This is a genomic window from Pseudomonas siliginis (assembly GCF_024072275.1).
Lineage (GTDB): Bacteria > Pseudomonadota > Gammaproteobacteria > Pseudomonadales > Pseudomonadaceae > Aquipseudomonas > Aquipseudomonas siliginis.
Genome location: NZ_CP099598.1, coordinates 919839 through 1150524, shown reverse-complemented (window position 1 = coordinate 1150524; position 230686 = coordinate 919839). Strand labels below are relative to the sequence as shown.

200 protein-coding genes, 1 tRNA gene and 2 pseudogenes (2 of these 203 only partly in view) are annotated in these 230686 nt (G+C 60.4%); 97 read left to right on the top strand and 106 right to left on the bottom strand.

Annotated features, from left to right (window positions below):
• The 6 genes from era to lptF all read right to left on the bottom strand — a co-directional run.
• Positions 1 to 631: the 5' portion of a GTPase Era gene (gene era / locus NF676_RS05530; protein ID WP_016771562.1), read on the bottom strand. Its footprint begins 272 nt before the window's first position; the window shows 631 of its 903 coding nt (coding positions 1–631); the start codon lies at positions 629 to 631; the stop codon falls past the left edge of the window.
• A complete protein-coding gene (gene rnc / locus NF676_RS05525; protein ID WP_024011703.1) occupies positions 624 to 1313 on the bottom strand; it encodes a ribonuclease III in 690 nt (229 codons plus the stop codon). The genes era and rnc overlap by 8 nt, the downstream gene beginning before the upstream one ends.
• Before the next feature lie 169 nt (positions 1314 to 1482).
• Complete coding sequence (lepB, locus tag NF676_RS05520) at positions 1483 to 2337, bottom strand: signal peptidase I (protein WP_056783094.1); 855 nt, start codon at positions 2335 to 2337, stop codon at positions 1483 to 1485.
• Positions 2338 to 2346: 9 nt separating this feature from the next.
• Positions 2347 to 4143 (bottom strand): translation elongation factor 4, encoded by a 1797-nt coding sequence (gene lepA, locus NF676_RS05515; RefSeq protein ID WP_016771564.1) that lies wholly within the window; start codon positions 4141 to 4143, stop codon positions 2347 to 2349.
• 173 nt (positions 4144 to 4316) lie between these two features.
• A complete protein-coding gene (lptG, locus tag NF676_RS05510) occupies positions 4317 to 5378 on the bottom strand; it encodes an LPS export ABC transporter permease LptG (protein ID WP_056783092.1) in 1062 nt (353 codons plus the stop codon).
• The gene (gene lptF, locus NF676_RS05505; RefSeq protein ID WP_016771566.1) at positions 5371 to 6492 is read right to left on the bottom strand and encodes an LPS export ABC transporter permease LptF; all 1122 of its coding nucleotides are present in this window, start codon (positions 6490 to 6492) and stop codon (positions 5371 to 5373) included. The genes lptG and lptF overlap by 8 nt, the downstream gene beginning before the upstream one ends.
• Positions 6493 to 6788: 296 nt before the next feature.
• On the opposite strand from lptF, the gene NF676_RS05500 reads away from it, so the two are divergent.
• The 5 genes from NF676_RS05500 (at position 6789) to rlmF (ending at position 13457) form a co-directional block, all read left to right on the top strand.
• Positions 6789 to 8279 (top strand): leucyl aminopeptidase, encoded by a 1491-nt coding sequence (locus NF676_RS05500; RefSeq protein ID WP_252887369.1) that lies wholly within the window; start codon positions 6789 to 6791, stop codon positions 8277 to 8279.
• 60 nt (positions 8280 to 8339) lie between these two features.
• Positions 8340 to 8768: a DNA polymerase III subunit chi gene (locus NF676_RS05495; RefSeq protein ID WP_252887368.1), complete on the top strand. Its 429-nt coding sequence runs from the start codon at positions 8340 to 8342 to the stop codon at positions 8766 to 8768.
• 8 nt (positions 8769 to 8776) lie between these two features.
• Entirely contained in the window at positions 8777 to 9163 is a 387-nt protein-coding gene (locus NF676_RS05490) for a hypothetical protein (protein WP_056783087.1), read from the top strand.
• A 194-nt stretch (positions 9164 to 9357) separates the two neighbouring features.
• Positions 9358 to 12204, top strand: coding sequence for a valine--tRNA ligase (locus NF676_RS05485; RefSeq protein ID WP_252887367.1), 2847 nt, complete (start codon positions 9358 to 9360; stop codon positions 12202 to 12204).
• Between the two features lie 233 nt (positions 12205 to 12437).
• The gene (rlmF, locus tag NF676_RS05480) at positions 12438 to 13457 is read left to right on the top strand and encodes a 23S rRNA (adenine(1618)-N(6))-methyltransferase RlmF (protein ID WP_016771571.1); all 1020 of its coding nucleotides are present in this window, start codon (positions 12438 to 12440) and stop codon (positions 13455 to 13457) included.
• A 194-nt stretch (positions 13458 to 13651) separates the two neighbouring features.
• Here rlmF and NF676_RS05475 read toward each other — a convergent pair whose 3' ends face one another.
• Positions 13652 to 13933 carry an HU family DNA-binding protein gene (locus tag NF676_RS05475; RefSeq protein WP_003221909.1) on the bottom strand — a complete coding sequence of 94 codons (282 nt, stop codon included), beginning with the start codon at positions 13931 to 13933 and terminating at the stop codon, positions 13652 to 13654.
• Positions 13934 to 14328: 395 nt separating this feature from the next.
• Here NF676_RS05475 and yejK point away from each other — a divergent pair, with 395 nt between their 5' ends.
• Together yejK and NF676_RS05465 are read left to right on the top strand one after the other, a co-directional pair.
• Complete coding sequence (gene yejK, locus NF676_RS05470; protein ID WP_039759184.1) at positions 14329 to 15333, top strand: nucleoid-associated protein YejK; 1005 nt, start codon at positions 14329 to 14331, stop codon at positions 15331 to 15333.
• Positions 15333 to 15683 carry a glutaredoxin family protein gene (locus NF676_RS05465; RefSeq protein WP_056783081.1) on the top strand — a complete coding sequence of 117 codons (351 nt, stop codon included), beginning with the start codon at positions 15333 to 15335 and terminating at the stop codon, positions 15681 to 15683. The genes yejK and NF676_RS05465 overlap by 1 nt, the downstream gene beginning before the upstream one ends.
• A 116-nt stretch (positions 15684 to 15799) precedes the next feature.
• Here NF676_RS05465 and NF676_RS05460 read toward each other — a convergent pair whose 3' ends face one another.
• From NF676_RS05460 to NF676_RS05440, 5 genes are all read right to left on the bottom strand, one after another.
• Complete coding sequence (locus NF676_RS05460) at positions 15800 to 16735, bottom strand: glutathione S-transferase family protein (protein ID WP_150636211.1); 936 nt, start codon at positions 16733 to 16735, stop codon at positions 15800 to 15802.
• Positions 16736 to 16819: 84 nt separating this feature from the next.
• Positions 16820 to 17122 (bottom strand): GIY-YIG nuclease family protein, encoded by a 303-nt coding sequence (locus NF676_RS05455; RefSeq protein WP_095180433.1) that lies wholly within the window; start codon positions 17120 to 17122, stop codon positions 16820 to 16822.
• A 40-nt stretch (positions 17123 to 17162) separates the two neighbouring features.
• Positions 17163 to 17633, bottom strand: coding sequence for a nuclear transport factor 2 family protein (locus NF676_RS05450; RefSeq protein WP_252887366.1), 471 nt, complete (start codon positions 17631 to 17633; stop codon positions 17163 to 17165).
• 190 nt (positions 17634 to 17823) lie between these two features.
• The gene (locus NF676_RS05445; protein ID WP_252887365.1) at positions 17824 to 19128 is read right to left on the bottom strand and encodes a CynX/NimT family MFS transporter; all 1305 of its coding nucleotides are present in this window, start codon (positions 19126 to 19128) and stop codon (positions 17824 to 17826) included.
• The gene (locus tag NF676_RS05440) at positions 19118 to 19777 is read right to left on the bottom strand and encodes a FadR/GntR family transcriptional regulator (RefSeq protein WP_076565984.1); all 660 of its coding nucleotides are present in this window, start codon (positions 19775 to 19777) and stop codon (positions 19118 to 19120) included. Before NF676_RS05440 ends, NF676_RS05445 begins: the two co-directional genes overlap by 11 nt.
• 166 nt (positions 19778 to 19943) lie before the next feature.
• Between NF676_RS05440 and NF676_RS05435 the strand changes: the two genes are divergently transcribed.
• Together NF676_RS05435 and NF676_RS05430 are read left to right on the top strand one after the other, a co-directional pair.
• On the top strand, positions 19944 to 20255 hold the full coding sequence (locus NF676_RS05435; protein WP_056783074.1) for a type II toxin-antitoxin system MqsR family toxin: 312 nt from the start codon (positions 19944 to 19946) through the stop codon (positions 20253 to 20255).
• Positions 20252 to 20740: a type II toxin-antitoxin system MqsA family antitoxin gene (locus NF676_RS05430; protein WP_056783073.1), complete on the top strand. Its 489-nt coding sequence runs from the start codon at positions 20252 to 20254 to the stop codon at positions 20738 to 20740. The genes NF676_RS05435 and NF676_RS05430 overlap by 4 nt, the downstream gene beginning before the upstream one ends.
• A gap of 57 nt (positions 20741 to 20797) precedes the next feature.
• Here NF676_RS05430 and NF676_RS05425 read toward each other — a convergent pair whose 3' ends face one another.
• The 4 genes from NF676_RS05425 to NF676_RS05410 all read right to left on the bottom strand — a co-directional run bounded on the left by NF676_RS05425 (position 20798) and on the right by NF676_RS05410 (position 24960).
• A complete protein-coding gene (locus NF676_RS05425) occupies positions 20798 to 21562 on the bottom strand; it encodes an amino acid ABC transporter ATP-binding protein (protein ID WP_016771581.1) in 765 nt (254 codons plus the stop codon).
• A 13-nt stretch (positions 21563 to 21575) separates the two neighbouring features.
• On the bottom strand, positions 21576 to 22670 hold the full coding sequence (locus tag NF676_RS05420) for an amino acid ABC transporter permease (protein ID WP_016771582.1): 1095 nt from the start codon (positions 22668 to 22670) through the stop codon (positions 21576 to 21578).
• Between the two features lie 10 nt (positions 22671 to 22680).
• Complete coding sequence (locus NF676_RS05415) at positions 22681 to 23862, bottom strand: amino acid ABC transporter permease (protein ID WP_041479500.1); 1182 nt, start codon at positions 23860 to 23862, stop codon at positions 22681 to 22683.
• Positions 23863 to 23928: 66 nt separating this feature from the next.
• Positions 23929 to 24960, bottom strand: a complete 1032-nt coding sequence (locus NF676_RS05410; protein WP_016771583.1) for an amino acid ABC transporter substrate-binding protein — start codon at positions 24958 to 24960, stop codon at positions 23929 to 23931.
• A gap of 468 nt (positions 24961 to 25428) precedes the next feature.
• On the opposite strand from NF676_RS05410, the gene NF676_RS05405 reads away from it, so the two are divergent.
• From NF676_RS05405 to NF676_RS05385, 5 genes are all read left to right on the top strand, one after another.
• Positions 25429 to 26085, top strand: a complete 657-nt coding sequence (locus NF676_RS05405) for an alpha/beta hydrolase (protein WP_150636202.1) — start codon at positions 25429 to 25431, stop codon at positions 26083 to 26085.
• A 96-nt stretch (positions 26086 to 26181) separates the two neighbouring features.
• On the top strand, positions 26182 to 27660 hold the full coding sequence (gene rhlB / locus NF676_RS05400; protein ID WP_056783067.1) for an ATP-dependent RNA helicase RhlB: 1479 nt from the start codon (positions 26182 to 26184) through the stop codon (positions 27658 to 27660).
• A gap of 117 nt (positions 27661 to 27777) precedes the next feature.
• Positions 27778 to 28722, top strand: a complete 945-nt coding sequence (locus NF676_RS05395; protein ID WP_252887364.1) for an ornithine cyclodeaminase family protein — start codon at positions 27778 to 27780, stop codon at positions 28720 to 28722.
• 150 nt (positions 28723 to 28872) lie between these two features.
• Complete coding sequence (locus NF676_RS05390; RefSeq protein WP_252868834.1) at positions 28873 to 30000, top strand: NAD(P)/FAD-dependent oxidoreductase; 1128 nt, start codon at positions 28873 to 28875, stop codon at positions 29998 to 30000.
• A gap of 84 nt (positions 30001 to 30084) precedes the next feature.
• Positions 30085 to 30711, top strand: a complete 627-nt coding sequence (locus tag NF676_RS05385) for a helix-turn-helix transcriptional regulator (protein WP_252887363.1) — start codon at positions 30085 to 30087, stop codon at positions 30709 to 30711.
• A 101-nt stretch (positions 30712 to 30812) separates the two neighbouring features.
• On the opposite strand, the gene NF676_RS05380 is transcribed toward NF676_RS05385, so the two are convergent.
• The 6 genes from NF676_RS05380 to NF676_RS05355 form a co-directional block, all read right to left on the bottom strand.
• The gene (locus tag NF676_RS05380; protein WP_252887362.1) at positions 30813 to 31589 is read right to left on the bottom strand and encodes an ABC transporter substrate-binding protein; all 777 of its coding nucleotides are present in this window, start codon (positions 31587 to 31589) and stop codon (positions 30813 to 30815) included.
• A 263-nt stretch (positions 31590 to 31852) separates the two neighbouring features.
• Complete coding sequence (gene moaE / locus NF676_RS05375; RefSeq protein ID WP_016771590.1) at positions 31853 to 32305, bottom strand: molybdopterin synthase catalytic subunit MoaE; 453 nt, start codon at positions 32303 to 32305, stop codon at positions 31853 to 31855.
• 2 nt (positions 32306 to 32307) lie between these two features.
• Complete coding sequence (locus NF676_RS05370) at positions 32308 to 32550, bottom strand: MoaD/ThiS family protein (RefSeq protein ID WP_024011686.1); 243 nt, start codon at positions 32548 to 32550, stop codon at positions 32308 to 32310.
• Positions 32547 to 33020 (bottom strand): cyclic pyranopterin monophosphate synthase MoaC, encoded by a 474-nt coding sequence (gene moaC, locus NF676_RS05365; protein ID WP_007972660.1) that lies wholly within the window; start codon positions 33018 to 33020, stop codon positions 32547 to 32549. The genes NF676_RS05370 and moaC overlap by 4 nt, the downstream gene beginning before the upstream one ends.
• A gap of 240 nt (positions 33021 to 33260) precedes the next feature.
• Positions 33261 to 34655 carry a PhoH family protein gene (locus NF676_RS05360; RefSeq protein WP_024011685.1) on the bottom strand — a complete coding sequence of 465 codons (1395 nt, stop codon included), beginning with the start codon at positions 34653 to 34655 and terminating at the stop codon, positions 33261 to 33263.
• A gap of 338 nt (positions 34656 to 34993) precedes the next feature.
• Positions 34994 to 36070: a polysaccharide deacetylase family protein gene (locus tag NF676_RS05355; RefSeq protein WP_370695134.1), complete on the bottom strand. Its 1077-nt coding sequence runs from the start codon at positions 36068 to 36070 to the stop codon at positions 34994 to 34996.
• Positions 36071 to 36433: 363 nt separating this feature from the next.
• Here NF676_RS05355 and yaaA point away from each other — a divergent pair, with 363 nt between their 5' ends.
• The 13 genes from yaaA to NF676_RS05290 all read left to right on the top strand — a co-directional run bounded on the left by yaaA (position 36434) and on the right by NF676_RS05290 (position 54614).
• The gene (gene yaaA / locus NF676_RS05350) at positions 36434 to 37213 is read left to right on the top strand and encodes a peroxide stress protein YaaA (protein WP_150636190.1); all 780 of its coding nucleotides are present in this window, start codon (positions 36434 to 36436) and stop codon (positions 37211 to 37213) included.
• 809 nt (positions 37214 to 38022) lie between these two features.
• Positions 38023 to 39339 (top strand): nucleotide sugar dehydrogenase, encoded by a 1317-nt coding sequence (locus tag NF676_RS05345; RefSeq protein ID WP_016771595.1) that lies wholly within the window; start codon positions 38023 to 38025, stop codon positions 39337 to 39339.
• A 99-nt stretch (positions 39340 to 39438) separates the two neighbouring features.
• Positions 39439 to 40920, top strand: a complete 1482-nt coding sequence (alg8, locus tag NF676_RS05340) for a mannuronan synthase (RefSeq protein ID WP_162098720.1) — start codon at positions 39439 to 39441, stop codon at positions 40918 to 40920.
• 35 nt (positions 40921 to 40955) lie between these two features.
• The gene (locus NF676_RS05335) at positions 40956 to 42125 is read left to right on the top strand and encodes an alginate biosynthesis protein Alg44 (protein ID WP_252887361.1); all 1170 of its coding nucleotides are present in this window, start codon (positions 40956 to 40958) and stop codon (positions 42123 to 42125) included.
• 9 nt (positions 42126 to 42134) lie between these two features.
• A complete protein-coding gene (gene algK / locus NF676_RS05330; protein WP_177342702.1) occupies positions 42135 to 43643 on the top strand; it encodes an alginate biosynthesis TPR repeat lipoprotein AlgK in 1509 nt (502 codons plus the stop codon).
• Positions 43640 to 45121, top strand: coding sequence for an alginate export family protein (locus tag NF676_RS05325; RefSeq protein ID WP_041479487.1), 1482 nt, complete (start codon positions 43640 to 43642; stop codon positions 45119 to 45121). Before algK ends, NF676_RS05325 begins: the two co-directional genes overlap by 4 nt.
• A gap of 26 nt (positions 45122 to 45147) precedes the next feature.
• The gene (gene algG / locus NF676_RS05320; protein WP_051600606.1) at positions 45148 to 46719 is read left to right on the top strand and encodes a mannuronan 5-epimerase AlgG; all 1572 of its coding nucleotides are present in this window, start codon (positions 45148 to 45150) and stop codon (positions 46717 to 46719) included.
• Between the two features lie 10 nt (positions 46720 to 46729).
• Positions 46730 to 48196 (top strand): alginate O-acetyltransferase, encoded by a 1467-nt coding sequence (locus NF676_RS05315; RefSeq protein WP_252887360.1) that lies wholly within the window; start codon positions 46730 to 46732, stop codon positions 48194 to 48196.
• A gap of 8 nt (positions 48197 to 48204) precedes the next feature.
• A complete protein-coding gene (locus NF676_RS05310; RefSeq protein WP_056783046.1) occupies positions 48205 to 49317 on the top strand; it encodes a mannuronate-specific alginate lyase in 1113 nt (370 codons plus the stop codon).
• Between the two features lie 271 nt (positions 49318 to 49588).
• Entirely contained in the window at positions 49589 to 51154 is a 1566-nt protein-coding gene (locus tag NF676_RS05305; RefSeq protein WP_024011674.1) for an MBOAT family O-acyltransferase, read from the top strand.
• Between the two features lie 10 nt (positions 51155 to 51164).
• The gene (locus NF676_RS05300) at positions 51165 to 52337 is read left to right on the top strand and encodes an alginate O-acetyltransferase (protein WP_130900382.1); all 1173 of its coding nucleotides are present in this window, start codon (positions 51165 to 51167) and stop codon (positions 52335 to 52337) included.
• A 14-nt stretch (positions 52338 to 52351) separates the two neighbouring features.
• Positions 52352 to 53008, top strand: coding sequence for an alginate O-acetyltransferase AlgF (locus tag NF676_RS05295; protein ID WP_041479483.1), 657 nt, complete (start codon positions 52352 to 52354; stop codon positions 53006 to 53008).
• 154 nt (positions 53009 to 53162) lie between these two features.
• A complete protein-coding gene (locus tag NF676_RS05290; RefSeq protein ID WP_024011673.1) occupies positions 53163 to 54614 on the top strand; it encodes a mannose-1-phosphate guanylyltransferase/mannose-6-phosphate isomerase in 1452 nt (483 codons plus the stop codon).
• 79 nt (positions 54615 to 54693) lie between these two features.
• On the opposite strand, the gene NF676_RS05285 is transcribed toward NF676_RS05290, so the two are convergent.
• Positions 54694 to 57438, bottom strand: coding sequence for an RHS repeat domain-containing protein (locus tag NF676_RS05285; RefSeq protein ID WP_252887359.1), 2745 nt, complete (start codon positions 57436 to 57438; stop codon positions 54694 to 54696).
• Positions 57439 to 57608: 170 nt separating this feature from the next.
• Here NF676_RS05285 and NF676_RS05280 point away from each other — a divergent pair, with 170 nt between their 5' ends.
• From NF676_RS05280 to NF676_RS05270, 3 genes are all read left to right on the top strand, one after another.
• Positions 57609 to 58073 carry a hypothetical protein gene (locus NF676_RS05280; RefSeq protein WP_056783040.1) on the top strand — a complete coding sequence of 155 codons (465 nt, stop codon included), beginning with the start codon at positions 57609 to 57611 and terminating at the stop codon, positions 58071 to 58073.
• 35 nt (positions 58074 to 58108) lie between these two features.
• Positions 58109 to 58933: an SDR family oxidoreductase gene (locus NF676_RS05275; protein ID WP_252887358.1), complete on the top strand. Its 825-nt coding sequence runs from the start codon at positions 58109 to 58111 to the stop codon at positions 58931 to 58933.
• Between the two features lie 161 nt (positions 58934 to 59094).
• Entirely contained in the window at positions 59095 to 60390 is a 1296-nt protein-coding gene (locus tag NF676_RS05270) for a hypothetical protein (protein ID WP_252887357.1), read from the top strand.
• Positions 60391 to 60435: 45 nt separating this feature from the next.
• Here the strand turns inward: NF676_RS05270 and NF676_RS05265 are convergent, their stop codons facing one another.
• The 4 genes from NF676_RS05265 to NF676_RS05250 form a co-directional block, all read right to left on the bottom strand.
• Positions 60436 to 61302, bottom strand: a complete 867-nt coding sequence (locus tag NF676_RS05265; RefSeq protein ID WP_252887356.1) for an efflux RND transporter periplasmic adaptor subunit — start codon at positions 61300 to 61302, stop codon at positions 60436 to 60438.
• A 10-nt stretch (positions 61303 to 61312) separates the two neighbouring features.
• On the bottom strand, positions 61313 to 61513 hold the full coding sequence (locus NF676_RS05260) for a DUF1656 domain-containing protein (protein ID WP_016771611.1): 201 nt from the start codon (positions 61511 to 61513) through the stop codon (positions 61313 to 61315).
• Positions 61503 to 63695, bottom strand: coding sequence for an FUSC family protein (locus NF676_RS05255; protein ID WP_252887355.1), 2193 nt, complete (start codon positions 63693 to 63695; stop codon positions 61503 to 61505). The genes NF676_RS05260 and NF676_RS05255 overlap by 11 nt, the downstream gene beginning before the upstream one ends.
• Positions 63696 to 63834: 139 nt before the next feature.
• On the bottom strand, positions 63835 to 65334 hold the full coding sequence (locus tag NF676_RS05250) for an efflux transporter outer membrane subunit (protein WP_252887354.1): 1500 nt from the start codon (positions 65332 to 65334) through the stop codon (positions 63835 to 63837).
• Positions 65335 to 65606: 272 nt separating this feature from the next.
• On the opposite strand from NF676_RS05250, the gene NF676_RS05245 reads away from it, so the two are divergent.
• The 4 genes from NF676_RS05245 (at position 65607) to NF676_RS05230 (ending at position 70107) form a co-directional block, all read left to right on the top strand.
• On the top strand, positions 65607 to 66575 hold the full coding sequence (locus NF676_RS05245; RefSeq protein WP_024011667.1) for a LysR family transcriptional regulator: 969 nt from the start codon (positions 65607 to 65609) through the stop codon (positions 66573 to 66575).
• 413 nt (positions 66576 to 66988) lie between these two features.
• A complete protein-coding gene (locus NF676_RS05240; RefSeq protein WP_095180412.1) occupies positions 66989 to 67363 on the top strand; it encodes a DUF6124 family protein in 375 nt (124 codons plus the stop codon).
• A 1120-nt stretch (positions 67364 to 68483) separates the two neighbouring features.
• Complete coding sequence (locus tag NF676_RS05235) at positions 68484 to 69458, top strand: 2-hydroxyacid dehydrogenase (protein ID WP_095180411.1); 975 nt, start codon at positions 68484 to 68486, stop codon at positions 69456 to 69458.
• Positions 69459 to 69597: 139 nt separating this feature from the next.
• On the top strand, positions 69598 to 70107 hold the full coding sequence (locus NF676_RS05230; protein ID WP_122508262.1) for a DUF2165 domain-containing protein: 510 nt from the start codon (positions 69598 to 69600) through the stop codon (positions 70105 to 70107).
• Between the two features lie 18 nt (positions 70108 to 70125).
• Here NF676_RS05230 and NF676_RS05225 read toward each other — a convergent pair whose 3' ends face one another.
• Positions 70126 to 71028 carry a DMT family transporter gene (locus tag NF676_RS05225; RefSeq protein WP_122601876.1) on the bottom strand — a complete coding sequence of 301 codons (903 nt, stop codon included), beginning with the start codon at positions 71026 to 71028 and terminating at the stop codon, positions 70126 to 70128.
• Between the two features lie 140 nt (positions 71029 to 71168).
• Here NF676_RS05225 and NF676_RS05220 point away from each other — a divergent pair, with 140 nt between their 5' ends.
• Entirely contained in the window at positions 71169 to 72044 is an 876-nt protein-coding gene (locus NF676_RS05220) for a helix-turn-helix domain-containing protein (protein WP_071174437.1), read from the top strand.
• A 93-nt stretch (positions 72045 to 72137) separates the two neighbouring features.
• On the opposite strand, the gene NF676_RS05215 is transcribed toward NF676_RS05220, so the two are convergent.
• From NF676_RS05215 to NF676_RS05190, 6 genes are all read right to left on the bottom strand, one after another.
• Positions 72138 to 74567, bottom strand: coding sequence for a TonB-dependent siderophore receptor (locus NF676_RS05215; protein ID WP_252887353.1), 2430 nt, complete (start codon positions 74565 to 74567; stop codon positions 72138 to 72140).
• Between the two features lie 212 nt (positions 74568 to 74779).
• Positions 74780 to 75769 carry a FecR family protein gene (locus NF676_RS05210; RefSeq protein WP_252887352.1) on the bottom strand — a complete coding sequence of 330 codons (990 nt, stop codon included), beginning with the start codon at positions 75767 to 75769 and terminating at the stop codon, positions 74780 to 74782.
• Positions 75766 to 76332 carry an RNA polymerase sigma factor gene (locus NF676_RS05205; protein ID WP_252887351.1) on the bottom strand — a complete coding sequence of 189 codons (567 nt, stop codon included), beginning with the start codon at positions 76330 to 76332 and terminating at the stop codon, positions 75766 to 75768. Before NF676_RS05205 ends, NF676_RS05210 begins: the two co-directional genes overlap by 4 nt.
• A 1-nt stretch (position 76333) precedes the next feature.
• The gene (locus tag NF676_RS05200; protein ID WP_252887350.1) at positions 76334 to 76660 is read right to left on the bottom strand and encodes a DUF3325 domain-containing protein; all 327 of its coding nucleotides are present in this window, start codon (positions 76658 to 76660) and stop codon (positions 76334 to 76336) included.
• The gene (locus NF676_RS05195; RefSeq protein ID WP_252887349.1) at positions 76660 to 78243 is read right to left on the bottom strand and encodes a PepSY-associated TM helix domain-containing protein; all 1584 of its coding nucleotides are present in this window, start codon (positions 78241 to 78243) and stop codon (positions 76660 to 76662) included. Before NF676_RS05195 ends, NF676_RS05200 begins: the two co-directional genes overlap by 1 nt.
• On the bottom strand, positions 78240 to 78545 hold the full coding sequence (locus NF676_RS05190; protein ID WP_252887348.1) for a DUF3649 domain-containing protein: 306 nt from the start codon (positions 78543 to 78545) through the stop codon (positions 78240 to 78242). Before NF676_RS05190 ends, NF676_RS05195 begins: the two co-directional genes overlap by 4 nt.
• A gap of 145 nt (positions 78546 to 78690) precedes the next feature.
• Here NF676_RS05190 and NF676_RS05185 point away from each other — a divergent pair, with 145 nt between their 5' ends.
• The 4 genes from NF676_RS05185 (at position 78691) to NF676_RS05170 (ending at position 83538) form a co-directional block, all read left to right on the top strand.
• Positions 78691 to 79221, top strand: coding sequence for a sigma-70 family RNA polymerase sigma factor (locus NF676_RS05185; protein WP_252887347.1), 531 nt, complete (start codon positions 78691 to 78693; stop codon positions 79219 to 79221).
• Complete coding sequence (locus NF676_RS05180; protein WP_252877469.1) at positions 79218 to 80150, top strand: DUF4880 domain-containing protein; 933 nt, start codon at positions 79218 to 79220, stop codon at positions 80148 to 80150. Before NF676_RS05185 ends, NF676_RS05180 begins: the two co-directional genes overlap by 4 nt.
• Before the next feature lie 178 nt (positions 80151 to 80328).
• Complete coding sequence (gene fecA / locus NF676_RS05175) at positions 80329 to 82662, top strand: TonB-dependent Fe(3+) dicitrate receptor FecA (RefSeq protein WP_252887346.1); 2334 nt, start codon at positions 80329 to 80331, stop codon at positions 82660 to 82662.
• Positions 82663 to 82731: 69 nt separating this feature from the next.
• Complete coding sequence (locus NF676_RS05170; RefSeq protein ID WP_252887345.1) at positions 82732 to 83538, top strand: hypothetical protein; 807 nt, start codon at positions 82732 to 82734, stop codon at positions 83536 to 83538.
• 10 nt (positions 83539 to 83548) lie between these two features.
• Here the strand turns inward: NF676_RS05170 and NF676_RS05165 are convergent, their stop codons facing one another.
• Positions 83549 to 83956, bottom strand: coding sequence for an HPF/RaiA family ribosome-associated protein (locus NF676_RS05165; RefSeq protein ID WP_016771629.1), 408 nt, complete (start codon positions 83954 to 83956; stop codon positions 83549 to 83551).
• 200 nt (positions 83957 to 84156) lie between these two features.
• Entirely contained in the window at positions 84157 to 85104 is a 948-nt protein-coding gene (locus NF676_RS05160; protein WP_016771630.1) for a LysR substrate-binding domain-containing protein, read from the bottom strand.
• A 135-nt stretch (positions 85105 to 85239) separates the two neighbouring features.
• Between NF676_RS05160 and NF676_RS05155 the strand changes: the two genes are divergently transcribed.
• Positions 85240 to 86616 carry an L-serine ammonia-lyase gene (locus NF676_RS05155; RefSeq protein ID WP_252887344.1) on the top strand — a complete coding sequence of 459 codons (1377 nt, stop codon included), beginning with the start codon at positions 85240 to 85242 and terminating at the stop codon, positions 86614 to 86616.
• Positions 86617 to 86879: 263 nt separating this feature from the next.
• On the top strand, positions 86880 to 87197 hold the full coding sequence (locus tag NF676_RS05150) for a DUF3509 domain-containing protein (RefSeq protein WP_016771632.1): 318 nt from the start codon (positions 86880 to 86882) through the stop codon (positions 87195 to 87197).
• Here NF676_RS05150 and NF676_RS05145 read toward each other — a convergent pair.
• Positions 87194 to 87694 (bottom strand): phosphate-starvation-inducible protein PsiE, encoded by a 501-nt coding sequence (locus tag NF676_RS05145; protein WP_039759287.1) that lies wholly within the window; start codon positions 87692 to 87694, stop codon positions 87194 to 87196. The genes NF676_RS05150 and NF676_RS05145 overlap by 4 nt on opposite strands.
• 346 nt (positions 87695 to 88040) lie before the next feature.
• On the opposite strand from NF676_RS05145, the pseudogene NF676_RS05140 reads away from it, so the two are divergent.
• Positions 88041 to 88295 (top strand): annotated as a pseudogene (locus tag NF676_RS05140) (YebG family protein); the annotation flags it as partial.
• A gap of 155 nt (positions 88296 to 88450) precedes the next feature.
• Here the strand turns inward: NF676_RS05140 and NF676_RS05135 are convergent.
• Positions 88451 to 89470: a Glu/Leu/Phe/Val dehydrogenase family protein gene (locus NF676_RS05135; protein WP_041479665.1), complete on the bottom strand. Its 1020-nt coding sequence runs from the start codon at positions 89468 to 89470 to the stop codon at positions 88451 to 88453.
• Between the two features lie 184 nt (positions 89471 to 89654).
• Here NF676_RS05135 and NF676_RS05130 point away from each other — a divergent pair, with 184 nt between their 5' ends.
• Positions 89655 to 90458, top strand: a complete 804-nt coding sequence (locus NF676_RS05130; protein ID WP_252887343.1) for a SirB1 family protein — start codon at positions 89655 to 89657, stop codon at positions 90456 to 90458.
• Positions 90459 to 90597: 139 nt separating this feature from the next.
• Here NF676_RS05130 and maiA read toward each other — a convergent pair whose 3' ends face one another.
• The 3 genes from maiA to hmgA are packed head-to-tail and all read right to left on the bottom strand — an operon-like array spanning position 90598 to position 93858.
• Positions 90598 to 91233 carry a maleylacetoacetate isomerase gene (gene maiA, locus NF676_RS05125; protein ID WP_252887342.1) on the bottom strand — a complete coding sequence of 212 codons (636 nt, stop codon included), beginning with the start codon at positions 91231 to 91233 and terminating at the stop codon, positions 90598 to 90600.
• A gap of 12 nt (positions 91234 to 91245) precedes the next feature.
• On the bottom strand, positions 91246 to 92550 hold the full coding sequence (gene fahA, locus NF676_RS05120; RefSeq protein ID WP_056782995.1) for a fumarylacetoacetase: 1305 nt from the start codon (positions 92548 to 92550) through the stop codon (positions 91246 to 91248).
• Between the two features lie 3 nt (positions 92551 to 92553).
• Positions 92554 to 93858 carry a homogentisate 1,2-dioxygenase gene (gene hmgA / locus NF676_RS05115; RefSeq protein WP_150636140.1) on the bottom strand — a complete coding sequence of 435 codons (1305 nt, stop codon included), beginning with the start codon at positions 93856 to 93858 and terminating at the stop codon, positions 92554 to 92556.
• A 163-nt stretch (positions 93859 to 94021) separates the two neighbouring features.
• On the opposite strand from hmgA, the gene NF676_RS05110 reads away from it, so the two are divergent.
• A complete protein-coding gene (locus NF676_RS05110) occupies positions 94022 to 94801 on the top strand; it encodes an IclR family transcriptional regulator (RefSeq protein WP_056782991.1) in 780 nt (259 codons plus the stop codon).
• Positions 94802 to 94827: 26 nt separating this feature from the next.
• Here the strand turns inward: NF676_RS05110 and NF676_RS05105 are convergent, their stop codons facing one another.
• The 4 genes from NF676_RS05105 to NF676_RS05090 form a co-directional block, all read right to left on the bottom strand.
• Positions 94828 to 98292 (bottom strand): dermonecrotic toxin domain-containing protein, encoded by a 3465-nt coding sequence (locus NF676_RS05105; RefSeq protein ID WP_252887341.1) that lies wholly within the window; start codon positions 98290 to 98292, stop codon positions 94828 to 94830.
• A 153-nt stretch (positions 98293 to 98445) separates the two neighbouring features.
• Positions 98446 to 100998 carry a LuxR C-terminal-related transcriptional regulator gene (locus tag NF676_RS05100; protein WP_252887340.1) on the bottom strand — a complete coding sequence of 851 codons (2553 nt, stop codon included), beginning with the start codon at positions 100996 to 100998 and terminating at the stop codon, positions 98446 to 98448.
• 138 nt (positions 100999 to 101136) lie between these two features.
• On the bottom strand, positions 101137 to 102504 hold the full coding sequence (locus tag NF676_RS05095) for a DUF1329 domain-containing protein (RefSeq protein ID WP_252887339.1): 1368 nt from the start codon (positions 102502 to 102504) through the stop codon (positions 101137 to 101139).
• Between the two features lie 23 nt (positions 102505 to 102527).
• On the bottom strand, positions 102528 to 104321 hold the full coding sequence (locus NF676_RS05090; protein WP_252887338.1) for a DUF1302 domain-containing protein: 1794 nt from the start codon (positions 104319 to 104321) through the stop codon (positions 102528 to 102530).
• 647 nt (positions 104322 to 104968) lie between these two features.
• On the opposite strand from NF676_RS05090, the gene NF676_RS05085 reads away from it, so the two are divergent.
• Positions 104969 to 106105, top strand: coding sequence for an S-type pyocin domain-containing protein (locus NF676_RS05085; protein WP_252887337.1), 1137 nt, complete (start codon positions 104969 to 104971; stop codon positions 106103 to 106105).
• Between the two features lie 255 nt (positions 106106 to 106360).
• Here the strand turns inward: NF676_RS05085 and NF676_RS05080 are convergent, their stop codons facing one another.
• The 4 genes from NF676_RS05080 to NF676_RS05065 form a co-directional block, all read right to left on the bottom strand.
• Positions 106361 to 107272, bottom strand: a complete 912-nt coding sequence (locus tag NF676_RS05080; RefSeq protein ID WP_252887336.1) for an SDR family oxidoreductase — start codon at positions 107270 to 107272, stop codon at positions 106361 to 106363.
• Positions 107273 to 107425: 153 nt separating this feature from the next.
• Positions 107426 to 108328, bottom strand: coding sequence for an alpha/beta fold hydrolase (locus NF676_RS05075; RefSeq protein ID WP_150636130.1), 903 nt, complete (start codon positions 108326 to 108328; stop codon positions 107426 to 107428).
• Positions 108328 to 109110, bottom strand: a complete 783-nt coding sequence (locus tag NF676_RS05070; protein WP_252887335.1) for a class II aldolase/adducin family protein — start codon at positions 109108 to 109110, stop codon at positions 108328 to 108330. The genes NF676_RS05075 and NF676_RS05070 overlap by 1 nt, the downstream gene beginning before the upstream one ends.
• Positions 109111 to 109285: 175 nt before the next feature.
• On the bottom strand, positions 109286 to 109741 hold the full coding sequence (locus tag NF676_RS05065) for a flavodoxin (protein ID WP_041478001.1): 456 nt from the start codon (positions 109739 to 109741) through the stop codon (positions 109286 to 109288).
• A 154-nt stretch (positions 109742 to 109895) separates the two neighbouring features.
• Here NF676_RS05065 and NF676_RS05060 point away from each other — a divergent pair, with 154 nt between their 5' ends.
• The gene (locus tag NF676_RS05060; RefSeq protein ID WP_252887334.1) at positions 109896 to 110372 is read left to right on the top strand and encodes a PAS domain-containing protein; all 477 of its coding nucleotides are present in this window, start codon (positions 109896 to 109898) and stop codon (positions 110370 to 110372) included.
• A gap of 54 nt (positions 110373 to 110426) precedes the next feature.
• Positions 110427 to 111032 carry a hypothetical protein gene (locus NF676_RS05055; protein ID WP_024011639.1) on the top strand — a complete coding sequence of 202 codons (606 nt, stop codon included), beginning with the start codon at positions 110427 to 110429 and terminating at the stop codon, positions 111030 to 111032.
• A gap of 3 nt (positions 111033 to 111035) precedes the next feature.
• Here the strand turns inward: NF676_RS05055 and NF676_RS05050 are convergent, their stop codons facing one another.
• A complete protein-coding gene (locus NF676_RS05050) occupies positions 111036 to 111995 on the bottom strand; it encodes a MerR family transcriptional regulator (protein ID WP_095180389.1) in 960 nt (319 codons plus the stop codon).
• 211 nt (positions 111996 to 112206) lie between these two features.
• Between NF676_RS05050 and NF676_RS05045 the strand changes: the two genes are divergently transcribed.
• The 5 genes from NF676_RS05045 to NF676_RS05025 all read left to right on the top strand — a co-directional run bounded on the left by NF676_RS05045 (position 112207) and on the right by NF676_RS05025 (position 114721).
• Positions 112207 to 112776 (top strand): putative antibiotic biosynthesis monooxygenase, encoded by a 570-nt coding sequence (locus tag NF676_RS05045; protein WP_041477999.1) that lies wholly within the window; start codon positions 112207 to 112209, stop codon positions 112774 to 112776.
• Between the two features lie 58 nt (positions 112777 to 112834).
• Positions 112835 to 113545, top strand: a complete 711-nt coding sequence (gene folM, locus NF676_RS05040) for a dihydromonapterin reductase (RefSeq protein WP_252887333.1) — start codon at positions 112835 to 112837, stop codon at positions 113543 to 113545.
• A 72-nt stretch (positions 113546 to 113617) separates the two neighbouring features.
• Positions 113618 to 113989 carry a dihydroneopterin triphosphate 2'-epimerase gene (gene folX / locus NF676_RS05035; protein ID WP_016771653.1) on the top strand — a complete coding sequence of 124 codons (372 nt, stop codon included), beginning with the start codon at positions 113618 to 113620 and terminating at the stop codon, positions 113987 to 113989.
• Between the two features lie 104 nt (positions 113990 to 114093).
• Complete coding sequence (locus NF676_RS05030; protein ID WP_039759325.1) at positions 114094 to 114390, top strand: DUF1244 domain-containing protein; 297 nt, start codon at positions 114094 to 114096, stop codon at positions 114388 to 114390.
• Entirely contained in the window at positions 114383 to 114721 is a 339-nt protein-coding gene (locus tag NF676_RS05025; protein ID WP_039759326.1) for a HopJ type III effector protein, read from the top strand. The genes NF676_RS05030 and NF676_RS05025 overlap by 8 nt, the downstream gene beginning before the upstream one ends.
• Positions 114722 to 114910: 189 nt before the next feature.
• Here the strand turns inward: NF676_RS05025 and trxB are convergent, their stop codons facing one another.
• Entirely contained in the window at positions 114911 to 115873 is a 963-nt protein-coding gene (gene trxB, locus NF676_RS05020) for a thioredoxin-disulfide reductase (RefSeq protein ID WP_016771656.1), read from the bottom strand.
• Positions 115874 to 116185: 312 nt separating this feature from the next.
• On the opposite strand from trxB, the gene cysZ reads away from it, so the two are divergent.
• Positions 116186 to 116938 (top strand): sulfate transporter CysZ, encoded by a 753-nt coding sequence (gene cysZ / locus NF676_RS05015; RefSeq protein ID WP_252877460.1) that lies wholly within the window; start codon positions 116186 to 116188, stop codon positions 116936 to 116938.
• A 40-nt stretch (positions 116939 to 116978) separates the two neighbouring features.
• Positions 116979 to 118178 carry a glycosyltransferase family 4 protein gene (locus NF676_RS05010; protein WP_252887332.1) on the top strand — a complete coding sequence of 400 codons (1200 nt, stop codon included), beginning with the start codon at positions 116979 to 116981 and terminating at the stop codon, positions 118176 to 118178.
• Positions 118179 to 118305: 127 nt separating this feature from the next.
• Here NF676_RS05010 and NF676_RS05005 read toward each other — a convergent pair whose 3' ends face one another.
• The 3 genes from NF676_RS05005 to NF676_RS04995 all read right to left on the bottom strand — a co-directional run bounded on the left by NF676_RS05005 (position 118306) and on the right by NF676_RS04995 (position 120713).
• Positions 118306 to 119409: an NADH:flavin oxidoreductase gene (locus NF676_RS05005; RefSeq protein ID WP_252887331.1), complete on the bottom strand. Its 1104-nt coding sequence runs from the start codon at positions 119407 to 119409 to the stop codon at positions 118306 to 118308.
• 212 nt (positions 119410 to 119621) lie between these two features.
• Complete coding sequence (locus NF676_RS05000) at positions 119622 to 120104, bottom strand: glutathione peroxidase (RefSeq protein ID WP_252887330.1); 483 nt, start codon at positions 120102 to 120104, stop codon at positions 119622 to 119624.
• Positions 120105 to 120227: 123 nt separating this feature from the next.
• Positions 120228 to 120713 (bottom strand): FKBP-type peptidyl-prolyl cis-trans isomerase, encoded by a 486-nt coding sequence (locus NF676_RS04995; protein WP_056782966.1) that lies wholly within the window; start codon positions 120711 to 120713, stop codon positions 120228 to 120230.
• Here NF676_RS04995 and NF676_RS04990 point away from each other — a divergent pair.
• Genes NF676_RS04990 through yihG form a run of 3 tightly spaced genes read left to right on the top strand, consistent with a single transcriptional unit; the run spans position 120682 to position 124065 of the window.
• Positions 120682 to 121008 carry a DUF3565 domain-containing protein gene (locus NF676_RS04990; protein WP_082530248.1) on the top strand — a complete coding sequence of 109 codons (327 nt, stop codon included), beginning with the start codon at positions 120682 to 120684 and terminating at the stop codon, positions 121006 to 121008. The genes NF676_RS04995 and NF676_RS04990 overlap by 32 nt on opposite strands.
• A gap of 51 nt (positions 121009 to 121059) precedes the next feature.
• Positions 121060 to 123159 (top strand): phosphate acetyltransferase, encoded by a 2100-nt coding sequence (gene pta, locus NF676_RS04985; protein WP_024011632.1) that lies wholly within the window; start codon positions 121060 to 121062, stop codon positions 123157 to 123159.
• Entirely contained in the window at positions 123160 to 124065 is a 906-nt protein-coding gene (gene yihG / locus NF676_RS04980) for a 1-acylglycerol-3-phosphate O-acyltransferase, YihG family (protein WP_252887329.1), read from the top strand.
• 294 nt (positions 124066 to 124359) lie between these two features.
• Here yihG and cysN read toward each other — a convergent pair whose 3' ends face one another.
• The 3 genes from cysN to NF676_RS04965 form a co-directional block, all read right to left on the bottom strand.
• A complete protein-coding gene (gene cysN / locus NF676_RS04975) occupies positions 124360 to 126258 on the bottom strand; it encodes a sulfate adenylyltransferase subunit CysN (protein ID WP_073473760.1) in 1899 nt (632 codons plus the stop codon).
• A 9-nt stretch (positions 126259 to 126267) separates the two neighbouring features.
• Positions 126268 to 127185: a sulfate adenylyltransferase subunit CysD gene (gene cysD / locus NF676_RS04970; RefSeq protein WP_056782962.1), complete on the bottom strand. Its 918-nt coding sequence runs from the start codon at positions 127183 to 127185 to the stop codon at positions 126268 to 126270.
• A gap of 249 nt (positions 127186 to 127434) precedes the next feature.
• A complete protein-coding gene (locus tag NF676_RS04965) occupies positions 127435 to 128193 on the bottom strand; it encodes a Nif3-like dinuclear metal center hexameric protein (protein ID WP_056782960.1) in 759 nt (252 codons plus the stop codon).
• A gap of 104 nt (positions 128194 to 128297) precedes the next feature.
• On the opposite strand from NF676_RS04965, the gene algW reads away from it, so the two are divergent.
• The 3 genes from algW to NF676_RS04950 all read left to right on the top strand — a co-directional run bounded on the left by algW (position 128298) and on the right by NF676_RS04950 (position 132381).
• Complete coding sequence (gene algW / locus NF676_RS04960) at positions 128298 to 129455, top strand: Do family serine endopeptidase AlgW (RefSeq protein ID WP_016770590.1); 1158 nt, start codon at positions 128298 to 128300, stop codon at positions 129453 to 129455.
• An 88-nt stretch (positions 129456 to 129543) separates the two neighbouring features.
• A complete protein-coding gene (locus NF676_RS04955) occupies positions 129544 to 131649 on the top strand; it encodes a TonB-dependent siderophore receptor (RefSeq protein ID WP_252887328.1) in 2106 nt (701 codons plus the stop codon).
• 12 nt (positions 131650 to 131661) lie between these two features.
• On the top strand, positions 131662 to 132381 hold the full coding sequence (locus NF676_RS04950; RefSeq protein WP_252887327.1) for a DUF4198 domain-containing protein: 720 nt from the start codon (positions 131662 to 131664) through the stop codon (positions 132379 to 132381).
• Positions 132382 to 132704: 323 nt separating this feature from the next.
• Here the strand turns inward: NF676_RS04950 and hisC are convergent, their stop codons facing one another.
• The 10 genes from hisC to NF676_RS04900 form a co-directional block, all read right to left on the bottom strand.
• Entirely contained in the window at positions 132705 to 133757 is a 1053-nt protein-coding gene (gene hisC / locus NF676_RS04945; protein WP_252887326.1) for a histidinol-phosphate transaminase, read from the bottom strand.
• Positions 133758 to 133760: 3 nt separating this feature from the next.
• Entirely contained in the window at positions 133761 to 135098 is a 1338-nt protein-coding gene (gene hisD, locus NF676_RS04940; RefSeq protein WP_252887325.1) for a histidinol dehydrogenase, read from the bottom strand.
• Positions 135099 to 135224: 126 nt separating this feature from the next.
• Positions 135225 to 135860 (bottom strand): ATP phosphoribosyltransferase, encoded by a 636-nt coding sequence (gene hisG, locus NF676_RS04935; RefSeq protein ID WP_016771668.1) that lies wholly within the window; start codon positions 135858 to 135860, stop codon positions 135225 to 135227.
• 128 nt (positions 135861 to 135988) lie between these two features.
• Positions 135989 to 137254: a UDP-N-acetylglucosamine 1-carboxyvinyltransferase gene (gene murA / locus NF676_RS04930; protein WP_252887324.1), complete on the bottom strand. Its 1266-nt coding sequence runs from the start codon at positions 137252 to 137254 to the stop codon at positions 135989 to 135991.
• Between the two features lie 22 nt (positions 137255 to 137276).
• Complete coding sequence (locus NF676_RS04925; RefSeq protein ID WP_016771670.1) at positions 137277 to 137516, bottom strand: BolA family protein; 240 nt, start codon at positions 137514 to 137516, stop codon at positions 137277 to 137279.
• 115 nt (positions 137517 to 137631) lie between these two features.
• Positions 137632 to 137937, bottom strand: a complete 306-nt coding sequence (locus NF676_RS04920) for an STAS domain-containing protein (protein ID WP_252868806.1) — start codon at positions 137935 to 137937, stop codon at positions 137632 to 137634.
• On the bottom strand, positions 137934 to 138587 hold the full coding sequence (locus NF676_RS04915) for an MlaC/ttg2D family ABC transporter substrate-binding protein (RefSeq protein WP_056782946.1): 654 nt from the start codon (positions 138585 to 138587) through the stop codon (positions 137934 to 137936). The genes NF676_RS04920 and NF676_RS04915 overlap by 4 nt, the downstream gene beginning before the upstream one ends.
• A gap of 11 nt (positions 138588 to 138598) precedes the next feature.
• Positions 138599 to 139066, bottom strand: a complete 468-nt coding sequence (mlaD, locus tag NF676_RS04910; protein WP_016771673.1) for an outer membrane lipid asymmetry maintenance protein MlaD — start codon at positions 139064 to 139066, stop codon at positions 138599 to 138601.
• The gene (gene mlaE, locus NF676_RS04905; RefSeq protein WP_016771674.1) at positions 139066 to 139863 is read right to left on the bottom strand and encodes a lipid asymmetry maintenance ABC transporter permease subunit MlaE; all 798 of its coding nucleotides are present in this window, start codon (positions 139861 to 139863) and stop codon (positions 139066 to 139068) included. Before mlaE ends, mlaD begins: the two co-directional genes overlap by 1 nt.
• Positions 139863 to 140672: an ATP-binding cassette domain-containing protein gene (locus NF676_RS04900; RefSeq protein ID WP_056782943.1), complete on the bottom strand. Its 810-nt coding sequence runs from the start codon at positions 140670 to 140672 to the stop codon at positions 139863 to 139865. Before NF676_RS04900 ends, mlaE begins: the two co-directional genes overlap by 1 nt.
• A 272-nt stretch (positions 140673 to 140944) precedes the next feature.
• On the opposite strand from NF676_RS04900, the gene NF676_RS04895 reads away from it, so the two are divergent.
• The 10 genes from NF676_RS04895 (at position 140945) to NF676_RS04850 (ending at position 147947) form a co-directional block, all read left to right on the top strand.
• Positions 140945 to 141919, top strand: a complete 975-nt coding sequence (locus NF676_RS04895; RefSeq protein WP_024011623.1) for a KpsF/GutQ family sugar-phosphate isomerase — start codon at positions 140945 to 140947, stop codon at positions 141917 to 141919.
• Positions 141919 to 142443 carry a KdsC family phosphatase gene (locus NF676_RS04890; protein ID WP_016771677.1) on the top strand — a complete coding sequence of 175 codons (525 nt, stop codon included), beginning with the start codon at positions 141919 to 141921 and terminating at the stop codon, positions 142441 to 142443. The genes NF676_RS04895 and NF676_RS04890 overlap by 1 nt, the downstream gene beginning before the upstream one ends.
• A gap of 8 nt (positions 142444 to 142451) precedes the next feature.
• Positions 142452 to 143024, top strand: a complete 573-nt coding sequence (lptC, locus tag NF676_RS04885; RefSeq protein ID WP_024011622.1) for an LPS export ABC transporter periplasmic protein LptC — start codon at positions 142452 to 142454, stop codon at positions 143022 to 143024.
• Positions 143011 to 143556, top strand: coding sequence for a lipopolysaccharide transport periplasmic protein LptA (gene lptA / locus NF676_RS04880; RefSeq protein WP_016771679.1), 546 nt, complete (start codon positions 143011 to 143013; stop codon positions 143554 to 143556). Before lptC ends, lptA begins: the two co-directional genes overlap by 14 nt.
• Positions 143556 to 144281 (top strand): LPS export ABC transporter ATP-binding protein, encoded by a 726-nt coding sequence (lptB, locus tag NF676_RS04875; RefSeq protein ID WP_024011621.1) that lies wholly within the window; start codon positions 143556 to 143558, stop codon positions 144279 to 144281. The genes lptA and lptB overlap by 1 nt, the downstream gene beginning before the upstream one ends.
• A 166-nt stretch (positions 144282 to 144447) precedes the next feature.
• A complete protein-coding gene (locus tag NF676_RS04870; protein WP_041477979.1) occupies positions 144448 to 145938 on the top strand; it encodes an RNA polymerase factor sigma-54 in 1491 nt (496 codons plus the stop codon).
• 73 nt (positions 145939 to 146011) lie between these two features.
• Positions 146012 to 146320 (top strand): ribosome hibernation-promoting factor, HPF/YfiA family, encoded by a 309-nt coding sequence (gene hpf, locus NF676_RS04865; RefSeq protein ID WP_007912419.1) that lies wholly within the window; start codon positions 146012 to 146014, stop codon positions 146318 to 146320.
• 11 nt (positions 146321 to 146331) lie between these two features.
• Entirely contained in the window at positions 146332 to 146796 is a 465-nt protein-coding gene (ptsN, locus tag NF676_RS04860) for a PTS IIA-like nitrogen regulatory protein PtsN (protein ID WP_041477978.1), read from the top strand.
• Between the two features lie 2 nt (positions 146797 to 146798).
• A complete protein-coding gene (rapZ, locus tag NF676_RS04855; protein ID WP_041477977.1) occupies positions 146799 to 147656 on the top strand; it encodes an RNase adapter RapZ in 858 nt (285 codons plus the stop codon).
• A gap of 15 nt (positions 147657 to 147671) precedes the next feature.
• The gene (locus NF676_RS04850; protein WP_016771685.1) at positions 147672 to 147947 is read left to right on the top strand and encodes an HPr family phosphocarrier protein; all 276 of its coding nucleotides are present in this window, start codon (positions 147672 to 147674) and stop codon (positions 147945 to 147947) included.
• Positions 147948 to 147981: 34 nt separating this feature from the next.
• Here NF676_RS04850 and NF676_RS04845 read toward each other — a convergent pair whose 3' ends face one another.
• The 5 genes and pseudogenes from NF676_RS04845 to pmbA all read right to left on the bottom strand — a co-directional run bounded on the left by NF676_RS04845 (position 147982) and on the right by pmbA (position 151775).
• Complete coding sequence (locus tag NF676_RS04845) at positions 147982 to 148875, bottom strand: ZIP family metal transporter (RefSeq protein ID WP_252887323.1); 894 nt, start codon at positions 148873 to 148875, stop codon at positions 147982 to 147984.
• Between the two features lie 29 nt (positions 148876 to 148904).
• A complete protein-coding gene (locus tag NF676_RS04840) occupies positions 148905 to 149516 on the bottom strand; it encodes a superoxide dismutase (RefSeq protein ID WP_095180375.1) in 612 nt (203 codons plus the stop codon).
• 1 nt (position 149517) lies between these two features.
• Complete coding sequence (locus NF676_RS04835; RefSeq protein ID WP_252887322.1) at positions 149518 to 149958, bottom strand: DUF2753 family protein; 441 nt, start codon at positions 149956 to 149958, stop codon at positions 149518 to 149520.
• A 137-nt stretch (positions 149959 to 150095) separates the two neighbouring features.
• A pseudogene (locus NF676_RS04830) lies at positions 150096 to 150176 on the bottom strand (FagA protein); the annotation flags it as partial.
• A 252-nt stretch (positions 150177 to 150428) separates the two neighbouring features.
• Positions 150429 to 151775 carry a metalloprotease PmbA gene (pmbA, locus tag NF676_RS04825; protein WP_024011613.1) on the bottom strand — a complete coding sequence of 449 codons (1347 nt, stop codon included), beginning with the start codon at positions 151773 to 151775 and terminating at the stop codon, positions 150429 to 150431.
• A 108-nt stretch (positions 151776 to 151883) separates the two neighbouring features.
• Between pmbA and yjgA the strand changes: the two genes are divergently transcribed.
• Positions 151884 to 152408 (top strand): ribosome biogenesis factor YjgA, encoded by a 525-nt coding sequence (gene yjgA / locus NF676_RS04820; RefSeq protein WP_016771692.1) that lies wholly within the window; start codon positions 151884 to 151886, stop codon positions 152406 to 152408.
• Positions 152409 to 152459: 51 nt separating this feature from the next.
• Here yjgA and tldD read toward each other — a convergent pair whose 3' ends face one another.
• The 8 genes from tldD to mreB all read right to left on the bottom strand — a co-directional run bounded on the left by tldD (position 152460) and on the right by mreB (position 163697).
• Entirely contained in the window at positions 152460 to 153902 is a 1443-nt protein-coding gene (gene tldD, locus NF676_RS04815) for a metalloprotease TldD (RefSeq protein WP_016771693.1), read from the bottom strand.
• Positions 153903 to 153906: 4 nt separating this feature from the next.
• Positions 153907 to 154767 carry a carbon-nitrogen hydrolase family protein gene (locus NF676_RS04810; RefSeq protein ID WP_056782936.1) on the bottom strand — a complete coding sequence of 287 codons (861 nt, stop codon included), beginning with the start codon at positions 154765 to 154767 and terminating at the stop codon, positions 153907 to 153909.
• 128 nt (positions 154768 to 154895) lie between these two features.
• The gene (locus NF676_RS04805; protein ID WP_252887321.1) at positions 154896 to 158699 is read right to left on the bottom strand and encodes a YhdP family protein; all 3804 of its coding nucleotides are present in this window, start codon (positions 158697 to 158699) and stop codon (positions 154896 to 154898) included.
• A gap of 75 nt (positions 158700 to 158774) precedes the next feature.
• Positions 158775 to 160232 (bottom strand): ribonuclease G, encoded by a 1458-nt coding sequence (rng, locus tag NF676_RS04800; protein ID WP_016771696.1) that lies wholly within the window; start codon positions 160230 to 160232, stop codon positions 158775 to 158777.
• 58 nt (positions 160233 to 160290) lie between these two features.
• Positions 160291 to 160887, bottom strand: coding sequence for a Maf family protein (locus tag NF676_RS04795; protein ID WP_073473801.1), 597 nt, complete (start codon positions 160885 to 160887; stop codon positions 160291 to 160293).
• Between the two features lie 37 nt (positions 160888 to 160924).
• Entirely contained in the window at positions 160925 to 161416 is a 492-nt protein-coding gene (mreD, locus tag NF676_RS04790) for a rod shape-determining protein MreD (protein ID WP_056782930.1), read from the bottom strand.
• Positions 161416 to 162483, bottom strand: coding sequence for a rod shape-determining protein MreC (gene mreC / locus NF676_RS04785; protein ID WP_231507578.1), 1068 nt, complete (start codon positions 162481 to 162483; stop codon positions 161416 to 161418). The genes mreD and mreC overlap by 1 nt, the downstream gene beginning before the upstream one ends.
• A gap of 176 nt (positions 162484 to 162659) precedes the next feature.
• On the bottom strand, positions 162660 to 163697 hold the full coding sequence (mreB, locus tag NF676_RS04780) for a rod shape-determining protein MreB (protein WP_002555108.1): 1038 nt from the start codon (positions 163695 to 163697) through the stop codon (positions 162660 to 162662).
• A 211-nt stretch (positions 163698 to 163908) separates the two neighbouring features.
• Here mreB and gatC point away from each other — a divergent pair, with 211 nt between their 5' ends.
• From gatC to NF676_RS04750, 6 genes are all read left to right on the top strand, one after another.
• A complete protein-coding gene (gene gatC, locus NF676_RS04775) occupies positions 163909 to 164196 on the top strand; it encodes an Asp-tRNA(Asn)/Glu-tRNA(Gln) amidotransferase subunit GatC (RefSeq protein WP_024011606.1) in 288 nt (95 codons plus the stop codon).
• Between the two features lie 16 nt (positions 164197 to 164212).
• Positions 164213 to 165664: an Asp-tRNA(Asn)/Glu-tRNA(Gln) amidotransferase subunit GatA gene (gatA, locus tag NF676_RS04770; protein WP_252887320.1), complete on the top strand. Its 1452-nt coding sequence runs from the start codon at positions 164213 to 164215 to the stop codon at positions 165662 to 165664.
• A gap of 10 nt (positions 165665 to 165674) precedes the next feature.
• Positions 165675 to 167120 (top strand): Asp-tRNA(Asn)/Glu-tRNA(Gln) amidotransferase subunit GatB, encoded by a 1446-nt coding sequence (gatB, locus tag NF676_RS04765; protein WP_016771702.1) that lies wholly within the window; start codon positions 165675 to 165677, stop codon positions 167118 to 167120.
• 218 nt (positions 167121 to 167338) lie between these two features.
• Positions 167339 to 167710 (top strand): septal ring lytic transglycosylase RlpA family protein, encoded by a 372-nt coding sequence (locus NF676_RS04760; RefSeq protein ID WP_024011604.1) that lies wholly within the window; start codon positions 167339 to 167341, stop codon positions 167708 to 167710.
• Between the two features lie 97 nt (positions 167711 to 167807).
• Positions 167808 to 168818, top strand: a complete 1011-nt coding sequence (locus NF676_RS04755; RefSeq protein ID WP_050977862.1) for a calcium/sodium antiporter — start codon at positions 167808 to 167810, stop codon at positions 168816 to 168818.
• Positions 168815 to 169195, top strand: coding sequence for a carboxymuconolactone decarboxylase family protein (locus tag NF676_RS04750; protein WP_130911319.1), 381 nt, complete (start codon positions 168815 to 168817; stop codon positions 169193 to 169195). Before NF676_RS04755 ends, NF676_RS04750 begins: the two co-directional genes overlap by 4 nt.
• Positions 169196 to 169294: 99 nt before the next feature.
• On the opposite strand, the gene NF676_RS04745 is transcribed toward NF676_RS04750, so the two are convergent.
• The 5 genes from NF676_RS04745 to kdgD form a co-directional block, all read right to left on the bottom strand.
• Positions 169295 to 170236 (bottom strand): AEC family transporter, encoded by a 942-nt coding sequence (locus tag NF676_RS04745; protein ID WP_217864357.1) that lies wholly within the window; start codon positions 170234 to 170236, stop codon positions 169295 to 169297.
• 250 nt (positions 170237 to 170486) lie between these two features.
• Positions 170487 to 172040, bottom strand: coding sequence for a galactarate dehydratase (garD, locus tag NF676_RS04740; RefSeq protein ID WP_252887319.1), 1554 nt, complete (start codon positions 172038 to 172040; stop codon positions 170487 to 170489).
• A gap of 11 nt (positions 172041 to 172051) precedes the next feature.
• Entirely contained in the window at positions 172052 to 173413 is a 1362-nt protein-coding gene (locus NF676_RS04735) for an MFS transporter (RefSeq protein ID WP_041477964.1), read from the bottom strand.
• A gap of 152 nt (positions 173414 to 173565) precedes the next feature.
• A complete protein-coding gene (locus NF676_RS04730) occupies positions 173566 to 175011 on the bottom strand; it encodes an aldehyde dehydrogenase family protein (protein ID WP_041477963.1) in 1446 nt (481 codons plus the stop codon).
• A gap of 71 nt (positions 175012 to 175082) precedes the next feature.
• The gene (gene kdgD, locus NF676_RS04725) at positions 175083 to 175994 is read right to left on the bottom strand and encodes a 5-dehydro-4-deoxyglucarate dehydratase (RefSeq protein WP_039759443.1); all 912 of its coding nucleotides are present in this window, start codon (positions 175992 to 175994) and stop codon (positions 175083 to 175085) included.
• A 298-nt stretch (positions 175995 to 176292) separates the two neighbouring features.
• Between kdgD and NF676_RS04720 the strand changes: the two genes are divergently transcribed.
• Positions 176293 to 176673, top strand: coding sequence for a hypothetical protein (locus tag NF676_RS04720; RefSeq protein WP_252887318.1), 381 nt, complete (start codon positions 176293 to 176295; stop codon positions 176671 to 176673).
• A 1-nt stretch (position 176674) separates the two neighbouring features.
• Here the strand turns inward: NF676_RS04720 and NF676_RS04715 are convergent, their stop codons facing one another.
• The 4 genes from NF676_RS04715 to NF676_RS04700 all read right to left on the bottom strand — a co-directional run bounded on the left by NF676_RS04715 (position 176675) and on the right by NF676_RS04700 (position 181250).
• Entirely contained in the window at positions 176675 to 177424 is a 750-nt protein-coding gene (locus NF676_RS04715) for a FadR/GntR family transcriptional regulator (RefSeq protein ID WP_177327011.1), read from the bottom strand.
• Positions 177425 to 177610: 186 nt separating this feature from the next.
• Positions 177611 to 179338 carry an ABC transporter ATP-binding protein/permease gene (locus tag NF676_RS04710; RefSeq protein ID WP_252887317.1) on the bottom strand — a complete coding sequence of 576 codons (1728 nt, stop codon included), beginning with the start codon at positions 179336 to 179338 and terminating at the stop codon, positions 177611 to 177613.
• Positions 179339 to 179434: 96 nt separating this feature from the next.
• Positions 179435 to 179995 carry a response regulator transcription factor gene (locus NF676_RS04705; protein ID WP_003221630.1) on the bottom strand — a complete coding sequence of 187 codons (561 nt, stop codon included), beginning with the start codon at positions 179993 to 179995 and terminating at the stop codon, positions 179435 to 179437.
• Complete coding sequence (locus tag NF676_RS04700) at positions 179988 to 181250, bottom strand: ATP-binding protein (protein ID WP_016771713.1); 1263 nt, start codon at positions 181248 to 181250, stop codon at positions 179988 to 179990. Before NF676_RS04700 ends, NF676_RS04705 begins: the two co-directional genes overlap by 8 nt.
• 408 nt (positions 181251 to 181658) lie before the next feature.
• Here NF676_RS04700 and NF676_RS04695 point away from each other — a divergent pair, with 408 nt between their 5' ends.
• Positions 181659 to 182375, top strand: a complete 717-nt coding sequence (locus tag NF676_RS04695) for an SIMPL domain-containing protein (protein WP_016771714.1) — start codon at positions 181659 to 181661, stop codon at positions 182373 to 182375.
• Between the two features lie 169 nt (positions 182376 to 182544).
• Here NF676_RS04695 and NF676_RS04690 read toward each other — a convergent pair whose 3' ends face one another.
• A complete protein-coding gene (locus NF676_RS04690) occupies positions 182545 to 182907 on the bottom strand; it encodes a DUF6124 family protein (RefSeq protein ID WP_041477958.1) in 363 nt (120 codons plus the stop codon).
• Between the two features lie 1265 nt (positions 182908 to 184172).
• On the opposite strand from NF676_RS04690, the gene NF676_RS04685 reads away from it, so the two are divergent.
• The 8 genes from NF676_RS04685 (at position 184173) to NF676_RS04650 (ending at position 194967) form a co-directional block, all read left to right on the top strand.
• The gene (locus NF676_RS04685; RefSeq protein WP_041477957.1) at positions 184173 to 185798 is read left to right on the top strand and encodes an ABC transporter substrate-binding protein; all 1626 of its coding nucleotides are present in this window, start codon (positions 184173 to 184175) and stop codon (positions 185796 to 185798) included.
• 303 nt (positions 185799 to 186101) lie between these two features.
• Positions 186102 to 187700, top strand: coding sequence for an ABC transporter substrate-binding protein (locus tag NF676_RS04680; RefSeq protein WP_041477956.1), 1599 nt, complete (start codon positions 186102 to 186104; stop codon positions 187698 to 187700).
• Positions 187701 to 187876: 176 nt separating this feature from the next.
• On the top strand, positions 187877 to 189313 hold the full coding sequence (locus NF676_RS04675; RefSeq protein WP_056782911.1) for an OprD family porin: 1437 nt from the start codon (positions 187877 to 187879) through the stop codon (positions 189311 to 189313).
• 77 nt (positions 189314 to 189390) lie between these two features.
• Positions 189391 to 190986: an ABC transporter substrate-binding protein gene (locus tag NF676_RS04670; protein ID WP_076565820.1), complete on the top strand. Its 1596-nt coding sequence runs from the start codon at positions 189391 to 189393 to the stop codon at positions 190984 to 190986.
• 73 nt (positions 190987 to 191059) lie between these two features.
• Positions 191060 to 192070, top strand: coding sequence for an ABC transporter permease subunit (locus NF676_RS04665; RefSeq protein ID WP_016771720.1), 1011 nt, complete (start codon positions 191060 to 191062; stop codon positions 192068 to 192070).
• A gap of 11 nt (positions 192071 to 192081) precedes the next feature.
• The gene (locus tag NF676_RS04660) at positions 192082 to 193008 is read left to right on the top strand and encodes an ABC transporter permease subunit (protein WP_016771721.1); all 927 of its coding nucleotides are present in this window, start codon (positions 192082 to 192084) and stop codon (positions 193006 to 193008) included.
• Between the two features lie 10 nt (positions 193009 to 193018).
• Positions 193019 to 193987, top strand: a complete 969-nt coding sequence (locus NF676_RS04655) for an ABC transporter ATP-binding protein (RefSeq protein ID WP_016771722.1) — start codon at positions 193019 to 193021, stop codon at positions 193985 to 193987.
• Positions 193987 to 194967 (top strand): peptide ABC transporter ATP-binding protein, encoded by a 981-nt coding sequence (locus NF676_RS04650; RefSeq protein WP_071174376.1) that lies wholly within the window; start codon positions 193987 to 193989, stop codon positions 194965 to 194967. The genes NF676_RS04655 and NF676_RS04650 overlap by 1 nt, the downstream gene beginning before the upstream one ends.
• Positions 194968 to 195174: 207 nt before the next feature.
• Here the strand turns inward: NF676_RS04650 and NF676_RS04645 are convergent, their stop codons facing one another.
• From NF676_RS04645 to NF676_RS04635, 3 genes are all read right to left on the bottom strand, one after another.
• Positions 195175 to 195438 carry a hypothetical protein gene (locus NF676_RS04645; protein WP_252887316.1) on the bottom strand — a complete coding sequence of 88 codons (264 nt, stop codon included), beginning with the start codon at positions 195436 to 195438 and terminating at the stop codon, positions 195175 to 195177.
• A gap of 159 nt (positions 195439 to 195597) precedes the next feature.
• Complete coding sequence (locus tag NF676_RS04640; protein ID WP_252887315.1) at positions 195598 to 196779, bottom strand: MFS transporter; 1182 nt, start codon at positions 196777 to 196779, stop codon at positions 195598 to 195600.
• Positions 196780 to 197601: 822 nt separating this feature from the next.
• Positions 197602 to 199185 carry a peptide chain release factor 3 gene (locus tag NF676_RS04635; RefSeq protein ID WP_039759481.1) on the bottom strand — a complete coding sequence of 528 codons (1584 nt, stop codon included), beginning with the start codon at positions 199183 to 199185 and terminating at the stop codon, positions 197602 to 197604.
• A 450-nt stretch (positions 199186 to 199635) separates the two neighbouring features.
• On the opposite strand from NF676_RS04635, the gene NF676_RS04630 reads away from it, so the two are divergent.
• The 5 genes from NF676_RS04630 to NF676_RS04610 all read left to right on the top strand — a co-directional run bounded on the left by NF676_RS04630 (position 199636) and on the right by NF676_RS04610 (position 204878).
• Entirely contained in the window at positions 199636 to 200325 is a 690-nt protein-coding gene (locus tag NF676_RS04630) for an ABC transporter permease (protein ID WP_166554532.1), read from the top strand.
• 20 nt (positions 200326 to 200345) lie between these two features.
• Positions 200346 to 201239, top strand: coding sequence for a glycine betaine ABC transporter substrate-binding protein (locus tag NF676_RS04625; protein ID WP_252887314.1), 894 nt, complete (start codon positions 200346 to 200348; stop codon positions 201237 to 201239).
• A gap of 13 nt (positions 201240 to 201252) precedes the next feature.
• The gene (locus NF676_RS04620; RefSeq protein ID WP_024011588.1) at positions 201253 to 201906 is read left to right on the top strand and encodes an ABC transporter permease; all 654 of its coding nucleotides are present in this window, start codon (positions 201253 to 201255) and stop codon (positions 201904 to 201906) included.
• Positions 201903 to 203060: an osmoprotectant ABC transporter ATP-binding protein OsmV gene (locus NF676_RS04615; protein ID WP_016771732.1), complete on the top strand. Its 1158-nt coding sequence runs from the start codon at positions 201903 to 201905 to the stop codon at positions 203058 to 203060. The genes NF676_RS04620 and NF676_RS04615 overlap by 4 nt, the downstream gene beginning before the upstream one ends.
• Positions 203061 to 203714: 654 nt before the next feature.
• Positions 203715 to 204878, top strand: a complete 1164-nt coding sequence (locus tag NF676_RS04610) for a type III PLP-dependent enzyme (protein WP_016771733.1) — start codon at positions 203715 to 203717, stop codon at positions 204876 to 204878.
• A 294-nt stretch (positions 204879 to 205172) separates the two neighbouring features.
• On the opposite strand, the gene NF676_RS04605 is transcribed toward NF676_RS04610, so the two are convergent.
• Positions 205173 to 205928: a tetratricopeptide repeat protein gene (locus NF676_RS04605; protein WP_252887313.1), complete on the bottom strand. Its 756-nt coding sequence runs from the start codon at positions 205926 to 205928 to the stop codon at positions 205173 to 205175.
• Positions 205925 to 206605 carry a Fe2+-dependent dioxygenase gene (locus NF676_RS04600; protein WP_024011586.1) on the bottom strand — a complete coding sequence of 227 codons (681 nt, stop codon included), beginning with the start codon at positions 206603 to 206605 and terminating at the stop codon, positions 205925 to 205927. The genes NF676_RS04605 and NF676_RS04600 overlap by 4 nt, the downstream gene beginning before the upstream one ends.
• Positions 206606 to 206812: 207 nt before the next feature.
• Here NF676_RS04600 and NF676_RS04595 point away from each other — a divergent pair, with 207 nt between their 5' ends.
• Positions 206813 to 209134 (top strand): TonB-dependent receptor, encoded by a 2322-nt coding sequence (locus NF676_RS04595; protein ID WP_252887312.1) that lies wholly within the window; start codon positions 206813 to 206815, stop codon positions 209132 to 209134.
• Between the two features lie 235 nt (positions 209135 to 209369).
• On the top strand, positions 209370 to 211898 hold the full coding sequence (locus NF676_RS04590) for a PepSY domain-containing protein (RefSeq protein WP_252887947.1): 2529 nt from the start codon (positions 209370 to 209372) through the stop codon (positions 211896 to 211898).
• A 148-nt stretch (positions 211899 to 212046) separates the two neighbouring features.
• On the opposite strand, the gene NF676_RS04585 is transcribed toward NF676_RS04590, so the two are convergent.
• From NF676_RS04585 to ptsP, 4 genes are all read right to left on the bottom strand, one after another.
• Positions 212047 to 213588, bottom strand: a complete 1542-nt coding sequence (locus tag NF676_RS04585; RefSeq protein ID WP_252887311.1) for an alkaline phosphatase D family protein — start codon at positions 213586 to 213588, stop codon at positions 212047 to 212049.
• Between the two features lie 90 nt (positions 213589 to 213678).
• A complete protein-coding gene (locus NF676_RS04580) occupies positions 213679 to 215412 on the bottom strand; it encodes a PTS fructose-like transporter subunit IIB (protein ID WP_252887310.1) in 1734 nt (577 codons plus the stop codon).
• An 11-nt stretch (positions 215413 to 215423) separates the two neighbouring features.
• Complete coding sequence (gene pfkB / locus NF676_RS04575) at positions 215424 to 216365, bottom strand: 1-phosphofructokinase (protein ID WP_252887309.1); 942 nt, start codon at positions 216363 to 216365, stop codon at positions 215424 to 215426.
• Entirely contained in the window at positions 216365 to 219226 is a 2862-nt protein-coding gene (gene ptsP, locus NF676_RS04570) for a phosphoenolpyruvate--protein phosphotransferase (protein WP_130899409.1), read from the bottom strand. Before ptsP ends, pfkB begins: the two co-directional genes overlap by 1 nt.
• A 305-nt stretch (positions 219227 to 219531) precedes the next feature.
• On the opposite strand from ptsP, the gene cra reads away from it, so the two are divergent.
• Entirely contained in the window at positions 219532 to 220527 is a 996-nt protein-coding gene (gene cra, locus NF676_RS04565; protein WP_016771742.1) for a catabolite repressor/activator, read from the top strand.
• A 3-nt stretch (positions 220528 to 220530) separates the two neighbouring features.
• Positions 220531 to 221307 (top strand): TatD family hydrolase, encoded by a 777-nt coding sequence (locus NF676_RS04560; RefSeq protein WP_252887308.1) that lies wholly within the window; start codon positions 220531 to 220533, stop codon positions 221305 to 221307.
• A gap of 120 nt (positions 221308 to 221427) precedes the next feature.
• Here NF676_RS04560 and NF676_RS27720 read toward each other — a convergent pair whose 3' ends face one another.
• From NF676_RS27720 to NF676_RS04540, 4 genes are all read right to left on the bottom strand, one after another.
• Positions 221428 to 222117 (bottom strand): methyl-accepting chemotaxis protein, encoded by a 690-nt coding sequence (locus tag NF676_RS27720; protein WP_370695133.1) that lies wholly within the window; start codon positions 222115 to 222117, stop codon positions 221428 to 221430.
• A 1606-nt stretch (positions 222118 to 223723) separates the two neighbouring features.
• Complete coding sequence (gene ampE / locus NF676_RS04550) at positions 223724 to 224563, bottom strand: regulatory signaling modulator protein AmpE (RefSeq protein WP_122747369.1); 840 nt, start codon at positions 224561 to 224563, stop codon at positions 223724 to 223726.
• Positions 224560 to 225120: a 1,6-anhydro-N-acetylmuramyl-L-alanine amidase AmpD gene (gene ampD, locus NF676_RS04545; RefSeq protein ID WP_122747368.1), complete on the bottom strand. Its 561-nt coding sequence runs from the start codon at positions 225118 to 225120 to the stop codon at positions 224560 to 224562. Before ampD ends, ampE begins: the two co-directional genes overlap by 4 nt.
• A 64-nt stretch (positions 225121 to 225184) precedes the next feature.
• Positions 225185 to 227362, bottom strand: a complete 2178-nt coding sequence (locus tag NF676_RS04540) for a DUF1631 domain-containing protein (protein WP_236169290.1) — start codon at positions 227360 to 227362, stop codon at positions 225185 to 225187.
• Positions 227363 to 227628: 266 nt separating this feature from the next.
• Between NF676_RS04540 and nadC the strand changes: the two genes are divergently transcribed.
• Positions 227629 to 228477 (top strand): carboxylating nicotinate-nucleotide diphosphorylase, encoded by an 849-nt coding sequence (nadC, locus tag NF676_RS04535; protein ID WP_252887306.1) that lies wholly within the window; start codon positions 227629 to 227631, stop codon positions 228475 to 228477.
• 73 nt (positions 228478 to 228550) lie between these two features.
• On the opposite strand, the gene NF676_RS04530 is transcribed toward nadC, so the two are convergent.
• The 3 genes from NF676_RS04530 to pnp form a co-directional block, all read right to left on the bottom strand.
• The gene (locus tag NF676_RS04530; RefSeq protein ID WP_252887305.1) at positions 228551 to 228850 is read right to left on the bottom strand and encodes a DUF6388 family protein; all 300 of its coding nucleotides are present in this window, start codon (positions 228848 to 228850) and stop codon (positions 228551 to 228553) included.
• 229 nt (positions 228851 to 229079) lie between these two features.
• Positions 229080 to 229155 (bottom strand) — tRNA-Thr (locus NF676_RS04525).
• Positions 229156 to 229344: 189 nt separating this feature from the next.
• On the bottom strand, positions 229345 to 230686 hold the 3' portion of the coding sequence (gene pnp, locus NF676_RS04520) for a polyribonucleotide nucleotidyltransferase (protein WP_024011572.1). The gene runs 764 nt beyond the window's last position; only the last 1342 of its 2106 coding nucleotides appear in the window; the start codon falls outside the window, past its right edge; it ends in the stop codon at positions 229345 to 229347.

The window sequence follows — 230686 nt, the reverse complement described above, 5'->3', positions numbered from 1 at the left end:
GCTCGGCACCCATCTGGCGCATGATTTTCTCGCGCACCAGTTCGGCGGCAAGGAAACGGCTGCTGCGGTCGGTGATCTGGTCTTCCGGGAAGAAGTGATCATTCTCCGGCAGGTGATCGGCGATGACCTTTTCCAGCGCTTCGAGGTTGTGCCCGTGCTGCGCGGAAATCGGAATGATCTGCGCATTTGGCAGCTGTTCCTGCAACCAGCTCAGGTGCGGCATCAGCTCGGCTTTGTCTTCGATGCGATCGGTCTTGTTCAGCGCGACGATCAGCGGGCCGGTCACGTATTGCACACGCTCGAGCACCATCTGATCTTCGTCGGTCCACTTGGTGCGGTCGACGACGAAGATCACCACGTCGACGTCTTTCAACGCCGCCGAAGCGGTTTTGTTCATGTAACGGTTCAGGGCCTTTTCGCCACCCTTGTGCATGCCCGGAGTGTCGACGTAGATCGCCTGGACGTCGCCCTCGGTCTTGATCCCGAGCATGTTGTGGCGGGTAGTCTGCGGCTTGCGCGAGGTGATCGCGAGCTTCTGCCCGAGGATGTGGTTGAGCAGCGTCGACTTGCCGACGTTGGGACGGCCGACGATGGCAACGTAGCCACAGCGAGTTGCGTTTGTATCAGTCATTGCCATTCTCCACGCCCAGGGCAATCAGTGCTGCGGCGGCCGCTACCTGTTCGGCAATACGACGGCTCACACCCTGACCTCGGCTTTTTTCATTCAGTAAGACCACTTCGCATTCGACGAAGAAGGTACGGCAGTGCGGTTCGCCCTGAATATCCACCACTTCGTAGCGTGGCAGTTCGCAACCGCGCGATTGCAAGTGTTCCTGCAAGCGGGTTTTCGGATCCTTGTTGGTGTCGACCAGCGTCAGGCCTTCGAATTCGCCGGCCAGCCACGCCAGTACGCGCTCGCGGGCGACGTCCATGCCGGCATCGAGGTAGATCGCACCGATCAGAGCTTCGAGGGCATCGGCGAGAATCGATTCACGGCGGAAACCACCGCTCTTCAGTTCCCCCGAACCCAGGCGCAGATAATCGCCGAGGTCGAAACCGCGAGCCAGTACGGCCAGCGTCTCACCTTTTACCAGCCGCGCGCGCAAACGCGACAACTGGCCTTCGCGGGCCAGCGGGAAGCGATCGAACAGCGCCTCGCCAGCGACGAAGTTGAGGATGGCATCACCGAGGAATTCCAGACGCTCGTTGTTGCGCCCGGCAAAACTGCGGTGCGTGAGGGCCAGCAGCATCAGCTCCTGGTCCTTGAAGGTGTAGCCGAGCTGGCGCTCGAGACGGCTTAGAGAAACGCTCACGGTTTACCCACGCTGAGTTCGTGGCTGGTTTCCACTGCCATCGCCGGGGTACGGCGCAGGCCTGGGACAATTAACGCTGTGTTCAAAAAATAGATCCTGGCGATTGCGAAGCCGATTGTGCCGGCTCCAGAAATGCATTCGGCGCTGTGGTCAACAGCGCCGTGTTTGATTACTTGATCAGGCCGACCCGCGAGAAATTCGGCAGGTGGCTGAGTTTCGGCTCTGGCCAGCTCATCCAGACCGCGAAGGCCTTGCCGACAATATTCTTGTCGGGAACCATGCCCAGCAGATCCTTGGGAATGTTCGGATCATCCCAGTAGCGGCTGTCGTTCGAATTGTCGCGGTTGTCGCCCATCATGAAGTAGTGCCCGGCAGGCACTGTCCACGAACGGTCCGGAGTGGCGCGGTAGCGGCTCATTTCCTTGCGGATCAGGTGCTCGGCTGCGCCGAGTTTTTCCTGATAGAGCTCCGCGCTGCCCAGCGAACCTGCTTCGGCGCCGGCCATCTTCTCGGCGATCGACTCACCGTTGACGAACAGACGCTTGTCGGCGGTGTAACGCACCGTGTCACCCGGCAGGCCCACCACACGCTTGATGTAGTTGACGTTCGGGTCGCTCGGGTAGCGGAACACCATCACATCGCCGCGCTGCGGGTCACCGACTTCGATGATCTTCTTGTCGATCACCGGCAGACGGATGCCGTAGGAAAACTTGTTCACCAGAATGAAGTCGCCGACGTCCAGGGTCGGTTTCATCGAGCCGGACGGAATCTGGAACGGCTCCACCAGGAACGAACGCAGCACCAGCACGATGAACAGCACCGGAAAGAACGACTTGCCGTATTCAACCAGCAGCGGCTCTTTGTTCAGCTTCTCGACCACCACAGGCTCGGGCTGGCTGACACTGCCTTGATAGGAGGCAATGGCAGCCCGCCGACGCGGTGCCAGGAACAGCAGATCAATCAACGCCAACAGGCCGCAGACGAACACGGCGATGACCAGCAACAGCGGGAAATTTAGCGACATAGGACCTGATTATTCCAACCTGAGCACGGCGAGGAAGGCTTCCTGTGGAATTTCCACGTTGCCCACCTGTTTCATGCGTTTCTTACCGGCCTTCTGCTTCTCGAGCAGTTTCTTCTTACGACTGACGTCACCGCCGTAGCATTTGGCCAATACGTTCTTTCTGAGTGCCTTGACGGTTGTCCGGGCCACGATCTGACCACCGATGGCGGCCTGGATCGCCACGTCGAACATCTGACGAGGAATCAGTTCTTTCATCTTCTCGGTCAACTGGCGACCTTTGAAGTGCGAATTGTCACGGTGCACGATCAATGCCAGGGCATCGACCTTGTCGCCGTTGATCAGCACGTCCAGTTTCACCAGATTAGCCGATTGGTAACGATCGAAATGGTAGTCCAGCGAAGCATAGCCGCGGCTGGTGGATTTGAGACGGTCGAAGAAGTCCAGGACCACTTCGTTCATCGGCAGGTCGTAGGTCACTTGCACCTGATTGCCGAGGAACAGCATGTCGACCTGAACGCCGCGTTTCTCGATGCACAGGGTGATGACGTTGCCAAGGTGTTCCTGCGGCACGAGGATATTGGCGCGCACGATTGGCTCGCGCATGTCCTCGATCGCCGACACATCCGGAAGCTTCGACGGGTTGTCGACGTAAATCGTTTCACCGGTTTTCAGCACCAGCTCGAAAATTACTGTCGGCGCGGTGGTGATCAGGTCCAGGTCGTATTCGCGCTCGAGGCGCTCCTGGATGATTTCCATGTGCAGCATGCCGAGGAAGCCGCAACGGAAGCCAAAGCCCAGGGCGTCGGAGCTTTCCGGGGTGTACTGCAGCGACGAGTCGTTCAGGGTCAGCTTCTGCAGCGCTTCGCGGAAATCCTCGAAGTCGTCGGAACTGACCGGGAACAGACCGGCGTAAACCTGTGGCTGAATGCGTTTGAAGCCCGGCAGCACCGGCACATCAGGGGTGGAGCTCAGGGTCAGGGTGTCACCAACCGGCGCACCGTGAATGTCCTTGATGCTGGCGATGATGAAGCCCACTTCGCCGGCCTTCAGATCAACGGTGGCGGTGTGTTTAGGGTTGAACACGCCGACGCTGTCGACCAGGTGCACCTTGCCGGTGGACTTGACCAGAATCTTGTCGCCCTTCTTCACACGGCCGTGGCGCACGCGTACCAGGGAAACAACGCCCAGGTAGTTGTCGAACCAGGAGTCGATGATCAACGCTTGCAGCGGATCTTCGATGTTGCCGGTCGGCGCAGGAATGGTGTGCACCAGACGCTCGAGCACTTCGTCGACACCCAGGCCGGTCTTGGCGCTGCAGGTGACGGCGTCGGTGGCGTCGATGCCGATGATCTTCTCGATCTCGTCCTTGACGCGATCCGGCTCGGCTTGGGGCAGGTCGATCTTGTTCAGGACCGGCATGACCTCCAGGCCCTGCTCGATGGCGGTGTAGCAGTTGGCCACGGACTGGGCTTCTACGCCCTGCCCCGCATCGACCACCAGCAAGGCGCCTTCGCACGCCGCCAGGGAACGGCTGACTTCGTAGGTGAAGTCGACGTGGCCCGGGGTGTCAATGAAGTTCAGCTGGTAGGTGATGCCGTCTTTGGCTTTGTAATAGAGGGTAACGCTGTGGGCCTTGATGGTGATCCCGCGCTCACGCTCAAGATCCATGGAATCCAGTACCTGGGCTTCCATTTCACGCTCGGCCAGGCCGCCGCACATCTGGATGAAACGGTCAGCCAGCGTCGACTTGCCATGGTCAATGTGGGCGATGATGGAGAAATTGCGGATATGACTCAAATCACTCACGGATCAACACTCAAAAAGGCTGCAGGCTTGGCCCGCCGAAAAATAGCCGGGAATTGTACCTGATACACGGCGCAAGCGTCACGTTCGCCTGTCACCCGGATCGCATGCAAAAACGCCCCGGTCTGGCGACCGAGGCGTTTTCAGGGCTCAAGCGCTGAATGAAAGCTTGTTCATCAGCCCGCTCGCCTGAGCAGCCAGACACCCGCCAGCGCACACACGCCGGCCGGCACCAGCACCGCAAACAGCGGCGAGAAACCGAACACCAGACTCGATGGCCCCAGCAGATCCTGGACGATGCGGAAGGTGAAGCCCACCAGCACGCCAGTGAAGACCCGCTGACCAAGGGTCACCGAGCGCAGTGGGCCGAAGATGAACGAGATCGCCATCAGCACCAGCGCGGCGGTCACCAGCGGCTGCAACACCTTGACCCAAAATGCCAGCCAGTAGCGACCATTGCTCAGGCCCTGCTCCGCCAGATAGTGGATGTAGCCCCACAGACCGCTGATCGACAGCGATTCCGGCGCCATCACCACGGTGCTGAGCAGCTGCGGGCTCAACGCCACGTCCCACTCCTCGCTCGGACTGTTGACCACTTCAGTACTGCGCTCATGGAACAGCGTGGTGGCAACGTCGGTGAGCTGCCACTTGGTGCCGTCGAACTCGGCCTTCTTGGCGAAGCTGGAGCTGAGCAGATGGCGCTCCTTGTCGAAGTGATAGCGCGTCACGCCGTACAACAGACCGTTCGGCTGAACCGCGTTGATGTGGATGAATTCTTCACCCTGACGGTGCCACATACCGTGCTTGGCGCTTTGCGCATCGCCGCTGCCCTGGGCCAGCGAGCGATTGGCCTGGGCCATGCTTTCGGTGGCCGGGGCGACGTATTCGCCAATCAGCACGCCGGCGAGCATCAGCACCAGCATCGGCTTCATCACAGCCCAGACGATACGGCCGATCGACACGCCAGCAGCGCGCATGACCGTCAGCTCACTGCTGCTGGCCAGACTGCCGAGACCGATGAGGCAGCCGATCAATGCGGCCATCGGCAACATTTCATACAGCCGGCGCGGTGCGGTCAGCAATACAAAACCGAGCACGTCGACCAGGGTGTAGGTGTCGCTGACGTCGCCCATTTCATCGATGAAGGCAAACAGCGTCGCCAGGCCGAGGATGATCGCCAGCACGGCGATGATCGCCATGAATACGCTGCTGCCGATGTAGCGGTCGAGTTTAACCACGGGCCACCTCCAGCGCGGCGCTGCGACGGCTGGCCAGCTTCAGGCGCAGCGGCTCCCAATACAGCAGGCCGAGGCCGATCACCAGGAAGATCGCGTGCACCCACCACAGGCCAAGGGCTGGCGGGATCTTGCCTTTTTCAAGGGCGCCGCGAGCGGCAATCAGGATGGTCAGGTAAGCCATATAAAGAAGAATCGCCGGCAGCAGCTTGAGAAAACGCCCTTGGCGCGGATTCACCCGCGACAGCGGCACCGCCATCAGGGTCACGATGAACACCAGCAACGGCAGCGACATACGCCATTGCAGTTCGGTTTTCGAACGAATGTCGTCGCTGCCCCACAGGGACGAGGTCGGCATCGCGTCACGGTCGGTGACTTCTTCGCTGACGTCCGGCTTGGGCAGCAGCACGCCGTAGGTTTCGTAATGAATGGCGCGGTAATCGGCCTGCCCGGGGCTGCCGTCATAACGATAGCCGTTGTCGAGAATCAGGTAGCGATTGCCATCGGGGCGGATTTCCTGACGGCCCGACTCGGCCACCAGTACGGAAATCCCGCGGTCCTTCTTATCGGCACCGAGGTTCTTCTGCGAGATGAACACGCTGCCGAGATTGACGCGATCGTCGCTCAGGGTTTCGGTGTAGGTCACCCGAGTGCCATCACGCAGGGCCTGGAAGCGGCCCGGCTCGAGGGTATCGAACTCGGTCAGCGCGTCCTGCTTGTTCAGCAGCAGCTGAAACTGGTTGGCGCCCTGCGGAGCCAGGCCGAGGCTCAGCCACGCGACCACCAGTGCCACCAGCGTCGCCGGAAACAGGGTCATGCGAAACAGCTTCTGCTGGCTCATGCCGGTGGCCGAAAGCACGGTCATTTCGCTTTCAAGGTACAGGCGACCGTAGGCCAGCAGGATCCCGAGGAACAGGCCCAGCGGCAGAATCAGTTGCAGGAAACCCGGCAGACGAAAGCCCATGATCAGGAACAGCGAGCCCGGATCGAGCTGACCGGCCGCAGCCTGCGCCAGGTATTTGATGAAGCGACCGCTCATGATGATGACCAGCAGCACGGCACTTACGGCGCTGAGGGTCAACAGGACTTCGCGGGACAGATAACGGAAGACGATCAAACCAGACACTCCAGGGTTGTCAGGCTAAGGCGGCCAAACAAGCAAACACATCGACCGGCCCGCCATGCAGAGCGGTCGAAAAAAGATGCGGCATTATCCTGTGATTGGGTGCGCCTGTCACTGCGCACACTCATCCATCTCTGTAATCCTTTGCTGAGGGTTGTCAGGCGCGGGGAGCGAGGTTCAAACTGCGGCCCTTGTCGCAGGCTTTGGCCTGCGCCTCTTCTATCTATAAGCAGGCGACTGCGCACAGCGTCGAACGCCTGCGTGTTGACCATTCATTCAGGGATCCGGACATGGAACTGGTTGTAAAAAGCGTTAGCCCAGAAACGTTGAAAACCGCCACCCTGGTGGTTGCCGTCGGCGAAGGCCGCAAACTCGGCGTCGCCGCCAGACTGGTCGACGAGTCGAGCGGTGGTGCCATCAGCGCCGTGCTCAAGCGTGGCGACCTGGCCGGCAAGGTCGGTCAAAGCCTGCTGCTGCACAGCCTGCCGAACCTGAAAGCCGAGCGCGTGTTGCTGGTCGGCGTGGGCAAGGACGAAGAACTGGGCGACCGTCCGTTCCGCAAAATCGTTGCCGGCATCCTCAACACCCTCAAAGGCCTGGGCGGCGGTGATGCCGTGCTGGCGCTGGATGAAGTCATCGTCAAAGGTCGCGACAGCTACGGCAAGACCCGCCTGCTGGCGGAAACCCTGATCGACGGCGGCTACACCTTCGACCAGTTCAAGAGCCAGAAAGCCGAACCGCGCGCGCTGAAGAAAATCACCCTGCTGACCATCAAGGCTGCGCAAGCCGAAGTGCAGCGCGCCGTGAACCACGCCACCGCCATCGCCAACGGCATGGCCTTCACCCGCGATCTGGGCAACCTGCCGCCGAACATCTGCCACCCGACGTTCATGGGCGAACAGGCCAAGAATCTGGGCAAAGAGTTCAAGGATCTGAAAGTCGAAGTCCTCGACGAGAAGAAGATCAAATCCCTCGGCATGGGCTCGTTCTACGCCGTGGGCCAGGGCAGCGCCCAGCCACCGCGCCTGATCGTCATGCAATACAACGGCGGCAAGAAATCCGAGAAGCCATACGCGCTGGTCGGCAAGGGGATCACCTTCGACACCGGCGGCATCAGCCTGAAGCCGGGCGCCGGCATGGACGAGATGAAGTACGACATGGGCGGCGCTGCCTCTGTGTTCGGCACGTTGCGCGCTGTGCTTGAGTTGAAACTGCCGATCAATCTGGTGTGCATCCTCGCCTGCGCCGAAAACATGCCGAGCGGCAACGCGTCGCGCCCGGGCGATATCGTCACCACCATGAGCGGCCAGACCGTGGAAATCCTCAACACCGACGCCGAAGGCCGTCTGGTGCTGTGCGATGCGCTGACCTACGCCGAGCGCTTCAAGCCACAAGCGGTGATCGACATCGCCACCCTGACCGGTGCTTGCGTGGTGGCCCTGGGCGCACACACGTCCGGCCTGCTGGGCAACAACGACGAACTGATCGACCAACTGCTCAGCGCCGGCAAGGCTGCCGACGACCGCGCCTGGCAACTGCCGCTGTTCGACGAGTATCAAGAGCAGCTGGACAGCCCGTTCGCCGACATCGCCAACATTGGCGGGCCGAAGGCCGGCACCATCACTGCCGCCTGCTTCCTGTCGCGCTTCACCAAGAACCTCAACTGGGCGCACCTGGACATCGCCGGCACGGCATGGACCAGCGGCGGCAAGGACAAGGGCGCCACTGGCCGTCCGGTTCCGCTGCTGACCCAGTACCTGCTCGATCGCGCCAAAGCCTGACACCGCTGATGGGCGGCGGCGCCACTTTCGGGTGACGCCGCTTGCCGCTCTGGAACCGCAATGACCAAAGTCGACTTCTATATCCTGCCCAGCGCCGATCCTTCAGCGCGTCTGGATTTCGCCTGCAAGCTCACCGAGAAAGCCTGGCGCATGGGCCATCGCATCTACCTGCATTGCAGCGATGCGGCCCAACGTGACGATATCGATGCGCGTCTGTGGGCATTCAAGGGCGAAAGTTTCGTGCCTCACGGCCCTGCCGACAGTGAGCCCGACGGTTTGATCGTGCTGGGACACGGGGCAGACTGCGGTGAGCACCAGGATCTGCTGGTCAATCTCGATCTGAAAGTCCCGGCCTTCGCCAGCAAATTCGCCCGCGTGGCGGAAGTGGTGGTGGAAGATCCGACCATCCGCGCAGCGGCGCGGGAGAGTTTCCGTTTCTACCGCGAACAGGGCTATTCTCTGCAAGACCACCGTTTACAGCGACTCTGAGCATTCCAATGGACACTCCGAAACCGCAACAGAAATCCGCACACCTGCTGGACGATCTCGAATCGATCCGCCAGTTGCTCGGCGATGACAACCTGCAACCGCCGCTGTTGACCGATACGGTCGATGACGGCGAACAGGAACAGATTCCGATGCTGTTCGATTCCGTCGGCAATCAGCCGGCGGCCGTCGAGCCGCCACCAGCGCCGCCGGCTGCCCCGGCTGCCGCACCGGTCGATAAAGGCCCGGATGCCTTGCTGCACCTGGACAGCGAACTGCGCGCCGCCGCGCAATTGATCATGCAAGACGTGATCGACGACTTCGCCCCGCACATCGAAACCGAAATCAAACGTCGCCTGGATGCGCGGATGGAGCGGCTGCTCAGCCAGTACGAATAAGCCGCTGGTGTAGGAGCTACCGAAGGCTGCGATCTTTTGACTTTGCTTTCACAAAAAACAAGATCAAAAGATCGCAGCCTTCGGCAGCTCCTACATTTAGATCTCCGCCCGACCTCCCCCGCTCGCCCTCGGCACCACGCCCCGCTATACTTCCCGGCTTTTCCTGAATAAATGCCAATAGGGTCCCGCCGCGCATGGATAAGACCTACCAGCCGCACGCCATTGAAACTTCCTGGTACAAGACCTGGGAGTCCGAGAACTACTTCGCCCCGCAAGGCGCGGGCGAGTCCTACACCATCATGATCCCGCCGCCGAACGTCACCGGCAGCCTGCACATGGGTCACGGTTTCAACAACGCGATCATGGACGCGTTGATCCGTTTCCGCCGCATGCAGGGTCGCGACACCCTGTGGCAACCGGGCACCGACCATGCCGGTATCGCCACGCAGATGCTGGTGGAGCGTCAGCTCGAAGCCCAGGGCCAGAATCGTCACGATCTGGGCCGGGAAAAATTTCTCGAAAAAGTCTGGGAATGGAAAGATCAGTCCGGCGGCAACATCAGCCGGCAGATCCGTCGCCTCGGCTCGTCCGTCGACTGGAGCCGCGAGCGCTTCACCATGGACGACGGCCTCTCGGAAGCGGTCAAGGAAGCTTTCGTGCGCCTGCATGAAGACGGCCTGATCTACCGCGGCAAGCGTCTGGTCAACTGGGACACCAAACTGCACACGGCGATTTCCGACCTCGAAGTGGAAAACCACGAAGAGAAAGGCTTCCTGTGGAACCTGAAATACCCATTGGCCGATGGTGTAAAAACCGCCGAGGGCGATGACTTCCTGATCGTCGCCACCACCCGTCCGGAAACCATGCTCGGTGACTCCGCCGTCGCGGTTAACCCGAACGACGAACGCTACAAAGCGCTGATCGGCAAATTCGTCGAGCTGCCACTGGTTGGCCGCCGCATCCCGATCATCGCCGACGATTATTGCGACCCTGAATTCGGCACCGGCTGCGTGAAAATCACCCCGGCCCACGATTTCAACGACTACGAAGTCGGCAAGCGCCACAACCTGCCGCTGCTGAACATCTTCGACAAGAACGCCAACGTGCTGCCTGCCGCTCAGGTGTTCAACCTCGACGGCACGCTGAACGAGAGCATCGACGGCAAGATTCCGGCCGAGTTCGCTGGCCTGGAACGTTTCGAAGCGCGCAAGCAGATCGTTGCCGCGTTCGACGCCGCCGGCCTGCTGGTGAGTGTCAACGATCACAATCTGAAAACGCCGAAAGGCGATCGCTCCGGCACGGTCATCGAGCCGTGGCTGACCGACCAGTGGTACGTATCGACCAAGCCGCTGGCCGAGCCGGCGATTGCTGCCGTTGAAGACGGTCGCATCCAGTTCGTGCCCAAGCAGTACGAAAACATGTACTTCTCGTGGATGCGCGACATCCAGGACTGGTGCATCAGCCGTCAGCTGTGGTGGGGCCACCGGATTCCGGCCTGGTACGACGAGTCGGGCAAGGTCTACGTCGGTCGCGACGAAGCCGAAGTCCGTGCCAAGCACAACCTCGGCCCGGACGTTGCGCTGCAACAGGACAACGACGTACTCGACACCTGGTTCAGTTCCGGCCTGTGGACCTTCTCGACCCTGGGCTGGCCTGAGCAGACCGAGTTCCTGAAGAAATTCCACTCCACCGACGTGCTGGTCACCGGTTTCGACATCATCTTCTTCTGGGTTGCCCGGATGATCATGATGACCATGCACCTGATGAAGAACGAAGACGGCACGCCGCAGGTTCCGTTCAAGACTGTGTACGTACACGGTCTGGTACGCGACGGCCAAGGCCAGAAGATGTCCAAGTCCAAGGGCAACGTCCTTGACCCGCTGGACATCATCGACGGCATCGACCTGGAAACCCTGGTGCAGAAGCGCACTTCGGGCCTGATGCAACCGAAACTGGCGAAGAAGATCGAGAAAGCCACCCGCGAAGAGTTCGCCAACGGCATCGAAAGCTACGGCACCGACGCCCTGCGCTTCACGTTCTGCTCGCTGGCCTCGACCGGTCGCGACATCAAGTTCGACATGGGTCGCGTCGAAGGCTATCGCAACTTCTGCAACAAGATCTGGAACGCCGCGCGTTACGTTCTGGACAAGGGCGAAGACTGCGGCCAGAACGGCGAAGCCTACGAGCTGTCGCTGGCTGATCGCTGGATCATCTCGCAGCTGCAACGCACCGAAGCCGAAGTGACCCGCCAACTGGATCAGTTCCGTTTCGACCTCGCCGCGCAAGCGCTGTACGAGTTCATCTGGAACCAATACTGCGACTGGTATCTGGAGCTGTCCAAGCCTGTGCTGTGGGACGAGAACGCGCCGGTCGAACGCCAGCGCGGCACTCGCCGGACGCTGGTGCGCGTGCTGGAAGTGGCGCTGCGTCTGGCGCATCCGTTCATGCCGTTCATCACTGAAGAAATCTGGCAGCGCATCGCGCCGCTGGCCGGTATTCAGGGCAAGACGATCATGCTGCAGCCTTGGCCGGTGGCCAACGAGGAGCGCATCGATCCGGCGGCGGAAAACGACATCGAATGGCTCAAGGAACTGATGCTCGGCACGCGCAACATTCGTGGCGAGATGAACATCGGCCCGGGCAAGCCACTGCCGATCTACCTGAAGAACGTCAGCGCTGAAGACCAGCGCCGCCTGACCGAGAACGAAGCGCTGCTGAAGAAGCTGGCGCGCCTGGAATCGATCACCGTACTCGCCGCTGGCGAAGAAGCACCGCTGTCCGCCACCGCACTGGTCGGCGAAATGGAAGTGCTGGTGCCGATGGCCGGTCTGATCGACAAGGGCGCCGAACTGGCGCGTCTGGACAAGGAAATCCTGCGTTTGCAGGGCGAAGTCCAGCGGGTTGGCGGCAAGCTGTCCAACGCCGGTTTCGTCGACAAGGCCCCGGCCGAAGTCATCGAGAAGGAACGCGCCAAACTGGCCGAGGCCGAACAAGCCCTGGGCAAACTGGCCGAGCAGCACGCGCGGATTGCCAGTCTGTAACGGCAAACCGCACTGAAAAAGGGAGGCCCAAGTGGCCTCCCTTTTTTATTCCTGAAAAACCTTGAGTCCGCTGTGGGAGCGAGCCTGCTCGCGAAAGCGCTGTGTCAGCCGACAAATCTGCCGGATGTGAAACCGCCTTCGCGAGCAGGCTCGCTCCCACAGTTTGAACGGTGTTGCCTTCAGATGTGGGACAATGCCCGCCACTTTCAGCCATACCCGAATCGACCACGCCCATGACCGCCCCCCGCACACCCAAACCTGCGCGCAAGAAGCCTGACGCCGCCTCCCCGAGCAAAGCCGTCGAGCCGCGCGAGAAGGCCAGCCTGCATCCGCGCAATCGCCATCAGGGTCGTTACGACTTTCCGGCGCTGATCAAGACCACGCCGGAACTGGCCAAGTACGTGATCACCAACCCGTACGGCAAGGAAAGCATCGACTTCGCCAGCCCCGACGCGGTGCGTGTGTTCAATCGGGCGCTGCTCAAGGCGTTCTACGGCATCCAGCACTGGGACATCCCGGCGGACTATCTTTGCCCTCCGGTTCCGGGGCGTGCCGACTATGTGCACTTTCTCGCCGACCTGCTGGCGAGCATGAACGACGGCAAGGTCCCGCGCGGCGCGATCGTCAATGTGCTGGATATCGGCATGGGCGCCAACTGCGTTTATCCGTTGATCGGCAACAGCGAATACCGTTGGCACTTCCTCGGCTCGGAGATCGACCCGACAGCCGTGGCGGCGGCGCGAGCCATCGTGCAGTCCAACGATCTGAGCAAGGTGATCCAGCTGCGCCAGCAGGAAAACCGCAAACACATCCTCATCGGCTTGCTGGAGCCGGGCGAGCGCTTCGACCTGACCATGTGCAACCCGCCGTTCCACGCTTCGATGGAAGAAGCGACCAAGGGCAGCGAGCGCAAATGGCGCGCCTTGGGCAAGGCCGACCCGAAACGCAAGCTGCCGGTGCTGAACTTCGGTGGGCAATCGGCGGAGCTGTGGTGTGAAGGCGGTGAAGCGCGCTTCGTGACGCAGTTGATTGCCGAAAGTGCGAACTTCCAGCACAAAGTGTTGTGGTTCAGCACCCTGGTATCGAAGGCCTCGAACCTGCCGGCCATCGAGACCGCACTGAAGAAGGCTGGCGTGCTGGAGAGCCAGGTCGTGGAGATGTCGCAGGGCCAGAAGCAGAGCCGCTTTGTTGCCTGGACCTTCCAGACCAAGTCCGAGCAGCAGATCTGGCGACGCGAGCGCTGGGTTCGCTAACACACAGCAGATCCCCTGTGGGAGCGAGCCTGCTCGCGAAGGCGGCGTGTCAGTCAGCTTCAATATCGACTGACCTACCGCTTTCGCGAGCAGGCTCGCTCCCACATTGGCACTGCGATTCAGTCGCTAAATCACAGACACAAAAAAACCGTGCCCCGGATCACTCCGAAGCACGGTTTTTTTATCGCTGCGTCTTACTTGTTCACAGCGTCGGTCAGGCCTTTGGCCACAACCAGCTTGATCACTTTCTTTGCAGGGATTTCGATGGCAGCGCCAGTCGAAGGGTTACGGCCGGTGCGGGCAGGACGCTCGGTCACTTTCAGCTTGCCGATACCTGGCAAGGTGATTTCGCCGCCGTTTTCCAGCTGATCGGCAACGATTTGGCCCAGTTGGTCCAGAGCGTTACGCGCGGTGGTTTTCGGCGCGTCGATAGCTTCAGCGATGTCGGCGATCAGTTGGTCTTTAGTAAGAGCCATGTAGTGTTCCTTCCCTATCAAATTCATATGGATTGCAGAGTGCAGTGTCAGCCATCGAGCCCGATCTTCTGGATCTGGCACCCTCGGCGATAACCACGACGAGTCGGGTTATAGATGCCGAAATCAGGGTTTGGTTCGACCTGACAAATGCTGAATGCACGCTTAACGCAGTGACTTCGCGTAAGACCGGGCAAAACTAGCACAGCGACAAGGAAATATCCGCCTCTAGCTACCCATTTGCTCAGCTTTATTGCGCTAAATCGGTAAAAAACCGCTTAAGGCCGGGCGCGCGCCCCGGTTTTGCCCTGCAACCCGCGCCAAAACCAGTGGTTGCGGTACACTGAGCGCTTTTTCGGGGGAGCCTGCCCTCCTCCCTTCCAACAGCCGAGAAGCCCATGCCGATCCGTCATTGCATCGTCCACCTGATCGACAAAAAACCCGACGGCACGCCCGCAGTTCTGCACGCCCGTGACTCTGAACTGGCCGAGTCCGCCGCCATCGAAAACATGCTCGCCGACCTCAACGAAAGCTACAACGCCAAACAGGGCAAAGCCTGGGGCCTGTTCCATCCGGAATCCGGCGCATTCCCGTTCAGCGGCTGGCTGAAGGAGTATATGGAAGGCGGCCGTGACTTCACCGCGTTCAGTAAAGTGGCGGTCGAGCATCTGCAGAAACTGATGGAAGAATCCAACCTGTCGGTGGGTGGCCACGTGCTGTTCGCCCACTATCAGCAAGGCATGACCGACTATCTGGCGATCGCCCTGCTGCATCACAGCGAAGGTGTGGCGGTGACCGACGAGCTCGACGTGACGCCCTCGCGCCATCTCGACCTTGGCCAGTTGCATCTGGCAGCGCGGATCAACGTTTCCGAGTGGCAGAACAACAAGCAGTCCAAGCAGTACATCTCGTTCATCAAGGGCAAGAATGGCAAGAAGGTCTCGGAATACTTCCGCGACTTCATCGGCTGCCAGGAAGGCGTCGACGGCCCCGGCGAGACGCGCACGCTGCTCAAGGCCTTCAGTGACTTTGTCGAGAGCGAAGACCTGCCGGAAGACTCGGCCCGCGAGAAAACCAAGACCCTGGTCGACTATGCCAGCAGCCAGGCCAAGCTCGGCGAACCGATGGGTCTTGAGGAGCTGTCGGAGCTGATCGACGAAGAACGCCCGAAAGCCTTCTACGATCACATCCGCAACAAGGACTATGGCCTGTCGCCAGAGATTCCGGCAGACAAGCGCACCCTCAATCAATTCCGTCGTTTCACCGGCCGCGCCGAAGGTTTGTCGATCAGCTTCGAAGCGCACCTGCTGGGCTCGAAGATCGAGTACGACGAAGAGAACGGCACCCTGATCATCAAAGGCCTGCCGACTTCGCTGACCGATCAGTTGAAGCGGCGTAACTGATGCTCGGCAATGTGCTGAAAAAGGTCGCCCTGGTGCTGCTGGTGGTCGTGGTCTATCAGAACTGGGGCAAGATCGAGCGGGTATTCAATCCCGCGCAAATGGTCTCGCCGCAGACCCGGGCGCAAGCCAATGTCGTGCTCTATGCCACCGACTGGTGCGGCTACTGCAAACAGACCAAACGCTTTCTCGACAGCAAGGGCATACCGTTCAAGGAGTTCGACATCGAGAAGGATGCCGATGCGCGCAAGGCGTATGAGGCACTGGGTGGACGCGGGATTCCGCTGATCGATGTGAACGGCACGTTGATTCGCGGGTTCGATCCCGACGAAATCCTTGCAGCCCTGAAATAACCAATGTGGGAGCGAGCCTGCTCGCGAAAGCGCTGCATCAGCCAACAACCATGTTGAATGATCCATCGTCTTCGCGAGCAGGCTCGCTCCCACAGGTTTTGCAGCTGCTTGATAAATCAGCGCGCTTCGATACGGAAACCAAAACGCGGAAAGTGCACATGCACCACGCCGCCACGTTCGTCTTCACGGCGAATGATCAGCTCTTCACTGCCAGCAAACAACAACTCGCCTGCCACCGGATCAACGCCGTAATCGACAGCGGCAATTGCCACTTGCTGTCCCGTCTTGAAGCCGTTCGGATCAACGAACCGCTCATCCGGCAATGCCGCTGGCGTCGCGTTACGCGCGACCTCCAATGCCTCGGCAGAGGACATCTCGCTCGCTGCGCCATGGCCGAACCCCAGCACCCGACCCAGCCACGCCGCAACCGCCGGATATTCATCCACCAGCGGCGCCGTGACGTGGGTCGCCTTGAGGAACCACATCGGATGCGCCAGGGCGAAGTCGGCAATCGATGGCTCGCCGAAGAGGAAGTCGCCCTGCTCGCGCTGCAACTGCTGCTCCAGACGCGCCATGATCGTCGGCCACTGATGCTTGGCCTGCTCGGCGGACAGACGTGTGGCGCTGCCACCGCTGAACAACCCGGCGCGGTCGGCCAGGAATGCCTTGATCGCTTCCGGCGGCAATTTGCCGAAACGCACCGCCACTGACTCCGGCTGGAACACCAGGCTCACGGCATGCTGGAACACCACCGAATCGGCCCACGCTGCAAAACTGGCGCTGGTCATTTCCTGGCCTTCGGGAAAGAACGCCGGCAGGGCTTTTTCCTGTTCCAGGCGTCGAGCGATCAGTGCGGTGTCGCAATAAATGTCAGCACCGATCTGCAACACTGGGGTCTTGCGGTAGCCACCGGTCAACGCCGTCAGATCCGGCTTGGGCATCACCGGGGAAATATGCACCGAACGCCAGGACAGGCCTTTGAAGCCCAGCAGCAGGCGCGCCTTCTCGGCAAATGGAGAGGTCGGGTAATGGTGCAGAATCAACTCGGACATGCTCGGCTCCGCCGCTGGAAAAGTGAATCCGCAGCTTAGCGCGCATTGCCTGACAGGCCTACCGATCTGCCTGATGGGAACCAATCAGTCAGATTGATAAGACGCGACCAGGCATTCCTTGGCGCTCTTCTTGAGCTTTTTGATCAGCCGTTCCTGGCGCAAAGCATCGCTTTTGTCGCGGCACAGTTCCGTGTAGACCAGGGCCATCGCGGGGCTGGAAAGAAAGAACCGCGCGCCCTTGCCGCTCTGGTGCTTGGCGAAACGGCGTACGGGGTCGTCGCTGATTCCGCAATACAACGAGCCATTGGCGGCACGCACGAGGTAGACGAACCAGGATTTACTCACTGGTTCGGCAGCATCGACGGATTTTTCGCTAAGGCTGGTCACTTCGGGATCTGAACGTGTAGGAAAACAGGCGGCGATCTTATCAGCGCCCGGCCTGAAATGCCTTCAGTCCCTTGCGCGCCTGGGCACTTACCGCGTTGCGCACCAGCGGCGTCCAGCCCAGCAGCAGGCCTTTGAAACCCAACGCCTGCCGCGACCAGCGCCACAGATCGAAATGGTCGTGGTGCTCACAGATCTTGCCGTCCCGGAAGACGAAGCGCGCCTGGATGTCGTTGACCACGACGTTGCCGGTCTGACTGAACAGGTAAGTCGCCACCCAATGCGCGCCGCCGGTGCGCTCGTCGGCGCGGACATTGTCAAAAGTCAGGGAAAAATCCCTGGCGCGGGTAGTCAGCATGCGCCACATGTCGCCGGCATCGCGCCCGCGCAACTCGCCGAAGGCCGGATCGCTGAAGACCACATCATCGGTGTAGCAGGCGGCCATGGCTTCTGCGTCAAGGCGCTGAAAGGCTTGGTAGAAGCGGGTGATCAGGGCGCTATGGGCTTCGCTCAAGGCAATCTCCAAAGAAATAGGTACAGATTGCCAGCACCATAATCTGCCGCGCGCAGAAACACTATCGGCAATACGCAAAACCCTTGTGGGAGCGAGCCTGCTCGCGAAGGTAATTCAACATTCAACATCCATGTTGACCGAAACACCGCTTTCGCGAGCAGGCTCGCTCCCACATTTGCACCCAGTGCATTCAGATCTTTTCGCTTTGCACCTGCACATACAGCGCCCGGCCGGCACCCAGCCCGGCGAGGATTGCACCGGCGCCGATAACGCCGAATATCCAGCCCAGCGCATTCCAGCCGCCGGTCCAGTCATGCACCACGCCCACGGCAAACGGCCCCATGGACGCCAGGGTGTAGCCAAAACCCTGGGACATGCTCGACAGGTTCGCCGCGACATGGGAATCGCGCGAGCGCAGCACGATCAGGGTCAGGGCGAGACTGAACGTGCCGCCCTGCCCCAGTCCGAGCAGAATCGCCCAGCCCCACAGACCTTCGATCGGTGCGTACAGGCAGCCGAACAGGCCGGCCAGGGTCAGCGCCATGACCACGACGATCGCCAGGCGCTGATCCTTGCCCCGGGTCGCCAGCCACGGCGCGGCCAGCGAACTGGCCAGCTGAATGATCACCGAACCGGACAGCACCAATCCGGCCTGAGTCGGTGTCAGCCCGCGCCCGATGAGGATCGACGGCAACCATCCAAACACGATGTAGGCCAGCGACGATTGCAGGCCCATATACAAGGTCACCTGCCAGGCCAGCGGATCACGCAGCAACCCGCGCACGCGATAGGCGACGTTGTGTGCGCCATGTTTGGAGCCGACTTGTGGCAGCCAGAACACTGCGGCTACCAATGCCGGAATCACCCAGAAGCCCAGGCCCATCGCCCAGCTGTTGCCGAAGTGTTCACTCAGCGGCGCGGTCGAACCCGCCGCCATCGCTGCGCCCAGGCACAGCGCCATGGTGTAGACGCCGGTCATGGTCCCGGCATGTTTGGCGAAATCGCGTTTGACAATGCCCGGTAACAGCACGCCGACAATGCCGATGCTGGCGCCCCCAAGCACGCTGCCGGCGAACAGGCCGATCTCGCCGAAATTACTGCGCAGGATAATCCCGCCGGCCAGCGTCAGCAGAATTCCCAGCACCACGCGCTCGGCACCGAAACGCCGCGCCAGAATCGGCGCCAGCGGCGCAAACAAACCCAGGCACAGCACCGGCAACGTGGTCAGCAATCCCGCCTGCGCCGCAGACAGCCCGAGGCTTCTGGAGACCTCGCTGAGCAATGGCGCCATGCTCGACAACGCCGGGCGCAGGTTCAGCGCCACCAGAATCAACCCAAGCAGCAACAGCCACGGGCGTTTTACCAATGGGTGGCTTTGCTGGACCTGCTCGTCATCAGCCTCAGCATCGATCAGCAATTCCTTCAGTTCGGGCGAGCGTTTCGACGCTGTGGATAACTCATTGCGGGACATGGATTTCTCGGTTTCAAGGTTCATTGATCAACTGCCTAGACAAGGCTTTGGCCCGCTCCGGGTCGCGTTGCTCGACCGCATCGAGCAAGTCGATGTGCAGATCAAACACTTCCTGACGGCGCGGGGAGATATTCAAGGTCTGGCGCAATTGCGCGCCGACGATGCTGGAGAAATATCGATACAGCTCGCTGAGGGTCGGGTTGTGCGCGGCGTCGACGAGTCGGCGATGGAACACCAGATCGCAGGCGATGTAGGTGTCGAGATCGCCGTGGTAGTGGCTGCCGCTGGTGCCGAGCGCTTCGCGCAGGGCCGCCAGATCCTCATCGGTACGGCGCAACGCGGCCAGGCCGATGGCCTCGACTTCAAGGATGTGCCGGGTCTCCCGAGCCTGCTCCAGGGAACAGCGGGACAACGCCTTCAGCGTATCCAGCGGATCGACCACGGCGCGCAGATAACTGCCGTCGCCCTGGCGAATTTCGATCAATCCCGAGAACGCCAGAACACGCATCGCCTCACGCACCGTGTTGCGGCTGATGCCCAGCTCGGCGCACAGCTCAGGTTCGGTCGGCAGACGCTCGCCGACCTGCCACGCACCGCTGTTGATGCGCTGCCGCAGTTGATCCAAAGCCTGATCGACCAGAGATCGCTTGATCAAAGGGGAAATGTCGGACATGAGCCTCACCTTTTCATCCAATCATAGGATGAATTTTCCGACATGTTAGTCAGACCCATGTAGTACGGCAACCACCTAGGGTCAATCGAAGACACATGGAGCGGCATTTTCGATTGGTCAAAATTACCCTTTAAGGGTAATTTCAGGGACAGGGTTTTGGCTTCTTATGGAAAAGAACACACCCCATTACGACTTGACAGTCGTGAAGGCCGAAGTAGTTAGACGAGGCAAAGAAGCCTTTACACGTTATGCACTTGAGACAGGCCGGGACATGGGCATGTCCTGGAAAGTGATGATGCAGGTTGTGGCAACGCTTGAGCGGCGGATGCTCTACAAATCCATGACCTCTTATTCCAACCATCGTAACTGGCACGACGTCTATCACGTATCGTTTCGAAATCGGGAGATCTATATCAAAGTGACCTACTGCACGAGCGGTGGTTCTCCGGTGATCTCCTTCAAGGAGAAAAACACATGAGCAAGAGGCAATGCCTGAGTTGCGGCACCGAACACGCAATGCACCACTTTCAAGATCGCAGTCTCGACGTCAATTACAAACAGTTTTCGCGGCCCGTACACCTTCTCGCCGGCTGGGAGTGCAGGATCTGTGGCGAAATCATTTTTGACAGTGGTACCGACAGTGCCGAGCGCTACGTAGATGCCGGCGATCAATTACTCGAAGACGTACTTCGGCTGATCGGTACCGAAATGAAGCGTATTCGCCGAAAGCTCCATCTCACTCAAAGAAGTGCGGTGAAGTGGCTGTCAGGAGGTGGGCATAATGCGTTTTCACGATATGAACGCGGCGAACTGGCTCCGCCGCAGCCGTTGTTCACACTGATGCGGCTTCTGGATCGTCATCCCGATCTGCTAGAGGAAATTCAGGCACTTCACGCAGACGACGGTCTCAAACAACTTCTGGAAACTCGTTACCCGGAGCGGGAACCTGTTCTGGCCAGATGAGCCCAGATAAAACAAACCCGGAACTGAGTCCGGGTTTGTTTCAGCGCCTGACGGGCATCAATGCAAAATCTGACTCAAGAACAACTTGGTCCGATCATTCTGCGGATTGTCGAAGAAGTCGTTCGGCGCGGCCTGCTCAACGATTTCGCCCTTGTCCATGAAGATCACGCGGTTGGCCACGGTGCGGGCGAAGCCCATTTCGTGGGTCACGCAGAGCATGGTCATGCCGTCTTCGGCCAGACCGATCATGGTGTCCAGAACCTCTTTCACCATCTCCGGGTCAAGCGCTGAAGTCGGCTCGTCGAACAGCATGATTTTCGGCTTCATGCACAAGGCGCGGGCGATCGCCACACGCTGTTGCTGACCGCCGGAAAGCTGCCCCGGATATTTGTGCGCCTGCTCCGGAATGCGTACGCGCTCCAGGTAATGCATGGCGATTTCTTCGGCCTTGCGCTTGGGCATCTTGCGCACCCACATCGGCGCCAGGGTGCAGTTCTGCAAAATGGTCAGGTGCGGGAACAGGTTGAAGTGCTGGAACACCATGCCGACTTCGCGGCGGATCGCTTCGATCTGCTTGAGGTCGTTGGTCAGTTCCACGCCATCGACGACGATGCGCCCCTGCTGGTGTTCTTCCAGACGATTGAGGCAACGGATCGTCGTGGATTTACCGGAGCCCGACGGACCACACAGGACGATGCGTTCGCCCTGTTTGACGTTGAGGTTGATGTCCTTGAGTACGTGAAACTGGCCGTACCACTTGTTCACGCCCTGCATCTGGATGATGCCTTCCGGACCCACAGGCTTTTTGATTGCTTCGCTCATTTACAGAGAACTCCTAACGCTTGTGGCCAGTGTCGAGCTTGCGTTCCAGATGCATGGAATAGCGCGACATACCAAAACAGAAAATCCAGAACACCAGGGCGGCGAACACGTAGCCTTCGGTGGCCATGCCCAGCCATTTCGGGTCGGCGGCGGCTTGCTTGACGCTGTTGAGCAGGTCGAACAGGCCGATAATGATCACCAGGCTGGTGTCCTTGAACAGCGCAATGAACGTGTTGACGATGCCCGGGATTACCAGCTTCAGGGCTTGCGGCAGAATCACCAGGCCCATCGAACGCCAGTAACCGAGGCCCATCGCTGCAGCCGCTTCGTACTGCCCTTTGGGAATCGCTTGCAGACCGCCACGCACCACCTCGGCGACGTAGGCTGACTGGAACAGGATCACGCCGATCAGCGCCCGCAGCAGCTTGTCGAAGTTCATGCCTTCGGGCAGGAACAGCGGCAGCATTACCGAGGACATGAACAGCACCGTGATCAACGGCACGCCGCGCCAGAACTCGATGAAGGTCACGCAGACCACACGAATCGCCGGCATGTTCGAACGTCGTCCCAGCGCCAGCACGATACCCAGCGGCAACGCCCCGGCGATGCCGACGGTGGCGATCACCAGGGTCAGCATCAGGCCGCCCCACTGGCTGGTCGGCACGGTGGTCATTCCGAAACCGCCATGCAGCAAAGTGAAGGCAATGATCGGGTACAGCACCAGGAAGCTCAGGCCGTACACCGCTTTACGCGGCACGCGCGAGATAAACAGGGGGGCTGCGCCAATGACCGCCAGCCACACGGTCAGGTCAACGCGCCAGCGCAGTTCGGTCGGGTAGTAGCCGTACATGAACTGGCCGAAACGCTGCTGAATGAACACCCAGCAGGCGCCTTCCTTGGTGCAGTCGGCGCGGGTGGTGCCGACCCAGTTGGCGTCGACGATCGCCCAGCTGAGGATCGGTGGCACGACCAGGTAGATCAGATAGAACGCAAACAGCGTCAGCAGGGTGTTGAGCCAGCTGGAGAACATGTTCGCGCGCATCCACGCCACCACGCCGATACTGCTGTTCGGTGGAGGCATGTCGGGTTTGAAAGTATGAGTACTCATGCGCTTTTCCTTACCGCTCGATCAGCGCAATGCGCTTGTTGTACCAGTTCATCAGCAGGGAAATGCTGATACTGATCGCCAGGTACACGCTCATGGTGATGGCAATCACTTCGATGGCCTGCCCGGTCTGGTTGAGCACGGTGCCAGCGAACAGCGAAACCATTTCCGGGTAACCGATACCGGCTGCCAGCGAGGAGTTCTTCGCAAGGTTCAGGTATTGGCTGGTCAGCGGCGGAATGATCACGCGCAGGGCCTGCGGGATGATCACCTTGCGCAGGGTCGGGCCGTTGCGCAGGCCAAGCGAACGCGCCGCTTCGGTCTGACCGTGGCTGACCGACTTGATCCCGGAACGCACGATCTCGGCGATAAACGCTGCGGTGTACACAGTGAGCGCCAGGGTCAACGCCAGCAGTTCCGGGATCAGCACCCAGCCACCGACAAAGTTGAAGCCCTTGAGCTCGGGCATTTCCCAGTGCAACGGAGCGCCGAAGATCAGCGCGCACAGGGTCGGGATCACCAGCGCAATTGCCAGGCCGGTCCAGAACTTGTGGAACGGTACGCCGGTTTCTTCGAAACGCTTGTTGGCCCAGCGGCACATCAGCACGATGCCGACGATGGCCAGCACGATGCTGATCACGAACGCCCAGAAGCCGTCAGCGGCGAGTGCGGCCGGCATGTTCAGGCCACGGCTGCTGACGAAGAAGGTGTCGCCGAAGTTGTGGCTGTTGCGCGGCCCCGGCATGGTCAGGAACACCGCGAAGTACCAGAACAGGATCTGCAGCAGTGGCGGAATGTTGCGGAACACTTCCACATACACCGTCGCCAGTTTGGCGATGATCCAGTTCTGCGACAGCCGCGCCACGCCGACGATGAAACCGAGGATCGTCGCCAGGATCACGCCGATAAAGGTCACCAACAGGGTGTTGAGCAGGCCGATGACAAACACCCGCGCGTAGCTGTCCGCTTCGGTGTAGTCGATCAGGGTTTGAGCGATGCCGAACCCGGCACTGCGCTCCAGAAAGCTGAAACCGGAAGTGATACCCCGGTGCTGAAGGTTGGTTTGCGTGTTGTCGAACAGGTACCAGCCAAGCGAGATCACCGCCACAACGGTGATGATCTGGAATAGCCACGCACGCACTCGTGGATCGCTGAGGCTGAGCCTCTGCTTTGGTGCGCCGATAGAATTTTGCATGAAGTGCCCCGGAAGAAATGGAACAAGAACATCACCCGGCGGTTGGCCCGCCGGGCGATAGAACCATTAGCGCACTGGTGGTGCGTACTGAATGCCGCCGTTGTTCCACAGGGCGTTCAGGCCACGGTCGATTTCCAGCGGAGTGCTCTTGCCGAGGTTTTTCTCGAAGATTTCGCCGTAGTTGCCGACCTGCTTGACGATCTGCACAACCCAGTCTTTCGGCAGCTTCAGGTCTTTGCCGTATTCGCCGTCAGCACCGAGCATACGGGCCACGTCCGGGTTCTTGGTGGACTTGGCTTCAGCTTCGACGTTCTTCGAAGTGATGCCGGCTTCTTCGGCATTGAGCAGCGCGTAGCCGACCCAACGCACGATGGCCAGCCACTCGTCGTCGCCGTTACGTACGACCGGGCCCAATGGTTCTTTGGAAATGGTTTCCGGCAGAACCACGTAGTCCTTCGGCGAGGCCAGCTTGCTGCGCTGGGCGAACAGCTGGGACTTGTCGGAGGTCAGCACGTCGCAACGACCGGATTCCAGCGACTTGGCGCTTTCATCGGAGGTGTCGAAGGTGATCGGGGTGTATTTCAGACCGTTGCCACGGAAGTAGTCGGAAACGTTCAGTTCGGTGGTGGTACCGGCCTGGATGCAGATAGTCGCGCCGTCGAGCTCTTTGGCACTTTTCACGCCCAGCTTGTTGTTCACCAAAAAGCCGATGCCGTCGTAGTAGGTGATGAAGCCCGGGAATTTCAGGCCCATGCCCGCGTCACGGGAGCTGGTCATGGTGGTGTTGCGCGACAGGATGTCGATCTCGCCGGACTGCAGCGCGGTGAAGCGCTCCTTGGCGTTCAACTGGCTGAACTTGACCTTGTTGGCGTCGCCGAAAACGGCTGCGGCCACAGCGCGGCAGACGTCGGCATCGATGCCGAGGATCTTGCCGGTCGCATCCGGTACCGAGAAGCCCGGCAGACCGTCGCTCACGCCACACTGCACGAAACCTTTTTTCTGTACCGCATCCAGGGTTGCACCCGCCTGAGCGAACCCGCTGACGCCGAGTACTGCTGCAGCAGTCACGACCGCCAGAGTGGATTTCAACATCTTCATTCAAACCTCCAGTTTTGCTCTTGTTGTGTCGGAGCTTGAGTCCAGTCGCACCCTTTTGAGGCGTTGTTGACCCGTGTTGGCTTTTTTTAGGGTCAACCGACGTAAGACCTTCGCTATGAGTCTAGTAGGAGAAAATCCACATCATGGATCACTCACTTCTCACCAATCGGCCGAACGGGCTGTAGCCCTTTCACGTTCGCTAAGCCCGTAGCGGCCATTGGCGAACATCCATCACCGGATTCGTTGCTATCCCATCACGCGACTGACACTGATAGTGTTACCGCCACGCGTAGGACGCTTCGTACGCAAACCTCCATAGCAAACGCCGTACCACACCGCTTGCGAAAGTGATTGCGCGACACGTCAATAGCTAAACTTGTAACCTTGCGACATCTTGTTAACGGATCAACCGGGCGCGCACTTCAATCACGCACTCAATGAGAGCGCCCGCACATTTTTGGAGCAGACATGACCGAGCCCTTGATTCTTCAGCCTGTTAAGCCCGCAGACGCCTGCGTGATCTGGCTGCACGGCCTCGGCGCCGACCGTTACGACTTCCTGCCGGTGGCCGAGGCGTTGCAGGAAAGCCTGCTGAGCACGCGTTTTGTGCTGCCGCAGGCGCCGACGCGTCCAGTGACGATAAATGGCGGATATGCCATGCCCAGCTGGTACGACATCAAGGCCATGAGCCCGGCCCGGGCGATCGACCGTGACCAGTTGGAAGCTTCGGCAAAGCGCATCATCGAACTGATCGAAGCCGAGCGCGCCAGCGGAATAGACGCCTCGCGGATTTTTCTCGCCGGTTTTTCCCAAGGCGGCGCGGTGGTTCTGCACACCGCATTTCTGAAGTGGCAGGGGCCGTTGGGTGGGGTGCTGGCGTTGTCTACTTACGCACCGACATTCAGCGACGAACTGGAGTTATCCGCCAGCCAGCAGCGCATTCCGGTGCTATCGCTGCACGGCCAGTTCGATAACGTGGTGCAGAACTCGATGGGCCGCAGTGCTTACGAGCATTTGAAGAAGCATGGTGTCACCGTGACATGGCAGGAATACCCAATGGAGCACGAAGTGTTACCTGAAGAGATTCGCGACATTGGTGTCTGGTTGAGCGAACGACTGCGCTGATTGTCGACCAATCCCTGCCCATTGATCCCTCCTACTACGCCGCGCCCGATTCTTGCATTACACTGGCCGGCGTACATTCCTTAACCAATTGATGAGATGACCGTGCTCAAAGCACTCAAGAAAATGTTCGGTAAAAGCGAGGCTGAGCAGCTCGCGCCAGTTCCCAGTGCGCCGTCGCACGCCCCCGGTCATCGCGCCGATGCCCCGCAGGCCGACCGCCCCGCTCCCGCAGCCGCACCGAAGCCCGAAGAAAAACCCGCTGCGGCCGCGCCAATGGCCGTAGAGCCTGCACCCGGCGAAGCGCCGAAACCGGCCAGACCGCGTCGCGAACCGAAGCCCAAGGCACCGGTCATTCCATGGAAACTCGAAGACTTCGTCGTCGAGCCACAGGAAGGCAAAACCCGCTTTCACGATTTCAAGCTTGCCCCGGAACTGATGCACGCCATCCAGGACCTGGGCTTTCCGTACTGCACGCCGATCCAGGCGCAGGTGCTGGGCTTCACCCTCGCCGGCAAAGACGCCATTGGCCGCGCGCAGACCGGCACCGGCAAGACCGCCGCGTTCCTGATCTCGATCATCACCCAGTTGCTGCAGACGCCGCCGCCGAAAGAGCGCTATATGGGCGAGCCGCGTGCGCTGATCATCGCGCCGACCCGCGAACTGGTGGTGCAGATCGCCAAGGACGCCGCTGACCTGACCAAATACACCGGCCTCAATGTCATGACGTTCGTCGGCGGCATGGACTTCGACAAACAGCTCAAGCACCTCGAAGCGCGGCATTGCGACATCCTCGTCGCCACGCCGGGCCGCTTGCTCGACTTCAACCAGCGCGGCGACGTGCACCTGGACATGGTCGAAGTGATGGTCCTGGACGAAGCCGACCGCATGCTCGACATGGGTTTCATCCCGCAGGTACGGCAGATCATTCGCCAGACCCCGCCGAAGTCCGAGCGCCAGACCCTGCTGTTCTCCGCGACCTTCACCGAAGACGTGATGAATCTGGCCAAGCAATGGACCACCGACCCGGCGATTGTCGAAATCGAAATCACCAACGTCGCCAACGAGAACGTCGAGCAGCACATCTACGCCGTGGCCGCTGCCGACAAATACAAGCTGCTCTACAACCTGGTCAACGATAACGGTTGGGAGCGAGTCATCGTGTTTGCCAACCGCAAGGACGAAGTACGCCGCATCGAAGAGCGTCTGGTGCGTGATGGCATCAACGCCGCGCAGCTGTCCGGCGACGTGCCGCAACACAAGCGCATCAAGACTCTGGAAGGCTTCCGCGAAGGCAAGATTCGCGTGCTGGTGGCCACCGATGTCGCCGGTCGCGGCATCCACATCGACGGCATCAGCCACGTGATCAACTTCACCCTGCCGGAAGTCCCGGACGATTACGTGCACCGCATTGGCCGTACCGGTCGTGCCGGCGCCGATGGCGTGTCGATCAGCTTTGCCGGCGAGGACGACTCTTACCAGTTGCCGTCGATCGAAGAAAAGCTTGGTCGCAAGATCAGCTGTGAAACCCCGCCGACGCATCTGCTGCGTGCGGTTGAGCGCAAGCGTCCGCAGTAAGCGCCACGAAATGAAAAAGCGCAGCCGGCAACGGACTGCGCTTTTTTTATGCCCGATGGTTGCTCGCCAGAACTAAAAGTCCATAATGGAAAAATAAGTTTAGTTTCGGAGCGCGAAATGTCCAGTACGCCCTATGTGATCGATCAAGCCCAGGCCCATGAGCTATTGGCGCGTATCGATGTTCCGCAAATCCTGCGCAAGCTGTTCCGCGATCTGGCGGCCGGGAACGCCGTGCAGCCGGCGCAGCAATGGGTCGAGTTTCCGCAGGGTGCCGGCGACTTCATCAACTACTTGGGTGTACTGGCCGAGGACGGCGTGTACGGAGTGAAGACTTCGCCGTACATCGTCCGTGAGCAGGGTGCGCTGGTGACGGCATGGACATTGTTGATGTCGACGAAAACCGGTCAGCCGCTGCTGCTCTGCGATGCCGGCGAACTGACCATCGCGCGCACCGCCGCGACCACGGCCGTGGCGGTCGACGTCCTCGCCCCGTTGAATGCACAGCGACTGGCGATCATCGGCAGCGGCAAGGTTGCTCAAGCGCATCTGCACTACGCCAAAGCGCTGCGCGACTGGCAGAGCATCAGCCTGTATTCGCCATCGCTGCTGGAAGATGCGCAAACACAGGCTGTGTTGAAGTCCATCGCGCCGTCACTGAAGATTGCCGACAGCCGCGAGACCGCCGTTACCGATGCGGATGTGATCATGCTCTGCACCTCGTCGGCCGGGCCGGTAATCGATCCTGCCGGGTTAAGCAAACCGGCGCTGATCACCTCGATCAGCACCAACGCCCCGCGCGCCCATGAAGTACCGCCGCAAAGCCTCAACGACATGCAGGTGTTCTGCGACTATCGTCTGACCACGCCGGGTTCGGCAGGTGAGATGCTGATTGCCGCCGAACAGCATGGCTGGAACAAGGATTCAATTGTCGGCGACCTCGCCGACTTGCTCAGCGAAAAAGTGCAGCGCCCGGGTTACGACCGTCACGTGTTCTTCCGTTCAATCGGCTTGGGCCTGGAAGACATTGCCCTCGCCAATGCGGTTTATCACTTAACCCACTAACGCCAAAAATCCCCTGTGGGAGCGAGCCTGCTCGCGAATGCGGTCTGACATTCAGCGAAGATGTCGACTGATACACCGCTTTCGCGAGCAGGCTCGCTCCCACGATGGACTAGCGAACGCCTTGATATTGCGTACCCACTGGAGACCTACATGAGCCACGCAGATTTCATCATCATCGGCGGCGGGATTGCCGGCGCTTCCACCGGGTTCTGGCTGGCGCCGCACGGCAAAGTGATCGTGCTCGAGCGTGAAACCCATCCCGGCTATCACTCCACCGGTCGCTCCGCCGCGCTGTACACCGCCGCCTACGGCACCGCACAGGTCCGCGCACTGACTCAGGCGAGCCGCGCGTTTTTCGACAGTCCTCCGAGCGGCTTTTGCGAGCATCCGCTGCTGACCCCACGCGGCGAAATGACCGTCGACTTCATCGGTGATCCCGCCGAACTGAACAACCAATACCTCAGCGCCAAAGCCACCGTGCCGCAGATGCAACTGCTCAGCGCCGACGAAGCCTGCGCGCGTCTGCCGATCCTGCGCCGGGAAAAAGTCCACGGCGCGATCTACGATCCATCGGCCTGCGACATCGACACCGACGCGCTGCATCAAGGCTACCTGCGCGGCATCCGGCGCAACCACGGCGAAGTGCGCACCGATTGCGAAGTGCTCGGCTTGAGCCGCGATGCCGATGGCCTGTGGATCGTGCAGACCAATGGCGAGACGTTCAGCGCACCGGTGATCATCAACGCCGCCGGTGCGTGGGCCGACAAGATCGCTGCCCTGGCCGGTGCGCAGCCGCTGGGTCTGCAAGCGAAACGCCGCGCTGCGTTTATCTTTGCCGGGCCGGAAGGCGTGGACACTCATCATTGGCCAATGCTGGTCAGCCTCGACGAATCCTTCTACATGAAGCCCGACGCCGGCATGTTCCTCGGCTCGCCGGCCAATGCCGATCCGGTCGAACCGCACGACGTGCAGCCGGAAGAACTCGACATCGCCATGGGCATTTATCAGATCGAAGAGGCCACCACGCTGACCATTCGCCGTCCGACCCGCACCTGGGCCGGTCTGCGCAGTTTCGTTGCCGACGGTGATTTGCTCAGCGGCTTTGATCCGCAGGTGCCAGGGCTGTTCTGGGTCGCCGCGCAGGGCGGCTACGGCATTCAGACGTCGCCGGCGATGGGCCAGGCCAGTGCGGCGCTGGTGCGCGGCGAGCCATTCCCCGAGCACCTGCATCAATTCGGTCTGGACAGCGCCATGCTCTCCCCGGCCCGACTGGTTTGATCGCATCGACTCGTCGAAAAGATTGCGGCACACTCGCAGCGCCCCGGCACAAGGGGCGCTGACGCTGCCTGGAGCTCCACTGTCATGACTGCCCCCGAATTCGACCCGGCGCTGGATAACCTCCGCGCCATCGCCGACGCCATTGCCACGCTGTTCTTCCCCCACGCCGAGGTGGTGCTGCACGACCTGCGCACGCAGAAGGTCGACTACATCGCCAACAACCTGTCCAAGCGCGAGATCGGCGACGACTCGTCACTGGAAGACATGCTCAGCGAGGATGTCAGCGACAGGAACATCGGCCCGTACGAAAAGCTCAACTGGGACGGTCAGAAAATTCGCAGCCTGAGCACCGTGCTGCGTGACAGCGAAAGTCGGCCGCTGGCGGTGCTGTGCATCAATCTGAACATTTCCCTGTTCGAGAACGCCAAAGCGGCGCTGGACCTGTTTCTCTCGCCGAGCAAGCTGATTCCGCAGCCGGACTCGCTGTTCCGTGATGACTGGCAGGAACGCATCAACACCTTCCTCCACGCCTGGTTGCGCGAGCGGCAGTTGAGCCTGAACCTGCTGACCCGCGATCACAAACGCGAACTGGTGCTGGCGCTGCACGCCGAGGGCGCGTTCAAGGGCAAGAGCGCCTCGAACTACGTGGCCAATGTGCTGAACATGGGGCGGGCGACGGTGTACAAACATTTGAAGGAATTGAAGGGCTGAAGATTTGCATCGCTAGCGCTGGCCTCTTCGCGAGCAGGCTCGCTCCCACATTTGGAATGCGTTACCCCTGTGGGAGCGAGCCTGCTCGCGAAAGCGCTTGATCAATCGCCGTAGATATCGGTCTTGAAATACTTCTCGGAAATCTTCTGGTACTCGCCATTCGCGCGAATCCCGTCGATGGCGCTGTTCAACTGGCTGACCAGCTCAGCATTGCCCTTGCGCACAGCAATCCCCGCGCCCTCGCCGACGTACTTCGGATCCTTCAGCTCCGGCCCGACAAACGCGTAACCCTTACCGCGCGGCATCGACAGGAAGTCATTGAGCGGAATGGTGTCGGCAAAAATCGCATCAAGGCGCCCCGCCGCCAGGTCCATGTAGATTTCTTCGTTGTTGCTGTAGCGCTTGACGTTGATGCCCTTGGGTTCGAACACCTCGGTGGCATAACGATCGGTGGTGGTCGCGCGCTGCACGCCGACGTTCTTGCCTTTGAGGCTGGCGTACTGATCATCCACCGTAGCGCCTTCCTTCATGACCAGACGCGAAGAAGTGAAATAGTACTTGTGGCTGAAATCCACCGACTTCTTGCGATCTTCGTTGATGGTCATCGACGACAGCGCCATGTCGATCTTCTTCACTTTCAGCGAAGGAATCAGCCCGTCGAACTCACCTTCGACCCACACGCAATTGACCTTCATCTGCGCACAAAGGGCATTGCCGATGTCGTAGTCGAAGCCGACGATTTCACCTTTGTCGGTTTTTGACGCGAATGGCGGATAGGCCGCTTCGATGCCGATGCGCAGGGTTTTCTCGGCGGCGAAGACGCTGGAGCAGGCCAGCAGACTGAGGGCCAGACCGGTGATGAGGGGGAGTTTCTTCATGTTCGTTCTCTCGCGGGTTGTTGTTGGTTTGGCGAAGAAGAGCAGCTACAAGCGGCAACCTGATAGCGGCAAGACAGAAGCTTTTTTTGTACTTGGAAATCCATACTGGACTCTCAGGTACAAATCGTCAATCGGGTAGAGAGGGAAGGATTTTCGGTGTCACAGATGACGCCTTCGCGAGCAGGCTCGCTCCCACAGGGGAACGCTTTCCAATTGTGGGAGCGAGCCTGCTCGCGAAGACTGACCGGAGGGCGCTACAGAAACTACTTCTTCCAGCGATCCGCAGCCGCATGATCACTGTCGCGCCCTTCGACCCAACGCGGGCCGTCACTGGTGTTTTCTTTTTTCCAGAACGGCGCGCGGGTTTTCAGGTAGTCCATGACGAAGGCGCAGGCATCGAACGCGGCCTGGCGGTGGGCGCTGGCGGCGCCGACGAAGACGATCGGTTCGCCCGGTTCCAGCGCGCCGATGCGGTGCAGCACTTCCAGTTTCAACAGCGGCCAGCGCTGCTCGGCTTCGACAGCGATCTTGCCGAGAGCCTTTTCGGTCATGCCCGGATAGTGTTCGAGGAACATCCCGGCCACGTCGAGCCCGTCGTTGAAGTCGCGCACATAACCGACAAAGCTCACCACCGCGCCCACACCGACATTGGCCGCGTGCATCGCATTGACTTCAGCGCCCGGATCGAACGGCGTGGCCTGCACGCGAATCGCCATGTTCAGCCTCCGGTCACGGTGGGGAAAAACGCCACTTCATCACCATCGACAACTGGCTCGTCGAGCTGGCAGAGGTCTTCGTTGCGTGCGCACATCAGGTTTTGCTCGCTCAGCACTTCGGCGCCATCACGTTCTGCCAACAGTGCCCGAACGTCATCGACGGTGGCGAAATCGCCTTCAACCGCAACCGAATCCACGCCCAGCGCTTCACGGTAGCGGGCAAAAAATTTCACGGTCAGTTTCATGGCTGCTCCGCCTGGAAGTGGCCGCTCTTGCCGCCGACTTTCTCCAGCAGACGCACGCTTTCGATGGTCATGCCCCGGTCGACGGCTTTGCACATGTCGTAAATGGTCAGGGCGGCGACGCTGGCGGCGGTCAGCGCTTCCATCTCGACGCCGGTCTGCCCGGACAGCTTGCAGCGGGCGACGATACGCACGCTGTCATCGCCTTCGGCGCTGAGTTCGACTTTGACGCCGGTGAGCATCAGCGGGTGGCACAGGGGAATCAGATCGCTGGTCTTCTTCGCCGCCTGAATTCCGGCAATGCGCGCCACGGCGAACACATCACCCTTGGGATGGCCGCCGCTGACGATCATCTGCAGGGTTTCAGGGAGCATGCGCACCAGCGCTTGAGCGGTCGCTTCACGGAACGTCACGGCTTTTTCAGTGACGTCGACCATGTTGGCGCGACCTTGGGAATCGAGATGAGTCAGCACGGGATTACTCCTGATCAGGAGCGTGGATTGTAAACCTGTGGGTCAGATATCCGCATCACTGATTATGAAATCACCGTTGCCCCCTGTGGGAGCGAGCCTGCTCGCGAAAGCGGATTCAGATTCACTATAGATGTCGACTGATACACCGCATTCGCGAGCAGGCTCGCTCCCACAGGAGATATGCATTTATCCATAAAAAAACCGGGCGGCTTTAAGGGCCACCCGGTTCTGGGTGAAAGGTTACAAATGCGATTCGGCGTATTCGGCCAGGATCGAGCGAGGCACCCCTTGCAGGGTGATGTGCACACCGTTGGGGAAATCCTTGAAGCGTTCGGTCAGGTAGGTCAGCCCGGAGCTGGTCGCGGACAGGTATGGGGTGTCGATCTGCGCCAGGTTGCCCAGGCACACCACTTTGGAACCGGCGCCGGCACGGGTGATGATGGTTTTCATCTGGTGCGGCGTGAGGTTCTGGCATTCGTCGATCAGGATCAGGCTCTGCTGGAAGCTGCGACCACGAATATAGTTGAGCGATTTGAACTGCAACGGCACTTTGCTGAGGATGTAGTCGACGCTGCCATGGGTGTTTTCGTCATCCATGTGCAAGGCTTCGAGGTTGTCGGTGATGGCGCCCAGCCAAGGCTCCATTTTTTCCGCTTCGGTGCCGGGCAGGAAGCCGATTTCCTGGTCCAGACCCTGCACGCTGCGGGTGGCGATGATGCGGCGATAACGTTTGCTGACCATGGTCTGCTCGATCGCAGCGGCCAGCGCCAGAATGGTTTTACCGGAACCGGCGGCGCCGGACAGGTTGACCAGATGAATGTCCGGGTCAAGCAGCGCATACAGGGCCAGACTCTGATAGATGTCGCGCGGCTTCAGCCCCCAGGCCTCCTGATGCAGCAGCGGTTCCTGATGCAGGTCGAGGATCAGCAGGCGGTCTTCCTGGATTTCCTTGATCCAGCCGACAAAGCCCTGCTCGTCGATGATGAACTCGTTGATGTGCACGGCCGGCAGATTGTCGATCAGTTGTACCTGATGCCAGGTGCGGCCGTGGTCCTGACGGGTTTCGACCTTGCTCACGCGGTCCCAGAAGGAGCCGGTCATGTTGTGGTAGCCGTTGGGCAGCAGGGACACGTCATCGACCAATTGGTCGGTGCTGTAGTCCTCGGCGTCGATCCCACAGGCGCGCGCCTTGAGGCGCATGTTGATGTCTTTGGTGACCAGCACCACCGGTTTTTGCGGATCGCGGGTATGCAGATCAATCAGTTGGTTGATGATTTTGTTGTCGTTCAGATGCTCGGGCAGAATCAGGTTCGACTCGGCCTGCTTGCTCATCAGAATTGACAGCAAGCCCTTCGGCCCGCCCTTGCCACGCTGGATCGGCACGCCCAGCTCAACGTCTTCAGGGGACGCATCGCCCAGGGTCTTGTCGATCAGGCGGATCGCCTGGCGGCATTCGGCGGCCACGCTGTGATGGCCGCTCTTGAGCTTGTCCAGCTCTTCCAGCACGGTCATCGGGATGGCGACGTGGTGTTCTTCGAAATTCAGCAGGGCATTTGGATCGTGAATCAATACGTTGGTATCGAGTACATACAGGATTGGCTGGTTGGAGGAAGGGCTGCGTCCGTGATCATCCATACTCGGTCACCTTTGTGGGAGCCATTCGACGCAATACCGTGACAGTGCTGCGCCTCGAGGTGACTGCCGAATTCATCCACGAGGGCCTGGATGAACTGCACACAATAGGAGTCTGGGAAGACGCCACCTGTGTCGCAGGTTTCGGCGGTCTGTCTTCGTAATACTCCAAAACCGATGACATAAAAAAGCACTTTGACGGTTTTTTTAAGTTTATTTTGCAGAGTGACGAAAAGCCCTTGGCGGACTCCCCGTACCCCGCTAAAGTCGGAAGTCCGCCTGCATCGAATTCCTCCTGAAAATCACCCCAAGTCCAATGTTTACGGGCTTTTTCTCATTTCTCAACGAAACGCGTCCTGACAGTCTTCCCAGCCGATGCCGCTCTGCGCAGTCTGGGTGATCAGCCACGGCAGGGACGTCTTCACCGCATCCTGTTTCATGTTGAAATTGATCACCCCGTGCCGCCACAGCAGCATCAGGGTCAGCACCCGCTGCGCGCTTGCCGGGCCTTTGAGCTTGCCGGCACCGTCCTGGGCATCGATGTCCCACAGCGCCACTTGCAGGCCCTGGCTGTTGAAGAAACCTTGTGCGTCACTGCGGCGCTGGCCATCCGGCGGACGGAACAGCGGCACGTAGTTTTCCGGCAGTTTGTTCTTCACCAGATCGGCGCTGCGCCGCACCGAATCCTGCCAGTCCTGCCAATGGCTGTGAGAGCGGAACTCCCAGCCCTGCACGCCAACGCACTGCCGGGAAAAACTCGCCTGCAGACTGCTGACCGAACGCCCTGCGAGTCGCGCCTGAATATCCTTGCCCAGTACAAAGAATGTCCCGCTCAGATTCGATTTTCGCAGGTACTCGGTCAGCCAGTCGGTGTTGTCCGGTTGCACGTTGGCGGCGCTGTCGAACGTCAGCAGAAACAGCCGGTCGTGCATGTCGTCGCCGTTGCGCTCGTAGTCGCCGAAACGATCGAATTCGTTACTGGTTTGCGGTGACAGCGCGGCCTTGCGCATCAGCTCGTCGAGGTACTGCAAATGGAAGATCCGGCTCGGCTCGGCCCACTTGGTGTAATAGCTGTCGTCGCTGACGACGAACTTGGCCGCCTGCTCGCGCAGGGTCGGCAGGTCTTCGACGAGGAAGCAGAACGAGGCGTCCTGATCGCAGCTTTGCTGGGCGTGGTTGTAGTTGGCGAGCAAGCGCTGCCAGAGGCGCTGGCGCAGCTGATTGACCGCATCGATATTGACCGTGCGCAGGCCCAGGCGCTGGGCCAGTGCCGCCTCGTCGATGGACTCGGTGCCGAGCAGGCCGCGAGCGAACATGAGGATTTCCGCCCGCGACGCGACGTCGAACAGGGTCGGGTTGCTGAGCTGCTCCGGCCAGGTCGTGCGATCCAGCGTCGCCGCATCGCCGGGCGCCGCCATGGCGCCGAAGCTCAGCAGCCACGCGGTGAATAAAAGAACAATGCGCAAAGGGATGTCTCCATAACAAAACCCGCGCGGCACTATAGCTGATCCTGTCCTATTCCCCTCAGCCATGGATGATCGTTCCCACGCTCTGCGTGGTAACGCCTACCCGGACGCTCCGCGTCCGACGACTGTGACGCAGAGCGTCACGGGCTGCATTCCCACGCGGAGCGTGGGAACGATCATGTGAATCCGCTTTCGCGAGCAGGCTCGCTCCCACAAGGGGTTTGAGTTAAGCCGTCGATCACCTATGGGCTTGATAGCTGGAGTCAACAAGGACAACCCCCTAGAATCGCCCCCACGATTAAAGGAGACGACTTCATGCTGATGGTGATTTCCCCCGCCAAGACCCTCGACTACGAAACACCGCCGGCGACCCAGCGCTTTACCCAGCCGCAGTACCTCGACCATTCCCAGGAATTGATCCAGCAGTTGCGCGAGCTGAGTCCGGCGCAGATCAGCGAGTTGATGCACGTGTCCGACAAGATCGGTGGCCTCAACGCCGCGCGTTTCGGCAGCTGGACACCCGCCTTCACCCCGGAAAACGCCAAGCAGGCCCTGCTCGCCTTCAAGGGTGACGTGTACACCGGCCTGGATGCGCAGTCCTTCAGCGAAGCGCAATTCGATTACGCGCAAAAGCATTTGCGCATGCTCTCCGGCCTTTATGGCCTGCTGCGGCCGCTGGACCTGATGCAACCCTATCGCCTGGAAATGGGCACCAAACTGGCCAACGGCCGTGGCAAGGATCTGTATGCGTTCTGGGGTACGCGCATCAGCGAGTGGCTGAATGAAGCGCTGGCCGATCAGGGCGATGACGTACTGCTCAACCTTGCATCCAACGAATACTTTTCTGCGGTCAAGCGCAGCGCGTTGAAGGCGCGGATCATCAATACCGAGTTCAAGGATCAGAAGAACGGCCAGTACAAGATCATCAGTTTCTACGCGAAGAAAGCGCGCGGCCTGATGAGCCGTTTTGTGATCCAGGAACGCATCAACGACCCGGCTCAGCTCAAGCAATTTGATGTACAGGGTTATCGCTACAGCGCCGAACAATCGAAACCTGACAATCTGGTGTTTTTGCGCGACCACGCCCCGGAATAAAGCATGCCCTTTGCACGACTCTTTTCCTCCAGAGTCGTGCAGTCCGCCCGAAGTCAAAATCCCCCTGCGACATATCGCCAAATTCATGGCGCCAATAAAACCACACTCTATTTTCTAATTTTAGTTTCACTCGACACTGAAGTTTTTTTTCAGTAGTGGCACCTAAATTTTTTACCCGTAGTGGCACAAAACTATCGACCCCGGTTTCACCCCGATAACTAAAGGGCGAAATCGTTAGTGCTATCAATTTGCACCCAGTGCCATCTTCATCAATATTTCAAAAAATTTCGGCTGGCACGATGAGCGGGCTGGAACTATGTCCAAATGCGTTGCTCATACCACCGGTAACGATTCTCGCCGAGTTTGTACGAGATAACTTACGCAGAGCTGATAGCCATGTAACCAAGTTGTCACAGCAACTTGCCTGAGTGACTAACTAGTCTCAAAACAATCGAAGGACAGGAGATACGCACCATTAATATCCCCTACAAAGGCCAAGGCCGCGCCCCTATAAACGTGCTCGCCTGAGCACCTAACTGCTTGATTTACCGGCCCCCTACCGGACGTCGAGCAGGCTACACGACTGCACTAGAGTCTTCCCGCACGGAAGATCGGCTGCATAACAGGGCAAGTCATAACAACAAGGCCTAGTTGCGCACATCTTGAGTGCACTTATTAGACACTCGGAACTTTGTATGCCTGCACACGGCATTGTGGCGCCTGTAAGCCGCACTTCCGAGTGCACTAGTGACCGCTGAACACCATTAACTCCGGCCTTCTAAGGCCTGATATATACAGAGGTAATTGCGATGCGCATCAGCATATTTGGTTTGGGTTACGTTGGCGCAGTATGTGCCGGTTGCCTGTCTGCACGGGGCCATGACGTAGTTGGCGTCGATGTTGCCAAAGACAAGATCGACATGATTAACGCCGGCAAATCGCCGATCGTTGAACCGGGCCTGGGTGAACTGTTGCAACAGGGTATCCAGACCGGTCGTCTGCGCGGCACGACCAACTTCGCCGAGGCGATTCGTGATACCGACCTGTCGATGATCTGCGTCGGCACGCCAAGCAAAAAGAACGGCGACCTGGAACTGAACTACATCGAGGCCGTGTGCCGCGAGATCGGTTTTGTCCTGCGTGAAAAAACCACCCGCCACACCATCGTCGTGCGCAGCACCGTGTTGCCAGGCACCGTGGCCAACGTGGTCATCCCGATTCTGGAAGACTGCTCCGGCAAGAAAGCCGGCGTCGATTTCGGCGTTGCGGTCAACCCGGAATTCCTCCGCGAATCCACCGCCATCGCTGACTACGATCAGCCACCGATGACCGTTATCGGCGAGTTCGATACCGCCTCGGGCGACGTTCTGCAATCGCTGTACGAAGAACTCGACGCCCCGATCATCCGCAAGGACATCGCCGTTGCCGAGATGATCAAGTACACCTGCAACGTCTGGCACGCGACCAAAGTGACCTTCGCCAACGAGATCGGCAACATCGCCAAAGCCGTCGGCGTCGATGGCCGTGAAGTGATGGAAGTGGTTTGCCAGGACAAGACCCTGAACCTGTCCCAGTACTACATGCGCCCGGGCTTCGCCTTCGGCGGTTCGTGCCTGCCTAAAGACGTGCGTGCCCTGACCTACCGCGCCGGTTCCCTGGACGTCGAGGCGCCGCTGCTCAACTCGCTGATGCGCAGTAACGAATCGCAAGTGCAGAACGCTTTCGACATCGTTGAAAGCCATGAAAAACGCAAAGTCGCCCTGCTCGGTCTGAGCTTCAAGGCCGGCACCGACGACCTGCGCGAAAGCCCGCTGGTCGAACTGGCGGAAATGCTGATCGGCAAGGGTTACGACCTGAGCATCTACGACAGCAACGTCGAATACGCCCGTGTCCACGGTGCGAACAAGGACTACATCGAATCGAAGATTCCGCACGTGTCGTCCCTGCTCAACTCCGACTTCGACTCGGTGATCGACAACTCCGACGTGATCATCCTCGGCAACCGCGACGAGAAATTCCGTTCGCTGGCCCAGGAAGCGCCGCAGGGCAAGCAAGTCATCGACCTGGTGGGCTTCATGTCCAAGGCCACCAGCGCCGGTAGCCGCACCGAAGGCATTTGCTGGTAACGCAGCCCCAAGCGACAAGCGTCGAGCTGCAAGTCAACGCGATTGGCTTGCAGTTTGAAGCTTGCAACTTGCAGCTTCCCTTACCTTCGGATGACGGTTATGACCAAGCTCAAACATTTTTTTCTGCAATCAGCCGGCTGGCTTTTTTATCTCAGTCTGCTGATGGGCCTGGCCTTGATGCTGCCCACGTCCACATTCGACTCCGAGTCGAAGGACTTCATTTTCCTGATTGGCGCCGTGGGTATCTGGCGCTACTCGATGGGTGCAACGCACTTTGTGCGCGGCATGATTTTTCTCTACATCGTTTACCCGCACTTGCGTCGCAAAGTACGCAAGCTGGGTAAAGCGGCCGATCCGTCGCATGTGTTTCTGATGGTCACGAGCTTTCGTATTGACGCGCTGACCACCGCGCAGGTCTACAGCTCGGTGATCCGCGAAGCCATCGACTGCGAACTGCCGACCACCATTGTCTGCTCGATCGTGGAAATGTCCGACGAGCTGCTGGTCAAGGCGCTGTGGGCGCGGATGAATCCGCCGGAGCGGGTCAAGCTCGACTTCGTGCGCATCCCCGGCACCGGCAAGCGCGATGGTCTGGCCTTCGGTTTCCGCGCGATCTCCCGTCACCTGCCGGACGACCGTGCCGTGGTGGCCGTGATCGACGGCGACACCGTGCTCGGCGAAGGCGTCGTGCGCAAGACCGTGCCGTGGTTCCAGCTGTTCGGCAATGTCGGCGGCCTGACCACCAACGAGTTCTGCGAAGTGCGCGGCGGTTACATCATGAGCGAATGGCACAAGCTGCGTTTCGCCCAGCGCCACATCAACATGTGCTCGATGGCCCTGTCCAAGCGCGTACTGACCATGACCGGTCGGATGTCGGTGTTCAAAGCCTCCGTGGTGACCAATCCGGAGTTCATCGCCGACGTTGAAAGCGACTCGCTGCAACACTGGCGCCTGGGCCGCTTCAAGTTCCTGACCGGTGACGACAAGTCGAGCTGGTTCAGCCTGATGCGCCTGGGTTACGACACCTTCTACGTGCCGGATGCCGCGATCAACACCGTTGAACATCCGCCGGAAAAGAGCTTCATCAAGGCCAGCCGCAAGCTGATGTTCCGCTGGTACGGCAACAACCTGCGCCAGAACTCGCGCGCACTGGGCCTGGGTATCCGCCGCCTCGGCGCGTTCACCTCGGTGGTGCTGTTCGACCAGCGCGTGTCGATGTGGACCTCGCTGCTCGGCCTGACCGTCGCACTGATCGCCAGCTTCAAGTACGGCACCGCGTTCATCCTCGTGTACCTGCTGTGGATCGGTATCACCCGCCTGATCCTGACGCTGTTGCTGTCGTGTTCCGGTCACCGCATCGGCCCTGCTTACCCGGCGATTCTGTATTACAACCAGATCGTTGGCGCCCTGGTGAAGATCTACGTGTTCTTCCGCCTCGACCAACAATCCTGGACTCGCCAGCCCACATCCCTGACCCGTGATCTCGCCAGCTTTCAACGTTGGTTCAACACCTGGTCGTCTCGGACCATGACCTTCTCCGCCGGCAGCATTTTTGTCGCCGTGCTGCTGATGATGGTCTGACCCGCTCCTATTGAATTAACAAGGAAATCGCCCCTATGAATACCGCCGTCAACGTCAACGTAGTGCATGAATCCGAAGCCCAGCGCCAGCACGCTCGCGTGAAAATCCCGGCCAAACTGCGTTTCTTCGGCCCTGACCGGACTCCGCTCGAAGCGCGGGTCCTCGATCTGTCGGCTGGCGGTCTGGCGTTCAACGCCGGGCAGATGCCGCTGACCATCGGCGAGGTGTACAAGGCGCGTCTGCAATTTGTCATCGACAACCTCGGCCTGGCCATGGACGTTGAACTGCAGGTGCGTTCCTTTGACCGCGCCACCGGCCGCGCCGGCTGCCAGTTCCAGAACCTCGAGCCGCAGGACATTTCCACCCTGCGCCACCTGATCACTTCGCACCTGGCCGGCGACATCGTCAGCATCGGCGAAGTGCTGGCGACCCTGCAGCGCGACAACTTCACCAAGGCGCGCAAGAACAAGACCAACGACACCGGCATGACCCCGTTCGGCCGCCTGAAAGCCGTGACCTTCAGCGCCGGTATTTTCGCTGTTGGTCTGGTCGCTGCCGGTTTCATCTTCAAGTCGGTGTACGGCATGTACTTCGTCAGCCACGCGCAGGCCGGTCTGGTCAGCGTGCCGGGGATGAACATCACCATGCCGCGTGACGGCACCGTACAGAGCCTGGTCAAGTCCGACGGCGTTGCCGCCAAAGGCGCACCGCTGGCGACCTTCAGCACCAGCATGCTCGACGTGCTCAAGGGCCATCTGGCCGAAGACCAACTGGCCCCGGCCAAGGTTGAAGAACTGTTCGGCAAGCAAATGACCGGCACCCTGACTTCGCCGTGCGACTGCACCGTGGCCCAGCAACTGGTGGCTGACGGGCAGTACGCGAGCAAGGGCGACGTGATCTTCCAGTTGGTGCCGCGCAACACCCAGGCCAATGTTGAAGCACGCTTCTCCTATCGCCAGTTCGGCGACGTGCGCCCGGGCACCCCGGTGAGCTTCCAGATCGCCGGCGAAGACAAGACCCGCACCGGCAAGATCGTCAGCAGCACGAGCCTGAAGAGCGCCGACCTGTCCTCCGACATCCGCGTGCAGATCCAGCCTGACGAGCCGCTCGACAGCAGCCTGGCCGGCCGCCCGGTTGAAGTGAACAGCGACCGTGGCCCGAACCTGAACTGGCTGATCGACAAAGCCATGGCTGCCGGTTTCTAAGTCGAGGACATGCCTGTGACTACGCATAACTTGAACACACCGCCGACCCTGTGGGAGCGAGCCTGCTCGCGAAAGGGCCAGCGCGGTTTGTCTGAAGTACCGAGTCGACTGCTTCGCGAGCAGGCTCGCTCCCACATGGGATTGATGGTGTGCTCGCTGGCACTGGCAGTTTCTCTGGCCGGTTGCGCCGGGCTGCCCGATCAGCGTCTGGCCAACGAAGCGCTCAAGCGTGGCGACACTGCCACCGCTGCGCAGAATTACCAGCAACTGGCCGATCTGGGTTACAGCGAGGCGCAAGTCGGCCTGGCCGATATCCAGGTCGACAGCCGTGACCCGGCGCAGATGAAACAGGCCGAGGCGACTTACCGCGCAGCGGCCAGCGTGTCGCCGCGTGCCCAGGCACGTCTCGGTCGTTTGCTGGTGGCCAAGCCGGGCTCCACCGAAGCCGAGCACCACGAAGCCGAAACCCTGCTGAAAAAAGCCGCCGCCAATGGCGAAGGCAACACGTTGATCCCGCTGGCGATGCTGTACCTGCAATACCCGCACAGCTTCCCCAACATCAACGCGCAGCAGCAGATCGATCAGTGGCGCAAGTCGGGCTACCCGGAAGCGGGTCTGGCGCAGGTGCTGCTGTATCGCACCCAGGGCACTTACGACCAGCATCTGGATGACGTGGAAAAGATCTGCAAGGCCGCGCTCAATACCACCGACATCTGCTACGTCGAACTGGCCACCGTCTACCAGAAACGTGGCCAGGCGGACCAACAGGCCGAGCTGATCAAGCAGATGCAGGCCGGTTACAGCCGTGGCACCGTCACCGCGCAGCGTGTCGACTCCGTAGCCCGCGTGCTGGCCGATTCGACCCTGGGCAAGACTGACGAAAAAACCGCGCAGGCGCTGCTCGAGCCGATCGCTCCGGGCTACCCGGCATCGTGGGTCACCCTCGCCCAACTGCTTTACGACTTCCCCGAACTGGGCGACGTCGACCAGATGATGAAGTACCTGGACAACGGTCGCGCTGCCGACCAGCCGCGCGCCGAACTGCTGCTGGGCAAGGTCTACTACGAAGGCAAAATGGTCCCGGCCGACGCGAAAGTCGCCGAGGAACACTTCCAGAAAGCCGTTGGCCGCGAAGTGGCCGCCGATTACTACCTCGGCCAGATCTACCGTCGTGGCTACCTGGGCAAGGTCTATCCGCAGAAGGCTCTGGACCACCTGCTGACCGCTGCGCGCAACGGCCAGAACAGTGCCGACTTCGCCATCGCCCAGTTGTTTTCCCAAGGCAAGGGTACCAAGCCCGACCCGCTGAACGCCTACGTATTCAGCCAACTGGCCAAGGCCCAGAACACCCCGCAAGCCGATGAACTGGCAGCGACCCTCGAGGCGCAACTGCCGCCCGAGCGCCTGCCCGAAGCCCGCCGCCTGTTGCAACAGGAACAGGCCAGCCGTGGCGCCCTGAACTCGAACACGCTGCAACTGCACGCCCTGCAAGAAGAAGACGGCGAGGAAAAACTATGAAGCTGAACCCATTCGTGAAGGCCGGTATTGGCCTCACCTTCGCGCTGATCTGGTCTTGCCCGACACTGGCTGCGATGACTGAAACCAAGAACTTCGGCCTGGAAGTGAAACTCACCGGCCAGTCCGAAGACGACCGTGACCTCGGCACTGCCGGCGGCGGTGACGTCAATGGCGTGGGCCTCGACCTGCGTCCGTGGATCTACGGCGAAAGCGGCGCGTGGAGCGCCTACGCGATGGGTCAGGCGGTGACCTCGACCGACATCATCGAGACCGACACCCTGCAACAATCCGACGGCGAACAAGCCACCGACAACAGTGATCGCAAAACCAAGAAGAACTACCTGGCGATGCGCGAGTTCTGGGTCGGCTACAGCGGCCTCACCCCGTACCCGGGCGAGATGCTCAAGTTCGGTCGCCAGCGTCTGCGCAATGACGACGGCCAATGGCGTGACACCAACATCGAAGCGCTGAACTGGACCTTCGACACCACCCTGCTGCGGGCCAATGCCGGTGTTGCCGAGCGTTTCAGCGAATACCGCACCGACTTGAAAGAGCTGGCGCCGAAAGACAAGGATCGCCTGCACGCCTACGCCGACGCTGCTTACCAGTGGACACCGGGCCAGTGGGTCGGCATTCGCGGCCACCACACTCACGATGACGGCAAACTCGATTACGCCGAGCCGGGCGTCCCGCGCGACTCGCTGGACAAGACCGAGAACGGCGACATCAGCTGGATCGGCCTGACCGCTGACAGCGACGCCTACAACTGGCGCAACACCAACACCGTCAACTACTGGGGCAGCATCACCGGCATGAGCGGCGACCGCGACACGGTCAACGCGCTGAACGCCGACGGCACGCGCCCGACACAAGCCAAGCGCAGCGATGACATCAGCGGCTGGGCAGCCGATGTCGGCGTGCGTCTGCGCCTCGATCCGCAGTGGCAAGTCGGCGGTGCCTACGCCCGCGCCAGTGCCGATTACGAACAGAACGGTCTGGAGAGCAACCGCTCCAACTACACCGGTACCCGCTCGCGCGTGCACCGTTTCGGCGAAGCGTTCCGTGGCGAAATGAACAACATGCAGACCGCCACCCTGTTCGGTTCGTGGATGGTCAACGACGAGTACGACGCCAGCCTGATCTATCACAAGTTCTGGCGTGTCGACGGCAACAAGCCGGTCGGCAGCAACGGCATCAATGCGGTGGAAAACAACACCGACGACGTCACCGGCGCGATCCTCTCCAGCACATCCTTGCCGCTTGAAGATGGCAACAAGGACCTGGGTCAGGAAATGGACCTGGTCGTCACCAAGTACTTCAAGCAAGGCCTGTTGCCGGCGGCGTTGAGCCAGTCGATCGACGAGCCTTCGGCACTGGTGCGTTTCCGTGGCGGTGTGTTCAAACCGGGCGATGCCTACGGCAGCCAGGTTGATTCCTACATGCACCGCGCATTCATTGACGTGATCTGGCGCTTCTGATGCAAACCGCCAAGGGAGTGCCCGACATGATCAGCACCAGAACAGGCTCACTCAGCCTGCTGGCCGGCGCGATGCTGCTGGCCAGCGCCGGCGCCTTCGCCAATGTTGAACCGGCGAAACCTGCGACCGTGGCCAAAGAACTGCAACAGGCCAAGACCTACACCGTCAGCAGCGCGCCGACCGACGCACTGAAACTGGCCAAGCCGACACTGCCCGACCTCTCCGGCTTCACCGCCGAAGCCGCTGCCGCGAAGATCGTGCGCAGCAAACCGGGCAAGATCAGTGTGCGCCGGATGATGCAGGAAAACGCCCTGAAGGACTTCATCGGCGGCGATAACAAGATGGCCGAATGGGTGGTGCGTCAGCACGGCATCCCGCAGGCGATCTTCATCGACGACGGCTACATGAACCTCAAGGATCTGGCGAAAAAACTGCCCAAGCAGTATTTCAGCGAGACGTCCCCGGGCGTGTACCTGGCAAAATTGCCGATCGTGGTCGGCGAGAAAGGCATCCTCGAAATCGACGGTCAGACCCAGGAACTGCGCCTGTCCCAAGAGGCCGGTTCGTTCCTGGTCAACGACGGCAAACTGTTCGTGCGTGACACCAAAGTCACCGGCTGGCGCGAGAAGGACAACGGCCCGGCGACCTTCCGTTCGCCGAAGGAATTCCGTCCGTTCCTGCTCGCCTGGGGCGGCACCGAGACCTACATCGTCAACAGCAAGATGGCCAGTTTCGGTTACGCCAACAGTAAGTCGTACGGGGTAAGTATTTCCCAGTACACGCCGAACATGGCCAAAGTCCTCAAGCGCCCGGAACCGACCGGCTGGATCGTCGGCTCCGAGTTCTCGGACATGTGGTACGGCTTCTACTGCTACGAAACCAGCGACTTTGTGGTCAAGGGCAACACCTACAAAGACAACATCGTCTACGGCATCGACCCGCATGACCGCTCGCACCGTCTGATCATTGCCGAGAACACCGTTCATGGCACGAAGAAGAAGCACGGGATCATCATTTCCCGTGAGGTCAACGACAGCTTCATCTTCAACAACAAGAGTTTCGACAACAAGTTGTCGGGCCTGGTGATCGACCGTAACAGCGTCAACAACATCATTGCCTACAACGAGATCTACAAGAACCACACCGACGGCATCACGCTCTACGAGTCCGCCGACAACCTGCTGTGGGGAAACAAGGTCATCAGCAATACCCGTCACGGCATTCGTATTCGTAACAGTGTGAACATCCGCCTCTACGAAAACGTCGCCATGACCAACGGCCTGACCGGTATCTACGGCCACATCAAGGACCTGACCGACACCGACCGTGACATCAAGCTCGACCCGTTCGACGCGCAGGTCTCGCTGATCGTCGTCGGCGGCGAGCTGGCGGCCAATGGCAGCGGTCCGCTGTCGATCGACTCGCCGCTGAGTGTCGAGCTGTATCGCGTGTCGATGCTGGCGCCGACCAAGTCCAGCGGGATCAGCTTCAACGGCATCCTCGGCGAGCGCCAGGATGAAATTCTCGATCTGTTGGTGCGCCAGCAGAAAGCCGTGCTGATCGACCCTGTCGAACGCCAGACCGAATTGCAGGACTGAGGATAATTTTATGCACCCACACATGATCAAACTGCTCAGCCTCTCGGCCCTGACTCTCGGCATTCTCGCTGCCGGCAACGCCCGCGCCGACGCTGACGGCGCAAGCGTGACGCCACCGAAGTTCACCGCCGAGCCGTGCTGCAACCTGTGCCCGGCGGCCCATGACGCGAAAAACTACACCACGCGTTATCAGCAGAACTTCACCACCCTGGTACAGGCTCAGGGCGACTGGCTGTTCCGTACCCAGGAAGACCTGCGCACCGAGTTCAACACCACGCCGGCCGGCTACAAGCGCCTGCAACAGTTGCACGATGCGTTCAAGAGCAAAGGCGTCGAGCTGGTGATCGTCTACCAGCCGACCCGTGGCCTGGTGAACCGCAACAAGCTCAACCCGCAGGAAAAAGCCGCGTTCGATTACGAGAAAGCGCTGGGCAACTACAAGACCATGCTCGGCCGTTTCGCCAAGATGGGCTACGTGGTGCCTGACCTGTCGCCACTGACCAACGAATCGCTGCCGGACACCCTGCCCGCCCACGATTTCTACTTCCGTGGCGACCAGCACTGGACACCTTACGGTGCCCAGCGCACGGCAAAAATCGTCGCCGAAAAGGTCAAGCAGATCCCGGCCTTCGCCGACATTCCCAAGCGTGAATTCGAGACCAAGCGCTCCGGGCGCATGGGCAAGACCGGCACTCTGCACAACATGGCCGGGCAACTGTGCGGCACCAGCTATGCGATCCAGTACATGGACCAGTTCACCACCGAGCCGAAAGGCGAGGCAGGCGACGGCGATCTGTTCGGCGATTCCGGCAATCCGCAGATCACCCTGGTCGGTACGTCGCACAGCGGCAAGAACTACAACTTCGCCGGTTTCCTCGAAGAAGCCATCGGCGCCGACATCCTCAACGTGGCCTTCCCCGGCGGCGGTTTCGAAGGTTCGATGCTGCAGTACCTGGGCAGCGAAGAATTCCAGAAGACCCCGCCGAAGATTCTCATCTGGGAATTCTCGCCGCTGTATCGCCTCGACCAGGAAACCATCTATCGCCAGATGATGGCGCTGCTGGATAACGGTTGCGAAGGCAAAGACGCGCAAATGTCCGCCAGTGCCACGCTGAAACCAGGCAGCAAGCAAGAACTGCTGGTCAACAGCAAGAACCTGAACTTGCAAAATGCCAACCATCAGGTCGACATCCGCTTCGCCGACACCTCGGTGAAAACCCTGCAAGCCACCCTCTGGTACATGAACGGTCGCCACGAGGACATCAAGATCGAGAAACCGGAAACCTCCGACACCGACGGTCGTTTCGCCTTTGAGCTGCGCACGGACGAAGACTGGGCCTCGCAAAACCTGCTGGCAGTCGAAGTCCAGGGTCCTGAAGCCGGACCTGGCGTCGCGCCACAAAAAGTCGAAGCGAAAATCTGCAAACGCAACGTATTCCCGGGCGTCGGTCAACAGACCGCGCAGCTCGGGCAATGAGGTCTGCTATGCGAAATCCGAAACTGAAAAATCTGTTGGCACCGACACTCCTGAGCCTGGCGATGTTCGCCGGGGCAACTCAGGCCGCCGCGCCATTGCGTCCACCGCAGGGCTACTTCGCCCCGGTGGATAAATTCAAGACCGGCGACAAGAGCGACGGCTGCGACGCGATGCCGGCGCCATACACCGGTCCGCTGCAATTTCGCAGCAAATACGAAGGTTCGGACAAGGCCCGCGCGACGCTGAATGTGCAGTCGGAAAAAGCCTTTCGCGACACCACCAAAGACATCACCACGCTGGAGCGCGGCACCGCCAAGCGCGTCATGCAGTTCATGCGCGACGGTCGCCCGGAGCAGCTCGAATGCACGCTCAACTGGCTGACCGCATGGGCCAAGGCTGACGCGTTGATGTCCAAAGACTTCAACCACACCGGCAAGTCGATGCGCAAATGGGCACTGGGCAGCATGGCCTCGTCGTACATTCGCCTGAAGTTTTCCGACTCGCATCCGCTGGCCCAGCATCAGCAGGAAGCGCAGCTGATCGAAGCCTGGTTCAGCAAAATGGCCGATCAGGTGGTCAGCGACTGGGACAACCTGCCGCTGGAAAAAACCAACAACCACTCGTACTGGGCCGCCTGGTCGGTGATGGCCACCGCCGTCGCCACCAACCGCCGCGACCTGTTTGATTGGGCGGTGAAGGAATACAAGGTTGGCGTCAATCAAGTCGATGCCGATGGCTTCCTGCCCAACGAACTCAAGCGCCAGCAACGCGCCCTCGCCTATCACAACTACGCCCTGCCACCGTTGGCGATGATCGCCAGTTTCGCCCAGGTCAACGGTGTCGATCTGCGTCAGGAGAACAACGGCGCACTGAAGCGTCTGGGTGACCGCGTGTTGGCCGGCGTGAAGGACCCTGACGAGTTCGAAGAAAAGAACGGCAAAAAGCAGGACATGACCGACCTGAAAGAGGACATGAAATTCGCTTGGCTCGAACCGTTCTGCACGCTCTACACCTGTGCGCCGGATGTGATCGAGAAGAAGCGCGACATGCAACCGTTCAAGACTTTCCGTCTTGGCGGCGACCTGACCAAGGTCTACGACCCGTCGCATGAAAAGGGCTAAAAGCCCCTCACCCTAACCCTCTCCCGGAGGGAGAGGGGACTGACCGAGGTGGCTGTGCGAGTTACGCCGAAATGAAATACCGAGTCGATCTCCATTTTTGAAAACCATGGAGATCAGGCTCCCTCTCCCTCCGGGAGAGGGCGGGGGGTGAGGGGCGCGGTTTGACGGCCAGCCCAGACCTCAAGCAAACACTGTGTCACCCCTCCACTACCACGGGGGGTTTGGGGGGGCTTTGGCCCTTGACTGTTGGTTCAAACATGGAGAGATCGGGATGGTATTTTCATCCAACGTGTTCCTGTTTCTGTTCTTGCCGATCTTTCTCGGCTTGTACTACCTGAGCGGGCAACGCTATCGCAACCTGCTGCTGCTGATCGCCAGCTATGTGTTCTACGCCTGGTGGCGGGTGGACTTCCTCGCGCTGTTCGCAGCGGTCACGTTGTGGAACTACTGGATCGGCCTGAAAGTCGGTGCCGCTGGCGTCAGAACCAAACCGGCGCAGCGCTGGCTGCTGCTCGGCGTGGCCGTCGACCTGTGCATCCTCGGCTACTTCAAGTACGCCAACTTCGGTGTCGACAGCATCAACGAAATCATGACTTCGTTCGGTCTCGAGCCGTTCATCCTCACCCACGTGCTGCTGCCGATCGGTATTTCGTTCTACATCTTCGAATCGATCAGCTACATCATCGACGTGTACCGTGGCGACACTCCGGCCACGCGCAACCTGATCGACTTCGCAGCATTCGTGGCGATCTTCCCGCACCTGATTGCCGGCCCGGTTCTGCGTTTCCGCGACCTCGCCGATCAGTTCAACAACCGCACGCACACCCTCGACAAGTTCTCCGAGGGCTGCACGCGGTTCATGCAGGGTTTCATCAAGAAGGTCTTCATCGCCGACACCCTCGCCGTGGTCGCCGACCATTGCTTCGCCTTGCAAAATCCGACCACGGGTGATGCCTGGCTCGGTGCGCTGGCGTACACCGCGCAGCTGTACTTCGACTTCTCCGGTTACAGCGACATGGCCATCGGTCTGGGCTTGATGATGGGTTTCCGCTTCATGGAAAACTTCAAGCAGCCGTATATCAGCCAGTCGATCACCGAGTTCTGGCGCCGCTGGCACATCAGCCTCTCCACCTGGCTGCGTGACTACCTGTACATCACCCTCGGCGGTAACCGTAAAGGCACGCTGATGACCTATCGCAATCTGTTCCTGACCATGCTTCTGGGTGGTCTGTGGCACGGCGCGAATATCACTTACATCATCTGGGGCGCCTGGCACGGCATGTGGCTGGCGATCGAAAAAATGCTCGGCCTGAACACTTCGCCGCGCAGCCTCAACCCGATCCGCTGGGCACTGACCTTCCTGCTGGTGGTGATGGGCTGGGTGATCTTCCGTGCCGAGAATCTGCACGTCGCCGGTCGCATGTACGGTGCAATGTTCAGCTTCGGCGACTGGTCGCTGTCGGAACTCAATCAGGCCAGCCTCACCGGTCTGCAAGTGGCAACCCTGGTGGTGGCTTACGTGACCCTGGCCTTCTTCGGCCTGCGTGATCTGTACACCAATCAGCCGCCAGCCAAGACCAAACCTGAAGTCAACGTCGAGGCCGATGGCCCTGCCACGGCGACGCCGGGAATGATCAAGGCAGCGCCTGGGGAAAATCCGGCGAGCATCCACGAACCTGGCTACACCGTCGGCGTCGAAGCCCAGGTGCAACCGGCCTACTGGACCGCCGACTGGTCGCGCTACGTGATGCGCGGGCTGATCCTGCTGCTGTTCATCGCCTCGATTCTCAAACTCTCGGCGCAAAGCTTCTCGCCGTTCCTTTACTTCCAGTTCTGAGGGATCTGACATGACCCGCTCATTACGCATCTTCTACATCGCCCTGTTCCTGGTGACGCTGTTGGTCCTCGGTCTGTGGTCGATTCGCAGCTTCTTCGGCTTCAGCACCAACGCCGACGCGACGGTGCTCAATGGCCGCTGGACCAAGGCGGTGGAAACCCACTACGACGATGAATTCCCGATCAAGCGTCTGGGCACCAACCTCTGGGCCGCGCTGGATTTCAAACTGTTCAACGAAGGTCGTCCGGGCGTCGTGCTCGGCCGCGACCAGTGGTTGTACAGCGATGAAGAATTCAACCCGATCGTCAACGAACAGCAGAACCTGCAAGGTAACTACGCGCTGGTCGAAGGCGTGCGTCAGACCCTGAAAGAGAAAGGCGTGAAACTGGTGATGGCGATCGTCCCGGCCAAGGTGCGTCTGTATCCGGAGCATCTGGATGAAGTGAAGCCTTCGAGCATTCACCAGAACCTGTATCAGGATTTCCACGCCCGTGTCGCGGCCGACAAGATCCTCGCCCCTGACCTGCTCGGCCCGCTGCAACAGGCCAAGCAGAACGGTGAGCAAGTGTTCCTGCGCACCGACACCCACTGGACGCCGGAGGGCGCCGAGATCGCAGCCAATACGCTGGCGAAAACCATTGCCGAGAAATTCCCGCTGAGCGGCGAGCCACAGCGCTTCGTTACCACGCCAGCAGAGAAGGTCACGCACAAGGGCGATCTGCGTCTGTTCCTGCCACTCGATCCGCTGTTCGAAAACATGATGCCGGCGCCTGAGCCACTGCTCAAACGCAACACCGTTGCCGCCGAACAGCCTGCCGGTGACGACGCCCTGTTCGCCAACAGCGAAGTACCGGTCGCGCTGATCGGCACCAGCTACAGCGCCAACCCCAACTGGAACTTCGTCGGTGCGCTCAAACAAGCGCTGCACAGCGACGTCGTCAACTACGCCGAAGACGGCCACGGCCCGATTCTGCCAATGCTCAGCTACCTGAAAAGCGATGACTTCAAGAACAGCCCGCCACAAGTGCTGATCTGGGAGTTTCCTGAACGATATCTGCCTGTGAACAACGAAATCGGCGACGCCGACCCGCAGTGGGTCGCAGAGCTCAAACAAGCCGGCGCCCGCCAACAAAACGTAGCCATCAACACTAAATCCGAGACGCCCGATCGGGCGCAAAACTGAAAGAGAGGTACACCATGACTTTCACTACTACTCCTCGTCGTCTCGCTAAAAGCTTCGCACTGGTTGCTGGCCTCAGCGTACTTTCCGTCCCAGCCTTCGCCGGTGGCGACGCCGCGCTGTACGGCCCGACCGCTCCGAAAGGCTCGAGCTTCGTGCGTGTCTACAACGCCAGCAACGCCGAAGTCAGCGCGACTGTCGGCAGCACCAACCTGAGCGACATCGCGCCACTGGCCAGCAGCGACTTCAGCTTCATGCCGGGCGGCGATTACAGCGCCAAGGTCGGTAGCCAGACCCTGCCGGTCAAACTCGCCGGCGACCACTACTACACCCTGGTCAACAACGCTTCCGGCGCGCCACAACTGATCGAAGAGCCGCCATTCAAGAACAAGCAGAAATCCCTGGTGCGTGTACAGAACCTCAGCGACAAATCGCTGACCCTGAAAACCGCCGACGGCAAGACCGAAGTGGTGCCGAACGTCGCTGCCAAGGGCCGTGGCGAACGTGAAATCAACCCGGTGAAAGTCAGCCTGGCGCTGTACGAAGGCGACAAGAAAGTCGGCGACGTGAAACCGGTCGCCCTGGAGCGTGGTGAGGCAGCCGTGCTGTACGTCACCGGCAACGGCAGCAACCTGTCGCCAGTCTGGGTGAAACGCCCGGTGTCGACTCGCTAATCCTTTTGTGAACTGACGCAGTACCCCTTGTGGGAGCGAGCCTGCTCGCGAATACGGTCTGACATGCAACATCAATGTCGACTGAGCCATCGCCATCGCGAGCAGGCTCGCTCCCACAGGGCTCTAACCAAATTGATTTTATGGAGTAAACACTATGATTCCGGTGATCTTGTCAGGTGGTAGCGGTTCGCGTCTGTGGCCTCTTTCGCGCAAGCAATTCCCCAAGCAATTCCTCGCCCTGACCGGCGAACACACGCTGTTCCAGCAAACCCTCGAGCGCCTGGTGTTCGAAGGCATGGACACGCCAATCGTGGTCTGCAACAAAGAGCACCGTTTCATCGTCAACGAGCAACTGGCCGCGCGCAATCTGGAATGCCAGCGCATCCTGATGGAACCGTTCGGCCGCAACACTTCGCCGGCCGTAGCATTGACCGCGATGATGCTGGTCAATGAAGGTCGTGACGAACTGATGCTGGTGCTGCCGGCCGACCACGTGCTGGAAGACCAGAAAGCCCTGCAACGTGCGCTGGCCCTGGCGACTGTCGCTGCCGAGAACGGCGAGATGGTCCTGTTCGGCGTACCGGCGACCAAACCGGAAACCGGCTACGGCTACATCAAATCCACTGCTGATTCGCTGCTGCCCGAAGGCGTCAGCCGCGTCTCGCACTTCGTCGAAAAACCGGATGTGAAGCGCGCCACCGAGTACGTCGAATCCGGCGGTTACTACTGGAACAGCGGCATGTTCCTGTTCCGCGCCAGCCGCTTCCTCGAAGAACTGAAAAAGCACGATCCGGACATCTACGACACCTGCCTGCTGACCCTTGAGCGCAGCCAGCAGGACGCCGACACCATCACCTTCGACGAAGCCACCTTCGCCTGCTGCCCGGACAACTCCATCGACTACTCGGTGATGGAAAAAACCCAGCGCGCCTGCGTGGTGCCGCTGACCGCCGGCTGGAGCGATGTCGGCTGCTGGTCGTCGCTGTGGGAAGTCAACGAGAAAGACGCCAACGGCAACGTCAGCAAAGGCGATGTGGTCATCCAGGACAGCAAGAACTGCATGATCCACGGCAACGGCAAACTGGTCTCGGTGATCGGTCTGGAAAACATCGTCGTGGTCGAAACCAAGGACGCGATGATGATTGCCCACAAGGACAAGGTCCAGGGCGTCAAGCAGATGGTCAACACCCTCAACGCCCAGGGCCGCAGCGAAACCCAGAACCACTGCGAAGTCTATCGTCCGTGGGGCTCGTACGATTCGGTGGACATGGGCGGGCGTTTCCAGGTCAAGCACATCTCGGTCAAGCCGGGCGCGTGCCTGTCGCTGCAGATGCACCACCACCGCGCCGAACACTGGATCGTGGTCAGCGGAACCGCCGAAGTGACCTGCGACGAAAACGTGTTCCTGCTCACCGAAAACCAGTCGACCTACATCCCGATCGCCTCGGTGCACCGCCTGCGCAACCCGGGCAAGATCCCGCTGGAAATCATCGAAGTGCAGTCGGGTTCGTACCTGGGTGAAGACGATATCGAGCGTTTCGAAGATATCTACGGCCGCTCCACCCCGATCGAACGCGGCGTGTCGGTGAAAACCATCGCGCAGTAATCGCCTGCTGAAACAAGAAGCCCTCGTCCAGCCCGTTGCGTTCCCTATCCGCAGCGGGCTGGGCGGGGGCTTTTTTTGTCTAGCCGAAGACTGAATTGCGGCGTCTCGCCAGTGGTGAATCTTCATCGACCGACTCGCCTTCCGTCGCCTGCGCCAGCCCCGCGGGACCTTGTGTAAACGCGGCTGCAAACAGTTGCTGCGCCAACGGTGTGGGCGTTGATTCCGGTTCTGCGAACAACGGCTGCCGCCGGGTCGATCGATTGAAGGACTGCAAGTCGACCGCCGGACTGTTCGAGGAGATGGCAAGAGGCACGGCAACGGGTGTGCTGAGCAGTTTGTACTGAATCCGCGTCTGAGCCTCGGAAACCTGCATGGCATTGCCCATTGCCACACTCAGTGAGCCCACCAACTGAGCTGCGGGGTTAGCGGCGTGCATCAGCAGATTTCCGCCGATCTGGAAGCCTTTGGCCACGGCACCGCGCCTGGCTGCAAGCACTTGCGGTTCTTCGACAGGGCTGTTGAACGCAACGGACATGGGTCCCATGATCCGGCTGGTGGTCTCCTCCCCCAACACCCGATTCATTGTCGAAGAAACGAATTCACCGGAGTGGTACAGCACGGCCCCCGAAGGTGGCGCGGTGTGCGTCCGGACGGCGGCAATGACATGTGCCTGATGTGTGTTGAGCACGGAGTTGTCCCGGGCTCCCAGCTCTGCCAGCGCTACCGGTATTTCGCGGCGGTAGGCCTGGACGTCGGGATTTGGGTCATTCTCGAAGTAACGGCGCACGGGCTGCATGCCGGCGGCTTGCACGGGATTGACCAGTTTCTTGTCGGCAAGATCGTGATACACCCGGTCGCCAGCACGCTTGTCGGGCTTGTCGGGCTTGCGCCCGTCGCTGTCCCTGTAAGTCATTGGGTTGTTGCGCAGCGCGCGGTAGCGATTATGGCCGTCGATCGCTCCACCAGGATCGCTGTTCAGCCAGCGTTGCAGCCACGGGACGTAATAGCGAAACCCGTAATAGTAAAGTCCCGTGGCGTCACGTTCCTTTGCCGAATACCGCGCGGTCTTGTAGCTGACGTCGGGTTCTTCGGCCCACGCCGTTGCACCGAATGGATAAAAATGCTCGCGGCTGATCAGTTGCGCATCCGCGTCCAGCTCAAGACTGATTGAGCCCAGATGATCATTGAAACTGTATCGGTAGAGATTATTGAGGCCGGTCGGCGGTGCGCTTTGCCAATGCAGGACGCGTACGATATTGAGTCCGGTCCGCACGATGATCACCTGCAGGCTCTCACCGGTGCCGGTATCGGTGCGTAATTCCAGCGCTGGCAGATAACGCACCTGTGCAAGAAGACTGCGTGCAGAGGCCCGTGACGAACGCGTCTTGCATACCCGCTGACCGGCGCCGTCATAGAGAAAGCTTTCACGATCATCGGCATCTGATCGGCGTGAGACGACCACGACCGAGTCCAGCTGGCAACGCAGATTCCACTGCAACCGGCGCCCCTGATCCAGCAACAGCAAATTACCCCGCGAATCGAAAGCTTCCGCGATCTCTGCTTCAGAGGGCGGCTTAACGTCGTGCCAGGGTAAACACCGATTGCTAAAGCGTGCGGCCTGCAGTTGATGACCTGGACTCTGTTGGCCGACGTGAGTCAGCTCGCGCAAATTGCCGCCGGCGTCGTAATGATAACGCTGGCTGTAGTTGGCGACAGCGGTCGGCCCGCCACCGCCAACGCCGGCCTCCCAGCCAGTGGCATGGGACAACTGATAAAGACTGTCATAGCGGTAACGACTGACCGGCTCGATACGCTGGTTGGCGAACCAGCGCACGGGCAATGCCTGGTCTTCGATACTCGTTACATTGCCCATCGGGTCGTAGGCGTAGATCAGATGCTGCAGCACATTGCCCAGATTGTCCCGAGCATGGCGAGTGAGCAGACAGCCGTCTTCGGGACGGTAGCTCAGCGTAGTCAGCACGCCGTTGCCTGCCAGTTCATGAGTGACTTGTCCGTAAGCGTTGTAGCGAATATCACTGACGACCGAATGGTTCTGAGTCTGAAGTTTGAGCCGTATTTCAACTGCGCGTAACTGGCCGTGGAGAGTCAGTGCGAAGGCCTGCCGATTGCCACCGGCATCGAACTGTTCGAGCACAGGTCCCAGCGGGGCATAGCGCCATTGTGTGGTTGCCCCTTGAGGTTCGAGCAACTTCTGTCGATCGGCGATAGCCTCTGGCCAATCCGCGGCAACCGGCTCAAGCGTGAAGTGACGGATGTTTTCACTGCACTGCCCGGTGATCGCAAACTGCGAGAACAGAACACTGCCACCGGGATCGTCATGACGAATCACTTGACCGAGCTGATTGCGCAGCGGATCGCCCGCGCCGGGGCGGCCATAGGCAAGGCGCTCGGAACAACGGCGAGGTACGCCGGTGCCTTCCTCGAACACCGCGACAGGTCGCAACAAGTCATCGTATGCAATTTCGCGGCATGTGCCACGGCTGTCCCAGTTGCACAACGTCTGGCCGGCCAAACCGGGCAACTGGACCTGGACTCCCGCATCGGTACTGTCCGAGCGCAGCGCGATATCGTTCAAGGCATGGACAGTGGTGAGGCTGGCGGGCGCTTGTGGATCATTCGCTTGCAACGCCCACAATCGCGCATCCCATTGTTTGACTGCACGGCCGGCGTTGTCGCGCAACGTCCGCTCGATCCGGGGCTCGCTTGCCAGCGCCGCATCGGCGCGCCAGTAGTTGACGCTGAGGATGGCCAAACCGCGCGGATCGTTCACGGCAAGCGTTGGCGTATTGCTGTGGATGCCCATAGTGCGTCAACGTCCCAGTGTGCCCTTGGCTCATGAGAGCAAGCGCGGAACCGCATTCCTACTGTCAGAAATTACAGTCCCGACCAACGGTGCGCACAAACTCGTCCCGAATACCCATTGCGCCAAGCCTTCGGTAGGATGGGGCTCACTCACCCACGGAGCGCTCACGCATGTTCATCGGCATCCTGCTGGTCATTACCTGGTTGATCCTGCTGCTGCGCTACCCGGCCAAGGCCTTGCCGGTTTCGGTAGCCGCTGCGATTGGCCTGGGTTTCGTGGCCATGTGGGTGGTGTGGCTGGACAACCGCGAGATCAAGCAACTGGCGCGTCTGGAACTGCGCATTGCCTACGCTCCCGAGCAATGCCCGGCCGACCGTCCGCTGCAATTGAAAATGAACAATGGCAACAATGTGCCGCTGACCGAGCTGCGCTGGCGCATCGCCGCTTATGCGCCGGGCGATACGGTCAACCTGGCCGACAATCAATACACTGCCCCACGCTATCGCGGCCCCGGCGAATTGCAGGCCGGCGCGACCTGGGAAGACTGCTTGCCACTGCCGCCGCTGCGCCCCGGCTATCGTCCGCAAACCCTGGAGTTTCGCGCCGAGCATTTGCAAGGTAGTTTCTCCGACTGATCCCCTCCCCCGACTGTTTGCACAAGGAATGCGCCATGCCCGTTGCGTTGATTACCGGTTGTTCCAGCGGCATCGGCCGCGCCCTTGCCGACGCGTTCAAAGCCGCCGGCTACGAAGTCTGGGCCAGTGCGCGCAAGGCTGAAGATGTCAGCGCGCTGAGCGCTGCCGGTTTCACCGCTATCGAGTTGGACGTCAACGATGGCGCCGCGCTGGAACAACTCGCCGAGCGTCTGAGCCAGCAACACGGCAGTCTTGATGTACTGATCAACAACGCCGGTTACGGCGCGATGGGGCCGCTGCTCGACGGCGGCGTACAAGCGATGCAGCGCCAGTTCGAAACCAACGTATTTTCGATTGTCGGCGTCACCCGCGCGTTGTTTCCGCTGCTACGTCCGGCCAAGGGGCTGGTAGTGAATATCGGCAGTGTGTCGGGTGTGCTGGTCACACCGTTTGCCGGCGCCTACTGCGCGTCGAAAGCGGCGGTGCATGCGCTTAGCGACGCGTTGCGCATGGAGCTGGCACCGTTTGGCATCCGTGTGATGGAAGTCCAGCCCGGTGCGATTGAATCGAGTTTTGCGAAGAATGCCGGACATGAAGCCGAGCAGTTGATCAACGAGCAATCGCCGTGGTTTCCCCTGCGTGAAGGCATTCGGGCACGGGCCAAGGCATCGCAGGACAAGCCAACACCGGCCAGTGAGTTCGCGGCTGAGCTGTTGAAAGCGGTGCGGCAGAGCAAGCCGCCACGGCTGGTTCGCATCGGCAACGGCAGCCGGGCGTTGCCGTTGTTGGCGGTGTTGTTGCCGAAGGGTTTGCTGGAATCGACGTTGATGAAGCGGTTCGGGTTGCGCGCCAAGCTCTGATCCCCAGTCGTTGCGACCAGCGGTAGCCAGACCTGTCAGAGTTGACAGTAGGCGCCCTCTAAGCGAAGGCCTATCGTGAGTTCAAGCCAGGTGAATAGTGTTAAGACAGCGTTAGCGCCCGGCGAGTAAACCGACCTCCCGACAACCGCGCAGGGACGTATATGGCAATCGCAGAGAAGGCCGCGAACATCAGGGCGACAATCGACGCTACATGGGGACGCGGCCAAGGCAAACTTCAACTTGACGATATATTCCAGGACGACCCGACGAAGTCCCGGCCCCTCACGGGGTCAACGCTGCTGCGCGATAAATCGTTGCTGGTCACCAGTACCTTCGACAAAGGCGTCTTCTTCATTTCCAAGCTGAACCACTTGGGTGCCGTAGACCTGGCGTTTGGGGTCGCAGGGCGTGTCACGGGTTCGTTCCTGGCCAATGAGCAGGCCTCTGGCGGGCCGATTGCAGAAGGTGCCGATGGGCGGCTGTTCATGGCAGGCAGCACAGCCAATGAGCAATCGAACGAGGTTAGCGCTGCGATTCTCTGCCTTGACAGCAAAGGCAATCGAGTGAGCAGCTTTGGCGAGAATGGCCAAGTCATCATCGATCCCCCAAACACACAACGGCTTACGAAAAAAGGCCCGGCATTCGTCTTCGCGCTACCCGATGGCAGCGTTATTGTCGGCGTTGATTACCACACGCCTGACGTGCTCAGGGCGCACCTTTACAAATTCGATGCGCAAGGCGCACCCGTGAAGGCATTCGGCACAGATGGCCGAGTTGAAATTAATCACGGGATGCCGCATGCATCGACTTCACTCAGCGACGGTTGCGTGCTCGACAATGGACTCTTGTTATTTGCAGGCTACGAAAAATACGAGCCCGACGTGAACACGGACGGTCTCCTCGTGATGTTGAATTCAGACAGTGGCGCGCTCCATGAGAGTTTCGGCCTCCCGGAAAGACCCGGGGTTGTGGTAGTCCGGTACAACTTCATGGGTGCCGAACTCAATACTGTGAGGCAGCGAGCCCCTGATAGATTTACGGCATCTGGCTACACCAACATGGGCAGCGGTGTCAGTGAGCGATACGGCATGTTGTTCGCCTTCGATGAAAAAGGTAAGCCCGATTTTGACGTTTTCGGCAATCCGAATGTCATGCCACTCCCACCAGCTCTCGGCAGCGACAGGCGAGTCAACTGGGCGGACCATGTTCCTTTCGCTGATAACATCGTAGTTTCTGGTGGAGACGAGAAGGGCAATTATATTGCCTGTGTGAAAACCCGTAGCGGTGGCTACAACTCCGCTTTTTCAGACGCGGGTGGCGTCATCCATCGCGAGGAGACCACCGACTCGCTCTCCAGGCTTCATTATCAGCAGGCCCCAGGCAAATTGATTGTTGCCCTCAACATCAATCCAGAAAACCCTCTGGGTTGTCTGTATCGCTACAACATTTCCCAGTAGCTGGAAGCATCACCGCGTCGCCCTGGTCAGGGGCGACGCGGTCGATCAATTGCCTGCCAGGTCCTGCTTCACCACTACCGTGCAAGTAATCCCCGCCGCCAGTAAAACGCCCTCTGGCACCTCATCAATATGAATCCGCACCGGCACGCGCTGCGCCAGCCGCACCCAGTTGAACGTCGGGTTCACGTCGGCAATCAGTTCGCGGCTTTCCGGGTTGTCGCGGTCGTAGATCCCGCGCGAAATGCTTTCGACATGACCCTTGAGCACTTCGCCGCTCATCAATTGCATGTCGGCTTGGTCACCGACTTTGACGTGCGGCAACTTGGTTTCTTCGAAAAAGCCGTAAACCCAAAATGAATTCATGTCGACCACGGCCATCTTCGCCTCGCCGATACGTGCGTAATCGCCGCGATGCACATTGAGGTTGGTCACGTAACCGTCCACCGCCGCACGCACTTCGGTGCGTTTGAGGTTGAGTTCGGCGGCTTCCAGTTGCGCCTGGGCATGTTGGTAATCGGCCAGCGCGGCGTCGGCGATGTTGCTGGCGTCGTCGCGGTTTTCCTTGGAGATCACCAGATTGTCGAGGTCGGCGCGGCGATGGGCGTTGACCTTGCGCATTTCCCAGGTCGACTTGCGCGAAGCGACCAGTGACTGCGCCTGCTTGACCGCAATGCGGTAGTGATCGGGGTCGATGCGCATCAGCAGATCGCCCTTTTTCACCAGTTGGTTGTCACGCACAGGCACTTCGACTACTTCACCGGTGACGTCGGCGGCAACGTTGATGATGTCGGCGCGAACGCGGCCATCGCGGGTCCACGGCGTGTTCATGTAGTGCTCCCACAACGTGCGGCCAATCCACAGCGCCAGGGCCAGCACCAGCAGGGTCGCGAGCAGGCTGAAAAACTTTTTCATCAAGATGTTCTCAACGGTAGACAGTCAGCGCCATGGCACCGAACAGACAGGTAAACAGGCTCAGGCGCAGCAGCGCCGGGTGCCAGAAAAAGCGGTACAGGTCGAACCCCGAGAGGAAGCGGTCAACTGCCCAGGCCAATCCCGCAGCAATGAAAAACATCAGGGTCATGGTCGGCATGTACACGCCGTGGAAGGCGATTTCACGAGGCATGGGCAAGTCCTTCGGGCCTGGCGGGAGCGAATTCGGCCAGGGGTGATTGCGGGTCGAGCAACGAGGTGCGAATAAAGTGCAGATAGCTTTTCACCCGGCGCAACGCGGAGGTATCGAAGTGCGGCGCGAACGGCTCATCGGTGGCGGCGACGCGGCTGATGGCGTGATCGACCGCGACCAGTGCGCGTTCGAGATTGCTTGCGTTCGGCTGCAAGAACAGCCGCACCAACGCACGCCCCATCACGCGGATTGCCTGACGCCACGGCTGCGATTCGGCATACGCCGGGTGCACCGGCAGGATCGCCTGCTCCTTGCGCAATTCGATGATCGCGTGGCCGACTTCCAGCACCACGAACATCCAGCGCAGCAGACTCTTTTGTACCTTCGGTTGCCCCGTCGCGAGGCCGTACGCCTGATGCAGCAGATCGCGGGTGCGGCTCTCGAAACTCGAGGCCAGGCCTTTGAGTTTTCCACTGATCGCATAGACCACTTGCCCGCGCAGATCCTGCTCCAGGCGCTGCCACAGCCAGCGACTGTTCGGCGGCAGAATAATCGCCCCCGCCGCAGCACACACGAGCATGCCCATGACCATGGCGATGTAGTCGTTGATGAAGGTATAGGGGTTGTAGATCGTGAGATTGTCCGGCACTGAACCGGTGCTGAAAAAAATCAGCAGGCCCAGTCCGACACCGGCGTATTGCGGCCGCGAGGCGAGGAACGAACCGAGCACGATCACCGGCGCGAGCATCACGCAGAGCAAGGGAAAACCTTCGATCCACGGGAAGATGAAAAACATCTCGACGAAGCCGATCAGCGCGCCGAGAAAAGTCCCGCAGGCCATTTGAAAAGCCATGCGTTTCGGGTTCGGTGTGGCGGCGGAAAGGCCGACAGTGGCGGCGGCGATCAGGGTCATGGTCGCCCCGCTCGGCCACGCGGTGGCGACCCAGTAACTGCCCAGCACAAGCAGAATGAACGAGGCGCGGATCCCCGAAGCGGCCGCCGCCCACCAGTTGGTTTGCGGGGTGAACGGCTCGTCCCAGCGTTCGCGTTCGTGACGATGCTCGCCCAGCGACGCGTGGGTCTGCGCATAGCTGTGCAGGTCATCGACGAAGCGGTAGAGCAATTCATAGGCGGTGTGAAAATCCAGTTGTTCGGCTTCGCTCGGAGCAGTGTCCTGAAAGATCCCGCGCAGGGTTCGGACACGTGCCGGCAGACCTTCCTTGTAGGTGGCCAACGCGGTCGCCAAACGTGCCGCATCCGGGCTGGTCAGCGCGCGACCGCTGAAGCCGTCGAGCACTTCGGCGAGGTCCTGCAAGCCCGGTTTGATCGCTGCCACGACGTGCTCTTCGCCATTGCCGTGCAGGCGTTCGAGCAATTGATGCAAGGCGTTGAAGCGCGTGGTGATGCCCATGAACTCACTGTTCAAACGACTCAGACGACCGTTGCGCCGGCGCATGTGCGGGTCTTCGAACACGGTCACGCTGCGCAGCCCTTCCAGGCCGACGGCTTCAGCAATGAAGCGCACGTTGCTGGCTTCGAACGCCTCTGCTTTGCTGCGCCCGCGCAAGCCGTCGGTGACGAAGAGCGCGAACACACCGAAGCGCTGATACAAGGCATTGCGCATCGCCGCACTGGCGGTCTGCGGCAGAATCGCCGCGCTGATCAGCGTCGAACAGAGAATGCCCAGCGAGATCTCCAGCACCCGCCACACTGCCGCCATAAAGGCGCCGTCGGGATGGGCCAGCGCCGGCAGACCGACCATCGCTGCGGTGTAACCGGCGAGCACAAATCCATACGCGCGAAAATTGCGGCAACGCGCGGCACCGGCCGAGCAGATGCCGACCCAGATCGCCAGCGAGCCGAGAAACAGCTCGGTGTTCTGCGCGAACAAAGCGATCAGCGTGACCATCATCGCCGACCCGGCCAGTGTGCCGAGCAAGCGATAGAAACTCTTGGCGAACACCTGGCCGCTCTGCGGCTGCATGACGATAAACACCGTGATCATCGCCGTGCGCGGTTGCGGCAATTCCAGACGCATCGCCAGCCATAGCGTGAGAAACGCGGCGAGCAACACCTTGAAGATATACACCCAGGTCACGCCATCGCTGCGTGCCCAGTCGAAAAAACCGCGACGCCATTCCAGGGAATGGAGCCAGCGCAGGGGGGCGGGCAAGGACGTCATTGAAAATACTCAGGCATGCAATGCGGACTCGAAACCTGTGGGAGCGAGCCTGCTCGCGAAAGCGCAGTCTCAGGCAACATGTTCATTGACTGATACGCACCCTTCGCGAGCAGGCTCGCTCCCACAATGGATGCTGTGTTCAACGCAGGAGCGCCGGGGTTTCCGGGGCCTGGGTCTGCTCGGCTGTCGGCACGTCATTACCCGCACCGAGGCCGCCCCCCAAGGCAGTCACCAGCTCAGCATGCGCACTCAATCGCGCGGCCTGCACTTGCTGCTGAACCTGCTGTTGCTTGAACAGCAAGGTCTGCGCATTCAGCACATTGAGGTAATCGGTGAGGCCGCGTTGATAGGCGATCATCGCGATGTCGTAGGTCTTCTGAGCTGCGGCAACGGACTCGGCAGCGAAGTCCTGCTGCTTGTCCATCGACTCGCGGCGGATCAACTGATCGGAAATGTTCTTCAGCGCGTTGATCAGGGTCTGGTTGTAGTGCGCCACGGCGATGTCATAACCGGCCGCCGCTTCGCCCAATTCGCCACGCAGTCGACCGCCGTCGAAGATCGGCAACGAGATCGCCGGGCCGACGTTGTAGTTGAGTTTCTTGCCGGTCAGAAACTCCAGCGCGCCGCCGCCCGTGGCCATGTAGCCGAGGCTGCCGACCAGATCGACGTTGGGGTAGAAACCGCCGTGGGCAACATCAATGCCACGCGCCTGCGCCGCCACTTGCCAACGACTGGCGACCACGTCCGGACGCTGCCCGAGCAGTTCGGCAGGCAATGCCGAGGGCAATTTCAACGGCGCCGCGAGGGACAGCGTCGGCCGCTGCAGTTGCGCCGCAGCGCCCGGGCCTTTACCGGCCAGCGCTGCAATCTGGTTGCGGCTAAGGGCGATTTCCTCGTCCAGCGCATCGAGTTGGCGATGGGTTTCCGGCAGCGGCGCTTCGGCCTGGCTGACTTCGAAATGCGTGCCGATACCGCCGCTGAGGCGTTTCTGCGCCAGATCGAGAATCTGCTGTTGCTGCTGGAGCGTCGCCGCGACGATGTCGCGCTGGGCGTAATGCAGCGACAACTCGATGTAGGCGCGGACCAGATTGCTCTGCAGTTCCAGCTGCGCCAGTCGCGCCTCGGCCACGCTCACATGGGCCAGATCCACCGCGCGTTCACTGGCATTGCGCTCGCGGCCCCAGAGGTCGAGGGCGTAGCTGAAGCCGAGCGCGGCGTTGTTGTCCCATGTGGTGGTATTGGCCAGTTCGCCGGGGCCGTAGAACTGATCGGTCGGCCAGTTGTGTCGCTTGAGGGTCGACTCGCCATTGATCTGCAACGCCTCGGCCGCTTCGGCAACACCGGCCATGGCCTTGGCCTGACGCACCCGCGCAGCGGCCATGGCCATGCTCGGGCTGCCTTGCACGGCGAGGTCGATCCAGCGATTAAGTTGCGCATCACCAAACGCCTGCCACCATTGGGCGCTAGGCCAGTGGGCGTCTTTGGCGGCCTCGGCAATGGCCGCGTCGGTGGCCAGTGAATCGGCCGCGAGTGCCTCGCCGTGAGGGGCAATGCCTTGGGTAGAGATGCAGCCGCCGAGAGCCAGGGTTAAAGCCAGAACACTGAGCGGCAAAAGCGCTCTGTTGATGCGACGCGGCACAGCTGCGAATTCCTGAGAAAGGGATCAATCGAGGGACTTGTGTAGGAGCTGCCGAAGGCTGCGATCTTTTGATCTTTTTAAAGACAACATCAAAAGATCGCAGCCTTCGGCAGCTCCTACAGGGATCGGCGCAATTCTATGGAGCTGCCTGTGCGGCGATAAGCTGGGATTTCTGTGAATCTTTGTTACGGTTAACGAGATAATCCCTTGGTCGGGGGTCTCAGCCCCTGAAACTTCGTGTCACAATTTGCCATCTCCCTTGAGAGCACCCCATGGACACTTTGCAAAACATGCGCGCCTTCAGTTGTGTTGCCGAAGCGGGCAGCTTCACCGCCGCCGCCGTGCAACTGGACACCACCACCGCCAACGTCTCGCGCGCGGTCTCCAACCTCGAAGCCCATCTGCAAACCCGTCTGCTCAATCGCACAACCCGGCGCATCGCCCTGACCGAAGCCGGCAAGCGCTACCTGCTGCGCTGCGAACAGATCCTCGCCTACGTCGAAGAAGCCGAAGCGGAAGCCAGCGACGCCCACGCGCGCCCGGCCGGCCAGTTGAAAGTGCACACCATGACCGGCATCGGTCAGCACTTCGTCATCGACGCCATCGCCCGCTACCGCAAGACCCACCCCGACGTGACCTTCGACCTGACCCTGGCCAACCGCGTGCCGGACCTGCTCGACGAGGGCTACGACGTGTCCATCGTGCTGGCCAGCGAACTGCCCGACTCGGGCTTCGTTTCGCAGCGCCTGGGCATCACCTACAGCATCGTCTGCGCCTCGCCGGCGTACGTGAAAGCCAACGGCGCTGCGCAGAAACCCAGCGACCTGCTCAACCACGCCTGCCTGCGCCTGGTCAGCCCGGTGATCCCCCTGGAGAAATGGGCCTTCGACGGCCCGGACGGCCAGGAAACGGTCACCATCAACAGCTCGCCGTTCCTGGTGAACTCCGCCGACGCCATGAAAACCGCCATCACCAGCGGCATGGGCGTCGGCGTGCTGCCGGTCTACGCCGCCATCGAAGGCCTGCGCAACGGCACCCTGGTGCGCGTGATGCCGAACTACCGCTCGCAGGAACTCAACCTCTACGCGATCTACCCGTCGCGGCAGTACCTGGATGCCAAGATCAAAACCTGGGTGGAGTACTTGCGTGGGTCGTTGCCGGAGATATTGGCGGCGCATCAGGCGGAATTGGTCGCGTATGAGTTGAGCGGGAGTCTGGCTGGCGCGCGCGTCGCCACCTGACTTTAAACACCGCTGACTTCGTGCAGGAGCTGACGAGTGCAACGAGGCTGCGATCTTTGGATCTTGCTGTTTAAAAATCAACGGATCGCAGCCTACGGCAGCTCCTACATCGCGGTGTTTACGGGGAAGTTTCCGACAGGTTTTGCAGGTTGTCCGTCGGAAGAGCGCTGGCTAGGATTTGGCGGTTGCTGACGAATCAGCGACCGGGTCTGGAAAACCCGCAGGATCACAGCGCATGACATAATGCCGCGCTCTTTCAGCGCCGGTATTCAGTTATGGCGGCTGTACGTGGGAGACCTTCGGGTCTGCCGGGTTTGATCCTTTGCCGGTTTTTCCAGTCCGCGTACAGCTGCCACCCCTTTCGCCTGGAAAACGAAAAATGGCAGCTCCATAAATCCAAAAGGATCTTTGCCATGTTCAAACCCACACCCAATCCCCCCGAATCCGCAAGCACCTCCCCCTACCAATCCCCCGACTCGAAAAAACTCCACGACGCCGCCGAGCGTGCGCTGGATCACTACCTCAAACCGTCCGCCAGCGCGCAGCAAAACCACAAACCCAGCACCATGTTCCAGGTCGCCCCGGACCAGGACAACGAAAGCCTGCTGGCCCACGCCTGCGAATCCCTCGCCTCGGCCAGCATCATGAGCAGCGACATCGCCGCCCACGTCGACAGCCCACAACGACACACCATACTGGCCATCCAGCAGGTAATCATGCTGGCGGAACTGGCGGTGAACCGGGTGCTGGATAACTACGAAATCCATCAGCTCCCGTCACGCAGCTGACCTCCCGGGAGCGAGCCCGACCGCGAGGGCTTCGGCACATTCAACATTCGAGGTGTCAGATAAACCGCTTTCGCGAGCAGGCTCGCTCCCACAGTTGGAATGCGTGCACCAGTGAGAAACAGGTCGGCTGTCAGGCCGCTTTCGCTGGCAAGCCAGCTCGCACAGGGACGGGGTGAATCTGGCAGAGATGGGTTGGCAGTGGAGACGCCTTCGCGAGCAGGCTCGCTCCCACAATTCTGGATCGTATACATCAGCAAGATATGAGTCGGCTGTCAGGCCGCCTTCGCTGGCAAGCCAGCTCCCACAGGGACAGGGTGAATCTGGCAGAGAGAGGTTGGCTGTGGAGACGCTTTCGCGAGCAGGCTCGCTCCCACAGTTTGAATCGAGTACATCAGCGAGAAACAGGTCGGCTGTCAGGCCGCCTTCGCTGGCAAGCCAGCTCCCACAGGGACGGGGTGAATCTGGCAGAGATGGGTTGGCAGTGGAGACGCTTTCGCGAGCAGGCTCGCTCCCACAGTTTGAATCGAGTACATCAGCGAGAAACAGGTCGGCTGTCAGGCCGCCTTCGCTGGCAAGCCAGCTCCCACAGTTTGAATCGAGTACATCAGCGAGAAACAGGTCGACTGTCAGGCCGCCTTCGCGAGCAGGCTCGCTCCCACAAAAGCAAAGGCAAAGCAGCGCAGCTGCCCGCGGCGCAGCCGCCCCACTCAACAATGAGCGCAAGCTCGAGTGCTCTTGATCTTGATCCACCGGCGACGTCGGAAGGCTGAGCGGAGGGATTGATCCGGGAGTGGGAGCGCAGCGACCGTACGACGCAGTCGTACACAGCGAGTGTAGGTGCAGCGAAGCAAACCGGAGCCGCTGCGCCCGGATCGATCCCGCAGCGAAGGAACCCGAGCCTGCGAGGGCCGAACGCAGGAGCTAGCGTTTTTTGCTTACTTTTTTAGGCGCTTGTAAAAAAGTAAGTCGCCGTCAGGCGAAACCGCCAGCCGCCGCCCCGAAACCTTCGGATATTCACACCAGACAAACCCAAGGCATGGCCGGCCCAGAGGCCGCCAAGACAACCCGAGCGAGAAAATGTTAGCGTGCTTGCAATCAAGCCCCGACGAGCCCAAGCCCAATGAAAAAAACAGTCCTGGCCTTCAGCCGCATCACCCCGCCCATGATCGAACGCCTGCAAGAAGAATTCGACGTCATCGTCCCCAACCCCAAGACCGGTGATATCAACGCCCAGTTCAACGAAGCCCTGCCCCACGCCCACGGCCTCATCGGCGTCGGCCGCAAACTCGGCCGCGCACAACTGCAAAGCGCAACAAAACTCGAAGTGGTCTCGAGCGTCTCGGTCGGCTACGACAACTACGACCTCGACTACTTCAACGAACGCGGGATCATGCTCACCAACACCCCCGACGTGCTCACCGAAAGCACCGCCGACCTCGCCTTCGCCCTGATCATGAGCAGCGCCCGCCGCGTCGCCGAACTCGACGCCTGGACCAAGGCCGGGCAATGGCAGGCCAGCGTCGGCGCCCCGCTGTTTGGTAGTGATGTGCACGGCAAGACCCTCGGCATCGTCGGCATGGGCAACATCGGCGCCGCTGTCGCCCGGCGCGGGCGCTTCGGCTTCAACATGCCGATCATCTACAGCGGCAACAGCCGCAAGACCGAACTGGAACAGGAGCTCGGCGCGCAGTTCCGCAGCTTGGATGAACTGCTGGCCGAAGCCGATTTTGTCTGCCTGGTAGTGCCGTTGAGCGACAAGACCCGCCACCTGATCAGCCATCGCGAACTGGCGCTGATGAAGCCGAGCGCTATTCTGGTCAACATCTCGCGCGGCCCGGTGGTCGACGAACCGGCACTGATCGAAGCCCTGCAAAACAACCGCATCCGCGGCGCCGGGCTGGACGTCTACGAAAAAGAACCGCTGGCCGAATCGCCGCTGTTCCAGTTGAAAAACGCCGTGACCCTGCCGCACATCGGCTCGGCCACCACCGAGACCCGCGAAGCCATGGCCAACCGCGCCCTGGCCAACCTGCGCAGCGCCCTGCTCGGCGAACGGCCGCAGGATCTGGTCAACCCGCAAGTCTGGCGCGGCTGAAAAAAGGGCCGGCGCAACATTATGCCGGCCTTCACCTTACATAACTTGCAACCGAACAAAAACGCCAGACCAAGTAACAGCAATATAAGCTCTCGCAACTTATCAACTTATTGATTAATTGCCATGGAGAGCCAATCCCGTGAACACCCTGACCACCGACAAACTCATCCGTTACAGCAAAGTCATCTTGATGGCTTATATAAGTTTCTTTGGCCTGCTGGTGATGATCCATAACTTCACTGACTATGAGTCCAACTACACTTACGTTGCACATATCCTGAGCATGGACACCACCAACGCCAGTGAAAACATCATGTATCGGGCCATTGATTCGCCGATGATCCATCACCGGATCTACTGGTTCATCATCACCATGGAAGTCATCTATACCGTGCTCTGCCTGATCGGTACTTACCAGTTGTATCGCTACATCGATGCCTCGCCAGCGGCATTCCATGAAGCCAAGAAGTTTTCAATCATGGGCATATTGGTCGCCATCTTCATCTACTACGTATGCCTGCAAACGGTCGGCGTCGAGTGGTTCGACATGGATACTTCGCAATCCTGGAATGCCAAGGACTGGGCAAGGCATATTGTCGACTTCATCTTCCCGGTGATGATCTACATCACTTTGAAAGTTGAGCGCTGAGTATCAGCGCTCGTTTTATCAAGCCAACTTCCCTTGACCCGCAGACAACAGCACTTTCGGTTTACGAAACACCAGCACGTTGCCCAACATCACCAAGACCAGCCCGACCAGCGCCGGTGCGGTCCATTGATAACCTTCGGCAAACGCCGACACGTTCAACGCCACCACCGGGAACAGCACCGTGCAGTAAGCCGCCCGCTCCGGGCCCATGCGCCCGACCAGCGTCAGGTACGCGGTGAAGCCGATCACCGAACCGGGAATCACCAGATACAACAGTGCCCCGACGTAACGCGGCGACCAATCCATGTCGAAGGGTATGCCCTTGATCAAACACCACACCGTCAGCATCGCTGCGCCGTAAGCCATGCCCCAGGCGTTGGTGGTCAGCGGTCGCAATCCCGCTTTCTGTTGCAGACTCGAGAGCATATTGCCGGCGGAAAAACACAAGGTGCCGCATAACGCCAATCCAAGGCCGAGCAGGGTTTGCGGGCTGGCCTGATGCCCGGCCAGTTCCGGCCAGAACAACAGCCCCAGACCTGACAGCCCCAACGCACCGCCCAGCAACACATTACGAGCAATGCGCTGGCCGAAAAACACCCGCGCATTCAAGGCGTTCCACAACGTTGCTGTAGAAAACACCACCGCCACCAGACCGCTTGGAATCCACTGACTGGCGGTCAGAAAACACATGAAGTTCACGCAGAACAGACATAACCCTTGAGCCACACAAATCAAATGCCCACGGCGGTTCATCGGTTGCAGGCGTCGGCTGAGCAGCAACACCGCAAACAACACCAACGCGGCGAGGCCGAAGCGATAGACAATCGACACCGGGATTTCGACCACGCCCAATTGCCATTTCAAGGCAATCCAGGTGGTGCCCCAGATCAGCACGGTCAGCAGGTACAACGACAGGTTCATGGCACACACTCCTTAAACAGGCCTTGAGTGTCTGCCTCGGGCAGCCTTCGACGCTTGCACAATCTTGCGCTTTTGTCTGGCGGCAGGCTGGCAGGGCGGTGTCTACGGAGTAGGATGCAAGGCGTTGGAGAGAACCGAACATGGCCGCTATCGATACCCTGCAAGTCTTTCAAGCCCTCAACCGCTCGCCGAATGCACGCCTTGTGCACAGCGCCGAGCTCGGTGACGGCATGTCTGCGGCCTTGTGGACCAACCACCACGATGCCCAGGAATACGAAGCGCCAAGTCATCACACGCTGTCGTGCTACGTCGCCGGCGGCACCGGCACATTCCGTCGTGGCCAGCCGGGCCGCAAGGGCGGGCCGGACAAGCTTTGCATCCTGCCGGCCGATCACGAATCGGGCTGGGTGATCAATGGCGACATCCGTCTGGCGCACCTGTATTTCAGCGCCGAACAATTCGCCCTCGGTTGCGTCACTTTGCTCGATCGCGAACCGCGCGAGATGCAATTACGCGAGCAGACCTTTCTCGAAGATCCGCAGCAGGCGCAGCGCTTCCGGCAATTGCTGAATCTGAACTGGCAAGAGCCGGCCGAGCGCTTGCTGACCAGCAGCCTCGCCCACGAATTGATCAGCCACACGCTGCTCAGCCAGGTCGGTGCGCGTCAGGGCTTGCGCCTCAAGGGCGGGCTGGCGCCGCACCAGCGCCGACAACTGGTGGAGTTCATCGACAACCAGTTGGCTGAGCCGATCAGCCTCGGGCAACTGGCCGGGCTGTGTGCGCTGTCGGAATATCACTTTGCGCGGATGTTTCGCCTGAGCTTCGGCCTGCCGCCGCATCAATATGTGCTGGCGCGGCGCTTGAGCCGGGCGCGGGAATTGTTGCGCGGCACGGCGCTGCCGCTGGGCGAGATCGCGCTGGCGTGCGGGTTTGCCAGTGCGAGCCATTTTACTAATCGGTTCAGGCAGGTTTTGGGTGGGACGCCGGGCGAGTATCGGCAGGCGTTTTTGCGTTAGAAGGTCAAAAGATCGCAGCCTTCGGCAGCTCCTACAGGGGAAATGTATTCCAAATGTAGGAGCTGCCGAAGGCTGCGATCTTTTGACGTTGACTCAAAACTCCAGAGTGCTCGACAAGGAAACCTGCCGCGAATCCCCCATCGACACAAAGAAGCGGCTCGCCGACGAGGTGTAATAGGTGCGATCAAACAGGTTCTTCACGTTCAACTGAAACTTGACCTTCTGCCCCTCAACCGTGGTGTCGTAAGTGGCAAACGCATCCGCCACGGTGTAGCTCGGCAGATCGAAATCGTTCACCGCGTTGCCGGCACGCTCGCCGACGTACCGCGCGCCCGCCCCGATACGCAACTGATCGCCGCCAAACACATTGCCGAAGTCATACACCGCCGACAGCGAGCCGGAATTCTTCGCTACGTTTTGCAGGCGCTTGCCTTTGTATTCCGGGTCTTCGGTGACTTCGGCATCGGTGTAGGCATAGCTGCCGATCAGGTTCCAGTGCTCGCTGAGTTGCCCACTCAGGTCGACTTCCAACCCACGGGAGCGCACCTCGCCAGCGGCGCTGTAGATCGTTGTCGGACCTTCGGAGTTGGCCACCAGCACGTTGCGTTTCTTGATGTCGAACAACGCGATATTGCCGGTGATGCTGCCGGGCATATCCAGCCGCGCCCCCAGCTCCCACGACTTGGCTTCCTCAGGCGCGATGCTGCCGTCGAGCACGGTACTGCTGCCGCTCAGCGGGGCGATGGTCGAGTTGGGTTTGAACGATTCGGTGTAGCTGCCATAGAACGACAGCGCGTCGGTGTAGCGATACACAAGGCCGGCGCGCGGCACCCACTTCTGCCCGTTGCTGTCGGTGTTGGCCTTGAACGGCACGCCTTTGCCGGCGTACTGGTCGTACTCCTGAAAACGTCCGCCGGCGACCAGAATCCACTGCTCGTTGAGGTGAATCGAATCCTGCAGGAACAGCGAATCACTGCGCAGTTTGTCGGTCTGCGCACTGTCGGGCGCACTCACCGTAGTGCCCATCACTTCGCGACCATACACCGGGTTGAGATAGCTGAACGTGGTCAGGCTTTTCTGCCGGATCAGATCTTCGCGGTAGATCTTGCGGTATTCATCATCAACGCCGAACACCAGATCATGCTGCATGCCCAGCACATTCACTTTGCCTTCGAGGCTGGCGGTGGTGAAACGATCGGTGCTGATCGCATTCTGGGTGCCGTCCATGCTCCGCGTCAGTGTGCCTTTGTTGGTGTCGATCGCCGTCACGCGGACTTGGCTGGCGTCGTAGGTTTCGCGGTTCCAGCTGTAGCCGAAGTGGGCTTTCCAGTCGTCGTTGAGTTCATGGTCGGCCTCGAAATGGTAGAGGTCCGAGCGCCCTTCCATGTCGTTGAACGGCTCGTCGAGACGCTGCTTGCGCGAGATATCCAGCGGATGGTTGGTGCGCGGATCGATCAGCGTGCCACGGTCGAAGGGGGTGAGAAACTCGCGGTGCTCGTAGGCGAACAACAGCTTGGTGCGCTCGCCGTACCAGGCCAGCGATGGTGCGATCAGCGTCTCGCGATGGGTGCCAAAGTTGCGCCAGTAATCTTCGTCTTCATGATCGACGACCATGCGATAGGCGAAGCCGGAATCGCCCAGCGCCCCGGTGCTGTCGAAGGCGCCGCCGCTGCCGTTCTTGCCGTCACCGTAGCTCGAACCGCGTACGGTCACGGCGTTGTACTGGGTCAGTTCCGGCTTCTTGCTGACCAGGTTGACCACACCACCCGGATCCTGAATCCCGTAGAGCAACGAGGCCGGGCCCTTGAGCACTTCGACGCGATCCACGGTCGCGTTCATGCCACGGCCCTGCACCAGCGGCATGCCGTCGCGCATGATCGAGCCGTTGCGGTTGTCGCCGAAGCCGCGAGTCATCACCGAATCCTGCGTACTGCCCAAGGTGTTGCCCTGCGTGATGCCGCTGACATTGGCCAGCGCGTCGTCGAGATTGCGCGGCGCCTGATCGCGAATGACCTGCGCCGGGATGACATTGACTGTCTGTGGAATTTCTTGCAGCGACGCCGATGTGCGCATCACCGAACTGGTTTCCGGTGGCTGATAACTCATCGATTCGTCGCGCGTGGACGTGATGGTGGTGGCGCCGAGATTGAGCGCGCCTGCGGTCGGCATCGGCTCCAGCGCTAACGTGTGACTGTCGGTGCGGCGAAAGCTCAGGCCGGAGTTGCCGAGCAGGCGTTGCAGGGCCTGTTCGGCGCTCATCTGGCCGTTGACTGCCGGAGCATTGAGGCCGTACGGCGCTTCGTCGGTGTAGACCACGCTCTGCCCGGTCACACGGCTGAAGTCGCTCAGGGCCTGCGGCAACGGTTTGGCGGCGAGGGCAAAATTGAATTGCTGTTGCGCCTGATTGCTCACCGCTTCTGTCGCCAGCGCGATACTCATCGGCAGCAACGCCAACGCGGAAAAACTCAACGCCGACATGCCCAACCACTGTTTGACCGAACCGGATTTTGCCCTGGACTTCATTGCTCAATGACCTGTGTAGAACCGCAACGGATGCGAATGGCTCGCAGTTTCAGTCACTACACGGATGGGGCTCGGGGTTACCTCACCTTTAATTTGAAAATATTTCGCGGGGGATTTGTTGCCTGGGCTGACGCCTTCGCGAGCAGGCTCGCTCCCACCTTTGGAATGCGTTCCCTGTGGGAGCGAGCCTGCTCGCGAAGAGGCCGGCAGCCTCAGCGCAAAATAATCAGTTGCCCCAACACCCGATGCTGCTCAAATCCCAATACCCCTTGCAGCGAATTGAGCACCGCCTGCGGATCCTTGCTCGGGAAACTGCCGCTGACCTTGCGCGCCGCCAGCTCATCGTTGAGCAGCACAATCCGCCCCGGGTAATAGCGGCGCAGATCCTCGACAACTTCGGCCAGCGTGGTCTTGTAGTAAGTCAGCCAACCCTGACGCCAGGCCAGTTGCGCTTCACTGTCCACGCCATGCAGTTTTTCCGCAGTGCCGTCGGCGTAGGCAACTTGCTGGCCGGCCGTGAGAATCTGCTGTTGGCCATGCTCATCGGCCGTCACCGCGACACGCCCGGACAATACCGTCACTTGCGCGCCATGGAGTTGGCGGCGCACTTCGAACTGGGTGCCGAGCACCCGCGCTTCGCCCTGCTCCGCCGCCACCACAAAAGGGTCGCCGGTGTGGGTGACGCTGAACAAAGCAGCACCTCTGATCAATTTCACGCGGCGCTGGCCATGACTGAAATCCACAGCAATCGCACTGTCGGCATCCAGTGTCACTTGCGACTGATCGGCCAGAGTCACCGTGCGGATTTCCCCAGGTGCCGAGACATGATCGGCGCGCAGATCGTCGAGCCAGCGCTGCGCCTGCCACCCGGTGCCGAGGCTGACCATCAACAGCAGACACGCGGCCAGCGCCAGCGCGCCCGACCAACGCAACATCGGCGAACGACGCGGGGCGTCCATCGCCCGCAGATAACCTTGCAGCGAAAGCGTATCTTCCTCGGCCAGCGTGCGCGCGGAGCTTTCGCTGAGTTCCCAGATCACCTGCGCCTGCGCGTACGCTTCGGCATGGGCCGGATCGGCGCGCAGCCATTGGCTGAAGGTCAGTTGATCGCCAGTGCTCGGGCGGTCGTGCAACAGGCTCAGCCAGGCCAGCGCGGCTTGCTCCTGAGCCGGTGTCGGTGTGATCGGATCGGATGGCTTCACGGTGCTTTCCCTGGCAGGCGTGGCGCGGGGTCGCGCAGGCTGGCCTTGCAGGCCTCGAGGGCGCGCATCATATGTTTTTCCACGGCACTTTGGGACAGGCCCATGGCCTTGGCGATCTCGGCGTACTTGCGCCCATGAATGCGATTGAGCAGAAAAATCTGCCGGGTACGCTCGGGCAAGGCGCGCAACGCGACTTCGACATGGCGCAGATCGTTGCCCGCTTCCAGCGCGGCCTGGGGTTCGCTGCCATGGCTGTCGGGTTCGTCCGGCTGCCAGCCTTCGTTGACCCGCGTGCGCGTGCCTTCGCTGCGCAAATGATCGATGGCGATGTTGCCGGCGCAGCGCAGCAGATAGGTGCTGAGTTCTTCGACCTGCACCAGCGGCCGCCGCCAGAAGCGCAAAAACAGATCCTGGACCAGATCCGCCGCCGTCGCCCGACAACCGACGCGGCGGTTCACCAGTGCTTCCATTTGCGCACGCTGGGACAGAAACACCTGAAGAAAATGCGCACGCGCGCCACGCGCTTCATCGTCACGCGATTCCGGCGGCAGACCGATCAGCACTTCAGCACTGCGCCCATGCGGCGACCGGGCTCGCCAGCAGGCTCAACCCGGCCAGAGCCATGGCCAGACGCGGGCGATACGGCAGCAACAGCACCAATGCCAAAGCGCTGAGCATCAGCACCGCGAACCAGTCGACCAGACCGAAACTCCAGCCATTGGCCGCCACCGCCGCCCACAGCGAAAGCGCCAGCAACAACCATCCCGCCAGCGCCAGACCCTGACTGCGGCGCGTCGACGGTTTGGCGCCGAGCAATTCGGCGTGATGACGTGGCATCGACAGGCACAACGCGGTGAAGCCGGCGTAGGTAAGCAACAGGGCCAGCAGCATCAGTTGGCACCCTGTTCGACAGTGATCGACCGAGGCGAAGAACTTGCTTTGCGAACGCTGACGCGGTCGCCCGTACGCTGCATCTTGCGCGCAGCCCAGCCGAGGAAAAGCCCCGTCGTCAGACACGTCAGATCAAATCCGGCCAGTGCCCAGTCGCGCTGCATCAGGGTCGCGCCAAGATTCCACGGTGTGGTCAGCGCATTGATCAGCGGCACCGCGATAAACAGCGCAGCGCCGAGCGTCAGCTGTTCGATCCACGCCTTGCGTCCCGGACGCAATACCGCGTGCATCACGCTCAGGCCCCAGGCTATGAAGAACGCATTCACTTCCCAATCGGCCCGCCCCGCCAGACTCACCGGCAGCAGTCGATTGGCCAGAAAGAACACCGCCACCGCCGATACCAGGCCGGCCATGCTGGCGATATTCAGCACCTCGACCAAACGCAATTCGAACGGCAGCGCCGCGCTTTTCACGTGCTTGAGCTGCCGCTTGCCGAGCCAGATCACCAGCCCGGTGCCGATCATTGCCGTGCCGGCCAGCCCGCAAATGAAATACAGCCAGCGCAACAGCGGCCCGGCGAAATGGCCCATGTGCAAACCGTAGAACGCGCCACCCACCGCCATCGCTATGGGTTGATCGGGGGTGCTGCTCAGAAGCTGCCCGGTGACGCCGTTGAAGGTCACCGCCCGGCCGAAATCATGCACCACCCGATCGCCCGCGCGGGACAGCAGCACCGTGGCGCTGGCATCGCCCGGGTTGCTTACCGACAGGCGCGCGGTATGGCCGCCCGACCACTGCTCGCTGGCCTTGGCCAGTAGCGGCGCCATGGCGGTCAGCGGCGCGGCGACATCGGCGCGCTCGGGCGTCTTCGAGGCGGGAAAGACTTCGTCGTAGAACTTGCGCACGTCGCTGCCGTAAGAGGCGACGATGCTCGCCGGCATGACCATCGACATGAAAATCACCAGGCTGCTGTAAGTGATCATCAAATGAAACGGCAGCACCAGCACACCCACGGCGTTATGCCCGTCGAGCCAGGAACGCTGGCCCTTGCGCGGGCGGAAGGTGAAGAAGTCCTTGAAGATTTTCTTGTGGGTGATGATGCCGCTGATCAACGCAACGAACATCACCATCGCGGCGAGGGTCGCCAGCCAGCGCCCCCACGGGTAAGGCATCTGCAACTGGAAGTGGAAACGGTAAAAGAACTCGCCGCCCATGCTTTCGCGGCCCTGTACTTCGACTCCGGTTTGAGCATCGAGGGTTCGGGATTCGAAGCGGCCGCGCTCGCCGGGTTTGCCCGGCGCCTGCTGCCAGCGCACGGTCAGACCGGGGTCGCGGGCATCGGGCAAGTCGATCAGCCAGCGCGAGGCACCGGCGGCGTGTTGTTGCAGATAGTTTTGCGCCTGCGCCAGGCTCGCTTCGCTATCAAGCGAATGTGCTGCGATCTCCGGCTGCATCCAGTGGCTGATTTCATCTTTGAAGTAAGCCAGCGTTCCCGTGAGAAAAATCGCGAACAGCAACCAGCCGAACACCAGCCCGGCCCAGGCGTGCAGCCAGGCCATCGACTGACGCAAACCCTCTTTCATGCCAGCCCCAGTCCGCGTGCGGCGCCAGAAACGGTGGCGAGAATCACGCTCGGCACCAAAAGGCCGACCCAGGCCGACCACGCGCTGCGGCAGGCAAAGCACCAGAGCACTGCGACCAGATAGACCAGAAAGGACACGGTCATGCCAGTGACCACCGCTTCGGCGCGGTTCAGCGGCAGCCACAACGTCAGGGTGACACTGGCCAGTGCCGCGACCAGATAGCCGCCGAAAATCGCCGCCAGTACCCGCGAAGTGACGGCCAGACGATAGGACATGGGAAGGGTTGCGAGTTTGCCTTGCATGTTTCGACCCTGAAACGGAAACGTTCGGCCGACAAGCCGAATCTACAGGCGAGCAATATTAATGATAAATATTCTCATACGCAAAAGCATCTGATTGCCGGACACTGTCGCCAGCCTCTACAATGCGAACCGTTCTTGTTCTCTAATGCACGTTCTCTACGCAAGTTTTGCGTCCGGAGTCATTTCGTTGCCGCCCGCCCATCCCGTCGAATCGCTCTACCATGCTCATCACAGCTGGCTCACTGGCTGGTTGCGGCGCAAGCTCGGCTGCCCCGACAGCGCTGCGGATCTGGCCCAGGACACGTTCATCAAAGTGCTGACCGCCCGCGAGCCACCAGTGATCATCGAGCCGCGCGCCTTTCTCACCACGCTGGCCAAGCGCGTGCTGTTCAATCATTACCGACGCCAGGATGTGGAACGCGCCTACCTCGAGACGCTGGCGCAGATGCCTGAAATGGTCGTGCCGTCAGAAGAGCACAAAGCGATCATCCTGCAGACGTTGATCGAACTCGATGAGCTGCTCGACGGCTTGCCGCGCCAGGTCAAACGCGCCTTTCTGCTCGCGCAGGTCGATGGTCTGACTTATCCACAGATCGCCGCAGAACTGGGTATTTCGGTGGCCACGGTCAAACGCCATTTGAACAAAGCGGCCATGCGCTGCTATTTCGCTTTATGAATCATGTGCCGGAATTTTCCGCTCAGGTCGCCGAACAGGCGGTGCACTGGCTGCTGGAAATGCAGCAGGGCACGCTCACCCCGCGCCAGCAACAGGCCTGGCAACAATGGCTGGATGCACACAGCGAACACCGCCGGGCGTGGGAACACATGCAACGGGTCAACCAGCGCTTGCGCGGCGTGTCGTCGCCGTTGGCCCACGCCGCGTTGAACGGACCGAAGTCTGGCAGCCGTCGTCAGGCGCTGAAAATGCTGCTGATTCTCGGTGCAGGCTCAGCGGCGACCTGGGGCATGCGCGAGCACACTCCGTTGCCGTCGCTGCTCGCCGATTACCGCACGCCGGTCGGCCAGCGACGCAAGATTGCCTTGGGCGGTGCCGATTCGTTGCAGCTCAATACCGCCAGCTCGGTTGATGTTGATGGTGCGCAGCGGTTGATTCGTCTGCTTGAAGGCGAAATGCTGTTGAGCGCTGCGAATCCGTTCGAAATACGTACGGCACACGGCGTGCTGAAAAGCCAAGGTGCGCGCCTCAATGTGCGGCAGTTTGCCGATCGCACGCAGATCGCGCTGTTTGAAGGAAGAGTCGAACTTATTGCCAACCAGCGTGCGCCCCTGCTGCTGCCGGTCGCGCGGCAGTTGAGTTTTACTGCCAGCTCGGTCAGCGAGGCTAAACCGCTGGACGCCAACAGCGGCGCCTGGACCGACGGCATGCTGGTCGCCGCCCATATGCGCCTCGGCGATTTCCTCGAAGAGCTTGGCCGCTACCGGCGCGGGCAGCTGCGGTGCGACAGTCAGGTTGCCGATTTGCTGATTTCCGGGACGTATCCGCTGGATGACAGCGAGCGGATTCTCGACCTGCTGCAGATCAGTCTGCCGGTGCAAGTGAAGCGCTTTACCCGTTATTGGGTGAGCGTCGAAGCGCGGGTTTAGAAAGCAAGATCAAAAGATCGCAGCCTTCGGCAGCTCCTACATTTGGAATGCATTTTTTCTGTAGGAGCTGCCGAAGGCTGCGATCTTTTGATTCTGAAAAAATAAATGAGCCGTTTTTCGGATCTGGCGTGACAGAGAAGGAAAGCCCCCTTGATTCCACCTTCTCAGGATCATCCACATGCAGCCCAACCGCCTTACGCCACTGGCCCGCAGCCTGCGCAATCTTCTGCTCGGCGCCAGCCTGAGTTTCACCGCCCTGCCCGCCGCGATGGGTGCCGAAGCCAAGGTTTATCACATCGCCCCGGCATCGCTGGAAACCGCGCTGAACCAGTTTGGCCGTGAAGCAGGCGTGCTGATTTCCTTCGGTTCGCAAGTCACCAGCGGTGTGCAGAGCCGTGGTCTGGAAGGCAACTACACCGCGCAACAAGGCCTCGATGCCTTGCTCGAAGGCACCGGCCTGCAAGCCCGCGCCGAGGGTGACAACGCCTTCAGCCTGCAACCGCTGGCTGACGCGGCGCTGGAGCTGGGCACCTCGACCGTAGTCGGCGACTGGCTCGGCGATGCGGCGCAGATCAACGTCTTCGAACACCCCGGCGCGCGCGATGTGATCCGCCGCGAAGAGTTCGAACGCCAGGGCGCGACCCAGGCCCGCGACGTGCTCAACCGCATCCCCGGTGTGAATGCGCCGGAGAACAACGGCACCGGCAGCCACGACATGGCACTGAACTTCGGCATTCGCGGTTTGAATCCGCGCCTGGCCGCACGCTCGACAGTATTGATGGACGGCATCCCGGTGCCGTTCGCGCCGTATGGTCAGCCGCAGCTTTCGTTCGCGCCGATCAGCATGGGCAACATGGATGCCGTGGACGTGGTGCGTGGCGGCGGTGCGGTACGTTACGGCCCGCAGAACGTCGGCGGCGTGGTCAACTTCGTCACCCGGGCGATTCCCGACGAGCCAACGGTCAAGGGAGGTTTGCAGACTGAAACCAGCCCATCGTCGAGCCACGACGGTTTCAAGACCAGCGCCAATCTGCTGGCCGGCGGCACCAACGCCAACGGCCTCGGTGGCGCCTTGCTGTACTCCGGCACCCGTGGTGGTGACTGGCGTGAACACAGCGATACCGAGATCGACGACCTGATCCTCAAGGGCAAGTACCAGCTCGACGACGCCAACAGCTTCAACGCCATGGCCCAGTATTACGAGGGCAAGGCCGACATGCCCGGCGGTCTCAATGTCGCCGATTACGATGCCGATCCGTATCAGTCGACGCGACCGAAAGACCAGTTCTGGGGGCGCCGCACGATGTTCAACTTCGGCTATCGCTATCAGCAAGATCGCCGCGAATTCACCGCCAACACCTTCTTCACCAAAACCCTGCGCAGCGGTTATCTGGATCAGGGCACGTTTCTTTCGCTGTCGCCTCGCGAGTATTGGGTGCGTGGTCTGGAAACCCGTTTCGCCCAAGGCTTCGACCTGGGTCCGAGCAGCCACGAAGTCGGCGTCGGCTACCGCTACATCAATGAGGCCGGCCACGAACTGCGCTACCGCACGCCGATCAGCGCCAACGAATACCCGACCACCAGCAGCCGCAACGACCGTGACACTCGCGGTGGTACCGAGGCCAACGCATTCTTCGTCGATGACCGCATCGACATCGGCAAATGGACCATCACCCCGGGCGTGCGCTACGAGATGATCGAGTCGCAGCAGACCAACAACCTGACCAACGTCAAATACAAGGGCGACTACAACACCGCGCTGCCGGCGCTGAACGTGCTCTATCACCTCACCGACAGCTGGAACCTGTATGCCAACACCGAAGGCTCATTCGGCAGCGTGCAGTACAGCCAGATGCCCAACCGGGTCAGCAGCGGCGAAGTGAAGCCGGAAAAGGCCCGCACCTGGGAACTCGGCACGCGCTATGACAACGGTGCCCTGCGCGCTGAAATCGGTGCGTTCCTGATCAACTTCGACAACCAGTACGAGAGCAACCAGACCAACGACTCGGTGATCGCTCGCGGCGAAACCCGCCATCAGGGCATCGAGACCAGCGTCAATTACGCGCTTGATGATCTGAGTCCGGCGCTGGCCGGTTTCGATGTCTACGCCACGTATGCGTATGTCGATGCGACCATTCGCGAAGACGGGCCGAACAAAGGCAACCGCGTGCCGTTTTCCTCCAAGCACAAAGGCACGATTGGCGTCGGTTATACCGAAGGGCCATGGAAGCTGAATCTGGACAGCAGCTTCCAGAGCGACCAGTTCGCCGACAACGCCAACACCTCGAAGGAAAGTGCCGATGGCAGCACTGGCAAGATCCCCGGTTACATGCTGTTCAGCAGCCGCGCCGGGTATGACTTCGGACCGCAACTGTCGGATTTGAATGTGGCGGTGGGCGTGAAGAACATCTTCAACACGCAGTACTTCACACGCTCGTTCGATGACAACAACAAGGGCAAGTACGTGGGAGAGCCGCGGACGGTTTATGTGCAGACGTCGGTGGCGTTCTGACCCCACCCCATCGAAGATCAAAAGCCCCTCACCCTAACCCTCTCCCAAAGGGAGAGGGAACTGACCGAGGTGTATTTACGCTTTACGCTCGCCTGCAATATCGAGCCGAACGCTGGACTTGAAAACAACCGGGATCGGCCCCCTCTCCCAGAGGGTGAGGGACTGACCGAGGTGTATTTACGCTTTACGCTCGCCTGCAATATCGAGCCGAACGCTGGACTTGAACACAACCGGGATCGGCCCCTTCTCCCAGAGGGTGAGGGACTGACCGAGGTGTATTTACGATTTACGCTCGCCTGCAATATCGAGCCGAACGCTGGACTTGAAAACAACCGGAATCGGCCCCTTCCCCCAGAGGGTGAGGGACTGACCGAGGTGTATTTACGATTTGCGCTCGCCTGCAATATCGAGCCGAACGCTGGACTTGAAAACAACCGGGATCGGCTCCCTCTCCCAGAGGGTGAGGGACTGACCGAGGTGTATTTACGCTTTACGCTCGCCTGCAATATCGAGCCGAACGCTGGACTTGAAAACAACCGGGATCGGCCCCCTCTCCCAGAGGGTGAGGGACTGACCGAGGTGTATTTACGATTTACGCTCGCCTGCAATATCGAGCCGAACGCTGGACTTGAAAACAACCGGGATCGGCCCCCTCTCCCAGAGGGTGAGGGACTGACCGAGGTGTATTTACGATTTACGCTCGCCTGCAATATCGAGCCGAACGCTGGACTTGAAAACAACCGGGATCGGCTCCCTCTCCCTCGGGAGAGGGCTGGGGTGAGGGGCTACGGTCTTAAACCCTGCGAGCAATCACCAACACCACAAACAAAAAACGGGCCTGCATCAGCAGGCCCGTTCTCCTTTGGTTACTTGTGAAATCAGCGCATCAACTGTTGATCGCTGCCTGTTCGTTCTCGTCAAATTCTTCCGCCAACAGCTTGTCGTTGGCTTTGCCGGTAAATGGCACTACAGCGGCGCGTGGTTTACCTCGCAGTTTGCCGAACAGATGATCCAGTTTGTGCTCGAGTTTCTCGGCAGCACCGTCGATCGCCTGTTCCAGCGAATCGGCTTTATGGGTCACGGAAATCGGTTGGTGGCCTTTTGGCCGCGCTTCCAGTTGGCAGCGCAAGTCATGGGGACCTGGTTTCTCGCCGTTCTCGTCGCTCAGGTGGACTTCGACACGGGTCAGGTCTTCTTCATAACGGTCGAGCGTGCTCTCAATAGTTGTACGTACCCACTCCTCCAGTCGCTTACTGCTTTGAATATGGTTATCGCTGTTGACTTGGATTTGCATAGTTCATCCCTTATTTCAGCTAGCTCGCTGGAGGCCTTGAGTTGAATTTCCTGACCTCCTGGTTACAACAATCGGCCCGAGCGACGAACATTTCAACCCCTGAAAAAAGAAAAATATTCATTCGCAAAAAAAGCCGGACAACCGAGCGAGGCGCTGTTAATGTCGGGAGTTGGGTCGACCCGCTCCGCAGAAAAATCTGCTCACATCTGTTGCTCATTCAGCGGGTGCAGGCTGCGAAAAATCCCCGCCTCCTCCACCAGCCAGTCATGCACAGCGCGCACGCCCGGATGGCTCAACGCCCCCGGCGCATATAGCAGCACGTAGCGTTTATGGTTGGGCACCGACAACCCGAACGGCACAATCAAAGTGCCGCGCTCCAGCTCATCATTGAGCAACGTGCGCCGGGCAATCGCCACGCCCATACCGGCAATCGCCGCTTCGATGGTCAGGTGATTGCGATTGAACGTGTGCCCGCGCCGCACATCGGCGCCTTCGAAGCCGATCGCGTTCAAGTAGAACTCCCATTCCGCATACTCGTAACTGCCACGCCAGGCGGTGATGTCGTGCAGCAACGGGAAATGCACCAGATCCGCCGGCCCGTGCAACGGCGGTCGCCCACGTAACAGGCTCGGCGCGCACACCGGGAAAATCTGCTCGTCGAGCAAGGCTGTGGATAACAATCCGGGGTAACTGCCATCGTTGAGGTCGATGGCCAGATCGAAATCGCCTTCGTGCAACGGCACGCTGCTGTCCTCGGCCACCAGGCGCAACTGGATGTCCGGAAAGCGTTGCTGCAAGCGCGGCAGGCGCGGAGTCAGCCACTTGCCGAGAAACGACGGGATCGACCGCAACCGCAGAGTTCCGCTGATCATCCCCGCGTCCAGCCGGCGCAGCTCCGCATCGATGCTGCCATAGGCTTCATTGACGGTAATCGCCAGCCGCTGCCCCTGTGCACTCAACTCAACACCCCGCGCTCGCCGATGAAACAGGCGAAAGCCCAGGCGCTCTTCCAATTGGCGGATCTGCTGGCTGACCGCGCCCGGGGTGATGTGCAGCTCTTCGGCACAACGGGTGAAGGACAGGTGCCGCGCGGCACAGGCAAACACCTGCAGCCAGACGTAGGTCTGGGCATGCAATTGACGACTCATTGTTTAGTCCTGCTAAAGGCTGTCTTAGGAGGTTTCGTTGGTCACCTCGAAGCGAGGCAGGCAGTATCGCCGACATTGCGCTTGTCCGACAAAAAATGGCAGCGATTCCTACTCCATTGCTTGTAAGGGTTTAGCATGGCTATCAGTGTTTTCGATCTACTCAAAGTGGGCATCGGCCCGTCCAGTTCCCATACCGTCGGCCCGATGCGTGCAGCGGCGACCTTTGCCCAGGCCCTGATCGACCAGCATCTGCTCTATGACGTGCGACGGGTGGAAATCCGTCTGTACGGCTCACTGTCTGCGACCGGCGTTGGCCATGCCACCGATCGCGCGACGGTCATGGGCCTGATGGGCGAGTGGCCGGACAGCATCGATCCTTCGACCATCGATCCACGCATTCAGCAACTGCGCGAAACCGGACAACTGTCCCTCGCCGGTCAACGCTCGATTGCGTTTGACTGGCAGAGCGATCTGCTGCTGCTCGACGACAGCTTGCCCTACCACCCCAACGCCATGTCGCTGAGCGCATTTGGCGAAAGCGCCGAGCTGCTCACGCAAACCTATTACTCGGTGGGCGGCGGTTTCATCGTCGAAGCGGCTGAAGCCGAGTCTGGCGTGGCGCCAGCCAGCGACGTGGTGTTGCCCTACGATTTTTCCAGCGCCGCCGAACTGCTCGCTTTGTGCAAAAAGCACAATCTGCGCGTGTCCGAACTGATGATGGCCAACGAACGCGCCTGGCGCAGCGATGCCGAGATTCGCCAAGGCCTGCTGCACATCTGGTCAGTGATGCGCGAGTGCGTCGAACAAGGTTTGCGCCACGAAGGCATCCTGCCCGGCGGTCTGAAAGTACCGCGCCGCGCGGCGAAACTGCATCGCAGCCTGCTGGAAATCGGCAAACCGAATGTGATCAGTTCGACCCTGTCGGCAATGGAATGGGTCAACCTGTTCGCCCTTGCCGTCAACGAAGAAAACGCGGCCGGTGGGCGCATGGTCACCGCGCCGACCAATGGCGCCGCCGGCATCATTCCGGCCGTTCTGCACTACTACATGAAATTCAATCCGGACGCGTCTGACGATGACGTCGTCGCGTTCTTTCTCGGTGCAGCCGCCGTGGGCATTTTGTGCAAGAAAAACGCCTCCATCTCCGGTGCCGAGGTCGGCTGTCAGGGCGAAGTCGGTTCAGCTTGCGCAATGGCCGCCGCCGGCCTCGCCGACGTCCTCGGCGCGACACCGGAGCAACTGGAGAACGCTGCCGAAATCGGCCTGGAACACAACCTCGGCCTGACCTGCGATCCGGTCGGTGGCCTGGTGCAAGTGCCGTGCATCGAGCGCAATGCCATCGCGGCGGTGAAGGCGATCAACGCCACGCAAATGGCCCTGCGCGGCGACGGCAATCACTTCATTTCCCTCGACCGGGTGATCCGCACCATGCGCGACACCGGCGCCGACATGCACGACAAGTACAAGGAAACCTCGCGGGGCGGGCTGGCGGTGAACTGGGTGGAGTGCTGATCGGCCTGACTGCACTGTCAGCGATCATCCGCTCATTCCTGCCCTGAAAACGCGCTACAAAAAACGGCGAGCCCCGAGGCTCGCCGTTTTTTTCGCCGTGTTTATTGTTCGACAATTTTTCCGGCATGCCCCTTGCTACATCACCCTTGAGGCAAACGGACATTGCAAACCTCAGCGAACGAGATGCCAGTGGTCTGGTGTTGCGAACCAAATCAGATCATGGCCGGTCAACAACTGCACGTTCAATCAGGCGGTGACGCATCATGGACAACCCATTTCAGATCATTACCGATGCTTTCGCGCCGGACTATCAGATCAATCTGAGCATTCAGGGCCTGGACGGCAGCATCATGCTGACGCTGTCCAACGCGGGGCGCATCGTGGCCAAGCGCATGATCAGCGCCGAACAGCGCAACGATCCCGAGCGTTTGAAGAGGCTGGTGCAAAGCATCCAGTTCGGCATCGCCATCGAACAGGGCCACAGCGCCATGTCGATTCTCGAAGCCATGACCAGCGGCGCCGGGCTGACCCCGCCACCGCCACGCGTCAAGGGCCAGCCGGGCCAGGCGGCTGGCCTTTAAAGCTCGCCCTTCTCCACTTCAGGATGTTCGCTGGAGCCCGTGCCGAGCTTGCGCTGCGGGTTCTCGATCTTCACTGAGGGGAATTGCGACGAAGCGTAACGCACCACCAGGATCGCAAACGCCAGCAGCAGAATGCCGCCGCACAGGTAGATAATGCCCATGTCCGGCGGGTTGTGGTGCGAGACGTTGGAGATCAGCAGGCGCGTCAGTGCAGTGATCGCCACGTAGATCAGGAAGCGCACCGGCATGTGGTTGGTCTTGAAATAAATCCCGACCATCGCGCCCAGTTCCAGATAGATGAACAGCAACAGAATGTCATCGATCTTGATGTGCCCGACTTCGAGCATCCCGAGAAACTCCATCACCGCCGCCCATGCTGTCACCGCACCGATGGCGAACAGCGCCAGATAGTGAAAGGTTTCGACGAACAGGTTGCCCAGGGACTCGGCCAGTTGATGCACGTTACGCCGCAGTTTCTCGGCCCAATTTATTTTCACGATGAGTTTCCTTAGCCCGTTTCGGGCGGATGATGCGTATCGCACGTGACGGTTTTGCGCGCGCGCCTTGTAGCAACGGTTTTCATGCAGGTTCAGGGCCACGCATCATGGCGATCCGCCCCAAATCCCGCGCCGTGGCGTTTGGTCGCAGGCTCCCGGCTTTGCACAATCCCCGTGGGAGCGAGCCTGCTCGCGAATAGCAGCCACACCTACCCCTGACAAAACCCAAATCCGGTCTACATTGAAAAGCCACTACCCATGGCGCAGGGATTCGCTTATCCTTTTCGCTGTATATGGATACAGTAGTCGTCAAGACAACTTAATGTGAAGGCATGTGAGGTGGTGAATGGCCGTCGAAGTGGTATACCGCAGCAGCCGAGATCTGGAGCGCTTGTTCATGGATAAAGCCGAAGCTGATCGTCATGACAAAATGCTCGAACTGGCCGAATATCTGGCCGATGTGCTGCAAAAAGCCGTTCCGTCCCTGACTGAACAGCAAGTGGAAGAAGCCGGGATCTACATGGCGAAGAATCGCGATGTGTTCGCCCGGGCATTCAAGAGCCAACCCGATGCGCTGTCGGAGCTGATCAATGCGCCGGCCGAGCCTGTCGAAAAAGCTGAAGCGGCAGAACCTGATGAGGCGCCGGCGAAGCCAGCCAAAGCAGCGAAAGCGCCGAAGTAATTAGAAAGATCGCAGCCTTCGGCAGCTCCTGCACTCGGAATGTAGGAGCTGCCGAAGGCTGCGATCTTTTGCTTTCAACGATACAAAACCTTTTCGGCCAACTCATCCGCCACCCGCGCCGGCGAACGTTTTTCCGCCTGAGCATGGGCGAAGACTTCGGTCAGCCGCGAACTGATTTTCGACAGATGCGCCGTAATCGTCGGCAACTCCTCACCGCGATGTTTCAGTGAAACGTAAATCAGCCCGCCGGCATTTATCACATAATCCGGCGCGTAAAGAATCCCGCGTCGTTCCAGTTGATCCGCCACATCCAGATGGGAAAGTTGATTGTTCGCCGAACCGGCCACCGCCGAGCAGCGCAGCTGTGAAACGCTGTGACTGTTGAGCACACCGCCCAACCCGCACGGCGCGAGAATGTCGCACGGCGTGCTGAGCAATGCGTCGTTGGCGATCGGGTGAGCATTGAGCTGCTCCATCGCCAGTTGCACCTTGCCGTGGTCGATGTCACTGACGAGCAACTCGGCGCCTGCCGCGTGCAGTTGCTCGGCCAGCGCAAAACCGACATTGCCAAGCCCCTGGATGGCAACGCGCAGACCTTCGAGGTTGTCGCTGCCCAGGCGCGCCATCGCCGTGGCGCGAATGCCGGCGAACACGCCCATGGCCGCGTGCGGTGCCGGGTCGCCTGCCGAAGTGGTGCTGGTGACATGCCGCGTCTGTTGGGCAATGCAGTCCATGTCGGCCACTGAAGTACCGCTGTCGATGGCGGTGATATAGCGGCCGTCGAGTTGCTCGATGCAACGTCCGAAAGCCTCGAACAACGCGGCGCGATTCTCGACATGGGCCGGGCGCACGATCACCGCCACCCCGCCACCTTGCGCGAGGCCGGCGAGCGCCGCTTTGTAGCTCATGTTTTGCGCCAGGCGAATGGCGTCCTCGACCGCAGATTCGTCGTTGGGATAGGCAAGGTAACGGCACCCGCCCAGGGCTGGCCCCAGATGGCTGTTATGAATAGCAATGACCGCCTTCAACCCGGTGGCCGGGTCCACGCTCAGGTGTAGCGATTCCAGGCGAGTGCTTTGCATGAGAGCGAACATCGACAGGCTCCCGAATCACTTCTTGTAGAACGCCAGTATAGGCTTGCCCCTGAAAATTGCTGGCGCGCACCGGCATGAGCCGCCGAGCGGACAATGCTGCGCCGCTATAATTCGCGCTCAATGAGCCCAGCACTGGACGAACCATCCGGACGGGGCTAAAACGAGGCATTGGAGGGAGATTCAGATGAGTGCGCGCCAACGCTTTTTCGAATGCCTGCATCGTTCACCGTCAGCCCTGCTGGAAGCTGCGCTGTGGATAAGTGCCGAGCACGACAAAACCCTCGAACCCGAGGCATGGCTGAACACCTTCAAGGATCTGCAACTACGCGTCAGCTATGGCCTGCCGATGCTGCCGATCAGCGAACTGGCGCAACCGCTGTTGCGGCGCATGGTCGATCTCGGTTTCGCGCAGGATGATTTCCTGCCGCTGCGCCCGCAGGCGGCGCTGCTGCATCGCGTGTTGCACACCCAACGCGGTCAGCCGTTGGCATTGGCGTTGATCGCACTGGAATTGGCGCGTGGGCTGGAGATTCCTCTGGTCGGGGTCAACTTCCCCGGACATTTTCTGCTGCGGGTACCCGGCGCCGACCACTTGCTCGACCCTTGCGGCGGGCGGCGACTGTATCCCAATGACTGCCGAGAACTGTTGCAACGCCAATACGGGCCGAACATGCAGCTCAGCGCCGAACATTTGCTGAGCGCAACGCCGGTGCAGATGCTGCAACGTCTGTCACGCAACCTGCGCCAATTGCACCTGACCCACGACGATCACATCGCCGCGCTGATCGACGCAGAGCGAGTGCTCGAACTGGGCGATGCGAAGGCCTCCGATTACATGGCCCGGGCCAGTCTGTATCAACGGCTGGATTGCCCGAACGCTGAACGCTTCGATCTGGAGCATGCATTATTGCTCAGCGAAGACCCGATCCAGCGCCTGCGCCTGACCGAACGCCTCGGCCATCTGCCGCCCAACTCCGTCGTGCATTAACTACCTTCCGCAGGCTGCCACCATCCTTGAGGCCCACACAAACCTGTGTGGGAGCGAGCCTGCTCGCGAAAGCGGTGTGTCAGCTGAATGAAAGGCCACTGACACTCCGTCTTCGCGAGCAGGCTCGCTCCCACAGGAATTACGGGGTGTCTGGTTGATTGGCAGGATGCGCCTTGATAAACGCCGGATGTTCAGCCGCCAAGGCAGCCACACGGCAAATCTTCGGATATGCCTCCAGGCTGACGTTGAACCGCTCAGCCGCATACAACTGCGGAATCAGATACACATCTGCCACGCACGGCCATTCGCCAAAACAGAAACCGCTGTCGCCGATCAACTGCTCCACCGTTGCCAGCCCTTGGCTGATCCAATGGCTGATCCACTCCACAACTTGCGCCTCATTCTGCCCCGCCTGGCGCAGGCGATTGAGCACGCTGACGTTGTGCAGCGGGTGCACGTCGCAGCCGATCACCGCCGCGACACCGCGCACCTGCGCGCGCGCCAGCAGATCATCCGGCAGCAACGGCACCTGCGGGTAACGCTCTTCCAGATACTCGATGATCGCCGGCGATTGAATCAGCAGCGCGCCGTCATCGGTTCGCAGGGCCGGCACCCGGCCCTGCGGATTGAGCGCCAGATACGCCGGTTGCCGATGTTCACCGCCCGACGGTGCGATCAGGTTGACCGGCAACGCCTGGTAATCGAGGCCCTTCAACGCCAGCGCAATCCGCACCCGGTACGATGAAGTGGAACGGTAATAGCCATAGAGATCCATAAGCCGCTCCTGTCAGCGCGCAGCGATCACGGTGCCGCGACATTCGCCGAAGCCGATCGAGGCAAAACCGTCGCGGGCGCAGCGGGCACGCAGGATGATTTCGTCACCGTCCTCAAGGAACTTGCGCACTTCGCCAGAAGCCAGTTCGATCGGTTTCTTACCGCCCTCAGTGATCTCCAGCAGGCTGCCAAACTGGCCGTTTTCCGGGCCGGACAAAGTGCCCGAACCGAACAGATCGCCGGCCTGCAACTGGCAACCGTTAACGCTGTGGTGCGCGACCATTTGCGCGACGGTCCAGTACATGTAGCGGGTGTTGCTCAGGGTCAGGCGATGGGCGGGCAGGTTCTGCTCGCGCATGGTTTCGGTACGCAACAGCACTTCCAGCTCGATGTCGAAGGCGCCGCCATCCTGATCGCGCTTGTCGAGCAGATACGGCAGCGGCTGCGGATCACCTTCAGGGCGGGCCGGTTGCGCCGTGCGGAATGGTTCCAGTGCTTCAGCCGTCACCACCCACGGCGAGACGCTGGTGATGAAACTCTTCGACAGGAATGGGCCGAGTGGCTGGTATTCCCAAGCCTGGATATCCCGCGCGGACCAGTCGTTGAGCAGGCAGAAACCGGCGATGTGCTCGGCAGCGTCACCGATGGCAATCGGCTCGCCCATCTCATTGCCCTGGCCGATCCAGATACCCAGTTCCAGTTCGTAATCCAGACGCGCGCATGGACCGAATACCGGTTCGGTCTGCCCGGCCGGCAGCGTCTGGCCTTTCGGCCGGCGCACGTCGGTGCCGGACGCTCGCACCGTGGAAGCGCGACCGTGGTAACCGATCGGCACGTGCTTGTAGTTCGGCAACAGCGGGTTATCCGGGCGGAACAGTTTGCCGACGTTCTGCGCGTGCTCGATGCCGACGTAGAAGTCGGTGTAATCGCTGATCCGTGCCGGCAGGTGCATCTGGCAATCGGCAGCCAACGGCAAGAGTTTCGCGCCTTGCGCTTCGATGTTGCCGCGCAGCGTGCTGCCTTCACTGAACAGTTCGATCAGGCGTTCGCGCAGGGCCACCCGCGCCTCACGGCCAAGTTCAAAGAACGCGTTCAACTGCCCGCCGTGCATGGCTTCCACCGCACTGCGTGCGACACCGTCGAACAGACCGGCCTCAAGCGCCACCTGCAAATCGAAAATGTGCTCGCCGATCGCTACGCCAGCGCGCGGCGCAGAACCCTTGAGGCTGAACACGCCCAGCGGCAGATTCTGCAAGGGGAAATCGCTGTGACCGTTGGCCGAAGCGACCCAACTGCGGGGGATGGAATTCTGTGTCATGGGTTATCTCCGGGTCGGGTCGAACGTGGCGGGCAGCGTCGCCCAGCAAGCGTCGTAACTGGGTTGCAACTGTGGGCATTCGAGGGCGAAACGACTTGGACGAAGCACTTGGCTGGTCTCGAACATGAAGGCCATGGTGTTATCGATTTTTGCAGGTGCAAGCTCGGCGTTGATCGCCCTGGTGCAGGTTTCGCCGTCCGGGCCGTGGGCGCTCATGCAGCTGTGCAGCGAAGCGCCACCGGGCACGAAGCCTTCGGCCTTGGCGTCGTATTCGCCCTGGATCAGACCCATGAATTCGTTCATCAGGTTGCGATGGAACCACGGTGGCCGGAAGGTCTTTTCGGCGACCATCCAGCGCGGCGGGAAGATCACGAAATCGAGGTTGGCCAGACCGTGCACGCTGGTCGGCGAGGTCAATACGGTGAAGATCGAAGGATCGGGATGATCGAAACTCACCGTGCCAATGGTGTTGAAACGGCGCAGGTCGTATTTGTACGGCACGTTGTTGCCATGCCAGGCGACCACATTGAGCGGTGAGTGATTGAGTTCGGTGGCCCACAACTGGCCAAGGAATTTCTGTACCAGAGTAGTCGGTTGCTGCAGGTTTTCGTAGGCAGCGACCGGGGTGAGGAAATCCCGTGGATTGGCCAGACCGTTGCTGCCGATCGGCCCCAGATCCGGCAGGCGCAGCGGCGCGCCGTGGTTCTCGGCGAGGTAGCCGCGTGCCTGTGGATCGAGCAGTTCGACGCGAAATTTCAGGCCACGCGGCAGAACGACGATTTCCAGCGGTGCCACTTCGAGTACGCCCAGTTCGGTGGCGATACGCAGGCGACCGAGTTGCGGCACCAGCAGCATTTCCCCATCGGCGTTGAAGAACACCCGCTCCATCGAACGATTGGCGGCGTAGTTATAAATGCTGATGCCAGACGGTTTCTCGGCACCGGCGTTGGCCGCCATGCTGACCAGGCCATCGATGAAATCCGTCGGTTCGGTCGGCAGCTCCAGTGGATTCCAGCGCAGACGATTGGGGGTTACTTCACCCAACGGTCCGCCGGCCAGTTGCCGTTCCAGTTTGACGAACGCCGGGTGATTGGCTGATGGCTGGATCCGGTACATCCAGGTACGCCGCGCTTCGCTGCGCGGCATGGTGAAGGCGGTGCCGGAGAACAGCTCGGTATACAGGCCGTACGGGGCTTTCTGCGGAGAGTTCTGGCCAACGGGCAGCGCGCCGGGCAACGCTTCAGTGCTGAATTCGTTGCCGAAGCCGGACTGGTAAACCAGGTCCTGCGCGGTTGAATCGGGGTTCATGGAGCCTCCTGAACAGGGAGTCGGCAGTGGCCCATCGCTCTGGCTCAGAGGTCTCGGCACGCCGGGGTTGTTATTATCGTAATCTGATTACGCATAACGTAATTTGCTCGCTATCCAGCGTCAAGCTATAAAGACGCCCATTCGAACCGGAACCGCCAGCCCCATGGAAAAAACCAGCGACAGCAACGGCAAACAGAAAGTCCGCTCCGCCGAAGTCGGCACCGACATCCTCAAGGCTTTGGCCGAGTTGTCACCGTCGACTTCGCTGTCGCGTCTGGCCGAACATGTGCAGATGCCGGCAAGCAAGGTGCATCGCTATCTGCAGGCGTTGATAGCCTCCGGATTTGCCGAACAGAACACCGCCACCAACCATTACGGCCTCGGTCGCGAAGCACTGCGCGTGGGCCTGGCCGCGCTCAACAGCATGGACGTGCTGAAAGTTGCCGCCCTGCCGCTGTCCGAGCTGCGCGATGAACTCAACGAAACCTGCTTTCTCGCGGTGTGGGGCAATCAGGGCGCAACCGTCGTGCACATTGAACCGGCGGTGCGCGCGGTGACGGTGGTGACGCAGTTGGGTTCGGTGCTGCCGCTGCTCAGCTCGTCCACCGGGCTGGTGTTCAGCGCTTACCTGCCGCACCGGGAAACCGATGAATTGCGCGAGCAGGAGATCGCTGTCGAGAAGCATCCCCTCAAGGACGAAAAAGCCTATGCAGCGCTGTGTGAACAGATCCGCGAACGCGGTCTGCATCACGTGCATGGTTTGTTGATGCCGGGTGTGGATGCGCTTTCTGCGCCAGTGTTCAACGCGGTCGGGCAGATCGCTGCGGTGCTGACCATCGTCGGCCCGACCTCACTGTTCCACGCCGACGAAAACGGCCCGGCGGCGCAGCGGTTGTTGGCTGCGACGCGGGCCGTGAGCTGGCGCATGGGTTACGAAAGATAAATCAGACTATGAGCCCTCGAAACGGCTCAGCGAACCGTGGTCTTGCTGAATGCAGACTCAGCCTCTTGCATCAGTGCCTTGAAGAACCCGATCAGTTCATCGGCGGGGTCTTCATGGCCGGTGTAATACGTAACCAGCTCCGCGACCGTGCGGGCGTCTTCAAACAGACTGAGAAACGAGCGTTGCGCACGGGTAAGTTCTTTAGCCGGCGCCCCCGCCGCTGCAGCCTGACCCAATGTCAGCAGTCCGCTCAATACATCCTGCACATGCCCCAGCGCGGCGGAATAATCACCGCGCCGGTGCGACTGCGACGCGTCGTAGATGCTTTTCATCACCTGCACAGCCACCACCACAGTGCCTACGGGTGGCACCAGCAGGCTGACAATGTTTGCGGCCTTCAACAGATTTTCATAAACCACACCGGCGATTATTTCGTTGAGACTGGTGGTCCGTTCGTCGATGTCACTCAATACACGGCGCACTCGCTCGTCATGGAAAGTGAACAGATCGGGCAGTAACGAACGCTGCTGTGTGCGAATGACCGGTCGGGTATCAACCGTTGCGACCAGATTATCGAAGTAGTCATTGGTCACTTTCTGGTCAACCAGCAGTATCCGCTCGCTGTAATAGTTCCTGAACGGGCCTTTTCGAAAACGAATCGAAGGAATGAACTCAGCGATCGGCCGGAAGTTGACTTGATCCGGCGCGTCAGGCGTATAGAGCAAGTCGAAGAAACCTGACGACAACTTCAGTCGAAAAATATAAACGCCGCCAACCGCGCGGTCCCCAGGAGTCGTCAGACCCAGCGCGCCAATATTGAATTTGTACAGCCCGATATCACCTTCGGCGGTGCTGGTCCCTACCGACTGATAACCGCCACTCTCTTTCAGGTTATCGATAACCCCTTGGACAGCAGAGAAAGACTCTGTCGATAATCTGCCGTTGGTGAAATCGGCAAACGCATTGCGATACATCTCACAGCGGATTTTCCGGGCGTGTACCGCGCGCTTGAAAGCGTGATCAGGATGAGCCTTGTTCAGATATTGCTCTTCCAGCATCGCGCTGTATCGGTCACCAGGGCGGAAGGTTTTCGATAGCGAAGACAAATCCCGGATATCCAGTTTTTCAACGAGGGGATGTCCATTCACCAAGTAATATTTGGGGCTGTACTTGGTTTCATAGGCCGGATGCACCGCTTCGAAAGCGAGTCCCTCAAGCAGGACGTCGGTAACGCTCTTACGAAACTCTTCGGTCTGAATAATGATCTGGTCGGGATTGACCGAAATGTTGCTGCCGCGCGAACGCAACAGGTCTTCTATCTGGGCTTTCACCGCGTCATAGGTGAACTGCTCGAATGTCGGAAAACCATTGTCTCTTGCATCAACCGTGGACAGCGCCTTGAGTTCGGTTGTCAGACGCGAATAGCGCTTGCGCCCCTCAATGCCAAGCGCCCGATAAGCTGCCGGTGCAATGGCCTTGTGCAGCGCAACTTCGGCTCGGTAGGCGACATTTACGTAGTCCGCCAAAGGTGCCTTGGCGTTCAGATAAAGATCGACCGGCCGGCTATCAAGCGTGTAGCGGTAGCTCAGTTGAGTACCAGCGCTGCCAAGCAACTCACCCGCCTCGTGCAGGTAGTCGGGATGGATCACCAATGCGGCGTATTCACGATCCGCCGACAATGCCGACTCCAGCCAGCGGTTCGCCGCGTAGATATCGGAAAATTTCTGCAGTTCGAATTGCCCGTCAGCTGTTTTGACCAACATCAGCGACGGTGCGTATTCTTTGGCCGAAATCATCAGAACATCTTTCAATGCTGGGACTTGCAGCCTGATTTTCAAGCCCTGAATAGTCACCGCAGGGTCGTTGGCCATGGCTCGCGCGATGATGTTCGCATCGGTGGAATCCAGCTTCCCGGACTGGCGAGCTACAAAAACTGCAAACTCCATCTGGCTGAAGAGATAGTTGCGATAGGCCTCCTGCCAAGCAACCGACGGCGAGTATGCAAGACTGCCGGTAAACTCCAGGCGCAGGTTACGATTTTCCAGCCACTGCTCGAGCGCTACTGCCGTCAGCCGACTTCCGTCGGGAGCGCCGATGATGGTCAGAGTCGCTTTGTAACCATTGTCGTGCAGACCGAAAACAAGAAACTCCGTCAGCGTCCGGGTTTCTTCCTGTTCGATGGTCCGTCCGGCAACTTGCAAAGTGTACGAGCTATGGACACTGATCGCTTCTGGATCCAGACGTTCGTCAAAGGCCCTCTGCGCCCATGCGGCGAACGTGCGCACCACATAGTCCTTGAAAGAAAAACACGTATCGAACGCGCTCGAATACGCAGCCTCATACTGGTCTTTGGATTCTTCAAGCTCGCTAAAACGTTGTTGAACATCGCTACCAGCGGCATGCAGCCAAAGCGGCCAGTCGGTGCGCTTCAGTGCTGCCCAAAGCAGATAAAAGCGGGTGTCGATACCGTAACGCAGCACATGCAGGCCTTGATTCTCTTGAAGCATGGAGGTGAGCGGTTTTTCCAGTTGTGCCCGGCCACTGATCAAGGTTGCCACGCTTTCAAGCTGACCTTTGAGGTGAGCCTCTGCACAAAATGCATGAGGACTTTGCGTGGCTTTCGGATAACTGATCTGCTCGCTACGCAGGGAAAGTCTCTGCTGAAGTTTGCTGTGCAAATCGGTATTTCTTTCAAAGAACTCAAAGCCGTTTTCCGGCGTGTGCAGCAAATAGGAAGTCGACTCGTTGACCAATTGCATCTCTGCGACCGCACGCTCGGCGTTGTCCAGAACGAAACAGGGCTGGCGCACCAGAAGATAATCCTGTGCCGGTTGCAGGTTGACTTCAAACGCTGCGCGACCGGCATCTGCTTCCAGCAGATGAGCGAATCGCTCGCCCAATCGGGCATCGAAATTGTTGGCCATGACCGACAGCGACAGCTCTGCACCGGTGACCACGGCATAGGCCTTGATGAAAGCCTGTTTGTTCGACAGCGGTGCATTGTCGGCATGGACGGGTTTCGCTGGCGCAGCCCAGAACTTTGCGATCTCGGCTCGCAATGTTTTTTCCAGTCCGGCAGTTACAGCAGCGATCAGATCTTCAACAACAATGGTATTGAGCACCTTGACTTTGAATTGCTCACTGAACGTATCCGGCAGAACAAAAACCCCATCGCCACCCATAATATAGGCAGGACTTATATGGTTATTCAGACAATGAACCGTCACATCCCAAAGAGTGCCTGATGGCCGATTTTCATCGGCAGGGAAAGCAGGATCCGTATTGATATAGACCTTGTCGATATCAACTGTTTTGCCCAGACGCTTCAATTCACCCTCAAGCATGCTGCGCAGAATATCCAGCACGCTCGGTATGGCGTCGATGATCTTGAACAGATCTGTTTTAGCCTGTGTTGCCTTTTCCCACTCTTCCGGCCAGGTAACCTGCTCACCGAAAGAACCACGCATCAAACTTTCATATAACTTGGCCACAAACTTTCCTTACTTGATTATCCAGAGCTGCAAGTGCAGCCACCGCCGATAATTGCAAGGTAGTTTCTTTTTCAGCCGACATGAAGCTCGAACAAATTACAAAACATGCCACCCAACAACGAACACCATGTTGTGCTACTGAAATTTACAAAACTAAACCAGTATCCCCATCAACTTGGCTTTCGCCACAGCCTGAGTTCTGCGTTCTACACCCAACTTACCGTTAATCCTCCTCGCATGAGTTTTTACTGTATGTAATGAAATAAACAGTTGCTCGGCAACTTGCTGATTAGAAGCCCCTTGAGCAATCAACATCAGCACTTCCCGTTCGCGCCGACTGAGGCCAGGCGCCTGATCATCGTTTTCCCGTGGCCAGGCAGAAACCTCCTTGCCAGACCCAGTGAGGCTACCTCGGCGTAATTCCCACTCGCGCACGGCTTGCTGCAATCGGCAACGCTCCGCCAGCGTTGCGGCTCGCTGGAACGCTTGCTGCGCCGCCGCCGTGTCACCGTGCGCTTCGGCCAACTGGGCGAAGGCCAGCAACAATTCCGTTTCCGCCGCCAACATGCCTTTGGCCTGAGCGCGCTTCAACAATCGCTCAATGGTTGACAGAGCGCTTTCGTCCGGGACCGATTGCGCATTCGCGCAGGCCAGCAGGTATTCGATGCGAATAATCAGTTCGAACGTCGCGGGTGGCGCCTGCAACGCCGAAGGTCCCCGGTAATGCCGTAACAGTCGGCTCAACGCTTCTTGCGCAAGATGCGGTCGGCCCTGCTGCAACCAGAACTGGCTGCTCACCTGCAACACAACACCGCGATAGACCGTATCGGGAATCTGCCGCTGCTGCATGACCCTTTCGGCCTCGCGCAGGCGTTCGAAAGCGCAGGCATAATCGCCGCGATTGCCGGCCAGTTGCGCCTGCCCCAGATAACCATACAAGACCCGCTTGTCGTGGCTGCGCAAGCAATCTTCAAGGCCCTGGCTGAACAACTGCGCAGCCTGCTCTTCAAGTCCCATGCACAGCGCCAGTCGTCCGCGCCGCAGGGCAATCCGGCCGAGCAGTGGCACGGGCACTGTGGCGCGCTGGCGCAGCAAGTGCTCGATCTCCACCAGCAGGCTTTCGGCACGCAAAGGCGCGCCCCGCTGCTCGAGCCATTGCGCATGGTCAAGCTCAAGCAAGCCTTCGAACAGCAAGGAGCCGTGAGCACGCGCCAGGCACAGCGCTTCGCGGTTGAGGGCATGGGCCTGATCCAGCTCGCCGCACAGTAACGCCTGCTGGGTCAGTCCCGACAGGCACATCAAACGCGCCTGCCAGGCATCGTCAGCCAGTGCAGACAAAGCCTCCTGAAAGCAGGCGCGTGCCGGCTCCATTTGCCCTTGCAGGTGAAACAGCCATCCCTGTTGCGCCTGCCAGCGGGCCAGCAGTTGCTGCTCCAGTTGCGCTGTCGGCTGCGGCATGAAGCGGCCGAGATGAGCCAGGCATTGCCCGGCCTGTTCGAACCGGCCGGCAAACAATAAGGCGCCCGTGACCAGCACGATCAGCTGTGGTGTCATCAGGGTCAGTTGCTGGCTTTGCTGCTCGTGCAAACGCAACAGCAGGACGACGGTCTGGTCTTCGAACAAGTCTTCGAAGCCGAAATGCTGCAACAGGCTGACGGCAGTTTCGTATTCCTCGGCCAACAACGCTTGCTCGAACGCCGCTCGCCAATCCTGCGTCGCGCTGAACCACTGACAGGCGCGCCGGTGCCAGGAACGCGCACACGGCCAGTGCGACTCCTGGATGATTCGCGACAGCGGGCGGAACACCTGGAGCCAGTCAGCGGATTGCTGCCATGGCTCGATAAAGCAGCCCAACACCTGCAGATCGTGCAGCAGCCGCGCGCCTTCGCCGGCGCCGAACAAATGCTCGCATAACGGCGCATTGAACCGTGGCAGGTGAGCCAGCACACGCCATGCCTCGTCCTGCTCCGGCGTCAGGTTGCTGAACAGTTCATGCTGCAGATAATCGAGCAGAGTGTCGACACGCTGCTGCGGTTGCAGGTTTTGCGACCAGTCGCATTTCTGCAGGAGCGCCATGCGCGCCCCCGCGCACCAACCGCCAGTACGCTGGATGATACGGGTGGCGACGCGGTCCGCCTGGTCAGGCGGCAAATGGTGCAACACCGATACAACTTCATCGTGAGTCAGCGCCAGGCTGGCGCTCTCGAATTCGTAGAGTTCGTCATCGAGCAACAGGCGCGGCCAGTTGCACTGCGGCCGGCGGCGAGTGCTGATCCACCAGGTGAGCGCCGGGCTGCTGACCGCCAGCAAGCGATCCAGCAGAGCATCCACAGCCGGATCCGGCAGCCGACTGTAATCGTCGATAAACAGCGACGTCGGCCTCGACCAATGGGCCAGCTCCGCCATCAGTTGCGTATCGTCAAGGCCTTCGACCAGCCCGAGCGCCCGCGTCAGACGCAGGCAGAATTCTTCGGTGCTGAGCGCCGCTCCCGCCAGCGGCAGCCAGATTGCCTCGCACTCCGCGCGCACCTGAAGGAGACATTCGGTGAGCAGTGCGGTTTTGCCGCTGCCTGCGGGCGCGCACAACAGCCTGACCCGTGCGTTCGATGTCAGCAAAGGTGCGCTCAAACGGCTGCGAAGTTGATGATGCGAAGAAAGCCTGGGCAAAAATCCGGGTCGATCCAGGCACGGGGTCATGGCGGTCATCGGGTGAGCCTTCTTATCGTTGTGCGCTCACCCTAGCCCTCTCCCGCGCCCTTGTTGACGAGTATTCAGCACGCTGATTGATGGCCATAAAAAAGGCGACCGTGCGGTCGCCTTTTGTCCAGCGGTACAGCAGAGCCGTTAGCGCACGCCCTCGGCGCGCAGGGCCGAAGGTGTGTAATCGGCAGCCTTGGCTTCAAAACCGAATTCGAAGCTGTGCTTCTCTTCGTTCTTCATGCCCAACGCAATGTAGCGGCCGGCAATGATGTCGTAGAGCGCTTCCAGCGTGTAAGCCTGAGCCTGATGATCGTAGTAGTACTGCGCGTGACCTTCGGCAACGCGCCACAGTTGCCCGCGACCGTCGTAGTGATCGGCCAGTGCCACTTGCCAGCTGTCCTCGTCGATGTACATGTGGCGCTTGGCGTAGATGTGCCGCTCGTTCGGTTTCACCGTGCCGATCACTTCCCAGACGCGGTGCAGTTCGTAACGGGTCAGGTCCTGATTGATGTGCCCGGCCTTGACGATGTCGTCGTACTTGAGCTTTGGCGAGTCGAGTTTGTAGCTGTTGTAGGGAATGTACATTTCCTTCTTGCCGACCAGTTTCCAGTCGTAGCGATCCGGCGCGCCGGAGAACATGTCGAAATTGTCGGAAGTCCTCAGGCCATCGGCCGCTGTACCCGGGCCGTCATAGGCCACTTGCGGTGCGCGACGTACGCGGCGCTGACCGGCGTTGTAGATCCACGCCAGACGCGGTTCCTTCACCTGATCGAGGGTTTCGTGCACCAGCAGCACGTTACCGGCCAGCCGCGCCGGAGCGGTCACCGATTGCTTGAAGAAGGTCAGTACGTTGGCGGCTTTATCCGGGTCGATGTCTTTCATCAGTTGCGGCACGGCGATCTCTTCTTCGAAGCGGATCGGCGTGTAACTGCCGTTGGTCTGCGGCGTGACCTGGGTGATGATCCGCCGCAGATTACCACCGTGGTAGCGGGTGATGTGGTTCCACAGCACCTCGACGCCGTTCTTCGGAATCGGGAAGGCGTAGTAGCGGTTGCCGGTGAAATTGGCCAGGCCGTTGCCGTCGTTGATTGCGTTGACGTTCAGCGCGCTGCGCTTGGCCGACTCATAGATTTCCGCCGGCGCCCCCACGGAGCGGTGGGTCGGGTAAACCGGGATCTTGTAGGTTTCCGGGTAGCGTTTGAACATCGCCACCTGGCCATCGGAGAGCTTGCTTTTGTACTGCTCGACGTTCGCGGCGGTGATGGTGAACAGCGGTTTTTCGTTGGCAAACGGGTCGGCGAGGAAGCCCTTGCTGTCCACCGCACCGGCGTTTTTCGGGATGCCGCCGGTCCAGGCCGGAATCGAACCGTCCGCATTGCCGGCCTTCTCGGCGCCGAGCGGGGTCAGGCTGGTGCCGAGCTTGTTCGCTTCATCCGGCGACACCGCCGCCATCACGTTGGCGGCCAGCAGACTCAAGGCCAGCACGCCACATTGCAGAATCGTTTTGCGCATTGCAGTCATCCTTCTCGGGCAGATCAGAAGTTCACGCCGAAGCTCAGGGCCACGAAGTCACGGTCTTCGAGGACGTTGTAGTCGCCACCGAAAAAGTCGGTGTAACTCAGGCTTGCGGTGTAGGTGTTGCGGTAGTCGGCATCGACGCCGAAGCTGATGGCTTTCGCACCTTCGTTGAACAGTCCGTTGGGGCCGTAACCGGCGACATCATGGGACCACGACAGGTTGGGCTTGAGGTTGATCCCGCCGATGACGTTGGCGTAATCGAGAATCGCCCGGGCGCGATAGCCCCAAGAAGTCGAGGTGACGAAGCCGTCGGTATCGCCGCCGAAACCATACTGGCCGTAGACCGAATCACGGCCATAACGCAGCTCACTGCGTGACTCCAGACCACCGACATGCACCACCGCTGCTTCGCCGACCACGGTCAAGCGTTCGGCGCCGAGCACCTGATCGAAGAAGTGTGTGAGGGTGCTCTGGATCTGCGTGACTTCCTTGCGCCGGTAGCCTTTGTTGTCGGCACCCGGCGAAGTGGCGAGTGGCGATGCGGTGCCGCCGGCAATCGGGTTGACCAGTGCCAGGGTCAGGTCGTTGGTGTTGACCTGCACCGGCGCGTTCGGCCGGTAGCTGACCTCGCCGGTCCACGCGGTGCCGGTGGGCAGGGTGGTGGAGAAACTGGCGCCGTAAAGGCGAATGTCTTCCGGGTATTCGAGGTAGTACTGACCGCGCCCGAGCATCACGCTTTGCGCCAGCCCCGCACCGCTGCCAGGCGCGAGGCCGTTGGCAATGCCGACCATGCCTGGCAATGCCGCCAGTGTCGACAGCCCCGCCGTGGTGGTGCCGACTGTCGGCGTACGGCTGTGGTAGTTCATGAAGTAGAGGCCGTACTCGGTGTCTTCGCCGAGCCAGCGCAGCGCCGTGCCCCATTGCCCGGAATCGCGCGCATCGCGATCACCGCCACGGGGGATCACCACGCCCTCGCGGGTGACCTGAATGCCTTGGCCGAACGCGGTGGTCAGCGGCACCAGTGGCGCCACAGCCGGACTGCCGACGGTGTAGCCGTTGTTGCAACCGTCCGCCGCCACGTCGACGCCGAAGAACGTGCCGCAGTTGTCGAGAACGGTCTGGTCCCACTCCAGTTGGTAGAAGCCTTCGACCGAGAGTTTGTCGGTCAGGCTCTGCGAGCCAAACAGCATGTTCACCGGAATCAGGCCTTCCTTGATCTCGGCACCGGGACGGCGGAATGCCGAGACGTCGACCGGGTTGATGCTGTTGATCGAGTTGCCGATGAAGGTACTTTCGCCCCAGCTCACCACCTGCTTGCCGGCCCGCACGGTGCCGGGCAAATCGGCGATGGCGTAGTTGTGATAGACGAAGGCATCGAGGATCTGCGCGCCGGAAGACTTGGCGCCTTCCTTGCGGCCGCTGTCGCTGATCTGTTTGAACTCGCGGTCTTCGTCCTTGAGTTCGAAGTCGTACCAGTATTTGCCCCGCACAAACACGCCGGTATCGCCGTACTTCAGTTCGAGGTCGTGGATACCCTTGAAGATCTTCGAAAAGGTTTCGCCCTTCTTGAAATTCAGGCGCCCGTCATCACCGGTGGACGATTGTCCGCTGCCGCCATTGACCGTGCCGACCAGCGAACTGTCGGCATCGCGCAGGCCCCAGCTCGCGCCGACCGAAAGTGACGAGTCGAAGGTGCCTTCGATTTCGCCGATGTTGAACGCGACCGCTTGCGCCTGGGCGCAGCAACCCAAAGCCACCGCAGCGGCCAGCGCCTGCGGTGTGAAGATGGCGCGCATTGTTGTTTTTGTCATGCGTCTTCCCCGGTGAGTGACAGAAGGCCCCACCCTACTGCCGGGTGAAGCGGTCGATAAGCGCACCAAGGAGGTATTTGCGTTGTCGCTCGAAAGGATGAATGGCCTTGTACGGCGGGGCCTGGGGCGGTTCATGGACTGGCTGGATAGCGCGTCATCAGCGCCATCCATGCGCACGCCACTGTTGCGCGCCCCGTAACAGTGCATGTCTGGAATCGGTATTTTTCCTACAGGCTTGAGACCTTATTCTGAGCGCGCTTTCCTCGGCACACGCCGCAAAGCGCCAAGCTCGCCACGCTGAATCGCGAGCGACTGGCTACAGATTCTGGATAAATCGATGTTTTCGGTTTACCGCCCCGGTGTTCACTGACGTTGATTTGTAGCTCCTTGATCCAACGTCTTACCTTGGCCGCTGCGTTTGCAGCGGCCTTTTTTATGGGCGTTTAAAAAGGCTGGTTAGCGGTTCGGGAGCGCTTCCGATCAGCGCGTCAGACATTTCTTCGAAGCTCGGACGAATTCCCTCTGCATCGATGAAAACCCGCGAAAACCCTTTCGACATAACGCCCTGTTACCGACGGGCTTCTCGGATTTGATTACCGCCACTCTGATGTAACTTGAAACACCTCAACCATTCGCTGGTGACACGGATGTCATCGCCACCCGTGCGCACTTTCGAGCGAGTGAAAACGCACATTCAAAAGGATATGAATATGCCAAAGCCTCCACCGTTAGAACTGGATCCGCGCCAGCGTGACATTGCCGAAGGGGTGCGCCGGGAGCAGGAAGAAATCCGCGTACGCGAACAGGCGCGTCTGGCCGCGTTGGCGGAGAAACAGCGTCGGGATACCGAACAGGCTCGACTGGCGGCTGAGACCGCGCGCCTGAATGCTGAGGCTGAAGCTCGGGAGAAAGAGCGGCTGGCTGCGTTGAAAATCGCCCAGGCCGAGGCACAAGCCAAAGCTGAAGCAGCGGCGCTGGCCAATGCGGCAGAACAGGCTCGGTTACAGGAGGAACGCAAGCATGTCTTTCCGGCTTATGGAGCAGTGGCCCGCAACGGCCCGGCCGTTTCTTTCGCTTCGACAGCCGTCCCGCTCAGCCCGGCCACCTCGGCGGGAATACTCAATGCGTTACGTACGGCAAAAGCGACCCTGACAGCGACGGGCACGGCGCTGCTCGGCAGTCCGGTACTGATGGGATTCGCAGCGCTGTTGATGCCGTCACCTCTGGGCAACGGCGAACGCTTCGCCATGAGCGTTCGACTGGCCGAGTTGTCGTCCGAGCCGGCCGAGTCGCTGCGTGAAATCGCAGACCGGCAGGGCACTTTGGAGATGCAGGTCGGGCTAGGGGTCAGGCGACTCGGGGCTGGCACGCAAGTGTTCGTCGCTATGAGCGATGACTTCCATATTCGCTCAAGTGTGCTGGTTCTCAATGCCGCATACGATCTGGTCAACGACTTATACAAGATCGCGCTATCGGACTCGCCCACCGACTTGCTGACCTGGACACCCGCTAACACACCGGGTGACCAATCGACCGCCTTGCCAATAGCGGATACCGGTTCGCCCGCCTATTCCGGCGCTTCCGTTGTTCCGATTGAAGGGCGGCTGGATCTGAACCCGATCCTGGTCGAACGCTGGGATCGATTCATCATCGTTTTTCCAGCCGATTCGGGGATAGAGCCGCTTTATGTGGTGTTCAGCAGTCCTTATGAGGGAGCAACCGAAAAGGGAAAGCACAGCGGGCGTGGTTTCAACCCAGACGAGACTGGAGATGAAATGACATAGTCACTGTGTTCGCGTTACTTCAGGCAACGCCACATCTGGACATGATGATCAGACGCCACAATCGAGACCTGATCAACGAGTATGGGACCCTGGAAGCGTCGTACTCTCGGCTCTTCGCTGCCGGGATTTTGCTGGAGGGGGAAAAGGGCCTCGCTATCAAAGGACCTAACTGGCAGCCGCCCAAGTTCATGACAGAACAAAGATACATTTGAAAACTGGAGCCACCAGCCGCGAAGGCTGGTGGCTCCGTTACCTTCAAATCGAATACTTCTGCAAATTCGCCATCATTTCCTTCAACGCTTCAATATTGTCCTTCGGGTGCGCCGCCCCTTCGAAATCACAAATCTGCTGCCAGTGCGCCGCGACGTCTTCTGGCGAGAACCCTTCGCGCGGATCGAAGCCGGCACCGAGGCTGCGTTCCCAGCGCACCTTGCCCATCCAGCCGCCGCCGACTTCGAACAGGCCGGACGTTTCCTGGCATTGCTCGCTGGCCAGATACACCACCAGCGGGCTGACCAGTTCCGGCTTCAGTTGCTCGAATACTTGCGGCGGGATCAGGCCCTCGGTCATGCGCGTGCCGCCGGTCGGGGCGATGGCGTTGACCAGAATGTTGTTCTTGCGCCCTTCGATCGCCAGCGTTCGGGTCAACCCGTACAGCCCGAGCTTGGCCATACCGTAGTTGGATTGGCCGAAATTGCCATAGATGCCTGAAGTCGACGCAGTGAAAATCACGCGACCGTAGTTTTGCTCGCGCAGATGCGGCCAGGCGGCACGGGTAACCTTGCAGGCGCCTTCGACGTGGACGCGATAGACCAGATCCCAGTCGGCGTCGTCCATCTTGTGAAATGACTTGTCGCGCAGGATCCCGGCATTGTTGACTACGACGTCGACGCGGCCGAAGGCATCAAGGGCGTTCTGTACCAGTTTGTCGCCGTCAGTCACCGAGTCGTGGTTGGCTTCGGCAATACCGCCGGCCTCGCGGATTTGCGCCACTACGCGGTCGGCAGCCGAAGCGTTGGCGCCCTCGCCCTGCGTCGAGCCACCGAGATCGTTGACCAGCACTTTGGCGCCCTGACTGGCGAACAGCAGAGCATGCGCACGACCGAGGCCGCCACCGGCGCCGGTGACAATCACGACTTTATCTTCGAAACGCACAGGTTCATTCATCGCGGCAACTCCAGCAGGCCAAGTGGTAATGAACCCGAGTGTCAGGCACGACGCTTTGGGTCACAACGAACACGGCTGCGGCTGAATGGTGCGCGATAAGGCTGGGGGATGATCGAGTGTCAGGACGCCGAGAGCCCGTGCTCTCGGCGAGAATCAGGAGTACGCCACTTTGCGCGGAGGCAATACCAGACGATCGCGGAACGCCAGATAGTGCTTGAGTACCAGCACCGGCGCCTCGGTTTGCGGATAGTGGCCAATGCCGGGTAAGAGCACGGTGTCTGCATCAGGGATCAGTTCGCGATATCGCTCGACCATGTGCACGCCGGAGATCGGGTCAAATGCGCCATCGATCACCCGCAAGGGAATGTCACCCTGCTGCATGGCCGTCACCCAGCGCTCACGTTGCACCCGGCGCTCGGGGATATAAGTGATCAATTTATGCAGGATGCGCGGGCCATGGTTGCTGTCGACCAGACTCCAGTAATCATCCAGTTCGCTTTCAGTCGGCTGGGTCTGCGGGCCGAAGATCTGCCGGAAACCTTTGACCAACGCCTCACGACTGAATGCGCGACCAAGCAGCCAGCCAATCGGACTGAGCAGCAGTTTCTGCATCAGCAGTGGACGATGGGTTTCCGGAAACAGACCGCCATTAAGGAATACGCAACTGGCCACTTCAATGCGTTTTTCGTAGTGCCGCGCGAGCAGCTCCTGAGCAACGCTGTCGCCGTAGTCGTGGGCGAGGATGTGCACGGCTTGTTCAACCTGCAGATGGGCGAGCAGTGCCTGTTGCAGATCGGCCTGTTCCAGCAGGCTATAGGTGTGATTGCGCGGTTTCGCCGAATCGCCGAAACCGAGCATATCGCAGGCGATCACCTGATAACGCTGGGCCAGTGGCTGCCACAGGTAATGCCAATCCCAACTGGCGGTGGGGAAACCGTGAATCAACAGCAACGGTTCACCCTGCCCGACTGTCCAGTAGCGGATCGACTGGCCACGAAAAACAAAGGTCCGGCTGCGCTTGCGCCAGACACACAAAGGAATCTCGGCAAGTGGCATTAGAATTTATACCCCGGATCCTGCAGGTCGAGTTTGCGCAGCAGCGCCGGCCACGCCAGCGCGCCGCCCATGCCCTGCGCGCTCTTGGTGACGCCGGCAATCATCGCTTTGGCGCCGGCGAGAATCTGCGGTTCGATGGCGATCAGTTCGGTCCCTCCAGTCTGCGCCATGACCTGAATGTCGCAGGTCCGCTGGAAGGTGAACATCATCAGAAAAGTGTCGGCGATAGTCCCGCCGCAGGTGAGCAGACCGTGGTTGTGCAGCATGAGGAAACTGTTGTCGCCGAGATCGGCTTGCAGGCGCGCCTTTTCTTCATGATTCAGGGCCACGCCCTCGTAGGCGTGATAGGCCAGGCTCGACAACACGAACAACGACTGTTGACTGATCGGCAACACCCCCTGCCTTTGCGCCGACACTGCAACGCCTGACGCAGTGTGCGTATGCAGCACGCAAACCACATCGTGGCGCACCTCGTGGACGGCGCTGTGAATGGTATAGCCGGCGGGGTTGATTTCGTAGGGGCTGTCCATGAGTTTGTTGCCGGCCTGATCGACTTTCACCAGGCTTGAGGCGGTAATCTCGTGGAACATCAGGCCAAACGGATTGATCAGGAAATCTTCAGTGCCGGGCACCTTGGCCGAGATATGCGTGAAGATCAGATCGTCCCAGCCGTGCAGCGCGACCAGACGGTAACAGGCGGCAAGATCAACGCGGGTCTGCCACTCGGCAGCGCTGACCTGATCTTTGACGTTCGGCGACGATTGGACGGGGGCTACGCTCACTGTATGCACCTCTGCGTTCTTCTTGTTCTGCTCGTGTCAGCAGTCTAGTCAGGCGCAGGGCATCGCGTAGTTGCATTGGCAGCCAGCTTGATGACTGAACGAGTCAGCCGGGCAAACAGCCTGGATCCGTTGCAATGCAACAACGCTTATAAGGTGCAGCGATTATTGCCCGCAATCAGCCTTTGAGCGCTTCAATCAACTGCGCCAGCCACGGCTCGGCATCGGTTTCCGGCGTGACGCTTTCGCTGGCGTCGATGCGCAGCATTTCCTGAACCTCGTTTACGCCCAGTTCGGCAAACAGTTCGCGCATCTGCTCGCCACCGCCGCAGAAGGTGTCGCCATAGCTGGCATCACCGAGGGCGATCACCGCGCCGGGCAGGCCCCGCAACGAAGCAGGCAACTGATCGCGCAGCATCGAATACAACGGTTGCAGGTTGTCCGGCAGCTCGCCCATGCCAGTGGTCGAAGTGACGGCCAAAAGAGCCTCAGGAGCGAACGCCTGAATATCGGCCAGCGCGGCCCGCGAGTTGTAGAAGGTTTCAAAGCCGGCGGCTTTCAGCAGGTTCTGGGCGTGGCGGGCGACTTCTTCGGCGGTGCCGTAGACCGAACCTGAGAGGATGGCGACTTTCATCAATCTGATCCTGGAACTGAAAAAAAAGAGCCGCGATAGTAACAGCCCATGCCGCGAAGTTGCGATTGGCTCTCAATGCAAGCGGATGGCCTATAGACAGTCCGCGGCTTTCTTCTAGAATGCCTGCCACTGACATAACGGAAGGGATTCTCGGATGATCAACGCCAGCCTGCTGCAAATGGTGATCAATGCGTCGAATGACGGAATCGTGGTCGCTGAAAAGGAAGGCGAGCAGGACAACATCCTTATTTACGTCAACCCTGCCTTCGAGCGCATGACCGGTTATAGCAGCGAAGAGATCCTTTATCAGGACTGTCGTTTCCTCCAGGCTGGGGACCGTGATCAACTCAGTCTGCAACCGATTCGCGACACATTGCGCGAAGGCGGCTCGTGTCGTGAGGTTCTGCGCAACTACCGCAAGGATGGCACGCCGTTCTGGAACGAATTGTCATTGTCGACGGTAAAGAATGCCGAGGACGGGCAGACTTATTTCATCGGCGTGCAGAAGGATGTAACGCTTCAGGTCAAGGCGCAGCAGCGCGTTGCACAGCTGGAAGCTCAAGTGGCGGCGCTGCAAAGCGAGCTGGCGGCACTCAAAGCGACGAACGGCGCAAACAAAACCGCGAACTGACGGTCATTAACTACAATCACCAATGACTTTGTAACTATTCACTTCGAGTTAGCCATGCAGCGCGACGCCCTCCTCACCCAGGACGAGCTGGATTTCATCCAGACAATGCAGCACAACCCGCAACTGAACGTGCGGGATGCAACGTCGAGTCTGCTGGTTAATGGTGGTTCGCAGATCCGTGACCTGCTGACACGTCTGGCTGCTCACGAGCAAGTGACGATCCAGGCAAACTTCGAAAATCAGCAGATGACTTTCCCGCTGCATCTGGTGGAAGACGAGTTCCACGCGCTGCATCTGCGTCTCGGGGTGCCGAGCATCTATGAAGACGGCCCGATGGTGCGGCCGTGGCGCCTGGTATTGGAAGAGCCGGTGGCATTGGAAAACGCCAAAGGCCAGCCCGGCACGCTGTGGGTGCACGAGGTGTCGCACAAAGGTGTGTTGCTGGAAGTGCGCAACAAGACCAAACCACCGAAACATTTCGCCCTGTGGTTCAGCCCTTCCGGTTATGAGCGCATCTCGTTGCGCGGCCATTTCGAGCGTGAAACCGAGCAAGGTTTCTTCGCCTACGAACTGAGCCAGACCGATGCCGACGAAACCGAGCGCCTGCGCCAGTTCATCCTGCAACAGCATCGCCTGACCCACCCCGCCCTGCACGCCTGAGTCTCAGGTATCCAGCTTGCCTGCCATGAATTGCTTCATGCGTTGACGCATTGTTGCGCCCTCATTCCCTAGACATGCAACGGATGAACCGGCCAGACTGTCTTCGGCCAGTTCCGAGGCATCGCCGGCCAACATCAATTGGCAATCGAGGCTCAGTGCCAGACGATTCAGGCGCCGGGGCAGCTCTGGACCGGGGGCATGATTGGAAAACAGTACAAGTGCGTCAGGCTTGACCTTTTCGCAGACCAGCGTCAATTCATCGAACGGCTGGCCCGTGGTCAGCACCCGCACGCCAGAATCGTTGCCGCTGAGAAACAGCGCCGCGACCAGCAACTCAAGCTCTCTGCACTGCCCCGCGAGCGCGCTGACAATCACCCGGCGCGGTTGCGCACCACGCAACATGACAATGCGCTGCAGTACACGCACCCTGAGAAATCCGTCGAGAAACAACCATTCGCTGGTTTGCCCGAAAGCGTCCTGGCGCTGCAGCAGTTGACGCCACAACGGCATCAGAATGGCTTCGAACACCACCGGCAGCGCGTACGACGAGAAAATCTGCCCGTAGACGCGATCCAGCTGCTGATCGTCGAACGCACTGACCGCCTGCTGAACCTGCTCCTGCCATTGCTTGTAATCGGCCTGCACATGGTCATCGGGGATGAAGTTTGCCAGCACCTTCAGAGGCTCTGTTTTCGCCAGGATCTTGCCGACTTTGCTCACGGCCACGCCGCGATCGATCCAGTCGACAATGCTGCGCACGCGCTCGATATCGTTCATGGAATACAAACGATGCCCGCTTTCGGTGCGCGTCGGCTGGATGAGTCCGTAACGGCGCTCCCAGGCACGCAGGGTCACCGGGTTGACGCCAGTCAGGCGCGCCACTTCGCGGATGGGAAATAGCTCTTCGCGCTCGATCGTGCCGAGAGCTGTCGAAGCCGGGCGAGGGTCCGTGATTACAGGCATCTGGCGGTCAACTTCCATGTCGGTTCATTGGATCCCATTTTAAACATGATGGACTGGAAACCTTCAAGTAGTGATCTGCGACGAAAGCTGCTGGTTTAATCGACAAAATCAGGAATAATCCTTGCTTGTTGTAAAGCGCAAGCCTCTACCCCGGCCTGCGTCAGGCGAAGCTCTTACCCGGAGCGACGCACTCGAAATACGGAGATACAAAATGTCTACTTCCCCCGTCACGCTAATGGTAGCGCGTCGCGTCGCCGATGGCCGTTATCACGATCTTATCGCCTGGTTGCGCGAAGGCGAGCAACTGGCCACCGACTTCCCCGGCTACCTCGGCTCCGGCGTCCTCGCGCCACCGCCCGGTGACAACGAATTCCAGATTATCTTCCGCTTTGTCGATGAGCAGACCCTGCACGCGTGGGAATACTCGGCGTCGCGTACCGCCTGGCTGAATCGTGGCAGCGATCTTTTCGAACATCCCAAAGAGCACCGGGTCAGCGGCATTGAAGGCTGGTTTGGTGCTGCCGGCCAACGCCCGCCGCGCTGGAAACAGGCCGTGGCGATCTGGCTGGCGTTTTTTCCGGTGTCGCTGATATTCAACTTTGCCCTCGGCCCGCTGCTCGCTGAGCTGAGCCTGTTGCCGCGCATCTTGATCGGCACGGCGTGCCTGACGCCGCTGATGGTGTATTTCTTCATCCCGTTGTCGACGCGTCTGCTGGCGAACTGGTTGAACAGCACGCCGACGCGGCCATTGGCTGGCGCACCGTCGGCGCAGAATCGCTGATCTGCAGCGGGCGGCGAGCCTGTTATAGTTTTCGCTTCAACCGCGATGCGAGCCGCCCATGCCAGATTCCGCAGCCCCGATCCTCATCACCGGCGCCGGCCAGCGTGTCGGTTTGCACTGCGCGCAGCGCTTGATCGAGGATGGCCACCCGCTGATTTTCACTTACCGCACCGAGCGACCGGGCGTACAGGCCCTTCGCGATCTTGGTGCGACAGCGCTGTTCGCGGACTTTTCCAGCGAGGCCGGGATTCTTGCCTTCATCGACGCGCTGAAAGCCCACACCGAGAGCTTGCGCGCCGTCGTGCACAACGCCTCCGAATGGCTGGCGGAAACCCAGGGCAGCGAAGCACAAGCCTTCAATCGCATGTTCAACATTCACATGCTCGCGCCTTACCTGATCAACCTGCACTGCGCCGAGTTGCTGCAGCGCTCGACGCCTGCCGACATCATCCACATCAGCGACGATGTCACCCGCAAAGGCAGCAGCAAGCACATCGGTTATTGCGCCAGCAAGGCCGGGCTCGACAGTCTGACCCTGTCGTTTGCCGCGCGCTTTGCGCCGGCCATCAAGGTTAACGGCATCGCCCCGGCGCTGTTATTGTTCAACCCCGAAGATGACACGGCGTACCGCACCAAGGCGTTGGCCAAGTCCGCGCTAGGTATCGAGCCGGGCAGCGAGGTGATCTATCAGAGCCTGCGCTATCTGCTCGACAATCCCTATGTCACCGGCACGACCCTGACCGTCAACGGCGGCCGGCACGTCAAATAGGCCGTCCCGCTTCGGCCGCGAGTCGAGTAAGATCCACCTGAACGCCTGCAATAGACTGGACGGAGCAAATCAATGCCACAACTTCAACCGGGGATGGCGCGCATCCGGGTCAAGGATCTGCGCCTGCGCACCTTTATCGGCATCAACGAGGACGAAATCCTCAACAAGCAGGATGTGCTGATCAACCTGACCATTCTGTACGCGGCTCAGGAAGCGGTGCGTGACAACGACATCGACCACGCGCTGAATTACCGCACCATCACCAAGGCAATCATCGCCCACGTCGAAGGCAACCGCTTCGCGCTGCTCGAACGCCTGACCCAGGAATTGCTCGATCTGGTGATGACCAATGCATCGGTGCTGTATGCCGAAGTCGAAGTCGACAAGCCCCACGCGCTGCGCTTCGCCGAATCGGTATCGATTACGCTCGCAGCGAGCCGCTAGCTTCAAGCTTCAAGCTTCAAGCCGTAAGCGTTAATCTAACGCCCCCCACAATTCAATCTTGCAGCTTGTAGCTTGCCGCTTGAAGCTGTCTCGAAGAGACCCTTATGACCGAGCAACAACGCCTGGAACTCGAAGCCGCCGCCTTTCGCCGACTGGTCGCTCACCTCGACAGCCGCAAGGACGTGCAGAACATCGACCTGATGAACCTCGCCGGGTTCTGCCGCAACTGCCTGTCGAAATGGTACAAGGCCGAAGCCGACCAACGTCAGATCGAGGTCAGCCTCGATGACGCCCGCGAAGTGGTGTACGGCATGCCCTACGCCGAGTGGAAAGCCCAATACCAGCAAGAAGCCAGCGCCGAGCAGCAAGCAGCGTTTGCCAAAGGAAAACCCAATGACTGATCTGAACACCCTGCGCGCCAGCCTCAAGAGTGGCGAGCATGCTTTCGCCGACACCCTGGCGTTCATCGCCGCCGGTTACGACTACCAGCCGCAAGCATTCAACAACGGCGGCGTGGAAAATGCTGCCGGGCAGAACGAGGGCTCGTGCAAGACCCTGGGCCTGGCACTGCTGGAAGGTCTGAGCGATGAAGAAGCGCTGCTGGCGTTCGGCGAGCATTACCGTTCGGTGCTGGCGACGCCTGAGGGCAGCGATCACGGCAATATCCGCGCGTTGATCAAGCACGGCCTGGCCGGGGTGAAATTCAGCGCCCAACCCCTGAACCGCCGCTGATCCCAACAGCCACACATGCCCCCTGTGGGAGCGAGCCTGCTCGCGAAGACGGACTGACATTCATCGAAGATGTCGACTGATACACCGCTTCGCGAGCAGGCTCGCTCCCACACTGGATGCGTGGCGACTGCGAATCTCGGGCACAAAAAAACCGGCCAATCTGGCCGGTTTTTTTTATGCCCTGCGGTCTTAGAACGTGGCGTTCTGCAAGCCGTCCAGGTAACGCTCGGTGTCCAGTGCCGCCATGCAACCGGCGCCGGCCGAGGTGATGGCCTGACGGTAAACGTGGTCAGCCACGTCACCGGCAGCGAAGATGCCTTCGACGCTGGTGGCAGTCGCATTGCCTTCACGGCCGCCCTGCACAACCAGGTAACCGTCTTTCAGCGTCAACTGGCCTTCGAACAGCGAAGTGTTCGGGGTGTGGCCGATGGCGATGAACACGCCGTCGACTTTGATCTCGTCGAAGCTGCCATCATTGTTGCGCAGGCGCGCACCGGTCACGCCCATGTTGTCGCCGAGGACTTCGTCCAGGTTGGCGTTCAACTTGAGAATGATCTTGCCTTCAGCCACACGAGCGTTGAGCTTGTCGATCAGGATCTTCTCGGCGCGGAAGGTTTCGCGACGGTGGATCAAAGTCACGGTGCTGGCGATGTTGGCCAGATACAGCGCTTCTTCGACAGCGGTGTTGCCACCGCCAACCACGGCGACCGGCTTGTTGCGGTAGAAGAAACCGTCGCAGGTCGCGCAGGCCGACACGCCTTTGCCCATGAACGCTTCTTCCGACGGCAGGCCCAGGTAACGGGCGCTGGCGCCAGTGGCGATGATCAGCGCATCACAGGTGTAAACCGCGCTGTCGCCGGTCAGGGTGTACGGCTTGGCAGCGAAGTCCACAGCGTTGATGTGATCGAAAACGATCTCGGTCTCGAAACGCTCGGCGTGCTCGCGCATGCGCTCCATCAACACCGGACCGGTCAGGCCATGAACATCACCCGGCCAGTTGTCGACTTCGGTGGTGGTGGTCAGTTGACCGCCAGCCTGCATGCCGGTGATCAGCAGTGGCTTGAGGTTGGCGCGGGCCGCGTAGACCGCAGCGCTGTAGCCGGCGGGGCCGGAACCGAGAATGATCACTCGCGAATGACGGACTTCAGACATGAATCTGCTCCTGTTGGCCGGCCATGAAAAATCTGGCGCGGACGCCGGACGGCCGGCGGAATAAAAAAGGACCGTGGACACCTTGGGGAAGGCTTGAACTCGACAGTCCTGTAAAAAGTTGGGTGCAGCGTATCGAGGGGGGCAAGATTAAGGAAATACGGTTTAACAATCCAGCTCATAGGTGGTCTCTATGCCGAGACGGTGACGAGATAGACCTCTTTGTTACAGTGAATGTCGATTGCTCTGCTGCGCTTTCGCCGCTGGGGCAAAGCCGGTAACGTCGGCGCGTTTTCCCTTGCTTCGGAGCACCTTATGCCCGCCCCTGTTCTGTCAGGCCCGCAATACCTGCGCGAAGGCCTCAAACTGGTCTTGAGCCCTGGCCTGCGCCTGTTCGTGTTGTTGCCGCTGGCTATCAACCTGGTGCTGTTCGTCGGATTGATCTATCTGGCCGGCCACCAGTTCAGCCTGTGGGTCGACACGCTGATGCCCTCGTTGCCTGAATGGCTGAGTTTCCTCAGCTATATCCTGTGGCCGCTGTTCGTGGTCCTCGTGGCCTTGATGGTGTTTTTCACCTTCACCATGCTCGCCAACATCATTGCCGCACCGTTCAACGGTTTCCTCGCGGAAAAAGTTGAAGTGGTGGTGCGCGGCACCGATGATTTCCCGGCGTTCAGCTGGGGCGAACTGGTCGCGATGATCCCGCGCACCCTCTCCCGGGAAATGCGCAAGCTCGGCTACTTCCTGCCGCGCGCCATTGGCCTGTTCATCCTTTCGTTCATCCCGGTGGTAAATATCGTCGCCGCGCCGTTATGGCTGCTGTTCGGCGTGTGGATGATGGCCATCCAGTACATCGACTACCCGGCGGATAACCACAAACTCGGCTGGAACGAGATGCTCGCCTGGCTGCGGCAGAAGCGCTGGCAGAGCATGAGTTTTGGCGGGATCGTCTATCTGGTGTTGCTGATTCCGGTGGTCAACATCCTGATGATGCCGGCGGCGGTAGCCGGGGCGACATTGTTCTGGGTGCGCGAACGTGGCGCCGAAAACCTGGTGATACAGCACTGACCGCGTCACAAATCCATCATCCGATCGTAACAAGCTCGACATGGCCTCAGCCGACACTGAGGTCATGACGACAGCTCTACATATCACCCTCATCAGCGAAACCTTCCCACCGGAAATCAACGGCGTGGCCAATACCCTTGGCCGCTTGTGCGAGGGTTTGCGCGCACGAGGGCATCAGGTGGAGCTGGTGCGCCCGCGCCAGGCCGGTGATCCACAACGCAGCGAAGACGATGCACTGTTGCTGTGTCGCGGATGGCCGCTGCCGGGCTATCCGGGGCTGCAATGGGGCCAGTCGTCGATGCATAAACTGCTGCGCCGCTGGAAACGCCAGCGCCCCGATGTGCTGTACATCGCCACGGAAGGCCCGCTGGGATTGTCGGCACTGCGTGCCGCACGGCGCCTGGGGATTGCGGTGGTGAGCGGCTTTCACACCAACTTCCAGCAATACACCAGCCAGTACGGCCTCGGTCTGCTGACGCGGATGCTTACCCACTACCTGCGCTGGTTTCACAATCGTTCGGCAATGACTTTGGTGCCGAGCGCCAGTCAGCGCCTGGAGTTGGAGCGGCGGCATTTCGAGCGGCTGGCGTTGTTGTCGCGGGGTGTGGACAGCCAGTTGTTTCATCCGAGCAAACGTCAGAGCGCGTTGCGTGAGCAATGGGGGCTCTCTGACACGGATATCGCGGTCATCCACGTAGGAAGGCTCGCCCCGGAGAAAAATCTGGGCCTGCTCAAACGCTGCTTTGAAGGTCTGCGCGAAACTTATCCACAGCGCCATCTGAAGCTGATCGTGGTCGGAGATGGCCCGCAGCGTTCGGCGCTGGAAAAAGAATTGCCGGAAGCGATCTTCTGCGGCGCGCAGCGGGGAGAAGCCCTGGCGGCGCACTACGCCTCAGGAGATCTGTTTGTATTTCCCAGCCTGACCGAGACCTTCGGCAATGTGGTGCTGGAAGCCCTGGCTTCGGGACTCGGCGTTGTTGCCTATGACCAGGCAGCGGCGGCGCAGCATATTCGCCATGGCTACAACGGCGTTTCGGCAATGCCCGGCGATGAGCAGGCGTTTTGCGAAGCGGCGGCGTGGTTGCTGGAGGAAGATGAACGGTTGCGTTGTGTGCGGCTGAATGCGCGGCAGCATGGCAGTCGCCAGGGCTGGGCGGCGATTATCGAGCAATTCGAGGGGTATTTGCGGGGGGCTTGTGCGGGGGAGTTGGTGGTGCCTGGGGCGCAGACACAACCATAGATTTGCGTCGACATAGAAACAGCGTTCGCGAGCAGGCTCGCTCCCACATGGACACCGCATTCCGTCATATGAAATGCAGTAGAGGGTGGGAGCGAGCCTGCTCGCGAAAAGGTCGAACTGGCGCTGCTTAAACCAGGGTCATCAACGCCTCACGACTGAACGGCAGAATATCCTGCTCACGTCCTTCACGGACTTTCTGCGCCCAGTCCGGATCGACCAGCAGCGCGCGGCCCACTGCTACCAGGTCGAACTCTTCTTTGTCCAGACGCTCCAGCAGATTTTCCAGGCTGGCCGGTTGCGCGACCTTGTCGGTGTTGACCATGAACTGCAGGAACTCGCCGTCCAGGCCGACGCTGCCCACGGTGATGGTCGGTTTGCCGGTCAGCTTGCGGGTCCAGCCAGCGAGGTTCAGATCCGAGCCGTCGAACTCCGGCTCCCAGAAGCGTCGGGTCGAGCAGTGGAAAATGTCCACGCCAGCGTCGGACAGCGGCTTGAGAAACTCGCCCAGCGCTTCGGGGGTTTGTACCAGACGCGCGGTGTAATCCTGCTGCTTCCATTGCGAGAAGCGGAAGATGATCGGGAAACCCTCACCGACAGCCGCGCGTAATGCTTGAATCAATTCGATGGCAAAACGCGAACGGTTGGCCAGGCTGCCACCGTATTCATCGCTGCGCTGATTGCTGCCTTCCCAGAAGAACTGGTCGATCAGATAGCCGTGGGCGCCATGGATTTCCACACCGTCCATGCCGATGCTTTGCGCATCTTTGGCAGCCTGGGCAAACGCAGCGATCACGTCCTGGATGTCCTGCTTGGTCATGCCGTGAACCACGACCTGACCGTCCTTGAGTTTTTCCGACGGACCGTAGCCCGGCACGCTGGCGTCCGGCTCGGTGCCGAGGCGGCGTACGCTGCCGACATGCCACAGTTGCGGGACGATCTTGCCGCCCTCGGCGTGCACGGCGTCGACGACTTTTTTCCAGCCGGCCAGCGGCGCGTCACCGAAAAATTGCGGCACGTTTGGATAGCCATTGGACGCGATGTGGCCGACCGTGGTGCCTTCGGTGATGATCAAGCCAACCCCAGCGGCCGCACGACGACGGTAGTACTCGATGACTTTGGAATTCGGCACGCCGCCCGGGGAGAACGAGCGGGTCATTGGCGCCATGACGACGCGGGTCGGCAGTTCGAGGGCACCGAGGTGGAACGGTTTGAACAGGGCTTGAACAGGCATCGAGAGGCTCCACGAAAACGTTGGCTACAGGCATGAATCGATATGACGCCGATAATATTAAGAGTCGAGAGCTCTGAACAGCATTATTGATTTTGGTGATTAAGGATCAAAAGATTGAAAAGCAAAAGATCGCAGCCTTCGGCAGCTCCTACACGAGATTGGTGTTCTCCCTGTAGGAGCTGCCGAAGGCTGCGATCTTTTGATGCTACTTTTCAGCTCAGCGCTTGTTCAATCGCATGCACGATGGTCGGATCATCCGGCGCCGTGCGCGGCGAGAACCGCGCCAGCACCCGGCCGTCCTTGCCGAGCAGAAACTTCTCGAAATTCCAGGTGATGTCGCCGGGAAACTCGGCGCCCTCGCCCGCCAGCAGGCGATACAAATGATGCCGCTCGTGGCCGTTGACTTCGAGTTTGCTCGCCAACGGGAACGTCACGCCATAGTTGAGGCTGCAGAATTCCTGGATTTCCTTTTCCGAGCCTGGCTCCTGACCGGCAAACTGGTTGCACGGCAGGCCCAGCACAGTGAAGCCTTTGGCCTTGTATTGCTGGTAGAGGTTTTCCAGTGCCGCGTACTGGGGGGTCAAGCCGCATTTGGAGGCCACGTTGACCACCAGCACGACTTGGCCCTTGAACGGCGCCAGCGGTAGCTCCTGACCATCCAGGGCGGTCAACTTAAGGTCGTGAAAAGCACTCATGCCGAACTCCAGGATTCTCGTGTTCTACTCGAAACAGCCACTTGGCGAGGCCACCAAGGACAGCCGCGGACTAAAAAGGCGCCCACAGGCGCCTCTCCAGTACTCGAAGCTTAGCGCAGAAAATCAGTGGTGATGGCCACCTTCGCCATGGACGTGGCCATGAGCGATTTCTTCCTGGCTGGCGTCACGGATATCAACGATCTTAACCTTGAAGTTCAGGCGCTGACCGGCCAGAGGGTGGTTGCCATCAACGGTGACGTCGTCGCCGTCCAGGTCACGAATGGTGACGATCTGCATCTGGCCGTCCGGCGCCGAAGCGTGGAACTGCATGCCGACTTCCAGCTCGTCAACGCCTTCGAACATGCTGCGGCTCAGGGTGCTGACCAGCTCGGCGGCGTATTCGCCGTAAGCATCTTCCGGCTCAACGGCCACTTCCAGCTCGTCGCCGACAGCTTTGCCTTCCAGGGCTTTTTCCAGGCCCGGGATGATGTTGCCTGCACCTTGCAGGTAAACCAGCGGAGCGCCGCCGGCGGAGCTGTCGATGACCTCACCAGCGTCGTTGGTCAGGGTATAGTCGATGGAGACAGCCTTATTGGCGGCGATCAGCATGGGGCGAGACCTTTTGCATAAGAATATAGAAAGGCCAAGTTTAGCGAAGCAATCGCGTGAAAGCGACCACAACCCGGACAAACGGGTTTCGACCATCACCGGCTTTCATCAGGACGAAGATGGCCATTGGGTGGTCGAGCTTTCCTGTGGCCACACCCAGCACCTGCGCCACCAGCCGCCGTGGCAAACCCGCGCCTGGGTCCTGGATCCGGCGCAACGTATTGAAAAAACAGGTCAACCCTTTGCCTGCGGTTGGTGTGCACAAGGCTCGGTTAGCGATAACCTTGGCGACTGAATTTCGGTAGTCGGCCAGACATAGGCTGACACCCTTGCATAGAGAATTCCCATGCAAACTTTTTTTATCGCCCCCACCGATTTTGGCGTGGGTCTGACCTCCATCAGCCTCGGGCTGGTGCGCACACTTGAACGCGCCGGGCTGAAAGTCGGCTTTTTCAAACCGATCGCCCAGCCACATCCGGGCGACACCGGCCCTGAACGTTCCACCGAACTGGTGGCGCGCACCCATGGCCTGAAACCGCCACAACCGCTGGGGCTGGCGCACGTTGAACGCATGCTCGGCGACGGTCAGCTCGACGAACTGCTCGAAGAAATCATCGCCCTGTATCAGCAAGCGGCGGTCGGCAAAGACGTGCTGGTGGTCGAAGGCATGGTGCCGACCCGCAGCGCCAGTTACGCCGCACGGGTCAATCTGCACCTGGCCAAAAGTCTGGATGCCGAGGTGATTCTGGTCTCGGCACCGGAAAACGAAGTGCTCGCCGAGCTTTCTGGCCGTGTCGAGCTTCAGGCTCAATTGTTCGGTGGCCCGAAAGATCCGAAAGTCCTCGGGGTGATCCTCAACAAGGTCAAGACCGACGAGAGCATGGACGCCTTCGCCACGCGTCTGAAGGAGCATTCGCCGTTGCTGCGCAGCGGTGATTTCCGCTTGCTCGGCTGCATCCCGTTTCAGCCGGAACTCAATGCGCCACGCACCCGCGACGTCGCCGACCTGATGGGCGCGCAAGTGCTCAACGCGGGCGACTACGAAACCCGGCGCATGAGCAAAATCATCATTTGCGCACGAACCATGCGCAACACCGTCGAGCTGCTCAAACCCGGCGTGCTGGTAGTGACGCCGGGCGATCGCGACGACATCATCCTCGCCGTCAGCCTTGCGGCGATCAACGGCGTGCCGCTGGCCGGCCTGCTGCTGACCAGCGACACCCTGCCCGACCCGCGCATCATGGACCTGTGCCGGGGCGCGTTGCAGGCCGGTCTGCCGGTGTTGTCGGTGAGCACCGGCTCGTACGACACCGCCAATCTGCTCAATGGCCTGAACAAGGAAATCCCGATCGATGACCGCGAGCGCGCGGAGATCATCACCGATTTCGTCGCCAGCCACCTCGACGCCAACTGGCTGCATCAGCGCTGCGGTACGCCTCGGGAGATGCGCCTGTCGCCGGCAGTGTTCCGCTATCAATTGATCCAGCGCGCGCAAGCGGCGAACAAGCGCATCGTCTTGCCCGAAGGCAGCGAGCCGTTCACCGTGCAAGCGGCGGCGATCTGTCAGGAACGCGGGATCGCCCGCTGCGTATTGCTGGCCAAACCCGAAGACGTCGAAGCGGTCGCCCGCGCCCAAGGCATCGTGCTGCCGCCGGGCCTGGAAATTCTCGACCCGGACCACATCCGCGAGCGTTACGTCGAGCCGATGGTCGCCCTGCGCAAGAGCAAAAGCCTCAACGCACCGATGGCCGAGCAGCAACTGGAAGACACCGTGGTGATCGGCACCATGATGCTTGCGCTGGATGAGGTCGACGGCCTGGTTTCGGGTGTGATCAACACCACCGCCAACACCATCCGCCCGGCCTTGCAATTGATCAAGACCGCACCGGGCTGCACGCTGGTGTCGTCGGTGTTCTTCATGCTGTTCCCGGAAGAAGTGCTGGTCTACGGCGACTGCGTGATGAACCCGCACCCGAGCGCCGCAGAACTGGCCGAAATCGCCCTGCAAAGCGCTGACTCGGCGGCCGCATTCGGTATCACTCCACGGGTGGCGATGATCAGCTATTCCAGCGGCGAATCGGCCCGCGGTGAAGAAGTCGAGAAAGTCCGCGAGGCGACTCTGCTGGCTCATGAGCAACAAAACTCGCTGCTGATCGACGGCCCGTTGCAGTACGACGCCGCCGCCAACGCCGACGTCGCCCGGCAACTGGCGCCGAACAGTCAGGTCGCCGGGCGCGCCACGGTGTTTGTGTTCCCCGATCTGAACACCGGCAACACTACGCACAAAGCCGTGCAGCGCAGCGCCGATTGCGTCAGCCTCGGGCCGATGCTGCAAGGCCTGCGCAAACCGGTGAACGACCTGCCGCGCGGCGCGCAAGTCGATGACATCGTCTACACCATCGCGCTCACCGCGATTCAAGCCGCCAACCGACCCATGGATGTGTAAATGCTGGATTTTCTACCCGCACCCGTGCGCGGCGTGATCGCCTCGCTGCTGTTGGCGCTCAATACGATTCTGCTGTGCTCGTTTCTGTTCTGCGTGGCGCTGGTCAAGGCCCTGCCGTTTGCCTTTACCCAGCGGATTGCCGGTTGGCTGATGAGCCACACCCACGAGGCGTGGATCAGCAACAACAAGGGCTGGATGAATCTGGTACGGCGCACCCGCTGGCACGTCAGCGGCCTGCAAGGCCTCGACTATCAGCACTCGTACCTGATCACCAGCAACCACCAGAGCTGGGTGGATATTCTGGTGCTGCAATACGTGCTCAACCGCAAGATTCAACCGCTGAAGTTTTTCCTCAAGCAGGAGCTGATCTGGGTGCCGGTGATTGGCCTGGCCTGGTGGGCGCTGGGCTTTCCGTTCATGAAGCGCTACGCCAAGGCGTATCTGGAAAAACACCCGGAAAAGAAAGGCAAGGACCTGGAAACCACGCGCAAGACCTGCGCGAAATTCCGCCATAACCCGGTGGGGATTTTCAACTTCGTCGAAGGCACACGCTTCACCGAAGGCAAGCATGCGCAGCAGCAGTCACCGTTCAAGTACCTGCTCAAGCCCAAGGCCGGCGGGATCGCCTTTGTGCTGGATGCGATGGGCGAACAGCTGGAGTCGATCGTCAACGTGACGATTCATTATCCAGCGGGGCGTCCAGGGTTCTGGGATTTGCTCTGCGGCAATGTGCGCGATGTGGTGGTGCATTTTGAAGAAATCAAAATCCCGCCGGCCTTCATCGGCAAGAACTACGATCAGGACGGCGAGTATAGATTGCAGTTCCAGGGCTGGATCAATCAGCTGTGGCTGGACAAGGATGCATTGCTGGAGCAGATGCACCGCGAATATCCACCCAAATACTGACCCCTGTGGGAGCGAGCCTGCTCGCGAAAGCGGTGGATCAGCTTGCAAAGATGTTGAATGAGATAAAGCTTTCGCGAGCAGGCTCGCTCCACAGTTGATCGTTCCCACGCTCCGCGTGGGAATGCAGCCCGGGACGCTCCGCGTCCCTGCCGAAGCGGACGCGGAGCGTCCAATGAGGCATTCCCACGCGGAGCGTGGGAAGGATCACCCAACACTAAAAAGCCCGCCGATGATCACTCACCGGCGGGCTTTTTCTTGCCGCTTGCAGCTAGTAGCTTGTCGCTGCTTCAATGCTTAAATCGCGCCACGCTGCCGCAACAGCTCCAGCACTTGCTTGACGCTTTCTTCCAGACTCAGGGACTGCGTGTCGATCACCAAATCGGCATTGAGCGGCACGTCGTACGGGAAGGATTCGCCCGGGATGTTGTCGCCACCAGCAGCGTACAGCCCTTGCGGATCACGCTCGGCGCACACGGTCGGCGAGGCCTGCACGTAGACCGTCAGCAAGCGATCCTTGCCGATCAGTTCCTTGGCCTGCTCGCGACCTTCGGCACTTGGCGCGACGAACGCGGCCAGGGTCAGCAGCCCCGCTTCGTTGAACTGACGCGCCACGTGGGCGGCTCGACGCCAGTTCTCGGTACGCCCGGCGCGATCCTGTGGCAGACCTTTGTTCAAGTCATGACGCAGGTTCTGGCCATCGAGTACAAACACCGCGCGGCCCATGTCGAACAGCTTGCGCTCGACCGCATACGCCAGGGTGCTTTTACCCGCGCCGGACAGGCCGCTGAACAGCACGGTGGCCGGTTGCTGGCCGAAGCGCTGGGCGCGTTCTTCAGTCGCCACGTGGGCCAGTTTGCCGTGGTGGGTGGCAGTGCCATGCGCTACAGGCTGAGCGACGATCATGCCGGCGCCAACGGTGCCGTTGGTCAGGCGATCGATGACGATGAACGCGCCGGTGGTGCGGTTGCTTTCGTAACCGTCGAGGGCGATCGGCGCGTCGAGCGCGATCTTTACCTTGCCGATTTCGTTGAGCTGCAACGCGCTCGCCGGGCCTTCTTCCAATGTGTTCACGTCGACCTTGTTGACGATGCTGGCGATTGAGCCCGGCACGTAACTGGTGGCGCGTTTGATGTCGTATTTCTTGCCCGGCAGCATCGGCTCTTCAGCCATCCACACCAGCATCGCTTCGAAGCTGTCGGTGACCGGCGGCACGTTGTCGGCATGCACCAACAGGTCGCCACGGGAGATATCGATTTCGTCTTCCATGGTCAGGGTTACCGCCTGACCTGGACCTGCGTGCTCCAGTTCACCTTCGAAGGTGACGATGGATTTCACCCGGCTGCTCTTGCCCGACGGCAGCACCACGACTTCGTCGCCCTTGTGCACGATGCCGCTGGCCAGGGTGCCGGCGAAACCACGGAAATTCAGGTTCGGACGGTTGACGTACTGCACCGGGAAACGCAGATCGGTGAAGTTGCGATCGCCCGCGACTTCCACAGTCTCCAGAATCTCCATCAGCGACTGACCGGTGTACCACGGCGAGCGCTCGGACTTGTTCACCACGTTGTCGCCTTTAAGGGCAGACATCGGCACGAAGTGCATGCTGGTCGGCTTCATCTTCAAGCCTTCGGCGAACTTCAGGTAGTCGGCCTTGATCGACTCGAACACGCCTTCGTCGAAGTCCTTCAAGTCCATCTTGTTGATGGCGACGACGATGTGTTTGATGCCCAGCAACGAAGCAATGAAGCTGTGACGACGGGTCTGGGTCTGCACGCCGTAACGGGCGTCGACCAGAATGATCGCCAGGTCACAGGTGGATGCACCGGTGGCCATGTTGCGGGTGTACTGCTCATGGCCGGGGGTGTCGGCGATGATGAATTTGCGCTTGGCGGTGGAGAAATAGCGGTAAGCGACATCAATGGTGATGCCCTGCTCACGCTCGGCCTGCAGACCGTCGACCAGCAATGCCAGGTCGATGTCGTCACCGGTGGTGCCGACTTTCTTCGAATCGCGGGTGATCGCTTCGAGGTGATCTTCGTAGATCATCTTCGAGTCGTGCAGCAGGCGCCCGATCAGGGTGCTCTTGCCGTCATCGACGTTACCGCAGGTCAAAAAGCGCAGCAGCTCTTTACGTTCGTGCTGGCCCAGGTAGGCGAGGATGTCCTCGCTGATCAAATCAGAAACATGCGACATGACAGCCCCTTAGAAATAGCCTTGACGTTTTTTGTCTTCCATCGAGCCTGCGCCATCGTGGTCGATGACCCGGCCCTGGCGCTCGGAAGTTCGCGTCAGGAGCATTTCCTGAATGATGTCCGTCAGGCTTTCGGCCTCGGACTCCACCGCGCCCGTCAACGGGTAGCAGCCAAGGGTGCGGAACCGCACTTTCTTTTTCACGATGCGCGCTTTGTCTTCTTCGGACAGGTGCTCGAGGATGCGCTCGTCGTCGATCATGATCAGCGTGCCGTTCTTCTCGATCACTTCGCGTTCGGCGGCGAAGTACAGGGGCACAATCGGAATGCCTTCGAGATAGATGTACTGCCAGATGTCCAGCTCGGTCCAGTTCGACAACGGGAACACACGAATGGATTCGCCCTTGTTGACCTTGCCGTTGTAGACGTTCCACAGCTCCGGACGCTGGTTTTTCGGGTCCCAGCGGTGCTTGCTGTCACGGAACGAGTACACGCGCTCTTTGGCGCGGGATTTCTCTTCATCGCGACGGGCGCCGCCGAACGCTGCGTCGAAACCATGCTTGTCGAGTGCCTGTTTCAGGCCTTCGGTTTTCATGATGTCGGTGTGCTTGGCGCTGCCGTGGGTGAACGGGTTGATGTTCTGCGCTACGCCATCGGGGTTGATGTGGGTAATCAGGTCCAGGCCCAAGTCTTCGACCATCTTGTCGCGGAACTTGTACATTTCCTGGAATTTCCAGCGGGTGTCGACGTGCATCACCGGAAACGGCAGTTTGCCCGGGAAGAACGCCTTGCGTGCCAGGTGCAGCATCACGGCGGAGTCTTTACCGATGGAGTACAGCATCACCGGGTTATCGAACTCGGCGGCCACCTCGCGGATGATGTGGATGCTTTCCGCCTCCAGCTGTTTCAGATGCGTCAGTTTGTCGACCATGGCTACTCACGAAAGCTTTCTTATGAACGGCCAGCGGGCCGTGTTCGAGCGAGGAATCCTAGCACAGCGACCTCTTCTAATCAGGACGCCAACTAGATCGAAAGGGTATATGAATATGCCCACCAGTTCGGCCGTCAGGGCCGAACGTGGGAGCGAGCCTGCTCGCGAAGGCGGAGTGTCAGGCACCTTTGTATTGAAGGTCTGACGCCTTCGCGAGCAGGCTCGCTCCCACAGGGGTTTGCGGTGAGTTCAGATCGGGTTGGGGCAATCGATGAAGATGTGCTCAAGGGCAAAGCGCTTCGCCAGATACTCGCCCAGCGCCTGCACGCCATAGCGTTCGGTGGCGTGATGGCCGGCGGCGATGAAGCTGATGTCGTTTTCCCGCGCACTGTGGAAAGTCTGCTCGGAGGCCTCGCCACTGATGAACAGATCGACCCCCGCCGCCACGCCCTGATCGATATAACCCTGGCCACCGCCGGTGCACCAACCGACGCGGCGGATCATGCCGCTGCCTTCGATCAGCAGCGGCTCGCGGCCCATGACTTCCTGCACCTTGCGCGCGAAATCCCGCGCGGTCATCGGCTCATTCAGCGAGCCTACCAGCCCGACGATTTTCGGGTTGCTCGGGTCCAACGGCCCTTCAACAGTGATGTCGAGCTGACGCGCCAGTTGCACGTTGTTGCCGACGTCCGGGTGCAGATCCAGCGGCAGGTGATAGGCGAGCAGACTGATGTCGTGCTTGAGCAAGGTTTTCAAGCGGCGCTGTTTCATGCCGGTGACGCAGGGGTTTTCGCCTTTCCAGAAATACCCGTGATGGACCAGGATCAGGTCGGCCTCGGCTTCGACGGCGGCGTCCAATAAAGCCTGGCTGGCGGTGACGCCACTGACGATGCGCATCACTTGCGGGCGGCCTTCGACCTGTAATCCGTTGGGGCAATAATCGGCAATTTTCGCACTGCCCAGGTAACGGTCGGCTTCTTCGACGAGGGTGCTGAGGGCAACGGCCATGAAAGACTCCTAAATATCCCGTTCAGAGGCGCGCGCGGCCTCGTATAATGCGCGACATTATGGGCGGTCTGACCTCGCCTGCAACCTTTCCAGGAACGTGCTTAATGCTCAAGGCGCTGCGTTTTTTTGGCTGGCCGCTGTTGGCCGGTGTGCTTATCGCTCTGTTGATTATTCAGCGTTACCCCGAGTGGGTCGGGCTGCCGAGCCTCGACGTCAATCTGCAACAGGCGCCACAGACCACGATCGTGCAACAGGGGCCGGTGTCTTATGCGGATGCGGTGGGCATCGCCGCGCCGTCGGTGGTCAACCTGTACACCACCAAGGTCATCAACAAACCGGCGCATCCCTTGTTCGAGGATCCGCAGTTCCGCCGCTTCTTCGGTGACAATTCGCCGAAACAGAAGCGCATGGAATCGAGCCTCGGTTCCGGGGTGATCATGAGCCCGGAAGGCTACATCCTCACCAACAACCACGTCACCAGCGGCGCCGACCAGATTGTCGTGGCGTTGAAGGACGGTCGCGAAACACTCGCACGGGTGATTGGCAGCGATCCGGAGACTGACCTGGCTGTCCTGAAAATCGACCTGAAAAACCTCCCGGCAATCACCGTCGGCCGCTCCGACAGCATTCGCATCGGTGACGTCGCGCTCGCCATCGGCAACCCGTTCGGCGTCGGTCAGACCGTGACCATGGGCATCATCAGCGCCACCGGCCGCAATCAGTTGGGCCTGAACAACTACGAAGACTTCATCCAGACCGATGCGGCGATCAACCCGGGCAACTCCGGCGGTGCGCTGGTCGATGCCAACGGCAACCTCACCGGTATCAACACGGCGATTTTTTCCAAGTCCGGCGGCTCGCAAGGGATCGGATTTGCCATTCCGGTGAAACTGGCGATGGAAGTGATGAAGTCGATCATCGAGCACGGCCAAGTGATTCGTGGCTGGCTGGGCATCGAAGTGCAACCGCTGACTCAGGAACTGGCGGAGTCGTTTGGCTTGTCCGGGCGCCCTGGGATCGTCGTCGCCGGAATCTTCCGTGACGGCCCGGCGCAGAAAGCCGGCCTGCAACTGGGCGATGTGATCCTGAGTATCGACGGCGAACCGGCCGGCGATGGCCGCCGCTCGATGAACCAGGTGGCGCGGATCAAGCCGACCGACAAGGTGACAATTCAGGTCATGCGCAACGGCAAGGAACTGAAGCTGACGGCTGAAATCGGCCTGCGTCCACCACCGGCACCGGTGAAAGAAAAAGAAGAGTAAAAATGTTTTCGCGCCATCGGCGCGAATAACAGACATTCTCAACGGGCATGTTATATTGTTTCAATTCTAGCAATTGGAACAACATAACATGTCGTCTCGCAAAAAGGCCTCACTGTTGGGCCTGACTCTGGGTTTGCTCTGCGATCCCGCCTTCGCCGATGAGCCGCAGCCCGTTGAGCTGGAAGCCATCAGCGTTACCTCCGACTACGAATCACCCACCGGCCCGGTCAGCGGTTATCGCGCGACTCGCTCGGCCAGTGCGACCAAAACCGACACGGCGATACGCGATATCCCACAAGCCATCAGCGTGGTCCCGGCCAGCGTGCTCTCGGATCTGGGCAGCAGCAGCGTCGAACGTGCACTGGATTTTGCTGGCGGCGTATCGAAGCAGAACAACTTCGGCGGCCTGACCCTGTACGAATACAGCGTGCGCGGCTTCACCACGTCCGAGTTCTACAAGGACGGTTTCAGCGCCAATCGCGGTTACCCGAGCACGCCGGATGCGGCCAATATCGAGCGCATCGAAGTGCTCAAAGGCCCGGCCGCCAGCCTTTACGGTCGGGGCGATCCTGGCGGCACGGTAAACATCGTCACCAAGAAACCGCAGCCTGAAGCGTTCACCACCCTGCAAACCAGCGCCGGCAGTTGGGACCGCTACCGCACCGAGCTGGACGTCAACACACCCCTCGATGATCAGGGCGATGTGCTCTCGCGCATCAACCTCGCCGTAGAAGACAACAACAGCTTTCGCGACCACGTCGACAGCCAGCGGGTATTCGTCGCACCTTCGATCAGTTGGCAGTTGAGCCCGGACACATCGCTGCTGGTGGAGAGCGAAATCGTCCGTCACAACTCGACGTTCGATCGTGGCGTTGTGGCGCCGAACAACAAATGGAGCGGCGTATCGCGCTCGACGTTCTTGGGCGAGCCCAACGACGGCAACATCGACAACCACAACAACCTGCTCCAGGCCACTCTTGAACACCATCTGAACGACAGCTGGAAACTGCGTTTGGCCAGCCACTACAAGGAAGGCAAGCTCTGGGGCGACGCCTCGGAACAGAGGGCGCTGAACGCCGACGGCCATACGGTCAACCGCCGCTTGCGCGAACGCGATACGAATTGGCACGACAGCATCACCCAACTGGAACTGCGCGGTCTGTTCGACCTCGGGCCGTGGCAGCATGAATTGCTGATCGGCACCGAGTACGAGAATTACCGCAAGGACGAACGCGTCACCACCATTGCTGGCGGCCCCTACGCCATCGACATCTATAAGCCGGTTTACGGCCAGCCGAAACCCAACGGCGCACGCTCGGGCACCGACTTCTTCGAACACGTCGAAAGTCATGCGCTGAATCTGCAGGACCAGATCATCTTCACCGACAAGCTGCGCGGCATGCTCGGCGCGCGCTTCGAGCATTTCGATCAGCGCATCGACGATCACAGCCGCAACGCCAAAAGCCAGCAGCGCCACGACGCGCTGACTCAACGCGCCGGCCTGCTCTATCAGCTCACGCCGAACACCGGCCTGTTCGCCAACGCCTCGACTTCGTTCAAACCGAACAACGGCCTGGATGCATCGGGCAAATCCTTCGACCCGGAAGAAGGTGTCGGTTACGAAGTGGGGATCAAAACCGAACTCTTCGATGAGCGGGTGAGCAGCACCCTCGCCTTCTTCCACATCGACAAGGAAAACGTCCTCGCCCTCGATCCGGGCACCGACACCAGCCGCGCCATGGGCAAGGCGCGCAGTCAGGGTTTCGATTGGCAAGTGAGCGGCCAGGTGACCGACGCGGTGCGGGTCATCGGCGCCTTCGCCTACATCGACGCCGAGGTGACCAAGGGCGACGCGACCATTCCCACCGGCAGCCGCATCCTCGGCGTGGCGAAACGCAGCGGCAGTCTGCTGAGTGTTTATGAATTTCAGGATGGCCGTCTGCGCGGTTCAGACGTCGGCGCAGCGTTCACCTACGTCGGCGATCGCTCGGGCGAATCCGGCAGCGACTTCGAATTGCCGGCCTACCAGACCGTCGACTTGCTCGCGCACTACAAGGCCAGCGACAACGTCACGGTCGGCCTCAACCTGAACAACGTCTTCGACGAGAAATATTACGAGCGCTCCTACAGCAACTACTGGGTCAACCCCGGCGAGCCGCGCAATTTCACCGTCAGCCTGACACTCAACCTGTAAAAGGACGTCACCATGCACTACGGCAAATCCCTTCTGCTCATCGCTGCGCTATTCACCGGTCAGGTGTCGGCCCACGGCCTGTGGACAGAGGAACGACGCGGCAAAATCGAAGTGGTCTACGGTCACGGCGCCGAAGACAACGCCTTCAAGGCACAAAAAGTCAGCGGTGCCTGGGCTTATGACGCAAGCGGCAAAATGATCCCGGTCAGCGTCGAGCGCCTGGCCGATCATGCCCGTTTGAAACCATTGAAGCCGCCGGCGCTGATGGCCGTGGCGCTGAACAATGGCATGTGGTCGCAGACGGCGGACAAGAAGTGGATCAACGAAGGACGCAGCAAAGTGCCCGGCGCTACCGAGGCCACGCAGACCTTCAAGTACAGCCTGGCGATCTATCAGCCGGGGGCGAAATTGCCGAAACTGGACCAGATCAAACTGCTGATCCTGCCGGAGGTCGATCCGCTGACGGTCGGGCCGGGCAAATCGTTACCGGTGCGGGTGCTGCTCGATGGCAAACCGGCGGCAGGTGTGAAGTTATATGGCGACTATCGCAGCGCGCCAAACACCCTGAGCACCGAGACCGACAAGGACGGGCGTGCGCAGGTGCTGGTGCGTAATGAAGGGTTGAATGTGATTGCGGCGCAGGTTGAAGTGCCGGTGAAGGACAGTGTGGATGTGGACAGTCGTGGGTTGTTCAGTTCACTGACGTTCCTTGGCGAGCCGCATCACGAATAAAAGCACACCCTCACCCCAGCCCTCTCCCGGCGGGAGAGGGAGCCGACCGAGTTGTCTTGCGGGATACATCGACCTGAAAGACCGAGTTGATTATGGATTCAATACAAATCGTTCAAGTCGGTGAACCTCTGCAATATTCCCACTCAGCCCCCTCTCCCTCTGGGAGAGGGGGCCGACCGAGTTGTCTTGCGGGATACATCGACCTGAAAGACCGAGTTGATTATGGATTCAATACAAATCGTTCAAGTCGGTGAACCTCTGCAATATTCCCCATTCAGTCCCCTCTCCCTCTGGGAGAGGGCTAGGGTGAGGGGCTTTTGCTTTTAGAGGTCGCCAAGGCCGTCGATCAACGCCTGATTCTGCTCCGGCGTACCCACCGATATCCGCAAGAACTGCGCAATCCGTTCCTGCTTGAAGTGCCGCACGATCACGCCCTGCTCGCGCAGCTTGGCCGCCATGCCCGCCGCATCATGCTGCGGGTGGCGAGCGAAGATGAAGTTGGCCGCCGACGGCAGCACTTCAAAGCCTTTAGCCTGCAACTGCGCCACCACCCATTCGCGGCTCTCGATCACCTGACGACAGGTCTTGTCGAAATACTCGCGATCGGCAAAAGCCGCCGCCGCGCCGACAATCGCCAGACGATCCAGTGGATAGGAGTTGAAGCTGTTCTTGATCCGCTCCAACGCCTCGATCAGATCCGGGTGCCCTACCGCCAGACCGACACGCAGGCCGGCCAGCGAGCGTGACTTGGACAGCGTCTGCGTCACCAGCAGGTTCGGATAGCGATCCACCAGATTGATCGCCGTCTCGCCACCGAAGTCGATGTACGCCTCATCCACGACTACAACCGAATCTGGACTGGCCTTGAGGATTTGCTCGACGGCGTCCAGCGCCAGCAGGCATCCGGTCGGGGCGTTCGGGTTGGGGAAAATGATCCCGCCATTCGGTTTGGCGTAGTCGGCCGGGTTGATCTGGAATTGTGCATCCAGTGGCACCGCATCGAATTCAATGCCGTACAGACCGCAGTAGACCGGATAGAAGCTGTAGCTGATGTCCGGGAACAGCAGCGGCTGATCGTGTTGCAGCAGACCGTGGAAGATGTGCGCGAGCACTTCGTCCGAACCGTTGCCAAGGAACACCTGACTGGTTTGCACGCCGTAATATTCGGACACGGCGTTTTTCAGCAGATCACTGTTCGGGTCCGGGTACAGGCGCAAGTTGTCGTTGAGCTCGGCTTGCATCGCCGCCAGCGCTTTTGGCGACGGGCCATACGGATTTTCGTTGGTATTGAGCTTGACCAGTTTGGTCAGCTTCGGCTGTTCGCCCGGCACGTAGGGCACCAGATCCTTGACGAACGGGCTCCAGAATTTACTCATCGCTCAGTTCCCCTGCCCTTTCAGAAAGTCTTGGTCTTTGATGCGGTATTCGGCGCTGCGCGCGTGGGCGCTCAGCGATTCACCACGGGCCAGTACCGATGCAGTTTTGCCCAGTTCGCAAGCGCCGGCCTCGGAGCAGAAGATGATCGACGAGCGCTTCTGGAAGTCGTAGACACCCAGCGGCGAGGAGAACCGCGCGGTGCCGGAAGTCGGCAACACGTGGTTCGGACCGGCGCAGTAATCGCCCAACGCTTCGGAAGTGTGGCGGCCCATGAAGATCGCACCGGCGTGACGAATCTGCGGCAACCAGGCTTGTGGATCGGCGACCGACAACTCCAGGTGTTCCGGGGCGATACGATTGGCGACTTCGATGGCCTGGGCCATGTCAGTGACCTGGATCAGCGCACCACGGCCATTGATCGAAGTTTCGATGATGGTCGCGCGGTCCATGGTCGGCAGCAGTTTGTCGATGCTTGCGGCTACCTTGTCGAGGAACTCGGCGTCGGGGCTGACCAGAATCGCTTGCGCGTCTTCGTCGTGCTCGGCCTGTGAGAAGAGGTCCATGGCGATCCAGTCCGGATCGGTCTGGCCGTCGCAGACCACAAGAATTTCCGAAGGGCCGGCGATCATGTCGATGCCGACCTGGCCGAACACATGACGCTTGGCCGTGGCGACATAGATATTGCCCGGGCCGACAACCTTGTCGACACGCGGCACGCTTTCGGTGCCGTACGCCAGTGCGGCAACCGCTTGCGCGCCGCCGATGGTGAACACGCGGTCGACACCGGCGATGCAGGCAGCGGCCAGCACCAGCTCGTTGATTTCACCGCGCGGGGTCGGCACGACCATGACCACTTCGGTCACGCCAGCGACCTTGGCCGGAATCGCGTTCATCAATACCGACGACGGATAAGAGGCCTTGCCACCAGGCACGTACAGGCCGGCACGATCCAGCGGCGTGACTTTCTGGCCGAGCACCGTGCCGTCAGCCTCGGTGTAGCTCCAGGAATCCTGCTTCTGTTTTTCGTGATAGCTGCGCACGCGAGCGGCGGCTTTTTCCAAGGCCTCGCGTTGCGGCACAGTGATGCGGGTCAGGGCCAGTTCGAGACGCTCGCGCGGCAAAATCAGGTCGGCCATCGAGGCGACTTCAAGACCGTCGAACTTCTGGGTGAACTCGACCAGCGCCGCGTCACCGCGCTCGCGCACAGCCTTGATGATGTCGAGCACGCGCTGATTGACCGAGTCGTCAGACACACTTTCCCAGCTCAGCAGATGATCCAGATGATGCGCGAAATCCGGGTCAGCAGCGTTGAGTCGGCGAATTGCAGTCGGTGCGGTCATAGCGAGAGCCTCATAGGAATTGGCAAAAAACTCAGGCGCCCGAAACTAGCATTCGATCCGCTTGGGCACCTGAGAATTCTGGCTATGAGGCGGATAGACGGCGCGGCCTCGGGCCGCGCTGGTAGATCAGCCGCGGTGTCGCGATTCCACTGCGTTGCGCAGGGTGTCGATCAACGCCTGGATTCGGGCGTGCTGCATTTTCATTGAAGCCTTGTTGACCACCAGACGCGAGCTGATCGTGGCGATGAGTTCCTGTGGCTCCAGGCCGTTGGCGCGCAGAGTGTTACCGGTGTCGACCACGTCGATGATCTTGTCGGCCAGCCCGATCAGCGGCGCCAGTTCCATCGAGCCGTACAGCTTGATGATGTCGACCTGACGGCCCTGCTCGGCGTAATAACGCTTGGCAACGTTGACGAACTTGGTCGCCACGCGCAGACGGCCCTTGGGCTCGGCCGCGCCGATCTTGCCGGCGGTCATCAACTTGCACTGGGCGATCTGCAGGTCCAGCGGCTCGTAGAGGCCCTGGCCGCTGTATTCCATCAGCACGTCCTTACCGGCGACGCCGAGGTCGGCCGCGCCATGCTCGACATAGGTCGGCACGTCGGTGGCACGCACGATCAGCAGACGCACGTCGTCCTGGGTCGTGGGAATGATCAGCTTGCGGCTCTTGTCCGGATTCTCGGTCGGCACGATGCCCGCTTCAGCGAGAAGCGGCAGAGTGTCGTCAAGGATGCGGCCCTTGGACAGTGCGATGGTCAACATGGGAAACGTCAGTCCTTATCAAGGTACTCATGCCCGGTCGCAATCGGCGCCGGACACACATCGAGGGTGCGTACACCCTCGACTCGAAACGAATTCAGTGGACACGTCCCTGTGTCCCGATGCAGCGATCAGCCCGGAACGCGACGGATCTTGGCACCCAGCATTTGCAGTTTTTCTTCGATGCACTCGTAACCACGGTCTATGTGGTAGATGCGGTCGATCAGCGTGTCGCCTTCGGCTACCAGCGCCGAGATCACCAGACTGGCCGATGCGCGCAGGTCGGTGGCCATGACTGGCGCGCCCTTGAGCTTCTCGATACCGGTGACGATGGCAGTGTTGCCTTCAACCTGGATATGCGCGCCCATGCGGTGCAGCTCGTACACGTGCATGAAACGGTTTTCGAAGATTGTCTCGATCACCGCACCAGTACCTTCGGCAATGGCGTTGAGCGAGATGAACTGGGCCTGCATGTCGGTCGGGAACGCCGGGTACGGCGCGGTGCGCACGTTGACCGCCTTCGGGCGCTTGCCGTGCATGTTCAGCTCGATCCAGTCTTCACCGCAGGTGATTTCCGCACCGGCTTCACGCAGCTTTTCCAGCACCGCTTCGAGGATGGTCGGATCGGTGTCCTTGACCTTGACGCGGCCACCGGTCACGGCAGCAGCGACCAGATAGGTGCCGGTTTCGATACGGTCAGGCATGACTTTGTAGAAAGCCGAACCCAGACGCTCGACGCCATCGATGGTGATGGTGTCTGTGCCGGCGCCGGAAACCTTGGCGCCCATGGCATTGAGGAAGTTCGCCAGGTCGACCACTTCAGGTTCGCGCGCGGCGTTCTGCAACACGCTGCGGCCTTTGGCCAGTGCAGCGGCCATCATGATGTTCTCGGTACCGGTCACGCTGACGGTGTCGAAGAAGAAGTGCGCGCCGCGCAAGCCACCTTGAGGTGCCTTGGCCTTGATGTAGCCGCCTTCGACGTCGATGACCGCGCCCATGGCTTCCAGACCGCGGATGTGCAGGTCGACCGGACGCGAACCGATGGCGCAACCGCCAGGCAGTGCGACTTCGGCTTCACCGAAACGCGCGACCATCGGGCCGAGCACAAGGATCGACGCACGCATGGTTTTCACCAGTTCGTACGGCGCGATCAGGGTCTTGATGGTGCGCGGGTCGATTTCGACGCTGAGCTTCTCGTCGATTACCGGCTCAATGCCCATGCGCCCGAACAGCTCGATCATGGTGGTGATGTCGTGCAGGTGCGGCAGGTTGCCAACGGTGACCGGGCCATCGCACAGCAAGGTCGCGGCCAGAATCGGCAGGGCGGAGTTCTTCGCGCCGGAAATGCGGATCTCGCCATCAAGACGAGCGCCACCGGTAATAATCAATTTATCCATTAGTATCTCGACGCCCTAGGGCTCAGGTGCGCTCGGCCCAGGCCGCGCGGCTGAAAAATTTCATAGTGACCGCATGGATGCTGCCATCGGTGATCCATGGGTTCAAATGGGCATAGACCTGCTGCTGACGCTTCACCGGGCTCAACGCCGCCAGTTCATCGCTAATCACGTTCAGCTGGAAGTTGCAGCCTTCGCCCTCAACTTCTACCAGCGTTCCTGGCAGCTTTCCTTCAAGGAAGCTCTTCACTTCTACGGCCTGCATGCTCAACCTCAATCGGCGCCCTGTGCGCACGGGTCGGACATCATACAAAAAAGCCCCGCGCCTGCGAACCCCGCAACGCAGGACTCTGACGGGGGGCTTCTTTATAGATGATGGTTCAGGGTTGCGCCAACAGCTCGGTCAGTTCACTGACCTGAGCGATTTCGCGCATGTCTTCAGGCATCGCACGGATGCTGACGGCCTTGCCGGCCGCCTGGGCATCGCGCGTGAAGCACAGCAGCAACGACAGGCCGACGCTGCTGGACTTCTGCACCGCCGAACAATCGATGACCAGCGCCGACGCCTTGCTCGACTTGATCAGCGCCTGCCCTTCCTTGCGCAGCTCAGGCCCGGTGCGGTAATCCAGCACGCCGCTGAGCACCAGCTCGTCGACATCACTCATGCGAACTGCCGCCTCACTCATTGCGCTGGCTTCGCGGCGGCTTTGTCGGTTTCCTGCTTGGCCTTGGCCACTTCACCGGCCCAGCCATCGATGGTCTTGTCCAGATCGTTGCCATTGCGTTGCATGGCGTCGGCGAACTGGTCACGGAACAGCTTGCCGATGTTGATGCCGTTGATGATCACGTTGCGCAGTTTCCACTCGCCGCTGATCTTCTCAAGCGTGTACTGCACCGGATAGATCGCGCCATTGCTGCCTTTGACGGTCATGTTGACGCTGGTGCGGTCGCCCGATTCGTCTTTGGCCGGGTCAACCGTGATGCCCTGGTTGTTGTATTCCAGCAGAGCGTTGCCATAGAACTGGAACAGACCGCGCTTGAAGTTTTCCTGAAAGCGCTGCATCTGCTCAGGCGTGGCCTTGCGCGAATACTTCACGGTCATGATGCTTTTGGAGATGCCCTCGGCATCCACCACCGGCCCCACAATGTTGTTGAGCGCCGCATAGAAATCCTGCGGATCCTGCTTGTACTTCTCTTTGTTTGCCTGCAAGTCGGCAAGCATCCGGTTCGTGGTGTCCTGAATCAGGTCATGAGCCGATTGCCCCGGTGCAGCGTTAGCCATCAACGGCAGGGCCGCGAGCAACACCAACAGGCCACGTCGCAAGATAGAGATCATTCAAAAGCTCCTCATTTGGCGTCTTTGCTAACGGTATTGAGCAGGAATTTACCGATCAGGTCTTCCAGTACCAGTGACGACTGCGTGTCGTGGATGGTTCCACCGTCTTTCAACTGGGTGTCTTCACCGCCGACGCTGATACCGATGTATTTCTCGCCCAGCAGACCCGCGGTGAGGATAGATGCAGTCGAATCGACCGGCAGGTTGTCGACCTTTTTATCCACTTGCAGCGTGACCCGACCGGTGAAGCTGTCGCGATCCAGATCGATTGCGGTGACCTTGCCGATGGTCACACCGGCCATGGTCACTTTGGCTCTGACCGTCAGACCGGCGATATTGTCGAAATACGCATACAACTTGTAAGTGTCGGTGGACGAAGTCGGAGACAGGCCGCTGACGCGCAAGGCGAGCAGCAGCAAAGCCAGGATCCCTGCCAGCAGGAACAGGCCGACACCGATTTCCAGGGTGCGGTTTTGCATCAGAAATCTCCAAACATCAAAGCGGTCAGAATAAAGTCCAGACCGAGCACTGCCAGCGAGGCAAACACCACGGTCTTGGTGGTGGCACGACTGATTCCCTCGGAAGTGGGTTCACAGTCATAGCCTTGGAATACGGCGATCCAGGTCACGACAAAGGCGAAAACGACACTCTTGATCACGCCATTGAGCACATCACTGGTGAAGTTGACGCTGTTCTGCATGTTCGCCCAGTACGAGCCTTCGTAGACGCCCAGCCAGTCGACCGCCACCCACGAACCGCCCCAGATGCCGACGACGCTGAAAATCATCGCCAGCACCGGCAGGGAAATGAAGCCGGCCCACAGGCGCGGAGCAATGATGTACTTGAGCGGATCGACACCGATCATTTCCAGACTGGACAGCTGCTCGGTGGATTTCATGTTGCCGATTTCGGCGGTCAACGCCGAACCGGCCCGCCCGGCAAACAGCAACGCCGTGACCACCGGCCCCAGTTCACGCAGCAGCGTCAGGGCGACCATCTGCCCTACAGCCTGCTCTGAACCATAGCTGGAAAGAATGCTGAAGCCCTGCAGCGCCAGGACCATGCCGATGAAAATGCCGGAGACCACGATGATCACCAGCGACATGACGCCGACCGAATGCAGCTGCTTGACCAACAGGCCAAAACCACCGCTGATACCGCCACGGCCCAGCAGGGCGTGAAACAGGAACAGGGTCGCCCGACCAAACACCGCGACCGCGTCGATCGCCGATTCGCCGAACCGACGCACGCGTTCCATCAATGAAATTCTGCGCATCAACGCTTCCCCAGAAGATCTGCGCGGTAATCCGTCGCTGGAAAGTGATACGGCACCGGGCCATCGGGATCACCGGTCATGAACTGACGGATACGCGGGTCATCCGAATTCATCAGCTCATCCGGCGTGCCCTGCCCCAGCACCTGACCATCGCCCACGACATAGATGTAGTCGGCAATGCTCGCCGTTTCCGCCAGGTCGTGCGAGACCACGATGCTGGTGATTCCCAGTGCATCGTTGAGCAGGCGGATCAGGCGCACCAGCACGCCCATGGCGATCGGGTCCTGGCCCACGAAGGGCTCGTCGTACATGAGAATTTGCGGATCGAGGGCAATCGCCCGGGCCAGCGCCACGCGGCGCTTCATGCCGCCGGACAGTTCGTCCGGCATCAGGTCGATGGCGCCACGCAGCCCCACGGCCTGCAATTTCAGCAGGACGATGTCGCGAATCATGTCTTCCGGCAGTTGCGTGTGCACCCGCAGCGGAAAGGCCACGTTCTCGAACACATCGAGGTCAGTGAACAGCGCACCGCTCTGAAACAGCACGCCCATGTGCTTGCGCGCATCGAACAGATCACTGCGCGACAGCGTCGGCAGGTTCTGCCCGTTGACCCAGACTTCGCCGCCGGACGGCCGCAACTGCGCGCCCATCAGGCGCAGCAGCGTGGTCTTGCCGCAGCCGGAAGGCCCCATGATGCCGGTGACCTTGCCGCGCGGGATGCGGATATCGACGTTATTGAAAATGCTCCGCGCACCGCGCTTGAAGGAGACTCCCTTCAGCTCGACCGCGTAGGCGTTATCGGCACTCATCTAAACTCCTTGCGATGCAGCCTCTCACTGGGATGCCAGACTTTCCTCGGAAACACCTGCATCCCGGGCAGGCCGAACTGGCGGCGAACTATATCACTGCAAAGGCTGAGCGCCCAAGCGAGAACCCGGCCAAGATCGCCGACTGAAGAGGGCCTGAGCGACTTTCAGAGGGTTTTGGTAACCAGTAATGACAAAGCACGTCGAACTTGCGTGAGGCTTTGCCACATACCCGCTATAATCGCCGCCTTTTCATCGGCCCATACGATTCTGACATGAGCAAAACCCGCGACCTGATTCAATCGGCACAACGCACCATCCGCCTCGAAGTGGAAGCCGTCCAAGGCTTGATGGCCCATATCGACGCCGATTTCGTACGCGCTTGCGAGATGATTCTGGCCAGCAAGGGCCGTGTGGTCGTAGTCGGCATGGGCAAATCCGGGCACATTGGCAACAAGATCGCCGCCACCCTGGCCAGCACCGGCACTCCGGCGTTTTTTGTGCATCCGGCCGAAGCCAGCCACGGCGACATGGGCATGATCACCCGCGACGATGTGATTCTGGCCCTGTCGAACTCCGGCTCGACCAACGAAATCGTAACGCTGCTGCCATTGATCAAACGCCTGGGTATCCAGCTGATCAGCGTCACCGGCAATCCACAGTCGCCATTGGCGAAGGCTGCCGAGGTCAATCTCAATGTGCATGTCGAGCACGAAGCCTGTCCGCTGAATCTGGCACCGACCTCTTCGACCACGGCCGCACTGGTCATGGGCGATGCCCTGGCCGTGGCGCTGCTGGAAGCTCGTGGTTTCACCGCTGAAGATTTCGCGTTCTCGCATCCGGGCGGTGCCCTTGGCCGTCGCCTGCTGCTGAAAGTCGAAAACGTCATGCACGCCGGACAGGAGCTGCCGCAGGTACAACGCGGCACCCTGCTCAAGGACGCGCTGATGGAAATGACCCGCAAGGGTCTGGGCATGACCGCTATTATTGAGGCCGATGGCAAGCTCGCCGGGATCTTCACCGACGGTGATTTGCGCCGCACGCTGGATCGCGCCATCGACATCCGCAGCGCCACCATCGACCAGGTGATGACTGCACACGGCAAGACCGCCCGGCCCGACATGCTCGCCGCCGAAGCCCTGAAAATCATGGAAGACCATCGAATCAACGCCCTGGTAGTCGTCGACGAGGAGGATCGCCCGATCGGCGCCTTCAACCTCTCCGATCTGCTGCGCGCAGGAGTCATGTAATGAGCAACGATCTGCTGCAACGCGGCAAAGCGATCAAACTGGCAGTGTTCGACGTCGACGGTGTGCTCACCGACGGGCGCCTGTACTTCCTCGAAGACGGCAGCGAGTTCAAGACCTTCAACACCCTCGACGGCCAGGGCATCAAGATGCTGATGAATGCCGGCGTACAAACGGCGATCATCAGTGGCCGCAAGACCCCGGTGGTCGAGCGACGCGCTAAGAACCTCGGCATCCCGCACCTGTTTCAGGGGCGCGAGGACAAACTGGTGGTGCTCGACGGCCTGCTCGCGCAACTGGGCCTAAGCTATGAGGAAGTCGCCTATCTCGGTGACGATCTGCCAGACTTGCCGGTGATCCGCCGTGTAGGGCTGGGCATGGCGGTGGCCAACGCTGCCGATTTCGTCCGCGAACACGCCCACGGCGTTACCCGCGCCCGTGGCGGCGAAGGTGCCGCCCGCGAATTCTGCGAATTGATCCTGCGCGCCCAGGGCCGCCTCGAAGCGGCCAACGCCGCGTACCTGTGAGCCTGACCATGTTTAGCAAAAAGTTTCGCAATTTCCTGCTGTTCGGCTGCATCGCGGCGATTTTCGCTGCGGTGGGCTACTGGAACATCAGCCCTGAGCGCTTCCTCGACAAGCCGCCGGTCTCGGCCGCCGAGAATCCGATCGACTGGTACGCGACCAACACGCACACCATTCAATACCTGCCCGACGGCAAGGTGCAGTACGAGATGACCTCCGACAAGGCCGAGCACGTCAAGGCCACCGATGTCACTCTGGTAACCAAGCCTGATTTGAACATGTACCGCGGCACCGACTTCCCGTGGCACGTGACCAGCGAGCGCGGCGAAGTGAATTCGGGCGGCACCGAAGTTGAATTGATCGATTCGGTACGCGTACAGCGCACCGATGAGAAACAGCGCGGAACCCTGATCACCAGCACCCGCATGACCGTGTTCCCGCAGCAAGAATATGCGCAGACCGCGCAACCCGTTAGAATCGAGGGCGCTGGCGGCGTATCGACTGGCGTCGGAATGAAAGCGTACCTGAAGGACAGCAGGATACACCTGCAATCGAACGTAAGAGGACAGTATGAGGCTCGTTAAAACCCTCCCTATTTTGCTCAGTCTGGGCGCAGCACTGGGAAGCGCGAGCGCCTGGTCCCTGCCGAACGATCAGCAGCAGCCTATCCGCATTCAGGCCGACGACGCCCAACTGGACGACAAGAATGGCATCGCCACCTATAAAGGTGACGTGATCATTACCCAAGGCTCGATGATCGTTAAAGGCAACACCGTGACCATGACGCGCGCGCCCAATGGCGACATCGACGTGGTGACATCGGTAGGCAACCTGGCTTACTTCGAGCAGTTGCAGACCCAGGGCGACGCCAACCCAGTCAAGGGCTACGGCGTGACGATTCAATACCACGCCCAGCAGAACCGGGTGGTGCTGATCGACAAGGCCAAGGTTATCGACAAGGATAACAACGTCACCCAGGGCGAAAAAATCGTCTACGACACCGTGAAGAAGCTGGCCAGCGCCGGTCGCGCCACGGGCAGCAAGGTCACCGAATCGCGTCCGCGCATCGACATGGTGATCCAGCCGAAGAAGAAAACCGAAGAGAAATCCCAGTAATGGCAACTCTGAAAGCTCAGCACCTGGCCAAGGCCTATAAAAGCCGCCAGGTCGTGCGTGACGTCAGCCTGTCGATCGACAGCGGGCAGATCGTCGGCTTGCTCGGCCCGAACGGCGCCGGCAAGACTACGTGCTTCTACATGATCGTTGGCCTGGTGCAGGCAGATCAGGGCCGTGTGCTGATCGATGATCTGGACGTCAGCCACCAGCCGATGCACGGCCGCGCCAAGGCCGGTATCGGCTATCTGCCGCAAGAAGCGTCGATCTTCCGTAAACTGTCGGTCGCCGACAACATCATGGCGATCCTCGAGACCCGCCCGGAGCTGGACAAGGCCGGTCGTCGCAAGGAGCTGGAAAGCCTGCTGCAGGAATTCCACATCAGCCACATCCGCGACAACCTCGGCATGAGCCTGTCCGGCGGTGAGCGTCGCCGGGTGGAAATCGCTCGCGCCCTGGCCACTGCACCCAAGTTCATCCTGCTCGACGAACCGTTCGCCGGTGTCGACCCGATCTCGGTCGGCGACATCAAGCAGATCATCCATCACCTCAAGGCCAAGGGCATCGGCGTGCTGATCACCGACCACAACGTGCGTGAGACGCTGGATATCTGCGAAACCGCTTACATCGTCAACGACGGTCAACTGATCGCTGAAGGCGATGCCGAGACCATCCTGGCCAACGATCTGGTCAAGGAAGTGTATCTGGGTCACGAGTTCCGCCTGTAAGCGCGACAGCGCTGTATCGATTCAAGGCGCATTTATCCGCTTTAATTGTTACAGCGCTCTAGGCAAACACTTCAGTTTCAGGCATATAATTTGCTTAAGTTTGGCGCTTCGGCGCCCTGTAGTGGATGGCGCAAAGCGCCGGCGAATAAGGTGTTAAGCCCCTGCCATGAAACCATCGCTAGTCTTGAGAATGGGCCAGCAGCTGACGATGACACCGCAGCTGCAACAGGCCATCCGCCTGCTCCAATTGTCGACCCTGGACCTGCAACAGGAGATCCAGGAGGCTCTGGAATCCAATCCGATGCTCGAGCGCCAGGAAGAAGGCGACGACTTCGACAACGCCGATCCGCTGGCCGACAACGCCGAACAGAAGCCCGCCGAAATCCAGGAACCCTCCTACCAGGAAACCGCCCCGACGGTGGATAACCTCGAGGATGGCGATTGGAACGAGCGCATCCCCAACGAACTGCCAGTGGATACCGCCTGGGAAGACGTCTACCAGACCAGCGCCAGCAGCCTGCCCAGCAGCGATGACGATGAGTGGGATTTCACCACCCGCACGTCCGCCGGCGAGAGCCTGCAAAGCCATCTGCTCTGGCAACTGAACCTGGCACCGATGTCCGACACCGATCGCCTGATCGCTGTCACCCTGATCGACTGCATCAACAATCAGGGCTATCTGGACGAAACACTCGAAGAAATTCTTGAAGCGTTCGATCCGGAACTGGACATCGAGCTCGACGAAATCGAAGCCGTCCTGCATCGCATCCAGCAATTCGAGCCCGCCGGTATCGGCGCACGCAACCTCAGCGAATGCCTGCTGCTGCAATTGCGCCAGCTGCCCGCGAAGACGCCGTGGCTGACCGAGGCCAAGCGCCTCGTCGCCGATTACATCGACCTGCTCGGCAGCCGCGATTACAGCCAGTTGATGCGCCGGATGAAGCTCAAGGAAGACGAGCTGCGCCAGGTCATCGAGCTGGTACAGAGCCTCAATCCGCGTCCGGGCTCGCAGATCGAATCAACCGAAGCCGAATACGTCATTCCCGATGTGATCGTGCGCAAGGACAACGAGCGCTGGCTGGTCGAGCTGAACCAGGAATCGGTGCCACGCCTGCGCGTCAATGCCCAGTACGCCGGGTTTGTTAAGCGTGCCGACACCAGCGCCGACAACACCTTCATGCGCAACCAGTTGCAGGAAGCCCGCTGGTTCATCAAGAGCCTGCAGAGCCGCAACGAAACCCTGATGAAAGTGGCCACGCAGATCGTCGAACATCAGCGCGGCTTCCTCGAATACGGCGACGAAGCGATGAAGCCGTTGGTATTGCATGACATCGCCGAAGCGGTCGGCATGCACGAATCGACGATTTCCCGGGTGACCACACAGAAATTCATGCATACCCCGCGCGGTATTTATGAGCTGAAATACTTTTTCTCCAGCCACGTCAGCACCTCCGAAGGCGGCGAATGCTCGTCCACGGCGATCCGCGCGATCATCAAGAAACTGGTCGCTGCGGAAAATCAGAAAAAGCCGTTGAGTGACAGCAAGATCGCTGGTTTACTGGAGGCACAAGGCATTCAGGTGGCTCGCCGCACCGTCGCCAAGTACCGCGAATCCCTCGGAATCGCGCCTTCGAGCGAACGCAAGCGGTTGATGTAAGCCACGTTACAGCGTTCCAGTGGCAGGCTTTTCGGCCTGCCGCTTTATGCACTGGCAACGAAGGAGAAGCTGTATGCAAGTCAACATCAGTGGACACCAACTGGAAGTGACCCAACCTCTGCGTTCCTACATCGAGGAAAAACTCCAGCGACTGGAGCGACATTTCGACAAGATCACCAACGTGCAGGTCACGATGTGCGTCGAAAAGCTGAAGCAGAAGATCGAAGCCACCTTGCATATCCCCGGCAGCGAAGTGGTCGCCAACGCAGAAGATACCGACATGTACGCTGCGATCGACTCACTTACCGACAAGCTGGATCGCCAACTCAAAAAGCATAAGGAAAAGACCCAGAGCCTCCTCCAGGGCGCGACCGGTCGTTAACACCCCTATCCATGATCCGACTTGAAACCATCCTGACCCCCGGCCGTTCCCAAGTGAACGCGCCGGGCGGCAGCAAGAAAAAAGCCCTCGAACAGATTGCCAACCTGATCCACCGCGAAGTGCCGGATCTGGCGATGCAGGATGTCTTCGAGGCGCTGATCGCCCGTGAAAAACTCGGCTCCACCGGTTTTGGCAACGGCATCGCCATTCCCCACTGCCGCCTCAAGGGCTGCGCGGGGCCAGTGAGCGCCCTGCTGCACCTCGAAGCCCCGATCGATTTCGACGCCATCGACGGCGCTCCGGTGGACCTGTTGTTCGTATTGCTGGTCCCGGAAGCCGCAACCGACGCGCATCTGGAGTTGTTGCGCCAGATCGCCAGCATGCTCGACCGCAAGGAAGTGCGCGACAAGCTACGCAGCGCTCCGAGCAATGAAGCCTTGTACCAGGTCGTACTGGACGAGCAGAACGGGCACTAATCATGCGTTTGATCATTGTCAGTGGCCGTTCGGGCTCGGGTAAAAGTACCGCCCTGAATGTCCTTGAGGACAACGGCTACTACTGCATCGACAATCTGCCGGCCGGTTTGCTGCCGGAACTGGCCGAGCGGGCGCTGATTCACACGGAACTGGCGCAGCCGCTGGTCGCCGTGTCGATCGATGCGCGCAACCTGCCCAGCCATCTGTCACGTTTCCCTGAGTTGCTCGAAGACGTGCGTGCCAAGCATATCAAGTGCGATGTGCTGTACCTGGACGCCGATGAAGAAACCCTGCTCAAGCGTTTTTCCGAGACCCGTCGTCGTCACCCGCTGAGCAACGCCAATCGCTCACTGGCCGAGGCGATTCACGACGAAACCGCCCTGCTCGGTCCGATTGCCGATCTGGCCGACCTGAAGATCAACACCACCAGTCTGAATCTGTATCAACTGCGCGACACCATCAAGTTGCGCCTGTTGAATCAACCGGAGCCCGGTACGGCGTTTCTGGTCGAGTCGTTCGGCTTCAAGCGCGGCATGCCGGTCGACGCCGACCTGGTGTTCGACGTGCGCTGCCTGCCCAATCCGTACTGGAAACCGGAGCTGCGCGCTCAGTCGGGCCTTGATGCACCGGTGGCCGAGTACCTGGCGCAGCAGCCGGATGTCGAAGAAATGTATCAGGACATCTACGCCTACCTGAACAAGTGGCTGCCACGCTTCGCCGCCAGCAACCGCGCCTACGTCACCATTGCCATTGGCTGCACCGGCGGGCATCACCGCTCCGTCTACCTGACCGAACGACTGGGTCAGGCCCTGCAGAAAACCCTGAAGAACGTCCAGGTTCGCCACCGCGACCTCACCTAAAGGATTTACACCGCGATGCCTGCTCGTGAAATCGAAATCATCAATAAGCTGGGCCTGCATGCCCGGGCATCGGCCAAATTTGTCGGCGTGGCGGGTCAGTATCCAGACTGCACGATCCGAGTGGGACGCACACCTGAAACGACTGTCGACGGCAAGAGCATCATGGCAATGATGATGCTCGCGGCGGGTAAAGGCACCAAGATCCATTTGAGCACCGAAGGCGAACAGGCTCAGGAAGCCATGGACGCATTGGTCGATCTGATCGAAAGGTATTTCGACGAAGGTGAATAATCCTCGAGGCGGGGACACTGTTCCTCGCCTCCATTCACCCCAACGCCGTATCCATCACCATCATCAGACAAAACCCGATCAGAAGGCCCAGACTGGCCAGCTTGTCATGCCCATGACGGCGCGATTCCGGGATCACTTCGTGGGTCACCACCAGCAACATCGCCCCCGCCGCCAGTGCCAGCCCCAACGGCAACAGCACCTGAGCCAGACTCACGAGCCACGCACACAGCAGCGCAAATATCGGTTCGACCAGCCCCGACGCCGCGCCGATCAGAAACGCTCTGACCCGCGACATTCCCGCCCCGGCCAGCACCAGAGCAATCACCAGTCCTTCCGGCACATCCTGCAACGCAATGCCCATCGCCAGACTGTCGGCGTCCGCCATCCCGCCTCCGGCAGATACGCCAACCGCCATGCCTTCCGGAATGTTGTGCGCGATGATGGCGAACACGAACAGCCAGATTCGCGATGGAATCACCGGATGCTCCAACGTGCCGACGAGCATCTCCGGCGAGGCACCGCAAATGCGCCGATCCACCAGATACAGACCGAACGCACCGAGCAGGATGCCGAAGCAGATCAGGCCACTGGCGGCCCACGGCGTCAGGCCAAGGCTCTCAGCTGCAGCTATGCCCGGCACGATCAACGAAAACGCCGTCGCCGCCAGCATCACCCCGGCACCAAATCCCAGCAAGGTGTCGCTTAGTGCCTGCGGCATGCGCCGGATCACCAGCACCGGCACCGCGCCAAGCGCCGTGCCCAAGGCGCAGATGGCACCGCCCTGCAAGGCGCGCAACAGCCTCGGTTCCAGATTCAGCCATTGCAAAGCGTGGGCGACCAGTAAAGTCATACCCGCCAACAGCAACAGCGAACCCACCGCGTAACGAAACATGCGCCCGCTGCCAATCGCCAGTGTTTCCGTGCCCATAGTCAGCCCTGATTGTTTTTATTGAAGGCTTAAACCAGTGCGGCCTGATAGCGCGCAGCAACTTCCGGCCAGTTGATCACGTTGTAGAACGCGTTGATGTATTCCGGGCGACGGTTCTGGTAACGCAGGTAGTAAGCGTGCTCCCAGACATCGAGGCCAAGGATCGGGGTGTTGCCGTTCATCAACGGGCTGTCCTGGTTGCCGCTGCTTTCCACGACCAGTTTTTTATCCGGTGTCACGCTCAGCCACGCCCAGCCGCTGCCAAAACGGGTCAGCGCGGCTTTGGTGAACGCTTCCTTGAAACTGTCGAGTCCGCCCAGTTGCTCGTCGATGGCCTTGGCCAGCGCGCCGCTGGGCTTGCCGCCACCGTTGGGCACCATTACTTCCCAGAACAGCGAATGGTTGGCGTGGCCGCCGCCCTGATTGATCACCGCCGCGCGAAGTTTTTCCGGCAGCTGCTGGACGCTGGCGACGAGTTTTTCCACCGGCCACTCGGCGAACTCGGTGCCTTCCACGGCGGCGTTGAGGTTGTTGATGTAGGTCTGGTGATGCTTGGTGTAATGGATTTCCATGGTCTGCGCATCGATGTGCGGCTCGAGGGCATCGTAGGCGTAAGGCAAGGCAGGCAAGGTAAAAGCCATTTCAATGGACTCCATACTGATGAGAAGTTGCGGCGCGGCGGGCATTGCCGGTGTCCGGATGCAGCAGGCGCTGGGTGCGTGGGTATTCGCCGTGCTCGCTGATGAAGTTCAACAGTTCGACATAGGTCTTGCTGCTCTGGCGCAGCGCCGCCTCACGCAGGGCCGGACGCAAGCGCTCGTCCTGCATGGTCTGCAACAAACGTTGATGGATGGCACAGAGATATTCGGCGCTCTCCTCCGGTTGGTTCAGGCGCAGATGCAGGTCAGCCAGGTTGTGATGTGAGACGACGCAGGCCGCCACCGCTTCGTCGGCATCCGCCCAGCGTTCGAACAACACTTGCGCCAGGGCCAGGGCTTGCAGGTAAGCCTCGCGGGCGTCGATCAGTTCGCCCAGCATGAAGCAGCGATTGGCCCGTTCGATCGTGCGTTTCCAGTGCTCCATGATGAGCCTCCAAAGCGGTTGCGGGGTTTACACGCCGCCGGCGGTGAGTTTCTCGGGGTTGAGCAACTCTTTCAGCTGGCTGCGCGACAGGCGGGTGTGTTCCAGGGCGACGTCGATCACCGCACAGCCTTCCTTGCAGGCGTTAGCGCGCAACGGATCTGGCGACTCATCCAGCGCCGGCTTTCGAGGTAGGGCTGCTCGTGCAAGGCAGAACTCATGATCCGTGACTCGTCCGGAAATGAGATTTATTATTAGATGATAATGAGAACCAAAACAAGCGTTCGAGTTTGCGCTGTTCATTTGTGGGAGCGAGCCTGCTCGCGAATGCGCCGTGTCAGCCAGCACATTTGCAACTGATCCACCGCTTTCGCGAGCAGGCTCGCTCCCACAGGGGATTTGTGCGAAGCGAATAAAAAAGGCGCGCCATCCACAACGGATGGCGCGCCTTTTTTTGTTGGCGGATTCGCGGCTTAGCTGCCGGCGACAGTCATCCGCTCGATCAACACAGACCCGGTGCGAATGTTGCTGCGCAGTTCCAGATCATTACCCACTGCGACAATCTGCTTGAACATGTCACGCATGTTGCCGGCGATGGTCACTTCCTGCACGGCGAACTGGATCTCGCCGTTTTCCACCCAGAAGCCCGCAGCGCCGCGCGAATAGTCACCGGTGACCATGTTCAGGCCATGGCCCATCAACTCGGTGACCAGCAATCCCCGGCCCATGCGCTTGAGCAGTGCTGCCTGATCCTCGTCGCCATGGGTGACGAACAGGTTGTGCACCCCGCCCGCGTTGGCGGTGCTCGGCATGCCCAGTTTCCGTCCGGAATAGGTGCCGAGGATGTAGGAGACCAACTCGCCCTTTTCGACGAACGGTTTCGCGTAAGTCGCCAGGCCATCACCGTCGTAGGAAGCACTGCCCATGGCACGCATCAGATGCGGACGCTCATCAATGGTCAGCCATTCCGGGAACAGCTTCTGCCCCAGTGTGCCTTCCAGAAACGACGATTTGCGATACAGGCTGCCGCCGGATACTGCCGAGAGGAAGCTGCCGAACAGACCGCCCGCCAGTTCGGCGGAAAACAGCACCGGCACTTCGCAGGTCGGCACCGGCCGCGCGCCCAGACGGCTCGCCGCCCGTTGCGCGGCACGCTGGCCGATGCTCACCGGATCGGCGAGCAGACTGCCCTGGCGATTGACGTCATACCAGTAATCGCGCTGCATCTGCCCGTCAGCTTCGGCGATCATCACGCAACTCAGGCTGTGCCGGGTCGACGCGTAACCGCCGATGAAACCGTGGCTGTTGCCATAAACCCGGCAGCCCTGATGGGTGCTGAGGGTGGTGCCGTCGGCGTTCTTGATCCGCGCATCGGCATCGAACGCCGCTGCCTCGCAGAGCAAAGCCTTCTCGATGGCCTGTTCCGGGGTGATGTCCCATTCGTGGAACAGGTCGAAGTCCTGCACATCCCTGGCCATCAGTGCGGCGTCGGCCAGACCCGAGGCTTCGTCCTCGGAGGTGTGTTTGGCTATCGCGAGTGCTGCAGCGACGGTTTCACGAATCGCCTCCGGCCCGGTGGCCGAGGTGCTGGCCGAGCCTTTGCGCTGGCCGACGTACAGGGTGATGCCAAAACCCTGATCACGATTGAATTCAACGGTTTCGACCTCGCGCTGACGCACCGAGGTCGACAGCCCCTGCTCCAGCGACACCGCGACTTCACAGGCGCTGGCGCCTTGGCGCTTGGCTTCGGCGATGATCTGCTCGACCTGTTCTTGCAGTGCCGGCAATGCCTGCGGGCCGACGCTTTGAACTGCACTCATGCTCATCTCCACTCAAATTCTGCTTTCGGCTGGGGTCATCGAGCGACCGGGCCGGACAAGCGGCCCCCGACTGGTTATCATGGCGGCGTTTCTTTGCGGACTGCCACCATGGTTGATTCTTACGACGACTCCCTCGATACGGGAGAAAAAAGCAAATCTCAGGTCAAACGCGAGTTGCATGCGCTGGTTGACCTCGGCGAGCGCCTGACCACACTCAAGCCTGATCTGGTCGCCAAACTGCCGTTGACCGACGCTTTGCGCCGGGCATTGGCCGATGCGCCCAAGCACACCGCGAACATCGCGCGTAAACGGCATTTGCAGTTCATCGGCAAACTGATGCGCGACCAGGACACTGACGCGATTCTGACTCTGCTCGATCAACTCGATGCCTCCACTCGCCAGTACAACGAGCGTTTCCATAATCTGGAACGCTGGCGTGACCGCCTGATCGCGGGCGATGACGCCGTGCTGGAAAAATTCGTCATCGAGTACCCGGACGCCGATCGCCAGCAATTGCGTTCCCTGATCCGTCAGGCCCAGCATGAGGTTGCGCAAAACAAACCACCTGCTTCGAGCCGCAAGATCTTCAAATACATTCGGGAGCTGGACGAGACTCAACGCGGTCTGCGTTGATAATCGCCACCGGGTGGCCGTCCTGCGCGCCACCCGAAAGCCCCACCGTTCTTATGCGCCCGTGCCACCCACGGTGATCGCATCGATTTTCAGCGTTGGCTGGCCGACACCTACCGGCACCGACTGCCCATCCTTGCCGCATGTACCCACACCGCTGTCCAGCGCCAGATCGTTACCGACCATCGACACCCGGCTCATCGCCTCGGGACCGTTGCCGATCAATGTCGCGCCTTTGACCGGTGCGGTGATTTTGCCGTCCTCGATCAGATAAGCCTCGCTGGTCGAGAACACGAACTTGCCGCTGGTGATATCGACCTGACCGCCGCCGAGGTTGGCGCAGTAGATGCCCTTCTTCACCGAGGCGATGATTTCCGCCGGATCACTTTCGCCACCGAGCATGTAGGTGTTGGTCATCCGGGGCATCGGCAGATGCGCATAGGATTCGCGACGACCGTTACCGGTGCGCGCCACGCCCATCAGCCGCGCATTGAGCTTGTCTTGCATGTAGCCCTTGAGCACGCCGTTTTCGATCAGCGTGGTGCACTCGGTTGGTGTGCCTTCGTCATCGACGCTCAGCGAACCGCGACGACCGCTCAAGGTGCCGTCATCGACGATGGTGCAAAGCTTGGAGGCAACCATTTCGCCCATGCGCCCGCTATAGGCCGAGCTGCCCTTGCGGTTGAAATCGCCTTCCAGACCGTGACCGACCGCTTCGTGCAGCAGCACCCCGGACCAGCCGGAACCCAGCACCACCGGCAAGGTACCGGCCGGCGCTGGAATTGCTTCAAGGTTGACCAGTGCCTGGCGCAGCGCTTCGCGGGCATAACCCATGGCGCGGTCTTCGGCGAGGAAGTAGCGGTAATCGGTACGCCCACCGCCGCCGTGCCCGCCGCGTTCGCGACGGCCATTCTGTTCGACGATGACGCTTACGTTGAAACGCACCAGCGGACGCACATCGGCGGCCAGGCCGCCGTCGGTCGAGGCCACCAGAATCCGCTCCCAGACCCCGGCCATGCTCACGCTGACCTGCTGAATCCGTGGATCGAGTGCGCGGGTGGCGACGTCGATGCGTTTGAGCAACTCGACTTTTTCCGCGCGGCTGAGCACTTCCAGCGGGTTATCCGGCGCGTACAGTTGCGCGACGTCCTGGCTGGTGAACGCCTGCACGGTGCCGTTCTGCCCGGCGCGGGAGATCGAACGCGCGGCGCGGGCCGCTGCGCCGAGGGCCTCGAGGGTGATCGCGTTGCTGTAGGCAAAACCGGTTTTCTCACCGGACTGCGCCCGCACGCCGACACCCTGATCGAGGTTGAAGCTGCCTTCCTTGACGATGCCGTCTTCCAGCGCCCATGACTCGGAAATCTGGCCTTGGAAATACAGGTCGGCGGCATCGATGCCCGGCCCGGCCAGATCGCCGAGCACGCCTTGCAGGCTCTCGATCGTGACACCGCCGGGTGCCAACAGGTGATCACTGACTGAGGACAACAACTCGCTCATAGGTTTACGCCTTAAATTCGTGTTCTGAAGCAGGCCGCTGGGCGCCCTGCGAGAAAAACCGCCGATGACGCGTCACCGGCATGCGCGCCCGGATGGACGCTTGTTCATCGCTGTCGCGGGCGGCCAGCAACACCGCCTCGCCTTGATCCTGTTGGGCCAGTACGCGCCCCCACGGGTCGACAATCGCCGCATGCCCGAAGGTTTCACGCGGTCCGGGATGGCTGCCGCCCTGCGCGGCCGCCAGGATATAACACTGTGTTTCGATGGCCCGCGCGCGGATCAGTACATCCCAGTGCGCGGCGCCGGTCACGGCCGTAAACGCCGACGGTGCAGTAATCAATTCGGCACCGGCGGCACGCAATTCACTGTACAGCTCCGGGAAACGCAAGTCGTAACACACGCTCAGACCGACTCGCCCCACCGGCGTATCCGCCACCACTACATTACCGCCATAAGCATAGTCATCGGATTCACGGTACCGGCCGCGATTGTCGGCGACATCGACATCGAACAGATGCAGCTTGTCATAGCGCGCGACCACCTCGCCGTGCTCGTTGATCAGCAATGAGCAGGCATTGGCTTTGGCCGTGGGTTGACCCAACGGTGGCAACGGCAACGTGCCGGCGACTATCCATAAGGTGAGGTCGCGGGCGGTCTGTTTCAACCATGGCAGGATCGGCCCTTCGCCCAAGGCCTCGGCGCGGCCGATATCGGCGACGTCGCGACGGCCCATGGCGGCGAAGTTTTCCGGCAGCACCGCGAGTTTCGCCCCGCCGGCGGCGGCCTGTTCAAGCAGGCGCCGGGCCTGGGCCAGATTGGCCGGCACGTCGCTCTGGCTGACCATTTGAATCACCGCTAAAGACATGGCCGCTCCCCGGGATTTGCATATGACTGTGTAGGAGCTGCCGAAGGCTGCGATCTGTTGATTTTTTTTAAGAGCCAGATCAAAAGATCGCAGCCTTCGGCAGCTCCTACACGGGTAGTGTCTGCTAGTTAAAAAGGCTTGTCGAAGGTGATTTTCGGCTCTTTCCATGGGCCTTTGACGGTGTACTTGACGCTGGCGAAGCGCGCGACGCGGTCGCCGATCAGCTTGTCGATGAGGAACAGCGCGCCGCCGACCGCCGGTGCGCCGACGAGCAACGCGGCGATCGGCAGGTTGTTGGTCACCGGCAAGGTCACCAGCAATTTCGCATCGACCTTGTCACCAACCAGATCCAGCGTGCCGTCCAGCTCAAGGTTGCTCGAAGGCCCGGTCAGGCGAATCGGCTCACGTGTCACGTAGACACCATTGTTCGCCACCAGCAAACCTTTGACCCGGTCGTAGCTCAGGCCTTTGCCGAACAGGTCGGAGAAGTCCAGACGCAGGCGCCGGCCGATCGAGTTGAAGTTGAGCAGGCCGAACACCCGCAGCGCCTGAGCACCGCCTTCCACTTCAACGAACTGGCCTTTGTTCAGCGAGGCATCGAGGGTGCCGGAGAAGCGCTTGGTCGCCAGCCACGCCGGCGAGCCCGGCCAACGGCCGTCGACATCCATATGGAATTCTTCGCTGGTCACGCTCGGCGCGAAGCCCCAGCCTTTGAGCACGTCGGCCAGATTCTTGCCGCCAATGCGGCCCTTGTACCAACTGCTGGTCGCCCCCGGCGCGCCTTCCCAGCCGCCGTTGCCTTGCAGGAGGATGCCCTTGAGGCCCATGTCGAGGTTGTTCAGCGCGATGCCCTTGGCGGTCGGCCGCACTTTCAGCGACCAGCCACCCACCAGGTCGGGGCCGAGGAATAATTGGTTGAGGGTTATATCCAGCGCCGGGATTTTCGTCGGGTCGACCGACGCCAATGGATCAGGCGCGTTCTCGTCAGCCTGCACCGCCGGGTCCGGCGCCGGCAGTTTCACGTATTGCAGATTCACCGCAATCGGCACGCCGTTGGCGTCCGGCAGGCTGGCGCTGCCCTTGGCCTGTTGGCTGTCGAGCGCCAGGTTCCACGCGCCTGGCTTGCGATTGATCTGCACCGAAGCCTGATCCAGCGTGGTGCCGAACGCGGTCAATTTGCCGACCTTGATGTCAGCACTGCTCAGCAGTTGCTTGGCGCTGCCGCCCGGATCCCCGCCAGCGTACTTGCCGGCCAAATCCTGCCACGGCGCGACGTCCAGTTCCGACAGCACCCCGCGAATGCGCAGGCCCTTGGCGCCCGGCAACACCGCTTCGCCAGCGCCGAGAAACAGTTCGCCACGGCCGTCGGCGAAATTGCTCGGCGGCGCAGCAAAAGTGAAATTGGCCAGTTGATCGTAATTGAACCAGTAACGCCGCTCCTGCCCTTGCAGGGTCATGCGAAACACTGTGTCGCGCCCGACATCGGCGGTCATGCCGAACGGCGCCGGCAGATCCACCGCCACGCCTTTGAGGCTGGAGCTGACCAGCAACTGACTGTCGGCCCCGGAAAGATTCAGCTGCAACTGATACGGAATCGTCCCGGACACCGGCAACGGCTGGGTCACACCCAGCCAGTCAGTGAGCTTCTTCACTTCGACCTGCCCCGACGCCGCAACCCGGGTCTTGATCTGGTTGGGGCTGCCATCAGCGAAGATCTGCGCAGTGACCGGTTTGTCGAAGGCCCGTGCAGAGATGTTCTGGCCGCTGAGGCCTTTATTGCTGTCGAAGCGGAAATCGCCCTTGAGCTGGCTCAGTTCGAGCTTCGGTTCGGCCAGTTTCAGCCGCGCGTTGGCGGTTTTGAAATCGACGAGGATTTTCGGCTGTTCGCCCTTGGCCAGCGGAATATCCAGCTTGAGCTTGCCATTCAGATCACCCGCACCCTCCCAACCAGCAAAGGTCTCACCAGTGCCGATCGGCGCATCCTGAAGAATCTTCAAGCCGTCGCCGAGACCACCGGCAAATGCGCCATCCAGGAACAAATGCGAGTTCTGTCCGGCCGGTACATGAGGAATATTGACGAAGACATCGCTGACTTGGGTGTCGAGCAACTGGCCTTTGCTGGCCCAGATGCGCACGCCGCTGTCTTCGATGAACACATCGCCGCTGACTTTGCTCACATGCGGCCAGCCCGGCTGAAACGCCAGCTCGGCGTCGTGCACTTTGAAGAACAGGCTGATGCTGCGATCAGCCTCGCCAGCGTTCTTGCTCAGCGAGCCCTGATACTGGAAGAAGCCCTGGTCCACTGCGCCTTTGAGGATCGCTGTGCGCAGCCAATCATCAAGCGCCGGGCTCAACACCGCCGGCAGGTATTTCGCGGTGTAGCGACCGTCGCCATCAACCAGGCCGACGCGCAGGTCCATGTAGTCTTCCTGGCTATGGTCAAAGTGCAGGCGAATGAGGAAATCGCCGGCAATCTTGCCCTCCTCGCCCAATACCTTGAGGTATGGCGCAATCAGGGTGAAGCCATCCTTGTCGAGCTTCCAGGTCAGCCGCGCATTGGCCTGCAGGTATTGCCATGGCTTGGCGAAAATCGGATCGAGGTGCAGGACGAAATCCTTGCTGTCGAGGCGCAACTCGCCGCCGTCGAGGTTGCCACTCAGGCTGCCACTGACATTGCGCGCCGCCGGAGCGCCGTGGTAGGCATCGAAACCGACGTTGTCGAGGTTGGCGGCAAAGCCGAATTTGTTGCCATCGGTGGCGGTCGGGCGGAAGTCCAGCAACACGTTACGCAGGCCGCCGGTTACCTTCAAACGCTCGACCACTGTGGCGAAGCTTTGTGGCAACGGCCCCAGCGCATTGAGCAGCGGCGTGATCGGGGTCAGATCGAGGCGATCGGCCTGCAAATGCCAGAGCTCTTCAGCCTTGGCGCTGGCGCGGGTCTGCTGCACCTGCACATGGGATTCCCAGCGGGTTTCGCCGAAGCTCATCGCCAGTGAATCGAGGGTGACTTTCACCCCTTCGGCTGTGTTGCGGTAATAGGCGTTGAGCGCCAGATTGTTGATCTGGATCGGCTTGCGCTCGGCGTAGGCACCGGTCACTTGCGGCGCATTCAGGCGCAACGCGGCGCTTTGCAACGCGCCTTCGGCCCAATCGACCCAGAGTTCGCCGCCGGCCTTGATCTCGGAAAAATTCCATTGCTGGGTCAGGCGCTCGGGGAGCCATTTCGCCCAGTCGCTCTGCGGCAGGCTGGCATAACCCTCGATGGCGCTGTTCTGCCACTGATCGGGACGAAGCTGGCTGCGCAGACTCAGCGCGACAGGCTGGCCATCGGGCAAGGTCAGACGCGCGTCGAGGCGCTGGCGGCTGGCGCCGGTACGCAGATTGAGGCCGACATAGGTGAGCGTCATGGGCGGGTGATCGAGCGGTTGCAGGGTCACCTGGCTGTCGAGCACCGACAGTTGCCTGATCATCTGCGAGCGCTGGAACAGTTGCACCGCATCGAACGGTTGATCCTTCTGCACCGGCAGCCCTTCCAGCGCCCAGGTACCGTCTTCGGCTTCCTTGAGGCTGATCTTCAAACCGTTGAGTTCGATATGCGCGAGACGTACTTCGCGGGCCAACACGCTGCCCCACATATCCGGCACCACCCGCACGCGATCGAGGCGCAGCGCGTTGGCGCCGTCGCCGACCATCACGTCATGGGCCAGCAGGATCGGCGCGAAACCGCTCCAGTTGCCTTCCAGCTCACCGATCTGCAAGGGCATGCCGAGGGCGGCGCTGGCCTTGTCTTCGATGTCGGCGCGGTATTCGGCCACCAGTGGCGTCAGCTCGCGGCCGAGGCTGACGTACAACGCCATCAACACCAGAACCAACGCGCACAGGCCCAGCCCCCAGCGGGTGAGTGCGGCCAGAATGCGTGTCAGACGCTCCATGTCAGTTGGCTCCCATGGCAAAAAAACTGCGAAAAGCTGAGGCCAGCCGCGTTGAATGAAGGGTGATGCAGGGTTTCAGAGCAGCACCACGTCATATTGTTCCTGGGAATACATGGTTTCCACCTGGAAGCGTATGGTGCGACCGATGAAGCCTTCAAGCTCGGCGACGTTACCGGACTCTTCATCAAGCAGACGATCGACCACTTTCTGGTTGGCCAGCACCCGATAACCCTCGGCCTGATAGGCCCGCGCCTCGCGCAGAATCTCGCGGAAGATCTCGTAACAGATGGTTTCGGCGGTCTTCAGCTTGCCGCGTCCCTGACAACTGCTGCACGGTTCGCACAGCACCTGCTCAAGGCTTTCGCGGGTGCGCTTGCGGGTCATCTGCACCAGGCCCAACTCGGTGATGCCGATGATGTTGGTCTTGGCGTGGTCGCGCTCCAGCTGTTTCTCCAGAGTGCGCAGGACCTGACGCTGGTGCTCTTCATCTTCCATGTCGATGAAGTCGATGATGATGATCCCGCCGAGATTGCGCAGGCGCATCTGCCGGGCAATCGCCGTGGCCGCTTCGAGATTGGTCTTGAAAATGGTTTCTTCGAGGTTGCGATGACCGACGAACGCCCCGGTGTTGACGTCGATGGTGGTCATGGCTTCCGCCGGATCGATCACCAGATAGCCGCCAGACTTCAACGGCACCTTGCGCTCCAGCGCGCGCTGGATTTCGTCTTCGACACCGTACAGATCGAAGATCGGTCGTTCACCCGGATAGTGTTCCAGACGATCGGCGATTTCCGGCATCAGTTCGGCGACAAACTGCGTGGTTTTCTGGAAGGTTTCCCGGGAATCGATGCGGATCTTCTCGATTTTCGGATTGACCAGGTCACGCAGGGTGCGCAGGGCCAGGCCGAGGTCTTCGTAAATCACGCTCGGCGCGGCGATGGTCTTGATCTGCTCGTTGATCTGGTCCCAGAGGCGCCGCAGGTAGCGGATGTCCATGAGGATTTCATCAGCGCCCGCGCCTTCAGCAGCCGTGCGCAGAATGAAACCGCCGGCCTCCTTGATGCCTTCTTTGGCCACGCAATCACTGACCACCTGCTTGAGGCGCTCGCGCTCGGCTTCGTCTTCGATCTTCAGGGAAATGCCGACATGAGCGGTACGCGGCATGTACACCAGATAACGCGAAGGAATCGACAGTTGTGTGGTCAGGCGTGCGCCTTTGGAGCCGATCGGGTCTTTGGTGACTTGCACCACCAGGCTCTGGCCTTCGTGCACCAGCGAACTGATGCTTTCCACCGCCGGGCCTTCGCGCAGGGAGATTTCGGCGGCGTGAATGAAAGCCGCACGATCGAGGCCGATGTCAACAAATGCCGCCTGCATGCCCGGCAGTACACGGACGATCTTGCCTTTATAGATGTTGCCGACGATCCCGCGTTTCTGCGTGCGCTCGACGTGGACTTCTTGCAGCACACCGTTTTCGACCACCGCCACGCGCGATTCCATCGGCGTGATGTTGATCAGAATCTCTTCACTCATGGCAGGATCTCGTTCAGGCATGTTCACGATAGTGGCCGCATCTGGATTCGTACGACGCTCAGGGCGTGTTCAGGTTTTGCCAACAGGGTATGCCGAAATGGCCCAACACCTCGCAGGTTTCGCACAACGGCAAGCCGACCACCGCCGAATAGCTGCCTTCGAGCCCGGCGACAAACACCGCACCCAAGCCCTGAATGCCATAGCCGCCGGCCTTGTCGCGCGGTTCGCCACTGGCCCAGTAGGCGCCGGCCTCATCGCGGCTGATGCTGCGGAAACGCACCCGACTGCGCACCACCCGCGACTCGCAGCGCTCACCTTCAAGCACGGCGATGGCGGTCAGCACTTCGTGTTCGTTGCCGGACAACATCATCAGCATGGCGCATGCATCGGCTTCGTCCACCGGTTTGCCAAGAATTTTGCCGTCGAGCACCACAGCGGTGTCGGCGCCAAGCACGCAGAACGGCTGATCAGAGACGACCGAACGGCGACCGGCCTCGGCCTTGCCACGCGCAAGGCGTTCGACATAGGCCGAAGGGGATTCTTCAGGAAGCGGGGTTTCGTCGATGTCCGCGCTGATGGCGGAGAACTGCACGCCGATCTGCGTGAGCAATTCACGGCGACGCGGTGAGCCGGAGGCGAGGTAAAGCAGTTTCATCAAAACATCTCCCTGTTCAGTGCCCTGCTTCACCGGCTCAATAGATTCTGTAGCGTCGGCACATCCCGCGAAGGGCGAAGCTGACCCACGGCCAGAGCAAGGCACTGACCAGCGCCGGCAGGACCAGCGCCAGGGTTGGCTGACGGTTGCCGGTCAGAGCGCTGAGCCACAGTTGCGCCAACTGTGCGAGGCCGAAGATCACCAGGATCACCAGGCACTGCTGCCACATCGGGAACATGCGCAGACGCTGCTGCAACGACAACACGAGGAAAGTAATCAGGGTCAGGATCAGCGCGTTCTGCCCGAGCAGGTCGCCCTGCAGGACATCTTCGGCCAGTCCCAGACAGAAGGCGGTGACCATGCCGACCGTGTGCGGCATGTACAGCGCCCAGAAGGTCACGAGCAAGGCCAGCCACAGCGGGCGAAGGATTTCCATGAAGATCGGCAACGGTGACACGCTGAGCAGGATGCCGACGAAGAACGTCAACCAGATCATCCAGCTGTTTCCGGATTTTTTCGCGCCGACCATTATTCTCGTCCCCCGGTAGTCGCTGGCGGTTTCGCCGGTGGTTTGCTCGCGGCGGGCGGTTTGGCAGCGGCCGGAGCGGCAGCGGGCGGTTTGCTCGCGGCAGGCTTGGCAGGCGTGGTGGCAGGCGCCGCTGCTTCAGCGGCCGGCGCTGCGGTAGCGGTCGACGGCGTGGCAGGCATGATCAAAGGTTTCGGCACGCTGGCCGGCAACATCGGGCCGCCGCCGTGGGCATCGAGCTGTTCCTGCGCCTGGGCCGCGTCATTGGCGCGTTCCTCGGCAGTGCGGCTGTCGCTGAACACCAGCAGCAGATAGCGGCTGCGGTTCAGGGCGGCAGTCGGCACGGCGCGGACAATGGCAAACGGTTGGCCGGAATCGTGGATGACTTCCTTGACCGTGGCCACCGGATAACCAGCGGGGAATCGCTGGCCGAGGCCGGAGCTGACCAGCAGATCGCCTTCCTTGATGTCCGCCGTGTCGGCGACATGACGCAATTCCAGGCGCTCAGGGTTGCCGGTGCCACTGGCAATCGCGCGCAGACCGTTACGATTCACCTGCACCGGAATGCTATGGGTGGTGTCGGTCAGCAGCAGGACCCGCGAGGTGTACGGCATCAATTCGACCACCTGGCCCATCAGCCCGCGTGCATCGAGCACCGGTTGGCCGAGCACCACGCCGTCGCGCTCACCTTTGTTGATGATGATGCGATGCGTGAAGGGGTTGGGATCCATGCCGATCAGCTCGGCCACTTCGACCTTTTCGTTGACCAGCGCGGAGGAGTTGAGCAACTCGCGCAGCCGAACGTTCTGCTCGGTCAGGGCCGCGAGCTTTTGCATGCGTCCCTGCAACAGCAGGTTTTCGGTCTTGAGTTTTTCGTTTTCGGCGACGAGCTCGGTGCGGCTGCCGAACTGACTGGCGACCCCTTCCCACAAGCGGCCGGGCAGATCAGTGATCCAGTAGGCATCCATGAGCACCAGCGACGCTTGCTTGCGCGCGGGCTTGAGCAGGTCGAAACGTGCATCGACCACCATCAGTGCGACCGCGAGCACGGCCAGCACCAACAGGCGCACGCCCAACGAAGGGCCTTTGGTGAAAAGCGGTTTAATAAGCCGCTCCTCCCAGGCAAATGTTCTGTTTATTCATACGGCATCAAACCGGCCTGGATGAAGACTGACAGAAGATAAACGCCAACAGGCAGCACTGCAAAGTGCTGCCTGTGCGTTCACCCACGTATTGCATTCGAAGCTTATTCGCTCGAAAGCAGATCCATGGTGTGCTTATCCATCATTTCCAGCGCACGGCCACCGCCGCGAGCAACGCAAGTCAGCGGATCTTCGGCAACGATCACCGGCAGACCGGTTTCCTGGGCCAGCAACTTGTCGAGGTCACGCAGCAGCGCGCCACCACCGGTCAGCACCAGGCCACGCTCGGCGATGTCGGAAGCCAGTTCCGGCGGCGATTGCTCCAGCGCGCTTTTCACCGCCTGAACGATGGTGGCCAGCGACTCTTGCAGAGCCTCAAGCACTTCATTGGAGTTCAGGGTGAATGCGCGTGGAACGCCTTCGGCCAGGTTGCGACCGCGAACATCGACTTCGCGCACTTCGCCGCCCGGGTAGGCCGTACCGATTTCCTGCTTGATGCGTTCAGCGGTGGATTCACCGATCAGGCTGCCGTAGTTACGGCGCACGTAGGTGATGATCGCTTCGTCGAAACGGTCGCCGCCGACACGTACGGATTCGGCGTAAACCACACCGTTCAGGGAGATCAGGGCGATCTCGGTGGTACCACCACCGATATCCACGACCATCGAACCGCGCGCTTCTTCAACCGGCAGACCGGCACCGATCGCAGCAGCCATCGGCTCTTCGATCAGGAACACTTCACGGGCACCGGCGCCAAGGGCCGATTCACGGATGGCGCGACGCTCAACCTGGGTGGACTTGCATGGAACGCAGATCAGCACACGAGGGCTGGGCTGCAGGAAACTGTTTTCGTGAACCTTGTTGATAAAGTACTGCAGCATCTTTTCGCAGACGCTGAAGTCGGCGATCACGCCATCCTTCATCGGACGAATGGCAGCAATGTTGCCCGGCGTACGGCCGAGCATGCGCTTGGCCTCGGTGCCGACAGCAACGACACTTTTCTGGTTACCGTGTGTCCGAATGGCCACAACCGATGGCTCATTCAGGACGATACCGCGCTCGCGCACGTAAATAAGGGTGTTGGCAGTGCCCAGGTCAATGGAAAGATCGCTGGAAAACATGCCACGCAGTTTCTTGAACATGGGAAAGGGACCCTAGGCAACGCGTGGGTAAAAAAGTGCGGCAAACTCTAACAACGACAGGGATTTTGGGCAAGGCGCCAATATGTTAAATTGGCCGCTTTTCTGTGCACCAAGCCCCACAATCGCGGCCTTATGACCGTAGAAGTGCGGTAGTGTTCCGACAATCTAACACACGGACGCCGTCCGTTCTGTTTTCCACTGGAGAATCCCGATGGCGCTAGAACGCTCCGACGTGGAAAAAATCGCGCATCTGGCCTGCCTTGGCCTCAACGATGCCGATCTTCCGCACATTACTTCCGCCCTCAACAGCATTCTCGGGCTGGTCGACGAAATGCAGGCCGTTGATACCGACGGTATCGAGCCGCTGGCCCACCCCCTGGAAGCCAGTCAGCGCCTGCGCGCCGACGTGGTGACCGAGACGAATAATCGCGAGGCCTACCAGTCCATCGCACCAGCGGTCGAAAACGGCCTGTATCTGGTTCCGAAAGTCATCGACTAAAGGGAAAGAGCCTGCAATGCATCAAATGACTCTGGCCGAGATCGCCCGCGGTCTCGCCGATAAAAAGTTTTCCTCCGAAGAGCTGACCAAAGTCCTGCTGGCGCGTATTACCCAGCTCGACCCGCAGCTCAACAGTTTCATCAGCCTCACCGAGGATCTGGCCATCGAGCAGGCGAAAGCCGCCGATGCACGCCGGGCCAATGGTGAGAGCGGCGCCCTGCTCGGCGCGCCGATCGCCCACAAGGACCTGTTCTGCACCCTGGGCATCCGCACCAGCTGCGGCTCGAAGATGCTCGACAACTTCAAAGCCCCGTATGACGCCACTGTCGTTGCGAAACTGGCCGCTGCCGGCGCCGTGACCCTGGGCAAGACCAACATGGACGAATTCGCCATGGGTTCGGCCAACGAGTCGAGCTGGTACGGCGCGGTGAAAAACCCGTGGAACCTGGATCACGTGCCGGGCGGTTCGTCCGGTGGTTCGGCCGCCGCCGTGGCCGCTCGCCTGCTGCCTGCCGCCACCGCAACCGACACCGGCGGCTCGATCCGTCAGCCGGCAGCATTCACCAACCTCATCGGTTTGAAGCCGACCTACGGTCGCGTTTCGCGCTGGGGCATGATTGCCTACGCTTCCAGCCTCGATCAGGGCGGCCCGTTGGCGCGCACGGCCGAAGACTGCGCGATCCTGCTGCAAGGCATGGCCGGTTTCGACCCGAACGACTCCACCAGCATCGATGAGCCGGTGCCGGATTACTCCGCCGGCCTGGGCGAGTCGCTGCAAGGCCTGCGCATCGGCGTGCCGAAGGAATACTTCAGCGCCGGTCTCGACCCGCGCATTGCCGAGCTGATCCAGAACAGCATCCAGCAGTTGCAGAAGCTCGGTGCGGTGATCAAGGAAATCAGCCTGCCGAACATGCAGCACGCCATTCCTGCGTACTACGTGATCGCCCCGGCAGAAGCGTCTTCCAACCTGTCGCGTTTCGACGGCGTACGTTTCGGCCACCGCTGCGAAAACCCGGAAAACCTCATCGACCTGTACAAGCGCTCCCGTGGCGAAGGCTTCGGCGCGGAAGTAGAGCGCCGGATCATGGTCGGTGCCTACGCGCTGTCCGCCGGTTACTACGACGCCTACTACCTGAAAGCGCAGAAGATTCGTCGTTTGGTGAAGAACGATTTCATGGCTGCGTTCAATGAAGTCGACATCATCCTCGGCCCGACCACGCCGAACCCGGCCTGGAAGCTTGGCGCCAAGAACAGCGACCCGGTCGCTGCCTATCTGGAAGACGTCTACACCATCACCGCCAACCTCGCCGGCCTGCCGGGCCTGTCGATGCCGGCCGGTTTTGTCGACGGTCTGCCGGTGGGCGTGCAGTTGCTCGCGCCGTACTTCCAAGAAGGCCGTTTGCTCAACGTTGCGCACCAGTATCAGCTCAACACTGACTGGCACACCCGCACCCCAACCGGCTTCTGAGGAGACACACATGCAATGGGAAGTCGTGATCGGGCTGGAGATTCACACTCAGCTCACCACCCGGTCGAAAATCTTTTCCGGTAGTTCCACCACCTTCGGTTCCGAGCCGAACACCCAGGCCAGCCTGATCGACCTGGGCATGCCCGGCGTGCTGCCGGTGCTCAACCAGGAAGCGGTGCGCATGGCGGTGATGTTCGGTCTGGCAATTGACGCCGAGATCGGCCAGCACAACGTGTTCGCCCGGAAAAACTATTTCTACCCGGATCTGCCCAAGGGCTATCAGATCAGCCAGATGGAATTGCCGATCGTTGGCAAAGGGCACCTGGACATCGCCCTGGAAGACGGCACGGTCAAACGCGTCGGCATCACCCGCGCGCACCTGGAAGAAGATGCCGGCAAGAGCCTGCACGAAGAATTCAACGGTGCCACCGGCATCGACCTGAACCGTGCCGGCACACCGCTGCTGGAAATCGTTTCCGAGCCGGACATGCGCAGCGCCAAGGAAGCCGTGGCTTACGTCAAGGCGATCCACGCACTGGTGCGTTACCTGGGCATCTGCGACGGCAACATGGCCGAAGGCTCGCTGCGTTGCGACTGCAACGTCTCGGTACGGCCGAAAGGCCAGGTCGAGTTCGGCACTCGCTGCGAGATCAAGAACGTCAACTCGTTCCGTTTCATCGAGAAGGCAATCAACTCCGAGATCCAGCGCCAGATCGAACTGATCGAGGACGGCGGCAAAGTGATCCAGCAGACCCGCCTGTACGATCCGAACAAGGACGAGACCCGTCCGATGCGTTCGAAAGAGGAAGCCAACGACTACCGTTACTTCCCTGATCCGGACCTGCTGCCGGTGGTCATCGAAGAGTCGTTCCTCGGTGAAGTGCGTGCCACCCTGCCGGAACTGCCACCGCAAAAGCGCGAGCGCTTCCAGAGCCAGTTCGGTCTGTCGGCTTACGACGCCAACGTGCTGGCCACCAGCCGTGAACAGGCGGATTACTTCGAGAAAGTCGCAGCCATCGGTGGCGACGCGAAACTGGCGGCGAACTGGGTGATGGTCGAGTTGGGCAGCCTGCTCAACAAGCAGGGCCTGGACATCGAGGATTCGCCAGTCTCCGCCGAGCAACTGGGCGGCATGCTGCAGCGCATCAAGGACAACACCATCTCCGGCAAGATCGCCAAGGTAGTGTTCGAAGCGATGGCCAATGGTGAAGGCAGTGCTGACGAGATCATCGAGAAGCGCGGCCTCAAGCAAGTCACCGACACCGGCGCGATCTCGGCTGTGCTCGACGAAATGCTCGCGGCCAACGCCGAACAGGTCGAACAGTACCGCGCGGCAGACGAAGCCAAACGCGGCAAGATGTTCGGCTTCTTCGTCGGCCAGGCCATGAAAGCCTCGAAAGGCAAGGCCAACCCGCAGCAGGTGAACGAACTGCTGAAAAGCAAGCTCGAAGGCTGACCACCAATGGAGCCAGATCCAAAGCCTGGCTCCATCCCCTGTGGAAGGGACCTGTGGCGAGGGGATTTATCCCCGTTGGGCCGCGAAGCGGCCCCAATTGCTGAGCTTGATTTGCACCAGATAAACCGAGTTCTCAGTTTTGGGACTGCTGCGCAGTCCAACGGGGATAAATCCCCTCGCCACAGGTCACTCCTACATTTGATCCGGGATACCTTTGAATGAAGCGTCTGTTGCTGAGCAGCGCCCTGCTCTCTCTGCTGGCCGGTTGCGCCAGTACCGACACCATCGACCCGCACGGTTATGACCAGACCGGCGTCGCCTCCTATTACGGAGCCAAACATCACGGTAAACGCACCGCCAGCGGCGAAGCGTTCAACCAGCATTCCCTGACCGCCGCCCACCGCCAGTTGCCGTTCGGCACGCGGGTGAAGGTCACCAATCTGAAAAACGATGAATCAGTCGTGGTCCGCATCAATGACCGTGGCCCGCACACCCGTGGCCGACTGATCGATCTGTCACGCGAGGCCGCGGATGAAATCGGCATGCTGCGCAGTGGCACCGCACGGGTTCGCGTGCAGGCCCTGGACTAATGGAGCGTCGACCATTTTCGGACTAGCCGATCTGCCGCTGATCAACGTCATCGAATTGCTCAGCGGCCTGTGTCTTTTGCTCATCGGCGCCGAGCTGATGGTGCGCGCCGCCGTGCGTCTGGCCGAGCGCCTGCATGTGCGTCCGTTGATCATCGGCCTGACCATCGTCGCCCTCGGCAGCAGCGCGCCGCAGATGACCGTGAGCCTGCAAGCGGCGTTGACCGACAACCCCGACATCGCCGTCGGCAGCGTGGTCGGCAGCGGCATATTCAATATCCTCGTAACCCTTGGCCTGTCGGCACTGATCATCCCGCTGCGCGTGTCGCGGCAACTGGTGCGCCTGGATATCCCGCTGATGATCGGCGCCAGCCTGCTGGTATTCATCCTCGCCTGGAATAAGGACCTCGGGCGTTTCGACGGCGTCCTGCTGCTCGGCGCTTTGGCGCTGTACCTTGGCTTGTTGTTCCGCCAGTCGCGACACTCGACCCGCCCCCATACCGAACGCCCGAAGGATACGCAGCAATCCTGGCTGATCAGTGTGCTGATGATTCTCGCTGGCCTGGCCATGCTGGTGTTCGCCGGGCGTTTGCTGCTCGGCGCCGCCGTGGTCGTGGCCACCGACCTTGGCCTGTCCGAACGGGTCATCGGTCTGACCGTGGTCGCGGTCGGCACCTCGCTGCCCGAACTGGCGACCTCGCTGATCGCCGCCCTGCGCGGGCAGCGTGACATTGCCGTGGGCAACGTGATCGGCGCCAATCTGTTCAACCTGCTCGGGGTACTCGGGCTGACCGCGCTGCTCGCACCGACGCCGCTTTCCGTCTCCCCCAACGCGCTGGATTTTGACTTGCCGGTGATGCTCGGCGTCGCTGCGCTGTGTCTGCCAGTGTTTTACTCGGGCTACCGCGTGACCCGGGCTGAAGGCTTGTTGCTGCTCGGCTTGTATCTGGTCTACGGGCTGCATGTGGTGTCGTTCACCACCGGCATGCCGCTGGCCGGCAAACTCGAGCGCTTGATGCTGTTTTATGTCCTGCCGGCGCTGCTGACGTTTCTGTTGTTCACATCAATCCGCGCCTGGCGTCGCCAACACCACAAGAGAGATGTGCCATGAGCGAGTCGAAGCAATCCGGGGTTGAAATCCGTCGTCAGGTCATGGGCGATGCGTTCGTTGATCGCGCGCTGGGCAATGCCACCGAGTTCACCCAGCCGTTGCAGGATTTCGTCAATGAACACGCCTGGGGTGGCGTGTGGAATCGCGAAGGTTTGTCGCTGAAAACCCGCAGCCTGATTACCCTCGCCGCGCTGACCGCGTTGAAGTGTCCGCAGGAGTTGAAGGGCCACGTGCGCGGTGCGCTGAACAATGGCTGCACGGTGGAAGAGATTCGCGAAGCGCTGCTGCACTGCGCGGTGTATGCCGGCGTGCCAGCGGCGATCGATGCGTTTCGCGCGGCGCAGGAAGTGATTGATACCTACCAGAAACCGCAGTGACTGCCTTCGCGAGCAGGCTCGCTCCCACAGTTGGAATGCGTTTCCCTGTGGGAGCGAGCCTGCTCGCGAAGAGGCCCTGACAGACACCGCAAATCCTTGTCAGATCCACCCACCCCACTGCAACACAAAGATCCCGACATTGGTGGTAATAGCCGCCATCAACGTGGTCATCACGATGATCGCCGCTGCCAGCTCATGATTGCCCTGCGCCGCCCGGGCCATGACGAAACTCGCCGCCGCCGTCGGGCTGCCAAAGTAGAGAAACAGAATCCCCAGTTCCGCCCCGCGAAAGCCCCACAGCCATGCCCCCAGTGTCGCCAGCACCGGCAGACCGATCATCTTCACCAGACTGGAACTGAGTGCCATCTTGCCGCTCTTGCGCAGCGCCGCCAGAGACAGCGTGCCACCGATACAGATCAGCGCCAGTGGCAACGTAGTCTGCGCCAGATACTGGCCGGAGGTCTCCAGCCAGCCCGGCAGTCCGATCTTGAAATAGGCAAACGGCGCTGCCGAAATCACGCTGATGATCAGCGGGTTGCTGAACACGCTTTTGCAGATGCTCCACGGATCGGACTTGATCACCGGGCTGTACACCGCCAGCACAATGGTCGACAGGGTGTTGTAGAACAGGATCACCAGCGCCGCCAGAATCGCCCCGAGGGAAATGCCGTAATCGCCGTACATGCTCGCGGCGAGTGCAAGACCGATCACGCCGTTGTTGCCGCGAAACGCACCCTGGGTGTAGATGCCGCGATCTTCCCGCGGACACTTGAAAATCGCCCAGCCCCAGGCCACGGCGAAACTCACCAGGGTGGCGAGGGAAAAGTAGATGAGTAGCGAAGGTTGCAGTGCGGCGTGCAGGTCAGCGTGGAGAATGCCGAGAAACAGCAGCGCCGGCATGGTCACGTTGAACACCAGCGACGAGGCGGTGTGGATGAAGTTGTCGTTGATCCAGTCGATGCGCTTGAGCAGCACACCGAGAAACAGCATGGCAAACACCGGCGCGGTGATGTTCAGGGTTTCAAGAAAGATTGCCAGCATGCCGGGGAGCCTTGGGTGAGCTTAGTCAGGGGGCAATGATAAAGCAAAAGCCCCTCACCCTAGCCCTCTCCCAAAGGGAGAGGGAACCGATCGGGGGATATTTAAACAATCCACCGACCTGAAATGACATCGTCGAATCCATAATCGACCCGATTTGTCAGGTCGATGTATAGCGCCAAACAACTCGGTCGGCCCCCTCTCCCTCCGGGAGAGGGCTGGGGTGAGGGGCTTTTGATCTTCCATGAAACGATCAGGTAATCGGCGCCGGGTTGAACAAGGTGATGTCGTTATGCAGCTTGTGTTTCTCCGCCCAGGTCTGTTGCTTGCCACTGGCAACGTCCAGGTAATAGTGAAACAACTCCCAGCCGAGTTCTTCGATGGTCGCGCGCCCGGTGGCAATGCGTCCGGCGTCGATGTCGATCAGGTCCGGCCAGCGCTGCGCCAGTTCAGTCCGCGTCGAAACCTTGACCACCGGCGCCATGGCCAGCCCGTAAGGCGTGCCGCGACCGGTGGTGAATACGTGCAGGTTCATCCCTGCTGCCAGTTGCAACGTCCCGCAGACAAAATCGCTGGCCGGCGTCGCGCAGAAAATCAGGCCCTTGTGCTTGAAACGCTCGCCCGGGCCGAGCACGCCATTGATCGCGCTGCTGCCGGACTTGACGATCGAGCCCAGGGACTTCTCGACAATGTTCGACAACCCGCCCTTCTTGTTGCCCGGCGTGGTGTTGGCGCTGCGATCGGCTTCGCCCTTGGCCAGGTAACGGTCGTACCAGTCCATTTCGCGCACCAGCTCTTCGGCGACGGTTTGCGTTTGCGCCCGTGAGGTGAGCAGGTAGATCGCATCGCGCACTTCGGTGACTTCGGAAAACATCACCGTCGCCCCCGCACGCAACAGCAAGTCCGAGGCATAACCCAGCGCCGGGTTGGCGGTGATGCCGGAGAACGCGTCGCTGCCGCCGCACTGCATACCGAGAATCAGCTCGGAGGCCGGCACGGTTTCGCGGCGGCGCTGGTCGAGTTTCTTCAGGCGCACTTCGGCCAGTTCCATGATCTGTTCGATCATTTCGGTAAAGCCGTGACTGGAATCCTGCAAGCGGTACAGCCACGGATCGCTGAGATCCACCGAGGCGTCATCCTCGTGCATCACCTGCCCGGCCTGCAATTTCTCGCAGCCCAGACCGATCACCAGCGCCTCGCCGCCCAAGTTCGGGTTGCGCGCCAGATTGCGCACGGTACGAATCGGGATGTAGGCATCGGTCGCGGTAATCGCCACACCGCAGCCATAACTGTGGGTCAGCGCCACCACGTCATCGACGTGCGGGTACTTCGGCAGCAGCTCTTCCTTGATGCGCTTGACCGCGTGATCGAGCACGCCGGTGACGCACTGCACGGTGGTGGTGATGCCGAGAATGTTGCGCGTGCCGACGGTGCCGTCGGCGTTGCGATAACCCTCGAACGTGAAGCCTTCCAGCGGTGCCTGCGCATCCGGCACATCGGTGGACAGCGGCAAGCTGTCCAGCGGCGGCGCGGTCGGCATGCGCAGTTGATCTTCCTTGACCCAACTGCCGCGACGGATCGGCTGCAAGGCATAGCCGATGATCTGCCCGTAACGAATCACCGGGCCGCCTTCAGGAATATCCTCCAGGGTGACCTTGTGGCTCTGCGGTACGAAATCCAAGGTGACCAGGCCATCGGCAAACTCGGTACCGGCCGGTACGCCCTGATCGTTGACCACTACTACAACGTTGTCCCGCTCGTGCAGGCGGATGTAGCGCGGCGAGTTGGAATGTTCAATCAACTGCATGACGCCGCTCCTCAGGAATGCGCTTGAGACAAATTGCCGGTGGCTTCATTGCCGCCCTTGGCTGGCGGCTCTTTCAAGACCACACGCTTGATCGGGCCGACGATTACCAGATAGCTGAACACCGCGACCAGTGCGTTGGCGCCGACAAACACCAGCGCCCATTTGAACGAGCCGGTGGAGCTGATGATGTAGCCGATGACGATCGGCGTGGTGATCGAAGCGATGTTGCCGAAGGTGTTGAACAGGCCCCCGCTCAGACCGGCGATCTGTTTCGGCGAAGTGTCGGAAACCACCGCCCAGCCCAGTGCGCCAACGCCTTTGCCGAAGAATGCCAGAGCCATGAAGCCCACCACCATCCATTCCACGTCAACATAGTTGCACGCGACGATGCTGCTCGACACCAGCAGGCCGGCGATGATCGGCGCCTTGCGGGCGAAGGTCAGCGAATGGCCCTTGCGCAGCAGGTAGTCGGAAATCACCCCGCCGAGCACGCCGCCGATAAAGCCGCAAATGGCCGGCAACGAAGCGATGAAACCGGCCTTGAGAATGGTCATGCCACGCTCTTGCACCAGATACACCGGGAACCAGGTCAGGAAGAAATAGGTGATGCCGTTGATGCAGTACTGGCCCAGATACACGCCAAGCATCATGCGGTTGGTCAGCAACTGACGGATGTAATCCCACTTCGGACCGTCGGACTTCTTGCCCTTCTGATCCATGTCGACCATGCCGCCGTTGTCAGCGATGTGCTTGAACTCGGCCTCGTTGACGCGTGGGTGTTCGCGCGGGCTGTAGATGACTTTCAGCCACACCAGCGAGAACACGATACCGAGGATACCCATGACGATGAACACGTGCTCCCAGCCGAAGCTGTAGACGATCCAGCCCATCAACGGCGCGAACAGCACGGTGGCAAAGTATTGCGCCGAGTTGAAGATCGCCGAAGCGGTGCCGCGTTCAGCGGTCGGGAACCACGCCGCCACGATGCGTGCGTTGCCGGGGAACGATGGCGCTTCGGCCAGGCCCACGAGGAAACGCAGCATGAACAGCGCAACCACTGCCGTGGACATGCCGAATTCTCCGACAAAGCCTTGCAGCACGGTGAACAGCGACCAGGTGAAAATGCTCAGAGCATAGACTTTTTTCGAGCCGAAGCGATCGAGCAGCCAGCCACCGGGAATTTGCCCGGCGACGTAGGCCCAACCGAATGCGGAGAAGATGTAGCCGAGGGTGACGGCGTCAATGCCAAGGTCCTTTTGCAGGCTGGAGCCGGCAATGGCGATCGTGGCACGGTCGGCGTAGTTGATCGTGGTCACCAGAAACAGCATGAGCAGGATCAAATAGCGGACGTGAGTCGGCTTGGAGGATTGCATGCAGATGTACTCCCACTGATTATTTTTATGCGGGGTGAAGCTTCTTTGGTCTTGCATTTATTGCCTGTAGGAGCTGCCGAAGGCTGCGATCTTTTGATTTTAAGAAGCAAAGATCGCAGCCTTCGGCAGCTCCTACAGGGGTATTGCGTGTATCAGGAGCCTACATAGGCGGTTTTCACCACGGTGTAGAACTCTTGTGCATAGCGGCCCTGCTCACGGGAGCCGTAGGACGAGCCTTTACGCCCGCCGAACGGTACGTGGTAATCCACACCGGCGGTCGGCAGGTTGACCATCACCATCCCGGCCTGGGAGTGGCGCTTGAAGTGGTTGGCGTACTTCAGCGAGGTGGTGGCGATGCCGGCCGACAAGCCGAATTCGGTGTCGTTGGCCATTGCCAGCGCAGCTTCGTAATCGGCCACACGAACAATGTTGGCCACCGGGCCGAAGATCTCTTCGCGGCTGATGCGCATCGACGCTTCGCTGTCGGCGAACAGGGTTGGCGCGAGGAAGTAGCCCTCGGTGTCGCAAGTCACCACACCGCCGCCGCTGACCAGACGCGCACCTTCGGACTGGCCGATGTCGATGTACTTCATGTCCTGTTCCAGCTGCGCCTGGGAGACCACCGGACCGATGTCGGTGCCGGCCTTCAGCGCGTGGCCGACCTTGATCGACTTCATGCGCTCGGCCATCGCTTCAACGAACTTGTCGTGAATGCCGGCGGTGACGATCAGACGGCTCGACGCTGTGCAGCGCTGGCCGGTGGAGTAGAACGCGCTCTGCACCGACAGCTCGACCGCTTGCTTGAGGTCGGCGTCGTCGAGAATGATCTGCGGGTTCTTGCCGCCCATTTCCAGCTGCACCTTGGCCTGGCGCGAAACGCAGTTGACGGCGATCTGGCGGCCAACGCCCACCGAACCGGTGAAGCTGATGCCGTCGACTTTCGGGCTGTTGACCAACGCCTCGCCAACCACGCGACCGCTGCCCATTACCAGGTTGAACACACCGGCCGGGAAGCCCGCGCGGGAGATGATTTCGGCCAGCGCCCAAGCGCAGCCCGGAACCAGATCGGCAGGTTTGAGCACGACGCAGTTGCCGTAGGCCAGGGCCGGAGCGATTTTCCACGCCGGGATGGCGATCGGGAAGTTCCACGGCGTGATCAGACCGACCACGCCCAGCGCTTCGCGAGTGACCTCGACGTTGACGCCCGGGCGTACCGACGGCACATAGTCACCGGACAGACGCAGGCATTCACCGGCGAAGAACTTGAAAATGTTGCCGGCGCGGGTCACTTCACCGATCGCCTCCGGCAGGGTCTTGCCTTCTTCACGGGCCAGCAGGGTGCCAAGCTCTTCGCGACGGGCGAGGATTTCCGTGCCGACTTTATCCAGCGAATCGTGACGAGCCTGGATGCCCGACGTGGAGTACGCCGGGAACGCAGCGCGAGCAGCGTCGATGGCGGCGTTGACCTGGGTCAGGTCAGCCTTGGCATAGTCGCCGATGGTGTCGCTGAGTTCGGACGGGTTGATGTTGGCCGAGTAATCGGCACCGGCGACCCATTCGCCATTGATGTAGTTGTCGTAGCGTTTTGCAGTTGTCACAGGGCAGCCCTCAACTCTAAAAGCCTTCACGCAAAAAGCCGCTGATTGCTCAGCGGCCTCGCTTTTCTCGCTTATTGCGCGCCTTGCTTGTCGATCAGCGCGGCGAGCATTTCGTACTCTTCGCCGGTCAGGTCGGTCAGCGGCGCACGCACCGGACCTGCGTCATAGCCGGCGATTTTTGCACCTGCCTTGACGATACTCACGGCGTAACCGGCCTTGCGGTTACGGATGTCCAGGTACGGCAGGAAGAAGTCGTCGATGATCTTGCCGACGGTGGCGTGATCTTCGCGAGCGATCGCGTGGTAGAAGTCCATCGCGGTTTTCGGGATGAAGTTGAACACCGCCGAGGAGTACACCGGCACGCCCAAAGCCTTGTAGGCAGCGGCGTAGACTTCAGCGGTCGGCAGACCACCCAGGTAGCTGAAGCGATCACCGAGGCGGCGACGGATCGACACCATCAACTCGATATCGCCCAGGCCATCCTTGTAGCCGATCAGGTTCGGGCAGCGCTCGGCCAGACGTTCCAGCAGCGGCGCGGTGAGACGGCAAACGTTGCGGTTGTAGACGACCACGCCGATCTTCACCGATTTGCACACGGCTTCAACGTGGGCGGCAACACCGTCCTGGCTCGCTTCGGTCAGGTAGTGCGGCAGCAGCAGCAGGCCTTTGGCGCCCAGACGCTCGGCTTCCTGAGCGTATTCGATGGCCTGGCGGGTCGAACCACCAACACCGGCGAGGATTGGCACGCTGGTTGCGCAGGTGTCGACGGCAGTCTTGATGATTTCCGAGTATTCGCTGGCGGCCAGGGAGAAGAACTCACCGGTGCCACCGGCGGCGAACAGAGCCGAAGCGCCATACGGAGCCAGCCATTCCAGGCGTTTGATGTAGCCCGCGCGGTTGAAATCGCCCTGCGCGTTGAAATCGGTCACCGGGAAAGACAGCAGGCCGGCAGAGAGGATGGACTTCAGTTCTTGTGGATTCATTATTCGAACACCCTGGTAGCAACGTTTTATTGTGAGTGGACCGTTCAGCCTTCGCCGAAGTTGTAGGTCATCGTACAACTTAAAATATAACCGTCAACTGCATTTCATCGTTGGCAGGGCTTTTTTGTCGGACAAAATTGGCTTTTACGCTTTATGAAATGGCTACAAGGCTCGCGCTTGACGCGTTCGAGGGCTGAAATATCTGGTCTGGATTCGTTTAATTCTGTAGCGACCTGCGGCTCTTAAAGTACGTCGACTGCCACGAAGGATCGTGGCGGACCACTCAAAGGAAGCCGCTATGTCGATGCATTTTGCCGCCCCCACCCTCACCCACCTCGCCCCTGCGCAAGACGATTGCGTGACGCTTCAGCTCTCGCAATTGCCGGACATCCTCACCGTGCAGGTCCCGGATTCCAGCGATTTCGCAGCAAACTGGAGCGTCTACGCGGTCCTCGGCAGCGATGCCGAGGAACCTGAATGGGAAGGTGATGAGGTGGACACTGGCGCCTGGGACGACGCCGAGGATGAAATGGAAAAGCTGCTCGACATCGAGGTGCAGCTGCCCAAAGAGGCGCTGCAACCTTACCTGAACCGCGAGGTGGAGTTGCGCTACAAATTTCGTGACGAGTCGAGCATGGAGCCGTATTCGCTGCCGCTGAGGTTGTGCATAGAGGCGTAACTCAGCTTCGCTGCGCCTGCGCCTCTTCATGAGCCTGGCGCAGTCTTTCACGGCTATTGGTCAGGTGCAGACGCATCGCCGCACGCGCGGCATCGGAGTCCTGACGGGCAATCGCGTCGTAGATTTCCTCGTGCTCGCGGCTCAGGCGGCTCATGTAATGCTGTTGATCGTCGTGGGCCAAGCGCGCCGAGTTCAGCCGCGTACGCGGAATGATGCTGGTGCCCAGGTGCGTCATGATGTCGGTGAAGTAGCGGTTGCCGGTGGACAGGGCAATTTCCAGGTGGAAAGCGAAGTCCGACGACACCGCATCGCTGGCATGGGAGGCGCTTTCGTTCAAGGCGTCGAGGGCGGCGCGCATGGTTGCCAGTTGTTCGGGGCTGCGGCGTTGCGCGGCAAGGCCGGCGGATTCGACTTCGAGGCTGATGCGCAATTCGAGAATCGCCAGCACGTCACGCAGGGTGACAACGGTGGCCGGATCAATGCGGAAACCGCTCGGGCTCGGCGTATCGAGAACAAAGGTGCCGATGCCGTGGCGGGTTTCTACCTGGCCGGCGGCCTGCAGACGGGAAATTGCCTCGCGGACCACGGTGCGGCTGACGCCATGGGCTTCCATGATCGCCGACTCGGTGGGCAACTTGTCGCCACGCTTGAGCAGGCCATCGCGGATCTGCTCGCTCAACACCGTCACCAATTCCTGGGCGAGGCTGCGGCGCTTGCGGGGGAGGCGCGGGGTGTCGATCAGCTTTTCCATGGTCTGCATCTTGTCTCGAAAGTTCGGCTTGGCGCCATCATAGCTCAAGCGGGTTGTACGATCACCGGGCAGATCACATTGCCCCACTGTGGGAGCGAGCCTGCTCGCGAAAGCGGTGGTTCAGACGACAGATTCGTCGACCGATATGACCCCTTCGCGAGCAGGCTCGCTCCCACAGGTGGGTGTTCAGACAGTTATGGCCTGTTCGACCAGACGACCGCTGTCGATCCGCACGTGCCGTGGATGGAATCGTTTCAAACTGCTTCGGTGACCGACGCTGACAATGCTCAGCCCCGGAATCTCATCGATCAATACCTGATACAACGTCGCCTCGTCCTCTTCATCCATCGCCGATGTAGCCTCGTCCATGTACAGCCATTGCGGTGCGTAGAGAAGCGCGCGGGCGAAGGCCAGGCGTTGTTGCTCGCCCGGTGAAAGCATGCGCTGCCAGTGATTGGCTTCATCCAACCGCCCAATCAAATGTGGCAGACGACAGGTTTCCAGCACCTGTGCATAACGTTCTGGCGCGTAGGTGTCGCCCGGTTGTGGATAACTCAACGCTTCACGCAATGTGCCGATCGGCAGATAAGGCTTCTGCGGCAGGAACAGATAACGCGCCGCCGGCAAACGAATATTGCCGTGCCCCGCCGGCCACAAATGCCCCATCGCTCGCAGCAGTGTCGACTTGCCGCTGCCGGAACGGCCGCTGAGCATCACGCGCTCACCCGGTTCAACGGTCATGTCGGCGTCGGTCAGCAGGTGACGACCATCGGCCAGATCGAGGCCGAGGTGGTGAACCTGCAACTCACTGCCCTGGTTCTGCACGTCGATGGCCGGGGTGCGCTGTTCGTTGTCGCTCATGGCCTGACGGAAACTCAGCAAACGATCACAGGTGGCGCGCCACGCGGCGAGATCCGAGTAGGCGGTGATGAACCAGCTGAAATTCTCCTGCACGTTGCCGAACGCCGAGTTGATTTGCATCAGCTCGCCCAGTTCGATCTTGCCGGACAGATAGCGCGGTGCGGCGACGACAAACGGGAAAATGATTGCGATCTGCCCGTAGCCGGAGGTGAAGAACGTCAGGCGCTTGGACACGCGCATGATGTCCCAGAAATTGTGCCAGACCAGTCCGAATCGATTACTCAAGCGGCGGTTTTCATTGGGTTCGCCGTTGTACAAGGCGATGCTTTCCGCATTCTCACGCACGCGCACCATGGAAAAACGCAGGTCTGCTTCGAAGCGTTGTTGCTTGTTGTTCAGACCGATCAGACGGCGACCGATCAAATGCGTCAGCCAACTGCCGACCGCCGCGTACAACAGTGCGCACCAGAACATGTAGCCGGGAATCTCGATGCCGAACACTTCGATACTGCCCGACACGCCCCACAAAATGATCGAGAACGACACCAGACTGACAATCGTGCGCAGCAGCCCGAGGCCCAGGCTCAGGGTGTTGGCGGTGTAAGTGTTGAGGTCTTCGGAAATCCGCTGGTCGGGGTTATCGGTATAACCGCCCTGCTCCAGCTGGTAGTAATTCTTGTGGTCCAGCCAGCGCTTGAAGTGCTTTTCGGTCAGCCACGCCCGCCAGCGGATCGTCAGCATCTGCGTCAGATACAACCGATACACCGCGCCGAGAATCGCCACCGTCGCGATGCCGCAGAAATACAGGATCAACTGCCAGAACGCGGCTTCATCCTTTCTCTGCAAAGCGTTGTAGAAATCCTTGTACCAACTGTTGATCCACACCGAGATCGCTACGCTGAACAGCGTCAGCGCAATTACGGCAATCAGCAACGTCCAGGCCTTGCCCTTCTCTTCGCTGCGCCAGTAAGGCGTGGTCATCGCCCAGACTTTTCGAAAAAACTGCCCGCGCACAGCATCGTTGACCGCGGAATATTCAGCGTTCTGATTCATGGATAAGGCTCGATAGTAAAAAGAACGGACACGCGCCGATCATAGATGATCGGCGCGTTTTATCGCGAGGGCTGGCGATAGTCGTTCAGCGCAGGTTCAGCGACGCACCGGGCGCTTCTGCAGTTTGCGCTGCAAGGTGCGGCGGTGCATGCCCAGCGCGCGGGCCGTGGCGGAAATATTGCCTTCGTGCTCGGTGAGCACGCGCTGGATGTGCTCCCATTGCAGACGATCGACCGACATCGGGTTTTCCGGCACCAGACTGTCGAGATCGGCGTGCTCAGACAGCAGCGCGGCCAGCACGTCGTCGGCATCGGCGGGTTTGCACAGGTAGTTGCAGGCGCCACGCTTGATCGCCTCGACTGCCGTGGCAATGCTCGAATAACCGGTGAGGATCACCACGCGCATTTCCGGATCGAGTTCCAGCAGCTTGGGCAGCAGGACCAGACCGGAGTCGCCGTCCATTTTCAGGTCCAGCGCGGCGTAATCAGGCAGATCGGCCTGGGCGATGGTCAGGCCTTCTTCAGCGGAACCGGCGGTGCTGACGCGAAAGCCGCGACGGGCCATGGCGCGGGCCATGACGCGGGTGAAGGTCGCGTCGTCGTCGACCAGCAGCAGATGCGGCAGTTCTTCGCCTTCGACTTGGATTTCGTCACTCATGTTGGTCTCCTCGGGCGCCGTGGGGCAGGCGCAGCTCGGTGAGCGTGCCGCCTTCCTCATGACTATAGAGTTTCACTGAGCCGCCGGCGCGTGTCACGCTGGCCTTGCTCAAAAACAGGCCCAGGCCGAAACCTTTGCCCTTGGTGGTAAAAAACGGCTTGCCGATCTGCTCGGCGATGGCCAGCGGCACACCGGCGCCGTGGTCGCGAATGCTGATGGTCAAAGTCTCTGCGTCCCAGTCGAGGGTCACCTGGAGATTTTCCGGGCAGGCGTCGGCTGCATTGTTGAGCAGATTCAGCAAGGCCTGGGTCAGATCCGGCGGCGGCGCCATGCGCGGCACCGCCCCCTGACCGAGACGCTGGAAGCGATAACTGGCTTCCGGGCGCATCAGGTGCCAGCGGTTCAGCGCTTCGTCGAGCCAGTCGGTAACGTCCTGCATCTCCACCGCCAGACGCCGGTTGGCCTCGGCGGCGCGGACCAGTTGCTGCAAGGTTTCCTTGCACAGCTTGACCTGATCCTGCAGCACTTTCAGATCGTCCTGCAGCAACGCATCGGGGTGGTCCTGCTGCATTTCCTTGAGCAACACGCTCATGGTCGCCAGCGGCGTACCCAACTCATGCGCAGCCCCGGCGGCCTGGGTCGCAACGGCGAGCAGCTGCTGATCGCGCAAGCCTTCTTCGCGGCGAATCGCGCGCAATTCTTCCTGCCGACGTAGCTCTTCAGCCATGCGCGCGGCGAAGAAGGTGATCACCGCAGCGGCCAGGGCAAAGCTCAGCCACATGCCGTAGATCTGCAGATTCTCACGGGCGACCGGCAGGGTTTCCAGCGGATAGAAACGCGTCAGCATCAGCGTGTACAGCGCCAGCGCGATACCGGACAGAATCACCGAATAACGCCACGGCAAGGTCACCGCCGCGATGGTCAGCGGCACCAGATAATAGGAAACGAAGGGGTTGGTCGAACCGCCGGAGAAATACAGCAGCGCACTGTGAATCACCAGATCGCAGGCCAGTTGCAGCGCGTATTCGAGCTCGGTCACCGGCCACGATGTGCGCAGGCGCACGGCAGTGAACACGCAGAGCAGAATCGAGCAGCCGAGGGTCATCGCCAGTTGCACCCACGGCAACGGCAACAATTGCAGCCAGTAGGCCAAGCCAACGGAGCCGGCCTGCGCGGCGAGCACCAGGGTGCGGATGAAAGTCAGCCGCCAGAGGTTCTGGCGAGTGGCGGAAGTCAGTTGTACGGGGGCGAGCATGAGCTCTCCTGATGAGCGCTCCAGGCGGATCGCACGGAGTATAACCAAGCCGCGGGGTTCAGAGGCGAAAGTGCGGCAAACGACCACATGGCGACGATGAAGAATTCATCTGAGTTGAAGAAAATTCCGAAGGCTATTGGAGATCATTGTGGCGAGGGGATTTATCCCCGCTGGGTGGCGGAGCCGCCCCAAGTCATGCGACCTCATTTAACCAGACATACCGCATCAGCCGGATTTGCGACTGCTGCGCAGCCGAACGGGGATAAATCCCCTCGCCACAGAGCACTCCCCACTGCGCGCTGCCATCTGTATAGAAGTTGTAACTGGGCGAACCGGATCATAGAAGTTAGAGTCTGATGGTTCACGCAGGCCGCGACCCATCACCTGCGCCTCATTCAAGGAGCCTTCATGCACACATTTCGCCGCAGCGCCGCCCTCCTCGCCCTGACCGTCGGCAGCGTCGCCAGCCTCCCGGCGCTGGCCGCCGATGAGCTGCACTACAACCAGATTTCCCTGCGCGCCGAAGTCAGCCAGGAAGTGGCCCGCGACCAGATGATCGTGACGCTCTACACCGAAGAGCAGAACACCGACCCGGCCAAACTCGCCGCCGCCATCAGCACCACCATGAACAAGGCCACCGCCCAGGCCAAACAAGTCAAAGACATCACCCTGCGCACGGGCAGCCGCAACAGCTATCCGATCTACGACACCAAAGGCCAGAAGATCACCGGCTGGCGCGAACGCGCCGAACTGCGCCTGGAAAGCACCGACTTCGCCGCCCTGTCGAAACTCACCGGCGAGCTGCTGACCGACCTGAAAATGGGCGGCATGGACTTCGCCATCGCCGACCCGACCCGCAAGGCCAGCGAAGACCAGTTGCTCAAAGAAGCCGTCACCGCCTTCAAGACCCGCGCCCAACTGGCCACCGACGCCCTGGGCGGCAAGGGCTACAAAATCGTCAACCTGAACCTCAACAGCAACGGTTATCCACAACCGTACCTGCGCGCGCCGATGATGATGAAAGCCGCGGCCATGGATTCCGCGCCGGTGACGCCTGAAGTTGAAGCCGGCACCAGCCAGGTCAGCATGACCGCCGATGGCTCGATTGAAGTGTTGATGCAGTGATTTGAGCTTGGCTGAATGAAAGACCGGCAATCAGTCAATGGTTGCCGGTTTTTTTGTGCCCGGGTTTTGTAGTGAATGATCCACCGCTTTCGCGAGCAGGCTCGCTCCCACAGATTGAACGCATTTGAATGTGGGAGCGAGCCTGCTCGCGAAGAACGATGACGCGATCTCAAGCGTGCGGATCAACCCGATCCAGCGCCCGATTCACCGCCAGCTCCGCCAGCATGATGATCTGCTGAATCGCCAGCGCCGTATTGCGCTGCGGCCTACCAAGCTGATCGGCGAAATCGCTGGCCAGCGTATTGGCTGAAGCAAGGGACTCACAGGCGTGAGCCAGCAGGCTTTCGGTGTCGATGTCGGGCCGGATCAAAAACATCGTGCTGGGTGGATGGGGTTTGCCGGGTGGCGGGCAGAGATAGAAATCGAGGGCACGCTTGATGGCTTCGCGGTTCTTCGCGAGATCGTCGGCACGCAGCGCGGCTTCGAGGGGGGTTGAGGTTTCTTCGGGTGGGTCGGGGACTGGTTTGCTCATGCGCTTCACCTATGAGGTTGAGCCATCTCGATGCCGTTTCTCACACGACGAAGAGGTGGCAGCTTTGTGCGGGGTGAGAAAACCGGTCATAGGCACCCGGCCGGACATAAGCCCGCCCGCACAGAGCCGCCATAACGCACTTGCAGGCAGCAAACTTGCTGGCGGCAATTATGCGGATCTGGGCACTGAATGACTATGAATGTCGGGTTCTAACACCCGATCGCTGAACAACCAGCGACGACCCAAGCCTAGAGAGCGGACGTCCGACGGACAACCTGAAAACCTTGTGGGAAGGTTCTGGCTGTTTCGCAGCGGACTTAAACAGCCAAAAAGCAAACCCTCACCCTAACCTCTCCCAGAGGGAGAGGGGACTGACCGAGGTGTTTGGGGGAGATACGCCAACGTGAAACTTCGAGTTGAACTCAGGATTTGAAAAGCACACAAATTAGCCCCCTCTCCTCGGGGAGAGGGCTGGGGTGAGGGGCAAATCCACAACAAAAATAACGCCGAACACCCGCTCTTCACCACTCAATAGGCCGAGTGTCAGCTCGCCTGCTCTTGATCTTGATCCACCGGCGACGTCGGAAGGCTGAGTGGAGGGATTGATCCGGGCGTGGGAGCGCAGCGACCGTCTGGCGCAGCCAGACACAGCGGAAGGAGGTGCAGCGAAGCAAACCGGAGCCGCTGCGCCCGGATCAGTCCCGGAGCGAAGGAACCCGAGCCTGCGAGGGCCGAACGCAGGAGCAAGCCTTTTCGGTTACCTTTTTGGCGTTTGAAAAAGGTGACTCGCCGTAAGGGCGAAACCGCCAGCCGCCACACCGCAAAAAACGGATATTCACCCAAACCAACCAACACCCTGGTCGCCCAAAGGCCGCCAAGGTGCCACCAATCGAAACACCCAGTTGCACCAAGTAAAACTCCCCAATCCCTGCCCCAATCCACCCCACCTTAAGCCACCCCAAAAACCCCTCAACCCCGCCCATCCCCAAGGGTATAAATAAGTAACACCAAGCCCCACCCAAGCGCACCCGACACCTCCAGCGCACCATTTCAGTGCCCCGAATGCACCGCAAAAACCACCCGCAAACGGTCAAATGCGTCAAAAGTTATACGGATGCGACATTAAGGTACGTTCGTGCCACCGTTTAACGCCGCCGACCGCTCTGGATCTTGCATTGGGTATGGGGCCTGCATAAGTATCCGCAGGCACGACTCACGAGGTCGTACCTCACAACTAAAAAATGACAACAAATCATGAGGCCAACATGCTTAAACACGCGGTCATTCCGTTTCTAGTCGGCGCAGGCTTGTTAGCCTCCGCACCTTTCGCCACCGCTGCGACTAACCTGGTGTTCTGCTCCGAAGGGAGCCCGGCCGGTTTTGATCCAGGCCAGTACACCACCGGAACCGACTTCGACGCCTCAGCCGAAACCATGTTCAACCGCCTGACCCAGTTCGAGCGCGGCGGCACCGCCGTGATTCCTGGTCTGGCGACCAAGTGGGACATTTCCGACGATGGCCTGACCTACACCTTCCACCTGCGTGAAGGCGTCAAGTTCCATACCACCCCGTATTTCAAGCCGACTCGTGAATTCAACGCCGACGACGTGCTGTTTACGTTCAACCGCATGATCAACAAGGACGACCCGTTCCGTAAGGCGTACCCGACCGAATTCCCGTACTTCACCGACATGGGGATGGACACCAACATCACCAAGATCGATAAAGTCGACGACCACACCGTCAAGTTCACTCTGAAAGAAGTCGACGCTGCGTTCATCCAGAACATGGCCATGAGCTTCGCTTCCGTGCAGTCCGCCGAATACGCAGCGCAACTGTTGAAAGAAGGCAAACCCGCCGACATCAACCAGAAGCCGATCGGCACTGGCCCGTTCGTATTCAAGAGCTACCAGAAAGACTCGAACATCCGTTACACCGGCAACAAGGATTACTGGAAACCTGAAGACGTGAAGATCGACAACCTGATCTTCGCCATCACCACCGACCCGTCGGTGCGTATCCAGAAGCTGAAAAAGAACGAGTGCCAGGTCACCCTGTTCCCGCGTCCGGCCGATCTGAAAGCGCTGAAAGAAGACAAGTCGCTGAAGATGCCGGATCAGGCTGGCTTCAACCTGGGCTACATCGCCTACAACGTGATGGACAAGGTCAAGGGCAGCAACGAGGCCAACCCGCTGGCTGACCTGCGCGTGCGTCAGGCGCTGGACATGGCCGTGAACAAGCCGCAAATCATCGATTCGGTTTACCAGGGCGCGGGCCAACTGGCCGTCAACGCCATGCCGCCGACCCAGTGGTCCTACGACACCACCATCAAGGATGCCAAGTACGACCCTGAGAAAGCCAAACAGCTGCTCAAGGAAGCCGGCGTCAAGGAAGGTACCGAGATCGTCCTGTGGGCGATGCCGGTGCAGCGTCCGTACAACCCGAACGCCAAACTGATGGCTGAAATGCTCCAGTCCGACTGGGCCAAGATCGGCTTGAAAGTGAAGATCACCAGCTACGAGTGGGGCGAGTACATCAAGCGCTCCAAAGGTGGCGAGAACCAGGCCATGATCATTGGCTGGAGCGGTGACAATGGTGATCCGGACAACTGGCTCAACGTTCTGTTTGGCTGCGACTCGCTGAGCGGCAACAACTTCTCCAAGTGGTGCGACAAGAAGTTCGACGGCCTGGTGAAAGAAGCCAAACGCACTACCGACCAGGGCAAGCGCACCGAGCTGTACAAACAGGCGCAACACGTCCTCAAAGATGCAGTTCCAATGACACCTATCGCTCACTCGACGGTGTATCAACCCATGCGCGCCAACGTGCAGGATTTCAAGATCAGCCCATTTGGCCTGAATTCCTTCTACGGCGTCAGCGTCAGCAAGTAAGACATTGCAACGGCGGCGTTTCTGACGTCGCCGTTGCTTTATCTACCGGGAAAAAAGGAAAAGGCCTACACCCAAATCCGCCGCAGATGATTGCTTCGGTATAGGCGCGTCGACTTTTCCTACGAGCATTAAGGCAATTACGTATTTACTGCCAGAGGCACGGTGCCTACCGTCGCGTACTGACCAGTGTCTGCGTGGGCCACCGGTTTTGCCGTACGTATTTGGATTGAGCTCAATGCGACCAGAAAGTCCCGGGATCGGGATCCAAGTGCATTGCATAACACTAAAAAAAGAGGGAGCGTCATGCGCCATACCTTGGTTTTTTCCGCACTGTTGGGCGCCGGCCTGTTGGCCGCCACGTCTGCAAGCTACGCCGCCAGCGACAGCCTGGTGTTCTGCTCGGAAGGCAGCCCGGCGGGTTTCGATACCGCGCAATACACGACGGCCACCGACAACGACGCCGCCGAGCCGCTGTACAACCGCCTGGTGGAGTTCGAAAAAGGCGCGACCAATGTCGTACCCGGTCTGGCAACCAAGTGGGACATTTCCGAAGATGGCCTGAAATACACCTTTCACCTGCGTGAAGGCGTGAAATTTCACACAACCCCTTACTTCAAGCCGAGCCGCGATTTCAACGCCGACGACGTGCTGTTCACGTTCAATCGCATGCTCGATGCGCAACAGCCGTTCCGCAAGGCCTATCCCACCGAGTTTCCGTACTTCAACGGGATGAGCCTGAACAAGAACATCGCCAAGGTCGAGAAGACCGGGCCGCTGACCGTGGAGTTCACGCTCAACAGTGTTGACGCAGCGTTCATCCAGAACATCGCCATGAGCTTCGCCGCCATTCTGTCTGCCGAATACGCCGACAAGCTGCTGGCCGACGGCAAGCCGAGCGACATCAATCAGAAGCCGATCGGCACCGGGCCGTTCGTGTTCAAGAGCTACCAGAAAGACTCGAATATCCGTTACACCGGTAACCCGCAGTACTGGGATCCGAGCCGGGTCAAGCTGAAGAACCTGATTTTCGCGATCAACACCGACGCTTCGGTACGTGTGCAGAAGCTCAAGGCCAACGAGTGCCAGATCACCCTGCACCCGCGTCCTGCCGATGTTGAAGCGCTGAAGGCCGACCCGAAACTGCAACTGATTTCCAAGCCGGGCTTCAACCTCGGCTACATCGCCTACAACGTCCGCCACAAGCCGTTCGATCAACTGGAAGTGCGTCAGGCGCTGGACATGGCGGTGAATAAACAGGGAATTCTCAACGCTGTTTATCAAGGCGCCGGCCAACTGGCCGTCAACGCCATGCCACCGACCCAGTGGTCCTACGACGACACCATCAAGGACGCCGCCTACAACCCGGAAAAAGCCAAGGAACTGCTCAAGGCTGCCGGCGTGAAAGAAGGCACCGAGATCACCCTGTGGGCAATGCCGGTGCAGCGTCCGTACAACCCGAACGCCAAACTGATGGCCGAAATGCTCCAGTCCGACTGGGCCAAGATCGGTCTGAAAGTGAAGATCGTCAGCTACGAATGGGGCGAGTACATCAAGCGCACCAAGAACGGCGAGCACGACGTCAGCCTGATTGGCTGGACCGGTGACAACGGGGATCCGGACAACTGGCTGGGCACGCTGTACAGCTGTGACGCCATCGGCGGCAACAACTACTCCATGTGGTGCGATCCGGCTTACGACAAGCTGATCAAACAGGCCAAGGTCGTCACCGACCGCGACCAGCGCACCGTGCTTTATAAACAGGCCCAGCAATTGCTTAAACAGCAAGTGCCGATCACGCCTGTCGCCCACTCGACGGTCAACCAGCCGTTAAGCACCCGGGTTGAAGGATTCAAAGTCAGCCCGTTCGGCCGCAACGTGTTCTCGGGTGTCAGTATCGATTAAACCAACCGATTAGCCGCAATGCTGAGGGGAGCCGTCTACTCCCCTCACGCAAGCGCTTTGCCTAAATTCGCCAATCCGGCTTTTTGCAAACGTTTGCGATGTGTGAACGAGTTCTAAACCAATAACCGGCATACCAAAAAAAGCCGGGATAAAAAGAAAGTAAAGGAGCTTCACCCATGAAACTGAGCAGCACCGCGATACTGGCCCTGGCCATCAGCAGCATCACCGCCACGGCTTATGCGGAAACCCAGAGCCAGGCGTTCACCCCGGTGACCGTCAACACCAAGAGCGCCCAAGCTGAGGCCACTGGGTTCGTCGAAGGACAGTCGATCACCGGTACGACACGTAACTGGTACGCCAACGAGCAACTGAAGCGCGGCGGCAAATTCTCCTATAAAAAAAATGGTTCTCCGGCCGAAACTGACCGTCGGATCAACTGGGTGCAAGGGACCATCGTCAAGTACAACTCGGGTTTCACCGAGGGCACTGTAGGTATCAGCACCGAAGTTGCGGCATATAACGCAATTGCGCTTGAACGTGATCGTGAAAATCTGGCTTCCGGAAATGGCGGCGCCCCAAAGACGGGCGTGGGATCGGGTAACAACCGCACCCTGACGCACAAGAATAACGGTGAAGCCGTAGATCAGTGGAGCAAGGTAGGCCTTGCCAACATCAAGGCGCGCGTTTCCAACACCACTCTGACTGCCGGTCGTATGAGCTTCAGCAGCCCGCAGGTCGACGTGATCGGCAACCGTGCACTGCCTTCGAGCTTCGAGGGTGTCTCCCTGCACAGTGAAGAGTTGAACAATCTGTCCTTCGACTTGGCCACTTTTGATCGCGTCTCGCCACGATCGGAACAAAGCCTGCAGAAATTCCGCGCCGAGTATGCCAACGGCCGTGTCGAATCCGACAAGGTCAACACCGCCGGTATCAGCTATCAGCCGCTCGAAAGTCTGAAAACCAGTCTATGGGGCACGCAAGTTGAAGATCTGTGGAACCAGTACTACTTCGGCGCCACCCATGAACTGGGTGACAGCAGCGTCCTCGCCCTGACTACCGGTTTCAACTACTACAAAACCGTCGACGAAGGTAAGAAGCTGCTGGGCGACATCGACAACGACACCTACTCGCTGTCGTTCGGACTGACCCACCAAGCGCATAACCTGACCTTCTCCTACCAGCAAGTAAACGGTAACGAGTACTTCGATTACCTGCACGAGACTAACGGTATCTACCTAGCCAACTCCCTGCTGTCGGACTTCAACGGCCCGAACGAGAAATCCTTCCAGGTTTCATACGCCATCAATATGGCCGAGTACGGTGTGCCGGGCCTGAAATTCAACATCTATCAAGCTCGCGGCTGGGGAATCGATGGCACGCACTACAACGGCAACAAAGGCGTTGAAGGCAAAGGCTACGACGGCATCCAGGAACAGGATGGCGAGCACCACTATGAATACGGCATCGGTGCGACCTATGCGGTACAAAGCGGTCCTCTGAAAGCCACCACGATTCGCGGCACCTACACAGCCCACCGTGCGAGCGAGTTCCAATCGGACGGCAGCATCAACGAGTTCCGCCTCGTAACCACCATCCCGTTCAACATTCTGTAAAAACGCCAACCGACGGCTGACTCATGATGAGTCGGCCGTTCGGTTTTCTGTCTTCAACCGATTGCAGAGGGTTATCGATGAAAATGCTTCCCCTACGTGCGGCCATCGCGGCTGCGTTGCTGAGTGTCGCTGTCGGCGCCTCGGCCAAACCCTTGGTGGTCTGCACCGAAGCCAGCCCGGAAGGCTTCGATATGGTCCAGTACACAACTGCAGTCACGGCGGACGCTGTGGCCGAAACCATCTTCAATCGCCTGGCCGATTTCAAGCCCGGCACCACCGAAGTGATCCCGGCGCTCGCCGATTCCTGGGACATCAGCGAAGACGGCCTGACCTACACGTTCCACCTGCGCAAAGGCGTCAAGTTTCACACCACCGAATATTTCAAGCCGACCCGCGACATGAACGCCGACGACGTGGTCTGGAGCTTCCAGCGTCAACTGGACCCGAATCACCCGTGGCACAAACTGTCCAGCGTGGGCTTCCCGTACTTTGAAAGCATGGGCTTCAAGGAACTGCTCAAAAGCGTAGAAAAAGTCGACGACAACACGGTCAAGTTCACCCTGACCCGCCGCGAAGCGCCGTTCCTGGCCGACATCGCCATGGCCTTCTCGTCGATCTACCCGGCCGAATACGCCGACCAGTTGCTCAAGGCCAACAAGACTGGCGATCTGAACAACAAGCCGATCGGTACCGGCCCGTTCATCTTCCAGCGTTACGCCAAGGATGCGCAGGTGCGCTTCAAGGCCAACCCGGATTACTTCCGTGGCAAGCCGCCGGCCGACGCGTTGATCCTGGCGATCGCCACCGACAACAACGTGCGCCTGCAAAAGCTCAAGGCCAACGAGTGCCAGGTCGCGCTGTATCCGAAACCGGATGACATCCCGAGCATCAAGAAAGACAGCAAGCTGAAAGTCGACGAGCTGGACGCGATGACCGTTTCGTACATCGCCATGAACACCCAGCACAAGTACATGAGCGACGTACGCGTGCGCAAAGCCATCGACATCGCGTTCGACAAGGAAGCCTACGTCAACGCACTGTTCGGCAAGGGCAACGCGTCGGTAGCGGTCAATCCGTACCCGCCGACCCTGCTCGGCTACAACCATGACCTGAAGAACCCGCCACGCGACCTCGACAAGGCGCGCGCGCTGCTCAAGGAAGCCGGGGTTCCGGAAGGCACCACCTTCACCCTGTTCACCCGCAACGGCGGCGGTCCGACCAACCCCAACCCGATGCTCGGTGCGCAGATGATGCAGGCTGACCTGGCGAAAGTGGGGATCAAGATCGACATCCGCGTGATGGAATGGGGCGAAATGCTCAAGCGCGCCAAGGCCGGCGAGCACGACATGGTCTCGGCCGGATGGGCGGGCGACAACGGCGACCCGGATAACTTCCTGACGCCTATGCTCAGTTGCGAGGCCGCCAAGAACGGCGAAAACTACGCACGCTGGTGCAACGAGAAATTCCAGGCACTGCTGGATGAAGCGCGGGCTAAAGTAGATCCGGCCGAACGCGCCGCGCTCTACGAACAGGCTCAAGTGCTGTTTAATCAGGACCAGCCATGGATCAGCATGGCCCATACTCGGATGTTCACTGCAATGCGCAACAATGTAGAGGGCTACCACATCAGCCCTCTCACCACTAATAACTTCGCCACCACCCAGGTGAAGTAGATAAGAAACGCCCGGTGCTCCTGACCTATGGAACACCGGGCACGCCTAACCGGCTGATGAGGTACCACACAAGATGTTTAGTTTTATTGCCCGCCGACTGGGGTTGTTGATCCCCACGTTTTTCGGCATCACCTTGCTGACTTTCGCGTTGATTCGCATGATTCCGGGCGACCCCGTGGAAGTGATGATGGGCGAACGTCGGGTCGACCCCGAAATGCACGCTCAGGCAATGGAACGCCTGGGGCTGAACAAGCCGCTGTATGCCCAGTATCTGGACTACATCGGCAAACTGGCCCAGGGCGATCTCGGTGAGTCGTTGCGTACCCGTGAAAGCGTGTGGACCGAGTTCACCTCTCTTTTCCCGGCGACCCTGGAACTGTCCATGGCCGCCCTGCTGTTCGCTGGCATCCTCGGGCTTCTGGCCGGGGTGATCGCGGCACTCAAACGAGGATCGCTGTTCGACCACGGGGTGATGGGCATCTCCCTCGCGGGCTATTCGATGCCGATCTTCTGGTGGGGCCTGATCCTGATCATGTTCTTCTCGGTGAGCCTGGGCTGGACCCCGGTCTCCGGGCGCATCGACCTGCTGTATGACATCGAGCCGAAAACCGGCTTCATGCTGATCGACACGCTGCTGGCCGATGACGTCGGCGCGTTCTTCGACGCCCTCCATCACCTGATCCTGCCGGCCATCGTGCTCGGCACCATTCCGCTGGCGGTAATCGCGCGGATGACCCGTTCGTCGATGCTCGAAGTGCTGCGCGAAGACTACATCCGCACCGCCAAGGCCAAAGGCCTGTCGCCGTCGCGCGTGGTGTTCGTGCATGGTCTGCGCAACGCACTGATTCCGGTGCTGACGGTTGTAGGTCTGCAAGTCGGTACTTTGCTGGCCGGTGCGGTCCTGACCGAAACCATCTTCTCCTGGCCCGGCATCGGTAAATGGCTGATCGAAGCCATCGGCGCCCGGGACTATCCGGTGGTGCAAAACGGCATCCTGTTAATCGCCTGCCTGGTGATTCTGGTCAACTTCGTAGTGGACATCCTCTACGGCTTTGCCAACCCACGCATCCGTCATCAGCGCTGAGGTCAATACCCATGAGCACTCCAACATCCTCAGTAGCCACCGCCACGTCCGCCGTGGATCAAAGCCTGCTGTACCCGTCGCCGTACAAAGAATTCTGGCAAGCGTTCTCGAAGAACAAGGGCGCCGTTGCCGGCCTGCTGTTCATGCTGCTGATCATCTTCTGCGCGATCTTCGCGCCGTGGGTCGCGCCGCATAACCCGAGCGAGCAATACCGTGACTTCCTGCTGACGCCGCCGGCGTGGCTCGAAGGCGGGCAGATGCAGTTCCTGCTCGGCACCGACGAACTCGGCCGTGACCTGCTGTCGCGCCTGATCCAGGGCTCGCGCCTGTCGCTGCTGATCGGCTTGTCGTCGGTGGTAATGTCGCTGATTCCGGGGATCCTGCTGGGTCTGTTTGCCGGTTTCTTCCCGAAAGTGGTCGGCCCGACCATCATGCGTCTGATGGACATCATGCTGGCCCTGCCGTCGCTGCTGCTGGCCGTGGCAATCGTCGCCATCCTCGGCCCTGGCCTGATCAACACCGTGATCGCGATTGCCGTGGTTTCCCTGCCGTCCTACGTGCGTCTGACCCGTGCCGCCGTCATGGGCGAACTGAACCGCGACTACGTCACCGCCGCGCGTCTGGCCGGTGCAGGTCTGCCGCGCCTGATGTTCATCACCGTGCTGCCCAACTGCATGGCGCCGCTGATCGTGCAGGCAACCCTGAGCTTCTCTTCGGCGATTCTCGATGCCGCCGCACTGGGCTTCCTCGGCCTCGGCGTACAACCGCCAACCCCTGAGTGGGGCACCATGCTGGCCTCGGCCCGCGACTACATCGAACGCGCTTGGTGGGTGGTGAGCCTGCCTGGTCTGACCATTTTGCTCAGCGTGCTGGCAATCAACTTGATGGGCGACGGCCTGCGCGATGCGCTGGACCCGAAACTCAAGAACGCCGCCTGAGGAGATTCAAATGTCACTGCTAGAAATCAAGAATCTCAACGTCCGCTTCGGCGACAAGACCGCGACCCCGGTGGTCGACGGCCTCGACCTGAAAGTCGACAAAGGCGAAGTATTGGCCATCGTTGGCGAGTCGGGTTCGGGTAAATCTGTGACCATGATGGCGCTGATGGGCCTGATCGAGCACCCCGGCATCGTCACCGCTGACTCGCTCAGCTTCGACGGCAAGGACATGCTCAAACTGAGCAACCGTCAGCGTCGGCAGATCGTCGGCAAAGACCTGTCGATGGTCTTCCAGGACCCGATGACCGCGCTGAACCCGAGCTACACCGTCGGTTTCCAGATCGAGGAGGTGCTGCGCCTGCACCTGAAAATGTCCGGCAAGCAAGCGCGCAAGCGTGCCATCGAACTGCTGGAAAAGGTCGAGATCCCGGGCGCCGCCAGCCGCATGGACGCCTATCCGCATCAACTGTCTGGCGGTATGAGCCAGCGCGTCGCGATCGCCATGGCGATTGCCGGCGAGCCGAAACTGTTGATCGCCGACGAACCGACCACCGCGCTGGACGTGACGATTCAGGCGCAGATCATGGATCTGCTGCTGGCGTTGCAGAAAGAACAGAACATGGGCCTGGTGCTGATCACTCACGACCTCGCGGTCGTGGCTGAAACTGCCCAGCGCGTCTGCGTGATGTATGCCGGTCAAGCCGTGGAAGTCGGTCAGGTGCCGCAACTGTTCGACATCCCGGCGCACCCGTACAGCGAAGCGCTGCTCAAGGCGATTCCCGAGCACAGCCTCGGCGCCTCACGCCTGTCGACCCTGCCGGGCATCGTTCCGGGCCGCTACGACCGTCCGCAGGGGTGCCTGCTGTCGCCGCGCTGCCCGTACGTGCAGGACAACTGCCGCACCCAGCGTCCGGGCCTTGATCCGAAAGCCAACAGCCTCGCCCGCTGCTTCTACCCGCTGAACCAGGAGGTGGCGTAATGGCCGTCGTACTTACCGCCCGCGACCTGACCCGTCACTACGAAGTCTCCCGTGGCCTGTTCAAGGGCCACGCCACCGTGCGCGCGCTTAACGGCGTGTCGTTCGAACTGGAAGCCGGCAAGACCCTCGCCGTGGTGGGTGAGTCGGGCTGCGGCAAATCCACCCTCGCCCGCGCCCTGACTCTGATCGAGGAACCGTCATCGGGCTCGCTGCAGATCGCCGGCCAGGAAGTCGCCGGCGCCGACAAAGCCGAGCGCAAGCAACTGCGCAAAGACGTGCAGATGGTGTTTCAGAGCCCGTATGCGTCGTTGAACCCACGGCAGAAAATCGGTGATCAATTGGCCGAGCCGCTGCTGATCAATACCAAGCTGTCGGCCACCGAACGTCGCGAGAAAGTCCAGGCGATGATGAAGCAGGTCGGCTTGCGGCCCGAGCATTACCAGCGCTATCCGCACATGTTCTCCGGGGGTCAGCGCCAGCGTATCGCTCTGGCGCGGGCAATGATGCTGCAACCGAAAGTGCTGGTCGCGGACGAACCGACTTCGGCACTGGACGTATCGATTCAGGCCCAAGTGCTGAACCTGTTCATGGATTTGCAGCAGGAGTTCAACACCGCCTACGTGTTCATCTCGCACAACCTCGCGGTGGTCCAGCACGTGGCCGATGACGTGATGGTGATGTACCTCGGCCGCCCGGTGGAATTGGGTCCGAAGAACGACATCTACGAACGCCCGCTGCACCCTTACACCCAGGCGCTGCTGTCGGCGACCCCGACCATCCACCCGGACCCGAACAAGCCGAAAATCAAAATCGTCGGCGAACTGCCCAACCCGCTGAACCCGCCACCGGGCTGTGCTTTCCACAAGCGCTGCCCGTATGCGACCGAACGCTGCAGCACGGAAGAACCGCTGTTGCGTGAGCTGGATAATCGGCAGGTGGCTTGCCACTACGCCGAGCAGTTTCTCGACGGCGCGGCGTAGGCCCACGAAATATCTCATGTGGGAGCGAGCCTGCTCGCGAAGGCGTCATTTCGGTCAACATCATCGGTGACTGATTAACCGCTTTCGCGAGCAGGCTCGCTCCCACAGGGAATTCGTGTTGATTCAAGAGTTCACGCGATAACAAAACCCCCTCCACCTCGATTGCGCATCAGTCGAGGCAGAAGGGGTTTTTCTTTGGTCGACTATCTACGTCTGGCTATCGCCTTCGTCATCCGGATCATCGCTGTCCGGCTCATCGGTAGTCGAGTCGTCGTCATCGGCGCTGCCGCCCTGATTCATGTCCCCCGGCTCCGACTCGGATTTAGCCAGCATCAGCCCGCTATGCCCGACCGGCCCATTGAACGCTTGAGATTCGTGATCCTCGCACTCGGCCCAGGCCGTTGCCGTGCCGAGGGACAGCATCACCATCACTTTCAACAACATCAAAACCCGTAGCAATCTGCTTTTCATGGCCGACTCCATCCTGTTGCGCTAAGACATGCTTGCCGGACTGGCTCCGTGTGAAATCTAGTTGTGATCCGACCGGCTCACCACTTAGGACGCGACCGCGCAGGCAGAAATGCCATCGACCGCCAGATTGCTTTCGAATAATCCCGATAACCGAATCAGCTAAGCGCCGCGCGTGGCCTGCCAGGTCAGTGGAATGGAAATCAGCACCAGCAGCGCGCTCATCAACCAGACACTGTGCCCGCCAAACTGGCCATACAGCTGACCGCTTAGCACCGGCGATAACAGCGCGCTGGCACTCCAGCTCATGAAGAACAGCCCGAAGTACTGACCGCTTTTGCCGCTCTGCGCAAAGTGCATCGCCAGCACATTCAGTGGCGGCATGAACAGCGCCTCGCCCAGCGTCCAGATCAGCGTCGACAGACAGACAAAAGCCAAGCCGGAACCGAACGGCAACATGCCCAGCCCACAGGCCAGCAACAAGCTGCCCGCGAGCATCTGCCAACGCGAGCCCCAACGCTCGACCGCGTGCGATAGCGGGATTTGTAAAGCGATCACCAACAGCGCATTGAGCCCGAACTGCCAGCCGATCGCCTCTGTGCTCAGGTGGTAGTAATCACGCAGATAATTGCCCAGCGTGCTGTAGACCGTGTCGAACGCGATGCCGAGCACGGCCGTCGCCGCCAGCAACCAGAGGAACGGCTTGTCGCGAAGCGGCACGCTCGAGCCATCGGCGGATTCGTCTCCAACCACCAGCACCGGCCGCCGCCACGTTGTGCGCACGAACCACAGCAACGCCAGCATCGTCATCGCCGCACTGGCAAAAAACACCCAACGAAAATCCGCTTGCGCCAACACCCCACCCGCCACCCCGGCAGCGGCCATGCCCAGATTACGCGCGACCCGACTCAGGGCCTGCGCACGCGAGCGTTGCGCGACTTCGCAATACTCCATGATCAGCCGCTGATGCAACGTCCGAATCGCCCCATCGATGACACCGCTAAGCAATAGCAAACCGGCGAGCCAAGGCACCTGCTTCACCAGCCCCAACAGCATCAGCACCCACACCGAAACGAAAAACAGCGCCGCCGTCAGCCGCGCCGTGCGCACATGATCACTGAGCAAGCCACCGAGCATCGAACCGACCAGCAACCCAGCGCCATAGGCCGACAGCAACCAGCCGACGGTTTCAATCGCCAGCCCCAGTTCCTGACGCAGGTACAGCGCCATGAACAACTTGACCATGGCGCTGAGGCGGTTGATGAACAACAGAGCCGCGAGGACCCAGGCCATGGGGGTGAAATAGCCGTTGGGGCGCAGGAGTTGGGTCAGTCCTTTGAGCATGTAACGTCCGATGGGCGCGAGGGTTTGATGAACAGTAGACGGCTTGGATTGGAATGTCGTGGGGGTGAGGTCAGCGGAAGTAAAAGCAGAGTATGGCTACGACGTAGAGGGAAAACGCCTTACGGAAAAATCGCCGCGCCCGGATTCAACTTGATTTTTCACGCGGCGTTAAAGATCAAAAGCCCCTCACCCTAACCCTCTCCCGGAGGGAGAGGGGACTGACCGGGTCGCTTGGGCAAGGTACGCCGACCTGAAATACCGAGCCGAACTCGGGATTTGAACAGATCATCAATCGGCCCCCTCTCCCTCGGGAGAGGGCTGGGCGGGCGGCGTTCCGATGAGGGGCGAATCCAACACAGATCCAAAGCAGACCACACGCTTCTCACCACTCAAAACAATGAGCGCAAGCTCGAGTGCCTTTGATCTTGCTTTTGATCCACGGGCGACGTCGGAAGGCTGAGTGGAGGGATTGATCCGGGCGTGGGAGCGCAGCGACCGTTCGACGAAGTCGAACACAGCGGAAGGAGGTGCAGCGAAGCAAACCGGAGCCGCTGCGCCCGGATCGATCCCGGAGCGAAGGAACCCGAGCCTGCGAGGGCCGAACGCAGGAGCAAGCGTTTTTTGCTTACTTTTTTAGGCGCTTGTAAAAAAGTAAGTCGCCGTAAGGGCGAAACCGCCAGCCGCAGCCCCCGCAACAACGGATATTCACCCAAAACCCCAAGAACCTGGTCGGCCCAACGGCCGCCAAGACCAAAACCGGCAGCCCATAAAAAAGCCCCCAAGGCCTACACCTCAGGGGCTTTCAGAAAAACACCTCAAACCTTAATGATGCTCCCGCGTCGCGCGGAATTTCACATCCGGCCAGCGCTCTTCCATCAACGCCAGATTCACCCGCGTCGGCGCCAGGTAAGTCAGGTGACCACCGCCATCGAGCGCGAGATTCTCCACCGCCTTGTTGGAAAACTCCTCAAGCTTCTTCTTGTCGTCGCACTCGATCCAGCGCGCCGAATACACAGTGATCGGCTCATACGAGCACTCGACCTTGTATTCCTCTTTCAAACGGCTGGCGACCACATCGAACTGCAGCACACCGACGGCACCAAGAATGATGTCGTTGCTGCGCTCCGGGAAGAACACCTGCGTCGCGCCCTCTTCCGCCAACTGCTGCAGGCCCTGACGCAACTGCTTGGACTTCAGCGGATCACGCAGACGCACGCGACGGAACAGTTCCGGGGCGAAGTGCGGAATACCGGTGAAACCGAGGACTTCGCCTTCGCTGAAGGTGTCGCCGATCTGGATCGTGCCGTGGTTGTGCAGACCGATGATGTCGCCAGCGTAGGCTTCTTCGAGCTGTTCACGCTCGGAGGAGAAGAACGTCAGGGCGTCGCCGATGCGCACGTCCTTGCCGGTGCGCACGTGGCGCATCTTCATGCCTTTCTCGTACTTGCCGGAGCAGATACGCATGAAGGCGATGCGGTCGCGGTGTTTCGGGTCCATGTTCGCCTGGATCTTGAAGATGAAGCCCGAGAACTTCTCTTCCACCGGCTCGACGGTACGCTCATTGGCCACACGGGCCAGCGGACGCGGCGCCCAATCGACGACAGCATCGAGCACATGGTCGACACCGAAGTTGCCCAGCGCAGTCCCGAAAAACACCGGGGTCAGTTGGCCGTCGAGGAATTCCTGCTGGTTGAATTCGTGACAGGCGCCCTGCACCAGTTCCAGCTGCTCGATGAAACGATCGTACTCGTCGCCCAGATGCGCGCGCGCCTCGTCGGAGTCGAGTTTTTCGATGATCTTGGTTTCGGTGCGCTCGTGACCGTGACCGGCGGTGTAGACAATGATGTAGTCGTCGGCCAGGTGATACACGCCCTTGAAATCGCGGTAGCAACCGATCGGCCAGGTGATCGGCGCAGCCTTGATCTTCAGAACGGCTTCGATCTCGTCGAGCAGTTCGATCGGGTCGCGGATGTCACGGTCGAGTTTGTTGATGAAGCTGACGATCGGCGTGTCACGCAGACGGCAGACGTCCATCAGCGCAATGGTCCGTGGCTCTACGCCCTTACCGCCGTCGAGCACCATCAAGGCCGAGTCCACCGCTGTCAGGGTGCGGTAGGTGTCTTCGGAGAAGTCTTCGTGGCCCGGGGTGTCGAGCAGGTTGATCATGTGTTCGCGATAGGGGAACTGCATGACCGACGTGGTAATGGAAATACCCCGCTGCTTCTCCATCTCCATCCAGTCGGATGTCGCATGGCGATCGGATTTACGGGATTTCACCGTACCGGCCACTGCAATCGCCTTGCCCATCAACAGGAGCTTTTCGGTGATCGTGGTTTTACCGGCATCGGGGTGGGAAATAATGGCGAAAGTGCGGCGTTTCGCGACTTCGGCGGCCTGTTGGGTCATGGGAAATCGCCTGGCGGTGATTCAAAAAAGGGCGGCGAGTATAGCTTAAAAAGTGATCGCCAAACCACCGTCCCTCGGCCGCGCAAAACCCCGTAGGAGCTGCCGAAGGCTGCGATCTTTTGATCTTGTTTTCAGCAGCAAAGTCAAAAGATCGCAGCCTTCGGCAGCTCCAACAGGGTGGCCAAATAGTGTCTAACGTGGGAACCTTTTAAAGCACGGAGACGTCCATCCCCTGTTACGAACTTTCGTCAGGGGCTGAAAAATCAGCAAGTTAGCCTGACGAGGCTGCGCTCATGGCTCGCTTTCAGACCGCTTTGCCGGCTCTGAAAAACGGCTACTTTTCGCGAACGACGCTCCCGGCAGCCAAGGCTTGGCATGCCACACGGGACTGCGCTCGCCGACTACAAAAAAAGGAGTCCGCCTGTGGCTATCCGCTATGGCAAAGGGCTGATGGGAGGTGCGGTGGTGATCGCGCTCCTGGCCCTGCTGGTCCACTGGATCGGCATCAACACGATCGAACACTACCGCGACGATTTGTTGTTTTACCTGCAAGCTCATCTGATTCTCGTCCTCGCTTCCATGCTGGCCGCCCTTGTCGTGGGCATTCCCGCCGGTATCTTCCTCAGCCGCCCGAGCATGGTCGGCCGCGCCGAACGCTTCATGCAAATCTTCAATATCGGCAATACCGTGCCACCGCTGGCCGTGCTCGCGATTGCACTGGGCATCCTCGGCATCGGCAGTGGTCCGGCAATCTTCGCGCTGTTCCTCGCCTCGCTGTTGCCGATCGTGCGCAACACCTATGAAGGCCTGAAAAATGTTCAGGGCTCGCTGAAAGAAGCCGCTGTCGGCATCGGCATGACGCCGCGCCAAGTGCTGTGGAAAGTCGAATTGCCCAACGCCGTGCCGATCATCGTCGGTGGCGTGCGGGTCGCACTGGCGATCAACGTCGGCACTGCGCCGCTGGCGTTCCTGATCGGCGCCAACAGCCTCGGCAGCCTGATCTTCCCTGGCATCGCCCTGAACAATCAGCCGCAACTGCTGCTCGGCGCCGCGTGCACCGCGCTGTTGGCGCTGTTGCTCGATGGCGTGGTCACCCTCGCCAGCCGTCTCTGGCTGGAACGCGGTTTGCGCCCGTCTTAAGGCTTTGCGAAGGAATATTTATGAAACGACTTAGCTTGATCTTAGGCTGCGTCCTGCTGTTCGCAGGAATCGCGCAAGCCGCTGAAAAACCGGTCATCCGCCTCGGCGCCCGGGTCTTCACCGAGCAGACCCTGCTCGCCGAAATCACCGCGCAATACCTGCGCAGCAAAGGCTATGACGCGCAGATCACCGGCGGTCTGGGCAGCAACCTCGCGCGCAGCGCCCACGAAAGTGGCCAATTGGACCTGCTCTGGGAATACACCGGCGTGTCGCTGGTGGCCTATAACCACGTCACTGAAAAACTCGACAGCGCGCAGTCCTACGCCCGGGTCAAAGAACTCGACGCGAAAAAAGGCCTGATCTGGCTAACGCCGTCGAAATTCAGCAACACCTATGCCCTCGCTCTGCCGAAAAAAATCGCCGAGCAATATCCGCAGATCGGCAACATCAGCCAGCTCAACGAAGTGCTGCGCGCCGAAGCCGAGACCAACCACCTCGTAGCGCTGGACACCGAGTTCGCCAACCGCTCCGACGGTCTCGACGGCATGGTCAAGCTCTACGACATGAACCTGACCCGCAAGAACATCCGCCAGATGGACGCCGGCCTGGTCTACACCGCGCTGCGTAACGGTCAGGTGTTTGCCGGTCTGGTCTACACCACCGATGGCCGGCTCAATGCCTTCGGCCTGAAATTGCTGGAAGACGACAAGCATTACTTCCCCGACTACACCGCCGCTCCCGTGGTGCGTCAGGCCACGCTGGATGCCAACCCGAAACTGGCCGAACAACTCAAGCCGCTGGCCGAACTGTTCGACGACGAAACCATGCGCCAACTCAACGCGCGGGTCGACGTCGACCACGAGAGCCCTTCGTCCGTTGCCGCCGATTTCCTGCGCCAGCATCCACTGAATTAAGAGAGGAGAAGTCATGGAATTTCTGAACGCCTTTTCCCATCTCGACTGGCAGCAGGTGATGCACCTGACCTGGCAGCACATCACTCTGGTCGGCATCGCCGTGACCCTGGCGATCGTCATCGGCGTGCCGCTGGGCATCCTGATGACGCGCTTTCCCACCCTCGCCGGCCCGCTGCAAGCCAGTGCCACGGTGCTGCTGACCGTGCCGTCGATCGCCCTGTTCGGTCTGCTGCTGCCGTTCTATTCCAAGTTCGGCCAGGGCCTGGGGCCGCTGCCGGCGATCACCGCCGTGTTCCTTTATTCGCTGCTGCCGATCATGCGCAACACCTACCTCGCCCTGACCGGCGTTGAACCGGGCATCCGCGAAGCCGCGCGCGGCATCGGCATGACCTTCGGCCAGCGCCTGCGCATGGTCGAACTGCCGATTGCGGTGCCAGTGATCCTCGCTGGCGTGCGCACCGCCGTGGTGATGAACATCGGCGTGATGACCATCGCCGCGACCATCGGCGCCGGCGGCCTCGGTGTGTTGATCCTCGCCTCCATCAGCCGCAGTGACATGTCGATGCTTATCGTCGGCGCGCTGCTGGTCAGTCTTCTGGCGATTTTCGCCGATCTCGTTTTGCAGTGGCTGCAACGCTCGCTGACTCCAAAAGGACTCCTGAAATGATCGAACTTCAAAACCTCAGCAAAACTTTCCAAAGCAACGGCAAAGATGTCAAAGCCGTGGATTCGGTAAGCCTGACCGTCAATGAAGGCGAGATCTGCGTGTTCCTCGGGCCATCGGGTTGCGGCAAAAGCACCACGCTGAAAATGATCAACCGCCTGATCAAACCGACTTCGGGCAAGATCCTCATCAACGGTGAAGACACCACCGATCTCGACGAGGTGACCCTGCGCCGCAACATCGGCTACGTGATCCAGCAGATCGGTCTGTTCCCGAACATGACCATCGAAGAAAACATCGTCGTGGTGCCAAAACTGCTCGGCTGGGACAAACAGAAATGCCACGACCGCGCCCGCGAACTGATGAGCATGATCAAGCTTGAGCCCAAGCAGTATCTGCATCGCTACCCGCGTGAATTGTCCGGTGGTCAGCAACAGCGTATCGGCGTGATCCGCGCCTTGGCCGCTGATGCGCCGCTGCTGTTGATGGACGAGCCGTTCGGCGCGGTCGACCCGATCAACCGCGAGATGATCCAGAACGAATTCTTCGAGATGCAACGCGCGCTGAACAAGACCGTAATCATGGTCAGCCACGACATCGACGAAGCCATCAAACTGGGCGACAAGATCGCCATTTTCCGCGCCGGCAAACTGCTGCAGATCGACCATCCGGACACCCTGCTCGCGCATCCGGCGGATGATTTCGTCAGCAATTTCGTCGGCCAGGACAGCACGCTCAAACGCCTGCTGTTGGTGAAAGCCGAAGACGCGGCGGACAACGCGCCGTCGGTCAGCCCGGAAACGCCAGTGGCCGATGCGCTGGAATTGATGGACGAGCACGACCGTCGCTACGTGGTGGTCACCTGCGCCGAGAACAAGGCGCTGGGGTACGTACGCCGTCGCGACCTGCATCGCCAGACCGGCACCTGCGCGCAATTCCTGCGCGAGTTCAACGCCACCGCAGCGTACGACGAGCACCTGCGCATCCTGTTGTCGCGCATGTACGAGTTCAACCGCGCCTGGCTGCCGGTGATGGATGCCGAACGGGTATTCCTCGGTGAGGTGACGCAGGAGTCGATTGCGGCTTATCTGAGTTCGGGGCGTTCGCGGGGGATGAAGACCAGTATCGTCTCGCCGGCTGAGACCGTGGTCGCGTAAACCATCTACGCGGTTGAAACCCGATCCCTGTGGGAGCGAGCCTGCTCGAGAAAGCGCAATATCAGTCGACGCTGATGGCGGCTGTGAAAATGCCTTCGCGAGCAGGCTCGCTCCCACAGGATCTACGCAATTTTGTTGATCTTCACTGGGTGACAAAGAATCTCAACAGCCTCTCCTGCTAGAGTGTCGTCAATTCAGCTTCTTCAAGGTCCAAATCCCCCTTCAAAAGACTCTCTCGCTGCCAACGTCGCCGATGTTGCAGCCATCACACTTACCAACGATCTAGCCGACAAAAGCCACGAACGTGCAGGTATTTTTAACACTCGAAAATTTGCCGGGAACATCTGCCCGTCATCTCGGTCGGGTAGAAGGAGTGATGAACGCGACGCACGTCAGAAGCGTGCAAAAACGCGACATTTTTAGTTGATCTCGCGCCCCTCACGCCCTAAAGTTCGCGCCGAACGTCCATGCTGGAAACGATCCATCCGGCTCAAGTACTGACGACGAGACAGCAAGGCCAAGGGATAACCGCACATCTCTGGGCCTTTTTGCTTTCGGCGGCAATGCCTTGGGAAGTAGGCGAACCAAAGTGGGGATACGGAGGGCGTTCATGCACCCATTGTTTTTACGAGTTTGCCCATAGGAGCACCCAGCATGTCGATCCAGGTCGAAGACTATTTCGCGCGCGCTACATTCGACAAAATGAAGGCGTTCGCCGACAAACAGGAAACCCCGTTCGTGGTGATCGACACCGCGATGATCGCCCAGGCCTACGATGACCTGCGCGCCGGTTTCGAATTCGCCAAGGTCTACTACGCGGTCAAGGCCAACCCGGCCGTCGAGATCATCGACCTGCTCAAAGACAAGGGCTCGAGCTTCGACATCGCCTCGATCTACGAGCTGGATAAAGTCATGGATCGCGGCGTCAGCCCGGATCGTATCAGCTACGGCAACACCATCAAGAAATCCAAGGACATCCGCTACTTCTACGAGAAAGGCGTGCGTCTGTTCTCCACCGACTCCGAAGCCGACCTGCGCAACATCGCCAAGGCTGCACCGGGTTCGAAAGTCTATGTGCGCATCCTCACTGAAGGCTCGACCACTGCTGACTGGCCGCTGTCGCGCAAGTTCGGCTGCCAGACCGACATGGCCATGGACTTGCTGATCCTCGCTCGCGACCTCGGTCTGGTGCCGTACGGCATCTCGTTCCACGTCGGCTCGCAACAGCGCGACATCAGCGTCTGGGACGCGGCGATCGCCAAGGTCAAAGTGATCTTCGAACGCCTGAAAGAAGAAGACGGCATTCACCTGAAGCTGATCAACATGGGCGGCGGCTTCCCGGCCAACTACATCACCCGTACCAACAGCCTGGAAACCTACGCCGAAGAGATTATTCGCTTCCTCAAGGAAGATTTCGGTGACGACCTGCCGGAAATCATCCTCGAGCCGGGCCGTTCGCTGATTGCCAACGCCGGTATTCTGGTCAGCGAAGTGGTGTTGGTTGCGCGCAAGTCGCGCACTGCTGTCGAGCGTTGGGTTTACACGGATGTGGGCAAGTTCTCCGGCCTGATCGAAACCATGGACGAAGCGATCAAGTTCCCGATCTGGACCGAGAAGAAAGGCGAGATGGAAGAAGTCGTCATCGCCGGCCCGACCTGCGACAGCGCCGACATCATGTATGAGAACTACAAGTATGGCCTGCCGCTGAACCTGGCGATTGGTGATCGTTTGTACTGGTTGTCGACCGGTGCGTACACCACCAGCTACAGCGCGGTCGAGTTCAATGGCTTCCCGCCGCTGAAGTCGTTTTACGTTTAAGAGGCAGCGGCAAGTTTCCAGCTGCTGGCTGCAAGTGAAAAGCCCACGAATTTGTGGGCTTTTTTGTGGGTGTTCGGCTGGGGAGGTTTTTTGTACTAGATACCATAGCCCCTCACCCCAGCCCTCTCCCGAGGGAGAGGGAGCCGACCGAGTGGTCTTCCGTCCGACATCGACCTGAACCACCTTGGCGATTATGGATTCGGCAAAACCATTGCAGGTCGGCGTACCTCCCAAGCATCCCTCGGTCGGTTCCCTCTCCCCCTGGGAGAGGGCTAGGGTGAGGGCTCGGCGGTTTCAGCCGCGCTGCAACTCTGCATACCGAGCGGCATACCGACTAGCCATCGCCTGAATTCGCAAGCCTGTCGCATCAGCCAGCGTCTGGCTCGCCACCCGCAGAAAATTAAGATTGCCCCCGGCCAAGGCTTTCTCAAGCCAAACAACTGCTTCATCAATCCGCCCCTCATCCGCTAAAACTGCAGCGAAACTGAACTGCCCACGAAAATCCCCTCCCTCAGCCGAACGCCGATACCAGTCACGCGCCGCCAGCGGATCCGCCGGACACACCTGCCCTTCCTCCAGATAGCGCCCCAGCAGATTCATCGATTTCGCGTGACCCAACTCAGCCGCGCGCCGGTACAACGCCAGCGCCTGCTGATGATCAACCGTCACCCCGCGCCCGGTGGCCAGTAGATTGGCCAGGTTGTACATCGCCCAGTCCAGCCCCGCCTCGGCAGCGATTCGATAATGCTGCGCCGCGACCGAGGCATCCGCCGCACAACCCCAACCATGCTCATGACAACGCCCGAGCATGTTGCGCGCCATCAGATGCCCGCGCCCGGCGGCGATACCGAACCAGCGCAATGCAAGCGGTTGATCCGGCGCGATGCCCTGACCGTCCAGCAGGATCTGCCCAAGCAGCGCCTGCGCTTCAACCTCTCCCTCGCCTGCCGCTAGCAAAATCGCCTGCGCAGCGCGGGCCGGGCTTTCTTCAAGCATTGCCGCCAACCCGGCTGCATCGAGAACTTCCTCGCGGCGCAACTGGAAACTCATACCTCGACCCAGCGCCGCAGCAAGTTGTGATAAGTGCCAGTGAGGCGGATCAGCGAAGGGTGATCGGGAACGTCCTGGGTCAACTGCTGAATCGCCCCGTCCATTTCGAACAGCAACGCGCGCTGGCTGTCTTCGCGCACCAGGCTTTGCGTCCAGAAAAACGAGGCATAACGCGCACCACGTGTAACCGCGTTGACCTTGTGCAAACTGGTGCCCGGATACAACACCATGTCGCCGGCCGGCAGCTTCACTCGCTGGGTGCCGTAGGTGTCCTGAATCTCCAGCTCACCGCCGTCGTAATCTTCCGGCTCGCTGAAAAACAACGTCGCCGACAGATCGGTGCGCACTCGCTCGATGCTGCCCTTGGGCTGGCGCACGGCGTTGTCGATGTGGAAATCAAAACTGCCGCCGGCCGTGTAGCAATTGACCAGCGGCGGGAAGACCTTGTGCGGCAGTGCGGCAGACATGAACAGCGGATTCTTCCACAGCCGCTCGAGCATCGCCGCGCCGATTTCCTTGGCCAGCGGGTGGCCTTCGGGCAGTTGCAGATTGTGCTTGGCCTTGGCCGACTGGAAGCCGGCGGTGATCTTGCCGTCGGCCCAATCCGCCTGCTCCAGCGCCTGGCGGATGCGCTGCACTTCGTCTTTTGCGAACAGCCCGGGAATGTGCAGCAGCATGGCGATGTCACCTGATGGCAAGAAGGCGGCAATGGTATTGATTCTTATTGACTGTGTAAAACCCCCGAGACGGATGAACAAGCAGAAACCGTAAGGGCAAATTGTAAAGAATGTAAATTCAATGCGAATAACAATGTTTCGCAATTGATACGAATACCTGTTTACCCTATATTCCGCCGCCTCAAATCCTTGGGGAGGGAAATAAAAATGGCACGTCAACACGCACAATTACCGGTCAGTTCACCACGTCTGCTCGCCTCGGCAATCGGTGTCGCAATCACCGCCGGCTCGGCTGGGCAGATGGTCTTCGCGGCGGAAAAAACCGAGAGCAAAACTTCCGGCAACGCCATTGCCCTGGACGCCACCGCCATCACCGGTGAAGCCCAGGACTCGACCTCCTATCAGGTCGAAAAAGCCTCCTCGCCCAAGTACACCGCGCCGCTGGTCGACACGCCGCGATCGGTCACCGTCATCCCGCAACAAGTGCTCAAGGACACCGGCGCGCTGAATATGCAGGACGCCCTGCGTACCGTGCCGGGCATTACCTTCGGTGCTGGTGAAGGCGGCAACCCACAGGGCGATCGCCCGTTCATTCGCGGCTTCGATGCTCAGGGTGACACTTACCTGGACGGCGTGCGCGACACCGGTTCGCAGAGCCGCGAAATCTTCGCCGTGGAAAACATCGAAGTCAGCAAAGGCCCGAACTCGGCGATTGGCGGTCGCGGCGCCGCCGGCGGCAGCATCAACCTGGTGAGCAAGAAAGCGCACCTGGGCAACTCCTTCGACGGCGGCTTCACCTACGGCTCCGACCAGACCCAGCGCTACACCCTCGACGGCAACTATCAGTTCAGCGACAGCGCTGCCGGCCGCCTCAACCTGATGAGCCACGAGAGCAACGTCGCCGGTCGCGACAAGGTCGATTACGACCGTTGGGGCATCGCGCCGTCGCTGGCCTTCGGCCTGGGCACCGATACCCGTGTAAACCTCGACTACTACCATCTGGAAAGCAACGACACCCCGGACTCGGGCATCCCGTACACCATCCCAACCGGTGGTTCGGCCGCACGCACCAAGTCCAATCCGGACAAGCCGTACGCCGGTGGCGATCACGACAACTTCTATGGTCTGGATCGTGACTTCCGCAAGGGCCGCACCGACACCGCGACCTTCGCCATCGAGCACGACCTCAACGACGCGCTGACCATCAAGAACACCCTGCGCCACGGCAGCAGCATGCAGGATTACATCCTCACCCAGCCGGACGACAGCAAGGGCAACGTCAACAACGGCAGCGTCTGGCGTCGGGCCAACACGCGGGTGAGCAACACCGAAACCACCACCAACCAGACCGACCTGTTCGGCACCTTCTACGTGGGCGGTTTCAAGAACAGCTTCTCCACCGGTGTCGAATACACCCGTGAGCAGAGCGAGAAATCCTCGTACAACGTCAACACCGACACCACGCCGCGTACGACCAATGTGCCTTCCAGCAGCAACTGCACACCGGCGATGATTGGCGCTTCGAGCGGTTACAACTGCACCTCGCTGTCGACCCCGAACCCGAACGATCCGTGGAACGGCGCGATCTCGCGTAACTACGCCGGTACCGACACCCAGGCCGACACCTACGCGCTGTACGTGTTCGACACGCTGGAGTTGTCCGAGCAGTGGCTGGTGAACATGGGCCTGCGCTATGACCACTTCGACACCGACTACAAGACCTACAACGCCGCAGGGACCACCACCTCCAAGGGTGATGACACCAGCGAATTCGTCACCGGCCAGTTCGGCGTGGTCTACAAGCCGGCGGAAAACGGCAGCATCTATGCCTCTTATGCGACCTCGGCGACACCGCCGGGCAACACCTTGGGCGAAGGTCAGGAAGGCAACCCGCTGGGCGGCACACCGGATCGCAGCGGCAACCTGCTGAGCAGCGACATGGAGCCGGAAACCACCAAGAACTACGAGATCGGCACCAAGTGGGATCTGCTCAATGATCGCCTGTCGCTGACCGCCGACATCTTCCGCACCGAGAAGGAAAACGCTCGCGTGCAAGTCGATACCAGCTCCTACGAGAACGCCGGCAAGACCCGCGTGCAAGGCTTCGAACTGTCGGCCAGCGGCAAGATCACCGACAAATGGCAAGTCTTCGCCGGTTACGCCTTCATGGACAGCGAACAGGTTGATGGCGGCCCGCTGGGTCGTGCCAACGACGGCAACGATCTGCCGAACACGCCGAAAAACAGCGCCAGCCTGTGGACCACGTATCAGGTCACGCCAAAGCTGACGATCGGTGGTGGCGCGTTCTACGTCGACGACGTCTACGGCAGTGTCGCCAACACGACGATGGTCGATTCGTACGTGCGTTACGACGCGATGGCGGCCTACAAGCTGACCAAGAACGTCGACCTGCAACTCAACGTGCAGAACCTGACCGACGAAACCTATTACGACAAAGCCTTCTCGACCCACTTCGCCAATCAGGCGGCGGGACGCACGGCGCTGTTGAGCACCAATTTCCACTTCTGACCGATGTGAATACCTGTGGGAGCGAGCCTGCTCGCGAAGGCAATCTTTCAGCAACATCGATGCTGACTGACACACCGCTTTCGCGAGCAGGCTCGCTCCCACAGGGAATGCGCCGCGAGGCTCGGCCCCGTTCATTCAGTTGAACGGGGCTTTCGTGTGTTACGCAAAACGCTTCTTGATAACCCACGGCATAATGCGCGCCGTGATGACAATTTCCGAACGGACGGCGAGTGACGTGTTGAAGAAAACCCTGTTCCAGTTGCACTGGTTTTTTGGCATCACCGCAGGGCTGGTGCTGGCTCTGATGGGCATCACCGGCGCGGCCTATTCGTTTCAGGACGAGATCCTGCGCGCGCTCAATCCGTCCGTTCTGCAGGTGGAAAAACAGGTCGCCGGCGTGCTGCCGCCAGTGGAACTGGTGGAGCGCATCGAAGCTGCGTCCGGCAAGAAAGTCGCGATGCTCTGGGTCGAGACCGACAGCGGTCACGCCGCACGGGTGTTCTTCACCCCGCCCAAGGGCGAACGACGTGGCGAAATGCGCTACTTCGACCCGTACACCGCCGAGTTCAAGGGCGATGCCACCGGCCAGGACTTCTTCGGCCTGATGTTGCAACTGCACCGTTTTCTCGCCATGGGCGACACCGGGCGCAACATCACCGGCGCCTGCACCTTGATGCTGTTGTTCTTCTGCCTCTCCGGCCTGTATCTGCGCTGGCCACGCCAGTGGAACAGCTGGCGCGTGTGGTTGACCCTGGACTGGAAAAAGAAGGGCCGCGCGTTCAATTGGGATCTGCACTCGGTGGCCGGTACCTGGTGCCTTTTGGTCTATCTGCTGCTGGCGTTGACCGGCTTGTCATGGTCGTACGAGTGGTACAACAAGGGCCTGACCCGACTGCTTTCCGACGCGCCGCAAAACGAACGCGTGCGCGGCGGTCGCGGCCCGGCGCCGGAAGGCCCGGCACCGACCGCCGACTACGCAGCGATGTGGAGCAGCATCTACAGCGCTGCCGGCCCGGGTCTGGCCGCGTACAACATTCGCATGCCGGCGGTGGCCGGCCAGCCGGCGACGGTGTTCTACCTGCTCGACAGCTCGCCCCATGACCGCGCGCTGAACCAGATCACCCTCGACCCGGCCACCGGCGTGGTCAAACGCGTCGACCGCTATGCCGACAAAAGCTTCAAGGCCCAACTGCTGACCAGCATTTATGCGCTGCACGTCGGCAGCTATTTCGGCCTTGTCGGGCGCATCATCGTGACGATCGCGGCGGTGTGCATGCCGCTGTTTTTCATCACTGGCTGGCTGCTGTATCTGGATCGTCGGCGCAAGAAAAAGCAGATCAAGGATGCCCGCCAAGGCCTCGCGCAACCGTCCACCGAGGCTTCGGCCTGGCTGATCGGTTTCGCCAGTCAAAGTGGTTTCGCCGAACAATTGGCGTGGCAGACCGCCGGGCAATTGCAGGCCGCCGGGCTGCCGGTCAACGTGCAGCCGCTGGCCAATATCGGCGAACAGGACCTGCGCAATTCCAATAACGCGTTGTTCGTGGTCAGCACCTTCGGCGACGGCGAAGCGCCGGACAGCGCCCGTGGTTTCGAACGCAAAGTACTGGCCAAGGCCTCGACACTCGATGGCCTCAACTACGCCGTGCTCGGCCTCGGCGATCGGCAGTACGCGCACTTCTGTGGCTTCGCCAAACGCTTGCATCAATGGCTCGGCGAGCACGGCGGCAAGACGCTGTTCGCCCCGGTGGAGGTCGATAGCGCCGATCCCTACGCGCTGCGTCATTGGCAAACGCAACTCGGCCAGCTCACCGGACAGGCGCCGAGCGAAACCTGGCAAGCACCGAGCTACGACAACTGGACGCTGGTGCGGCGCGAACTGATGAACCCCGACAGCAGCGGCGCGCCGGTCTACCTGCTCGGCCTCAAAGCCCCGGACACCCGCAGCTGGCTGGCTGGTGACCTGGTCGAAGTGCTGCCACGCAATTGCCCGTGGGCGATCGAACATTTCCTCGACGGCCTCGGCATCCGTGGCGAAACACCGGTGAAGGTCAACGGCATCGACGAACCACTGGAAGTGGCCCTCGCCTCACGCCAACTGCCCGAACACCGCGCGCATCTGGTCGGCCTGCATGCGCAGTCGCTGGTCGACGCGATGGTGCCGCTGGCCATGCGCGAATACTCCATCGCCTCGATTGCCGCTGACGGCGTGCTGGAGCTGATCGTGCGTCAGGAACAGCACAACGACGGCAGCCTCGGCATAGGCTCCGGCTGGCTCACCGAGCATGCGCCTGTGGGCGGCAGCATCAGCCTGCGCGTGCGGCGCAACAGCGGTTTCCACCTGCCGAACGAACCCGTGCCGATGATCCTGCTGGGCAACGGCACAGGCCTCGCCGGCCTGCGCAGCCTGCTCAAGGCACGCATTGCCGATGGTCAGCAACGGCAGTGGCTGCTGTTCGGCGAGCGCAACCGCGAGCACGACTTCCTCTGCCGCGCCGAGCTGGAAGAGTGGCTGGTCAATGGTGATCTGGCGCGGCTGGATCTGGTGTTTTCGCGGGATCAGGCTGAGAAGGTTTATGTGCAGGATCGCTTGCGTGAGTCGGCGGATGAACTGAAGAAGTGGTTGGCTGATGGTGCCGTCATTTATATCTGCGGCAGCCTTCAAGGGATGGCCTCAGGCGTAGACCAGGCGCTCAACGATATCCTCGGCAGCGCCGAAGTCGAACGCCTGATCGAACAGGGCCGCTACCGCCGGGATGTTTACTGACCCAACACCATCCCCTTGTGGGAGCGAGCCTGCTCGCGAAGGCGATTTAAGCGTTTTTCCGTGGCTTTACCGTCGCCGGTTGCCAACATTGGTGTTGGCTGTAAGTCCGCTTTCGCGAGCAGGCTCGCTCCCACAGGGGACGCGCTGCTCAGTCCGGTTGGAGTTTCTGTTCGTAAACAGCGATGCCATCCAGATCCCGCAACACCACGCTCATCTCCCCGCTCTGCCCTTCGATATTCACCTCGCCAAAAAACTGAAACCCGGCAAACGGCGAGGTGTTCTGTGCGGGCGGTGCTTTCTCGAACACCACCTCTGGGCCAAACGTCTTGTCCAACGGATTCGGCCCGAAACTGCCGGCGTTCAACGGTCCGGCAACAAATTCCCAGAACGGTTCGAAATCCTGAAACGCCGCGCGGTCCGGATGATAGTGATGCGCCGCGCAGTAGTGCACGTCCGCCGTCAGAAACACGAAATTGCGCACCTGCTGCGCGCGCAGGAATCCGAGCAGCTCGGCGATTTCCAGCTCTCGCCCCTGCGCCGGGCCGGGGTCGCCGTTGGCCACGGCTTCCCAACGCGCAACGCCCGGACTGACCTCGCCGTCCGGCACGCCAAGGCCGATGGGCATGTCGGCGGCGATGACTTTCCACTGCGCCTTCGATGCCTGCAATTCACGCTTGAGCCAGTCCAGCTGCTCGCGGCCGAGAAACGGTTTTGCCGCGCCAAGGTTGGCATCGTTGGCTTCGCGATAGCTGCGCATATCCAGCACGAATACGTCGAGCATCGGCCCGTAGCTGAGCTTGCGATAAATCCGCCCGCCGCCGTCCGCCGCTTGCAAACGCATCGGCGCATATTCCAGCCACGCCTGCCGCGCGCGGCCGACCAGCTTGTGGATATCTTTCTCCTGATAGCGTTCATCCATCTGCTTGCCCGGCGACCAGTTGTTGACCACTTCGTGGTCGTCCCACTGCCAGATCTGCGGCACTTCGGCGTTGAAGCGGCGGATGTTTTCGTCCATCAGGTTGTAGCGATAGTTGCCGCGATAATCGTCGAGGGTCTGCGCGACTTTGCTTTTGGCTTCAGTGGTGACATTGCGCCAGATGCGCCCGCTTTCTGTGGTCAGTTGCGCGGGCACCGGGCCGTCGGCGTAGATGGTGTCGCCGCTGTGAATAAAGAAGTCCGGCAGGCGCAGGCGCATGGCTTCGTAGATGCGCATGCCGCCGATGTCCGGGTTGATCCCGAAGCCCTGGCCGACGGTGTCACCGCTCCAGACAAAACGGATGTCGCGTTTTGTCGTTGGCACGCTGCGCAGATGGCCGAACCACGGCTCGCTGGCGACCCCGCTCTGGGCATCTTCGAAGTGCACGCGATAGAAAATCGCCTGGTTGGCCGGCAGGCCGGTGAGTTCGACGCGGGCGGTGAAATCGCTGCGCGCATCGGCCAGTGGCGAGACGAATTTGCGCGGGTTGCCGAACAGGCTGCCGGTGTCCCACTCGACCACCATGCGCGCCGGCCGATCGCTGCGGCTCCAGATCATCGCGCGGTCGCCGAGCAGGTCGCCGGACTGCACGCCGTCGGTGAGCTGCGGACGATCCTTGACCGAGGCAATCACCGCCGGCGCCAGCCCCGGCAGCAACAGCCCGGCGCCGACCGCTTGCATGACGCGACGCCGGCCGAGATTGAAATCGCTCATGGTGTTCTCCCTGCAAAAGGGAAAACTTAAGCACGGGTGTATGAATCCGCTATGACAATGCAGACTCCCACAGGGATTTGGTGTTGTCGGTCAGGCCTTGGCGGGCTCCAGCGGTAGCTCGACAGCCTCAGGCCGTTTGAGCAGCGCATACACCACCGCCGTGACCAGGCTCCCCGCGACAATCGCCAGCAGATACAGCAGCGCATGGTTGATCGCATTGGGGATCGCCAGCACGAACAAGCCACCGTGCGGCGCCATCAGTTTGCAGCCGAAGTACATCGACAAGGCACCGGTCAGCGCGCCGCCAGCGATGCTCGCCGGGATCACCCGCAGCGGGTCTTTCGCGGCAAACGGAATCGCCCCTTCGGAGATAAAGCACAGGCCCAGCACGAAAGCCGCTTTGCCGGCCTCGCGTTCAGTCTGGGCAAACTTGCGTCGGGCAATGAACGTGGCGATGCCCAGACCGATCGGCGGCACCATGCCGGCGGCCATGGTCGCGGCCATCGGTGCGTAACTCTGCGAGGCCAGCAGCCCCACCGAAAACGCATAGGCAGCCTTGTTGATCGGCCCGCCGAGGTCGACGCACATCATGCCGCCGAGCAATACGCCGAGCAGAATCGCGTTGGTGGTGCCCATGCTGTCGAGAAACTGGGTAAGCGCGGCGAGCATGCCGGCGACCGGTTTGCCGACCACGTAAATCATCACCAGGCCGGTCACCAGACTGGCCAGCAACGGGATGATCAGAATCGGCTTCAGCGCTTCCAGGCTCTGCGGCAATTTCACATAGCGGGCGATGGCTTTGGCGGCGTAACCGGCAATGAAACCGGCAATGATCCCGCCGATGAATCCGGCGCCCAGAGTGCCTGCGAGCAAACCGCCGATCATCCCCGGCGCAAGGCCCGGGCGATCGGCGATCGAGTAGGCGATGTACCCGGCCAGCAGCGGCACCATCAGCTTGAACGCGGTGTCGCCGCCGATCTGCATCAGCGCCGCCGCCAGCGTGCCTTCTTCCTTGTACGCGGTGATGCCGAACACGAACGACAATGCGATCAGCAAACCACCCGCCACCACCATTGGCAGCATGTACGACACACCCGTGAGCAGGTGCTTGTAGACGCCGGTTTTCTCGGACTTGGCCGGGGCCTTGCCGTCGCTTGCCGCACTTTCGACAGCGCCTTCGGCCAAGGCTTTTTTCAAAGTCGCTTCAGACTGCTTCAGCGCAACGCCCGTGCCGCAGCGATAGATTTTCTTGCCAGCGAAACGCTCGGTAGCGACGTCGATATCCGCCGCCAGCAGTACCACGTCAGCCTCGGCGATGGCCGTTGCGCTGAGCGGGGTTTTCGCGCCGACCGAGCCTTGGGTTTCGACCTGCAATTCATAGCCCAGACGCTTGGCGGTCTGCTGCAACGCTTCGGCGGCCATGAAGGTGTGGGCGACGCCGGTCGGGCAGGCCGTGATGGCGACGATGCGCGGCGCACGTGGCGCATCAATGGCCGGTTCGACTGCGCAGGCCACGTAGACTTCGGCTTCTTCAGCACCGCGACGCAGTACCGCTTCGACATCCTGCAGCGCCTGCGCCGGAGCGATCTGGAACACGCGCTTGCCGACGAAGCGACTCATGTCCACCGCGCCGGTGGTGACCAGCAAGATCCACTCGGCGGCTTCGATGGTCGCCGCCGACAATTCGCGTTCCGGGTGCGCCGGATCGACCACTTCAACGCTGGTGCTCCAGCCCTGGCGCTGCGCCGCTGCATCGAGCAGGCGCGCGCACAGCACACTGGTGACCATGCCGTTCGGGCAAGCCGTAACAATGGCTAACTTCATCACAAACCCTCTTATTGTTCTGTCAGGGGGCGCACGCGCACGCCCTGTTCGAGCTGCGCCAGTTGCGCAGCGTCGTTGATGCCAAAACCGATCTGGGTCACCGCCATTGCCGCAATCGCGGTGGCGGTGCGCAGGGTTTGCTCCGGCGTATCAGCACTGAGCAGACCGTGGAGCATGCCGGCCAGCAAGGAATCGCCGGCACCGACCGTGCTGGCCACGCTGACCTTCGGCGGCGAGGCATGCAGGGACGAGCCGACACTGAACCAGTTGACCCCGTCGGCGCCGTGGGAGATCACCACGTGCTCGATGCCTTGCGCATGCAAACGTGCGGCGGCTTGTGCTTCGGCGATCGGCGACACCACTTCGCAGCCGAGGGCGTGGGCCAACTCTTCGGTGTTCGGTTTGATCAGCCAGGGGCTGGCCTGCAACGCGACGCGCAAGGCTTCGCCGCTGGAGTCGAGGGCGACTTTCAAGCCGAGCGCATTCAGCCTTTCAATCAGCTCGCGCAACCATTGCGCCGTGACGCCACGCGGCAGACTGCCGGCGACCACCACCGCATCGTGCCCCGGTGCGATCTGCAGCAAGCGATCAAGCAAAGCTTGCTGCGCCATTGCATCGACCATTGGCCCCGGCCCGTTGATGTCGGTGATGCGTCCGTCCTGTTCGGCGACCTTGATGTTGCTGCGCGTCTCGCCCGGCACGCGGATGAACGCGTCGATAAAACCACGCTTGGCGAACAGGGTTTCGAACGCTTGCAGATTGTCTTCGCCGAGAAAGCCGCTGACGGTGACCTGATGGCCGAGATCCGCCAGCACCTGGGCGACGTTGACGCCTTTGCCCGCAGCGTGGGTGTGCATCTCCTCGCTGCGATTGACCTGACCGGCATCGAGCCGTGACAGCTCGACGGTGAGGTCGAGTGCCGGGTTGAGGGTCAGGGTGAGAATCTTGGCCATTACAGGGCCTCCACTAATGCGCGCACTTCATTCGCGCTGCCCACGGCCAGGGCCTGTTGAGCGAGGGTTTGCGCCTGGGGCAGGCTGAGTTCACGGATGCGCGCCTTGACTTCGGCAATGCTGCGCCCGGACACGCTGAGCTCGTCGACACCGAGGCCAACCAGCACCGGCACCGCCAGCGGGTCCGCCGCCAGCTCGCCGCAGACGCCCACCCATTTGCCATGGGCATGGGCGGCGCGCACGGTGATGTCGATCAGTTGCAGGACCGCCGGGTGCAAGCCGTCCGCTTGTGCAGACAGCGTCGGATGACCACGGTCGATGGCCAGGGTGTATTGGGTCAGGTCGTTGGTGCCGACGCTGAAGAAGTCGACTTCCTTGGCCAGTACCGGCGCGAGCAATGCGGCGGACGGCACCTCGATCATGATCCCCAGTTGCAGGTCGGCGACTGGAATTTCCAGACGCAGGCGTTCGGTCATGTCACGGGCTTGGCGCCACTCTTCGACGCTGCCGACCATCGGGAACATGATCCGCAGCGGACGGTTGTCAGCCGAGCGCAGCAAGGCGCGCAGTTGCGCTTCCATGATCTGCGGCCGCTGCAGGGTCAGGCGAATACCGCGCACGCCGAGGAACGGGTTTTCTTCCTTGGCGATCGGCCAATACGGCAACGGTTTGTCGCCGCCGACGTCGAGCGTGCGCACCACCAGCGGCCGCCCGGCCAGACCATCAAGGACGCGACGGTATTCGGCTTCCTGGGTCGCCTCATCCGGCGCCTGTGGGTGGGCCATGAAAATCAGTTCGGTGCGCAGCAGACCAATGCCTTCGGCGCCCTGCTCCACCGCGCTGGTCACTCCTGCGCTTTCGCCGATGTTGGCGAACACTTCGACGGCGTGGCCGTCGGTGGTGTGCGCCGGTTGATGGCGTTGTTCGGCGGCGATCTTCAGGCGTTGCTCACGGGTGTCGCGTTCTTCAGCAGCACGCTTGAGGGTCGCGGCATCGGCGTCGACATGCAGACGGCCACGCTGACCATCGAGCAACAGCGGCGTGCCCGGTTCGAGCAACAGCACTGCCGCCCCCGCACCGACCAACGCTGGAATCCCGAGGGCACGGGCAACGATGGCGCTGTGCGCGGTAGCGCCACCGCGCGCGGTGAGAATCCCCGCAACCCGCGCAGGATCCAGCCGCGCGACATCGGACGGGCCGACTTCGTCCATCACCAGAATGTACGGTTGCTCAGGTTCGTTCGCGGTTTGCACGCCACACAATTGCGCCAGCACTCGACGGCCGATGTCACGCAGATCCGCAGCACGCTCGGCGAGCAACGCGTCCTGCAGCGATTCCTGCTGTTTGGCGGCGGCTTCGATCACCGCCATCCACGCCGCTTCGGCGCTTTCGCCTTGCTTGAGGCGGGTGTCGACTTCGTCGGTCAGATCCGGGTCGTCGAGCATTTCCTGGTGGGTGATGAAGATCTCCCGAATAGCCTTGGCCTTGCTGCGTTCGATCAAGCCTTGGATGTCGCGGCGCACGTCGCTCAGCGCTTGCTTGAGGCGCTCGCGCTCAATTGCCGCCGACTCGCCGCGCAACGGGTAATCGATGGCTTGCAGCACCTGAATGTGCGCAGGGCCGATGGCGATGCCCGGTGCGGCAGGAATCGCCTGCAACAGGCTGCCGGAGGCCGGGGCGATCAGCACTTCGGCGATGTCGGCGATCACTTCGCGCTGCTGACTCACGGCCGGCAGCGGCTCGACTTCCTCACCGAGGCCTTCTTCAATCGCCGCGAGCAAGGCCGGCAAGGCATCGCTGGCGATGCTCGGTTCGGCGATCAGCTCCAGCACCTGACCGCGCCGGGCGCCGAGGCTCAGCAGTTTGCTCAGGCTCTTCACCGATACGGCGCTGTCCTGGCTGTCGACGATGCGCACGCGGATTTCGCCATCAAAACTCTTCGCCAATTGCGCAAGAATCTTCGCTGGTCGTGCGTGCAGACCATGGGCGTTGGCTAGGGCAATACGTGCACTCGGCCAGTCGGCAGGCAATTCACCGCCGAGCACTTCAAGGACTTTGCGACTGCTGGTGGCGCGGCCCAGTTCGTGGCCGCGACCTTCGATCAGCAACGCGCACAAACGCTCGAGCAGCGCCTGATGCGCTTCGCCCAGACTCGCCAGGCAGAACAGTCCGCTGAGCGGCTGGCCGAGGTAGCGCATCGGTTTGTCCGGGGTGACGAACGCCAGTCCCGGACGCTTCACGGTCTGCTCGCTGTGCAGCCACCACAGGCCGTCGCCCAGTGGCAGCGCTTCAACCTGCTGCAACACGCCGGCAAAGCCGTTGCTCACACAATCGGCCTGACGCAGCAGACGTGCGCCGCGCCAGACCAGTTCTTCGAAATCATCGGCCGACACGCCGAGGCCGATCATCTGCGCATCGAGCGCCAGTTCCTGCGGCGCGCCTTGCAGCAGCTTCAGCAGCGCTTCGGGCGAGCTGGCGCGACGCAGGGCCTGGCCCAGATCGGTCTCGCCGAGGGCACGGGTCAGCAGTTGCAGCAGGCGCAGGTGTTCGTCGGATTTCGCCGCGATGCCAATCGCCAGATAAACGATCTGGCCATCGCCCCAATCGACGCCGTCGGGAAACTGCATCAGGCGCACGCCGGTGGCGAATACCTGATCGCGGGTTTCCGGCGTACCGTGGGGAATGGCGATGCCTTGACCGAGAAAGGTCGAGCCCTGGGCTTCCCGGGCCTGCAGGCCGGCGAGGTAGCCGTCGGCAACCAGACCATCGGCGACCAGATGACTGGCCAGCAATTGCAGGGCAGCGGGTTTATCCACGGCCGACTGGCCCATGGATATCTGCTCTATAGTGAGCTCGAGCATGCGATCTCCTTTTTGGCGCAGTTCAACGCCAGGTATTGTTTTGAATGGTTCACAGCTTAGGCGCTCTGCCGCGCTTTTCAGCGGCTGTTTTGGCGGTTTCACGGCAGGACCGGCCAAAGGCGTCTAAAACGTAGAAAATACGCTTGCTGAAACGTTTAATCTAGATTGATCGGCACGTTACTCGATAATGTCTCATCCTTGAAGTCCAACTGGTCGGATCTGCCCAAGCAATAAGTCGACTGCCCTTATCGGGTAGGATTGGCGAAAATGTCGCGGCATGCTCGAAAAAACAAGGAAATACCGGGTTGAAACTCAGTGATATTGCGCGGTTGGCCGGCGTCTCCGTCACCACCGCCAGCTACGTCATCAACGGCAAGGCCGAACAGCAACGCATCAGCAACGCGACCGTCGAGCGCGTGCGCGCGGTGGTCGATCTGCACGGCTTTACGCCCAATCCGCAAGCGGCCGGCCTGCGCAGTCGGCACACGCGCACCCTGGGCTTTATCCTGCCGGATCTGGAAAACCCCAGTTACGCGCGGATCGCCAAGTTGCTCGAACAAGGCGCGCGGGCTCGCGGCTATCAATTGCTGATCGCCAGCTCCGACGATGCGCCGGACAGCGAGCGCCAGTTGCTGCAACTGTTCCGCGCGCGTCGCTGCGATGCGCTGATCGTTGCCAGTTGCCTGCCGGCCGGTGATGACAGCTATCGCCAGTTGCAGGCCAAGGGTCTGCCGATCATCGCCATCGACCGGGTCATGGAACCGGAGCATTTCTGCTCGGTGATCAGCGACGACCGCGAGGCCAGCCTGCATCTGACCCAGAGCCTGCTCGATCCGCAGCCAAAGCAGATCGTGCTGCTCGGCGCACGCCCGGAGCTGAGCATCAGCCAGGAGCGTGCTGCCGGTTTCCGCGCAGCGCTCAAAGACTTCAAAGGTGAGGTGCTGGTCGAGCACGCCGAGTCGTTCAGCCGTGAGTGCGGCAAGCAATTAATGGAAGAACTCCTGCAGCGTCTGGGGCATTTGCCTGACGCGCTGGTGACCACTTCCTACGTACTGCTGCAAGGCGTGTTCGATGCGCTGCATGATTTCCCGCTGAAATCGCGGCCGCTGCGCCTGGGCACGTTCGGCGACACGCAGTTGCTGGATTTCCTGCCGTTGCCGGTCAACGCCATGTCCCAGCAACACCAGTTGATCGCCGACAAGGCCCTGGAACTGGCCCTGGCCGCCGTCGAGCAGGACGACTACCAACCGGGCGTGCAAGCCATTGCGCGGACCTTCAAGCAGCGTATTCATCGGGACTGAAGCGTGGAGCTGATCGACAGCCACACCCACCTCGACTTCCCCGACTTCGACGCCGATCGCGCAGAGTTGCTGGCCGAAAGCCGCGCCCTCGGCGTGCGGCGCATCGTCGTGCTGGGCGTGCATCAGGGCAACTGGCAACGGGTGTGGGACCTGGTGCAGAGCGATGCCGACCTGTACGCCGCGTTCGGTCTGCATCCGGTGTTCCTCGATCAGCATCGCTCCGAGGATTTGCTCGCACTGGGTGACTGGCTGACACGCCTGCGCGGGCATCGGCAGTTGTGTGCGGTGGGCGAGATAGGCCTGGATTACTTCCTCGAAAACCTCGATCGCGAGCGGCAACAGTCGTTGTTCGAAGCGCAGCTGCAACTGGCGGCGGACTTCGAGCTGCCGGCGCTGATCCACGTACGCCGCAGCCACGCGGCGGTGATCGCCACGCTCAAGCGCTTCAAGCTCAAACGCGCCGGCATCATCCACGCCTTCGCCGGCAGCCGTGAGGAAGCGCGGGAATACCTCAAGCTCGGGTTCAAACTGGGTCTCGGCGGTGCTCCGACCTGGCCGCAGGCGTTGCGCATGCATCGGGTCCTGCCGGAACTGCCGCTGCAATCGGTGGTACTGGAAACCGACTCACCGGACATGGCCCCCGCCATGTTCCCCGGCCAGCGCAACAGCCCGGCGCATCTGCCGGCGATTTGCGCGGCGCTGGCCGAGCTGATGAATATCACTGCTGAACAACTCGCCGCTGCCAGCACCGCCAACTGCTGCGAAGTCTTCGGCTGGTAACACGTACCCGGGTAGGAGCTGACGAGTGCAACGAGGCTGCGATCTTTTGATCTTCAAAGGCAAAGTCAAAAGATCGCAGCCTCGTTGCACTCGTCAGCTCCTACAAGGATTGTTTGGGGCTCAGACGCGAAATGCGCTGATCAGTTGTTTGAGCTCAACCACCTGCGCCGACAGCGCGCGGCTGGCATCTTCGGTCTGGTGCGCGCCTTGCGCTGTGCGTTCGCCAGCGCGGTTGATCTCGACGATGTTCTGGTCGATGTCGTGGGCCACGGCGGTCTGCTGTTCGACGGCGGCGGCGATCTGCTGATTCTGATCGACGATCATGCCCACCGCGCCAAGGATGTTTTCCAGCGCCTGCTGGACCTTCTCCGACTGGCCCACCGTGCCGTTGGCCATCTGATGGCTGACGCCCATGGCCTTCACCGCCGCGCCGACGCCACCGTGCAGCTTGGCGATCATCTGCTCGATTTCTTCGGTCGATTGCTGGGTACGCTTGGCCAACGTGCGCACTTCATCTGCGACCACGGCAAAACCGCGCCCCTGCTCGCCGGCTCGCGCGGCTTCGATCGCCGCATTGAGTGCTAGCAGGTTGGTCTGTTCTGCGATGCTCTTGATCACCTCAAGCACACGGCTGATCGACTGGCTGTCGCTGGCCAGTTGATTGATCACCAGCACCGACTGATCGATTTCGCTGGCCAGCGCGGCAATGCTGCCCTGCTGCGATTCCACCAGCCCGCGTCCGCTGAGGGTTTCGTCGTTGACGCTGTGGGCGCTGCTCACCGCAGCGGCGGCACTGCGAGCGACTTCCATTGAGGTCGCCGACATCTGGTTCATCGCCGTCGCCACTTGTTCGATCTGCGAGCGCTGCCCGGCCACGGCCTGATTGCTCTGCGCCGACACGCTCTCCACCTGCCCGGCCTGGCGCTCGACCTCACCCACGGTGTGGCCCACGCGTTCGATCAAGTCGTGAATCTTCTTCACCGTACCGTTGAACACCTCGCCCAACTCGCCCAGTTCATCACGGCTGCTGGCCTTGAAGTTGACGGTCATGTCACCGGCCGCGACCTTGTCCATCATCGCGCCCAGGCTTTTCAGGGTGGTCCGGGTCGAGGCGTAGAAACCGCCATAAAGATAGAAAATCAGCACGAACACCACCGACAACGCCGAGGCTTGCAGAATCATGTGCGTGCGGTTCTGCGCCAGACGCTGCTGCAACTGGCTGTCGAGGAATTTCAGCGTGGCCTGATTGAGCTGGTAGGTGTGTTCCATCAGCCCGGTGACCTGATCGTAGAATGCCTGCCACGGCGCATCGAGGGTGTCGGCCATCACCACTTGTTCTTCGAACAGCTCGCTGGCCTGCTTCAGCGAAGCCTTGCTGTTCTCAGCCTGCGCGCTAAGGGATTCGCGCGCGGCGTTGCTGGAGCCGAGGGCGTCTTGCAGTTTCAGGGCGTACTCGGCCTGGAGTTTTTCGATCTGCACCAGCAACTCGTCGAAACGCGTGCTCGAGGAACTGTTGAGAAAGCCCTGGCCCAACGAATACGAACCCATCGCCCGGCCTTCGCCGAGGGTTTGCGTGACGCTGGGGGTGATCAGCGTAACCAGTTCGCTGAGCTGACGAATGTCGCTCTGGTTGTCGCGGCTCAACCCGGCCTGACTGGTGATGATCTGGCTGAAAATCTGCGCACTGGCCAGCAACTTGCCGATCAACGCGCTTTTGCTTTGCAGCGAGCTCTCTGCTTGCTGGGCCTTGAACGCGGCGATCATTTCATCGCGCTTGGCCTCGAATTGCTTGATCTGCTCGGGGTCTTCGGTCATCGCCGTCAGCCCTTCGAGGCGCGCGAGCAGAGCCTGCTCCAGCGTCTGGATCTGCGCTTCGACATTGCCGGCCTTGCCGGACTGGCCGAGGGTGACGTCGATCTGCACCAGATTGTTCAGGGTCTCCAGATCCCGGCGCAGGTTCAGGCTGCTGCCCAGCAGGTCTAGGCTTTGCAGTTCGACGCGGGTGCCCTGAAATTCGCGATAGGAATCGCGTACCAGATAGAAATTGGTCACCAGCATCGGCACCAGGAACAGCACGCTGATCAAGCTGAACTTCATGCCGAAGCTCAGACGGTTCATCAGCGAGACGGCGGGATAGAGCAAGCTCTTCACTGGAAGTCTCCCTTGGTTTTTCTTGTTTTTATTGGCAGGCGCGGGACGAGAGCAGATAGCCACTATCGGGCGCTATCTCTGTATAGCGTAAATCGGCGGGAGGTTTTGTAACTTAAGGTTAATGGCAATGCAGTGATCGCCAAATCAAAAGCAAAAAGATCGTCCGATCGCGGCCCGAGCCTTCGGCAGCTCCTACAGGGAAATGCGTTCCAAGGTAGGAGCTGCCGAAGGCTGCGATCTTTTGATCTTTCTGTAAATCAGCGAATCAGTGAACCAGAACCGTCCACAAGGCAAACCCGGCATACCACAGCACCGCCGCGCGCAGCAGCAGTTCCCACAGGCAATCGAGGGTGTTTATGCCGTCCGGGCCGACCACTGGCGGTGGAACTTCCCCGGCGGCCAGGCCGACCTTGTTGATCAACTGCGCAGCGCTGATGTTCCAGTTCAGCAGCTCATGCAGCATCACTCGGCTGACCGCGACGAAGTTGCCGACCAACGCAAGACTTGCCGCCAGCAAACGAACCGGCACCCAATCGAAAGCGTGACGCAACTGCGCAGCACGCTCGACCAGCGCCGGATTGCAGCCGTGCTCTTCGGCCAGCGCCAGCAAACGATAGGCCAATGCCGCCACGGGGCCGAGAAGGAAGTACCAGAAGATCACCGCGAAGAAACTCTGATAGGCCTGCCACAGCAGATGCCCTTGCACCCGCTCGAGCAATTGCTCGCCACTGTCGGCGCAGATGTCCAGGTCGCGCTTGGCGACGTGCGCCGCCGCTTGCAGATCCTCACGGCGCCAGGCATCGCGGAACGGGCCGAGGCCGCCGAGCAGATCGCCGCGTCCGAGGCTGTAGATCACCACCAGCAAATGCACCGGCAGCGCCAGCAAACCGTAAGCCACAGGTTCCAGCACCAGCAGCAACAGCGCCAGCAACGCCACCGGGAACAGCACCAGAATCGTCAGCACCAGCCACGGTTGCCTGGCCAGCCGTTTGCTGTTTTCGAGTTTGTGCAGTTCGCGGATCCATCCGCCGTCGCGTTGAAGCCGATGGCGCAGGGCCGAAAACTTCTCGATCCACAGCGCCAGCAGTAACACCAGAAAACTCATTGTCCTTCCTCTTTTGCCAGGGCGGCGCGGTAGCGTGCCCAGTCGAATGCCGGTCCCGGATCGGTCTTGCGCCCCGGCGCGATATCGCTGTGGCCGCAGATGCGCTGATCGGTGATCGCTGGAAAGCGTTTCTGCAACTGCCGGGTCAGCGCAGTCAACGCGCGATATTGCTCGTCGGTGAACGGCAGATCATCGGTGCCTTCCAGCTCGATGCCCACGGAAAAATCGTTGCAGGTTTCACGGCCTTCGAACATCGAAACGCCGGCATGCCACGCCCGTTCCAGACAGGAGACAAACTGGGTGACCTTGCCGTCACGTTCGATCAGAAAATGCGCCGAGACGCGCAGGTCAGCGATGCCTGCAAAGTACGGGTGTTCGGTGACATCCAGACGATTCTGGAAAAATTCCTGCACCTTGCCCGTGGCGAATTGCGCCGGCGGCAGGCTGATGTTGTGGATGACCAACAGGGACACTTCGCCCGCCGGGCGCTCATTGAAGTTGGGCGACGGGCAGATCTGCACGCCATGACACCACCCGCTCGCGGGATCCAACTGCATACCGATTCCTTCAACGCCGACCATGTGGGCGCCCAGTATGCCGCGATCCGCCCCCACCGTGCGATCACTTGCCGCGATTGAGTCGCCGCAGGTCGCCCAACACCGATTCCAGTGCGCGGTCGAACAGCAAGGTGTCATCCAGTGCGCGCGCGGCGCCACGGCTGAAAGCCAAGGCGAGGTCGGTGCGGCTGTGCTCCAGCACTTTCGTCCCGGTGCGGTCGACGAAGACATATTTGCCGGTCTCTTCGATGATCGCGGCGAGTTTGCAACGCAAGGTCTGTTCCTCGTCTGCGTCGAACACCACCCAGTTGCCCACACGCAACTGCTCGACCTGAGACAGACCGGCATCGTCTTGCGCCAGGCGCGGCGCCGGGGTCGCTGCTGCCTGGTCGGCACTGTGCTGCAAGACCTCGGGCGTGACTTCGATCAGCGGCATGGCGCTGTGCTCGGCATCGTCGGAACGTTCCAGCACGCGTACGTGCAGAGCCTCCAGTTCGCTGAAAAATTCGCTGGTGGCAAACGGGTCGAACGCGGTGCTGCTCAGGCCATCGCGCAGCGACTTGAGCAAACCCGGCACCAGTGCCAGCAGGCGCAGGCTGGATTCGCCGTCGTCATGGCGCTGCACGCTCCAGACCAACTGTTCCATGGTCTGCACATCGGCATGCCATTCGGCGGACTGATCGCCGTGCTTGAGGCAGGTCAGCAACAGCACTTTGCTCCAGGCCTGCTGGACGAAACTCACCACCGTCGCCGGCAGCACTTTGCCCAGTAGCGCCTGTTGCAACGCCTGCGCGACACGCCGCTGAGCCAGCTCGGCCTTCGCCCGGCCTTCCTCGGCGTCCCGCAAGCGTTGTTCCAGCAGTTCGGTGCGGCGGCGCTCTTCCTGAGTGAAGGCGAGGAAGTCGGCGAGCAGTTCGGAGAAGATCGCCGGGTCATCCACAAAATCACTCAGCAAGCGCTGCACCACTTGTTCGATGCGCACGTATAGGTTGTCGCGCTCAGCGCCGTCGCAATCGCTCCAGCCCATTGCGGCCTCGGCGATTTCGTTGAGCAGGCGCCGCGCCGGGTGCGTGCTGCGGCTGAAGAAACTCTTGTCCAACACCGCAACCTTGAGCATCGGAATCTGCAATCGGCCGATCAGCGCCTTGAGCGCATCGGGCACATTGCGATCGTCGAGGATGCAGTCGAAGACCATGGCGATCAGGTTGATCACATCTTCGTCGGCAGTCGCGACAATGCGTGAGCGGCCACTTCGGACGCTGACTCGGGTCAGCAACTGTTCGAGCTGATGACGCAGATCGAAATCTTCCTGAGCCTCCAGCGCCGGTACGTATTGCTGCAAGTGCGACAACAACCGCAGCAGGTCGCGGGTGTTGATCGGATGCGCCGGGGCGCCGGGCTCCAGGGTCGGTGTGACGCGGCCGCGGACCTGGGCGAGCAATTGCTGCATCGCTGCGAACACTTCCTCGATGCCTTCGTCCGCTGGCGGCTCGTCGAGATCTTCAATCAATGTGTCGCTGTCCGCAGGCTCGACCATGCGACGAGCCACGGCGGGTTTCAGATGTGGCAACACGCCGGTGGCGAGCAACAACTGATTGGCCTCGCCATACAACTGTTCGGTGTCAGCCAGCACATAGCGTTCGAACAGCTTGAGCAGGATCAGCTTGACCTTGATCTCGACGCCGAGGTTACGTCCGGCCTGCAGGAAATATTCGCAGAGCATGGCCGGACTCAGCGGATTGTGCTGATCGTCCAGACGCTTGCCGAGCATCGAGCTGAAGCGTGCGGTGAGTTGATCGAGAGCGAAGCCGTCGCGCTTGAGCACACGGCTGACCATGGTCTGCACGGCGACGGTACGCTCCATGGCATCGGTGCGCGGCGCCGACTCTTCGACCACCGGCGTGCGTGGCAGGGTGTTGGCGGCGGGGTCGTATTGGGTAAGGCCGGCGAAGGCTTCAAAGAACAGTTCCAGAAAGCCGCGCTCGATGTTTTTGCGTTTGAGGCGCAGGTCGCGCATGGCTTCGAAAAAAATGTTCTGATCGACGTCGTTGCGCGCCCGGTCGGCCATTTCGAACAGCGTGTCGTCGGCGTTATCGAACAGCTCCTGCAAATCGTGGCGCAGCTGCTGCGCAGCCTTGTCGCGAACCTGCAGCAGAATCACCGGCAAGCGGGCAAGCGGCGAGTGGTCCGCCAGATCGGCAGTCGCCCGGTGCAAAGGCACCACTTTCCCGTCGTTGCGCATCCAAGCCTCCTGGAACGGTGATTCGGTTCGTCGCTTTGACACTGCCCAACTGGACTCGTTCGTCAAAGCCATGACGTCAAATACAAGGCGGATTATCTGGCAAAACAGGCCGACGATGCTATAGGCCTCAGGGTTTCCCCTATACGCCATACACCTCGCACTCAGCGCAGGAAAATCGACCAGATGCGCCAGGCACGCACGTTCTCGCCTTGGGTTGGCCCGCGCCCTGCCCCTATAATCGAACCACTTTGTTTGTGGAGTCCGTTATGCCGAATCTACGTCTCGCCGATCTGACCGCCGAAATCGAAAACAACGTGCGCCGTGCGTTGCTCGAAGACGTCGGCAGCGGCGACATCACCGCGCAACTGATCCCGGCCGAACGCCTGGCCAAAGCCACCATCATCACCCGTGACGCCGCCGTCATCTGCGGCACCGCGTGGGTCGATGCGGTGTTTCGCCAGCTCGATCCGCGCGTGGCCGTGCATTGGCAAGTGGTCGACGGCCAGCGGGTCAAAGCCAATCAGCCGCTGTTTCACCTGGAAGGCCCGGCGCGCTCACTGCTGACCGGTGAACGCAGCGCGTTGAACTTCCTGCAGTTGCTGTCCGGCGTAGCGACGCGCGCGCAGTACCTGGCGGACTTCGTCGGCGAGACGCAGGTCAAGTTGCTCGACACGCGCAAAACCTTGCCGGGCCTGCGGATGGCGCAGAAATACGCAGTGACCTGCGGCGGCTGCCACAACCATCGCATCGGTCTCTACGATGCCTTCCTGATCAAGGAAAACCACATCGCCGCCAGTGGTGGCATCGCCGAAGCCGTGGCCGCCGCGCACAAGATCGCCCCGGGCAAACCGGTGGAAATCGAAGTGGAAAGTCTTGAGGAATTGAAGCAAGCGCTGGAAGCCGGCGCCGACATCATCATGCTCGACGAACTGAGCCTGGATGACATGCGCGAAGCCGCACGCCTGACCGCCGGCAAGGCGAAACTGGAAGCCAGCGGCGGCATCAACGAAAGCACGCTGCTGCCGATCGCCGAAACGGGCGTGGATTACATCTCGATCGGCGCGATGACCAAGGACGTCAAAGCGGTGGATCTGTCGATGCGACTAAGCCTCTAAACGCAGCGGCAAGCTACAAGCCAAGCGACTCTGCTTTGACTTGCAGCTTGTAGCTAGAAGCTCGCAGCTGCTCTTATACGACGAGATTGTTCATCTCGCAGTACTCGTCCCACTCGACACCCAAGACTTCCGCCGCTTCCTTGTGCAGCACGAGGCGCTGCGCCTCGAACTCTTCCGGCGAGCTCGTGTACTTGAGAGTCAGCTCCCACGGCTGCAAGCCCTGCGCTTCGGCTTCGTCTTCGAAGGCCCACTGGATCTGGTCTTTCTGATCATCGGGACTCAGGTCCTTGATCTCATCCTTCAGGTCCGGCACATCCAGAAGGTATTTTTCCAGCGCTTGTTCGTGGCGTTGCTCTTGGGTCAATTCAGTCATGGGGTTCTCGCTGATCTTAGGAATGGAGGATGGATCTGGATCATCAAGGATCTCTCTGACGCGGACTGGCCGGCCTTCGGAACCATTCGGGATCATCTGAAAACTGCTAAGCGATGCTCATGCAGGCACCGAATATAGGACTTTTGCATGACGAATTACACGGCTCTTTACATCTCTTGCACAAAAAGCTGACCTGCGGAACATGAATCGATGTGGCGCGCTGAGGAGTTGGTGCCCGAGACAGGAATCGAACCTGCGACCTTCGCGTTACGAGTGCGCTGCTCTACCGGCTGAGCTACACGGGCGGTGGGCTAAACCTAGCACCGGACTCGAACTGCGGCAAATTTGTGGGTTGTCTGATGGTTTTCTTTTGAGAACCACATTTGTGGCGAGGGGATAAATCCCCTCGCCACAATTTCTTTATTTCAGATAAAAAAATGCCCCCGCCGTTTGCACGGCGGGGGCATCTTTATTGCGCTAAAGCGTTGGGGTAATTAAACGCCCGAAGCTTTGGCAGCTGCCACGTCTTTGATGGACAGCTTGATACGGCCGCGGTTGTCCACGTCCAATACCAGCACTTCCACTTCCTGGCCTTCTTTCAGGATGTCGGTCACTTTCTCAACGCGAGCGTCGCTCAGCATCGAGATGTGCACCAGACCGTCCTTGCCCGGCAGGATGTTGACGAATGCGCCGAAGTCGACGATGCGCTCAACCTTGCCGACGTAGATCTTGCCGATCTCGGCTTCTGCCGTGATGCTCAGAACGCGCTGACGAGCAGCTTCTGCGGCATCCTTGGTTTCGCCGAAGATCTTGATCGAACCGTCGTCTTCGATGTCGATCGAAGCCTTGGTTTCTTCGCAGATCGCACGGATGGTCGCGCCACCTTTACCGATAACGTCACGGATCTTGTCGGTGTCGATCTTCATCGCGATCATGGTCGGAGCGTTGGCCGACAGTTCGGTACGCGACTGGCCAATGATCTGGTTCATCTGGCCGAGGATGTTCAGGCGCGCTTCAAGGGCCTGGCCCAGAGCGATTTCCATGATCTCTTCGGTGATGCCCTTGATCTTGATGTCCATCTGCAGCGCAGTAACGCCTTTGGCGGTACCGGCTACCTTGAAGTCCATGTCGCCCAGGTGATCTTCGTCGCCGAGGATGTCGGTCAGGACGGCGAACTTCTCGCCTTCTTTAACCAGACCCATGGCGATACCGGCTACCGGTGCCTTCATCGGTACACCAGCGTCCATCAGTGCCAGGGAAGCACCGCACACGGAAGCCATCGAGCTCGAACCGTTGGATTCGGTGATTTCCGATACCACGCGGATGGTGTACGGGAACACGTCAGCGGCTGGCAGCATGGCCGAAACCGAACGACGGGCCAGACGGCCGTGACCGATTTCGCGACGACCGGCGCCACCCATGCGACCACACTCGCCTACCGAGAACGGCGGGAAATTGTAGTGAAGCATGAACGGGTCTTTCTTTTCACCTTCCAGGGTGTCCAGCAGTTGCGCGTCACGGGCGGTGCCCAGTGTTGCAACAACCAGTGCCTGGGTCTCGCCACGGGTGAACAGAGCCGAACCGTGAGTCTTCGGCAGAACGCCGACTTCGATGTTCAGCGGACGTACAGTCTTGGTGTCGCGACCGTCGATACGTGGCTTGCCGTTAACGATGTTTTCGCGAACGGTGCGGTATTCGATTTCGCCGAAGGCTGCTTTGACTTCAGCAGCGCTTGGCTGGCCTTCCTCACCGGACAGCTTGGCGACCACTTGGTCCTTCAGCTCACCCAGGCGAGCGTAACGGTCGGCCTTGATGGTGATGGTGTAAGCCTGGGAG

What these genes read in the sequence shown, in the direction of transcription:
- NF676_RS04755 (WP_050977862.1), top strand. Translation starts at nt 167,808, where the DNA reads ATGGTGCGCGCCGCCGTGCGTCTGGCCGAGCGCCTGCATGTGCGTCCG.
- NF676_RS05160 (WP_016771630.1), bottom strand. Translation starts at nt 85,104, where the DNA reads ATGAGTCGTCAATTGCATGCCCAGACCTACGTCTGGCTGCAGGTGTTT.
- hisC (WP_252887326.1), bottom strand. Translation starts at nt 133,757, where the DNA reads ATGAGTAAATTCTGGAGCCCGTTCGTCAAGGATCTGGTGCCCTACGTG.
- NF676_RS05225 (WP_122601876.1), bottom strand. Translation starts at nt 71,028, where the DNA reads ATGAACCTGTCGTTGTACCTGCTGACCGTGCTGATCTGGGGCACCACC.
- NF676_RS04645 (WP_252887316.1), bottom strand. Translation starts at nt 195,438, where the DNA reads ATGAAAAGCAGATTGCTACGGGTTTTGATGTTGTTGAAAGTGATGGTG.
- NF676_RS04870 (WP_041477979.1), top strand. Translation starts at nt 144,448, where the DNA reads ATGAAACCATCGCTAGTCTTGAGAATGGGCCAGCAGCTGACGATGACA.
- cysN (WP_073473760.1), bottom strand. Translation starts at nt 126,258, where the DNA reads ATGTCGCATGTTTCTGATTTGATCAGCGAGGACATCCTCGCCTACCTG.
- NF676_RS05305 (WP_024011674.1), top strand. Translation starts at nt 49,589, where the DNA reads ATGGTATTTTCATCCAACGTGTTCCTGTTTCTGTTCTTGCCGATCTTT.
- NF676_RS05410 (WP_016771583.1), bottom strand. Translation starts at nt 24,960, where the DNA reads ATGAAGATGTTGAAATCCACTCTGGCGGTCGTGACTGCTGCAGCAGTA.
- NF676_RS05430 (WP_056783073.1), top strand. Translation starts at nt 20,252, where the DNA reads ATGAGCAAGAGGCAATGCCTGAGTTGCGGCACCGAACACGCAATGCAC.
- folM (WP_252887333.1), top strand. Translation starts at nt 112,835, where the DNA reads ATGCCAGATTCCGCAGCCCCGATCCTCATCACCGGCGCCGGCCAGCGT.
- ampE (WP_122747369.1), bottom strand. Translation starts at nt 224,563, where the DNA reads ATGAGTTTTCTGGTGTTACTGCTGGCGCTGTGGATCGAGAAGTTTTCG.
- NF676_RS05245 (WP_024011667.1), top strand. Translation starts at nt 65,607, where the DNA reads ATGGACACTTTGCAAAACATGCGCGCCTTCAGTTGTGTTGCCGAAGCG.
- NF676_RS05440 (WP_076565984.1), bottom strand. Translation starts at nt 19,777, where the DNA reads ATGTCCGACATTTCCCCTTTGATCAAGCGATCTCTGGTCGATCAGGCT.
- NF676_RS05045 (WP_041477999.1), top strand. Translation starts at nt 112,207, where the DNA reads ATGTCTACTTCCCCCGTCACGCTAATGGTAGCGCGTCGCGTCGCCGAT.
- hisG (WP_016771668.1), bottom strand. Translation starts at nt 135,860, where the DNA reads ATGTTGACCATCGCACTGTCCAAGGGCCGCATCCTTGACGACACTCTG.
- NF676_RS04670 (WP_076565820.1), top strand. Translation starts at nt 189,391, where the DNA reads ATGAAAATGCTTCCCCTACGTGCGGCCATCGCGGCTGCGTTGCTGAGT.
- lepB (WP_056783094.1), bottom strand. Translation starts at nt 2,337, where the DNA reads ATGTCGCTAAATTTCCCGCTGTTGCTGGTCATCGCCGTGTTCGTCTGC.
- NF676_RS05135 (WP_041479665.1), bottom strand. Translation starts at nt 89,470, where the DNA reads ATGTTCGCTCTCATGCAAAGCACTCGCCTGGAATCGCTACACCTGAGC.
- alg8 (WP_162098720.1), top strand. Translation starts at nt 39,439, where the DNA reads ATGACCAAGCTCAAACATTTTTTTCTGCAATCAGCCGGCTGGCTTTTT.
- pfkB (WP_252887309.1), bottom strand. Translation starts at nt 216,365, where the DNA reads ATGGCCAAGATTCTCACCCTGACCCTCAACCCGGCACTCGACCTCACC.
- garD (WP_252887319.1), bottom strand. Translation starts at nt 172,040, where the DNA reads ATGCAGTTGATTGAACATTCCAACTCGCCGCGCTACATCCGCCTGCAC.
- NF676_RS05435 (WP_056783074.1), top strand. Translation starts at nt 19,944, where the DNA reads ATGGAAAAGAACACACCCCATTACGACTTGACAGTCGTGAAGGCCGAA.
- nadC (WP_252887306.1), top strand. Translation starts at nt 227,629, where the DNA reads ATGCCGAATCTACGTCTCGCCGATCTGACCGCCGAAATCGAAAACAAC.
- cysZ (WP_252877460.1), top strand. Translation starts at nt 116,186, where the DNA reads ATGCCCGCCCCTGTTCTGTCAGGCCCGCAATACCTGCGCGAAGGCCTC.
- gatC (WP_024011606.1), top strand. Translation starts at nt 163,909, where the DNA reads ATGGCGCTAGAACGCTCCGACGTGGAAAAAATCGCGCATCTGGCCTGC.
- NF676_RS04795 (WP_073473801.1), bottom strand. Translation starts at nt 160,887, where the DNA reads ATGAAACTGCTTTACCTCGCCTCCGGCTCACCGCGTCGCCGTGAATTG.
- pta (WP_024011632.1), top strand. Translation starts at nt 121,060, where the DNA reads ATGCAAACTTTTTTTATCGCCCCCACCGATTTTGGCGTGGGTCTGACC.
- NF676_RS04630 (WP_166554532.1), top strand. Translation starts at nt 199,636, where the DNA reads ATGGGAGGTGCGGTGGTGATCGCGCTCCTGGCCCTGCTGGTCCACTGG.
- tldD (WP_016771693.1), bottom strand. Translation starts at nt 153,902, where the DNA reads ATGAGCGAGTTGTTGTCCTCAGTCAGTGATCACCTGTTGGCACCCGGC.
- rhlB (WP_056783067.1), top strand. Translation starts at nt 26,182, where the DNA reads ATGACCGTGCTCAAAGCACTCAAGAAAATGTTCGGTAAAAGCGAGGCT.
- yaaA (WP_150636190.1), top strand. Translation starts at nt 36,434, where the DNA reads ATGCTGATGGTGATTTCCCCCGCCAAGACCCTCGACTACGAAACACCG.
- NF676_RS05290 (WP_024011673.1), top strand. Translation starts at nt 53,163, where the DNA reads ATGATTCCGGTGATCTTGTCAGGTGGTAGCGGTTCGCGTCTGTGGCCT.
- NF676_RS05445 (WP_252887365.1), bottom strand. Translation starts at nt 19,128, where the DNA reads ATGAACCTTGAAACCGAGAAATCCATGTCCCGCAATGAGTTATCCACA.
- NF676_RS05415 (WP_041479500.1), bottom strand. Translation starts at nt 23,862, where the DNA reads ATGCAAAATTCTATCGGCGCACCAAAGCAGAGGCTCAGCCTCAGCGAT.
- mlaD (WP_016771673.1), bottom strand. Translation starts at nt 139,066, where the DNA reads ATGCAAAACCGCACCCTGGAAATCGGTGTCGGCCTGTTCCTGCTGGCA.
- NF676_RS05315 (WP_252887360.1), top strand. Translation starts at nt 46,730, where the DNA reads ATGCACCCACACATGATCAAACTGCTCAGCCTCTCGGCCCTGACTCTC.
- hpf (WP_007912419.1), top strand. Translation starts at nt 146,012, where the DNA reads ATGCAAGTCAACATCAGTGGACACCAACTGGAAGTGACCCAACCTCTG.
- NF676_RS05460 (WP_150636211.1), bottom strand. Translation starts at nt 16,735, where the DNA reads ATGTCCGAGTTGATTCTGCACCATTACCCGACCTCTCCATTTGCCGAG.
- NF676_RS04750 (WP_130911319.1), top strand. Translation starts at nt 168,815, where the DNA reads ATGAGCGAGTCGAAGCAATCCGGGGTTGAAATCCGTCGTCAGGTCATG.
- NF676_RS04695 (WP_016771714.1), top strand. Translation starts at nt 181,659, where the DNA reads ATGCACACATTTCGCCGCAGCGCCGCCCTCCTCGCCCTGACCGTCGGC.
- NF676_RS05155 (WP_252887344.1), top strand. Translation starts at nt 85,240, where the DNA reads ATGGCTATCAGTGTTTTCGATCTACTCAAAGTGGGCATCGGCCCGTCC.
- NF676_RS04890 (WP_016771677.1), top strand. Translation starts at nt 141,919, where the DNA reads ATGAGCAACGATCTGCTGCAACGCGGCAAAGCGATCAAACTGGCAGTG.
- algW (WP_016770590.1), top strand. Translation starts at nt 128,298, where the DNA reads ATGCTCAAGGCGCTGCGTTTTTTTGGCTGGCCGCTGTTGGCCGGTGTG.
- NF676_RS05240 (WP_095180412.1), top strand. Translation starts at nt 66,989, where the DNA reads ATGTTCAAACCCACACCCAATCCCCCCGAATCCGCAAGCACCTCCCCC.
- yjgA (WP_016771692.1), top strand. Translation starts at nt 151,884, where the DNA reads ATGGTTGATTCTTACGACGACTCCCTCGATACGGGAGAAAAAAGCAAA.
- NF676_RS04840 (WP_095180375.1), bottom strand. Translation starts at nt 149,516, where the DNA reads ATGGCTTTTACCTTGCCTGCCTTGCCTTACGCCTACGATGCCCTCGAG.
- rng (WP_016771696.1), bottom strand. Translation starts at nt 160,232, where the DNA reads ATGAGTGAAGAGATTCTGATCAACATCACGCCGATGGAATCGCGCGTG.
- NF676_RS04680 (WP_041477956.1), top strand. Translation starts at nt 186,102, where the DNA reads ATGCGCCATACCTTGGTTTTTTCCGCACTGTTGGGCGCCGGCCTGTTG.
- NF676_RS04965 (WP_056782960.1), bottom strand. Translation starts at nt 128,193, where the DNA reads ATGGCCGTTGCCCTCAGCACCCTCGTCGAAGAAGCCGACCGTTACCTG.
- NF676_RS05385 (WP_252887363.1), top strand. Translation starts at nt 30,085, where the DNA reads ATGACTGCCCCCGAATTCGACCCGGCGCTGGATAACCTCCGCGCCATC.
- maiA (WP_252887342.1), bottom strand. Translation starts at nt 91,233, where the DNA reads ATGGATCTCTATGGCTATTACCGTTCCACTTCATCGTACCGGGTGCGG.
- NF676_RS05465 (WP_056783081.1), top strand. Translation starts at nt 15,333, where the DNA reads ATGCTCGGCAATGTGCTGAAAAAGGTCGCCCTGGTGCTGCTGGTGGTC.
- ptsN (WP_041477978.1), top strand. Translation starts at nt 146,332, where the DNA reads ATGATCCGACTTGAAACCATCCTGACCCCCGGCCGTTCCCAAGTGAAC.
- murA (WP_252887324.1), bottom strand. Translation starts at nt 137,254, where the DNA reads ATGGATAAATTGATTATTACCGGTGGCGCTCGTCTTGATGGCGAGATC.
- NF676_RS05420 (WP_016771582.1), bottom strand. Translation starts at nt 22,670, where the DNA reads ATGAGTACTCATACTTTCAAACCCGACATGCCTCCACCGAACAGCAGT.
- NF676_RS05085 (WP_252887337.1), top strand. Translation starts at nt 104,969, where the DNA reads ATGTCATCGCCACCCGTGCGCACTTTCGAGCGAGTGAAAACGCACATT.
- NF676_RS04845 (WP_252887323.1), bottom strand. Translation starts at nt 148,875, where the DNA reads ATGGGCACGGAAACACTGGCGATTGGCAGCGGGCGCATGTTTCGTTAC.
- NF676_RS04625 (WP_252887314.1), top strand. Translation starts at nt 200,346, where the DNA reads ATGAAACGACTTAGCTTGATCTTAGGCTGCGTCCTGCTGTTCGCAGGA.
- lptA (WP_016771679.1), top strand. Translation starts at nt 143,011, where the DNA reads ATGAGGCTCGTTAAAACCCTCCCTATTTTGCTCAGTCTGGGCGCAGCA.
- NF676_RS04760 (WP_024011604.1), top strand. Translation starts at nt 167,339, where the DNA reads ATGAAGCGTCTGTTGCTGAGCAGCGCCCTGCTCTCTCTGCTGGCCGGT.
- NF676_RS04635 (WP_039759481.1), bottom strand. Translation starts at nt 199,185, where the DNA reads ATGACCCAACAGGCCGCCGAAGTCGCGAAACGCCGCACTTTCGCCATT.
- NF676_RS05150 (WP_016771632.1), top strand. Translation starts at nt 86,880, where the DNA reads ATGGACAACCCATTTCAGATCATTACCGATGCTTTCGCGCCGGACTAT.
- NF676_RS05255 (WP_252887355.1), bottom strand. Translation starts at nt 63,695, where the DNA reads ATGACGTCCTTGCCCGCCCCCCTGCGCTGGCTCCATTCCCTGGAATGG.
- NF676_RS04660 (WP_016771721.1), top strand. Translation starts at nt 192,082, where the DNA reads ATGAGCACTCCAACATCCTCAGTAGCCACCGCCACGTCCGCCGTGGAT.
- NF676_RS04805 (WP_252887321.1), bottom strand. Translation starts at nt 158,699, where the DNA reads ATGGAGCGTCTGACACGCATTCTGGCCGCACTCACCCGCTGGGGGCTG.
- rlmF (WP_016771571.1), top strand. Translation starts at nt 12,438, where the DNA reads ATGACCGCCCCCCGCACACCCAAACCTGCGCGCAAGAAGCCTGACGCC.
- NF676_RS05490 (WP_056783087.1), top strand. Translation starts at nt 8,777, where the DNA reads ATGGACACTCCGAAACCGCAACAGAAATCCGCACACCTGCTGGACGAT.
- NF676_RS04620 (WP_024011588.1), top strand. Translation starts at nt 201,253, where the DNA reads ATGGAATTTCTGAACGCCTTTTCCCATCTCGACTGGCAGCAGGTGATG.
- NF676_RS05065 (WP_041478001.1), bottom strand. Translation starts at nt 109,741, where the DNA reads ATGAAAGTCGCCATCCTCTCAGGTTCGGTCTACGGCACCGCCGAAGAA.
- NF676_RS04665 (WP_016771720.1), top strand. Translation starts at nt 191,060, where the DNA reads ATGTTTAGTTTTATTGCCCGCCGACTGGGGTTGTTGATCCCCACGTTT.
- NF676_RS05485 (WP_252887367.1), top strand. Translation starts at nt 9,358, where the DNA reads ATGGATAAGACCTACCAGCCGCACGCCATTGAAACTTCCTGGTACAAG.
- NF676_RS05190 (WP_252887348.1), bottom strand. Translation starts at nt 78,545, where the DNA reads ATGCAAGGCAAACTCGCAACCCTTCCCATGTCCTATCGTCTGGCCGTC.
- NF676_RS04950 (WP_252887327.1), top strand. Translation starts at nt 131,662, where the DNA reads ATGCACTACGGCAAATCCCTTCTGCTCATCGCTGCGCTATTCACCGGT.
- NF676_RS04655 (WP_016771722.1), top strand. Translation starts at nt 193,019, where the DNA reads ATGTCACTGCTAGAAATCAAGAATCTCAACGTCCGCTTCGGCGACAAG.
- NF676_RS04745 (WP_217864357.1), bottom strand. Translation starts at nt 170,236, where the DNA reads ATGCTGGCAATCTTTCTTGAAACCCTGAACATCACCGCGCCGGTGTTT.
- NF676_RS05325 (WP_041479487.1), top strand. Translation starts at nt 43,640, where the DNA reads ATGAAGCTGAACCCATTCGTGAAGGCCGGTATTGGCCTCACCTTCGCG.
- NF676_RS05300 (WP_130900382.1), top strand. Translation starts at nt 51,165, where the DNA reads ATGACCCGCTCATTACGCATCTTCTACATCGCCCTGTTCCTGGTGACG.
- NF676_RS05260 (WP_016771611.1), bottom strand. Translation starts at nt 61,513, where the DNA reads ATGCCTCGTGAAATCGCCTTCCACGGCGTGTACATGCCGACCATGACC.
- ptsP (WP_130899409.1), bottom strand. Translation starts at nt 219,226, where the DNA reads ATGCTCGAGCTCACTATAGAGCAGATATCCATGGGCCAGTCGGCCGTG.
- ampD (WP_122747368.1), bottom strand. Translation starts at nt 225,120, where the DNA reads ATGCAGTTGGATCCCGCGAGCGGGTGGTGTCATGGCGTGCAGATCTGC.
- NF676_RS05310 (WP_056783046.1), top strand. Translation starts at nt 48,205, where the DNA reads ATGCGAAATCCGAAACTGAAAAATCTGTTGGCACCGACACTCCTGAGC.
- lptC (WP_024011622.1), top strand. Translation starts at nt 142,452, where the DNA reads ATGTTTAGCAAAAAGTTTCGCAATTTCCTGCTGTTCGGCTGCATCGCG.
- NF676_RS04720 (WP_252887318.1), top strand. Translation starts at nt 176,293, where the DNA reads ATGTCGATGCATTTTGCCGCCCCCACCCTCACCCACCTCGCCCCTGCG.
- cysD (WP_056782962.1), bottom strand. Translation starts at nt 127,185, where the DNA reads ATGGTCGACAAACTGACGCATCTGAAACAGCTGGAGGCGGAAAGCATC.
- NF676_RS05475 (WP_003221909.1), bottom strand. Translation starts at nt 13,933, where the DNA reads ATGGCTCTTACTAAAGACCAACTGATCGCCGACATCGCTGAAGCTATC.
- NF676_RS05270 (WP_252887357.1), top strand. Translation starts at nt 59,095, where the DNA reads ATGGCAATCGCAGAGAAGGCCGCGAACATCAGGGCGACAATCGACGCT.
- NF676_RS05025 (WP_039759326.1), top strand. Translation starts at nt 114,383, where the DNA reads ATGACTGATCTGAACACCCTGCGCGCCAGCCTCAAGAGTGGCGAGCAT.
- NF676_RS04640 (WP_252887315.1), bottom strand. Translation starts at nt 196,779, where the DNA reads ATGCTCAAAGGACTGACCCAACTCCTGCGCCCCAACGGCTATTTCACC.
- NF676_RS05425 (WP_016771581.1), bottom strand. Translation starts at nt 21,562, where the DNA reads ATGAGCGAAGCAATCAAAAAGCCTGTGGGTCCGGAAGGCATCATCCAG.
- NF676_RS04700 (WP_016771713.1), bottom strand. Translation starts at nt 181,250, where the DNA reads ATGCTCGCCCCCGTACAACTGACTTCCGCCACTCGCCAGAACCTCTGG.
- NF676_RS04850 (WP_016771685.1), top strand. Translation starts at nt 147,672, where the DNA reads ATGCCTGCTCGTGAAATCGAAATCATCAATAAGCTGGGCCTGCATGCC.
- pmbA (WP_024011613.1), bottom strand. Translation starts at nt 151,775, where the DNA reads ATGAGTGCAGTTCAAAGCGTCGGCCCGCAGGCATTGCCGGCACTGCAA.
- NF676_RS04610 (WP_016771733.1), top strand. Translation starts at nt 203,715, where the DNA reads ATGTCGATCCAGGTCGAAGACTATTTCGCGCGCGCTACATTCGACAAA.
- NF676_RS04605 (WP_252887313.1), bottom strand. Translation starts at nt 205,928, where the DNA reads ATGAGTTTCCAGTTGCGCCGCGAGGAAGTTCTCGATGCAGCCGGGTTG.
- NF676_RS05390 (WP_252868834.1), top strand. Translation starts at nt 28,873, where the DNA reads ATGAGCCACGCAGATTTCATCATCATCGGCGGCGGGATTGCCGGCGCT.
- NF676_RS04710 (WP_252887317.1), bottom strand. Translation starts at nt 179,338, where the DNA reads ATGAATCAGAACGCTGAATATTCCGCGGTCAACGATGCTGTGCGCGGG.
- NF676_RS05235 (WP_095180411.1), top strand. Translation starts at nt 68,484, where the DNA reads ATGAAAAAAACAGTCCTGGCCTTCAGCCGCATCACCCCGCCCATGATC.
- NF676_RS05185 (WP_252887347.1), top strand. Translation starts at nt 78,691, where the DNA reads ATGCACGTTCTCTACGCAAGTTTTGCGTCCGGAGTCATTTCGTTGCCG.
- NF676_RS04915 (WP_056782946.1), bottom strand. Translation starts at nt 138,587, where the DNA reads ATGATCTCTATCTTGCGACGTGGCCTGTTGGTGTTGCTCGCGGCCCTG.
- NF676_RS05380 (WP_252887362.1), bottom strand. Translation starts at nt 31,589, where the DNA reads ATGAAGAAACTCCCCCTCATCACCGGTCTGGCCCTCAGTCTGCTGGCC.
- hmgA (WP_150636140.1), bottom strand. Translation starts at nt 93,858, where the DNA reads ATGAACCCCGATTCAACCGCGCAGGACCTGGTTTACCAGTCCGGCTTC.
- NF676_RS04675 (WP_056782911.1), top strand. Translation starts at nt 187,877, where the DNA reads ATGAAACTGAGCAGCACCGCGATACTGGCCCTGGCCATCAGCAGCATC.
- rapZ (WP_041477977.1), top strand. Translation starts at nt 146,799, where the DNA reads ATGCGTTTGATCATTGTCAGTGGCCGTTCGGGCTCGGGTAAAAGTACC.
- fahA (WP_056782995.1), bottom strand. Translation starts at nt 92,550, where the DNA reads ATGACACAGAATTCCATCCCCCGCAGTTGGGTCGCTTCGGCCAACGGT.
- hisD (WP_252887325.1), bottom strand. Translation starts at nt 135,098, where the DNA reads ATGACCGCACCGACTGCAATTCGCCGACTCAACGCTGCTGACCCGGAT.
- NF676_RS04835 (WP_252887322.1), bottom strand. Translation starts at nt 149,958, where the DNA reads ATGGAGCACTGGAAACGCACGATCGAACGGGCCAATCGCTGCTTCATG.
- NF676_RS04705 (WP_003221630.1), bottom strand. Translation starts at nt 179,995, where the DNA reads ATGAGTGACGAAATCCAAGTCGAAGGCGAAGAACTGCCGCATCTGCTG.
- NF676_RS04955 (WP_252887328.1), top strand. Translation starts at nt 129,544, where the DNA reads ATGTCGTCTCGCAAAAAGGCCTCACTGTTGGGCCTGACTCTGGGTTTG.
- NF676_RS04595 (WP_252887312.1), top strand. Translation starts at nt 206,813, where the DNA reads ATGGCACGTCAACACGCACAATTACCGGTCAGTTCACCACGTCTGCTC.
- NF676_RS05335 (WP_252887361.1), top strand. Translation starts at nt 40,956, where the DNA reads ATGAATACCGCCGTCAACGTCAACGTAGTGCATGAATCCGAAGCCCAG.
- NF676_RS05275 (WP_252887358.1), top strand. Translation starts at nt 58,109, where the DNA reads ATGCCCGTTGCGTTGATTACCGGTTGTTCCAGCGGCATCGGCCGCGCC.
- NF676_RS05220 (WP_071174437.1), top strand. Translation starts at nt 71,169, where the DNA reads ATGGCCGCTATCGATACCCTGCAAGTCTTTCAAGCCCTCAACCGCTCG.
- NF676_RS04600 (WP_024011586.1), bottom strand. Translation starts at nt 206,605, where the DNA reads ATGCTGCTGCACATTCCCGGGCTGTTCGCAAAAGACGAAGTGCAGCGC.
- NF676_RS05295 (WP_041479483.1), top strand. Translation starts at nt 52,352, where the DNA reads ATGACTTTCACTACTACTCCTCGTCGTCTCGCTAAAAGCTTCGCACTG.
- algK (WP_177342702.1), top strand. Translation starts at nt 42,135, where the DNA reads ATGCCTGTGACTACGCATAACTTGAACACACCGCCGACCCTGTGGGAG.
- NF676_RS04615 (WP_016771732.1), top strand. Translation starts at nt 201,903, where the DNA reads ATGATCGAACTTCAAAACCTCAGCAAAACTTTCCAAAGCAACGGCAAA.
- trxB (WP_016771656.1), bottom strand. Translation starts at nt 115,873, where the DNA reads ATGTCTGAAGTCCGTCATTCGCGAGTGATCATTCTCGGTTCCGGCCCC.
- kdgD (WP_039759443.1), bottom strand. Translation starts at nt 175,994, where the DNA reads ATGAATCCACAAGAACTGAAGTCCATCCTCTCTGCCGGCCTGCTGTCT.
- NF676_RS04995 (WP_056782966.1), bottom strand. Translation starts at nt 120,713, where the DNA reads ATGCTGATCGCCGCCAATAAGGCTGTCTCCATCGACTATACCCTGACC.
- NF676_RS05095 (WP_252887339.1), bottom strand. Translation starts at nt 102,504, where the DNA reads ATGCGCAAAACGATTCTGCAATGTGGCGTGCTGGCCTTGAGTCTGCTG.
- NF676_RS05405 (WP_150636202.1), top strand. Translation starts at nt 25,429, where the DNA reads ATGACCGAGCCCTTGATTCTTCAGCCTGTTAAGCCCGCAGACGCCTGC.
- NF676_RS05010 (WP_252887332.1), top strand. Translation starts at nt 116,979, where the DNA reads ATGGCCTCAGCCGACACTGAGGTCATGACGACAGCTCTACATATCACC.
- NF676_RS04650 (WP_071174376.1), top strand. Translation starts at nt 193,987, where the DNA reads ATGGCCGTCGTACTTACCGCCCGCGACCTGACCCGTCACTACGAAGTC.
- NF676_RS05395 (WP_252887364.1), top strand. Translation starts at nt 27,778, where the DNA reads ATGTCCAGTACGCCCTATGTGATCGATCAAGCCCAGGCCCATGAGCTA.
- NF676_RS05265 (WP_252887356.1), bottom strand. Translation starts at nt 61,302, where the DNA reads ATGAAAAAGTTTTTCAGCCTGCTCGCGACCCTGCTGGTGCTGGCCCTG.
- NF676_RS05060 (WP_252887334.1), top strand. Translation starts at nt 109,896, where the DNA reads ATGATCAACGCCAGCCTGCTGCAAATGGTGATCAATGCGTCGAATGAC.
- NF676_RS05285 (WP_252887359.1), bottom strand. Translation starts at nt 57,438, where the DNA reads ATGGGCATCCACAGCAATACGCCAACGCTTGCCGTGAACGATCCGCGC.
- NF676_RS05080 (WP_252887336.1), bottom strand. Translation starts at nt 107,272, where the DNA reads ATGAATGAACCTGTGCGTTTCGAAGATAAAGTCGTGATTGTCACCGGC.
- NF676_RS05180 (WP_252877469.1), top strand. Translation starts at nt 79,218, where the DNA reads ATGAATCATGTGCCGGAATTTTCCGCTCAGGTCGCCGAACAGGCGGTG.
- NF676_RS04540 (WP_236169290.1), bottom strand. Translation starts at nt 227,362, where the DNA reads ATGCGCAACGACGGGAAAGTGGTGCCTTTGCACCGGGCGACTGCCGAT.
- mreB (WP_002555108.1), bottom strand. Translation starts at nt 163,697, where the DNA reads ATGTTCAAGAAACTGCGTGGCATGTTTTCCAGCGATCTTTCCATTGAC.
- NF676_RS05165 (WP_016771629.1), bottom strand. Translation starts at nt 83,956, where the DNA reads ATGCAAATCCAAGTCAACAGCGATAACCATATTCAAAGCAGTAAGCGA.
- NF676_RS05100 (WP_252887340.1), bottom strand. Translation starts at nt 100,998, where the DNA reads ATGACCGCCATGACCCCGTGCCTGGATCGACCCGGATTTTTGCCCAGG.
- NF676_RS05345 (WP_016771595.1), top strand. Translation starts at nt 38,023, where the DNA reads ATGCGCATCAGCATATTTGGTTTGGGTTACGTTGGCGCAGTATGTGCC.
- algG (WP_051600606.1), top strand. Translation starts at nt 45,148, where the DNA reads ATGATCAGCACCAGAACAGGCTCACTCAGCCTGCTGGCCGGCGCGATG.
- NF676_RS05130 (WP_252887343.1), top strand. Translation starts at nt 89,655, where the DNA reads ATGAGTGCGCGCCAACGCTTTTTCGAATGCCTGCATCGTTCACCGTCA.
- NF676_RS05500 (WP_252887369.1), top strand. Translation starts at nt 6,789, where the DNA reads ATGGAACTGGTTGTAAAAAGCGTTAGCCCAGAAACGTTGAAAACCGCC.
- NF676_RS04585 (WP_252887311.1), bottom strand. Translation starts at nt 213,588, where the DNA reads ATGAGCGATTTCAATCTCGGCCGGCGTCGCGTCATGCAAGCGGTCGGC.
- NF676_RS05075 (WP_150636130.1), bottom strand. Translation starts at nt 108,328, where the DNA reads ATGCCACTTGCCGAGATTCCTTTGTGTGTCTGGCGCAAGCGCAGCCGG.
- NF676_RS04685 (WP_041477957.1), top strand. Translation starts at nt 184,173, where the DNA reads ATGCTTAAACACGCGGTCATTCCGTTTCTAGTCGGCGCAGGCTTGTTA.
- moaE (WP_016771590.1), bottom strand. Translation starts at nt 32,305, where the DNA reads ATGGCGATTCGCGTGCAGGCCACGCCGTTCGATCCGGGCGCTGAAGTC.
- NF676_RS04690 (WP_041477958.1), bottom strand. Translation starts at nt 182,907, where the DNA reads ATGAGCAAACCAGTCCCCGACCCACCCGAAGAAACCTCAACCCCCCTC.
- NF676_RS05090 (WP_252887338.1), bottom strand. Translation starts at nt 104,321, where the DNA reads ATGACAAAAACAACAATGCGCGCCATCTTCACACCGCAGGCGCTGGCC.
- gatA (WP_252887320.1), top strand. Translation starts at nt 164,213, where the DNA reads ATGCATCAAATGACTCTGGCCGAGATCGCCCGCGGTCTCGCCGATAAA.
- yejK (WP_039759184.1), top strand. Translation starts at nt 14,329, where the DNA reads ATGCCGATCCGTCATTGCATCGTCCACCTGATCGACAAAAAACCCGAC.
- NF676_RS05360 (WP_024011685.1), bottom strand. Translation starts at nt 34,655, where the DNA reads ATGGATGATCACGGACGCAGCCCTTCCTCCAACCAGCCAATCCTGTAT.
- NF676_RS05050 (WP_095180389.1), bottom strand. Translation starts at nt 111,995, where the DNA reads ATGCCTGTAATCACGGACCCTCGCCCGGCTTCGACAGCTCTCGGCACG.
- NF676_RS04990 (WP_082530248.1), top strand. Translation starts at nt 120,682, where the DNA reads ATGGAGACAGCCTTATTGGCGGCGATCAGCATGGGGCGAGACCTTTTG.
- mreD (WP_056782930.1), bottom strand. Translation starts at nt 161,416, where the DNA reads ATGGTCGGCGCGAAAAAATCCGGAAACAGCTGGATGATCTGGTTGACG.
- NF676_RS05280 (WP_056783040.1), top strand. Translation starts at nt 57,609, where the DNA reads ATGTTCATCGGCATCCTGCTGGTCATTACCTGGTTGATCCTGCTGCTG.
- NF676_RS27720 (WP_370695133.1), bottom strand. Translation starts at nt 222,117, where the DNA reads ATGGAAGTCGCTCGCAGTGCCGCCGCTGCGGTGAGCAGCGCCCACAGC.
- NF676_RS04530 (WP_252887305.1), bottom strand. Translation starts at nt 228,850, where the DNA reads ATGACTGAATTGACCCAAGAGCAACGCCACGAACAAGCGCTGGAAAAA.
- NF676_RS04925 (WP_016771670.1), bottom strand. Translation starts at nt 137,516, where the DNA reads ATGCAGGCCGTAGAAGTGAAGAGCTTCCTTGAAGGAAAGCTGCCAGGA.
- NF676_RS05030 (WP_039759325.1), top strand. Translation starts at nt 114,094, where the DNA reads ATGACCGAGCAACAACGCCTGGAACTCGAAGCCGCCGCCTTTCGCCGA.
- mlaE (WP_016771674.1), bottom strand. Translation starts at nt 139,863, where the DNA reads ATGCGCAGAATTTCATTGATGGAACGCGTGCGTCGGTTCGGCGAATCG.
- NF676_RS05200 (WP_252887350.1), bottom strand. Translation starts at nt 76,660, where the DNA reads ATGCTGCTGGCCCTGTTGCTTACCTACGCCGGCTTCACCGCGTTGTGC.
- NF676_RS05005 (WP_252887331.1), bottom strand. Translation starts at nt 119,409, where the DNA reads ATGCCTGTTCAAGCCCTGTTCAAACCGTTCCACCTCGGTGCCCTCGAA.
- NF676_RS05055 (WP_024011639.1), top strand. Translation starts at nt 110,427, where the DNA reads ATGCAGCGCGACGCCCTCCTCACCCAGGACGAGCTGGATTTCATCCAG.
- NF676_RS04810 (WP_056782936.1), bottom strand. Translation starts at nt 154,767, where the DNA reads ATGTCTTTAGCGGTGATTCAAATGGTCAGCCAGAGCGACGTGCCGGCC.
- lptB (WP_024011621.1), top strand. Translation starts at nt 143,556, where the DNA reads ATGGCAACTCTGAAAGCTCAGCACCTGGCCAAGGCCTATAAAAGCCGC.
- NF676_RS05215 (WP_252887353.1), bottom strand. Translation starts at nt 74,567, where the DNA reads ATGAAGTCCAGGGCAAAATCCGGTTCGGTCAAACAGTGGTTGGGCATG.
- fecA (WP_252887346.1), top strand. Translation starts at nt 80,329, where the DNA reads ATGCAGCCCAACCGCCTTACGCCACTGGCCCGCAGCCTGCGCAATCTT.
- NF676_RS04900 (WP_056782943.1), bottom strand. Translation starts at nt 140,672, where the DNA reads ATGAGTGCCGATAACGCCTACGCGGTCGAGCTGAAGGGAGTCTCCTTC.
- NF676_RS04895 (WP_024011623.1), top strand. Translation starts at nt 140,945, where the DNA reads ATGAGCAAAACCCGCGACCTGATTCAATCGGCACAACGCACCATCCGC.
- NF676_RS05195 (WP_252887349.1), bottom strand. Translation starts at nt 78,243, where the DNA reads ATGAAAGAGGGTTTGCGTCAGTCGATGGCCTGGCTGCACGCCTGGGCC.
- NF676_RS05495 (WP_252887368.1), top strand. Translation starts at nt 8,340, where the DNA reads ATGACCAAAGTCGACTTCTATATCCTGCCCAGCGCCGATCCTTCAGCG.
- yihG (WP_252887329.1), top strand. Translation starts at nt 123,160, where the DNA reads ATGCTGGATTTTCTACCCGCACCCGTGCGCGGCGTGATCGCCTCGCTG.
- NF676_RS05000 (WP_252887330.1), bottom strand. Translation starts at nt 120,104, where the DNA reads ATGAGTGCTTTTCACGACCTTAAGTTGACCGCCCTGGATGGTCAGGAG.
- NF676_RS04715 (WP_177327011.1), bottom strand. Translation starts at nt 177,424, where the DNA reads ATGGAAAAGCTGATCGACACCCCGCGCCTCCCCCGCAAGCGCCGCAGC.
- NF676_RS04580 (WP_252887310.1), bottom strand. Translation starts at nt 215,412, where the DNA reads ATGAAGTTAGCCATTGTTACGGCTTGCCCGAACGGCATGGTCACCAGT.
- folX (WP_016771653.1), top strand. Translation starts at nt 113,618, where the DNA reads ATGCCACAACTTCAACCGGGGATGGCGCGCATCCGGGTCAAGGATCTG.
- NF676_RS05355 (WP_370695134.1), bottom strand. Translation starts at nt 36,070, where the DNA reads ATGGCGGCGCCCGGCGATGCGGCGACGCTGGATCGCACGACCTGGCCG.
- gatB (WP_016771702.1), top strand. Translation starts at nt 165,675, where the DNA reads ATGCAATGGGAAGTCGTGATCGGGCTGGAGATTCACACTCAGCTCACC.
- NF676_RS05110 (WP_056782991.1), top strand. Translation starts at nt 94,022, where the DNA reads ATGGAAAAAACCAGCGACAGCAACGGCAAACAGAAAGTCCGCTCCGCC.
- NF676_RS05370 (WP_024011686.1), bottom strand. Translation starts at nt 32,550, where the DNA reads ATGAAACTGACCGTGAAATTTTTTGCCCGCTACCGTGAAGCGCTGGGC.
- NF676_RS04920 (WP_252868806.1), bottom strand. Translation starts at nt 137,937, where the DNA reads ATGAGTGAGGCGGCAGTTCGCATGAGTGATGTCGACGAGCTGGTGCTC.
- NF676_RS04735 (WP_041477964.1), bottom strand. Translation starts at nt 173,413, where the DNA reads ATGCAATCCTCCAAGCCGACTCACGTCCGCTATTTGATCCTGCTCATG.